This window comes from Pseudomonas sp. P7548 (assembly GCF_013386585.1).
GTDB lineage: Bacteria > Pseudomonadota > Gammaproteobacteria > Pseudomonadales > Pseudomonadaceae > Aquipseudomonas.
Genome location: NZ_JACARO010000038.1, coordinates 57,672 through 277,146, shown reverse-complemented (window position 1 = coordinate 277,146; position 219,475 = coordinate 57,672). Strand labels below are relative to the sequence as shown.

Sequence of the window (219,475 nt, the reverse complement as noted above, 5' to 3'; positions counted from 1 at the left end):
GTGTGGGGCTGTCGGGGTCGCGGGGGGAGGGCGGTGACGGCACCACCTCCACCGCCACGACGTCCACTGGGGTGAAAAACAGCGTGAGTGCCACCCTCACCGCCAGTTGGGAGCCGGACCTGTGGGGCCAGGTGCGTCGGGGGATCGAGTCGAGCCAGGCCAGCGCCCAGCAATCCGATGCATTGCTGGCCGGGGTGCGGTTGTCCATCAGTTCCAGCGTGGCGAGCAACTACCTGGCGTTGCGGCAGATGGACATCGATGTGCGCCTGCTGCAGCAACAACAAACCATCAATCAGCAATTGCTGGACATGATCCAGGCCCAGTTCACCCAGGGCGTGGCGACCAACGACCAGTTGCTGGTGGCCCAGGACCAACTGACCACCTCGATTGCCGACCTGCAAACCTCGTTGCGCGACCGTGAGCAGTATGAGCATGCCCTGGCGGTGCTGGTGGGCATGGCACCCAGTGAGTTCAGCGTGGCACCGCGTACTGACTTCAGCTTCGTGGTGCCCCGGCCGCCGTGGACCTTGCCGTCGACTTTGCTGCAACGCCGGCCCGATGTGGTGGCGGCCGAGCGTTCGGCGGCGGCGGCCAACGCCAAGATTGGTGTGGCCGAGGCGGCGTTTTTCCCAACCCTGGACCTGACCGCTTCGTTGGGTTATCGCGGTAGCGCGTTGGGCGGCCTGTTTTCGCTGCCTAACCGTATCTGGACGTTGGGGCCGGCGTTGGCGGAGACGATCTTTGATGGCGGCGCCCGAGAAGCGGCGGTCAAGCAGGCTGAGGCGAGTTATGACCAGATTGCAGCCAACTACCGTGGCACGGTGCTCAGTGCGTTGCAGAACGTCGAGGACAACTTGTCGGCGATCAATCATCTGCAGGCGCAGGCGGATGCGTTCCAGCAGGTGTTTGCGCGTAATCAGCAACTGTTTGGCAGCCAGGAGGCGCAATTGCGTGCGGGCACGGTGAGCCGTGAGGCGGTGTTGACCCAGCAATTGGTGTTGCTGCAGGCCGAGCAGAATCTGCGGGATACGCAGGGGCAGTTGAGCCAGGGGAGTGTGGCGTTGATCCAGAGTTTGGGGGGCGGTTGGCAGCCCTGATGGCTCACTATGTTGCTGATGGACCCACACTCAAATGTGGGAGCTGGCTTGCCAGCGATAGCGGTCTATTGATTGTTCACTGACTTACTGACGCCACTCGATCCAACTGTGGGAGCGGGCTTGCTCGCGAAGGCTATGTGGCAGGCTCTAGGGATCTTTGGTCGGAGTACATATCCATTGCTGCGGTAACGGCGGCTTAGGGTTCCGCTCTTACAGCGGCTCACTTTTGGAGAGACCCAAAAGTAAGCAAAAGGTCTTCGCCCCAACACTCGGCACCTCGCTTAGGCTCGGTGTGCCCGTAATTCGACAGTGATTTGGGGGGCGCCGCCACGCGCCATCCATGGCGCGGGGTGGCTAAACCGGCATCCCTGCCGGTTTACCCCCCAAATCCCTGCCAAATTCCGGCCAGCGTGTTTGACGGGGCGCCTAAGATCAAAATCAAAAGCAAGAGCACAGCGGCCTGACCGGATATCTATGTTCCGTCACCGTGCTCGCGGTATATTCGCGGCACTTTAAACGCAGGAAGCCCGAATCATGGCAGGAAGCAGCTTGTTGGTATTGATCGATGACATCGCCGCCGTGCTCGACGATGTGGCGTTGATGACCAAAATGGCGGCCAAGAAAACCGCTGGGGTGTTGGGCGATGACTTGGCGCTCAATGCCCAGCAGGTCTCAGGCGTACGCGCCGAGCGGGAGATTCCCGTGGTGTGGGCGGTGGCCAAGGGGTCGTTTGTCAACAAGCTGATCCTGGTGCCGGCCGCCTTGTTGATCAGTGCGTTTGCACCCTGGGCGGTCACGCCGTTGTTGATGCTGGGCGGGGCGTACCTGTGTTTTGAAGGCTTTGAGAAGCTCGCGCATAAATTTCTGCACAGCCAGAGCGAAGACAAGGCTGACCATGCCCAGTTGGTCGACGCCGTGGCCGATCCGGCGACCGATCTGGTGGCGTTTGAAAAGGACAAGATCAAAGGCGCGATTCGCACGGACTTCATTCTCTCTGCCGAAATCATTGCCATCACCCTGGGCACGGTGGCGGACGCGCCGTTGATGCAGCAGGTGGTTGTGCTGTCGGGCATCGCCATTGTCATGACCATCGGCGTCTATGGGCTGGTGGCCGGCATCGTCAAGTTGGACGACCTGGGCCTGTGGCTTACGCAGAAGCCTGGCGAGATGGCGCGCCGTATCGGCGGCGCAATCTTGCGCGCGGCCCCGTACATGATGAAGAGCCTGTCGGTGATTGGTACGGCGGCGATGTTCCTGGTGGGCGGTGGCATCCTTACCCATGGTGTGCCGGTGGTGCATCACTGGATCGAGACGGTCAGCCAGGGCGCGGGTGGGGTGGCCTGGTTGATGCCGACGCTGCTCAATGGCGTGGCGGGAGTGATTGCAGGGGCGGCGGTATTGGTCGTCGTTCAAGTAATTGGCAAGGTATGGCAAGCCGCGAAGGGCTGATGTTGATCGTTGCCACGCCACGCGCGGGAACGATCCACGCCGCAATAAAAAAGGCCATTCAATCGAATGGCCTTTTTTGTGGGCGTTGTTTACTCGGCAATCTGCAACTTGCGCGACTCGGTATAGATGTACCGCACTTTTTCATACTCAAACGGCGAGTTCATCTGCCCATAGCGGAAGCTGGTCTGGTAGCGCTTGTCCACGGCGCGCAGGGCCCAGATTTCTGGATGGTTTTCGCTGACCTTGGACACGTTGAGGAAGTTGATCTCGGTTTCTGCGCCGTAGTCGACGACCAGGCCGGTGGTGTCGCGCAGGTTCGACGGGCCGAAGATCGGCAGCACCAGGTAGGCGCCGCCGGGGACGCCGTAGAAGCCCAGGGTCTGGCCGAAGTCTTCGCTCTGGCGCGGCAGGCCCATGGCGGTGGCAGGGTCCCACAGGCCGGCGATGCCGATGGTGGTGTTGAGCAGCAGGCGCCCGGTGGTTTCCAGGGAGCGGTGGCCCTTGAGCTGCAGCAGGCTGTTCAACAGGTTGGGCACGTCGCCCAAGTTATTGAAGAAGTTGCTCACGCCCGTGCGCAGGAAGCTCGGCGTGACGTAGCGGTAACCGTCCACCACCGGCAGGAAGACCCATTGGTCGAAGCGGTAATTGAAGTGGTACACGCGGCGGTTCCACGACTCCAGCGGGTCGTAGACGTTAAGCGCAGTCAGCGAGGAACGTTCGAACTCACGTTGGTCCAGGCCCGGGTTGAACTTGAGCTTGGACAGCGGCTCCTTGAAGCCATCGGCGTCGACCTTGACCGGTTCATGGGCCTTGCTGTTGTCGGCATTGGCCACGCCTGCGCACATCAGGGCGGCGAGCAGCAGAAGATATTTAGCCACGGAAGAACTCCAGCATGGCGTCGGCGTTGACGCGGTAATTGAGGTTGCCGCAGTGGCCGCCCAGCGGGTAGACGGTCAAGCGATCGCCGAAGGTTTTACGCAGGAAGCCGAGGTCGCCAGGGCCCAGGATCACGTCGTCGGCGTTGTGCATGACGGCGATTTTCGGGCTGTTGTGCAGGTAGTCCTTGAGGGCGTACAGGCTGACCTGATCGACCAGTTGCAACAGGCTGCCGCCATCGGAGCGGGCGCGCCACATCGGGATCACTTGCTCGGTGAGGTAGCAGTCGAAGTCACATTGCAGCGCACGCTTGAGGAATGGCGTGAGGCTGGTGCCTTCGGTGATCGGGTATTTGGGCGGGATGATCAGGCCGCGACGGTTGATCAGGTCCGAAGTAAAGGCGATGTCGGCCGCCGAGAAGCGGAACGAGGTACCGATCAGCATGGCCATCTGTTCGTTGGTCAGGTGCTGCTTGGATTGCTGGAAGTCGTAGAGCAGGGCGTCGTTGAGGTCGATGTAGCCCTTCTGCTGGAAGTAGCGGGTCAGCTTGTTCAGCACCAGCTCATAAAAGGTGGTGGTGTTGTTGATGCCCTTGACCTCGGTCTGCACCAGCTTGTCGAGGTTGGTGATCGAGGTGTAGAGGTTGACCGGCGGGTTCAGCAGCAGCACTTTCTTGAAGTTGAAACTGCGGCGGGTTTCGTCCAGCTTGCTGACAAACGCCGCATCCAGGCCGCCCAGGCTGTAGCCGGTGAGGTAGAAGTCGGTGATCGGCAGCGAGGCGTTCTGTGCACGCACGGCTTGCATCACGCGGTACATGTCTTCGGCGTCTTCCTGGGTGATACCCGGGGTGGCGAAGCGCGAGGCGGCGCTGATGAAGTCAAAGCTGGTGGGCGACGAGAGCTGCACCACGTGGTAGCCGGCCTGGTAATACAGCTTTTTCAGGTATTCGTTGATGCTGCTGTCAAAGCGCGCACCGGTGCCGGCGATCAGGAAGATCAGCGGCGCGGCGTGATCCTGCTTGGCGATGCGGTAGGTGAGTTTTTTCACCGCCCAGAAGTTGTCCGGCAGGCTGAACTCGCGCTCGGGGCGCATCGTCAGGCTGTAGTCGGACTGGTTGATCTCGTCGTCACTCGGCAGCTTGGGCCGCAAGTCCGGCGGGGTGGTGGCGATGGTCGCTTCGAACGGGTTGGTCAAAGGGAAGCCATAGGTGGCTTGGTCGACGTCGACCGCCAGTGCTGACGCACTCAGAAAAAGGCTGCCCAGCAGGGCAGCACAGCGCAAGGAACGGAGCATGACTTAATCCCTAAGAGGAAACGTGCTGAAAGATGTTCGCAGGCTATGACCACCGCGCTGTCGCCGAAGTGCCAGCACTCGGCACGAAAAGTCGGAAAAAACGTCGGATTCAGGGTAATAGTAGCCAGACGATACACTTTGCCACGCGTTGGTGAACACTAATTGTGTGTATGCGCCTTGCCAACGGCCACCGGGGCATTAAGCTGAGCGCCGTTTTTGCCTATCGGAGTGCCCCAATGTCCCGTCGTTTACCCTGGATCCTGCTGCTGATTGCCCTGCCTTTATGGCTGGCCGCCAGTTATGGCGCACGTTATGGCTTCATGGAGGACGGTCAATGGGTCGGCATCTGCGCCGATGAGGCCAGCCGCTGGGAATGCCAACTGCGCTCGAACCTGGGCCTGATGATCCACTTCAAGGTGATGGGCTGGGCGGCGCTGGTCACGGCGGTGCTGGCGTTCTTCGTGCCGGGCCGTGCGGGCTGGGGGCTGGCGGTGCTGGGGATGCTGTTCGGCCTGCCGGCGCTGGCGTTGTACAACACCACGTTTGCGGTGTTTGCGGTGGTGATTGCGGGGTTGCGGTTGGTCAGGAAGCCACGGGCAGCCTGATTATCCCTATGTGGCGAGGGAGCTTGCTCCCGCTGGGCTGCGCAGCGGCCCCAAAATCTTGGGAGCGCTTCGCACTCCAGCGGGAGCAAGCTCCCTCGCCACAGGTTAGGTTTAAGCCTTGCGCACTCGCAAGCAACGCCACAACGCTGCAACCATCAACACGCTGACCACCGCCCACCCCCACGCCTGCTGGTTCAACAGGCCTTCTCGGTACAACTGCGGCGCAATGCCGGCACCGATGATAAAGGCCAGCAGCGCAATTTCCCGACGCGGCCCGGTTACCGGACGCACCAGGTACACCAGCGCCGGTAATACCAAGGCCGCACTCGGAAAGCTGCGGTAGCGCAGGTCGAACACCAACGCCAGCATCATCACCGCACCGGCAAACCCGGCGATCGCCACCAGCCAACCGGCGCGCTGTTCCAGCCAGTTGAATGCGCGTCCACGCCAACCTTCCCGGGCACTCAGGGACAAGGCAGCGTGAGCGAGTACCAGCAGGTTCAACAGCACCAGCAAGCCTGCCCACACCCATTCGTCATTGAAGCGTGCAGTCACACGGGTCAGTTCCGCCCAGGTGCCGATGGAGCAGGCCGCAACGGCGCCGAGCAGCGGCAGCAGGAATGCCGAGCGCTTGCTGCGCACGCAACCGCCGAGCGCCAGCGTGCCGAGCAGGATGAGCCCGCCCACCCCGAGCCACAGCGGCCAGTACGGCACATTGCTCACCGGGCCGGCGAGGATGCCTTTGTCCTGGCGATCAGCATCGAACAGGCCCCAGTAACCACCGACGGCACCTTCGCTGGCGCGCTTCCAGGGTTGGTCGAAGGCTTCGATCAGGTTGTAGTGCCAGCCGTTGGCTTCGGCCATGGCCACGAAACCGCGCATGAACTTGGCCTCGTTGACGCGGCTCGGCACGGCGGTTTCACGCTGGCGGCCTTCGCTGGGCCAGCCGGTTTCGCCGATCAGCACGTCCTTGGGTGCGAACTTGTTGCCGAAGGTTTGGCGCACATCGCCCACATGCTTGAGGGCCTGGTCGATGCCCGACGGGTCATCCTCCCAGTACGGCAGCAGGTGGATGGTGAGGAAGTCTACGGCCGGAGCGATTTCCGGGTGTTGCAGCCAGAACTCCCACACGTCGGCGTAGGTCACCGGTTGCTGGATGTGGCTTTTGACTTTATGGATCAGGGTCACCAGCTGCTTGGCGGTGACTTCCTTGCGCAGCAACGCTTCGTTGCCGACGATCACGGCGGTCACCACATCTGGGTTGGCGTTGGCAGAGGTGATCAGTTCGTCGATTTCTTTCTCGGTGGCTACCGGGTCGCTGCTCACCCAGGCGCCGGCCATCAGTTTCAATCCATGCTTGCGTGCCATTTCGGGCAGGGCTTCCAGGCCGGTCATGGAATAGGTGCGAATGCATTCGAAGCGGGTGGCCAGCAAGGCCAGGTCGGCGTCCATGCGCTCGGAGCGCAGCTTGAATGGCTGGTCGAATGGCGATTGGTCTTTGTCGAAGGGCGTGTAGGACGCGCATTGCATCTTGTGGCTGGCGCTGGCGACGTCCGGCAGCACCACGGGCCGGCCGAGGCCGTACCAGTAACCGACGAGGGCCAGCAGGCCGAGGGCAAAGGCGAGGAAATAGGGCAGGGCGGGGAAGCGGGCAGTCGCGGGCATGGTCGGCTTATCTGGAAGAGCAAAGGCGCGCATCTTACCCGGATTTGCCCCGTCCCAGTGGGGCAGCATAATTTTGACATGCAAAGTTCGGGCGGGATTTTGACGCCATATCCTACAAAACGTCCTGCTGGCGTTGTGATGTCGTTTCTTGCTTACCTGAGGTCGCAGGCAGAGCAGGTTCCAAGCCCCGTCAGGTTGATGATCAAAGGGTCAGCACTCCACTGATGTGGCAGCAGCCGGATCGATGCGCGTGAAGGGGGCGCGGTGCACCACATAACAACTAGGTTGACGTCGCTCGGCATCCGTCGGGCGCAGCACTTTCGGGGAAGTACTATGAAGATGCGACGACTCTTGGGCGCAGCTGCCACTCTGGTAGTTGCGATGAGCTCCACACTGGCCAGCGCCGACAGCAAAACCCTGAGCATCGGCTATGTGGATGGCTGGTCCGACAGCGTGGCCACCACCCACGTGGCGGCGGAAGTGATCAAGGAAAAGCTCGGTTATGACGTGAAGCTGCAGGCAGTCGCCACCGGGATCATGTGGCAAGGCGTGGCCACCGGCAAACTCGATGCCATGCTCTCCGCCTGGCTGCCAGTGACCCACGGTGAGTACTGGGCCAAGAACAAGGACAAGGTGGTCGACTACGGCCCCAACTTCAAGGATGCGAAAATCGGCCTGATCGTGCCGGAGTACGTCAAGGCCAAGTCCATTGAAGACCTCAAGACCGACACCACCTTCAAGAACAAGATTGTCGGCATCGACGCCGGTTCAGGCGTGATGCTCAAGACCGACGAAGCCATCAAGCAGTACGGCCTCGACTATAAACTGCAAGCCAGTTCGGGCGCGGCGATGATCGCCGAACTGACCCGTGCCGAAGACAAGCAGGAATCCATCGCGGTCACCGGTTGGGTGCCACACTGGATGTTCGCCAAGTGGAAACTGCGTTTCCTCGACGACCCGAAAGGCGTTTACGGTGCAGCGGAAACCGTCAACAGCATCGGCAGCAAGGGCCTGGAGAAGAAAGCGCCGGAAGTCGCAGCCTTCCTGAAAAAATTCCAGTGGGCCTCCAAGGATGAAATCGGCGAAGTCATGCTGGCGATCCAGGAAGGCGCCAAGCCTGATGCCGCAGCCAAGGATTGGGTGGCCAAGCACCCTGAGCGTGTAGCGGAGTGGACCGGTAAGTAACCGTTAATCTGTAGAAATTACGCCGCAAACCTAATGTGGGAGCGGGCTTGCCCGCGAATGCAGTGTGTCAGTCGATGCATAAGTCGACTGAACCACTGCATTTGCGGGCAAGCCCGCTCCCACATTTTTGTCTGTATTCCGGCTGTTGTTTATTTGTTGGCCGCAAAACTTGCGAAGTGGCGATCTCCATCTACTACTAAGGTCGTCTGGAACCTCTACGGCAGCCGCATACAGTGGATACGTTCCAAAATAATAAAAAGCTGTGCTGCGAGGATAAAAACAATGAACGACAGCATTTACCTCTCGATTCAAAACAGCCCGCGTTTCAAGGAGCTGGTGAGAAAAAGGGAACGATTCGCCTGGATACTCTCGGCAATCATGCTAGGGCTTTACTCCGCTTTCATCCTGTTGATCGCCTACGGGCCACAAATACTGGGGGCCAAGCTCAGCCCTGGTTCCTCGATTACCTGGGGCATTCCCCTGGGCGTCGGACTGATTGTGTCCGCCTTCATCCTGACCGGCATCTATGTGCGCCGGGCCAACGGCGAATTTGACGACCTGAACAATGCGATTCTCAAGGAGGCTGCGCAATGATCCGGCGTCTATTGGCTGTATTCGGCGCTTCGCTGTTTGCTCCGGCCGTTTGGGCGGCGGACGCATTGACCGGTGAAGTGCACAAGCAACCGCTGAACGTCTCCGCCATCGTGATGTTCATCGCGTTTGTCGGTGCCACTCTGTGCATCACCTACTGGGCGTCCAAGCGCAACAAGTCGGCGGCCGACTATTACGCGGCCGGCGGCAAGATCACCGGTTTCCAGAATGGCCTGGCGATTGCCGGTGACTACATGTCGGCGGCGTCCTTCCTGGGGATTTCCGCGCTGGTATATACCTCCGGTTATGACGGCCTGATCTACTCGATCGGCTTCCTGGTGGGTTGGCCGATCATCCTGTTCCTGATCGCCGAGCGCCTGCGTAACCTGGGCAAGTACACCTTTGCCGACGTGGCGTCCTACCGCCTCGGGCAAACCCAGATCCGCAGCCTCTCGGCCTGTGGTTCGCTGGTGGTGGTGGCGTTCTACCTGATCGCGCAGATGGTGGGGGCGGGCAAGCTGATCCAGCTGCTGTTCGGCCTGGACTACCATGTGGCGGTGATCCTGGTGGGCATCCTGATGGTGCTCTATGTGTTGTTCGGCGGCATGCTGGCAACCACCTGGGTACAGATCATCAAGGCGGTGCTGCTGTTGTCCGGCGCGTCGTTCATGGCGTTGATGGTGATGAAGCACGTCAACTTCGATTTCAACGTCCTGTTCTCCGAGGCGATCAAGGTTCACCCTAAAGGTGAAGCGATCATGAGCCCTGGCGGCCTGGTAAAAGACCCGATCTCGGCGTTCTCCCTCGGGCTTGCGCTGATGTTCGGTACCGCTGGCCTGCCGCACATCCTGATGCGCTTCTTCACCGTCAGCGACGCTAAAGAAGCCCGCAAGAGCGTGTTCTATGCCACTGGCTTCATTGGTTACTTCTACATCCTGACCTTCATCATCGGCTTCGGCGCGATCCTGCTGGTCAGCACCAACCCGGCGTTCAAGGACGCGGCAGGCGCGTTGCTGGGCGGTAACAACATGGCGGCGGTGCACCTGGCCAACGCGGTGGGTGGCAGCATTTTCCTGGGCTTCATCTCGGCCGTGGCCTTCGCCACTATCCTCGCAGTGGTTGCCGGCTTGACCCTGGCCGGTGCGTCGGCGGTGTCCCATGACCTGTATGCCAGCGTGATCAAGAAAGGCAAGGCCAACGACAAGGATGAGATTCGCGTCTCGAAGATCACCACCATCGCCCTGGGCGTGCTGGCTATCGGCCTGGGCATCCTGTTCGAAAGCCAGAACATCGCGTTCATGGTCGGCCTGGCGTTCTCCATTGCGGCCAGCTGTAACTTCCCGGTGTTGCTGCTTTCCATGTACTGGAAAAACCTCACCACCCGTGGCGCCATGATCGGCGGCTGGTTGGGCCTGATCAGTGCGGTTGGCCTGATGATCCTGGGCCCGACCATCTGGGTCTCGATCCTGCACCATGAAAAAGCCATCTTCCCTTATGAGTACCCGGCACTGTTCTCGATGATCATTGCGTTCATCGGCATCTGGTTCTTCTCCATCACCGACAAATCGGCGGCGGCAGACAAGGAACGTGCGCTCTACTTCCCGCAGTTTGTGCGTTCGCAGACTGGCCTGGGGGCGAGCGGGGCGGTTAACCACTAATCGCGCTGGCTGTTACAAAAAAATGCCCCGGTCGCGAGATCGGGGCATTTTTTTGCTTTTATTGGTAACAGATACGACAAAACTGTTTCTCAGATCCTGCACCAATAAAAGGTGTAGGTGGGCGGTGCGCAAGCCGTTGTAGGGGCCCGGCTTGCCGGCGATGGCGTCCTTGAGCCTGGCGCTGACCTTGCGGGCCTCATCGCCGGCAAGCCGGCCACCTACAGAGGGGGTGGTGTTGTTGGGAGGGCGGAAACGAATAAGGCCTCCAGAGGAGGCCTTATTCAGTGCAATCAAGCCGTTAGCGGCTTACTTGCGATCTTCCAGCTGGGTGATGTCACGCGACTCGTAGCCGGTGTACAGCTGGCGCGGGCGGCCAATCTTGTACGGGCTGGAGAGCATTTCTTTCCAGTGGGAGATCCAGCCTACGGTCCGCGCCAGGGCGAAGATCACGGTAAACATGCTGGTTGGAATGCCGATCGCCTTGAGAATGATCCCCGAGTAGAAGTCGACGTTCGGGTACAGCGAGCGTTCGATGAAGTACGGGTCGGTCAGGGCGATCTCTTCCAGGCGCATGGCCAGTTCGAGTTGCGGATCGTTCTTGATGCCCAGTTCCTTCAACACTTCGTCGCAGGTCTGCTTCATCACGGTGGCGCGCGGGTCGCGGTTCTTGTAGACCCGGTGACCGAAGCCCATCAACTTGAACGGATCGTTCTTGTCCTTGGCCTTGGCGATGAACTTGTCGATGTTGGACACATCGCCGATTTCATCGAGCATGGTCAAGACGGCTTCGTTCGCACCGCCGTGGGCAGGGCCCCACAGTGCGGCGATACCGGCGGCGATACAGGCGAACGGGTTGGCACCCGAAGAGCCGGCCAGGCGCACGGTGGAGGTCGATGCGTTCTGCTCGTGGTCGGCGTGGAGGATGAAGATCCGGTCCATGGCCTTGGCGAGTGTCGGGCTGATCGGTTTGATCTCGCACGGGGTGTTGAACATCATGTGCAGGAAGTTTTCCGCGTACGACAGGTCGTTGCGCGGGTACATCATGGGTTGGCCCATGGAGTACTTGTACACCATCGCGGCCAGGGTCGGCATCTTGGCAACCAGGCGGATCGCGGAGATTTCGCGATGCTGCGGGTTATTGATGTCGAGGGAGTCGTGATAGAAGGCCGACAGGGCGCCGACCACGCCGCACATGACCGCCATCGGGTGGGCGTCGCGACGGAAGCCGTTGAAGAAGGTCTTCAACTGCTCGTGAACCATGGTGTGGTTCTTCACATTACTGACAAACTTGGCTTTCTGCTCAGCGGTTGGCAATTCGCCATTTAGCAGCAGGTAGCAGGTTTCCAGGTAGTCCGACTTCTCGGCCAACTGCTCGATCGGGTAGCCCCGGTGCAGCAGGATGCCATTGTCGCCATCGATATAGGTGATCTTCGACTCGCAAGAGGCGGTCGACATGAAGCCTGGGTCGAAAGTGAAACGGCCCGTGGCCGTCAGGCCCCGTACATCGATAACATCGGGACCAACGGTGCCGGTTAAAATGGGCAGCTCGACGGGGGCTGCGCCCTCGATGATCAACTGCGCTTTTTTGTCAGCCATGTGGCCTCCTATTTATGCTTCAAATCATCAGACAGACCCCCCACGCAGGGCCCGCACCACTATATTGATATAAATCCAGATGTCAATTTGCCTAAAGTCTTGCAGCAGAAGGCTTTAACCGTACTTTTTCCTCGAAATTGACTGCCATTTACGCCTTTTATACCGCCAGCGCAATCAGCTATTAGGGTGAGGACAGCGCGTTGTCATTAGTAACCTAACTGTCTATACTCGGCCACCGACCGCCAAGGGCTTTTGGGCTTGCTTTCATTGGGGGTCGCACTCCCTGGGTGGTGCTTACCTGACCAGTGCACTCCCCAACAACTTTGCCCTGATTGTTAGGGGCTCTTCAGTGTGAAAAAAAGCCGTGAATAGCCAACGACCTGTAAACCTAGACCTAAGGACCATCAAACTCCCCATCACCGGCGTTACGTCGTTCCTGCACCGTGTTTCCGGCATCATCCTGTTCCTGGGCTTGGGCATCATGCTTTACGCATTGAGCAAATCCCTGGGTTCCGAGGAAGGTTACGCCGAGGTGAAGGCATGCTTGACCAGCCCGCTGGCCAAGTTCGTAGCATGGGGCCTCCTGTCCGCTCTGCTGTATCACCTGGTTGCCGGTGTGCGCCACTTGATCATGGATGCGGGTATCGGTGAGACGCTGGAAGGCGGCCGCCTGGGCTCGAAAATCATCATCGCCATTTCCGTGGTGCTGATCGTTCTGGCAGGAGTTTGGATATGGTAACCAGCGTTACGAACCTTTCGCGTTCGGGCCTCTATGACTGGATGGCACAGCGTGTGTCTGCGGTCGTTCTCGCGGCTTATTTCATTTTCCTGATCGGATACCTCGTCGCAAATCCAGGCATCAGCTATGAGCAATGGCATGGCCTGTTTTCCCACAATGCGATGCGAATCTTCAGTCTGCTGGCCCTTGTAGCCCTGGGCGCTCACGCCTGGGTCGGCATGTGGACCATCGCGACCGACTACCTGACGCCAATGGCGCTGGGCAAGTCCGCGACCGCAGTACGTTTCCTCTTCCAGGCAGTCTGCGGCGTTGCAATGTTCGCTTACTTCGTCTGGGGTGTGCAGATTCTTTGGGGTATCTGATTCATGGCTAACATTCCAACTATTTCCTTCGACGCCATCATCATTGGTGGCGGCGGTGCTGGCATGCGCGCAGCGCTGCAGCTGGCTCAGGGTGGTCACAAGACTGCCGTGATCACCAAGGTGTTCCCAACGCGTTCCCACACCGTATCGGCCCAGGGTGGCATCACCTGCGCCATCGCGTCCGCCGACCCGAACGATGACTGGCGCTGGCACATGTACGATACCGTCAAGGGTTCCGACTACATCGGTGACCAGGACGCTATCGAATACATGTGTCAGGAAGGCCCTGCTGCGGTGTTCGAGCTGGACCACATGGGTCTGCCGTTCTCCCGTACCGAGCAAGGTCGTATCTACCAGCGTCCATTCGGCGGCCAGTCGAAGGATTATGGTAAAGGCGGCCAGGCTGCCCGTACCTGCGCTGCGTCCGACCGTACCGGTCACGCACTGCTGCACACCCTTTATCAAGGCAACCTGAAAGCCGGTACCACGTTCCTGAACGAGTACTACGCGGTAGACCTGGTGAAGAACGCCGACGGTGCATTTGTTGGCGTGATCGCCATCTGCATCGAAACCGGTGAGACCACCTACATCCGCGCCAACGCTACCGTTCTGGCGACGGGCGGTGCTGGTCGTATCTACGCCTCGACCACCAATGCCCTGATCAACACCGGCGACGGCGTCGGCATGGCACTGCGTGCTGGCGTACCGGTACAAGACATCGAAATGTGGCAGTTCCACCCGACCGGCATCGCCGGCGCCGGTGTACTGGTGACAGAAGGCTGCCGTGGTGAAGGTGGTTACCTGATCAACAAGCACGGTGAGCGTTTCATGGAGCGTTACGCTCCGAACGCGAAAGACCTGGCGGGTCGTGACGTTGTAGCCCGTTCGATGGTTAAAGAGATCATCGCCGGCAACGGCTGTGGCCCGAACGGCGACCACGTACTGCTCAAGCTCGATCACCTGGGCGAAGAAGTACTGCACAGCCGCCTGCCAGGCATCTGCGAACTGTCCAAGACGTTCGCGCACGTTGACCCGGTCGTTGCTCCGGTTCCGGTTGTTCCGACTTGCCACTATATGATGGGCGGCGTTGCCACCAACATTCACGGCCAGGCGATCACCCAGGACAGCGAAGGTAAAGACGCCATCATCCCTGGCCTGTTCGCAGTGGGTGAAGTGGCTTGCGTATCGGTTCACGGTGCCAACCGTCTGGGCGGCAACTCGTTGCTCGACCTGGTGGTATTCGGCCGTGCTGCCGGCCTGCACCTGGAAAAGGCGCTGACCGACGGTATCCATTACGACGACGCTACCGAAGCCAACATCAACGCGGCCATGGCGCGTCTGAACGCGCTGAACGAGCGCACCGATGGCGAAGACGTAGCCACCCTGCGTCGCGAGCTGCAAAGCTGCATGCAGAACTACTTCGGTGTATTCCGTACCGGCGAATACATGCAGAAGGGTATTGCCCAGCTGGCGGATCTGCGCAAGCGCATCGCCAACGTCAAGATCAACGATAAGAGCCAGGCGTTCAACACCGCTCGTATCGAAGCCCTTGAGCTGCAAAACCTGCTGGAAGTGGCCGAAGCGACTGCAATCGCGGCCGAGGTTCGTAAAGAATCCCGTGGTGCCCACGCCCGTGAAGACTTTGAAGATCGCGACGACGAAAACTGGTTGTGCCACACCCTGTACTTCCCGGGTGACAAGCGCGTAACCAAGCGTGCCGTGAACTTCTCGCCGAAGACGGTTCCGACGTTTGAACCGAAGATTCGGACTTACTAAGGGTGGCTGCCATGTTGAAAGTCAGTGTTTATCGCTACAACCCTGATCAGGACGCCGCGCCGTTCATGCAGGAATTCCAGGTCGATACCGGTGGTAAAGACCTGATGGTGCTGGATGTACTGGCACTGATCAAAGAGCAGGACGAAGGTTTCTCCTATCGTCGCTCTTGCCGTGAAGGTGTATGCGGTTCCGACGGCATGAACATCAACGGCAAAAACGGCCTGGCGTGCATCACGCCGCTGTCGGCCGTGGTCAAAGGCAACAAGCTGATCGTTCGTCCTCTGCCAGGTTTGCCGGTTATCCGTGACCTGGTCGTCGATATGAGCATCTTCTACAAGCAATACGAGAAAGTTAAGCCGTTCCTGCAGAACGACACGCCGGCTCCGGCCATCGAGCGTCTGCAGTCCCCTGAAGAGCGTGAAAAGCTCGACGGTCTGTACGAGTGCATCCTGTGCGCTTGCTGCTCGACCTCGTGCCCGTCCTTCTGGTGGAACCCGGACAAGTTCCTGGGTCCAGCTGCGCTGCTGCAAGCCTATCGCTTCCTGGCAGACAGCCGTGACACCAAGACGTCCGAGCGTCTGGCTTCACTGGATGACCCGTTCAGCGTATTCCGCTGCCGCGGGATCATGAACTGCGTCAACGTATGTCCCAAAGGCCTGAACCCGACTAAGGCCATTGGTCACATCCGTAACATGCTGCTGCAAAGCGGCGTGTAACTGACGTTGTAGCAAAGCAGGACCGTTGTGCCCGTAAATGCTACGGCGCAGGCTTCAACCGGCGCCGTAGTTTTAACTTGAGCAGCGACTTACAAAGCCGCGGCTCTTATTTTGAAGAAATGAGACAAGCAGGGGCATTCGGGTTGGTACCCGAACTATCAGCGTGATCCTAAGTGGCTTGTTTTGGTCGCTGCACTTGGCCTTTTGCAAGCAAACTCGGTGTTTTCGCCGGTGGTGTCCCCAAATCGAGGGTGACCAAGCATGCAAGAAAGCGTGATGCAGCGCATGTGGAACAGCGGCTATCTTTCAGGTGGTAACGCTGCCTATGTGGAAGAGCTTTATGAGCTCTACCTGCACGACCCTAACGCTGTGCCAGAAGAATGGCGCACCAAATTTCAGACGTTGTCTTCAGACGGCAACGCTGCCACCGATGTATCGCATGCAACAATTCGCGATCAGTTTGTGCTGCTGGCAAAGAACCAGCGCCGCGCCCAGCCGGTTTCCGCCGCAAGCGTGAGCAGCGAGCACGAGAAGAAGCAAGTTGAAGTACTGCGACTGATCCAGGCCTACCGGATGCGTGGCCACCAGGCGGCCCAGCTTGACCCGCTGGGGCTCTGGAAGCGTCCTGCACCTGCAGACCTGTCGATCAATCATTACGGCTTGACCAATGCCGATCTTGATACGACCTTCCGTGCCGGCGACCTGTTCATCGGCAAAGAGGAAGCGAGCCTACGCGAAATTCACGAAGCGTTGCAGCAGACATATTGCCGCACCATCGGCGCTGAATTTACGCACATCACCGATTCCGAGCAGCGCCACTGGTTCCAGCATCGCCTGGAAGGCGTGCGTGGCCGTCCGGTTCTGTCCGCCGACGTTCGCAGCCACCTGCTTGAGCGCGTGACCGCAGCTGAAGGCCTGGAAAAATACCTGGGTACCAAATACCCGGGCACCAAGCGTTTCGGTCTGGAAGGCGGCGAAAGCCTGATCCCGATGCTCGACGAGCTGATCCAGCGTTCCGGTTCCTACGGCACCAAGGAAATCGTGATCGGCATGGCCCACCGTGGTCGCCTGAACGTGTTGGTCAACACCTTCGGCAAGAACCCGCGTGAGCTGTTCGACGAGTTCGAAGGCAAGAAGAAGGTCGAGCTGGGTTCCGGTGACGTTAAATACCACCAGGGCTTCTCGTCCAACGTGATGACCACCGGCGGTGAAGTTCACCTGGCCATGGCCTTCAACCCATCCCACCTGGAAATCGTTTCCCCGGTGGTCGAGGGTTCGGTCCGTGCGCGTCAGGATCGTCGCAACGACGCCACCGGTGAGAAGGTTCTGCCGATTTCCATCCACGGTGACGCGGCATTCGCCGGTCAGGGCGTGGTCCTGGAAACGTTCCAGATGTCGCAGACCCGCGGCTTCAAGACCGGCGGTACCGTTCACATCGTCATCAACAACCAGGTGGGCTTCACCATCAGCAACCCGCTGGACGCACGCTCTACCGAGTACGCGACCGACGTTGCCAAGATGATCCAGGCGCCGATCCTCCATGTGAATGGTGATGATCCGGAAGCCGTGTTGTTCGTGACCCAGCTGGCTGTCGACTACCGCATGCAGTTCAAGCGTGACGTGGTCATCGACCTGGTTTGCTACCGCCGTCGCGGTCACAACGAAGCGGATGAGCCTAGCGGCACCCAACCGTTGATGTACCAGCAGATCACCAAGCAGCGCACCACCCGTGAGCTGTACGCCGAAAGCCTGACCAAGGCCGGTGTGGTTGACGATGCGCGTGTTCAGGCGAAAGTCGATGAATACCGCAACGCGCTGGACAACGGCCTGCACGTTGTGAAAAGCCTGGTCAAAGAGCCGAACAAAGAGCTGTTCGTGGACTGGCGCCCGTACCTGGGCCACGGCTGGACTGCCCGTCACGACACGTCGTTCGATCTGAAAACCCTGCAGGAACTGTCTGCCAAGCTGCTGGAAATCCCGGAAGGCTTCGTCGTACAGCGCCAGGTTGCGAAGATCTACGAAGACCGTCAGAAGATGCAAGCCGGCGGCCTGCCGATCAACTGGGGTTACGCCGAAACCATGGCGTACGCGACCCTGGCGTTCGAAGGTCACCCGATCCGCATGACCGGCCAGGACATCGGCCGTGGTACGTTCTCGCACCGTCACGCGGTTCTGCACAACCAGAAAGACGCGACCACCTACGTACCGCTGCAGCACCTGTACGAAGGCCAGCCACGTTTCGACCTGTACGATTCGTTCCTGTCCGAAGAAGCCGTACTGGCGTTCGAATACGGTTACTCGACCACCACGCCAAACGCGCTGGTGATCTGGGAAGCCCAGTTCGGCGATTTCGCCAACGGTGCCCAAGTGGTGATCGACCAGTTCATCACCAGCGGCGAGCACAAGTGGGGCCGCCTGTGCGGTCTGACCATGTTGCTGCCACACGGTTATGAAGGTCAGGGTCCTGAGCACTCCTCGGCCCGTCTGGAGCGTTACCTGCAGCTGTGCGCCGAGCACAACATCCAGGTGTGCGTACCGACGACCCCGGCCCAGATCTACCACTTGCTGCGTCGCCAGGTGATCCGCCCGCTGCGCAAGCCGCTGGTAGTGCTGACCCCGAAATCGCTGCTGCGTCACAAATTGGCCATCTCGACCCTGGAAGATCTGGCGGATGGTTCGTTCCAGACCGTGATCCCGGAAATCGACACGCTGGACGCGGCCAAAGTGACTCGCCTGATCCTGTGCAGTGGCAAGGTCTACTACGACTTGCTGGAAAAACGCCGTGCCGAAGGCCGCGAAGACATCGCCATCGTGCGTATCGAGCAGCTTTACCCGTTCCCGGAAGACGACCTGATGGAGGCCATTGCGCCTTACACCAACCTCACTAACGTGGTGTGGTGCCAGGAAGAGCCGATGAACCAGGGCGCGTGGTACAGCAGCCAGCATCACCTGCGTCGCAGCATGGGTAACCACAACAAGGCGCTGAACCTGGAGTACGCCGGTCGCGATGCTTCTGCTGCACCTGCATGTGGTTATGCGTCGATGCACGCCGAGCAGCAGGAAAAACTGCTGCAAGATGCTTTCACTGTTTAACGCCTTCGCGCTGACTGAAACCGAATTTTAAGGACCCACAGATAATGGCTATCGAAATCAAAGCCCCGTCATTCCCGGAATCGGTTGCCGATGGCACCGTTGCCACCTGGCACAAGAAACCAGGCGACGCTGTAAAGCGTGACGACCTGATCGTCGACATCGAGACCGACAAAGTCGTTCTGGAAGTGTTGGCTGAAGCTGACGGCGTACTGGGCGCAATCGTTGCCGAAGAAGGCGCTACCGTTCTGTCGAACCAGGTTCTGGGTTCGATCGAGGAGGGCAGCGCTGCTGCCGCTGCTCCTGCCGCTGCTGCACCGGCCGCCGCGGCTGCTCCAGCTGCCGCTCCGGCTGCTGGCGCTGAAGACCCGATCGCTGCACCGGCTGCCCGTCAGTTGGCTGAAGAGAACGGCATCAACCTGGCTTCCGTAAAAGGCACCGGCAAAGACGGTCGCATCACCAAGGAAGACGTGGTTGCTGCTGTTGAAGCCAAGAAGAACGCTCCAGCTGCTGCACCTGCCAAGGCTGCTGCCCCGGCTGCCGCTGCGCCTGTGTTCGCTGCTGGCGACCGCACCGAGAAGCGCGTTCCGATGACCCGTGTACGTGCCACCGTGGCCAAGCGCCTGGTTGAAGCACAATCGAACATGGCGATGCTGACCACCTTCAACGAAGTCGACATGACCGAAGTCATGGCGTTGCGTTCGAAGTACAAGGATCTCTTTGAGAAGAGCCATAACGGCGTGCGTTTGGGCTTCATGTCGTTCTTCGTGAAGGCGGCCACCGAAGCGCTGAAACGCTTCCCGGCAGTCAACGCTTCGATCGACGGCAACGACATCGTTTACCACGGCTATGCAGACATCGGCGTTGCCGTTTCCAGCGACCGCGGCCTGGTGGTTCCGGTTCTGCGTAACGCCGAACTGATGAGCCTGGCTGAAATCGAAGGCGGCATCGCCACCTTCGGCAAGAAAGCCCGTGACGGCAAGCTGACCATCGACGAGATGACCGGCGGTACCTTCACCATCACCAACGGTGGTACCTTCGGTTCGATGATGTCGACGCCGATCGTCAACCCACCACAAGCTGCGATCCTGGGCATGCACAACATCATCCAGCGTCCTATGGCCATCAACGGCCAGGTCGTGATCCGTCCGATGATGTACCTGGCGCTGTCCTACGATCACCGCCTGATCGATGGTAAAGAAGCCGTGACTTTCCTGGTGACCATCAAGAACCTGCTGGAAGACCCGGCTCGTCTGCTGCTGGATATCTGATAGAAGCAGCTGCAGGCCCTGGGGCAAACTGCCAGTCAAGGCAGCTTGACCCTGGGCTTGCGGCTTGAAAGCTTGCTGCTAAATAGAGGAACTATTTTCATGTCGCAGAAATTTGACGTTGTAGTGATTGGTGCAGGTCCTGGCGGCTATGTTGCCGCCATCAAGGCCGCACAACTGGGCCTCTCGACTGCTTGCATCGAAAAATACACCGACAAGGAAGGCAAACTGGCACTGGGCGGTACCTGCCTGAACGTCGGTTGCATTCCTTCCAAGGCGCTGCTGGACAGCTCCTGGAAATTCCACGAAGCCCAAGACGGCTTCGCGATCCACGGCATCAACCACGCTGGCGTGACCATGGACGTGCCAGCAATGGTCGGCCGTAAAGCCAACATTGTTAAGGGCCTGACTTCCGGCGTTGCGACCTTGTTCAAGGCCAACGGTGTGACTTCCCTGCAAGGCCACGGCAAGCTGCTGGCCGGCAAGAAGATCGAAATCACCAAGCCAGACGGTTCGGTTGAAGTCATCGAAGCTGAAAACGTGATCCTGGCGCCAGGTTCGCGCCCAATCGACATTCCACCAGCTCCAGTCGACAACAACGTGATCGTTGATTCGACCGGCGCCCTGGAATTCCAGGCTGTGCCTAAGCGCCTGGGCGTGATCGGTGCTGGCGTGATCGGCCTGGAACTGGGTTCCGTATGGTCCCGCCTGGGTGCCGAAGTGACTGTCCTGGAAGCCCTGGACACGTTCCTGCTGGCCGCCGACACTGCTGTGTCCAAAGAAGCCTTGAAAACCCTGACCAAACAAGGTCTGGACATCAAGCTGGGCGCGCGCGTAACCGGCTCCAAAGTGAATGGCGAAGAAGTCGTTGTTAACTACACCGACAAAGATGGCGAAAAAACCATCACTTTCGACAAGCTGATCGTAGCCGTTGGTCGCCGTCCAGTGACCACCGACCTGCTGGCAGCCGACAGCGGCGTGACCCTCGACGAGCGCGGCTACGTGCACGTTGACGATCACTGCGCGACCACCGTGCCTGGCGTGTACGCCATCGGCGACGTGGTGCGCGGCATGATGCTGGCACACAAGGCTTCCGAAGAAGGCATCATGGTTGTCGAGCGCATCAAGGGCCATAAAACCCAGATGAACTACGACCTGATCCCATCGGTTATCTACACCCACCCGGAAATTGCATGGGTCGGCAAGAACGAACAGCAGTTGAAAGCTGAAGGCGTTGAAGTTAACGTCGGCACCTTCCCGTTTGCCGCTTCTGGCCGTGCCATGGCAGCCAACGACACCGGTGGTTTTGTCAAAGTCATCGCTGATGCCAAGACTGACCGCGTATTGGGCGTCCACGTGATTGGCCCAAGCGCTGCAGAACTGGTTCAGCAAGGCGCTATCGGTATGGAATTCGGCACCAGCGCCGAAGACCTGGGCATGATGGTCTTCTCCCATCCGACCCTGTCCGAAGCGTTGCACGAAGCTGCGTTGGCAGTGAATGGCGGCGCCATCCACATCGCCAACCGCAAGAAGCGCTAAGCGAGATAATAAGAAACCACGGCGGAGTTGCCCGTCGTGAGCCTTGCGCGCAAGACTCACCGCGGAATATCCGCTGGACGCAGTCTTGCGCAGCTTTACGGGCGTTAAGCCCCGCAAGTTGCGCAAGCAGCAGTCACAGGTGGCGCGGCACTCATAATGAGCGCAGCGCCGAATGCGCAGTACCTAACGAAGACGGTAAAAAGCATGAATCTTCACGAGTATCAGGGTAAGCAGCTGTTCGCTGAATACGGCCTGCCAGTATCCAAGGGCTACGCAGTAGACACCCCGGAAGCAGCAGCAGAAGCTTGCGACAAAATCGGCGGCACTGAATGGGTTGTCAAAGCCCAGGTTCACGCCGGTGGTCGCGGTAAAGCGGGCGGCGTTAAGCTGGTTCGCAGCAAAGAAGACGCCAAGGCCTTCGCACAGCAGTGGCTGGGCAAGCGTCTGGTGACTTACCAGACTGATGCCAATGGCCAACCAGTCACCAAGATCCTGGTTGAATCGTGCACTGATATCGCTAAAGAGCTGTACCTGGGCGCTGTCGTTGACCGTTCGAGCCGTCGCATCGTGTTCATGGCTTCCACCGAAGGTGGCGTGGACATCGAGAAGATCGCTCACGAAACCCCAGAAAAAATTCTGAAAGCCACCATCGATCCACTGGTTGGCGCTCAGCCATTCCAGGGTCGCGAGCTGGCTTTCCAGCTGGGCCTGGAAGGCAAGCAAGTTGCCCAGTTCGCCAAGATCTTCGTAGGTCTGGCCAAACTGTTCCAGGATCACGATCTGGCCCTGCTGGAAGTGAACCCGCTGGTGATCAAGGCTGACGGCGATCTGCACTGCCTGGACGCCAAGATCAACATCGACGCCAACGCCATGTACCGTCAGCCTAAGCTGAAGACTTTCCACGATCCGTCGCAAGACGATCCGCGCGAAGCGCACGCTGCCAAGTTCGAACTGAACTACGTAGCCCTGGAAGGTAACATCGGTTGCATGGTCAACGGTGCTGGCCTGGCCATGGGTACCATGGACATCGTCAACCTGCATGGCGGCAAACCAGCCAACTTCCTCGACGTAGGCGGTGGTGCTACCAAAGAACGCGTGACCGAAGCCTTCAAGATCATCCTGTCCGACTCCAACGTCGCTGCAGTATTGGTCAACATCTTCGGCGGCATCGTTCGTTGCGACATGATTGCCGAAGGCATCATCGGTGCAGTGAAAGAAGTCGGCGTTAAAATCCCGGTTGTTGTTCGCCTTGAAGGTAACAATGCTGAACTGGGCGCTAAAGTACTGGCAGAAAGCGGTTTGAACATCATCGCGGCTACCAGCCTGACCGACGCTGCTCAACAAGTTGTTAAAGCTGCGGAGGGCAAATAATGAGCGTCCTGATCAATAAAGACACCAAAGTTATCTGCCAGGGTATTACCGGTTCGCAAGGTAGTTTCCACACCCAGCAAGCCATCGAATACGGCACCAAGATGGTTGGCGGCGTAACTCCGGGCAAAGGCGGCACCGAGCACCTGGGCCTGCCAGTGTTCAACACCGTGAAAGACGCTGTAGCTGCCACTGGCGCCACCGCCAGCGTGATCTACGTTCCAGCTCCTTTCTGCAAGGACTCGATCCTGGAAGCGGCATTCGGCGGCATCAAGCTGATCGTTTGCATCACCGAAGGCATTCCTACCCTGGACATGCTGGACGCTAAAGTTAAGTGCGACGAGCTGGGCGTAGTCCTGATCGGCCCTAACTGCCCAGGCGTGATCACTCCAGGCGAATGCAAGATCGGCATCATGCCAGGTCACATTCACTTGCCAGGCAAAGTCGGTATCGTTTCCCGTTCCGGCACCCTGACCTACGAAGCTGTTAAGCAGACCACTGACGCCGGTTTCGGTCAGTCGACTTGCGTCGGCATCGGCGGTGACCCGATCCCAGGTTCGAACTTCATCGACATCCTGAAGCTGTTCCAGGAAGACCCGAAGACCGAAGCGATCGTGATGATCGGTGAGATCGGCGGTTCGGCTGAAGAAGAAGCGGCTGCCTACATCAAGGCACACGTGACCAAGCCGGTTGTTTCCTACATCGCTGGTGTGACTGCCCCTGCTGGCAAGCGCATGGGCCATGCTGGCGCAATCATCTCTGGCGGCAAAGGCACTGCAGACGAGAAATTCGCTGCTCTGCAAGACGCAGGCGTTAAAACCGTGCGTTCGCTGGCAGACATCGGCAAGGCCCTGGCCGAGCTGACCGGTTGGGCTGTCAAGTAAGCCTCGCGCTTAGCTGACGCTTTACCAACACAAAGGCCACCTTCGGGTGGCCTTTGTGCTTTCCGCGTTTGCCCATTTGTTGGACGTCTACTCGGTCAACTGTGGGAGCTGGCTTGCCTGCGATAGCGGTGCGTCAGCCAACGAAAATGCTGGATGACACACCGCTATCGCAGGCAAGCCAGCTCCCACACGGGGTCGGGTTGTCAAATAAGGTATGAAAACGCGACATGAAGATGTCGCTTATCGGACAGTTCGCCCCGCAACAGTGCGTTCGTCAGCCAATTTCTGTAACCTAGCCGCCTCTTTATGCGTTCGCATCCCAAAAGGAAGCCACGCGCTAGACCGGTCGGCCGCCATAAGGGCCGGCAGCATTTCCCTCATCCATAGGGAATCCCTCTCTAAATTCCGATTCAGTAGTGTGGTATTTCCTCAAATGAAAGTGTTGAAAAGCCAGGATATCCTGGCGTTGGGCTTTATGACGTTTGCCCTGTTCGTGGGCGCCGGCAACATCATCTTCCCGCCTATCGTTGGTTTGCAGTCCGGGCCTCACGTCTGGATGGCAGCGCTGGGCTTCTTGATCACGGCAGTGGGCCTGCCGGTGGTCACCGTGATCGCCCTGGCCAAGGTCGGTGGCGGCATGGACGCGTTGAGTAGCCCGATCGGCAAGATCGCCGGTGGCCTGCTCGCGGCGGCGGCGTATCTGGCGGTAGGGCCGCTGTTCGCTACCCCGCGTACTGCGACCGTATCCTTTGAAGTGGGCCTGGCGCCACTGACCGGCGAAAGCCCGCTGGCGCTGTTCCTCTACAGCTCGGTGTACTTCCTGGTGGTGTTCTTTGTGTCCCTGTACCCGGGCCGACTGCTGGACACCGTGGGTCGCTTCCTTGCACCGCTGAAGATCATCGCTCTGGCCATCCTGGGTATCGCCGCATTTGCCTTGCCGGCCGGTGAAGTGGGTGTGGCAACGCCGGAATACGTAGCTGCACCGTTCTCCCAAGGCTTCATCAATGGTTACCTGACCATGGATACCCTGGGCGCGCTGGTGTTCGGCATCGTGATCGTCAACGCGATCCGCTCCCGGGGCGTCGAGTCGCCAAAACTGATTACTCGCTACGCCATCATCGCTGGCCTGATCGCCGGTGTCGGCCTGGCACTGGTGTATATCAGCCTGTTCCGCCTCGGTTCGGGCAGCCATGCAGTTGCCGCCGGTGCCAGCAATGGCGCAGCGGTGCTGCACGCCTATGTGCAACACACCTTTGGTTCCCTGGGCAGCGGCTTCCTGGCCGTGCTGATCTCCCTGGCGTGCCTGGTGACGGCGGTGGGCCTGACCTGCGCCTGCGCCGAGTACTTCAGCCGTATCCTGCCGTTGTCCTACAAGGCGCTGGTGGTGATCCTGGCGCTGTTCTCGCTGTTCGTGTCCAACCTGGGCCTGACCAAGCTGATTGCGTTCTCGATCCCGGTGCTCACCGCGATCTACCCGCCATGTATCGTGCTGGTGGCCCTGAGCTTCTGCAAAGACTTCTGGCAGGAGCAGGGCCGTATCGTGGGCCCGGTGATGCTGGTGTCGTTCATCTTTGGTTGCATCGATGCGCTTAAGGGCGCAGGCCTGGCGGATTGGATGCCATCGCAACTGGCGCACCTGCCGCTGAGCGAGCAGGGCTTGGCGTGGCTGGTGCCTTCGGTGATGACCCTGGCTGTCGCGGTAGTGGTTGACCGTATGCTGGGCAAGCGCAGCGAAGCGATCGCTTAAACGCTTTTGACGCTGTACAGAAATGCCCCGTATCAATCGATACGGGGCATTTTTTATGGGGATCAGGCAGTGTCTTTTCGCCTGAACTGGCGTCGAAACAGCATTCCAAAATTGAAATGTGGTCAGTGTGGGAGCTGGCTTGCCTGCGATAGCGGGGTATCAGCCAGCCTGTTCAGTGGCTGACACACCGCTATCGCAGGCAAGCCTGCTCCCACAAGGGCTGTGCTCGTCATTCCTGTAACGCACAAGGACCCGCATGTCGTTCATCGAAACCAACCAGATCCACCTGCTCGCCGCCTTCTGGTTTGCCCTGTGCTGGGGCGGTTACACCCGTTATGCCACCTGGAAAGCCCGGGACACGGCCTGTCTGGCCAGTGTGCTGCACCTGTACCGCGAAGACTGGATGCGCCGCATGCTGCTGCGCGACAACCGTATCGCCGATGCCAGTGTGATCGGCAATCTGGAGCGCAACGCGTCGTTCTTTGCGTCCAGCACCTTGATCATCCTGGCCGGCATTCTCACCGTCCTCGGCGCTTCCGAGCGGGCGGTGTCGTTGTTGGCGGATATTCCCATGGTGCAGCAGGCGTCCCAGGGCATGTCGGAAATCAAGCTGCTGTGCCTGGCGCTGGTGTTTGTCTACGCGTTCTTCACGTTCAGCTGGTGCATGCGTCAATACAACTTTGCGGCGGTGTTGGTCGGCTCGGCGCCCATGATCGGAGAGCGCCATGTGTCGGAGCAGGAGCGCAATGCATTTGCTCTGCGTGCAGCGCGGGTGATCTCCATGGCGGCCAACCAGTTCAACTTTGGCCTGCGCTCTTATTACTTCGGCATGACCATGCTGGCGTGGTTTGTCAGCCCTTGGTTGTTCATGTTGATGAGCAGCGGGGTGGTACTGGTGCTGTACCGCCGTGAGTTTCACTCTGATGTACTGCAGGTGATGGTCTATACCCCCACGGATACACCGTTGCCCGAGCCCGCCAAAGAGCCTGCTTAATCCATTCAGTGTATTAACGCGCGGACTAAAAACGGCAGACAAAGAAAAGCCCGCTATCTAAGCGGGCTTTCTTTATTGCAACAAAGCTATTTCAAGCCGCGGTCTCAAGAACCGGTGGCAGGGGTAGCAGGTGCTGCTTCTTTTGCGGCGGCTTCGTTCGATTCAGCCTGAGCTTTGGCAGCATCGGCGTTTTCTTTCGCAGCGTCGTTCACTTTATCCTGAGCCTTCGCCATGTCTTTCTGAGCTTGCTCAGAGTGTGCGGCGGCGTCTTGGGCTTTGTCTTCGGATTTCTTGTCGCAGGCAGCGAGACCGAGGGCAGCGGCGAGCATCATGGAAATAGCTAAAGTCTTGCGCATGGGGTGTTTCTCCTTATTGAAGATATCTACTGGCCTTTCGAGCATGGCGGTTCGGCATTAGTTCCTTTTGTTTCATAGATATATAAATCGCTGACTGGCTGGAACTTTTGCCTGTGCCCCTCATTCGCGGATCAACACTAATAAGAGTCTGAAAAGAATGACTGAAAATCCCCTGTTAGAGCGTGCGACGCGTTTTGTATCGGCCTTGCGCCATTGCCAGGTATTGGGCATTACCGTTCATCAGGCCAGTGAGGAGGGCATCACACTGCTGTTGCCCTACAGCCCCCCTATCATCGGTGACCCCCAGACCGGAGTGATCCACGGCGGCGCGCTGACCTCTTTGATGGACACCGCCTGCGGCATGGCCACCCTGTGCGTGCTGCCGGAGTTCGAGGTATGCCCGACCCTCGACCTGCGTGTCGACTACATGCACCCCGCCGAACCCCACAAGCCGGTCTACGGCTTCGCGCAATGTTACCGAGTCACCACCGATGTGATCTTTACCCGTGGCTTCGCCTACCAGGATGACCCGCAGCAGCCCATCGCCCATGTCGTGGGCACGTTCATGCGCATGGGCAAACGTCTCAAGGGCACCCAAGGGCTGGGCAACGCCATCAAGGGAGCGCAGGCATGACACACCGGTTCAAGACCCGCCTCGAGCAGGCCCATGAGCGTGGTGATTACGAGGCGCTGCTCAACCTGATCCCCTACGCCAAGCTGATCGGCATTGAATGCACCCGTCAAGGGGATGAGTTGTTGTTCCGCCTGCCAGCCAACAAGGACAATATTGGTAACCCCATATTGCCGGCCCTGCACGGTGGCGTGATTGCCGGCTTCATGGAGCTGTCGGCGGCTTTGCACCTGCTGGTCTTCACCGGCTCGCCTGGCTTGCCGAAAATCATCGACTTCTCCCTGGACTACCTGCGCGCCGGGCAGGCCCGCGACACCTACGCCAAATGCCAGGTATGGCGACAGGGGCGGCGCGTGGCGAACGTGGCGATTACCGCCTGGCAGAGCACCCCGGCCGAACCGATTGCCACTGCCCGTGCACATTTCAAGATCGAGGAATCGGCTCGCCCTTGAAATCCCTGTCTTAGCCCCCAACTTTGATGACAACCCGCCGCTCACCCTCGAGGGGGCGGCCACTGCCATCCAATTGGAGTTTGATGACCATGAGTGTGGAAACTCAAAAGGAAACCCTGGGCTTCCAGACCGAGGTGAAGCAACTGCTGCACCTCATGATCCATTCGCTGTATTCCAACAAGGAAATCTTCCTTCGCGAATTGATCTCGAACGCCTCTGACGCTGTCGACAAATTACGTTTCGAAGCCCTGTCCAAGCCTGAGTTGCTGGAAGGTGGCGCCGAACTGAAAATCCGTGTGAGCTTCGACAAAGACGCCAAGACCGTCACCCTCGAAGACAACGGTATCGGCATGAGCCGTGACGATGCGATCACCCACCTGGGGACCATCGCCAAGTCCGGTACGGCCGATTTCATGAAGAACCTCTCGGGCGACCAGAAGAAAGATTCGCACCTGATCGGCCAGTTCGGCGTGGGCTTCTACTCGGCCTTCATCGTGGCCGACAAGGTTGAAGTGTTCAGCCGTCGTGCCGGCCTCGCGGCCAGCGAAGGCGTGCACTGGGCTTCCAAAGGCGAGGGCGAGTTCGAAATCGCCACTATCGACAAGGCTGACCGTGGCACCCGCATCGTACTGCACCTTAAATCCGGCGAAGACGAGTTCGCCGACGGCTGGCGCCTGCGCAACATCATCAAGAAGTACTCCGACCACATCGCACTGCCGATCGAGCTGCCTAAAGAACAGGCCGCTGCCGAAGGCGAGGAAAAACCTGCCCTGGAATGGGAAGTGGTCAACCGCGCCAGCGCCTTGTGGACCCGTCCGCGTACCGAAGTCAAGGACGAGGAATACCAGGAGTTCTACAAGCACATCGCCCACGACTACGAAAACCCGCTGAGCTGGAGCCACAACAAGGTCGAAGGCAAGCTGGAATACAGCTCGCTGCTGTACGTGCCGGCCCGCGCGCCGTTCGACCTGTACCAGCGTGAAGCGCCGAAGGGCCTGAAGCTCTACGTGCAGCGCGTGTTCGTGATGGACCAGGCGGAATCCTTCCTGCCGCTGTACCTGCGCTTCATCAAGGGTGTGGTCGACTCCAACGACCTGTCGCTGAACGTGTCGCGGGAAATCCTGCAGAAAGACCCGATCATCGATTCCATGAAGTCGGCGCTGACCAAGCGCGTACTCGACATGCTGGAAAAACTGGCGAAGAACGAGCCTGAGCAATACAAGGGCTTCTGGAAAAACTTCGGCCAGGTGATGAAAGAAGGCCCGGCTGAAGATTTCGCCAACAAGGAAAAAATTGCTGGTCTGCTGCGCTTCGCTTCGACTCAGGAAGAAGGTGGCGAGCAGGTGGTGTCCCTGGCCGAGTACCTGGCACGCGCCAAGGAAGGTCAGGACAAGATCTACTACCTGACCGGCGAAACCTACGCCCAGGTCAAGAACAGCCCGCACCTGGAAGTCTTCCGCAAGAAAGGCATCGAAGTGCTGCTGCTGACCGACCGTATCGATGAGTGGCTGATGAGCTACCTCAGCGAGTTCGACGGCAAGTCCTTCGTCGACGTGGCCCGTGGTGACCTGGACCTGGGTAACCTGGACTCCGAAGAAGAGAAGAAGGAAGCCGAAGAAGTCGCCAAGGCCAAAGAAGGCCTGGTGGAGCGCATCAAGACCGCCTTGGGCGAGGCCGTCAGCGAAGTGCGGGTATCGCACCGCCTGACCGACTCCCCGGCGATCCTGGCCATTGGCGAGCAGGACCTGGGCATGCAGATGCGCCAGATCCTCGAAGCCAGCGGGCAGAAGGTGCCGGATTCCAAGCCGATCTTCGAATTCAACCCGGCTCACCCGCTGATCGAGAAGCTCGACGGCGAGCAGAGCGAAGAGCGTTTTGGCGACCTGTCGCACATCCTCTTCGACCAGGCGGCCCTGGCCGCTGGCGACAGCCTGAAAGACCCGGCGGCCTACGTGCGCCGACTGAACAAGCTGTTGGTTGAACTGTCGGTTTAACACCGTTGTAGAAAAACCCGCTTCGGCGGGTTTTTTCGTTCTAGCGCACCTCAACTGGAGTAAATGATGAGCCAAGTCACTGTACGTTCCGTGGTCTATCAGATTGATGGCCAGTCTTATGAAAGCCGTCTGGCGTTCGATGCCAGCCACAAAGGGGCGCTGCCAGGCCTGTTGATGGCGCCGAACTGGATGGGTGTGAGTGCAGGTGCTGAAGAGATCGCCAAGAGCGTTGCCAGCAAGGGCTACGTGGTGCTGATCGCCGACCTGTATGGGCAGACCGTGCGTCCGTCGAATGGCGATGAAGCCGGCGCGGCGATGATGCCGTTGAAAAATGACAACCCGCAACTGCTCAAGCGCATGCAGGCGGCGTTCGAGCAACTCAAGGCCCAGGCCGAGGTGGATACTTCGAAACTGGCGACCTTCGGATTCTGCTTTGGCGGCTTCTGCTCGCTGGAACTGGCGCGTACCGGTGCCCCCTTGAAGGCGGCCGTATCGTTCCACGGCACCATCGACACCCAGAACCCGGACGGCGCAAAACACGTCAAGGGCTCGGTGCTGGTGCTGCACGGTGCTTCCGACCCATTGGTGCCGAAAGAGCAGTTGCCGAAGTTTGAAGAAGAAATGAACGCGGCTGGCGTAGATTGGCAGCTTCTGAGCTACGGCGGTGCGGTGCATTCCTTTACCGACCCGCACGCCAACGTGCCGGGCAAGATGATGTACGACGCCAAGACGGCCAAGCGGGCATTCACCTCGATGCACAATTTGCTGGATGAAGTGTTCAAGGCCTGATTTTTTCAGCGCCTGTTCCGGCCTCTTCGCGAGCAAGCCCGCTCCCATATTCGACCGTATTTTACCTGTTGGAATGCGGTCAAAATGTGGGAGCGGGCTTGCTCGCGAATGCTATCTCACCGGCAACTCAATTCTCTCAGACTCACCCGGCACCGTCGGCCAATCCCCGGCTGCCCAGCGCTGCCTGGCCTGCTCGATCACCGCCGGATCACTCGCCACAAAATTCCAGTTGATTCGCCGTGGCCCGTCCAACGGTGCACCGCCAAACACCACCAGGTGGCAGTCGCTTTCGGCAAACAGGGTCATTTCCCGCCCGATCGGCAATACCACCAGGCTGTGCACGTCCAGTGCCTCACCGTCCAATTGCGCATCACCCTCCAGCACATACACCGCCCGTTCCTCGTGCTCGTCCGGGATCAGCAAGGTGGTAGCCGTCTGCATCTGCACATCGGCGTACAACGTGGGCGAAAGCACCGGCACCGGTGATTTGAGGCAGAACCCACTGCCGGCGATCAGGCGGATCTGCACCCCCAGGTTGTCGCTGACCGGCAAGCTCGCTGCCGGGTGATGGCTGTAGTGTCCCGGGCCGGTTTCGTGGTCCTTGGGGGAGGCCAGCCACACTTGCAGGCCGTGCAGGCTGAAACCGCTGGCCTTGACCGCCTCGGGTGTTCGCTCGACGTGGGCGATGGCGCTGCCAGCGGTCATCCAGCTGACATCGCCGGCCTGCACCACTTGGTCCGAGCCCAGGCTGTCCTTGTGTTGCAGCGTGCCTTCAAACAGGTAGGTGAGGGTCGACAGTCCGATATGCGGATGCTGGCGGATATTCATGCCGCTGCCCGGCGCGTAGCGGGTGAGCAACATATGGTCGAAAAACACGAAGGGGCCGACGCTGCGGCATTCCCGCGAGGGCAGCGGGCGCAGGATCGGCTGGCCCTCGACATCTTCGGGGCGAGGGCGGATCACGGTGAGGGTGGTCATGGGGCGTCCCTGTCTGAGCGGGTTAGAGGCCTCTTGAGCATAACCCGCTCGACGCCAGGTTGCTGCTACTGGCTGAAGGCGCCTTCCGACAGTTGGGTTTCGATGCTGACGTCGGCGGTGGTCATCAGCTTATGGACCGGGCAACGGTCGGCCACGCGGTGCAGTTCGTCGCGCTGCTCATCAGTGAGCACACCCTTGAGGGTCAGCTTGACGTTGAGCTTGTATTTGCCCTTTTGTTCTTCGCTGCTGTCATGGGTCACCTCGACGGTCACGCCGGTCAGCGGGATGTCTTTTTTCTGCGCGTAGAGCTTGACCGTCAGGGCCTTGCACGAGGCCAGCGCCGCGTCGAAGTAGTCGTGAGGGGAGGGCGCCGAATCGTCCCCGCCCAGGCTCTTGGGCAGGTCGGTGAACAGCTCGTGGTTATTGATGTTCACGCTGTGGCGGAAGTTGTCGTGGTTCAGGGTGTTGACGGTAACAGGCATGGTGAACCTCACAGGGCGGCAGGAGAAAGGGTCATGAAGGTATAGAGCATGCTGGCACTGGGGTGTTCCACGTTTTTTTGCGGATGAACCCTGGCTGGGCACCCAAGGTCTACTCGTAGCCCCCCTTATCGAGGTTTTACCGTGCCCTGGACCCGCCTGACCCTTGCCCTGTTGCTCGCCACCAGCAGCCTTGTGGTGCAGGCCCGCGACTATGCCTACAGCGATGCGCACCTGCATTACGTGGACTTCTTCCAGGAAACCGCGGGCATGGACAAGCTGCTCAAGGCGATGGCTGACAACCGCATCGAGCACGTGATGATTTCCGGCATCCCCGTCGCAAAAAAATGGCACGAAGACGAACCCAAGCGCCCACGCTATTACGCCGGTGACGACGCCGACGCCTACTGGTACAGCGCCACCGACGTGATCGTCGCCGCCGCGCTCAACAAACTGCCCCCGGAGCAGCGCCAGCACTTTCATCCCTTTCTGTCTGGCTTCAACCCCAACGACAAGAACTCGGTCGCCCATATCCAGCGTATGCTCGACCTCAATCCAGGACTGTGGCAGGGCATCGGTGAAGTCTTCACCCGCCATGACGACCTCACGGCTATCACCGCCGGTGACACTCCGCGCGCGAATAACGAAGCCATGACCCGCATCTATCACCTGGCAGCAGAAAACGATCTGCCGGTGATGCTGCATTCCAACATCACCTCCAAGCGTGAGCGCAACCCGCTGTACCTGGCCGAGGTAGAAGAGCCACTGCGCAACCACCCGCACACCCGTTTTATCTGGGCTCATGCCGGCACCAGCAAGGAAATCCACCGTCATCAGGTACAGATGGACTTTTTGCTGCCGACCTTGAACCGTCTGCTGGAGGCTTATCCGAACCTCTACATCGACCTGTCCTGGAGCATGCTCACGCCGTATTTGCTGGATGACGCCGGTCAGCCACGCCCGGAGTGGGTCAAGCTCGTGGAGCGCTTCCCTACGCGCTTTATGCTGGGCTCGGACGTCGTAGGGCGCTTCAATAAACTGGGTAAGGAAATGCGCCGCTTTGATCCTTTTCTGGATGCTTTGCCGGAAGACATCGCCCGCAACGTCGCGCGGGACAACTTCCTGGCGATCCTGCCTGAAACTGCTCGCGATGGTGTGCGACGTTGATATCGCGTTTTCGTCTTACGCAAAGAGGCTAAGGCGCCGATACCTTTCAAGAGCTGGCTGCAAATGGATGCAGCGCACTTGGAAGGAGCCAAGGCATGAGTATCAGAAGTCTGAATATCGCCCCGCGTGCAGGTTTGGGGTTTGGCCTGTTGGCGTTGATGGTTTTCGCTTTGGGCGGCTTCGCCCTGTTGCAGATGGCCAATATGCGCCAGCAATCGGACCAGGTGGAAAACAACTGGCTGCCCAGCGTGATGGCCGTGGGCGAGATGAGCCAGGACCTGCTGCGGGTGCGTGCGCTGACCCTGCGCTTGCTGGTCAACCGTGACCCGCAGGCGCTGGCGCAGAATGAACAGAAGCTGGCCGACCTCAAAAGTGGCCTGCACCACGCCCAAACCCTCTATGAGGCGCTGATCGTGCTGCCCGAGGAGCATGCGCTGTTTGATCGCTTCAAGGCCCAGGAGCAGCAATACCTGCAGCTCCAGGAGCAGGTCATGGGGTTTTCCAAGGCCAATCAGTTGGAAGACGCGATCAAAGTGGTCAACGGTGAGATGAACCAGTTGGCCGACGAAATGGCCGGCACGTTGCACGATCTGGTCGAGTTGAACAAAACCAACGCCAACCACGCGGCCAATCTCGCGCAAAGCGTGTTCAGCCAGTCCCGTAGCTGGGTGGTCGGCATGATTGGGCTGACGGCGCTGATCACCATCGGCCTGGCCGTATGGCTGACCCGCAGCATTGTGCTGCCCCTGGCCCAGTCGCTGAAAGTCGCCCAGAGTGTGGCCAGTGGCGACCTGACCGGTGACATCAGCGTCAGTGGCAACGATGAGCCGGCACGCTTGCAGCAGGCACTCAAGGGCATGCAGGCGAACCTGCGTGACACGATCCGGCGCATTGCCGAGTCTTCGAACCAGCTGGCGTCCGCCTCAGAGGAACTCAGTTGTGTGACCGAAGACGCCACCCGTGGCTTGCACCAGCAAAACCAGGAAATCGAGCAGGCGGCGACAGCGGTCAACCAGATGACGGCGGCGGTGGAAGAGGTGGCGAGCAATGCGGTGGCCACCTCCCAGGCGTCCCGTGAGTCCGACCGTATTGCCCAGCATGGGCGCCAGCAAGTGCATCAGACTGTGGTGTCGATTGAGGCGCTGGCCACCGATGTGACCGACAACGTGACCCAGGTCGAGGATTTGGCGCAGAAGGTCTACGGGATCAGTAAGGTGCTGGATGTGATCCGCGCGATTGCCGAGCAGACCAACCTGCTGGCGCTGAACGCGGCGATCGAGGCGGCACGCGCCGGGGATGCCGGGCGAGGTTTTGCGGTGGTGGCCGACGAGGTGCGCGCCCTGGCCCATCGCACCCAGCAGTCGACCCAGGAAATCGAGCTGATGATCAGCGGCATTCAGCAAGGCACCGACCAGGCGGTCAGCTCCATGCAGCAAAGCAACAGTCGCGCACGTTCGACCCTGGACATCGCCAAGTCGGCGGGCACGGCGCTGGAGGACATCGCCTCGGCCTTTACCCTGATCAATGAGCGCAACCTGGTGATTGCCAGTGCCTCTGAGCAGCAGGCGGCGGTGGCGCGGGAGGTGGATCGCAACTTGATGAACATTCGTGATCTGGCGCACCAGACGTCTACCGGGGCGAATCAGACCAGTGCGGCGAGCCAGGAGCTGTCGCGGTTGGCGGTGGATTTGAACACCATGGTGGCGCGGTTTTCGGTGTAGTGCGCAAGGTCTCGTTGGGCCGATCGCAGGCAAGCCAGCTCCCACACTGACCGCGTTCCTTCAGGATGTACTCGGTCACTGTGGGAGCTGGCTTGCCTGCGATGCAGACGACTCGGTTTTGAATGCTGTCACCCATAAAAAAGCCCCGAACCAGTCGGGGCTTTTTCATGCGTTCAAGCGACAGGTCTTACTTGCCCTGCCAGCGTTTCAGCACCAGGGTGGCGTTAGTGCCACCAAAGCCGAAGCTGTTGCTCATCACGGTGTCGATTTTTGCGTTCTCGACGGTCTTGGTCAGGATCGGCATATCTGCCACCACCGGATCGATCTCGTCGATGTTGGCCGAGCCGGCCATGAAGTTGCCTTCCATCATCAGCAGGCAGTAGATCGCTTCGTGAACGCCAGCGGCGCCCAGGGAGTGACCCGACAGGCTCTTGGTGGAGCTGATGGCCGGGGCCTTGTCGCCGAATACCGCACGCACGCCTTCCATTTCCTTGGCGTCGCCGACCGGAGTCGAGGTGCCGTGGGTGTTCAGGTAGTCGATTGGGGTATCCACGGTGGACATTGCCATCTGCATGCAGCGGATGGCGCCTTCACCGCTCGGTGCAACCATGTCGTAGCCGTCGGAAGTGGCGCCGTAGCCGACGATTTCCGCGTAGATCTTGGCGCCACGGGCCAGAGCGTGTTCCAGCTCCTCGACCACCACCATGCCGCCGCCGCCGGCGATGACAAAACCGTCACGCTTGGCGTCGTAGGCGCGGGAGGCCTTTTCCGGGGTTTCGTTGTACTGGGTGGACAGTGCGCCCATGGCGTCGAACAGGAACGACTGGCTCCAATGTTCTTCTTCACCGCCGCCAGCGAACACGATGTCCTGCTTGCCCAGTTGGATCTGCTCAACCGCAGTACCGATGCAGTGAGCACTGGTGGCACACGCGGAGGAGATCGAGTAGTTCACGCCCTTGATCTGGAACGGCGTGGCCAGGCAGGCCGAAACGGTGCTGCCCATAGTCCGTGTGACACGGTACGGGCCAACGCGCTTCACGCCTTTTTCGCGCAGGATATCCAGCGCTTCCATCTGGTTCAGGGTCGATGCGCCGCCGGAACCGGCGATCAGGCCGGTGCGTACGTTCGATACCTGGTCATCGGTCAGGCCGGAGTCGGCGATCGCGTCTTTCATCGCCAGGTAGGCGTAGGCGGCAGCGTGGCCGACGAAGCGGTAGATCTTGCGATCGATCAGTTCTTCGAGGGGCAGGTCGATGGAGCCGGAAACCTGGCTACGCAGACCCATTTCGGCATATTCCGGGTTGAAGCGGATGCCAGGGCGACTTGCACGCAGGTTAGCGGTGACGGTCTCTTTGTCATTGCCCAGGCAAGAAACGATGCCCAGACCAGTGATAACGACGCGGCGCATGCGGATAACCCTTAAAAGTTGTCAGTGGAAGTGAATACGCCGACCCGAAGGCCTTCGGCAGTATAGATCTCGCGACCGTCGACAGTCACCGAACCGTCGGCGATGGCCAGGTTCAGCTTGCCCTTGAGGACGCGCTTGATTTGAATGTTGTAGGTGACTTTCTTGGCGCTCGGCAGAACCTGGCCAAAGAACTTCACTTCGCCCGAACCCAGGGCGCGACCGCGGCCCGGCAGGCCTTGCCAGCCCAGGTAGAAACCGACCAGCTGCCACATGGCGTCGAGGCCCAGGCAGCCTGGCATCACAGGGTCGCCTTCGAAGTGGCAGGCGAAGAACCAGAGGTTCGGGGTGATATCCAGCTCGGCGACCAATTCACCTTTGCCGTACTTGCCACCCTCTTCGCTGATATGGGTGATGCGATCCACCATCAGCATGTTCGGGGCGGGCAGTTGCGCGTTACCTGGGCCGAACAGCTCACCGCGACTGCAGCGCAGCAGGTCTTCCCGAGTAAAGGCGTTTTGTTTGGTCATGCGAGCTCCTCAATAATCCCATGCGGCAGGGTAGGGCAAATCTTCCCGAACCGACTGAAGCGTTACGCCTCATTCCGGCAGCCTACACATAGACTATTGCGTTGTAGTGAAAGTCACAGCGTCAAGGCACTGAATGTACACTTGTTCACTGAAATTTTAAACCGGGCCTGTTTATCGGCCCGTTCGGGTGCCTAAGACTGCCGCACTTTCGTCTTTGATGCCAGTCGGAGTTGGCTGATGGCGCGGCGCTATTGCACCCAGCGCTGCAGGATTTGCTGCAAATCCGTGCGTTTGAACGGCTTGGCCAGGTAATCGTTCATTCCGGCGGCCAGGCAGGCTTCGCGGTCGCCCTGCAAGGCGTTGGCCGTCAAGGCGATGATGGGCAGGTCGGCGCAGCCGGGCAGTTGACGGATCTGCCGGGTGGCTTCGTAACCGTCGATCAGCGGCAAGCGGCAGTCCATCAGGATCGCCGTGAAAATCAGGCTCTCGGCGCTGCGGATCGCTTCGGCGCCGTCGGTGGCCAGGCTCACTTCAAAGCCCAGGCTGCGCAGCATGGCCTCCACCACGGTGCGATTGACCGGGTTGTCCTCCACCAGCAACACATGCCGGCCATCCCCCGCACTGCCTTTGCCATCGGCGTCCAGCGCGATGGTGGGGGAGCTGTGCTGGTCGATCGCCAGCGGAATTTCCAGGGTAAACACCGAGCCCCGGCCTTCTTCGCTCTGGGCGCGCAGCGTGCCGCCCATGCGTTCGGCCAGCGTGCGGGCGATCGGCAAGCCCAGCCCGGTGCCGCCGTAACGTCTTGAAATGGAACTGTCGGCCTGCTGGAACGCATCGAACATCAGCTCCAGGCGTTCCGCGGAAATCCCGATGCCGCTGTCGCGCACGGTGCAGGTGAACCACACCAGTTCGTGGTCCAGGGTCTGCCACTGGGGTTCGACCGTGACGGTGCCGTGCTCGGTGAACTTCAGCGCGTTGCCGATCAGGTTCACCAGGATTTGGCGGATGCGCGTCGGGTCACCCTGCACGCGCAACGACGCCATGCCCGCCGGAATCGGCAGTTCCAGGGCCAGCCCGCGCTGCTGGGCGCTGTGCTGGAACGCCTGGGCACAGCTGCTGATCAGGTCGGCGAGGTTGAACGGAATATGTTCCAGCTCCAGTGCGGCACGCTCGATGCGGGAGAAGTCGAGGATGTCGTTGATCACTTTGAGCAGATGCTCGGTGGACTCGGAGGCCAGTGCCGCGTATTCGGTCTGCTCCTCGGTCATCTCGGTGGTTTCCAGCAACTGCAACATGCCCAGCACGCCGTTCATCGGCGTGCGCAGTTCGTGGCTCATCATCGCCAGGAAGTCCGACTTGGCATTGTTCGCCCGTTCCGCTTCTTCGCGGGTCTGGATCAGTTGCGCCATGGCCTGTTGCTGCTCGCGGCTGGCCTGGTTGAGGCCCTCGGCCAGGTTGTTGATATGCCGCGACAGGTCGCCCAGCTCCGAGTCATCCACAATCGGCAGGGGCGTCTGGTAATCCCCTTGCTGGATCGCCTTCACCGCGTGGCCCATGGCGCTGATCGGCTGCGACAGGCTGGCCGCCAGGCGCCGGGCGAGCAGGAAGGTAAACAGCAGGGCGAACAGCGCCAGGATACCGGCCTTGAACAGGATCTCCTGCTGGCGCTGGCTGAAGGCGTCGTTGGACATGCCGACGATCACGCGGCCCAGGTAGTCCGCACGGGGCGCCTTGGGTTCGTTCAGGTTGTCCTGGAAGAAGTCATTGCCCAATTGGATGTGCTGCAGGCGAATCGGCGCCTGGAAGACTTTGACCGACAACGAGCGGTCATGCTTCTCCGACGGCTGTTCGACGTACACCAGGATGTTCTCGGTGCTGTCCTGGATCTCCAGGAAACGCACGTGGGGCGTGGCCAGCGTGGCGCGCAGCAGGCTGTCGAGCACATCATTGTTGCCGGAAATCACCCCGTATTCGGTGGCCGGCGCCAGCTGGTTGGCGATCAGTTGGCCGGTGTGGTCCAGTTCCTGGCGCAGGTCCTGGATACGCACGAAGGTGAAGAAGCTGATCAACAGCAACGTCAGCAACAGCGCCGGGCCCAGGGTGATGAGCTGGGTGCGGGTGTTGATGTCCCAACGACGACGCAAGGTCATGGGCGTTTTTCTCCTTCGGCCAAGCGGGCGGCGACGGCGACTTCATCCACCTGTTCGATGCCCAGTGAGCGCGCGACTTGCGGGTTGCCCACGACTTTGAAGTGTTCCGGGTACAAGGTGCGCGGCCAGTTGGCGGGCGGGTGGTCCAGCAAGCGGTCGAGCACGGCCAGCCAATCGGCCTGGTCGCTGTAGGTGCTGGCCAGGCTGCCGGCCCGCACAAACCCTGCGTTGGGCCCCACCAGCGGCAATTGTTGGGCGTAGCTGCTGAGCAGCAGGTTCTTCGCGGTTTTCGGGTTGTACAGCTGCGGGTCATCGAGGCCCAGCAGCACGTCGCTGCTCTTGAACAGGGTTTGCAACGGCCGACTGTCGCTGATGTTGTCCCAGCGCTGCGGCACGATTTCCAGCCCTTTGGGCGTTGCGTACTGGCGCAGTTCTGGCAGCAGGAATTCACTGTCGGTGCCGTAGAGCACGCCGATGCGCCGGGCCTGGGGCAGGATGTTGGCGATCAGGTTCAACTGGCGCTCCAGCGGCGGGTCGCTCCACAGCAGGCTGATCTTGGCCGGGTGGGCGGTGCCCAGGCGTTGCCGGGCTTGCAGGCGGCTGATGCGCAGCACCAGGGTCGGCGGGCCCTGGGTGTCTTGCAGGCGCCAGTCGAGGCCGGGCAAGTCCAGCAGGATCAAGCGCGTAGTGGCGGGCAGTTGGTTCGGCGCGGGCAGGTCCTTGAGCGCGGTGAATGTGACGTGGTCTTCGGGGCGCTGCTGGGCGAGGGCCTGGGCAAAGGCCTGGACCCCGGCACTGTCTTCGGCGGCGGTCAGCAGGATGTCGGCGCTCCAGGCCGGTGCCGTCAGAAGCAGGCACGCCAGCAGCAGGCCGCGTCGCCACAGGCGTGAAACAAAGAGGAGGGTCATCCGTGACTGATCGCCCATGTCAGAACTCTAACTCCGCGCTGAAGTAGAGCACATGGCGATGGTCGTAATTGTTGTCGGCCCAGGTGGTGGGCTGGTTATCGAGGCGTTCTTGCAACATGCCGGCCAGCTCCACGTTGGCTTTGCCCAGGGCAATGCGCTTGGCCACCCGCAGGTCGACCCGTTCGAAGCGATACTGATTGAGTGCATCGTCGCCATAGTAGAACAGCGCGCTGGACCAGCCCTGGCCCCATTCACGCAACCAACCAGCCGAGCCACTGTTGCGCGCGGTCTGCAGCTTGTCCAGTGGGTTGCTGGCGGTGGTGTCGACGTAAGCATAGGTCAGGCGCAGGCGGTCGGCGTTGCTCATGCGCCAGTCGAACTGGGTTTCAGCGCCGGTAAAGCGTGAGCTGTTGGCATTGCTGGCAATGTACTGGTTGTTGCGCAGGGGCGAGCTGATCATGTCGGTGATTTCGTCATAGAACAGCTTCACGTCCACATTCAGCCCGAGGTCGGCGAAGAACCCGTTGTAACCTAATTCCCGCGAACGCATCAGCTCTTTATCGAGGTTGCCGGGGCCGCGTGTCACTACAAAATATTGCCCGGAATTCTGCCCGTAGGCCGGCGAGCTGAGGTTGGTGACACGGTAGCTCCAGTTGACGTTGTTCTCGAACATGTCCGGCGAGCGGATAGCTTCGGAATACACCGCGCGCAGGCCATGGCGCGGGTTGATCAAGTAGTTGACCGCCACCCTCGGCGTCAGCGAGTTGCCGCTCAAGTGGGTGTCTTCGTACATCGCGCCGCCTTGCAGCAGCCAGTGTTCGCTGGCCCGCCATTCCAGGTGGGCGAACAGGCGCCAGGTGGTGTCGTCGAGGGTGCCATTGAAGTAGGTGTCGGAGTCGGCGCGGTCGTAGCGGTAGTTCATGCCGCTGACCAGGCGCAGGCTGTCGGACAGGCTGAGGGTGTCCTGCACCTCGATGTCGTAGCGGCTTTCGCGGGTGCTCTGGTCGATGTCACCGCACACGCTCTGGCTGGCGCCGTTGCGCCACTGGTCCAGGACCTGATTTGCCAGGGCCTGCTCGGCAGCACTGCCCGGTGGCGCCGAACCCTGGCTGTAGGTGTCCATGTGCCGGGCCAATTGTTCGGCGTAGTTGGGGTTGAGCTGCCACAGGCGGGTCAGCTCCGGGCTGAACGACACTTTGGCGTCGCAGGCTTTCCACACCTGCTGGCGATCCCACTGCTGCGCCGAACCCTGGATATACAGGCTGTGCTCCGGGTTGAAGTCGAAATTCCAGCGCAGGGAGCCGGCGTAGTCCTTGGCGGTCACGTCGGAATTGGTACCGCCTTCGGTAATCCCGGCGAAGACCGGTGTGTAGGTGTAGGGGCGCTGGTTGGTGCCTTCCTTCGCGTCCAGTTGCCAGTCGATGCTCTGCTGTGCGTTCAGCGTCTGGCTCACTGCCAGGCTGAAGCGGCTGAGGCGGCGACTGTCACGGCGGTCGGCGCCGGTGGCATCGCTGTCAAAACCATCGTCCTGCTGGCCCGACAGGGACAGGCGCAAATCACCGGTTTCCCAGCCTACACCCTGGCTGGCGTAGAAGTCGTTGATCCCGCGCTCGCCACGGATAACCTTGACCCGCGTGCCCTGGCTGTTGGCCGGCGAACGCGTGAGGATGTTGACCACCGCCATCAACGCATTGGCGCCATAGCTGACGGTGTTGGGGCCACGGAACACTTCGATGCGCTCGATATCCTCCATGGCCACCGGGATATCGCTCCAGTCCACGGTTGCCAAACCGGCGCGGTACACCGAGCGCCCGTCGATCAGCACCTGCATGCGTCGGGCATCGCTGGCACTGGTGCCGTGGTAGTTCACCGCCGCCTGGTTGCCGGTGGTGTAGCCGACCATCATCCCCGGCACCAGGCGCAGCAGTTCGCTGATATCCCGTGCGCCGCTGGCCTTGATCAGCTCGCTGTCGATCACGGTCATGCTGCCCGGCACGGCGGCGGCCGATTGTTTCAGGCGGGTAGCGGTCAGCACTTGCGGCAGCGGCTGGCTGTCCAGGAACAGGTCATCAGCCAGCGCAGGTGCACTGCACAACAGCATCAACAACACAGATGAGCGGGGAGGAGGGCCCAAATACACGGCACGGCCTTGATAATTACGGATAGCCGCCCATGTTAACCGAGGCGGGGCCTTTTGCCAGTCGCCGCCCTTGCATTTACTTCACACAGGCATGGCATTTTCCGACAAGCGCGTGAATTGACACGGGGGCTGGCCGCAAGCGGGTCGCCCCGTATAATGCCGCCATCGCCACTGGTATGGATTAACGGATTGCATATGACTGAACAGCGCCCTATTGCGGTCCTGGGAGGCGGAAGTTTTGGTACCGCCGTGGCTAACCTGCTGGCTGAGAACGGCCACGCGGTACGCCAGTGGATGCGTGATCCCGAGCAGGCCGAGGCCATTCGCGTCCACCGGGAAAATCCCCGTTACCTTAAAGGCATCAAGGTGCACCCGGCCGTTGAGCCGGTTACCGACTTGCTCGAAACCCTCACCGCCTGCGACCTGTGCTTTGTGGCGCTGCCTTCCAGCGCCTTGCGCTCGGTGCTGGCGCCCCATGCCGAGCGCCTGGCGGGCAAGCTGCTGGTCAGCCTGACCAAGGGCATCGAGGCGCAGACCTTCAAGCTGATGAGCGAGATCCTCGAAGAGATCGCCCCCAAGGCGCGCATCGGCGTGCTGTCCGGGCCGAACCTGGCGCGGGAAGTGGCCGAGCACGCGCTGACCGCCACGGTCATCGCCAGTGAAGACGAGGCCCTGTGCGAGCGCGTCCAGGCCGTGCTGCATGGCCGCACCTTTCGTGTCTACGCCAGCAGCGACCGCTTTGGCGTCGAACTGGGCGGTGCGCTGAAAAACGTCTACGCAATCATTGCCGGCATGGCCGTCGCCCTCGGCATGGGCGAAAACACCAAGAGCATGCTGATCACTCGCGCCTTGGCCGAGATGACGCGCTTTGCGGTGAACCAGGGTGCCAACCCGATGACTTTCCTGGGGTTGGCCGGCGTGGGCGACTTGATCGTGACCTGTTCCTCGCCCAAGAGCCGTAACTACCAGGTCGGCTTCGCGCTCGGCCAGGGCCTGAGCCTGGAAGACGCGGTGACGCGCCTGGGCGAAGTGGCTGAAGGGGTCAACACCCTCAAGGTCCTGAAGGCCAAGGCCCAGGAAGTTGGGGTGTACATGCCGCTGGTCGCCGGGTTGCACGCGATCCTGTTTGAAGGGCGCACCTTGAACCAGGTCATCGAGCTGCTGATGCGGGCCGAGCCGAAAACCGATGTCGACTTTATTTCCACCAGTGGTTTCAACTGAGGAACGCGCCATGAACGACCCGAAAGACGCCCCTAAATACGAGTCCATCCTGCTGCGCATTCTGTGGATGCTGGTGTTTGCCCTGGTGTGGCAAGTCGCGCAATTCCTGCTCGGTGCGCTGGTGGTGGTGCAACTGATTTATCGCCTGGTCTACAGCGCGCCCAACCTGGGCTTGATGAACTTTGGCGACAGCCTCAGCCAGTTCCTCGCGCAGATCGGCCGTTTCGGCAGCTTCCATACCGAGCAGAAACCTTGGCCGTTCGCCGATTGGCCGACCCCACGCGCACCTGAAGGCGAAGCTGCTCACAGCGTGCCGCCTGCGCCGCACCCGGCCCGCGATGAAGAGCCAAAACTGTGAAGCTGTGGATCTTGCGTCACGGTGAGGCCGAAGGGCACGCCCGCACCGACGCCGAACGCAACCTCACCGAGCATGGTCGTGGCGAAGTCTTGCGCAGCGCTGCGCACCTGATCGGCCAGCCCATCGCCGCCATCATCGCCAGCCCGTATGTGCGGGCGCAGCAGACCGCACATTTAGTGCGCGAGGCGTTGGGTTTCGAACCGGAGATCCGCACGGTGCCGTGGCTGACCCCCGAAGGCAACCCGTTGCAGGTGCTGGAAAAACTCGACACCGATGACAATGTGCTGCTGGTCAGCCACCAGCCCCTGGTGGGTAGCCTGATCAGCTTTTTGCAGCACGGCCACCAGCGCCAGCCGCAACCGATGCACACCGCCAGCCTGGCGGAACTGGAGGGCGACTTTCCGCTGGCGGGGCTGATGAGCCTGGTCAGCGTAAAGAATCCGTAGGAACGATCGCCGCTTTTTGTGTGCTATATAGTCAACCAAGCAAGTGCTTGGTTGGCTATCATCGGAACACAAAGGAGCGCGTCCCATGCCTGTCGCTTTTCGTTTGCCGTTGCAGGTCTTCTTCGAACGTGAAGCGCGGCACCCGCGCAAAACCTTTCTCGTGCAGCCCGTTGGCGGCGGGGAGGTGCAAACCCTCACCTGGGAAGAGGTCGGCCAGCAAGCCCGTCGCGCCGCCCACTGGCTGCGCGCCCGAGAGCTGCCCCAGGGCTCGCACATCGCCCTGATTTCCAAAAACTGCGCCCACTGGATCATCGCCGACCTGGCGATCTGGATGGCCGGGCACGTCTCGGTGCCGCTGTACCCCAACCTCACCGCCGACTCGGTGGCCCATGTGCTCACCCATTCCGAGGCGGCGCTGGCGCTGATCGGCAAGCTCGACGATTGGCCTGCCATGGCGCCCGGTATTCCACACGGTTTGCCGACCATCAGCCTGCCGTTGTGCCCGGCTGGCACTTTCGATTTCACTTGGGCCGACTTGCAAAAGTGTTCGCCCATCCAGGACAACCCCGCGCCTGACGCCTCCAGCCTCGCCACCATCATCTATACCTCCGGCACCACGGGCTTGCCCAAAGGCGTGATGCAAACCTTCGGCGCATTGGGTTTTGCCGCCACCCGCGGTACCGAATTATTCGGCCTGGGGGAGGGCGACCGGCTGTTGTCCTACCTGCCGCTGTGCCATGTGGCAGAGCGGATGTTTGTGGAAATGGCCGCGATCTATACCGGGCAAACGGTGTTTTTCGCCGAAAGCCTCGACACCTTTCTGGCCGACCTGCGCCGGGCGCGCCCGACCGCGTTGTTCGGCGTGCCGCGCATCTGGACCAAGTTCCAGATGGGCGTTTACGCCAAGGTCCCGGAAAAGCGCCTGGAAACCCTGCTGCGCCTGCCTTTTATCGGCAAGCGCGTCGGCCATAAGGTGTTGGCGGGCCTGGGGCTGGATGCGTTGCGCATTGCCCTGTCCGGCGCCGCGCCCGTGCCCGAGGCGTTGCTGCGCTGGTATCAGCGCCTGGGGCTGGACGTGCTGGAGGTGTACGGCATGACTGAAGCCTGCGGATATTCCCATGTGTCGCGCCCGGGCCTGCAGACCCTTGGCTGGATCGGCCAGCCATGCCCTGGCGTTGAGGTGCGCATCGACCCGTCGGGCGAGGTGCAGGTGCGCAGCGGCGCAACGATGCTGGGGTACTTCAAGGACCCGCAGAAAACCGCTGAAACCCTCACTGACGATGGCTACCTGCGCACCGGCGACAAGGGCGAGCAGGACGCCGAGGGCCGCCTGCGCCTGACCGGGCGCCTCAAGGAAATCTTCAAGACCAGCAAGGGCAAGTACGTGGCCCCGGCGCCGATTGAAAACCGCCTGGCCGAGCATGCCCGCATCGAACAAGTGTGCGTGGTGGGGGATGGCCTGATTGCCCCGATGGGGTTGTGCGTGCTGTCGGCCGTTGGCCAGGCGGAGGCTCGTGAAGTGCTGCAGGGCGCCCTTGAGCGCTGGCTGGAACAAGTCAACCAGACGTTGGACAAGCATGAACGTCTGCAGCACCTGGTGGTCGTCAACGACAATTGGGCGGTGGAAAACGGTTTTATGACCCCTACATTGAAGATCAAGCGCAGCGTGATCGAGGCGACTTACGGTGAACAATTACCGACTTGGAGCGAGCGTTCCGAAACCGTTCTGTGGCAGGATTAGGGCCATCATAAAACCAAAAAGGATTGACCCATGAGTTTGTGGCGCACCCAACCCAACATCGAACAACTCAATGCCATCCAGAAAAACACCATCGGTGAATTGCTGGATATCCGTTTTGAAAGTTTTGATGAAGAGTCCCTGACCGCCAGCATGGTGGTCGATCACCGTACCCACCAGCCCTATGGTCTGCTGCACGGCGGCGCCTCGGTGGTGCTGGCTGAAAGCGTCGGCTCCATGGCGGCCTACCTGTGCATCGACCCCAAAAAATTCTATTGCGTGGGTCTGGAGGTCAATGCCAACCACCTGCGGGGTGTGCGCAGCGGGCGGGTGACGGCGGTGGCGCGAGCGATCCATATCGGCCGCACGACTCAGGTCTGGGACATCCGCCTGACCAGCGATGAGGGCAAGGCCAGCTGCGTTTCACGCCTGACCATGGCCGTGGTGCCGCTGGGCGAACAACCGCCGGCGCGATAGGCATGGCGTGAGTGTCATCATTCCTGGCAGTTACAGTCATTGCTGTGCTGCCCGGGGCTGGTGACAATTCATTTCTGTTTTTGTAGATGGATCCCGTATGTCGCAGCACGTGTTTTTTGCCCACGCCAATGGTTTCCCTTCGGCCACCTACGGCAAGTTGTTTGCTGCCCTGGCTCCGGAGTACGCGGTGGCTCACTTGCCGCAGCACGGTCACGACCCCAGGTTCCCGGTGGACGATAACTGGCAGAACCTGGTGGATGAACTGATCCACCACTTGGAGCTGCAACCTGAACCCGTGTGGGGCGTTGGTCATTCCTTGGGCGGCGTGCTGCATTTGCACGCGGCCATGCGTTGCCCGCAGTTGTATCGCGGCGTGGTAATGCTGGATTCGCCGGTGTTGACCCGGGCCGATCGCTGGGTGATTCGCGCGGCCAAACGCTTTGGTTTTATCGACCGCCTGACACCGGCTGGACGCACCCTGGGCCGTCGTGAAGAGTTCACTGACCTGGCTTGCGCGCGCAGCTATTTCGCCGGTAAAACCCTGTTTCGCGGGTTCGACCCCGAATGCTTCGACGCCTACCTGCAACATGGCTTGCAACAGGTCGGTGATCGCCTGCGCCTGCGCTTTGACCCGGCCACTGAAATCAGCATCTACCGCGGCGTGCCTCACACCAGCCCCGGCCAGGTACGCCAATTAAAGGTGCCGCTGGCGGTGGTGCGCGGTCGCCAGAGCCGAGTGGTGATGCGCCACCATGCCAGCGGTGTCGACCGCCTGCCCATGGGTGAGATGCTCACCATGCCCGGTGGCCACATGTTCCCGCTTGAGCGTCCACAGGACACCGCCACCTTGATCAAGAACCTGTTCTCCCGCTGGGAAGCCCGTGAGCGCAGTTGCGCATGAGCACGCTGGTCGAGGAAGTCCGCCTGAGCCTGCCGCATATCGAGCTGGCGGCACACTTGTTTGGTCCCGACGACGGTTTGCCGGTCATCGCCCTGCATGGCTGGCTGGACAATGCCAATAGCTTTGCGCGCCTGGCGCCAAAACTGACCGGATTGCGCATCGTCGCCCTGGACATGGCCGGCCACGGGCATTCGGCGCATCGTCCTGCTGGGTCAGGTTATGCGTTGTGGGATTACGTCCACGATGTGCTGCAAGTCGCCGAACAGCTGGGTTGGAAACGTTTTGCATTACTTGGCCATTCCCTCGGCGCCATCGTTTCCCTGGTGCTGGCCGGTGCCTTGCCGGAGCGGGTGACGCACTTGGGATTGATCGACGGTGTGATCCCGCCAACCGCCAGTGGCGAGAACGCCGCCGAGCGCTTGGGCATGGCCTTGCAGGCGCAATTGAGCCTGCAGGACAAACGCAAACCGGTGTACGGCAGCCTCGACCGTGCCGTGGAAGCGCGCATGAAAGGGGTGGTGGCGGTCAGTCGCGAAGCCGCCGAACTGCTGGCCCAGCGTGGTTTGATGCCGGTGTCGGGGGGATACACCTGGCGTTCCGACAGCCGTTTGACCCTGGCCTCGCCGATGCGTCTGACGGATGAGCAGGCGATGGCTTTCGTGCGACGCGTCGGTTGCCCCACGCAGTTGGTGGTTGCCGCTGACGGCATGTTGGCGAAACATCCCGAATTGCTTTCTCAGCTACCCTTCACCGTGACCACGCTGCCAGGCGGCCATCATTTGCACCTGAATGACGAGCCCGGTGCGATCCTTGTTGCAGACTGTTTCAATCGGTTCTTCTCCACGCCTTGACTTGGCGGGGTCAACTGCCGAGGCTGGGCGGATTGAAAGGGAGTCAACCATGAACAATCTCAACACTGCTTCGACCTCCAGTGGCCCAGGCGCGTTGATCCGATGAGCGTACGTAAAGGATGTTTCCGTGTCCTGGGGCTGAGCCTGCTGAGCCCCTTGGTGTTCGCCGCCGACGTACCGGGTAGCGGGGACCTGCCCACCGTGGCCCGTCAGATCGACGCGCAAATTGTCGACTACCGCCCCGCCGAAGAAAAAGAACGCATCTACCCCATGGGCGCGATCCGCAAGATCAGCGGCCAGCTGCGCTATGAAGGCCAGGCCACGGCGCGCGGGCAAACCACCGCCATTACCTACGAACTGCCGCCCGAGCACACCTCCAGCGCGGCGTTTACCGCAACCCGTGAAGCGCTGCAGGCCAAGGGCGCGCAACTGTTGTTCTGGTGCCAGGCCCGTGATTGCGGCGAAAGCAGCCTGTGGGCCAACGAGGTGTTCGGCAATGCCAAACTGGTGGGCGCCGACGGCCAGCAGGAATACCTGCTGCTACGCCTGGCCGCCCCTCAGGAGAATTCCCTGGTGGCGCTGTATGGCATCACCCGGGGCAACCGCCGCGCCTACCTGCATGTGGAACAGCTGGACGCCAGCGCGCCACTGGGCGACCTGCTGCCCACCTCGGCCACCTTGCTGCGTGAGTTGAAAAGCACCGGCGAGCTGGACTTCCCGGCGCTGGGGGGCGAACCCGATGCCACTTGGCTCACGCTCATTTCCCGTGGCTTGAACCTCGACGCCACCTTACGCGTAAGCCTGACCGGCGCTACGGCCGAGGCCTGGCGCCAGGGCCTGATTGACAGCGGTGTGCGCGCTGCCCGCTTGGAAACCGGCACCGGTGCGGCCAAGGGCCTGCACCTGCATCTGATACGCTAGGCGTGACCGGGCGAACGGACCCGCGCCGTTCGCCTAAGCTCTCTTCCTACAGACACCTTTTCGAGATACCCGATGCTCAATAACGATCGCCTGCTGGTGCAAATCCTGCTGCTGGTGCTGTTTGGTGCCAGCTTCTGGGTGATGGCTCCGTTCTGGTCGGCGCTGTTCTGGGGCGCGGTGCTGGCGTTTGCCAGTTGGCCGCTGATGCGCTTGCTCACCCGTTGGCTGGGAGGCCGTGAGTCCCTGGCGGCGGGCATCCTGACCCTGGGCTGGATGTTGCTGGTGGCGGTGCCGCTGGTGTGGCTGGGCTTCAACCTGGCCGACCATGTGCGCGACGCCGTGGGCCTGATCAAGGACATCCAGGTTGACGGTCTGCCTGAAGCGCCAACCTGGCTCGGTTCGATCCCGTTTATCGGTGAGCGGCTGGTGGCGACCTGGGACAGCATCGACCAGCAGGGGGCGGCGCTGATGGTCAGCATCAAGCCTTACCTGGGGCAAGTGGGTAACTGGCTACTGGCGCGCAGCGCGCAGATCGGCGGCGGCATCCTTGAGCTGACCCTGAGCCTGGTGTTCGTGTTTTTCTTCTACCGTGACGGGCCGCGCCTGGCGACCTTCGTGCATCGCTTGTTGGAACGCCTGATCGGCGAGCGTGCCGGTTACTACATCGAACTGGTGGCCGGCACCGTGCAACGGGTGGTCAACGGCGTTATCGGCACTGCCGCCGCTCAGGCCTTGCTGGCGTTGATCGGTTTCTGGATCGCAGGTGTACCGGGCGCTTTGGTGCTGGGCATCGTGACCTTCCTGCTCAGCCTGATCCCCATGGGCCCGCCGCTGGTGTGGATCCCGGCAACCGCTTGGCTGGCGTGGAAAGGCGACTACACCTACGCGGTGTTCCTCGGTGTGTGGGGCACGTTCATCATCAGTGGCGTCGACAACGTGCTCAAGCCGTACCTGATCAGCCGGGGTGGCAACCTGCCGCTGGTGATCGTGCTGCTGGGGGTGTTCGGCGGGTTGATCGCCTTTGGCTTTATCGGCCTGTTTATCGGCCCGACCTTGCTCGCGGTGGCCTACAGCCTGTTGATGGACTGGAGTGCGACCCAGGCCCAGGGCCGCCGGGAGGATAAATCGATCTGACTGATCGATGGCGGCCTGTCAGGTGCTTATTGGCAAATTGACAGACCGCCATCGCAGGCAAGCCAGCTCCTGCAGGGGGCCGTGCCAGCCATTAGGCTCTTGGTAACCACATGACGGCGGTCAAGCCGCCGCCTGGGGTGTCCTCCAGGCTCAGGTGACCGCCGAGGCGTTCCACCGCTTCCTTGGAAATCGTCATGCCCAGGCCGACGCCACCGGAATTGCGGTTGCGCGAACCTTCCAGCCGGAAAAACGGCTCAAACACTGCCTCGCGTTTATCGGCTGCAATCCCGGGGCCGTGGTCGATCACGCGGATCACCAGCGCGCCCTTGCTGTCCGCCAGTTCCACGCGGGCGGTGCCGGCGTAGCGCAAGGCGTTGTCGATCAGGTTGTTGAGGCATGAACGCAGTGCCATCGGCTGCACTTGCAGGGGCGCGCAGGTGCCCGAGAACTGCACGTCGCAGCCCTGGTCCTGGGCGTTTTCACTGAGGGACTCCACCAGCGCCTGCACATCGAGCCAGTGCCGGGTTTCGCTGGTGCGTTGTTCGTGCAGGTAGCTCAGGGTGGCGTCGAGCATGCCGATCATGTCGTCCAGGTCCTGGCGCATCTGGCCTTGCAGCTTGGTGTCCTCGATCTGTTCCAGACGCAGCTTGAGGCGTGACAGCGGGGTGCGCAGGTCGTGGGAGACCGCGCCGAGCATGCGCGCGCGCTGGCTGACCTGCTCGCGAATGCGTTTTTGCATCATATTGAACGTGGACGCCGCCTGTCGTGCTTCCCTCGGTCCGGACTCATTGAGGGGCGGGCTGTCGAGGTCGACGCTCAAGCGCTCGGCCGCCGCGCTGAGGCGCTGGATCGGCCGGCTCAACAGCTTGGCGCCATACCAGGCCGCGATGATCAGCGAGATGAACTGGAAGGTCAGCGGCACCACGGGGCCGCCAAACCATGGGCGAGGGTGTTTCTTATGGATGGGAGTGAATGTTCCGTCCGCCTGCTGTACGAAGGTCTCACCCATCGGTGGTGGCGGCGGGCCGTAGTGGTGAAACCAGAAGATCGCCAGCACGTGTGCCAATACGATGGCCACCAGCAATACGCCGAACAGCCTGCCGAACAGCGTATTGAAGGCGTTGCGCATCAGCCGATATCCCGCGCGTCGAACAGGTAGCCTTCGCCGCGCACGGTCTTGATCAACTGCGGTGCCTTGGGATCATCCCCCAGCTTCTGGCGCAGGCGCGAGACCAGCAAGTCGATACTGCGATCAAACGCCTCGATGGAGCGGCCACGGGCAGCGTCCAGCAGTTGTTCCCGGCTCAGTACCCGGCGCGGGCGTTCGATGAATACCCACAGCAAGCGAAACTCGGCGTTGGACAGCGGCACGACCAGGCCATCGTCGGCCACCAGCTGGCGCAGCACGCTGTTGAGGCGCCAGTTGTCGAAGCGGATATTCGCACGTTGCTCGGTGCGATCATCGCGCACCCGACGCAGGATGGTCTGGATGCGTGCCACCAGTTCGCGCGGTTCGAAGGGCTTGGACATGTAGTCGTCGGCGCCCAGCTCCAGGCCGATGATGCGGTCGGTGGGTTCGCAGCGTGCGGTGAGCATCAGGATCGGGATGTCCGATTCGCCGCGCAGCCAGCGGCACAAGGACAGGCCGTCTTCACCCGGCAGCATCAGGTCGAGCACCACCACGTCGAAGGTTTCGGCCTGCATGGCTTGGCGCATGGCGGCGCCGTCGGTCACGCCGACGGCAAGAATGTTGAAGCGTGCCAGGTAATCGATCAGCAGCTCGCGGATCGGCACATCGTCATCGACGATCAGGGCGCGGGTGTTCCAGCGCTTTTCGTCGGCGATCACAGCGCCCTTTTGCTCGTCGTTCACTGAGACTGAAGAAGTATGCATAGTGCGATCATCTGCCTGGTTGTTGCTGTCAGCATAGGCGTCCAGCCCCATGGCTGGAAGTGCTGGACGGTCGGTCATGGGGGCGAGGCTAGCCGGGGGGCGTGTTGAGGGCATGTCGTGAATGTATCGGGCTCGATACAATTGGCGAAAATGGCCGCCACAAGGCGGTCTGTCAGTATTTACCGATCATCGGATCCCGCAACGGCGCCGCTTGCGCTACAATCCGCGCCGATTTCGACTTGCCTGAGAGCCCATTCCAATGTCCGTCTGCCAGACTCCTATCATCGTCGCCCTGGATTACCCCACTCGTGACGCCGCACTGAAGCTGGCTGACCAGTTGGACCCCAAGCTTTGCCGGGTCAAGGTCGGCAAGGAACTGTTCACCAGCTGCGCCGCCGAAATCGTCGGCACCCTGCGTGACAAAGGCTTCGAAGTATTCCTCGACCTGAAATTCCACGATATTCCCAACACCACCGCCATGGCGGTCAAGGCCGCGGCCGAAATGGGCGTGTGGATGGTCAACGTGCACTGCTCCGGTGGCCTGCGCATGATGAGTGCGTGCCGCGAAGTGCTGGAGCAGCGCAGCGGCCCTAAACCCCTGCTGATCGGTGTGACCGTGCTGACCAGCATGGAGCGCGAAGACCTGGCTGGTATCGGCCTGGATATCGAGCCGCAGGAGCAGGTCCTGCGCCTGGCAGCCCTGGCGCAGAAAGCCGGCCTTGATGGCCTGGTATGCTCGGCGCTGGAAGCCCAGGCCCTGAAGACCGCCCACCCATCACTGCAACTGGTGACCCCGGGGATTCGTCCTGCAGGCAGCGCCCAGGATGACCAACGCCGCATCCTGACCCCGCGCCAGGCGCTGGACGCAGGTTCCGATTACCTGGTGATCGGTCGCCCGATCAGCCAGGCTGCCGACCCTGCCAAGGCATTGGCTGCAGTCGTCGCCGAAATCGCCTGACGGTCACCGATTTAAAATGTGGGAGCGGGCTTGCTCGCGAAGGCGGTGTGTCAGTCAACGAATGAGTAGACTGATCCACGGCCTTCGCGAGCAAGCCCGCTCCCACAGTTAGATCCAGGGGGGATCAGCTGACCTTGAGCACCAGCTTCCCGAAATTCTCGCCGTTGAACAGCTTCATCAGCGTTTCGGGGAACGTCTCCAGCCCCTCCACGATATCTTCCTTGCTCTTGAGCTTGCCCTGGGCCATCCAGCCCGCCATCTCCTGACCGGCAGCGGCAAAGTTCGCCGCGTGGTCCATCACCACAAAACCTTCCATGCGCGCGCGATTGACCAGCAATGACAAATAGTTGGCCGGGCCTTTTACGGCTTCCTTGTTGTTGTACTGGCTGATCGCACCGCAGATCACCACGCGCGCCTTCAGTGCCAGGCGGCTGAGTACCGCGTCGAGAATATCGCCGCCGACGTTATCGAAATACACATCCACGCCTTTGGGGCATTCGCGCTTGAGGGCGGCGGGCACGTCTTCGCTTTTGTAATCAATCGCGGCGTCGAAGCCCAGTTCGTCCACCAGGAACTTGCACTTGTCGGCGCCCCCGGCAATGCCCACCACGCGGCAACCTTTGAGCTTGGCGATCTGCCCGGCAATGCTACCCACCGCGCCAGCTGCGCCGGAGATGACCACGGTTTCGCCTGCCTTCGGCGCCCCCGTGTCCAACAGGGCGAAATAGGCGGTCATGCCGGTCATGCCCAGTGCAGACAAATAACGTGGCAGTGGGGCGAGTTTCGGGTCGACTTTATAGAAACCGCGTGGCTCGCCGAGGAAGTAATCCTGCACGCCCAGAGCGCCGTTGACGTAGTCCCCCACCGCAAATTTCGGGGTGTTCGAGGCAATTACTTTTCCTACGCCCAGTGCACGCATCACCTCGCCGATACCGACGGGAGGTATGTAGGACTTGCCCTCATTCATCCACCCGCGCATGGCCGGGTCCAGGGACAGGTATTCGTTGCGCACCAGCACCTGCCCATCGCCGGGCGTGCCCACCGGCACTTCCTGGTAGGTGAAGGTGTCCCGCGTGGCCGCGCCGACCGGGCGTTTGGCGAGCAGGAACTGGCGGTTGGTCTGGGCAGTCATGGCAAGGACTCTGTTGGAAGTGAACCCAGAGTGATAGACCCTCAACCGTGGGAGGGCAAGCTCAGCCAGGGGAGCGAATGCCCGGCGATAGGCATTGATGATAGTGCGCCCGGCAGCTTTATCACTGCGGTTCATGCAGCGCCAACCGGCCTTCTGATAGTGCTGACGTGCCCGTCCCGGGGTTGGCTAGACTCGACCCACGGTTATTTCTTGCATAGGACATCTCCCCATGAGCATGACGTTTTCTGGCCAGGTGGCCCTGGTGACTGGCGCTGCCGCCGGTATTGGCCGCGCCACGGCGCTGGCATTTGCCGCCGAAGGCTTGAAAGTAGTGGTTGCCGACCTGGATGTGGCGGGCGGTGAGGGCACCGTCGCGCTGATCCGGCAGGCTGGTGGCGAAGCACTCTTCGTGCGCTGCAACGTCACCCTGGAGGCGGACGTGCAGCAGTTGATGGCACAGACACTCACGGCCTATGGTCGTCTGGACTATGCCTTCAACAATGCTGGAATCGAGATCGAGAAGGGCAAGCTGGCCGACGGCAGCCTGGACGAGTTCGATGCCATCATGGGCGTGAACGTCAAGGGCGTCTGGCTGTGCATGAAGCACCAGCTGCCGCTGCTGCTGGCCCAGGGCGGCGGGGCGATCGTCAACACCGCGTCGGTGGCGGGGTTGGGCGCGGCACCGAAGATGAGCATTTATGCGGCGTCCAAGCATGCGGTGATCGGCCTGACCAAGTCGGCGGCTATCGAGTACGCAAAAAAGAAAATCCGCGTGAATGCGGTATGCCCGGCGGTCATCGATACCGACATGTTCCGCCGTGCCTACGAGGCCGACCCGCGCAAGGCGGAGTTTGCGGCGGCCATGCACCCGGTAGGGCGCATTGGCAAGGTCGAGGAAATCGCCAGTGCCGTGCTTTACCTGTGCAGTGATGGTGCTGCGTTCACCACGGGCCAGGCGCTGGCGGTGGATGGTGGTGCGACGGCCATCTAGGACTCTACGTCGCACGCCATTCGAAAACGTTTTGGGTGGCGTGGGGCATTTCCATAGCTGGCAAAAAGCCGTGATCGATTGTGTGTCATTAAGTAAATAATTCAATTAAATCAATAATTTAGTAAATCTTGGTAGAGGGCCGAACAACGCTTCTGTGCTTAACTCTTGCGGGTTGAATAACAGACAGTTGAAGTGGGTGGCTCATGGATTTAGGGATCGATCGACAGGCTCTTGTACCGGTGGTGCAGCAGATTGTCAGCGCGGTGGCGCAATGGATTCGCAAGAGCGGGGCAGCCCCGGGCACACGTTTGCCGTCCGTGCGGCAGCTGGCGCTCGATAACCTGGTCAGCCAGTCCAATGTGGTCGAGGCATTCGAGCGCATGGTGGCCCAAGGGTTGCTTGTACCTCGGCAGGGTTCAGGCTTTATGGTGGCCCCGCCAGCGGCGTCTCGTGAAACCCAATGGTATGAAGGTGCCGAGCAGGCATGGGGGACTTTTACCGACGGCCCACTGGGCGAGCTGAAGCTGGGGTGTGGCTGGCTGCCGGACGCCTGGCGTGAAAGCGATGACATCAGCTATGCAATTCGCGAGGTCAGCCGTACCGATACTGCAGGTCTGTTCAACTACAGCACGCCGCTGGGGTTGCCGGCATTGCGAGAACAATTGCTCAAGCGCCTGACCCACATGCAGGTGGCCTCTGGCTTGGAGTGCATTCTCACCACCCATGGTGCCAGCCATGCCCAGGATCTTTTGATACGCACGCTACTCAAGGCGGGCGATACGGTAGTGGTCGAGGCCCCGGGCTACGGCAACCTCTTTCGCCAACTGGCCTTTCATGGCGTCCATCTGCTGGAAGTGCCGCGTACCCACGGCGGTCCGGATATCCCGGCGCTGGAGGCATTGCTGCAACACCATCGGCCCAAGTGCCTGTTCATCAATGGCCTGTACCACAACCCCACTGGCACCAGCCTGTGCCGTGAGGTCGCCGAGCGCTTGCTGCAACTGGCTCGCCGCGAAGACTTCCTGATCATCGAAGAAGACATCTATGGCGACTTGCAACACGCCAGTTGCGTGCGGCTGTCGGCGCTGCCCCATGAGGGGCGGGTGATCTATGTGTCGAGCTTTTCCAAGACCCTGAGCAGTGCCCTGCGTGTGGGGAACCTCAGTGCCAGCGCCGCGATCGTTGCCCGACTGGCCAGCCTCAAGACCTTGACCGGCATCGGCACCTCGCGGTTTGCCGAGGCAGTGGTTGCCTCGCTGCTGGCCAATGGCACGTATCGCAAATGGGTGCAGCGCTTGCGCAAGCGCCTGGGCATGCAAATGGCCGCTACCCTGCAAGTGCTGGAGGACGAGGAGTGGCGGGTGTTCGCCATACCCTCGGGAGGTATGTTCCTGTGGGTCAAGCCCGGCGTAGCGGACCCTTCACGGCTGCACGCGCAGGCTCGACGGCTCGGCGTGTTGCTGTCACCCGGTGCGCTGTTCAGCCCCAGTGGTGAACTCAGTGACTGGCTGCGCATCAACGTGGCCTATGCTGATGATCAGCGAGCGCTGGCGTTGTTCCGCGCCATGGGGCCTGCCAGGCCGACCTCGACCATCCTGAAAACGACGAGCGTGTAGCTTTTTGCCATTATTCCGGCGCCAGCGTCTTGTGTCAGTGCCCCGTGGTTGCGAATCTCGCCATTGGTAAATCGGGCTTGATGGCATCTGCCATTGCAAGAGGACTCAAGTGCAATGATTTCGGCCGTGCAACGACGTTTCGCCAACCTCGGGATGGCAAAAAAACTGGGCTTGGGCTTTACCCTGGTGCTGCTGCTGACAGCCTTGGTGGCGGCGATTGGTGTCTGGTCCCTGCAGACCGTCGGCCAGCGTTTCGAAGGCCTCAAGGCGATGTCCTCGCTCAACAGCGGCTTGCTCAAGGTGCGCCTGATCGAGCAGGACTACGCCTTGCATGCCGACCCGAAAGCCGTTGACGCCCTGCACGAGAGCGTCGACGCGCTGGCTGCGCTGGCGGCCAGCCTCAAGGCCCAGTCCGCCGCGAATGTGCCGGTGATGACCGACGTCGAGCAGGCGCTAGCCGCCTATCGCAAGGCGTTCGATGAGTTCGTCGAGTTGACCCAAACCAAGGACCTGGCCCTGGAAATGGCCAGTTGGTCGGTGTCCAGCGTGGCCAACAACCTTGATGTGTTGCAGGCTGGCCTGGCCGACGACGGTGCCTATGGGCTCAAGGAAAGCCAGGGCAAGGAGGGCGCGGAGTTTATCGAGCAGGCAGGGCAGGTCAGCCAGGTGTCGCGGCTGATGCTGCAGGCCATGAACGAAGCGCGGGTGCGCCTGGACCAGAGCCGCAAGGTCGATGCGGACGACGCTGAACAAGGCAAGATCGAACAGGCCGACCAGGCCCTGGCTCAAGTCGAACAACTGAAAACCTCGGTCAAGGATGCCGGCTACCAGACGGTGCTCAATGAAGTGTCCGGGCATATCGCTTCGTTCAGCGAAAAGCTTGGCGAATACACCGGGCTGCTGGCCCAGGAAAAAGTCGTCTACAAGCAATTGCATGATCGCGCCGACCAGGTGGTCAGCCGGGTGAACCAGGCCTATGACGCGGAAGACCAGTCGATGCAGGCGCAATTGAAGAAAAGCGCGGTGCTGATCATCGGTTCGTCGGCCCTGGCCCTGTTGGTGGGGTTGATCGCGGCATGGGTGATTACCCGCTTGATCGTTGCGCCGCTGCGCAGTGTGATCGCGGTGGCCCAGCAAATTGCCGCCGGCGATTTGAGCGGGCGCATGGAGGTCAACCGTCGTGATGAAATTGGCCAACTGATGCAGGCAATGCAGCAGATGGGCAACGGGCTGAGCCAGATGGTCAGCGGGTTGCAGGCCGGGATCGAGCAACTGGCGGCGTCGGCCCATTCACTGTCCAGTGTCACTGAACAGACCAATGTCGAGGTCAGCAGCCAGAAGGAAGAGACCGAGCAGGTGGCCACGGCGATGAACCAGATGACCGCCACCGTGCACGACGTGGCGCGTAATGCCGAAGAAGCGGCCCAGGCTGCACAGACCGCCGACGACAAGGTCGATAGCGGCCAGCAAGTGGTACGCCAGAGCTTGCAGCGTATCGAATTGCTCGCCACCTCCAGCACCAGCGCAAGCGCGAGCATCGAAAGCCTGAGTGCGGAAATCCAGAATATCGGCACCGTGTTGAGTGTGATCAAAAGCGTGGCCGAGCAGACCAACCTGCTGGCACTCAATGCCGCCATCGAGGCGGCGCGGGCAGGGGAGCAGGGCCGTGGTTTTGCGGTGGTCGCCGATGAAGTGCGGGCACTGGCCAAGCGTACCCAGCAATCGACCGAGGAAATCGAGCGACTGGTCAGCACCTTGCGCAGTGCGGCGCAGTCGTCGGTTCAGCAGATCCAGCAGAGTGGCGAGCTGGTGAAGCTGGCGGTCAGCGATGCATTGGAAACCGAGAGCGCACTGGGCAGCATCGCTGCCGCCGTGTCCTTGATCCAGCAGATGAACCAGCAGATTGCTGCGGCGGCCGAAGAGCAGAGCTCGGTGGCCGAAGAGATCAATCGCAGCGTCACCAGCATTCGCGCCAGTGCCGACCAGTCGGCGCTGAGCATGCAAGGCAATGCCGCATCGAGCATCCAGTTGGCGCAACTGGGTACCGAACTTCAGGGCATGGTGGGGCACTTCCGCCTTTGATCGCACGGTGCAGGTGGCGATCAAAGGGCGGGAGGGCGATCAGGCGTTGTTGGCGAGGAAGGTCAGCAGCGCTTCGTTGACGAAATCCGGATTCTCCCGGGCCGAGATGTGCCCGGCTTCGGGAATCAGGATCAGGCTGCAGCCGATCAGTTCGGCCATTTCCGCAGATTCGGCAGGGGGACGAGGCTTGTCTTGTTCGCCGCACATCACCAGGGTGGTGTCGGCGTCCAGGCGTGGCAGTTGGTCCAGGATGTCTGCACGGCTGAAGATCAGCCGGCCCAGTGGCACGATGCTGTTCAGCAGGCGTTCCCGCGTGAAGGCTTGCAGTTCGGCGCGAAAGCCCTGGTACAGCGCTGACTCACGGTCAATGCCTGGGCGAAAGAAGATCGGTGCAACCACATCCAGCAACGGCTCGGGAATGGCGCCGGCGTCTTCGATCATCTTGAACAGCGAGAAGTAATACTGGCGCGTGGCCTCGGGCTCGGCACCCAGGTAGGTGTCCATCAGTACCAGGCTGTTGATGCGCTCTGGCGCGAGCAATGCCAGGCGTGCGCCCCACATTCCACCGACCGACAGGCCCACCAGGTTGATCTGCGCAATGTCCAATTGGTCCAGCAGGGCCAGGGCCTGGCGGGCGAGATCGTCCAGGGATTGGGTAGCCGCCGGCAGCGGTCCCGACTCGCCGTGGCCCCACAGCTCAGGAACAATCACACGGTACTGTTGCGACAAGGCTTCGATTTGCGGGGCCCACATGTCGCGGTCCCACAGGTAACTCGAGCCCAGCAGGACGACCGGGCCGGTGCCCTGGTCGACATAATGCAGCGGTTGTCCATCAATCACGGCGACGGGCATAACAGGCCTCTGGCTTCACGGAGTGAGGGGCACTTTTTTACGCTACTCGGGGGCGGGGGGATAGATGCAAAGTGATGGCATATCGTGGCGATGTGCTGTCTGTGGCAGTTGTAGTGAGCGGGCTTGCCCCGCGCGGCGCCGTGCCTGACACACTGCGGTGCCTGATACGACGCGGCGCGGGGCGAGCCCGCTCACTACAATCAGTCGTAGATGACTTTCTTTTTCCAGTCGGCGTCGGCGTCGACCACTTTCAGGCCTTCGGTCAATTCGTTGACCTCATCTTCAGCCGGTTTGCTGTTGGTCAGCACGGTGGAGTTGGCGCGGGCCAATTGTTTCTCCAGCAATTGCAGCTGCGCACTGTAGACCACCGGTTCGGGCTGCTTGCGCAAATACTGCACGCCCCGCTCGAACGCCAGACGCGCCTGGCCGGGCTGGCCTTGTTGCAGGGCATGTTGGCCGAGGTTGTTGAAGAATTCGATGTGCAGCAGCACCAGGATATGGCGGATTTCCTTGATCCAGTGCTTGGCCTCGTTGGCCGGCAGGAAACCGTCCTGGGCGGCGCGGGTGACCTGGCCGTGCAGGGCTTCGAGCAGGAAACGCACGTCCTTGGCCTTGGCTTCGGTCTGGATCGGCGCGGGCGGGTTGGTCACCGGGATCGATTCGCCCTGGGCGATCAAGGCGCTCAACTCGGTGATGCGCGCCTTGAGTGGGGCACTGGCCTTGTTGAGGTTCAACAGGCGCTGGTTGACGTTCAGCTCCAGACGGGTCAGCAACAGCTTGAGCGCCGGGCTCATCAACTGGCCAGGAAAGGTCTCGGTGATTTCGCCGCAACGACGCAGCCGATCATTGAGTTCGATCTCGGTGCGTTTCTTTTCCAGTTTGTTGTTTTCCACCACGTGGTTCATGTAGCCAATGGCGATCAGTATTACGATCCCGGCTATTACCAGCAGGGTGATCATGAGTGGTGTCACCGGTGTGACCTCTTAATAGGGTTTGCAGTGGAGTGTAGTGACTGAGCCATCTGGCGGATAGGACTGATCGACCAGTTGCCCAGGTAGTTTCTTCTATATAGGTAAGCGTTCCCTGCATAGATGCACATTGCCATCATTTGCTGGTGTGGACTATAACGCCTTGTCGGGCGCCAGAATATAGGCGTCAAAGCCTGGACGGGCAGAATGTGCGCCAGGGCCCGGAAAGCGGGGCGAAGTCATTGATTTTAATAAATTTATCCTTGGGGGTTGACGACCTTTCAATCCATCCATAGAATGCGCGCCACTTAACGCGTAAAGCACACAGCGAAACGCGGTTAAGCAGTGAAGTTGTACGTGTGTCCCCTTCGTCTAGTGGCCTAGGACACCGCCCTTTCACGGCGGTAACAGGGGTTCGAGTCCCCTAGGGGACGCCAATATGCGGGAATAGCTCAGTTGGTAGAGCACGACCTTGCCAAGGTCGGGGTCGCGAGTTCGAGTCTCGTTTCCCGCTCCAAATTTAAGCAGTGCTGCCCTCGGGTGGCACTGAGTGAAACCAGGGCATGGTCTTCGGGCCTAATCTCTGGACACTGAAATACACACCATGTGTTTCAGTTGTGTGTCCCCTTCGTCTAGTGGCCTAGGACACCGCCCTTTCACGGCGGTAACAGGGGTTCGAGTCCCCTAGGGGACGCCATTTTGCGGGAATAGCTCAGTTGGTAGAGCACGACCTTGCCAAGGTCGGGGTCGCGAGTTCGAGTCTCGTTTCCCGCTCCAATTTAAGCAGTGTGGCCTTCGGGCGGCACTGAGTGAAACCAGGGCGTAACCTTCGGGTTTAATCTCTGGACACTGAAATACACACCCTGTGTTTCAGTTGTGTGTCCCCTTCGTCTAGTGGCCTAGGACACCGCCCTTTCACGGCGGTAACAGGGGTTCGAGTCCCCTAGGGGACGCCATTTGCGGGAATAGCTCAGTTGGTAGAGCACGACCTTGCCAAGGTCGGGGTCGCGAGTTCGAGTCTCGTTTCCCGCTCCAAATTTTGATCCACAGACTTCTACTGGGGTCTGTAGGTCATTGAAAAAAGGAGCTTCGGCTCCTTTTTTCATTCCAGCGAGTGCCACGGAAATCCACCCACAGCTACCGTTTTTGAGTGACCAAATAAGGCACAAGAATACGGGTGGGTCGGCTACCGGATAGTTGCTGGGGCTGAGCGGGGACCATGACGAGCATAGGGCCTAAGTCATTACTTAGGAGTCTCGAAATGGCGCTCTCTGATCTGACCGTCCGGCAGGCGAAGACCACCGGAAAACGCTACACCCTCTCCGACAACGACTGCCTGGGCCTGATGGTCTCAGCCGCAGGCGGCAAGTCATGGCAATTCCGCTACTACTGGCTGGGCAAGCAAAAGCGCCTGTGCCTGGGCGGCTATCCTGCTCTCAGCCTGCGCGAGGCCCGGATCGAGCGAGACAAGGCCCAGGCCCTGCTCGCCAGGGGGATCGATCCTCAGGTCGAGCGCGACCAGAAACGGCACGCGGCCAAGCTGGCGGGCGAATACACCTTCAAGACCGTCTTCGATGCCTGGGTCGAGCATCGCCGCAAGGAACTCAAGGAAGGCCGTCAAAGCACGCTGTCGCAGATCCTGCGCATCTTCAACAAGGACGTGTTGCCCACCCTGGGAAGAATGTCGATCTACGACATTCGCCGCCCCCAACTCCTGGGCGTCTTGGCGGCGATCGAGAAACGCAAGGCGTTCACCACCGCCGAGAAGGTCCGCACCTGGTTCAACCAGTTGTTCCGCTATGCCCTGGTCATTGCCGAGGGGTTGGAAGTCAACCCGGCCGCCGACCTGGACGTGGTGGCAGAGCCCAAGCCCCCCGTAGCCCACAATCCCTACCTGCACCTGCCCGAGATGCCCGAGTTCCTCCAGAAGCTCCGGCTCTACAACCCCCGTGGCTGGCAGACCCAGCTTGGCGTCCGGCTGCTGTTCCTGACCGGGGTGCGCACCGGCGAACTGCGATTGGCCGAACCCGAACAGTTCGACCTCGACAGGGGCTTGTGGATCATCCCACCGCAGATCGTCAAGCAGCTCCAGGATGAAATGCGCAAGGCAGGGAAGCGGCCGCAGGATGTGCCCCCCTATATCGTGCCGCTATCCCTGCAGGCCATCGAGATCGTGCGCTATCTCCTGGGGGTGATGCGGCCGGCGCAGAAGTACTTGCTGTCACACCGCAGCGAACTCAAGAAGCGCATCAGCGAGAACACCCTCAACAAGGCCGTGCAGCTCATGGGCTATGAGGGGCGCCTGACCGGCCACGGCATCCGCGGCACTATCTCGACGGCGCTCAACGAGATTGGCTACCCGAAGATTTGGGTGGACGCGCAGCTTTCCCATTCCGACCCCAACAAGGTGAGTTCGTCCTACAACCACGCCAAGTACGTTGAGCCGCGCCGTCGGATGATGCAGGACTGGGCCGATCGGCTCGACCTGCTCGAACAGGGCGAAGTGGAAGCCGCGAGCGCGCATCTGACCATCCGTATCGACGGGGTGCCGGCGATGGCAGAAGTGGAGGAAGCGGTGGATGCGACCCTCGCGATGGCCGAGCCCACTCCTCCCGGCGTCCCGCCCGTCGTGGCCACGCCTATTGTCGTAACCCCGAGCAACGGCGGCATCACGTTCCAGCGGCTGTCTCAGGTACCGCCGCCTCCGACGCATGCCCCAGAGCCGGAAGTGTCCGCGATCCAGCGCGAGCGCGAGGAAATGCTGACCATCTACGAGTCTCCAAGCAGCTTGCCGGTCCCGCTGTTCGGCAAGCTGGCCGGAAAGTCCAAGGACCAGATCAACCGCGAACTGAAAGCGGGCAAGTTGCTGTCCATCAGTTTGGGCAATCGGGGGCAGCGTGTTCCCGATTGGCAACTGGTGCCGCTCAAGCACAAGCTGGCCCAGGTGCTCATGAACCAGTGCCCGCACGCGGATTCGTGGGATCTGTACCGCATGCTGACCCAGCCGCACCCTGACCTGGGGGACCGCGCGGCCATTGATGCGGTCACGCCGACCAACGTGCCGGCGATCATCCAGGTCATCATGGGCGACTACCAGCACTATGCGGATATGCCCGAGGCCATTGCCCCGTACCCCATCCCCGAGGATGTGCGGCAAAGCGTTCGTCGGCTGGTGGATAGCGCAGTAGTTCTAGACGGAGCATAGGGCTCTCAAACCTTGCAGGGGCCTTGCGGCCCCTGCATTACGCTTGCACCGCCTCCACGAGTTCGCTCAGCGTGCGCGGTGCGGGAGCGAAGAACACGGCGCCGGTGTGCGCCGTCGAGAAATCGAGCAGGCGGTCGTGCATGCCTGGCGGATCGCCGAGGAACATGCGCTCCAGCATCTTCTGCGTCACCCACAGATGCCTGGAGTAGCCGATGAAGTAGGTGCCATATTCGCCCTGGCCGGGGCGGCCGAAGGGCATGTTGTCGCGCAGGATGTCGTGCTCGGTGCCGTCGTCGTCCACGATCGTGGCGAGGGTCTTGTGCGATTTCTGGCCGCTCGTCGCGTCGGGCAATTCGACATTGCTGACGATCTCCCGGCCGATGATCCGCTCTTGCTCGTCCTTGGCGAGCCGAGCCCACGGCTGCATTTGGTGCAGATACTTCTGCACCACCAAGTAGCTGCCGCCGGCGAACGCCTGATCTTCACTGCCGACCAGCGTCGAGGCGCCGATGTCGTGCCCGGTCGGGTTGGCCGTGCCATCGACAAAGCCAAGCAGGTCGCGGGAGTCGAAGTAGCGAAAACCGACCACCTCGTCGGCCACCGTCACGCTGCTGCCCAGTTGGTCCAGCAGCAGGCGCTCGAATTCAAAACAGAGGTCCTCGCGTTCGGCACGGATGTGAAAGAACAGGTCGCCGGGCGTGGCAGGCGCGGTGTGCTTGGCACCCTCGATGGGCACGAAGGGCCGTAGTTCCTTCGGGCGCTTCCCGGTCTGGAAACGGTCCCATAGCGCCGATCCCAGTGCAGTGATGCACGACAGCCGGCCGTTGAGATCGCGGAAGCCCACCGTTTTGATCAGGTCGTCCAGCCCGTCCAAGACGCCGGCGACCGCCTGAAGGGCCTCGTGGCCCTCGGCGACTGTCAACGTGAGAAACACCGCCGCGCGCGACAGCGGCGCATCGATGCTTTGCGAGTCAATTGGTACTCGATCCCAACCACTTCCAACCATTCGTGCCTCCAAAGACCATGTTAATTCATCATATTGCCAGAGATGGAAGCGCTATCACTGGCGCGCTAACAGGCGCGTGCCGCTGCAATTACCCGCACGCAGCCTCGGCGAGAGCGGGCTATGGGGTATTCGAGCAAGCCGCCCTGTCCCTGGCAACCAACATTGCCCTGTGCTCGAACCGCTCAGAAACAACATTGGCTCGTCCGTGGGGCCGCTGCAGATATGTCACGATCTCGTAGGGGCCGTCTGAAAGCGGTCGCATAGTGATCCCCCACGCATGGGCACGCTCAATGCGCGATTGCGCGGAGAGCCCCACTCCGTAGCCAGCGGTCACCCAAAGCGCCATCATCTCGAACGAAGTCACGTGCTGAATGCTCTGCTGGCTCAACGGAAGAAAGGACAGTCGCTGATCCAGCAGTAGGCAAGCCTCCGCCGGCCAGCGAAACACCGGATAGTCCAGAAGCTCGGCAAGCGTGATCTTCGCCTGGGCAACTAAGGGGGACCCCAGCGGCACTGCAACAGCCACGTTCTCCACCCAGAGCGGTTGGCTTTTCACGGCCGGAGCACCAGCGTTCCGAAGCGTCATTCCAGCGTCGTAGCGGCCTTCCTCAAGGCCCGTCAACAGATCATCGGCTGAGGTCTCAAAGAACGTGATGGTGACTTCTGGTTCCTCCGCGCGCTGTAGGGCAAGAAGCGTTGTGAGGCAAGAGGATGGCACTCCGGGCGCGATAGCAAGCCTGAAATGGGAAAACTGGCTGGTGGCGTCATGCATGAGGGCCCCCAATAAGCGATCTGTCCAGAAAGGCAAACCAGCGTTGCAGGAAAGAGTGAAGTTTAACGTCGTTATCTTTAACGTGGTTAATTGTGGCAGATTGTTTGACGCTTCTGCTAATGCAGAAATCAACAATTCAGCCAGGCCGTCCTTCTGGCACATCGACGTATGAATCCGAGTCGGCGTTAGCCTTCGGACAGGCCGTGCGCGCTGCGCGCGTCGCTCAAGGAGTCGCGCAAGACGAGTTCGCATCTCGGGCAAGCATTTCGCGTTCTCACATGGGTAAGATCGAGCGTGGTGAGCACGTGCCCACGCTTCCGCTCATACTGAAAATTTCTACGGCACTTGGAATAAGCGCGGCTGACCTGATGACGGCGACCGAACGCAATCTGCGTGCCGACACTGATCCCTGAGTGTCTAGCCTGCCAGGCTCCGTCAACCGTCCGAAGAGTCGCGAAGGCGAACGATAAATCGCTCCACCGAAGCCGATAAATTGCCGCCGTCGGGCCGAAGCAGGTAGGTGGTGATCACGGCAGAATCCATCGCCAAGGGGCGGATCACCACATCCGGCCGTTGGGAGATGGGAATCTTGGTCGCCGTCATGAAGCCGATGCCGTAGCCGGCGCCGACCAACGTGAGCATCATGTCCAGCGAGGACACTTCCTCGACAACATTCAGCTTGTGCTCCAACGTGTTGAGCAGCCGCTTGAGTTCGCGGCAATAGCCCTCGCATACCTGCGGGTCGCACAGGACAAGTGGATGGCCTTGAAGTTCTTGAAGTGGCACCTCCTTGTAGGTGAGCAATGAGTGACGAGCTGGCACCGCAATCACCAGCGGGTCGTGCCAGATTGGTTCGGCAGCGATACCGTCGCCGACATCGCCCGTGTGCGCGAACCCGATCATGAAGTCGCCCGAACGCAAGCCACGCACTTGCTCTGCCAGAAGCACTTCTGACAAGCGTATTTCGATCTCCGGCTCCTCGGCGCGGCAACGAGCCAGAAATGCCGACAGCCGTGGATCGATAGCCCCATCTGATACAGCGATGCGCAGGCTACCGCGCAAGCCCGATGCCACAGCCTTGGCATTTTCACGAGCCTGTTCCAGCACTGTGAATAGACGGCGAACATCTTGCAAGAAGACCGCGCCCGCCGCCGTTAGAACTGTTCCTCGTCGGTTTCGGTCGAAGAGCACTACGCCCAACTCGTCCTCAAGTTCCTTGATGGCTCGTGATAGCGGTGGTTGTTCGATATGCAGGCGCTCAGCCGCCCGCGTGAAATGTAGCTCCTCAGCAAGAACTACGAAGCAGCGAAGATGGCGCAGCTCCATAGGCCACCCTCCCGTTCCGACTTATCCAACACTGTGCTATCTCCCTATAGAAGTGACTGCCATTCTGGCGGCGGCGAGTTCGGCCACATCATTGGAAACTTCTGGCTGAATGAGCCAGGGCTGGGTTGACCGTGCGATGGCCCGAGGCAGGCACAACACCAGGCGAGCCTGATCAAGTCCGTGGGGTGATAAGGATCAGACGAAGGCTATCTCCAGCCACGCACGTCAATGGATGCCGTGCATCGTCCCCGTCTGACCCTTGGCCGATTGCGAACCAAGCGCTTGAACACGCTTGCGGTTGATCATCACCTGCGGATTGCTGAGGCTCTGCTCCTGGTCCGAGCCAAGGCAAGTACCCTGGGGCAGACGGCAAATGCCGGCGAAAATATTCGCCGGCTCCAGTTGCTGCCCGGAGACTGGCGGGACCAGAATGCCTCTCACCAGAAAGTGTGAGACATCCTGATGCTTAGCCCGCGCCGGATGCTTAATGCCGCACTGAACCATGCGGGTCGATGACGTACTTGTATGCAGAACCCGCGTCGAACTCTTTGTACGCGGCGGGCGCGTCTTCGAGCTTGATGAACTTAGTGTTCATCATCGGCGAAAGGTAAGGCATGCGATCGTTCAGTATCGCCCGCATTAACGCGTGGTTGTAGTTGGCCGTCGGAGATTGACCAGCCGACATTCGCGGCGACTTGATCCAGGCGTTGGACCATTCCAGATCCATATGGCCTTTCTTGGCTTTCGGGTCTTTCGAGATCGGGTTTGCGCAGTACACACCGACCGTACTGGTCATTCCGCCGAAGCGGACATATTTGAGCATTGCGTTGGTAACAGCGCTCTCCACGATCTTGTCAGCCTCCGCGCCAAACCCGCGGCAGTCCACACCAACATAGTCGATGACGCGATCCACCTCCCTGTGCCCGGTAATGCGTTCGAGATGCTCCTCGATCGGCACGCCGTCGGAAAGGTTGATGGTTTCCACGCCGTGTGGCTTGAGAAGGTCCAGCCGCTCTTGAATGTAATCGGCAACGATGATGGCGCCTGCACCCAGAAGTCTGGCGCAGGCGGCACCCGCTCTGCCGACCGGCCCGGCACCGAAGATCAGGATGTTTTCGCCGACGACGTAGGCCGGCGCGGCTGGCCAGTCTGGGCCAGCGAACCCATGGAAAGCTGTGGGTAATACGTCAGAGAGAAGGGTCAGGTCGCGGATTTTTTCCATGGCGGCATCCTTGTCAGAGAAGCGAAGGAGATTGAAATCCGCATACGGTACGAAGAGATAATCACCTTGCCCCCCCGTCCAGCCACCGAGGTTGAACCCGTAGGCTCCGCAGTCGATTTCGGGGTTGGTGTTCTCGCATACATCGGAGCGCATATGCTTGCAGTTGTAGCAACGCCCACACCCCACATTGAAGGGAACGGAAACGATGTCGCCCTTCTTCACGACTTCGACGTCTGATCCCACTTCGATCACTTCGCCGGTCATTTCATGGCCCATGGTCATTCCCTTGGGAACAGCAAACGAACCGCGATAAATGTGAAGGTCGCTGCCACAGATATTTGTGGTAACTATTTTGAGGATAGCGCCATGGGGTGCGCTTTTCCCTTGAGGGGTTATCAGCTCTGGAAATTTGAAGGTGTTGACCTTCATTTCCAAGGGCTTCTCGAAAGTCACGATTCGGTTACCGGTCGGAGTCATTTCGTCACCTCTGTGCGTTAATGTTTCCATCTTCTAAATCGAAGTGGGAAACGAAATTTACCGCTGTCAAGAAGAACGATCGTGGTATTGCCTAGCCGTTGGCCGCGTCTCCTTCTGCGGTCTTGACAGCATCGGATCAAGCTCAGAAGTGGTCAAACTGGAATAATCTATGTGCAGATAGGCACGATCTATCTACGCGGGATCGTCGAGCCGTGCTCGTCTCCTAGCCGGGAGAGGGCAACGATCATCGCTACATCGCGCCTCCTAGCTTGATCTAGGAACAGTCAGCTCGACCCAGCGAGACATGAGGAGGCCGCATGCAGCAGGTACTCCTGCCCCCCCGAGTTGCCCCTGGACCTAGTGGCCTTCGATGGGTTGCTCAGCACGTGGCGCCTGTTAGCGGCGCACACGGCATGCCTGCAATCTTCGCCTGGTTGAAGCAATACAGAGTTGCTCTTCAAGACTCGCTATTTCAGGGGGCTTTGAGATGAGTCTGCTTTGGGCTGGAACCGACGATGGATCGATATAACGGATTGAAGAGTGGCGGCGAGTTCGGGGGTGTGCACCATTTCGAGCAATGCACGCGATGACGGTGCCTCGAACGCATTTTTCCCAGCAACGAATCCGACATTTGAGTGCGACATTGGTCCATTGATTGCGATTGCGTGGAGATTTGGAATGTGCGCGAGTTGGCCGGCGAGAGATTGCGGAAGAACTGCCGAATATTTTCCTGTCGCCACGTGTGCCGATAGCACGTCAATTGAATCAGTGCGAATAGTCTGCGCGGTACATTGCATCAGCCTATCTTGAATGGGTTCAGGTACTGCCGAGTTCAGCACGCAGAGTTGTCTATTGAGAACATGGTCCCACGTTGTGCTTCGGGGTTGCTGTGTTCTCGCGGCGTGAAAAAGGAAAATGCGTTCACGGTACAGAAGGTGAGTATCGAAGTCTTCCCCTGGGATATCCTCCAAATGCATGAGTGCGATATCCAAATTGTTTTCTCGAATCGCCTGTAGCAGGGAAGAAGCGCCGGAAACCAGAACTGATTGTTGAAGTAAGGGTGTTTTTTCAGCAAGGGCGATGCTTAATGTGGGCGCTACACCGGCAGTTCCTGGGAGTATCCCTAGCCGGAATTGCCCCTCTATACCTCGCCGTAGTGCGGAGAGTTCTCGCTCCAGCCCTTTGCAGTCGTCATACATCTGCTGAGCCCAAGACAGTACGCGCATCCCTTCAGAAGTGAGGCCGTCATAGCGTCGGCCATGACGCACGATCTCGACACCCATGTCTTCCTCCAATTGCTTAATGCCCGCGGAGAGTGTCGGCTGAGAAACATTGCAGCTTTTGGCCGCGTTGCCAAAATGGCCTTCACGGTGCAAAGCAAGCAAGTATTCAAAGTTTCTTACGATCATATATTTTCTTCTGATAAAGTTGATTGGATTTTATACTTTCACGAAAAACCCTGCGCACGCTTCGATCCGCGTCCAACCTTGGGCACGTAGCTGGCACGCATGAAAGGCTGCCGCGCGCAGTGTCCATACAGTAGGTTCGACTCGTCATCGACGGTCAGCACCACAACGCACGGGACAGCCAATAGCGCGAACACAGGTGCTTTGCGCTGTGGGCGAGTCGTCCTCATGTAGCTTAGCAGTTGGCGCGTTCTGGAAGGGAGTAAGCGTGAGTGGTGAGGCACGCAACCGCAAAAGGCGGTGCTAAGCTCTTGAGCTGTTCGGGTCGTGGCCGTTGAAGCGGCGAGAGAATGGAGCCTGCCATGGCCGTTGTGGCGCAGCTAGTACACCATGCCCCCAGCGTTTCCTTAGCTGCGATTGACGGGCATGCCTGGCGGTAGCTCAATAACAGCCATTTATGGATGAAGGAACGAGGGGAATAAGGCAGATGAAGATATTCACGATTGGATTCACTAAGACCTCCGCGCGGTCCTTCTTCACCAAGTTAAGTGCTTCTGGTGCCAAGCGCCTTGTCGATGTTCGCCTGAATAATGTTTCGCAATTGGCCGGATTCGCTAAACGCGAGGATCTTCGATATTTTTCCGAGGCGTTGTGTGGGATGGAATATGAACATCTACCAGCACTTGCTCCAACCAAAGACATGTTCGAGGAATATAAAATAAAAGGGGGAGATTGGGATATCTACGCCAGTAAATTTCTGGATTTAATGTCGTCCCGAAAGATTGAGTCAATCGATAAAGAAAAGATTGATAACAGTTGCCTGCTTTGCAGCGAAGACAAGCCCCATCACTGCCATCGGAGGCTAGTGGCCGAGTACCTTGCAGGCAAATGGCCGAATGTTGAGATCGTGCATCTTTAGAGGGGCGACGTAGCTCCCAATGTCATCAACTTAAGCCCCCAGCCCTGGCCGGGGCAAGAAATCCCGGGGCTTGGACGCGCGGTTGCAGCAGTGCCTTCACTGGTTTTGCTCCCCAGTTCAGCGCATGTGCGACCCAGACGCCAGCTTAATGGATGCCGGTTCGCCTCGGCGGGCGGGATTTCTCGTTTTCCGGGCGAGCGCGTGCCGGCCGCTGTCTGGCCAGCTTTTTTGCGGTGCAGTTCGGGTGCTGCTTGTTCTTAGCGCGTCGGTTTGTAGCCCTCGCAGCCGCGACTGGCCAGGCGCATACGCTGGCGCGGGAAGCTGCGGCCCGGGCGCACAGCGCTGAGGCTGTTGGCCATCAACTCCATCACGTTGGCCAGCCCCTGCACACCGGGGCGTACCAGCAGGTCGACCAGGGTGTTCTTGAGGCGTGACACCCCTTGGGTGAAGTTGACCTTCCAGCGCAGCTTGCGGCCTTTGTGGCGCTGCTCGATGACCGGTTGCAGCAGATGTTGCATCAGCAGCGCTAGGTTTTTCAGCAGTTGCCCGGCATGAAAGTCCTGCTTCACGGCCGTCACGCTACGGCCGCTAAAGTTGTCGAGGCAGAGGGTCTGCTTGAGGCGGCGGTAGTCCGTTTCGATGCCCCAGCGGCGGTGGTAAAGATCCGCGAACACCTCGGCCGGGAAGGCCTGTCGATCCAGCAGGGAGGTCAGCAGCACTTCGCTTTCACCGCTGGCTAGCTCGACCCGGATCAGGCGCAATTCGACCCGGCCCGCGGGATCGACGCCGGCCTCGGTACAGAACAGGCGCGCCTCGGGATGACTGGCAGAGAAGAACTGCGTGTCTTCTGTCTGCCCCGAGCGGAGAAACTGTTTGACCTGCGCGTTGTAGCCACACGGCAGGCGCATCAGGAAATGTCGCCGGTGCTGCTCGAACAGCGCAAACAGCCAGTGTCCGGGGTAGCCGCGATCAAACAACGTCAGGCTGTCAGCGGGCAGATGCTCGAGGTGCAGATGGGCGCAATCGCGCTCGCCGACTGCGGATGGCACGATCAGGCTGTGTAGCGTCTGGCCGTCGGCGACGTCGTAGAGCATGGACAGACGGGCAACGGGAAACTCGCTATGGCAGCCGAAAAAGCGCGTCATGACCGACTCCAGCGGTAAATGGACGGTCGAGCCGTCCACGGCGAGTACCCGTAACCCGCGCCACGTCTGGCGCAGCCCGAGGCTGTCGAGCTGTTGCTGAAGGGTTTGGTTGAGGCTCTCGAAGACCTCGGGCTTGAGCTTGCCGCGCGCCTTGCTGAAGGCCTGCGCGGTGACCACCTGGGTCTCGGCCGAGGCCTGGTTGAGCACGCGATAGAACTGATCGAGCTCGGTTTGCAGGGCGGTGCGTGGCTGATTGAGCAAAAACAGGACGAGGTTCTTGAAGGTCAGTTGGCGTCGGCGGGTAAAGTCGTGAGGGCGCTGGCGGTGGGTATCGATGAAGTCGGGACAATCGAGCTGACTGGTTATTTTTTGTACAATTTTCAAGCCAGGGTTTGCTGGGCGGTGTCAAACGGTGTGGAATGAGGGGCCAAAAGGGTTTCTCCTATGCGCTGAATTTAGCGCTAATTATATGATATTTATAGGAAAAATTCCTTAAGTTGATGACATTGACGTAGCTCCACGTTTCCAACGCCTCGTCTGGAGGGCTGAGAGAGACAAAGGCGCGTATCGGCGGGAGCCGGCGCCACACATTGGGCGTACAGAGCAACCTCGCCCGCCACGGCTCGATGTCAGCGCTCAACGAGGCGAGTGGCTCCAGGTGCATTGGCAGACGGGCCGCTGGCTGACGTCGTGGCGATCGGCGGATATGCACTGGGAAGCCCGCCCATGTGCTGGGCTATCATGTTGGCGACGCCTACGCCCAGGTGGGGCGCGGCAGGATCGCCGTCATTTACACCCCAGTTTGGTACTGCTATAGGTCTTCTGGAATAGCCGATACATCAGGACAAATTGAAGTAGCTCAATTAGGAGATATCTAATGTCAACCGGTATGTTTATTCTGCACTCCAACTATACGCCGGCGGGGGACCAGCCAGAGGCGATAGCGCGCCTGCTGTCGGACATAGAAGAAGGTGCGACGCACCAGACGCTGAAAGGTATCACCGGCTCAGGTAAGACCTTCACCATGGCCAATGTGATTCATCGTCTGAAGCGGCCTACGTTGATCTTGGCTCCTAACAAGACGTTGACCGCGCAGCTTTATGGTGAAATGAAGCACTTCTTTCCTGAGAACGCGGTCGAGTACTTCGTTTCCTACTACGATTATTTTCAGCCCGAAATCTATATGCCGGGCACCGATCGTTTCATTCCAAAGGACTCGGCCATCAATGACCACCTTGAGCGCCTGCGCCTGTCCACGACCAAATCCTTGATTGAGCGTCGTGACGTGATCGTCGTCGCTTCGGTGTCTTCAATCTACGGCCTGGGTGATCCAGATGCATACCGAGCGCTACAGATCGCTCTGTCCCCTGGGGTCAAACTAAACCAGAGAGAGCTAATTCGTCGCTTGGCTTTGCTGCAATATGATCGCACGGAGCGCACTCTCAAGCGTGCAACGTTCCGCGTCCAAGGTGATGTGATTGACATTTTCCCCGCTGATTCCGAGTACAGGGCGGTTCGGGTGGAACTGTTGGATGACACTGTTGCGTCTGTCCAATGGATGGACCCTGTTACCGGCAAGACGTTGGGAGAGATAGACCATTATTTGGTTTCGCCAAAAACGCTTTTCGCGCCGCCCACGAACAAAATAGATTCTGCATCCAAAAAGATACTCGCTGATATGGAAGAGCGGGTTGCCGAGCTGAACAGGAATAATCGCTTGGTCGAGGCAATCAGGCTGTACGAGCGGATCACGCATGACGTGGAAATGATGCGCGAGGTCGGCTATTGCTCGGGGATGGAGAATTATTCCTGCTACTTCAGCGACCGAGACGCAGCTTCTCCTCCGATCACGTTGCTGGATTATTTGCCGAAAGACGGGCTGCTGTTCGTCGATGAATCTCATGTCATGGTGCCACAGATATCCGCAATGTACCGGGGGGATCAGGCGCGCAAGGACACGCTGATCGATTACGGGTTCCGTTTGCCTTCATCGAAGAACAACCGGCCATTGAACTTTGACGAGTTCGAGAAGGTCAAGCCTCAGACCATCTTTGTTTCCGCTACTCCGGGCGACTACGAGCTGAGGGTGTCGAAAGGCAGGGTTGTCGAACAGGTTATCAGGCCAACGGGACTGCTTGACCCCAAGGTTGAAGTGCGGAAAGCGGATGGATACATAGATGACCTGCTTGCCGAAATATCGAAGTGCGTGAAGAGAAAGAATCGAGTGCTTGTGACTACGCTGACGAAGGTCAGTGCAGAAGAGCTAACGGATTTCTTGACGGACAACGGGATTCGAGCGCGCTACATGCATTCGGACATAAAAGCGGAGGATCGTGTTGAGATCATCAATGGCCTGCGCGCAGGAGAGTTCGATGTTTTGATTGGGATTAGTCTTTTGCGCGAAGGGCTGGATATTCCAGAGGCATCATTGGTTGCCATTCTCGATGCAGACCGTGCAGGGTTCTTGCGTTCGGCCCATGCGCTCATTCAGATGATCGGTCGAGTCGCTCGGAATGAAAACGGCAAGGCGATCTTGTACGCCGACGCGGTGACGCCGGCGATGAAGCAGGCGATCGATGAGACCAATAGGCGCAGGCAGCTTCAAATTGCCTTTAACGAGGAAAATGGGATTTCTCCAGCCTCGTCTGTGCGAAAACTAGCAGGGGAAGAGACGAATACGGAGGAGCCCACCGTTCATTCCGAGGCTTTCTGCGAGAACTTGTCCGACCTTTGCGATCAGATCACTGCCAAGGAACAGCAGCTACTCGAATTTACCGATACCGGTGACGAGCAGCGCGTCGAAGACATTCGTCGTCAGTTGGATGGGTTGTACCGGCAATTCATTTACATCTAATCGTTCGCCGGCATTGGGTTGCATGGCCGACCGATCTGCATCTGGGGCAAGCGGGCAGACGGTCGGTTCATCATTCAACCGGAGGGGTGAGCCGCCGAGGCTCAGTGCCCCGCTTTCCAAGATGTGTGCCCTACAGCGTCTTGCGACGTGTCAGCGCAAAGCTGGCAACGATCCAACGGCGACCAGCATTTCATCAAATACCGCTCGAACCCTTCCCGGAATGGGGCCACGCTGAGGCCGATAGACGTACAACCCCCATGCCGGAGGTTCTTCGTTCTCCAGCACTCGCACGAGCTTCCCGCTGGCAATGTAGGGGGCGGCCATGTAGTCCGCCAGTTGCGCGAACGCGATCCCGGCCAGCGCCGCTCCCATTTCCATGTCGGCATTGTCGGCGACGAGAGTGGGTGCGGTAGGTGTCCACTGGCGTCCCGCCTTGAAGTGCCAAGGCCAGGGACGGCCGGTATTGATATCCAAGGCCACGGTAACTGGCAGGCTGCTTAGCGCATCGATGTTTGCAGGTACGCCCACTTTCTTGATCAGGCGCGGAGCGGCAACGATGGGGAGTCTCATGTCGGCGGCCTTGCGTGCGACGAAGCGGCTATCGCGCATGAATCCGACCCTGATCCCGACGTCAATCCCTTCGTCAACCGTATTGCTGATGCGATCGGACAGGCGCACATCCAGCGTGATGCCGGGATGACGCGCGGCCACGCGCTCCAGTGCCGGTAGCACCGCTCTGGTGCCCAAGCTGTGCGGTGCGGTGATGCGAACCGTACCGGACAGAGAGGCCTGCTGGTCGGAGCTAGGCGTTCGCCACAGATCCTCGAACCGCTCCAATGCGGGGCGCACTTGGTCTAGCAGCCCTTCGCCGAAGGCGGTGATGCGCACCTGGCGCGTGCTTCGATGAAACAACACCTCGCCGTAGTGTTGCTCCAGTTGCTGGATGGCACGGGTTACACCTTGCGGAGAAGTCCCCAGCCGGACGGCCGCATCGCGAAAACTGCTGCTTTCGGCCGCCACCCGAAAGATGCGCAGTAGTTCCATTTCTTTGTTCATGACGCACGCCTCATGGCCGGTTTCGCTGCTCGTTAATTGTTCCAGATTGTGGAATTATAAAATCGCAACAATTCCATATACAAGGAGAGCGCGGTTGCCCAGACTGACAACACCCCGGAATGCTCCGCTCCGAACAACCCAACAAGGAACGCGAATGAACGCTGCGACTCTCATCACTGCCTACTACGACGCCTTCAACCGCGGCGACCGCGAGGCCATGCTGTCAATGTTGACCGATGACGTCGCGCACGACTTGAACCAGGGCGCTCGTGAGGTCGGTCGCGAAGCCTTCCGCGCCTTCCTGCAGCGCATGGACCGCTGCTATGGCGAGCAACTGCGCGGGATCGTGGTGATGGTCAGCGCCGACGGCCTGCGTGCAGGCGCGGAGTACGTGGTGCATGGCGAATACAAGGTGACGGACGACGGGCTGCCGGAAGCCCAGGGCCAGCGCTACGTGCTGCCGGGCGGCGCGTTCTTCGAGATCCGCGATGGCAAGATCGCTCGTGTCACCAACTACTACAACCTCGGCGACTGGATCGCACAGGTTGGAGGGGACGCCTGAAATGACCAGCGACGTGCAGGTGCTGGTTCGTCGTGGCCCGGACATTGCCGAATGGTTCGATGCCGTGGCAGGCCTGCGGGCGAGCGTCTTCCGCAGCTTTCCTTACCTGTACGAGGGCGACACCGAATACGAGAAGCACTACCTCGCCATGTACGCCCGTTCGGCAGACAGCCTGCTGGTACTCGCGCTCGCTGATGATGTGGTCGTGGGTGCGTCCACGGGGTTGCCGCTCGGCGATGCGGAGCCGGCCTTCCATGTGCCGTTCGCCGATCGAGGAATCCCGGTGGAGGCAGTGTTTTACTGTGGCGAATCAGTCCTGCTCCCGGCCTTCCGGGGCCTTGGCCTGGGCCATCGCTTCTTTGACGAGCGCGAAGCGCATGCCCGTTCGTTGGGCGGCATGCAGTGGGCATCGTTCGCGTCGGTGGATCGTGCAGACGACGATCTTCGGCGTCCTTCCAACTACCGCAGTAATGACCCCTTCTGGACCCGTCGCGGCTACGTGCGGCAGTCGGACATGAAGGTTACGCTGCCCTGGAAGCAGGTGGGTGAGCCGAGCGAAACCGAGCAGACGCTCACGATGTGGCTGCACTCCCTGGAGAACGCGAAATGAAAGTAGCAGTTGCGAAATACTCAGTGGGTCAGCCCGCGGGCTTCGAGGCATTTGCTGCGCGGCAGCGGCTGGTTCTGGAGGAGGCGCGCCGTGGCGGGGCGGAACTGGCCGTGTTGCCCGAGTATCTATCCCTCGAACTGGCTGCAACGTTCGAGCCTGGCATCCGCCATGATTTCAACGCCTCTCTGGCCGCGCTGCAGGCCTTGCAGCCTGCGTGGCTGGCACTGTATGCCGACCTGTCGCGCGAGTTGTGCATGACCATTCAGGCCGGTACGTTTTTGACCCAGGTTGGATTGGACCGCTACCGCAACCGGGCTTGGTGGTTTGCGCCTGACGGCACACGCGACTACCAAGACAAATTGCAGTTGACGGGGTTCGAGAAAGACGCCGGCGTCATCGAGGGTGGCGACGAACTGAAGGTGTTCGATTTGAAAGGCGTGCGTGCCGGCATCGCTGTTTGCTATGACAGTGAGTTTCCATTGCCCGTGCGAGCCCAGCGAGAGGCGGGAGTGCGCCTGCTGCTGGTCCCGAGCTGTACCGACACCCAAGCAGGTGCAACCCGGGTCCGTGTGGGCTGCATGGCGCGGGCACTGGAGAACCGAATGTTCATCGCGCAGGCCGTGACGACCGGAGCTGCTGACTGGAGCCCGGCGCTGGACACGAATACTGGCGAGGCCACGATCTATGCACCCATGGATCGCGGATTCCCGGAGGATGGCATTCTCGCGACGACTTGCGGCACGCAGACATGGGCGATTGCTGATCTGGACGTTGAAGCCCTCGAACGAAACCAGGAACAGGCCCAGGTTGCGGTCGATCGTGACTGGGACGGCCAGATGTTGCCTGCACTGAGGAAGGCTCGGTACTCGGGTCGTCAGGTCGCCTAGCCGGTCTCATCTTGATAGCTTCAGCTCGATGAGTTGGCTTAGATAGGCCATATCTATCTGCGCATAGATTTTTCCAGTTTGACCGGTTTTGAACTTGCCCCGATGCTGTCGATACATGCAAGAAATATTCATTGATTTGAATGTTTTGCGCTTCTTGGGAACAAATCTGTACTAGCCTGTAATAGTGCTCGAAGAGCACAGAATTTGTGGCGAAGTTCGGCCGCATATACTATGGTGGAGTATTGTATAATGCGGCGGTGTACCCAAGTAGAGAGGTGTTCGATGCCACACAGCCCGGAAGAAAAGAAGCAAGCCCTGACGCGCATCCGGCGCATCAAAGGTCAGGTAGCGACTCTTGAGCAAGCGCTCGATGCAGGTGCGGAATGCCCTACAATTCTTCAGCAGCTTGCGGCCGTTCGTGGGGCAGTCAACGGATTGATGGCAACCGTTCTGGAGAGCTATCTGCGGGAAGAGTTTCCCAGTAGCGAAATCAGGAGCGATTCGCAGAACAAGTCCATTGACGAGACCATCTCTATCGTCCGCTCCTATCTGCGGTAGAGGCACCAGGGTGCCCTCGGTGAGGGCAAATTTAGTTAGCTAGTAAAGGAAGCGACATCATGAAATCACGTGCAGCAGTTGCCTTCGGGCCAGGAAAGCCGCTGGAAATCGTCGAGATCGACGTCGAGCCGCCGCGCAAGGGCGAGGTGCTCATCAAGATCACGAACACCGGCGTTTGCCATACCGACGCCTTCACCCTGTCGGGCGACGACCCCGAAGGTCTCTTCCCGGTCGTGCTGGGTCATGAAGGTGCGGGTATCGTCGTGGAGGTGGGTGAAGGTGTGACCAGCGTGAAGCCTGGCGATCACGTCATTCCCCTCTATACCGCCGAGTGCGGCGAGTGCCTGTTCTGCAAGTCCGGCAAGACCAACCTGTGTGTCGCGGTGCGCGCCACCCAGGGCAAGGGCGTGATGCCCGATGGCACCACCCGCTTCAGCTACAACGGCCAGCCGATCTACCACTACATGGGCTGCTCGACCTTCAGCGAATACACGGTGGTGGCCGAAGTCTCGCTGGCCAAGATCAACCCGGACGCCAATCCCGAGCATGTCTGCCTGCTGGGTTGCGGTGTGACCACCGGCATCGGCGCTGTTCACAACACGGCCAAGGTTCAGCCGGGTGACTCTGTGGCCATCTTCGGCCTCGGCGGCATCGGGCTCGCTGCGATTCAGGGGGCACGCCAGGCCAAGGCAGGTCGCATCATCGCCATCGACACCAATCCAGCGAAGTTCGAGCTGGCTCGTACCTTCGGCGCGACCGAATGCCTCAACCCGAAGGACTTCGACAAGCCGATTCACGAGGTTCTCATCGAGATGACCGGTTGGGGTGTCGATCACACCTTCGAGTGCATCGGCAACGTCAACGTGATGCGCTCGGCACTAGAAGCAGCACATCGTGGCTGGGGCCAGTCGATCGTCATCGGCGTGGCTGGTGCAGGCAAGGAAATTTCGACGCGCCCGTTCCAGTTGATCACCGGTCGCACCTGGAAGGGCTCGGCTTTCGGCGGGGTCAAGGGCCGCACTCAACTTCCCGGCATGGTGGAGGACGCAATGAAAGGCGAGATCGATCTCGCCCCGTTCGTCACCCACACCATGGGCCTCGACGACATCAACAAGGCCTTCGACCTGATGCATGAAGGCAAGTCGATTCGCACGGTGATCCACTACTGACCGCCCACTACCCATTCAACACCAACCACCAAGGAAATTAATCATGTCCACTCCTGTCATTTCTGGCGATGGCATCTTTTCGCACATTTTTATCGGCGCTGCCGACGTTCAGAAGTCGGTCGCGTTCTACGACGCCGCTCTGGGTGCTCTTGGCATCAAGAACCTCGGTCCTTTCAACAACGGATGGGTACTTTTCGGTCGCGAAAAGCCGGCTTTCATCATCGCCCGTCCGGGCAATGGTGAAGCGCCCTCCAGCAACGGCGTGACGATCGGCTTTGCGGCCGCCACTCCCGCCGAAGTGGATGCCTTCCATGCTGCCGGCCTTGCCGCAGGCGGCACCGACGAGGGCCAGCCTGGCGCACGTGGTCACCTGCCGGGTGCCTATGCGGCCTACCTGCGTGATCCGGCGGGCAACAAGGTCTGCTCGTACACCTTCGTCTGAAAGCAAGGAAGCTGAGGGCGTTCTGAAAGGGCCAGCACAAGCCTCTATACGGCGAGCCTATTAGACGGACCGTGTAGAGCGGTGCCTGCTCATGAAGATCGGCCCGCAGCCATGTGCGAAACGCATGGCTGCGGGCATTTGCTTTGAAGCGTGTTTTTCAACCAATGAGAAATGAGGTCGTTATGCAAGAGCCGGCCAACATCAATACGACGACCGTACAACCCGCCCCGACCGCCACCGTGTACGGCATGCCGGCCTATGCCGATCGTGCTGCGGCCGTGGGTGAAGTGCATGCGCGCCCGCATCTGTTGATTCAGGCCCCCCGCGGCATATTGCAGCTCGCTTTCATGACCGAAGGCGATCAGGCCAGGGATCAGATGGCGATGAGTGAGTTGTCTCATCGCTTCGGCGTTGCCGAGCCCGACCACGCTACGCCGCTTCACGGCATGACATGGGATGAGGGAGACCTGCACTGTGAAAAGCACACCGAGTTCTCAACGTATCTCTGGTGCGCTTCGCTGGATTCCGAGACGGGAGAGCCGTGCGGCGAAAATCCGTTCAAGCATGGATTTGTTCCTCCCGGCCCGGTCGTATCCGGCATCCGTTTGAGACTTCTTCCATGGACGCCGGAAACGGAGAAGGAGGCCGATCGCTTCGATCCTGCCAGCCTGTGCTACTCGCTGGTGGAGAACGGCTCTGCCGCCATCCTCACCGACTTCCGACAGGATGAGGATGGCCTGACGCAGATCCTCGTCCTTGCCCGCGATTTGACCCCGGCGCGGGCGGGTGCGCTGGCTCAACGTCTGCTGGAGATCGAGACCTACCGTACCTTGGCGTTGCTGTCCTTGCCGTTGACGCGGTCGATGACGTCGGAGCTGCGGCGCATGGAGTCGCGCCTTGCGGCGATCACCGACGAGATGTGTACGAGCTTGGTGGAACGGCGCGACAGCGACGTGCTGCTGTCCGAATTGACCGGCCTGGCTGCCGAACTGGAAGCTGGCGTTGCGGCGAATCTCTATCGCTTCGGCGCCAGTCGTGCCTACTACGAGATCGTCGAGGAAAGGCTGGCAGCGCTTTCGGAAGAGGCCGTATCCGGGTACTGCACCTGGGCGGATTTCCTGCAGCGTCGCATCGCTCCCGCCATGCGGACATGCCAATCCGTAAAGGAGCGCCAGACCAAGCTCTCCGACAAGCTGACCCGCGCCATCGCGTTGCTGCGTTCCTGGATCGACGTCGAGCTTGAACGCCAGAACCGCGATCTGCTTGCGTCGATGAACAACCGGGCCAAGATGCAATTGCGCCTTCAGCAAACCGTCGAAGGCCTGTCGGTCGCGGCAATTTCTTATTACGTCGTGAGTCTTCTCGGCTATTTGCTCAAGGGCATTCCGATGGTTCACGACAGCGTGGCGCCGGTGATGGCGGTTCTGGTGCCTGCGGTGATGCTGACGATCTGGTGGATCGTGCGCAGGATCAGACACGCCCACGGCGACACGGCAGCGGAAGAGAAATCTTCCTGACGAGCTGCCGTCCTGGCGCGCGAGAGCTGCGCCGTCCGTTTGAACATAGGAGAACTACATGGAACGCATCGAACATCACGCCAGCTTTGATGGTTGGCAGGACGTTTATCAGCATGAATCCACGACGCTCGGTTGCACGATGAAGGTCGGCGTCTATCTGCCTCCGCAGGCACAGCACGGCAAGGTGCCGGTGCTGTACTGGCTTTCAGGCCTCACCTGCACCGAGCAGAACTTCATCACCAAGTCCGCCGTCCAGCGCTACGCGGCCGAACATGGCATTGCCGTCGTCGCGCCCGATAGCAGTGCTCGCGGCGAAGGCGTTGCCGACGATCCTGCCTATGACCTCGGACAGGGGGCGGGTTTCTACGTCAACGCCACACAGGAACCCTGGGCAGCGAATCATCGGATGTACGACTACGTCGTGCAGGAATTGCCGGCGCTGATCGAGGCCCACTTTCCCGTGACAGCGGAGCGGAGCATCAGCGGCCATTCCATGGGAGGACACGGCGCTCTGGTCATCGCCCTGCGCAACCCGGGCCGTTATCGAAGCGTCTCGGCCTTCTCGCCCATCGTCGCCCCCACCCAGGTTCCCTGGGGGCACAAGGCCTTCGAGGCGTACCTGGGCAGCGATCGGGAAGTGTGGAAGCAGTACGACACCGTGGAGCTGATTCGCACCGTGCAGGAGCGTTTGCCGTTGCTGGTTGATCAGGGCTTGGGCGACGAGTTCCTGGAGAGCCAGCTTCAGCCCGACCTGCTGCGCAAAGCCTGCGACGAGACGGGGCACCCGCTCACGTTGAATCTGCGCCCAGGCTACGACCACAGCTACTACTTCATTGCCAGCTTCATTGGCGAGCATATGGCACACCACGCATCGGCGCTGAAACGCTGAGAGAGGAGATCAGGTCATGACAAAGACCTCCAAAAACCGACATCACGTCGTCATTATCGGAGCGGGCTTCGGCGGGATCGAGGTTGCCAACCAGCTTGCTGGTGTCGAGGTCGATGTGACGATCATCGATCGGCGCAATCATCACCTGTTCCAACCCTTGCTTTACCAGGTCGCAGGTGCGTCACTTTCGACATCCGAGATCGCCTGGCCTATTCGCTATCTCTTCCGAAATCGCCCGGAAGTGAACACCTTGATGGCGGAAGTGGAAGGTATCGACCAGGACGCGCGTCAGGTCATTCTCAACAATGGAATGCGGCAAACCTACGACACGCTCGTGCTCGCGACAGGTGCTACCCATGCCTACTTCGGACACGACGAATGGGGGGCTTTCGCGCCGGGGTTGAAGACGCTGGAAGATGCCACGACCATTCGGGGCCGAATCCTCGCGGCTTTCGAGGAAGCTGAGCGCACGAGCGATCCTCAGCAGCGTGCCGCGCTGCAGACGTTCGTCATCATCGGTGGTGGTCCCACCGGGGTTGAATTGGCCGGAACCATCGCCGAGCTGGCACGAGACACGCTGGCGCGTGACTTCCGCTCGATCGACCCGAGCACATCGCGGGTTGTACTGATCGAGGCTGGCCCGCGTCTGTTGTCGGTCTTTCCAGAGGATCTTTCGGCCTATACGCGCCAGGCACTCGAAAAACTCGGGGTCGAGGTCGTGCTGGGTACTCCGGTCACCGAATGCTCGGCCGACGGCGTGGTGTATGGCGGCAAGCCCCTTTCGGCCAAGACCATCGTCTGGGCCGCCGGAGTCCAGGCGTCTCCCGCGGCTCGCTGGTTGGGCGCTGCGTCTGATCGTGCTGGTCGAGTGGTCGTTGGCCCTGACCTGACGGTGGCCGGTCGCCCGGAGGTCTTCGCCATCGGCGATACAGCCTCGTGCACCATGGCCGATGGGAAGCCCGTGCCGGGCATCGCCCCGGCCGCCAAACAGCAAGGGAAGTACGTCGCTAACCTGATTGGACGGCGTTTGAAGGGCAAGCCCGCTGACGGGCCTTTCAAATACCGGCATCAGGGGAACCTGGCCACCATCGGCCGCAGCCTGGCGGTGATTGACATGGGGCGGGTGAAGCTGCGTGGTGCCTTTGCGTGGTGGATCTGGAAGCTGGCGCACATCTACTTTCTGATCGGCACGCGAAATCGTCTCAGTGTCGCTTTGAGCTGGGTATGGAACCACAGCATCGGCTACCGCGGCTCTCGCATCATCATGCATGCGATTGCCGACAAAGAGCCCACGGCGTTGGATAAATCCGGCTCTCTGGATTGAGGTGCCCACCTTATCGGAACGTCAACTATCAGAAATGCCAGGGAGAGGAACTTGACCGATCTATTCACGACAAAGCCCAAGCCTCCCTTGGCCGAACTCCTGCGGCCCAAGACGCTGGACGAATTCGTCGGGCAACGGCACTTGCTCGGCCCCGGCAAGCCGCTGCGTCTCGCGTTCGAGGCGGGCAAGTTGCACTCGTTCATCCTCTGGGGGCCGCCAGGCGTGGGCAAGACCACCCTAGGGCGCCTGGCCGCCAGTGCGACCGACAGCCGATTCATCGCCATCTCGGCCGTGCTGGCCGGGGTGAAGGACATCCGGCAAGCCATCGACGAGGCCCAGGCCGAACTGGACAACCATGGTCGATCGACGGTGCTTTTCGTCGATGAGATCCATCGCTTCAACAAGGCGCAGCAGGATGCCCTGCTGCCCCATGTCGAGTCGGGGCTCCTGACCCTGGTGGGGGGGACGACCGAGCATCCGGGGTTGGCGGTCAATTCCGCACTGCTCTCGCGCGCGCAGGTCTATACCCTCGAACCGCTGTCCAGCGACGAACTGAACCAACTCTACGAACGCGCACTGCCGCATCTCCAGGGCGTCACGTTGGACGCGGACGCGCTGGATCTGCTCAAGGGCTTTGCCGATGGCGATGGCAGGCGCTTCCTCAATCTGCTTGAGCAGGTGACGAATGCGGCGTCGGGCGCTGGCAAGACCGTGGTCGATGGCCAGTCCGCCAAGCTGTCCACCAGTCCATCGCTGCGCAGGTTCGACAAGGGCGGTGACGAGTTCTACTGGCAGCTCTCAGCCTTCCACAAGTCGCTACGGGGCTCCGACCCTGATGCGGCCCTGTATTGGCTGGCCCGCATCCTTGACGGTAGCGGCGACGTCAGCCAGGTGACCCGCCGCATGGTGGTAGTGGCCAGCGAAGACATCGGCAATGCCGACCCGCAGGCGCTGCAACTGGCGCTCAATGCCGCGCTGGCTTATGAGAGGCTGGGTTCCCCCGAAGGCGAAATACCGATTGCCCACGCGGCGACCTACCTTGCTGCCGCCCCCAAGTCGAACGCTGCCTATGCCGCCTGGAACAAGGCGAAGACCTTCGTCAAGAACAGCGGCTCCCTGCCTGTGCCTCTCCATCTTCGCAATGCGCCGACGAAGCTGATGCAGCAGATGGGGTATCACGAAGGCTACCGCTACGCTCCTGACGAGCCCAACGGCTACGCCGCTGGGCAAAGCTACTTTCCCGAGGGCGTGGCGCGGCCGGGCTGGTATCAGCCAACGGACAGAGGTGTTGAGCGCAGGCTGGGAGAATGGCTTACTTGGCTGCGCTCGCTGGATGATGGGACGCTGCCAGAGGCGGACGCCTGACCGGTCGCCTCCGAAACCTGCCCATCGTGATCTCACAAACTACAGGATAAGCACATGCCAGCCTCTTCTTTTGGTGAGTCCTCGGCGCATATCAGACGGAGACGCGTTGCCCACTATCTACGCACGGAGTCTGGCGCTGCGGTGCTGCTGGTGATCGTCACGGTTGTGGCGCTCGTGTGGGCGAACTCGCCGCTATCTAACGCCTATTTCGAGTTGTGGCACCTAGACGTCGGGTTCAACTTCGGGCCACTGCGCCTACACATGGATCTGCATCACTGGGTCAACGACGGCCTGATGGTCGTCTTCTTCTTCCTGATCGGACTGGAGGTGCGTCAGGAGTTCGCCCACGGATCGCTCCGTGACCGCAGCCGTGCCCGCCTCGCCCTGATCGCGGGGGTCACGGGAGTCGTGCTTCCCGCGCTGGTGTATGTCCTGATCGTGAAACTAGCCGGAAGTGAGGGCCTGCACGGGTGGGGTGCGGTGGTCGGCACCGATACGGCGTTCATGCTGGGCACCTTGGCGATCGTCGGCCCGCGGCTATCGGGTCAGTTGCGCGTGTTCCTGCTCACCCTGACCGTGGTCGATGACTTCCTCGCAGTGTCCATCATCGGCATCGTCTATAGCGAGGAGATCCGGATCGTCCCGTTGCTTATCGCCCTCGCCAGCCTCGTTGGATTGTGGTTGTTGGGGCGCACCCGCCAGTGGCGGGCGACGCCGTATGTGTTGATCGTGATCGTGCTGTGGTTCGCAACCGTGTATTCCGGCATCCATGCCTCCCTCGCCGGGATGGCCGCGGGGCTGCTGATCCCCGCCTATGCGACGCAACGTCACGGGGTCGTTGCGGCAAGACAGTTGTTCCGTGACTTCTGGCAGTCGCCGAGTGCCGCATCGGCCCGCGCGGTGGACTGCGGGCTGTCCCGGGGTATCTCGGTGAACGAGCGATTGCACGAGTTCCTGCGGCTGCCGACGGCGCTGCTGATCGTGCCGATCTTCGCCTTGGCGAACGCCGGGGTGGACGTGCGTGGCGGGCTGCTCGCCGAGGCCTTTGGCTCGCCAGTCACGTGGGGCGTCATCGCAGGGCTCGTGCTCGGCAAGCTCTTGGGCATCGGGCTCACCACGCTCGTCGCCGTCCGTCTCGGCCTGGGCCGGCTGCCCGAGGGCGTCGGGGTGGGGAGCGTGTTCGGTGGGGCGGCGCTGTCCGGGATCGGCTTCACCGTGTCGCTGCTGATCATCGGGCTCGCGTTCGGCACGACCTCCGACCTGGGCCGCCAGGCGACGGTCGGCGTGCTCGTGTCGATGGTGTTCGCCACGTTGCTCGGGTGGCTGATCTTCAAGGTCGCCGCCCAGCGGTGGGGTGAGAAGACCGCTGACCTGCCGATGGTGCTTGAGCCGCCGGTCGATCCGGAGATCGATCACATCCGCGGGCCGGAGGACGCCCAGCTCACACTCGTCGAGTACGTGGACTTCGAGTGCGCGTACTGTGCGCACGCCACCGGTTCGTGGGACGATCTTCGCGCCCACTTCGGTGACGACCTGCGGTATGTGGTGCGCCATCTGCCGCACCACCCGCACGGGCCGATTGCCGCGCGGGCGTCCGAGGCAGCGGCGAACCAGGGGATGTTCTGGCCGTGGCTGGACTTCGTGTTCACCCGTCAGCATGCGCTGGAGCGCGAGCATCTGATCGGCTACGCCGCCGAGCTTGGGCTCGACGTCGAACGGTTCATCGCGGATCTCGACAGCCCTGCGGTGATCGAGCGTGTCGAGCGCGACCTCGCCAGTGCGGTCGCCAGCGGTGCGCACGCCACGCCGACGTTCTTCGTCGAGGGTCGTCGTCTGCGCGGCAGCTACGACGCCCGCACTGTCACCGCAGTGCTCGAAGCCAGCCGCCGCGGCACCCGAACTCAGGAAGTCCCGTCCTGAGCGGGACGAACTACAGGATAAAAACTTGCCAAACAATTCTTTCGGTGAATCCTCTTGTACCGCTGCGGCCAGCGGCATGGTGGAAGTGCGCGGTGCGCGCGAGAACAACCTCAAGGAGGTGGACGTCTCCATCCCGCGTAACGCGCTGGTGGTGTTCTCGGGTGTCTCCGGCTCCGGCAAGTCCTCGCTGGCCTTCGGCACCATCTATGCCGAGGCCCAGCGACGCTACTTCGAGTCGGTGGCCCCCTATGCGCGGCGACTGATCGAGCAGGCCGGCGTGCCGGACGTCGATGCGATCGACGGCCTGCCGCCGGCGGTGGCGCTGCAGCAGCAGCGGGGCTCCAGCAACGCGCGTTCCTCCGTGGGCAGTGTGACCACCTTGTCCAGCCTGGTGCGGATGATGTATTCGCGCGCCGGCGCCTATCCGGCCAACCAGCCGATGCTGTACGCCGAGGATTTTTCGCCCAACACGCCGCAGGGAGCGTGCCCGACCTGCTACGGCCTGGGCCATGTGTACGAGGTGACCGAGGCCATCATGGTGCCCGATCCCTCCCTGAGCATCCGCGAGCGGGCGATCGCCTCCTGGCCCCCCGCCTGGCAAGGCCAGAACCTGCGCGACATCCTGGTCAGCATGGGCTACGACGTTGACCGACCGTGGAAGGACCTGCCGAAGAAGGATCGCGACTGGATTCTGTTCACCGAGGAAACACCGACGGTGCCGGTGTACGCCGGCTTCACGCCCGCCGAAACCCGCGCCGCGCTCAAGCGCAAGATGGAGCCGAGCTACATGGGCACCTTCACCGGCGCCAGGCGCTACGTGCTGCACACCTTTGCCAACACCCAGAGCGCGTTGATGAGAAAGCGCGTGTCCCGGTTCATGGAGGGCAAACCGTGCCCCACCTGCCACGGCAAGCGGCTCAAGCCCGAGGCGCTGTCGGTCACCTTCGCCGGCGTGGACATCGGCGCGTTCATGCAGATGCCGCTGGACCAGTTGGCGGCCTTGCTCGAACCCATCGCCCAGGGCGATTTCCGCGCCCATGCAGCGGGGGCGGCTACGGACAAGGAAGCGACCCGACGCGACCGTGCCGAACGCGCGGCCTCCGGCCGCGCCGTCCATGCGGTATCGCCCGACGTGCGCCGCACCTCGGCGCTATCGGAAGAAAAGCGCCTCGCCGCGCAGCGCCTGGCCGGTGGCGTGATGGCACGCCTGCGCCAACTGCGTGGGCTGGGCCTGGGCTACCTGACGCTGGACCGGGCCACGCCGACGCTTTCGGCCGGCGAGTTGCAGCGCCTGCGGCTGGCCACGCAATTGAGTTCCCTGCTGTTCGGTGTCGTGTACGTGCTCGACGAGCCCTCCGCGGGCCTGCACCCCTCCGATAGCCAGGCCCTGTACGACGCGCTCGACCGGCTGCGCGACGCCGGCAACTCGGTGTTCGTGGTGGAGCACGACTTGGACCTGATGCGCCGCGCGCAATGGCTGGTGGATGTCGGGCCGGATGCTGGGGAGCGTGGCGGCCGCGTGCTCTACAGCGGCGAGCCGGATGGCCTGCGCAAGATTGCCGAATCGCGTACTGCACGCTACCTGTTCGATGAGATCCCCGCGCCGGGAAGCCGGGCACGCGAAGCGACCGGCTGGCTGGAGCTGCAGGACATTCACCGCCACAACCTGCATGGCGTGAATGCGCGCATTCCGCTGGGCGTGCTGACGGCCGTCACCGGCATCTCCGGCTCGGGCAAGTCCAGCCTCGTCGCGCAGGCCCTGCCGGAGCTGGTGCTGCTGCACCTGGGCCACGAGCCGGAAGACGATGTAGCCGAAAGCGCCACCAGCGAAGGGCCGGCAGTGATCGAAGCGACCGGCGGCCATCTGGCGGGCGACGTGGACGCCGTACAGCGTCTGGTGCAGGTGGACCAGAAACCGATCGGGCGCACGCCGCGGTCGAACCTGGCCACCTACACGGGCCTGTTCGACCATGTGCGCAAGCTGTTCGCTGCCACGCCCGATGCTCGACGCCGCCGCTATGATGCCGGACGGTTCTCGTTCAACGTCGCCAAGGGGCGCTGCGAGACTTGCGAGGGCGAGGGTTTCGTTAGCGTGGAACTGCTGTTCATGCCCAGCGTGTACGCGCCATGCCCGACCTGCCATGGCGCGCGCTACAACGAGGCCACGCTGAAGGTGCAGTGGAACGGGCGCAACATCGCCGAGGTGCTGCAGATGACCGTGGACGAGGCCAGCGAATTCTTCGCGGGTGAAGACGCGGTGGCAAGGCCCCTGCAACTGCTGCGCGACATCGGACTGGGCTATCTGCGCCTGGGACAACCAGCCACTGAGCTTTCCGGTGGCGAGGCGCAGCGCATCAAGCTGGCGACCGAGCTTCAGCGCAGCCAGCGCGGCCGAAGCCTGTACGTGCTCGACGAGCCGACTACCGGGCTGCATGCGTCGGACGCCGACCGGCTGCTGGTGCAGTTGCAGCGCCTGGTCGATGCCGGCAATACCGTAGTGATGATCGAACACGATATGCGCGCGGTGGCCCAGGCCGATTGGGTGATCGACGTGGGGCCTGGTGCAGGCGCTGCCGGCGGCAGCATCGTGGTGGCGGGCTCCCCTCAGCAGGTGGCCCGAACGTCTGGCAGCAGAACCGCTCCGTTCCTTGCACAGGAGTTGGCGCGGGCCGAGTAGCTCAGTTCGCCAAATGTTGCCAATTTTCGCGGGGCATTGATCGTCGCCACACGACGGTGGCGATCAATGCCCGAATCGCGTCATCCTTCCTGAGTCAGAGCAAGATAGGGATTGTTGGGCGGTATTTCGGCGAGTGCCAAGGACCCATCTTCGAGGAGGTAGCCATGCAGTCGGCGGGACTTCCTCGGGCCCGTGACTTCACAGGTCCAAATGTTCAGGCCATTGGGCTGCTTTCGATGTAGCTGCAGCTTCTCGAAGCGCTTCTGCACCCACTGCCAATCCTGTTGATTCTCCTGCTTGGCGAGTGCGGCCACTTCGGGATGCTCCTGCGCATAGCGTTGGAACACACCCGGGCTGACCAGGTAGGCCGTCTCATTCACCGTATGCACGAGTGCCTTCGCGTCGTTGATGATGAGCCGTCGTGAGGCGATTCCCTGCTTCAGCCAAACCATGAACTGTTCCCCGGATGGCTTCGTTGCCGATGACCCAGGCGTAGGCGCGGGTGCAGGTGCAGGCGATGGAATGGACGTCGCGGCTGTTGCTGGCGCGGGGGTGTGGAGGAACTCCTCGGCATCCTGGCCAACGCCGGCCGACTCACCCAAGCCCACCATCGCGAGCAAATCCTCCATGACGTCGGGCACGGGCTGGGCTGCGGGCGGTGAAACGATGGTGGTGCTGTCGCCCTCCCAAATCGGAGGCTCTTGACCTCCCTGCGCTGGGTTCACCGAGACGGTAGGCGCGGGAGCCGACATGCAGGCGTCGTTTTCCGCGGGCGTCGCGTCGATCTCTACCGTGCCCGCGAAAGGTGCTGGTCGCTCGCCAGACTCCCAGATCAGCGCGGGAGCGAGACGCAACAGGGTGAACGAATGGGACCAGCCGGTCGTGCTGGTCACGGTCGCGCGCCAGACCGCTTTGCCGTCCGAGGTGGGCTGGAGCATGCCGTGGTCTTGCAGCACGTTGAACACGGCGGTGTTGTTCGCAGGAATGCCATCGATCCCCTGAGACAGGAGGTGTGCGCGCAGTTTGTCCGAAACCGTCTTGCTCACCAGCCACAAACCATCCTCGGTGAGCCAGCCATCGGAGGCTTCCGGCTGGTTCAGCTTCAACTCTTCCTTGAGCAGATAACGCAGCCCGTCGAGCAGCTTGCGTTGCAGTGCGTGCTTGGGTGCTGCCATGACGCGGGCCGGATCACCACCCAGCTCCTGAGCCACAGAAGCGCGATCAGCCTGCACGACAAGCTCGCCCAGGACCCCGGCATGCTCGTACTGTCCGGCCAAGACGTAGAGCAGCGGGGCCCATAGCGCCGGGTAGCCACTGAGCCAGTCCAAGACGTGCCGATCGAGCAGTTGGCGGTAGAGCAGACCTGTTGCAGCACTATGCAAGCGGTATTCACGATCCTCACGATAGCGGAAGCGGTACGGCTGGAGCAGCGGCCCGTGCCAGGGATGCCAGGTGTTGCCGTCGGCGAGTTCGACGTGCAGATCGACAGCGATCTTGCCGATGTCGTGCAGTAGTGCCGCGTAGGCGACGGCGGCGGTCCAGGCCTCGGACTGCGCCGCCTGGTCCTCGGGGCTGGCACCGATGGGCAGCAGATGGGACTGGCGCAGCTTCAGGCTGTAGGCGACGATTTCCAGGCCGTGGTCGAGCATGCCGCCCGGGTAAGCGTGATGGTGGCTTTCGGAAGCGGGAAATTGCTGGACCAGCTCGGCATATCGTTCCAGCGGCGTGCGGTACAGGGTGACGAACTGCTTGCGCGAGAGGGAGGTGCGCTGCCAGATGTATTCCAGCAGCTTCTGCCGGCGCGGCGTGGCCAGCAGCGATGCGGCCGACTCGGGCCGCAGCAGCCCTTTCGGGAGATCGAGGGCGGGCGCTGGCGACGGAGCGGCAGCGACCGGAGGTCGTTTCCGCTGGAACAGAAAGAGCATGCGGGTGTCCTGGTGGTGGGCCGAGCGGGGGGCCTTTTCGCCTTTTCGAGGTAGGGCCTTTCCCCTTGCACCCCATTCCCTTGCCCTTTCGGCCCTTTAGCCTTTAACCATTTGGGTATAGGGCGTGGGGCATTGACCGTCCACGGCCAATGCGAGGTTCGGCGGGCCGGATTGATGCGTGAAGGCTTGGTGTTCCCGCCCTACGATGGGCCGATTCTTGGACTCGGGAGGACGCCATGAGACCCCATATTGACATGGTAAGGAATATTCCTTACCATCAGGGCATCGCTATTAGGAGAACGGCCATGCCTGCCATTCATGAAGTTGCCACGCTGACCTCCAAAGGCCAGATCACGCTGCCCAAGCCCATCCGGCAGGCGCTCGGTGTCGATGCCGGCGGCAAGGTTGCGTTCGACCTGCGTGACGGAGAAGTCGTCGTGACCCGTGCCGACGCCGAGCACGAGGACCCCGCCATCGGTGCGTTCCTGAGTCTGCTGGCCCGCGACATCGAGGCGGGCCGGAACGTCCATGGTCTGCCCGAGGATCTAACTCGCGCCATGCTGGAGCAAGCGGGTCACGGCGTGAAGCTGGACGAGGAAATCGACGGCGAAGTGGAACTCTGATGCAACGGCATGGCTGGGCATTGCTGTTCCACGACTGTGTGATCGAGCAGTTGCAGAAGCTGCACGCAGCCGCACGGCGCGCGCAGGAGAACGACCCGGAGGGCTTCGAGTCCAACGCCAACGTCAAGCTCTTCCGGGCCTTGAACCAGTTGATATTAGATGTGGTGCCCGGTGATCCGGCACGCGACGAGTACCGCCAGGGCAACACCCTGGGGCTGGCCCACCGGCACTGGCGAAGGGCCAAGATCGGAAGGCGGTTCCGGTTGTTCTTCCGGTACGACTCGAAGGCCAAGGTCATCGTGTACGCCTGGGTCAATGATGAGCAGACCTTGCGGTCTTCGGGGAGCAAGTCAGATCCCTATGCCGTGTTCGAGAAAATGCTCGGACGTGGAAATCCACCAGACGATTGGAACGTATTGGTGCAGGCAAGCAAGCAGGATTGGAGCAAACTGGAATAGGCATTCCTCATGTAGCAGGAGACGACCATGAACACGACAACCCGCATCAGCACCGCAGAACGCCTCGGCCGCAGCGTTGGCCGTGGATGGCGCGCCTATGCGCGCGGCGAGCGAAGGTTGTCGTGTTGGCTCGCCTCCAAGGGGATGCCGCTTGCCGGGGCCACCGTGCTCGTATGGGTAGTGAAGCTGGTCGCGCTGGGATTGCTGTTCTACGCCGCGTTCTGGCTGGCGTTGGTGCTTCTGGTTGGGGTTGCCGCAGCATGGACGGCCAGCAATTCGACGGTCAATGATGATCGCTGGACGCAACCGGACGAACTGCGAAACGGCGAGGCAGGCTTTGGCCTGTATTCGTCCAGCGGTCAGCGGATCGACCCGCACGACCCGAACGATCCGTTCAACGACTGAAATGGGCGACCGATCAAAGCACCTTGCCGGTAACCTTGTTTACGCCTGATCCCGCGCTGTCGCGTGCTTCCTTGGAACCGACAGCCAGGTTCTGAGCGATTACCCCGGCTTTTACTCCGACCCACCCAAGCGCTGCCACCCAGAAAGTCGGCAGGACCAAGAACATCGTGCCGGTGACGAACATCAAAAGCATGTCGCCGAAGGCATTGTTCAGCCCCACCAGCGGGTCGAAGTTGGTATGCGGCCGGTTCCAGCCAAAGCCCCACCCGTAGAGCGCATCGAGGATGGTGCTGTCGATCCAGCGTGCGAGCTGAAACCAGAAGTCCGTGAAGAACAGCGCGAACTGGACGGTGCTGACGGTGACGACCATCTTCAGGTCATAGGTGCCCACGACCAGCACTAGCGGAATGCAGATCACGAGCGCCATCTTGAGCAGCGCGAGCACCATGGGCAGTGCTTGGCGCACTACGTCCATTGCCGGGAAGGCGGCGAGAGCCCCAACCGCCAAGCCAACATCGCTGGTGGCACGGTTGACGACATTGGGCAATGTCTTGTCGATCTGACCGCCGTAGTCCGTATAGACGCTGCCTTGGTTCAATTTCTGCTGCCGCGGTGACGCGATGGCGCGGATCACGGAGTCGTCCACCTCGGCCCGGCTCAGGAATCCAGCCCAGCCCGCCAGGCGATTCAGCAGGCTTGGGTCCACTTGCCCCAGCAGCCGCGCGCGCAGTCCGTTACTGCCGTCGGACCACCACTGCCTGCAGGTCGGGTAGCCGCCACCATTGGCAACCTGCGCAAGCCCAGCGTCGCGGGTGTCGTCATAGGGCCATGCCTCGCGCGCCGTGCTAGAGCGGTAGCTGTCGTAGTAACCGCCCGTGTCCGTGAAAAACCTCGAACCGATCCAGGTCACATCGTTCATCTGCGTTTCGTCCAGCTCCGGCCGCGCCATGAACAATTTGGCGCGAGCCGGTCCATAGCAATCGTGCGTGAAATCCGCCACTTCTTGGGCCAGCACCGGGTCGTCGATGCGTGTGGCATCGATCTCCATCCGCATCTGCCGCAGATCCGTGCCGCACGGGATCGCAGCCACCGAGGCGCTCGTGACGGCGCGCGAAAGCGCGTGCATGAAAGCCCACCAGACCGGAACCTTCGCCGACTGGTTGTTGATGGTGCTGAAGGACTGCGACCAGCCAGTTTGCGCGGGCTGCGGCACGCTGACCTGGCACTGCGCCGAGCGCGAGCTGTCGTACTGGATAGTGCTGAGGTCGACGTCGATGAACGGAATGCCGGCGAACATCACGACCACGATGGCCACAAATACTCGGTTCTCGATGCGCGCCGCCGAGAGCACGCCCTTGTTGCCTTCGTCGGCGCCCTCCGCTCTGGCCTTGAGCCATTCCTGGATGACGATCGCCACAAAGGGCAGCGCAAACACCCCGCTGGACACCAGCACGGCCCAGATGCCGTTGTTGACGATCCAGGACACGAGGGTGAGGTAGTACTCCAGGTAGTCGGTCGTGAAAAGCGTCATTGCCTCGATCTCCCCTCAAGCGGCCTGCATCAACAGGCTGGCTTCGAGCGCCACAATGGCAAGGACGCCGGCGACCTCTGCGCGGATCAGCCGACGTCGCGCCTGCGTGCTGTCTTCGCGGGCCAGCAGCCGACGGCGCATCCAGACCCATCCATAGGCCGTACCGCCGTACAGGCACAGTCGCCAGATGAAGAAATACCCTGCGGACGCCGCCAGCCACCGCTCCCAGGCCGCGACACTGCCGACCAGGTAGATGCCCGCGACGTTGGCCCCTACGGCGGCGGCCACGACCAGCACAAGCCATAGCAGGGTTTTCGCCGCGTGCCGGCTGAACAGCCAGCGTAGTGGACGCCAAGTCATGCGAGCCTCGCTCATGGCCGACCTCCCGGATTGCCCTTCTGGAGTTGGTCGAGACGGTCGGGCACCGGATCGCCCTCGTAGATGCCGCGCGAACCCGAAGCGCGCGTGCTATGGCGCTGAATGATGGCCATCGGCGAGTTGTTGGCCAGCTCGCGGCGCAGTTCCAGTTCCGTTTTGAGGTTCTGGATCTCGCGGTCGAGCGTATCGCTCTCCTTGTTCACGGCCTCCACCGCAAGCTCGTTGGCCGCGACGTTGGGCTCTTTCTTGCCCGTGAGCAGCGTGCGCTGTAGCAACAGCGCCTTCTCCAGCACGGAGGACAGCGCGACCTCGGACGCCAGGCGCTGCGACAGCAGGTGCTGGTCCGGCTCGTCACGCAGCGCCTCGATCACGCCGCGGGTGATGGGCAGCGATGCACTGCCAGCCTCGCGCAGGTTCTCGGGCGTCGTGTTCTTCGCCTTGGACACCAGATCCTGGAGCGCCTGCAGCTTGGCGTCGTATTCTTCTTGGATCAACGGCGTCAGCCCTACGCCGGGCGTCGTCTCGGTCTTGGTGCAGGCATCGCAAGTGCGCTGTTCCTTCTCGCCGAGTACGCGCGTGGCCCACTCGACGGCGGCCTGCGGCGAGGTCCAGGTCTGGCACGAGAGACTGCTGCAACTGGTCGGTGCGATGGACGATGTATCGGTCACGCCGCGGCCGTTGACCAGGTTGTAGCCGGCGCGGGTGACATCGCCGACGACCTTGATCGCGGGCTGGCCGGAGCCTCCCGCGTTGCTGCCCCCGACCCACGGCACACCGTCATTGCCGCGGCGCGTCTCGGCCTGCTCGACGGCCGAGACCGCATCCGTGCTCGACACCGCATCGCGCAGCGCCAAGCCTTCTGCCATCTGGCTCCAGCCGAGCTGCCCGCCCGCCGTCTCGGCCATCCTCTCCGCCATGGCACGGCACGTCAGCTTGGAGCGGTCGAAATCGAGCCGTGCCTGCAACACGCCATTGGTGAGCAGGTTGTAGAGGCCGGGATCGGCCCGCTGAATGATCAGTGCCGGCAACGACGCCACCGCGCTGGTGGCGCTTTGGATCACCGATGACATGATTTGCTGGAAGCCGTTGGTGACGCCGTTGAGCTGATTCTTCAACGTGGTCTGGATGCTCATGTCACCGCAGATCAAGTTGCTGTTCCAGCCCACGCCGACCCCGAGAGAGCGCATGCCAGCCGCACGTCCCATCGACACGGCGTTTCCGCCGCCGATCGAGTACATGACGTCATCGCCGATGACACTGCCGCCGGTCTGGTAGCCCAGTTGGCTCCAGGCCACACCGCTCGTCAGCGCGAGCGCACCGGCCACCGCCATGACGATCCTCGTGCGACGTACCCGGCGGGAGAACGGATTGAATGCAGGACGGAACTTCATGGCACCACCTCAGAGGAAATCGACGCTGCCGAGAAACACCTGGCCCCGGCGTTCGCAGCACGCATAGGGCCGCCACAGCGCCCAGGCGTAATCGCCTTGCCGGGCCTGTGTCAGGGCGCCGCTGCGCGGGAAGACCGAGCAGGACGAGGACAGGACTGGCGTGAGTTCCTGCCACTTGCCCGTCGAGGCATCGCTCTCCATGAGCGCGCCAGCCGGCCAGTAGCCATCGCGGGAGTTGGCGAGCAGCGGCTGATAAACGTGGATCTGTCCCCGGCGCGTGACGACATCGCCTGCGCGCTGGGCCACCACTGCACTGGCCTTGTGGTCGTCGGTCTGGTGCAGGAAACCCCCGCGGGGATACACGTTGCCCCAGAGGTTCATCGTGGTGCGTGCACCGACCTCACGCATGCCGGGAATTAGCGCCTCCGGGTAGGCCATCTCGGGCACGTTGTAGCGCCAGGCCAGCGTGTCCAGGGTGCCGAGCAAGTACGGCATGAACGCCGTGCCCGCACCCTCGCAGAAGTAGCCCGAGGACGACACGAACTGGTTGAACACCTCGACGCCCGGGTGCCCGATGACGTCCGCGTTCTTGAACTTGGCGAGGTTGTTTTCGTGGTCCTCGTTCGTCGTTCCGTCCCCGCCGGTTTGGGCGGATGGGTTGGGCGTGCTCATCGGCCGGACTTCGATCCAGGGGTTTTCGCCGGTGTTGCTGTAGCTGGAGACGATCGCATCGGGGATGTAGTGGCGGACCTTGATGGACGTGCGTACCGTACAGCCCGTCCAGGTGCAGTAGAGCCAGTAGCAGATCCCGACGACGCGGTATTCGAGGCAGTCTGGCGATGCCACCGAGCCGACGATGGTTGCGGTGTTGAGCGCGTAGCTGCCCGTGGCGCTGAGCAGCAGAACGGACGCCACGCCAGCACGCAGGCGGCGCATCAGGTCGAATGGGCGGGTCACGGCTGGGCCCTCCAGTGCTGCTCGATGCGAGCGACTGCGCGGGCCACATCCGGTTCGCCATAGACGACGTAGCGTTGATCCACCACGACGGCCGGGATGCTGGTGATGCCCAGGCTCCACGCGTCGGTGACGCCCTGGTAGGCGGAAGCGATGCGGCGTTGGAGATCGGTGCCGCCGCTGTTCAGTCGGCGCTTGACGATGGCGGTCGCCTGCTCGGGTTCGGCGGGCAGTTCCGCAGAAAGCTCCGCTTCGATCCGGTGCGCTTCGTCCAGCTCGATCAGCCGCTCGCCGCCCATGGTCTTGACCGGATGGCGGCTGTCGGTGATGACCAGCACATCGGCAGCGAATGTGGCCGGACTAAAGACACCCAAGGACACCGGCAGTGCAACGGCCAGGCCAAGGGCTCGCCAGCTTGGCGCGAACCTGGGAAAAGATGCTGGCATGACACGTGCCCCGGAAGTTGATCAGGGCCATAGTCAAACGCCGAATCCGGTGCAGCCCCCACAAACAATGCGCATCGCGGACACCCCGCATACCTGCTTGCTTCGGGGCAAGGAAGAAACGGAGGCCGAAGCCCCCGTTGTGATCAATGAACGATGCGCTACAGCAAGCTGTGCTCCGCGAAGGAGTACGGAATCCCCTGGCCAACGATGATGTGATCCAGTACCCGAACATCGATCAGCGCCAGCGCTGCCTGCAGTTGCTGGGTCAGCGCACGATCGGCGCTCGACGGCTCAGTGACACCCGAGGGGTGCTGGTGCGCGAAGACCACTGCGGCGGCTTTCAGCTCCAATACACGCTGCACGACGACACGGGGATAGACCGCAGTCGAATTGATCGTGCCCCTGAACATCGGCTCGTAGGCCAACACTTGGTGCATGCTGTCCAGGAAAACGATTGCGAATACCTCGTTGGGCTCAGCGACCAGTTTTAGACGCAGGTAGTCCCGCACGGCGGCCGGTCGGCTGAGGCACGGTCCGACTTTGAAGATCCGTCTCTCCAGCAGCGCGATAGCCTGCTGGATGATCCAGTCCTCACGCTGGGCTGCGACAGCGGAAAGCGACTCCACGCAGGAGTCATTGACGACGAGAGACATGGCGAACCTCCGGATGATGAGATCAGAGGGCGCACGCCCTGGGAGGGCAAGCCCTCCTGGGGATGAGAACAACGGAACAAGGTGCATCCACCACCACGCAGAGGTGATTGTTCGCGGCCAGGATGCGGAGCGAACGGGGAGCGGTCAGCGCAGAAGACTGCGCCGTAGCCTCAAGGACCGCGGGCTACCTGGGCATGTCGCCGACAACGTCGGCAGGCATTTCGGTGGCGGGTGTGGCGGGTGGTTCATCAGCGGACAGCATGTCCATGGCCGACAGCAAGGCATCGCCTTCGATCGGTCCCTGCAGCAGGATGGACTGACCCGTCTGGCGATCGAGCAGGCGCAGCGACGGCGTGGCCGTCACGCCGCTTTTCGTGGCTTCCGCGGCCTGGGCGCGGATGGCCGCGTCGACCCGCTCGCTTGCCATGCACTGCTCGACGGCCGGCGTCGATTCGGGGTAGCGCAGGCCATCGGGCAGTCCCAGGCCGTCGCTGCGCGTGTGGGCATAGACCCACTCGACGGCTCGCCAGAAGGCAGCATGCCCGCCGGCTTCGGCGACGCACTCGACCAGACGCGCCTCGGCCAACGCGGCCGGCTCGTGCGCAGCCAGCGGCTGGTGATGCCATTGCAGGGTCACGTCGGCGTTGCTGCCGACCCAGCGCTTGAGCTGCGGGAAGTACTCCCGGCAGAACGGACATTCCAGATCGGCATAGAGCGTCAGTGTGAAACGGCCCTCGGGGTTGCCCATTTTCCAGGGCGGCCCGGCCATCTGCGCCGTGCTAGCCGGCGTGGGCGACTGCGATGAGGATTCGCCGGGCGACCGGGACACGAGCCAGATCAGCAGCAGCGCGACCAGCGCAGCAGTCAAGGCCCAAGGCCAGCGGGGCCGCCTGTGGCGACGGCGGAACGCCTGGACTTGTATCGGAATGGAAGGACGCTTCTGCTCCATGGTGTTCTCCGGCTTACGACAGTTCCAAGGCCGGCGACTCGATGCCGCGTGCCTGGTCGATCTTCTCGGCGACCTTGAAAGCTGCTTCCAGCTCGGTGCAGCCGTATTGCTGCATGAGCTGGTAGCGCTCTGCCTTCTCTTCGGGTTCGGTTTGCGCGAGCGCGAGGTACAGGCTCGGCGGCACGGCGCGGAACAGCACTTCCATGCTCTTGGAGAGGATGACGCCCTCGGTGAATTTCCCCGCCTCTTTGCGCGCCGAAAGCATCAGCGCTTTCTGCGCGGGCGAGAGTTCGCGGAACCGGGCGATCTTCTCTACCTCGTCCGGCGGCATCGACAGGCAGATCCACCACTCGATCATGTTGAGCATGGGTTCCGCGGCGCGCGGCAGATCGTCGATATTCTGCGTCGCGAGCCAAAACCAGGCACCCAACTTGCGCCACATCTTCGTGATCTTCACGACGTAGGGCGCGAGCAGCGGGTTCTTGGTGATGATGTGCCCTTCATCGGTCACGTTGATGATCGGGCGGCCCAGGTACTGGTCGCGCTCGGCGATGTTGTTCACCGTGCTGATCAGGCTGATGTAGGCGATGGAAAGCTGCGCGTTGTAGCCTTCGCGGGCATAGGTCGCCAGATCGACCAGGGTGATGTCGGCCTCGGGCCACGGCGTGCCGTCGCGGTCGAACATTTCGCCATCGGTGCCTTGACAGAACATGTCCATGGCATCTGCCATCTCCAGCAGCCGCACGCGCCGCATCTCTGGCAGCGTTGGGTCCTGGCCGCGCTCGCGCAGCGCGTTGCGCACGTCGCGCGTGAGCACCGTGCGCTTCTCGGCCACGCAATGCTCGGCGGCGTCGAGGATGCACTGGCGGATGAGCGAGCGATCGGCCCGCGTCATCCGGGCCTCTTCTTTATCCTCGCCGCCGGTGATCATCAGCCGTGCGGTGATTTCCAACTCGCCGAGTACGTCGCGCTGCTCGTCCGCTTCCATGGCCGATGCATCGGGTGGCATGTCCTCGTCCAGCACATCGGCATCCAGCGTCTGCACGTCGCTCGGCGTTTCGATCAGCCGACGCGCGTCGGCGAACGGCGCCAGGCTGATGCCCGAGCCAGGGGCCAGCTTGACCCGGTTCACAGTCAGGCCCAGGCGCTTGGCGAAATCGCTGAACAAGCCGAAGCTGTTGCCGGCTTCCACGATGAAGAGGCGCGGCCGGTAGATGGCCGTGACCTGGTTCAAGAGGTTGTTGAGCGTTGCGCTTTTGCCGGAGCCGGTGGGGCCGAACAGGAACAGGTGCGCGTTCATCTGCCGATCCAGGCGGTTGAGCGGGTCAAAGGTGATCGGCCCGCCGCCTCGATTGAAGAACGTATTACCCGGATGGCCCGTGCCCTGGCTGCGGCCCCAGGCCGGTGAGAGGTTCGCCACGTGCTGGGCGAACATCAGTTGGGTGAACCAGTTCCGTCGATCCTGGCTCGGGTTGTAGCAGCACGGCAGCCAGCGCAGATAACTGTTCAAAGGCGCGACTTCATCGTCCTCGCGCACGGGCTGCAAACCGGCGTTAAGCATCACGTTCGCCAGATCAAGGCCGCGCCGGTCCAGTTCGGCTTCATCCCGGCCGCGCAAATAGAACGCCAGTGTTCCCCGGTACAGCTTGTGCGCGCTGCCGATCAGCGAGCGGGCCTCCTGCACATCCTTGAGCGTCTGTTCCGATGCCAGTGTTTCGCCGACTGCCTTCTTCGCCAGGTGGTTCAGGTGCGATTCGAGGATGTCCTGGGGGGTCGCCACCATGGTCAGACACATCGTCGTGTCCTCGGGCATCTGATCGAACAGCGTATTGATCGCATCGCCTTTGCGAGTTTCGCCAGTCAAATGCCCCGTGCCGGGCGGCATGCGCAGCCGGTCAGTGACCAGCACACGATGCGGCATGCCGTCGAAGTGCCAGGTGCCGTGCTCCGCGTCCGAACGTGGCTGGCTGAAGAAAAGCCGCTGGCTGAAATCCCGTCCGCTCGCCAGCTCGATCTCACCGTCTTCTGTCTCGTCGGGGTAGCGTGCCAGCGCATAGAAGCGTTCGCGGTCCTCGACCCCAGGGCCGAGCAGCGTGGGACGCGGGTTAAACCACCGCAGTAGCCAGTCATGGACGTCGGCCGCGACCATGCGCCGGGCCTGGATGCCGGCGTTCGCCAGCCCGCCACACAGGCGATCACAGACGATGTTCAGCATCTGCTCGGGCGTCTGGCCGCGGCGGCTCGCCTGCCCGGTGGCCCGGCGATAGACGACCATGCGCACGCGCCGCGTCTGGCCGCGCCAACGCAGCCGCGTGACCACCGTGTCCTCGAACAGCCCGCCCGGCTTCGCTACCGCGCGCAGGTGGTGTCCGAAGAAGCGAAGGTAGAACTCGGTGAAAGCCGTATTGCGGGCGCGCGGCTGCACGTAGTCGCGCAGGGTCTGCATGTACTGGTCGAAGCTGGGTTCGTCCTGGGCGTAGAGCTGGAGTACCCAGGGGTTCTCGTCCAGTTCATCGAACGAGTCCTGGAGCGCGTTCTCCAAGGCGTCGCGGGCATGCGCGAGCCAGCCGGGTTCCCGGCCCTCGGTGCCCAGCGGCACCAGCTCGTAGAATGCCGCGACCGATTGCCCGTCTTCCAGCAGCATGGACTTCGAATCGGGCAGGAACTCCACCCAGGGCAGGAATTCCGCGAACGACGGCGCGACGTCGTACAGCGCCTGCTCGTCGGCCACGGTCGCCGGCCTGCGGCCATGGACCGCCGTGCCGGGTTCTGGGATGCCGGCCTGGCGCAAGGCCTCGACGTGGCGTTGCCAGCCCTCCGGCCGCTCGTCATCGCCTGCGCCGGATGCGGCCAGCTTCGGCGCGGCCGACTTGTGCCAGGGGAGTTTCCAGCGCATCAGTAGTCCTCCACGCGCTCGCCCGGCATGGCGTACTGCACGCGCTGGTACAAGGGAAAAACCGTCGTATAGCCCGGCACGGGCACCGGGTCCGTGCCTGCCAGGTGCGGGTACACGTACATCACCAGGTCGGGATTCGGCAGGCGCTGGAACTGGCGATAGACCTCGTTGCGCGCTGTGCGCGTGTAGCGCATCTGCTCGGCGGGCGCGGCCTGTACATCCATCTCGGTCAGCGGCCGGCGCAGGCTCTGGCGCGCGTCGAGCAATTGCCTGCGTGCCACCTGGCCGGCGCCACCGCCGCCGTCACCGGCGTTCTGCTGCCAGATGTCCATCATCGTGCTGTCGCCGTGGGGCAGCAGCTTTTCCTTGCTGGTGGCGCAGCCGCCGAGCACCGCGACGGCAAGGGCCAGCGCCAGGCCCTTATTCAAGTTCGAGAGCATGGCTTTCTCCTGCACGGTGATCGACCTTGCGACCTTCGGGATCGAAATCGATGGCGAGCGGCTTTTCGAGGTGGACGGCGACCTTTGCGCCGGGTTGGACATAGACGGCGGCGAAGGCCTGGCCGTACAACTTGTTCACCCAATCGGCCATGTCGCGCACGCCACCGGCCAGGATGCGACCTACGGCCTCGTTGCTGGAAATGCCGACGCTGCCGATGGAACCGTCTGCGCCCACGTAGGACATCTGACCGCTGTCGCTGTCGATGAGCGAGGCCACGCCAGCACCCGCCGCGGTGATCAGCGCCTGCGAACCGAGGTACTGCTGGGCGTTGCTGCGCCGCTCTCCGCTGACGCAGGGAATGCCATAGGGATCGCTGATCCAGCCCAGGCCCCCACTTTGAGAGTTCTGCTGCTGGTTGTTCTGCTGGTTGCCGTCGCGGTCTTCGGGAATCGTCCGAATGGTCCCGTCATGGAACACAAAGGTGATGCTGCGCACCTGGCCGCGCACGCAAGAGAGCGTCCAGTCGCCCGAGGCCGTGCCGGAAAACACGGCGCCCGCCACGTCGGGAATGTCGATACCGTTTGCCGTGAGATTGTCGGGACCGACCAGGACTTTGAACGGATACGGATCGTTGACCGTACCGTCGATCGGCACGCGGCCGATCAGCGCCGTCATTGCCACCGATCCCATCAGCGTCGAGTTGGTCGGCACCGTATAGACCGGCTTGGCGCTCTTGACGCCTGCGGCGCGGGCGCCCGCGTTCGCCACGGTTTGTGCCGTGGTTTCCAGCGTGCTCTGCGCGGGGCCGAAGCTCGTCGGAAAGCTCATGCCGCCACCCGTGCCGCGACTGCCGTTACGCCCATCAGCGGGCTTCGCGTCGTCCGGCTCGACCCAGCGCACGCCGCCTTCCATGCCTGCCTCGTCGCCGTTACGCAGCCCCAGGCCCACGGGTAGATCGGCGTGGCCGCCGCCGCGCCCGCCGATGCCTTCCAGGCGCCGCTGCAGGTCGGCGAGCAGTCCCTCGGTCTGCTGGCGTTCGCTGGCTGCCTGCTGCTGGTCGCGGCGCAGGTTGGAGCGCTCGGTCTCCAGCGCCGAATTGATGCGCTGGTCGATCGAGTTCTCGCGTTGGCGCAGGCGCTGGTTCTCTTCGCGCTGGGACTTGTTGTCGGACAGCGCCGTCTGCAGTTCGGTGCGCAACTGCTTCACTTGCGCCACGAGCGTCGCCACGGTATCGCGGGGGGTATCGCCCTCGATGCCCAGCGCCTTCATCTCCTCCGGCGTGAGCTTGGCGCCGGCATCCGCAGCGGGCGGCGCCGACGAGCCTCCACCCGAAAACAGCCGGATGGCGACGAACAGCACCAGCAGGGCCACGGGGATCATTAACCACTTCAGGAGTCCGTTACTGCGCATGGCGGGCCTCCTTGTCGTCGGTGGCCTCGGCTTCGGGCTGCGGCAGATGCACGGCTGGGTCGAAGCGGTTGATCGCCGGCAGCAGCGATTGCGCGAGGCCGTGCCCCCGCGTCACCAAGTACAGGACGGTCGTGTCCTCTGGCGTCCCGCGCGGGCCGAGTGCTTCGTGCTGGAAGGTGGCGGTGAGGAAATCGCCCTGCAACACGCGCGGGTCCAGGGTGATCCAGCCGCCGCTGCTATTGGTGAGGCGCACGGCTGTGACCCACTGGTCTTCCAGACGCCACGAGGCGAGCGCAACTGCGCGCACCGGCAGCGTCGGCACCAGCGTGCCGAGGTCGAGATCGCGGCGCAGGTTCACCCGCATGACGCCCGGCAGCGGCTCCACGGTGCGCAGCGGTGCGTAGAGGTTCTGCGCGGCGAAGCGCGTCAGCACGACCGGAACCGGGGTTTCACGCCGCGCTGCCCGCGCGCCTGCCTGGTCCTGGGCGCGCGCCGGGGCGTCGTCTGCTCCGTCGGCTTGATCGCCATAGCGCGTCGGGGCGCTGTCGCCCTCGACGATGCGCACCGGCTCCAACTCGGCTTCGCCGTCCTTGGCCGGCTCGGCCGCGATATCGAGCAGAATCAGCGCGCCCGTGTCGGCATCCTGCAATTGCAGCCGTGTGGGCTCGATCGGCTCGCTCGCGCGCAGGTACACCGCGCCGCCCGCACTCTGCACCCGCAAGCGCTCGCCGACGCCCGCGGGCACGCCCACGCGGACGTTCCGGTTGATAAACACGACGCGCTCCTGCCCGACACGCAGGGGCACGGCCAGGGGCATGCGTTCCCAGCGAAGGATCTCCACGGCCTGGGCAAAAGGAGCCGAGGCGACGGCCAGCAGCCCCAGCAGTGCGAGTACAAGGTGCTTCATGGGGTTTCTCCTTGAGGCGCTTGCGGAGACAGGCCGCCAGGTGCCGGGCGCGACGGCTCCGGTGTGCTGATGCGCTGGGGCGCACCCTCGTAGCAGTCGAGCGCCAGGCCAAACGGATTGCGAGCGGGATCGATGTCCACCCGCGTGACTTTCACGGGGTAGCGCACCAAAGCCCGCTTGACTTGTTCCGCCCCGTAGTACTCGTCTGCGGTGATGTCCAGCGTCACCACCCAGTCGCGGTCGGACACCACGCGCACGCGCGCCGTGGGGTCGTCACCGTAGCCGCGACCGGGGATTTCGTAGATGCCGCGCACGCGCTGACGCAGCTCGCCCGTGGAGCGGCGATAGTCGTAGTCCGCCCGCAGGAAGGCCTGGCAGGATGGGGTGAGGTACGGCGAGAGCGTGTGGAGATTACGCGCATAGTCCTCTTCGCCATTCGTCGGCCAGCGGTTGAGGGTCTGAAACACGTAGAACGTGAACGCATAGACCGATTCGGGCGGCACTTCCCACCACTTGCGGGTACTGCCGGAGCGCAGATCAGGCGGGACGTGGATGGTCAGGTCGCGCGGAGCGCTCCACCAGCCGCCGCCCATGACCAGGGCGACGATGACCAGCGCGCCAGCACCCAGGCGAAGCGTCTTGATGTGCGCCTGCAGATGGGTGATCTCGTTCTTGAAGCGGCTCATCGTGCCCCCCTTGCAGCAGACCTTCGGGTGGTCCAGAAGCCGGAGCGTGAGATCAGCACATGGCCGCCCACCCAGCCCGCCACCAGCGGATAGCGCGTGGCGATGCGCCACTGGAGTTGCCGATACAGCCAGGTGTCGGGACGCCCACGCTTGAGGCGACGCAGGATGCCGCCCCCGATGAACACGCCGAAGGCCACGCCCAGCACGACGAACGTGGGCGCGAGCGCGATCGTGCGGAACACCCAGGACAGCGGCGCACCGACCAGCAGGCCGGCGGCGCCGGACAGGCCGCAGCAGATCCACAGCTCGTCGGCGGTGAGGCCGCGCACGACAACGGGATGGCGGTTGAGCCGGTGCGGAAGGAACGTGACCGTCCCGTCAGCACGGACGTGCTGCTGCTCGGACATACCGGCCTCGCCTTACAGGATGCCGGTGGCTTCGGTGAGCAGCCAGATGCCGATCACGAGCAGCACCGCGCCGATGGCGACCGTGAGGCCGAATTGGCCCCAGGTTTTGCGACCAGTGTGGATTTCCGCGTAGGTGCCGTAGGCGTGGTAGCACACGCCAATGAACATCGACGCCACAACCAGCAGGGCCACGAGCATGATGATGTCGTAGCCGTAGTTCCTGATCGTTTCCATGATGCCGTTGCCCGTGCCGCGGGTCGGGTTCTCCAGTTGCGGCAACCCCTGCGCGAACGACAGCGCGGGCAGCGCGGCGGCGCCCAGAGCCACGGTGGCGCGCTGGACAAAACGGGAAGTGAGGATGCGGTTTTGCATGGTCAGGCCTTTCAGGTCAGGAGAGGAGGAAGAAACTCAGGACGAGGTACATCGCGACGAAGCGGATGCAGACGCCGAGGAACTGGCGCTGGTTGAGGTGGCTCTCGGACCACCCCACGTAGGCCGTTCGGATGGCCCAGACGCCCCAGACGAGCAGGACCGCGAACACGACGCCGACCAAGACGGTCGCCATCGCGGAAGGCGCGATGCCGCTGTTGGCTTGAAATGCCGAGACCTGGGCGCCGTTCATGGCTTGACCTCCGCGGTCGTCGGCGATGGCTCGACGGCCCGCTCAGTGCGGTAGTCGCCGGCCAGTTCGGAGGGGTCGCGCGGCTGGGCACGCGAAGGTGAGAGGTGGGCCTGGATACCGGCGCGCACGCGCGCTAGGTCAGCCAGCAGCCGCGGGTAATCGAAGTGGTAGCGCTCTCCCGGCTGGATGGGGGCATGCGCGGCGCTGTCGGCGACGGTGCGCTCCAGCGCGTCGAGCTGGCGCAGCGCCGCGACCAGTTCCTGGCGCTGCGTGGGGGGCTCGGCCAACGCCATCGGGGACTGGCCCAGCAGGAGGGCCGTCACGAGAAAAGTGGGCACGCCGCGATGCGCGGCGCGCAGCCAGATCGGAGCCAACATCGCGCCATTCCTGTGAAATCAGCAATGGCTTGATCGTGGAGATCAGGGCTGCTTTAGGCCACAAACAATAGGAACTGGGGCCGACCGGATTAGGTGCGCAGCGATCCGCAAATACAGGAGCGAACGACGCTTTGTTCTACAGTGCGTCCCAAGAAGATGGCTGTCCAGCACCCGGCCACAAACCCAGGGCGACGAGCCGTTGTTCCTTATCAGGCCACTCTTGTTTGCTGCGGCATGCGACTGTCCATCGCGCCGCGGCAACGCTGGGCTGCTGAAGGAGCGCCTGGAAGTAGATCGCATCCACGGGGGACAGAGAGTGGCCAAGCACGACGACCTTCTGGATGGCTCCCAACGCCTGAAAAAACGTCCTATGCTGGGCGATCAGTTCCTCGGAACGCTTGAAGGTGGCTGAGAAGTAGTCGTCGATGATGTCGTTGGCTTCAGCCACCCGGGTATCGATCTCCTCGATATCCGGACGGTCGTTGAGCGAGGGGCGGGATTGGGGATTCCAGGCGTGGCCCAAGACCAACTCATCGTCTGCCGCATCGGATCGGCCGTGGATGTGCAGAACACGTGCCAGATCGATGCCATAGAGAGTGTCCAACGTGCTCGTGTAGTTGAAGGTCAGGAACAGCGCCTGTGGATCCAGCGTCGCAAGCCGTCGCGGGGCGGTGTCGTGTGTCGGGATGGGCAAGTCTCGGATCCATTCGGCAAAGCGCGTCCGAAGCCCCTTGGACAGTCGCTCGACGACGTTCCCCACCTCGTACTGAAAGTCGTGGTGCCCTGAATCACTCCAGTCCTCGGCACCATAGGCCCCCATGAAGTGCCCCAAGTTGTCGACCAGCATATCGGCATCCAGTTCAGCCAGGGCTAATTCCAAGTCGCACCAGTCGTCTCCGGCTGGAAGGTAGTCCTCGACCTCGCGATGAATGTCCCGGTCTGTGGCCAGGACATACTCCTTGAACTGTCCGAGGCCCGATGGAATGCCGTGCCACAGGTCGAATCCATTGCCGACTACATAAAGCGTGGTGGGGTGCACGGTGTGCTCCTTAGGTCCCAAGAATCCGAAGTGTCTGGGCATTGAAGGTTATGGTCGATATAGTAATATCAAATAGCGTAAATAACCCATTTGAGGAGTCAGTCATGAGCGTCGTTGCAGACCGTCTCGGCGTGTCGACCCTTGTGGGTACGCCCAAAGAGATTCAGGCTCAACTCGCTCGGTCGCAGGCTGACCACGTGCTGGTGGTGGCGTTCGACCACATCAAGCCCAGTGTTTTCGCGGCATTGGCGGAAAACTTCACCAACGTCGCTTCATCCATGTTCGAGGTGCTGCTTGAACGTCAGGACCGCGAATCGCTCGAACGGCTGGCAGAAATGCTCGTGCCGCGCAATCCGCTGTCGCCCCGGCTGCTCAAGGAAGCGAGCCTGCTGGTGCAGGCGCGTAAGGCGGTGTTGGAAAGTGGAGACTGGTTGACCGCCGCGAACATCGCACAACTCGCGGAACTGAGCACCCGGAACCCGAGCGCTCAGCCCAATAAGTGGAAGAAGCAACGCCAAATCTTCGCTATCAACCACGGTGGCATCGATTACTTTCCGGACTACGGGCTGGATCGTGACGCTGGTTTCCGTCCACTGAAATCGCTGGCCAAAGTGATTGAAACCTTCGAAGGACACAAAGACGGCTGGGGCATGGCTTATTGGTTCCGCTCCGAAAACAGCTTCCTGGGTGGAAATCGTCCCCAGGATCTACTCGCTTCGGCACCGGACCGTGTCATTGCGGCCGCTGTGGATGAAATTCTTGAAATGACCCATGACTAAGCGATGCGCCAATCTGCCCGCCGATGGCGAGCCACCTAGTGAACCATCCTCGGCCGCGTCTGAGCCTTCGCACAACGACGTCGGTGCCTACGATGCCGTGCTCGAATTGGCCGACAGGATCGGAGTGTCCATTGTCCAGGGGAAGAGTTGAATGGAATGCTTCCGGATCGATGAAAGTGGTTATACCGGCTTTGACCTGATGAACCCTGAGCAGCGGTTCCAAGGAGCGACGGCCATCGCCATTGAGGATGACGAGGCCGGGCGCCTGATCCGGGAGCACTTTCCCAAGCTTCAGGCGGACGAACTCAAGTACCGGGCGTTGGCTCGGCGCCCAGCCAATCACCCCCGTCTGATGGCGCTGCAGCGCGACTTGCTAACCGACCACAAGTGCGTGACCTACGTCTGCGACAAGCGCTACCTGTTGCTGCTGATGTTCCTGGACTACGCGGTCGAGCCGTTCTACTACGAGCGCGGCATGGACTTCTACGAAGACGGGCAGAACTACTCGCTTGCGTCGCTGCTGTATACGGTTGGACCGACGCTCCTCGGCAAAGGCGCGCTCGACCGGCTGTTGGTCAGCTTCCAGCGCGCGGTGAAGGAAAAGAGCTCGGAGGCGCTTGGGAACCTGATCGATGCGGCGTGCGCATCGCGCTGGTGGGAACTGCCGGAAGCGCTTGGCCCGCTTGCGCAGTTCGCTGCCCCTGAATGCCTGAAGGCGATCGTCACGCCGGGCGTCAACACCGATGCTGCTTTCGTGGTGCTGCAGTCCCTGGTCAGTCGGATGGAAATCATGGCTGACGGCCCGTATCGGGTCGAGCACGATCAGTCCAAGAACCTGCTCACTTATCACGACCTGCTGCAGCGGTACATCCGCCATGAGAAACCGATCACGTTTCGTCAATCGGAGATCGCCAGCATCACCTTTCCGCTCAAGCTTCAGTCCGTGACTCAGATCGATTCAAAGCACAGTCCTGCAGTGCAAGTGGCGGACGTGATGATCGGCGCGGCCATCGAAGCGGCGAATACGCTTACCGGACAACGCGCCGGGGTACTGGATGCCGAGAAGGTCATGGCGCTGTACGCCGATCATCAACTGATCCATATGCTGCCCTCGATCGACTTCGAGGAGCAAAAGCGTTTCCGTCAGGGATCCCAAGCGGGGCAGGTCATCGACTATTTTGCTGAGAACTTCCACAAACCGTAATAGCGAATGGAAGCATGACCCGCCTGTGCCTACTGCGCTGGCGACCGATCAACATCATCAAGGACGCCATCGAAGCGTCTTCCTGTGTAGAGGGGGCTGCATGGCAAGCATTCATTCGGAGTACCACCGCTTCTTGGCGCACTTGGCGCAACGCCAGGTGCATGACGACGTGTGCCGGCTCGCGCATCTGGTGCTTGATCACCTGCAACCTCTGGCTGAAGTTGGTGCAGCGCGCCGTGGACGCTCCACCCGCATGGCGCCACTGGCCGTCGCCCATTTGGCGCAGATGCCGGTCGCGTACCAGGGAGATGGCCACGGACCCGAAGTCGGGCCGGCGCTGGGGCGCCTGCGCCAGCTTGAGGTGGGACCGTTTCGCGGATTCATGCGGCAAGAGACATTCGACCTCAGCCACGACATCACTTTGGTCTATGGCGCCAACGGTACCGGCAAGAGCAGCTTCTGCGAGGCGCTGGAAGTGGCGATGCTCGGCTCCATCAGCGAGGCCCAAGTCAAGCGGGTCGACCAACGGACATACTGCAACAATGCCCGGTTGCGTCGCCATGTCGCGCCCGTCCTGTCTTCCGGAGCACCAGACCAGGCCCAGGCTGTGCAGCCCAACGAAGCGGAGTACCGCTTCTGCTTCATCGAAAAGAACCGCCTCGATGACTTCGCCCGCATCGCGGCGCGTACTCCGGGCGATCAGCGGCAGCTCATCGCTACCTTGTTTGGCGTGGATCAGTTCAGCGACTTCGTGCGCGGCTTCAATCCCGCGCTCGACCAAGACCTGATGCTCGTCGGCGCCCAGGCTACTCAACTCGCGCAGCGGCGCTTGCAGTTGGCGAACTCTGAACAGACGATCGCTGCTTATCCGCAAAAGATCGCGGCGGTGGAGAACTCCGAGCAAGCGCTGGCGCAACGAATGTCGCCCGGCGCGACGTACCAGGCTTGCGTTGACTGGCTGCTCGGCACACCGGAGCAGCAAGGGCGGCTGCCGTACGTCCAGGCGCAACTGGTTGCCGTCCCACCTGCCGTTCATGAGGTGAGCCAAGCGCGGCTGCAGACGCTGCTGGATGAGGCTTATCACCTTCAAGGCCTGTGGCAGGCGGCCACCGGACAGCTTTCGGCGCGTGCTGGGGAAGTGTCGTACGCTAAGCTCTACGAGGCTGTGCTGGCCTTGACTGACGGGGCGACCACCTGTCCCGCATGCGGAACCGGATTGGCTGCTGTCGCACAGGATCCTTTCGCCAAGGCCCGCACGGGCCTGGAGCAGCTCGCGCAGTTGGCCACCCTCCAGCAGCAGGAAGCCGGCCTACGGACGCAGTTGAGCGAGGCGGTGCGGGCGCTGTGGGACGAGATGCGTCGGGTAGTCGCGGTTGGCGCAAACGCTTGTCCTGCACAGTTGCAGGCAGCAGGCCTGCCTCCATTGCCGCCTACCTCGACAGGCGCCTGGCTTGGCGCATGGGTCGATGGCGACCGGCGTGCCTGGAACGCTCTGCTGCAGGTCACGGAAATCATCGAGCGCGCCGACGCGCAAGCCCGCGAAGCGCATGCCCTGCGCGGGGCGCTGGCCCGGGAGCGGGACGCACTGGACCAGCACCGGCTGGAGATCGAACGGCTGCGGACCATACGCATGACAGCCGACCAAGAAATGGCCGCTGCCCGCCAGACCGTGGCCCAATTTGACGAGGCGAACCGTGAGTTGATCGAGTCGGTCGCAACCGAAGTGCCGGTAGTCGCGCACCACCTGCGGGTCAAGGCCGCCTACGACGGCTTCTTGCCCGAAATCCAAGCCTACTTGGCCGCATTGCCGGGCGTGCTGCTCCAGGGCCTCGGAGAACAGGCACGCAATCTGTACAACGCATTCAATCGTGCTGATCCGCCTGGCGACCTCTTGCACGCGTTGTGGCTGCCTGTCGCCGAAAACGGCAAGATCGAAGTAGAGTTCACCGGTGAGCCTGGCGTGCGCTATGACGCGCTGGTGGTCTTCAGCGAAGGGCATATCAAGTGCCTGGGTCTGGCGATTCTGCTGGCGAAGAACATCGCGCAGGGGTGCCCCGTGGTCATTTTCGATGACGTCGTCAACGCGATCGACGATGACCATCGTGACGGAATCTGGCGTACCTTCTTCGAGGATGGCTTGCTCGTCGGCAAGCAGGTCATCCTCACCTCACACGCCGAGGAGTTTCTGCACCGGATCCAGCAGGAATTGGGCGCCCGGCGGGCCGGGTCCATCAAGCGCTACAAGTTCCTCCCGCACCAGGGCGAGCATGAGCTGCGCGTTGACAGCGATCCACCGACGAAGAACTACGTCCTGTTGGCCCAGCAGGCGTTGGCAGCCGATGAGAAGCGTGAGGCGCTGCGCCAGGCGCGGCCCGCGCTGGAGAGTCTGACTGACCGTCTCTGGACTTGGCTGGGCCGGCGAGCAGATGGGCGCATCGAACTCAAGCTAGGCGGGCCACGCTCCCCCTGGGAATTGAACAACAAATGCGCAAAGTTGAGATCAGCCGTCGATCGCATCTCCGCGCAGCATGCTGGCGCGCCAGACGTCGTTGTCGCTTTGACCCGGCTGCTTGGTGTTGGTGCAGGAAGCATTGAATGGGGGTGTCTCAACAGCGGTGTCCACGATTCCCAGCGAGACCACGAGTTCGACCGCTCCTTAGTGAGAGTCATTGTCGAATCGATTACGGCGTTGGACGCTGCGTTAGATGTTCTGCAGAACCGATGAGCACTACAGCCACGCGGGACAGCATTCGCCTAAAGGTATTTCTTGAAGCTGCCCGCGGTCAGGCTCACGGCCAGCCCCAGCAAGGCGGCGCTCGGCAGCAGAATCAGCAGTGGATGCACCGAGATCGGCAAGGCCAGGTACGTGACCCAGGGCAGAACGGCCAGCGGCATCAGGCTTGCTTTCGCGCGGTGGTAGATGAAGCCCGATTCGCGGCCCGCGCCGAACCGGCGCACGTCCCTCCGCACTAGGCCGTCGATCAGGCCGACGAATGCCGCGGTGAGGATCAGCGGCAACGTGAGCACCAGGACCAGCAGGCGCACAAGGAAGGTCAGCGTCGTGAAGGCTGCGGCGATCAGGTAGCTCTCGGTCCAGACATAGGCCTGGCTGATGTAGTAGCGAAAGTTGCGTGTCTGCCCGTGGCTGGGTGCACGGGCGCGCTCGGCGGTCTGGCTCATGCGCTCCAGCAAGCCCGAGCGCACGAACACCCATTCGTATCCGGTATCCACCAGCTCGTGCGCCGTGCGCCCCGGTTCCTGCACGACCACGCTGCGCGTGAAGTGGTTGGACAGGTGCCCCAACTCGTACTGCAACATCTGCTGGGAGTGTCGCCAGCCCTCGTCCTTCCAGAACAGGTGCATTCCGACGCACTCCACGACAATGGAGAACAGCAGCGAGCCGATCAGCACCCCCAGCAGCCGGAACGGCAAGGTGATGGTGCCGACGATCAGGCCTTGGCGCTGGTTCTGCTCCCGCTGCGCGGTCGAGGCGGCATCCTTCATGGCGAGGCCTCATTGCCGGCGCTGTCGTCGGTGGCCACCGGGCCAGGTTCGGCCGCAGCGGCATCATCCAACAGGTCGTCGGGCAAGGCCCCGTCCTGCAACGCCGGGGAACTGGTGAACTCCCACCACTGCGTGGCCTCGCTGTAGCTCTGGCGCATGTAGCCCGCCAGTTGTTGCAGATCCTGCGGCATGACCTCATCGGGGTCCGGTGCCGGCAGCGGCATGCGAACCTTCCAAAGCTGGCCGCCCTGCAACAATGCGAAACATTGGCCCTTGGGTAAGGCGACGACGTGCGACGGCTCGATCATCGGCACGCTGGACATGCTGATGCGGTCCTGCGTGTTGCTGGTGAAGTCCGTCGCGCCGCGGATGTCCGAGCTGTCGGTCGCGCCGGAGACGATGGTGGTCGTATAGACCTCGACCTTCGGCAATTGCCGGGTCAGCAGTTCGGCGGTGGCCGTCTCCCTGACCCTCAGCATGAACAGATTGTTGAAATTGCCAATCACTTGACCCGCTTTGGCGCGGTTCCCGATACGGGCCTCGATGTCCGAAAGCGTCTGCGTGTACGCGGTGACCTGCAGACCGGCGCCGCCGCCTTTGTTGATCAGCGGCACGAACTCGTCACCCATCAGTTCATTGAATTCATCCGCGTGGACGTTGATCGGCACGCGCGTGCCAGCCGATGCGCCCGGCAGGCCGTCATCGATCCCGTGCTTGTAGATATGGCCTGCCACCGAAACGAGATCGCTGAACATCGAGTTGCCGACCGCTGCGGCGACCTCGGCATCGGATAGCGCGTCCAGGCCCACATAGACGACTGCGCGCTTTCGGATGACCTGCATCCAATCGAAGATCGGGCGGGGGTCGGCCAGGTCGGAATAGTTCGGCGCCAGAAGCTGGGAAATCTTCCCGCTGGTGAGCTTCTCCAGCAGCGGCAGCAAAGACGCGACGATCTTGTCGAAATACGTCTTGTCGTAGCGAACCGCCGAGCGCAGGCCGTCGAGCACCGGGTCGTAGTTACGGGCCTGGGATAGGTACTGCTCCAGCGCCACCACGCGCTTCTCGCGCCCAATCATGTTGCGCGGGATGTTCTTCTCGTTGAGCTTGGCCTCGATCTGGACGATCACCTCCCAGGCTTTGGGCTCGGTCTTGGCGAAGTAGTGCTGGGCGTACTCGATGAACAGCGCGTCGATGTTGATGACGTGCCGCTGGATCAGCATGTAGTCCGGGCGCTGCCCCAGTTCCACCAAGGCGCGGGCAATGATGTTGACGAAGCGCCACGCGAATTCCCTGAAGGCTGCGCTGTTGCCTTCGCCGGAGAGCTGCCCCGCGATGCGGGTGGCGACTTCCGAGATGCGACCGAATCGGCCTACGGCGTTGTAGCGTGCCGAAATGTCCGGCCACCCCAAATGGAAGACATAGAACTCGCCTTCGCGGCCCGCGCGCTTGGCCTCGACATACATCCGCTTCAGGAGATCGGCATCTCCTTTGGGGTCGATGACGATCACGACCTCGTGTTCGCCCGCGGCGTTCCTCCGGCGGATGTCTTGAGTGACGAAGAGTTCGGCCAAACGTGTTTTGCCCACCCTTGTCGTTCCCAAAACCAAGGAGTGGCCCACGCGCTCACCCAGCGGCAGGCTGACGTCCACCTCGTCGGGTTCGATGCCGTGCAGGCGCGGCAGGCCGCCCACTGGCGGCAGCGGCCGCACCGGATTGAAAGGCACGTCCCAGCCGGTGAGTTTCGATAGCCGGGACAGCGGGAACGGCGCGAACTCCAGCCGTTCCTCCAGGCGCCGGGCCAGCCGATAGGCCGGCGTCGGCTCGACGTAGCGCCGAAACTCTGGCCGGTACGTCTGCATGAGCCTATGGGTGTGTTTCTGCTCCCACAGAAAGCCGCGTCCCACAAACAGACGTTGCTGGCTGACCGGCACGTCCTTGCTGGTCATCACGTAGCGCGGCAGGCGACGGATGTTGCGCCGGTAGCACAGGATGACGCGGGCATCGCGGTAGCGGATCGCGCCATAGGCTCCGAACGCCAGCGCGCTGCCGACACCCATGGCGGGGCTCAGCGCGAGCGACCACGGGGCCACCAGGGACAGAAACGCGGCGCCTGCACACGCCGCGACGGTATATAGCTCCACCGCTGGGCGAAGCAGAACCTCGACCGGCTGTTTCCCCGACATGGCTTCATTGCTCGATGCCGGTGGCCGTGACTAGCGCCGGGTAGTGCCGCAGGCCCAAGCGCTCGGCCAAGTCGTCGCCGGACACGGGCGCAAGCGGCACGCCGGACGCCAGTGCGCGCAGCCGCGCCAGGCCTTGCACGGTCTCGACGTTGACCACCAGACCGACCGCGCCGCGCTCGCGCAATGAGGCTGCATGGCGGCGCAACCAGGCCTGGGAAGCCTCGTCGTCGCCCACGACCACGAAGGGACGCAGGCCCGGGGCCTCGATCACCCGCCGCGCGACGGTGCCGGGCGTGAGCTTGGCGCTGCGCACCGGCAACATCGCGGCCTCATCCGCCGGCGTGGCCGGGATCTGAGTCGCAGGGATGGGCGATCGGGCCGGAGTGTTGGCGCGCGGCTGGAGGCTCAGGGCTTCGTAGTACGGCAGCGCCGACGTGCCGCCACGGTCTTCGACCAAGATCAGCGGCTCGCCGGCACGCGAGGCCAGCGGCAGACCCGCCAGCAGCACGAGCAGGCCTTTCGCCGCGAGATGGGCCAGATGGGATTTCGTCATGGGGTGGTCTCCTGGCGCGCGGCGAGGACCGCGGCGGTTGGGCGCGTGCCCTGCACGCGGGCGAGGTGGCGGGAAACGCTCCGCCGGTAGCGGGCTGCGGGCTCGCCCCCCGCGGGGCGGTGGTAGCGGCCGATCGCCAGCAGCCAGTTCTCCCCCGGGATGTGCTGCTCCTTCAGGATCTCGGAGGCGATGGCGAGGTTGCGGTACGGATCGAGCAAGTCGCACGGGCTGGTGAAGCGGTGCTTGTGGTAGCCGAGGTTGATCTGACCCAGGCCCGCGTCGATGCGCGTGTGCGGCGTGGAGCGCATCGCCTGCTGCAAACCGGCGCAGGCGTCGGCGCGGGTCGCATAGCGGCGCGATTGGCCGGCGACGTTGAGGGACCACGGCCACGGGACGATGCGTCCGTTCCGCCGGATGCCGCTCTCCTGCAAGGCCACGGCGTAGAGCACCGTGGAGGGAATGCCCGCACGTTGGGCGGCAAGCTGATAGGCCGGAGGCGGAACCTCCTGGGCATGGACGGCGCAGGCGTACAGGCCAGCAGCGATCACCAGTACGCGAAACCGCGCCGTCAGGGCTGGCGCTGCCATTGGCCGTTCACCTCGCGCACGACCGCGGGCAGATCGCCGGGCAGACCCAGCGACAGCCAGCGGCCGCCGTCGTGGTTGAGCGTGATGGTGCCGCTGCGCACCCGTGTCGGGTCGATCTGTGCGCGCTTGGCCCAGTCGCGGATGCGCGCGTCGTCCTGGCGGCTGCCGACCATGTACAGGTCGAACTCGGTACCTGAGGATTGCAGGCGTTGCACGAGCTGTCCGCAGGCCGCGCAGCCGTCCTTGACGAACACCGCCGTGCGGCCGCCGCCGCGCACTGCGCCGCCGCTGGGTTTGTCGTCAGGCAGGTTCACCCGTTGCATGCCGGGGTTCAGGCGCTGCCAGGCTTCGTCGTAGGCACGTTGATAGGCAAGCAGCTTCTCGACGCGGCGCGCTTCGATTTGCACCTGCAGTTCTGCGTAGCGCCGCCGTTCCTCGTCGGTGCGGGCCTCGATGCCCAGGGCGGACAGAGGGTCCAGGTTAGGCGAATAGATGCCCAGCGGCCCGTCCATCAGCTCGCGGTATAGCGCCCATTCCTGCGGTTGGAGGCCCCAGTCGCCTGCTACCTGGTCGTCCGGGGTTCGGGCGACCAGCGGACGCTCCTGGTTCTGCGCATTGCGGGCCGGGGCGGTGACCGGCTGCTGCGCCCAGGCGGGCAATTGGGCGGATGCCAGCAGGAGCGCGGAAAGGATGATCGACGGATTCATGTGGTGTGCTCCGGTCAGGGAATCGCCACGCGACGGGTCTGGTTGCCGGCCTGGAACACGGCGGTGTTGCCCTCAATCGCCTGTAAGTGCCACGGGCCGAGCGCATCACCTGGCAGCAGCACCTGAAGCTGGTCAGGCGTGAAGTCCGCACTGCTCGGCGCAACGGACACGCTGCGCTGGCCAGCGCGCAATTCGGCGCCGACGACGCGGAACGGCAGCGGCGGCGGTTCGGGCTTGGCGGCGGCCTTGCCCGATGCGCGCGGCTGGGCGGGTGCTGCGGCGCGCGGAACGGGCGCAGCGGTCTGGCGCGCCTTGATCTGCTCGACCTCCGCGCGCAGCGCCTGAAGGTCGTCGGCAGCGGCATAGCCGCTCAGCGTTTTCTCAACCTGGGCAGCGCGTGCTTCCAAGACTTGGCGGGTGTCTTTGAGGTCTGCCGCCGTTGCGACGGCCGAACGCTGCTGGATGGCCTCGATCGACTCGACCAGGCCCGCCGCCCGGGCTTCCAGGCGTTGCAGGCGGGAATCCAGCCGTTCCTGGTCGGCCTGGTCGTTCATGGTCTGGTAGCCCAAGGCTACGAAGACGCTGAGGCCGATCAGCCAGAGCCACAGAAGGCTCTGCACCATCACGACGGCGGCCGGGCGCCGGGCAGACTGTGGGGCGCTCATGGCTGGCCTCCCGAAACCGAAGGCTCCAGCGGGAACGTCTGCACCGCCTCGGCGGCGGGTGGCTCGGATGCGGGTTCGATGACCGCGCTGTCGGCGGGCCGTTCGAAGCAAATCTGCCGTGCGCGATCATCCGCGTGCAGTTCCCAGGCCGGGCCAGCCAGTGTGAGCAGCGCATCGCGCAAGGTCATGGGGCCGAGGTGCAGGTGCGCCGCCGGCAGCGGCAGCGCGTACAGCTCGATTACCGCGTGCGCCGTCTGGCACAGGCTGTAACCGCTGCGCTTGAGCACATGCCGCAGCCCATCGCCGACGGTGGCGCGGGCATCTTCGGGCATGGACACGTCGATGGTCTGCAACAGCAGGTCGCGTTGCGCCGCTCTGGGTGCCAGCTCGACCAGCGTGTAGCGACCGTAGCGCACGACGGGGATGTACTCGGGCGCCTCGGGTTCGGGCGTGGCCAACACTTCCTCGATGGCATCAGGTGCGGGCGGCGCAGTCGTCGTAGCGCAGCCGCCAGCCAGCACCGACCAGAGCAGGCCGAGGACTCCTGCCAGCAGGCGGCGTTCGGGATGGTGAAACCAAGGTGGAGAGGGGCACATAAGCTCGGCGTCCTGAAACAACGAGCCCTCACCATCGCCGCTAAGGCCCGGGGCAGCAGCAAACAATGCGAACCACGCTGCGTCCGATTTGCCGGCAGCGGTCTAGTCGAACAAAAGCGGCCTTGAGGGCGCCGAAACGGAAAAGCTCAGTCGCGGTCGGCGGATGGAGGCCGGCCGCTTGACTGCTACTATTTGTTAAAACACCAGTGGACGGGGGCGTAAATGAGGGTTTCTCGGGTCAGGTTGATCAATTTCGCCAATTTCTCGGATGTTGATGTCGAGACGGGGGAAAGTATCGTCATCGTGGGAGAGAACAAGGTTGGCAAGAGCAATTTCATTCGCGGCCTGCAGTTGATCCTTGATCCGGGCTTGTCTGAACGCGATCGACAACTGGGGCTTGAACATTTCTGGGACGGACTTGGCGAAGACAAGGTTGGTGCGACCATTGAGGTCTCTGTGGATCTAACGGACTTCACAAACGATCCCCGGCTGATGGCTCACCTCAACGATTGCGTGATTGATCCTGGCCCACCCATGGTGGCCCGACTCACCTACCGCTTCCAGCCTAAGGCGGGCCTGGGGCGCGCCCCGGAATCGTTGAAGGACTATGAGTATGTGATCTTCGGTGGCAACGATCCCGAAATGCGTATCGGCGGCGCACTTCGCCGGATGTTGCCAATAGATGTTCAGGTAGCCCTGCGTGACGCTGAGAAGGACCTTGCGAGCTGGCGCAATTCGCCATTGAGGCCACTCATTGAGGATCTTGCCGCGTCGTTGGATGATGACGCCCGTGAGGAGATTCAGAATCAGGTCGACCAAGCACAGCGAGAGCTGGCTGGACACGAGGAAGTGGTAGCGACAGCAGAACGGATCAGCGAACGGCTGATCGCAATCGCCGGGGGGCAACATGCTGTCCCGGTATCGCTCGGACTTGCACCTACACGAGTGGATGCATTGCTGCGTAGCCTTCGGCTGCTTATCGACAACGGTGTTCGCGGTGTCGGCGATGCCAGCCTAGGAACGGCGAATCTGATCTTCCTGGCCTTGAAGAGCCTCGAACTCGACCGTCTCGTCTCCGAGGGGGAGCGCGACCACACATTCTTCGTCGTCGAGGAGCCCGAAGCGCACCTGCATCCGCATGTCCAGCGTCTTGTCTATCGCTACTTTCTCGGCACAAGAGCGGAAGATGAGGACGAAGCCCCTCCACTGACGACAATTCTCACTACTCACTCGCCGCATATCGCAAGCGTTACACCGATTAGGTCCATCGTTCTCCTGCGTCATAACGCAACGGACGGGAAAACCGTCGCGGTTTCGACCGCGAACACACCTTTCACACAGAGGGATGAAGACGACCTCCAGCGCTACATCGACGTCACTCGCGGAGAAATATTATTTTCCCGGGGAGTGATTCTGGTTGAAGGGGACGCCGAGCGCTTCATCATTCCCGCGTTCGCCGACGCCCTCGGGATTCCTTTCGACATACTTGGAATCACTGTGTGCTCGGTCGGGGGGACGAACTTCACTCCTTATGTGAAGCTTTTGGGCCCTAAAGGGCTAAATATTCCACATGTAATTTTGACAGATCGCGACCCGGTCAATGGCAAACCTCCACTAGCCCACAGGCGATTAATTAATCTCTTAAACGAGGTCGATGACGAATATGGTTACGATGACCTGGATATAGATGAGGTGCTCAAATACGCCGCAGAGTTTGGATACTTCGTCAACGAGAGCACGCTGGAATCCGACCTATTTGCCGCCGGAATGACCGAGGCGATGAAGTCGGTAATCGAGCAGGAGTTGCCGCTGAGGCAAGTCACCCGGGACGCATTGCAAGAGTGGGTGGATGATCCGGATCAGGTCGATGAAGACCGGCTGCTGAAGTTGATTGAACGGATTGGCAAGGGGAGATTTGCACAGGCACTTGCGCCGTCGGTGTCTGAGGACGTTTGCCCGGCCTACATTCGCTCTGCGCTGGAGCATATCCGCGATGCCGTCGCGTAACGTCGGTACAGCCTACCTGGCGCAGGCTGCCGAGTTGGCTGGAAATCCAGGGCAGTTGGCAGCTTACAACTCTCAAGGACATTGTGTGGTACTCGCTGGTCCCGGGAGCGGTAAGACCAAGACACTCGTCCTAAAGCTCGCCCGCATCCTGGCCGAAGACGTCGAGGCCCCTCGTGGCGTTGCGTGCATCACTTATAGCCAGGAGTGCGCTCGCGAACTCGCTCGCCGAATTGAAAACTTGGGACTTCAGCAGGCACCTAATCTTTTCATTGGTACGGTCCATGGGTTCTGTCTGCGTCATCTCTTGATGCCGTATGGACGCCTGGCCGGCCTGCCCATATCTTTCCCACTTTCGGTAGCCACTCAACGAGTCAGTGATCGGTTGTTGAAGCAAACTGGAGATGCGCTTTTCGGCCAGAACCATCCGTACAAAGTTATTGACCTCGGGCGGCATCGCCGTTCCGTGCTCAATCGAAATAGCGTCGCTTGGCGTAGCGAGGAGGAACTCGCTGCCTGGGCCGAGGCCTACGAGGCCGCTCTGCGCGACGAGGGGCTGATTGACTACGATGACATGGTTGTCTTCGGCCAGCGTTTGATCGCCGAGCACGACTGGGTACTACCTCTGGTTCAGGCAAAATTCCCCGTGCTCGCGGTGGATGAGTACCAGGATTTAGGCGTGGCACTGCATCGCATCGTCAAACGCCTTGCCTTCGACGGGGGTGTCCGACTTTTCGCTGTCGGGGATGCGGATCAGTCGATATATGGATTTACGGGAGCTGATGGCGCGTTGCTCATGGAATTGGCGGCTCGCAGAGACATTGAGCCTGTCCAGCTTCAATTAAATTACCGTTCTGGTGCAGGGATCGTGACTGCGTCAGAGATGGCGCTTGGAGAAGCCCGAGGCTATCAAGCGAGCGATCCTGCGCGACAAACGACCATCGAATTTGTCCTGCGCCCGGGTGGTATGGCGGACCAGGCTGCGCACGCCGTCGCGCAGATCATTCCGGCGGCCTTAGCCTCCAAGCCGGGACGAACACTGGGCGATATCGCGATCCTATACAAAGACTATCGCGCAGGCGATATCGTGGCTGAAGCTGTGGCAACCGGTGGTCTCGATCACATCCGTGTGGATACCGCAGCACCTTACCGCAAGGTTGCCCTAACAAGTTGGGTAGAAGATTGTGCGGCGTGGTGCGCGGGTGGCTGGCGTGTTGGACGCCCACAATTGCGTGGACTACTCGACCGCTATCGCGCATTTCATCGGGCGAGCTTGGACGATTCACAGGCCAAGCGCGAAGAGCAAGAGCTAACCGCCTTGCTATGGGAGCTGCGTGCTGACCAGCAACCTGCGCGAGAATTTGTTGCTTCGCTGCGCAACGGTGTAGTGGATCATCTGCTGGCGGCTGAATTGGCGCTCGCTGATCAGAAGGAGCAACTGGATCGCATGACGGCAGCGCTCGCTGAAGGCGGTGCACTGGCTTCGCTAGACATCACGAGTTTGGGCGGTCGGGACGGTTCGCCCGATCACCTGAATCTGCTGACACTGCATTCCGCAAAGGGCTGTGAGTACGACGTCGTCATCATGGTTGGACTCGACCTCGGAAATCTGCCGTGGCGCAATGAAACTCCAGAGAAGTTGCGCGAAAGTCGCCGGCTCTTCTATGTGGGACTCACACGTGCTCGCGACGAGGTCCACATGCTGTATTCGGGCTTCGTTGATGGCCGCTATGGCCCTATGCGCTTTGGGCGCTCGCCATTCCTTGATGAGCTGGAGGCGCGAATGCGTGCCGCTGGCATTTGAGTGTGAACCCGGGAATCTGGAGTGTCGGTGCTGCGTCGGCGCATGTCGAGCAACACCACAGTCGAGCTACATCTTTGCAGCCAAGCGATTGGCTGCGAAACGCTCGCGCGCGAGTCTGGCGGCGTTATTCATCGAGTCTAGGTTATCGATACACCATAGACCGTTGATGCAAAGAAAGCGCTCACTAAGCACTGCTTCAAGTATGTTTGGAAGGGTTGCGTTGAAGAATCCGGCACCCTTGACCGTTGGGGCCGGATCTAGCTCAAGCATCGCGACCGGCAGGTCAGAAAGGCACGGGCCGAAGTGGCCGGCCGAAGGGAACTTGCCCCCAAACTCGGTGCGCAGACGCTCCTTTCCCATGCTCTTGGTGAGAGTGCTATATCGCTCCTGCCGCAGCAACCAAAGAGACTTGATGCCCGCCTCGCGGTACCGCTCTTGGCGTTTACGGTAGTCACGGAGCGACTGATACGATCTTTGGATCTCGACAGCCAACCTAACCCCATTGCGCTCACCCCAGACATCAGCCTGCCAGCGACCTGCATCACCCGAACCCGGCATTTCAACCGAGGCACGGAATCCAAGATCTTCAAGCACGCTGCGCACAAGTATCTTGGCCGCCAGGTGCCATTGGCTTTCTTCGGAAGTACTGCACGCACCTCCTAGATGCGCGAAGAAGGGGTACCCATTAGCACTAACCTTGGGAATCGCTGGAGCGTTGCAGCAAGGCATCAGCAGATCACCGACGCAGTACGCCCGTTGCAACTCTTCCCACTGCGCCTGAGACATATGCAGTGCGTTGGCTGCACCAGTACCATCTGCATATGCTGCTTCGATCACCATAGCCATAGTGCCTCCTTGAATCTCGGTATTGTCTGATCAGTTTAGCCTTCCCCGCGCTGGGACCGGGGCGGTGATCGAATCCTCCGAGCAGCAATTTCCTAGAAAAATGCCGGCACCCCCGAAAGGATGCCGGCAGACAGCAGATCACGCAGTTACCAATTGCCGGGCCAATGCGACCTCGACGGAATCACCATCCTGGTTCAGGACATCGAGCCCCGATTCGGGTACATCGCCCGAAGTGGACTGCGAGACCATGATCTTCTTGGCCATCAGCTCCAGGCAGGTCATCTGCGAGGAGCCGGCGTAGCCCAGGTAGATCACGCGCACGGACAGCTTCTGCCCGATACGCCAAGAGCGGCGTGCCGCCTGCTGGAGCGAATACACGTTGTAGCCCGACTGCATGAACACGATCGTCGGAAACTCCAACAGGTCCAATCCCGTCTTGACAAGCTCGGGATTGGTGATGAGCACGTCGATGCCACGGTCCAACTGCTCGGCGATCCAGTCCTCGCGGCGGCTGGCATCCACGCTTGCGCGCAGTACCGCCACTTTGAAGCCTTCCTGCTCCAGCAATACCTTCAACCGGCTAGTCGTGTCGCGCGTGCCGGTATAGACCGTGTAGGCCAGAACCTTGCGGCCCTGTGCTTTCTCTTCCCTGCAGATGTCGATCAGCTCACGCTCCTTGGGGCTGATCTCGAACTCGTTGAACTGAGCCGGGACGAACGCCAAGGTATTGCGTGTGCGCGGATGCACCACGGTCTCCGACCGGAAGCAGCAGTCCGGCCAGGCCAGCAGCACGTTGAGGACCACACCCAGCAAGGTTGTATCGCGTCGCGCCAGAGCCTGTTTCAGCTCCGCGGTCAGCCGACCCGCCAAATCGCGGTAGGCCGCGGCTTGCGCCGTGTCCATCGCGACTTCACGGAACTCCTCGTCATACGGTGGCAGAACGTTGCCGCCGATGTCTCTGAGTTTGAGGAAGATCGTGAACGGCAGGATGCAGCGCAGCACGCCCTTGGGGCCGAAGCCCGGAGCTTTGACCGTTCTGACACTGACTTTCGTGCCTTTCGCGGTCTTGTGCGCCGTCCCGGTGCTCTCGGAATAAATGTCCTTCAGGACACCGTGATCGCGCATGAACGCCATCGCGGCCGAGGTCATGCTGCCGCTCGTGGTCGGGCGATAGCCGTCTTCGATCATCCGCCCGGGAAGGGCTCGGAACAGCAGGTAGAACAGATCGTCGCCGTAGCCGCCCATCAACGTGCCGGTCAGCAGTAAGGTCTTGCGAGCCTTCGCCGCCAGCACGCCCATGGCCTGGCCCTGGGCGCTGCCGCCGTTCTTGTACTCGTGGGCCTCGTCGGCGATGAGCAGGTCGAACGTGCCTTGCGGCAGGTAGCGCTTGATGAACTCGGACGGTTGATAGCCGCCCTCGCCAAAACCGAACTCCATGTTGGCCATCGCACGTTCCATGCGCGTGGCTTGACGGTCGGAAAACACCAGCTCGCCGTTGCCGTCCATGAGGTTGATGAACTCATGGATGTTGTCGCCCAGCATCGACGCCAGGAACCCGTCGCCGAACTTCTGCATCAGCTTCTGCGCGGTGACTTCCCCGATCGTCGGGATGCGCTTCAACGCTTTCAGCACGGCCGAGGACTGGTCGCTGCCGGACAGGCTGCGCGGGCGGATCAATGTCCACAGGGGCGCGGCGCAATGGCTGCACTTCCTGCGGTACTCCTCGGCTTCGAGCGCGACCGGGTTGACCGGCTCGCCGTCGAGGTCGGTGATGACCGTGCCGCAGTCAGGGCACGCTGCCACGTCGCCATGGCGGGTGCGCCGCGTGGTGAAGACAGGCTTCCAGTGGAATCCCATCCGCATCCTGACGCGCCCCAGGACAAAGAACTCCTGGCCCGTGGGCTGCACACCCAACTGCTCGCGCAGCTTGATGAGCTTGACCAGCGTGTCCGGGCCGTTGAGCACCCAGACCTTGGCGCCTGCCACCGTCTCCTGGATCTCGCGCCGCCACTTGTAGACCAGGTGCGGTGGAGAAAGAACCAGGGTACGGCGATAGCCTTCGGCGTTGAGCACGGCGGCTGTGGCGATACCAACGGTCGTTTTGCCGCAACCCATCTCGCCGTTGACGATCGCGGCGTGTTCGCCACGGTCGATCAGCAGCTCGGCGGCGGCATGGACGACTTCGGCTTGGGCTTGGAATAGCTTGCGTTTGAGGCTGGCGACGACGAGTTGACGATGCGCCTGCGGCTGGCCGGTATAGACCGGCGGATTGGCGCTGTTGAGGGCGTCGAGCAGTTCGTCGCCGAACTCGCCGACAAAATCCTGAAGGCTCAGGGTCAGAGGGTTGGATTCCGCGTCGAGCAGTTCGCCCTGTACGGGCGTGGCTTCGGCGGTAGTGTTTTCGAGATCGAGGGACATGGTGATGCTCCAAAGAAAATGGGGCATGCACCACCCCCAAAGGGGCAATGGCCTGCCCCAGGGTGGGAAGATCAATCGGCACACGGCCGACGGTGGATGGAAAACGCAGGCGCTGGCGGCCTGCTGGTGAAATGTGCTTAGTCTTCGGACGGCAGCACGATGGATGTGAGATGGCGTTTCGCATCGGTGACGATGCGAATGCGCAGCGCACGATGAATCACGTAGTGCGATTCCAGCAAAGCACCCGATTGAAGTGCGATGCCGTTGGCTTGCCATTGCCCGTCGCTGACGTCCCCCCAGTCGCCACGGACATGGCGACGGAAGTACGGAATCGGGTCAAGACGACCGGCGCGGACCAGGCGGTCGATACCTTCGCTGAGGATGAGTGCACCTACCGGAAACAGCAGGTCCTGGCAGTAGGTTTCGATGTGTCGGGATGCCATGGATTCCTCCTTGATGGATTCATTGAGCCACGACACCCCTGGCGGAGTGAAGTGGCTCCGTCAGGTGACTGGGATGACGATGGGTGACTTCAGATCATGTCGCGCTCTTCGGGAAGCTGGACAACCGTGGTCTGGTGGTCTTCGCTGGTCTTGACGATCAGAACCAGCTCCGGCGTGATCCGGTAGTAGGAGATCATCAGGTTGTCCTGTTGGAGTGCGACGTCGTTGGCCTTGCGGGTGGCCTTGTCGATCTCGCCCCAGTCACCGCGCACATGGCGCTGGACATAGGTCAAGGGGTCGATCAGGCCTTTGCGGGCCAACCAATGCACCTTCTCGCTCAACTTCAGCGAGCCCGGTGCGAACAACGGTTGCTTCTGCGGCGCGGGCCGCTTGAACAGATTTGGGAACATGGTGTTTCTCCTTCGATGTGGTACAGCAGGACAGCAGCGCGTCCGGTGGATTAACGAATGGTCAAGACGTCGCCCCGTGTCGGGGAGCCAGGCGTCATGTCCCACGCGCGGATGACAGGTACGAACTTGTCGGTGAGGATGCGGGTCTCGGCGATGGAGCCGTCTTCGCGTTCGGTGAATTCCCGCTGGAGCGTCTTGTCCTTGTGGGTGTCACCTTTGACGACGAGCACGCGCCCCGTCTTGGAGCGCACAACCCCCGAGATCGCGCCTGCGGCCAGAGCCAGGGCGAGATGCCAGTGGGACAAGGCCCGCGCCGGTGGACGCAGCGACTGCTGCGCGGCCCCCAGGTGCGTGTCCTGCGACGGCCAGAGGCCTTGCAGCCTGCCAACCTCGTCGGCGAACTGCTCGGGCTCCATCGTCACGCGGAAGAAATGCTCCGGCTCGGCCGGACTGGCGGGGACGATGTACGGCAGGAACGGCCATTCGCTCGGCAGTTCGTCAGCTTCGATCTCGCCTTGCCCAACCTGCAGCAGCAGATTGCGCACGGCCTTGACGCCATCCGAGGCCTGCTCGCGCTGGCGCACCCGCCGGCCGAAGATCACAACTTGCTTGAACTGCGTCTCCACCGCTCGGTAGATGCGCAGGTCGGTGTAGTGGCGCGTCAGCCAGCCGACCAGCTCCGCGTCGAGCACGTAGCCGGGGACGATGAAGACCAGCACGCCGCCGTATTGCAGCAACGACAAACTGCGCTGGTAGAACAGTTTTTCGAGGCGGGCACGACCCTGGCCCTGATAGCCGATGTTGCCGTTGACGTCCTTGGACAGGTCGCCATACGGCGGGTTGAGCCAGAGCAGTCCGAACGACTGCTTGGAGACCATCGTGTCCATCAGGTCCGCGTGCAGGCAGTGATCGACCAGGCCGCGGGCATGGCGTGCCCGCTCCGCGTCGAACTCAACGGCGAACGCCTTGGCCTGCTCGCGCCCGAGGGCGTGGGCGGCTTCGGCGATCGCTACGCCTTCGCCGGCGCAGGGATCGAGGATGCACATCGGCCCGTCGCTGGGCATCAGTGCGTTGAGGGCTCTTTCGAGCGTGGGTTCATCAGTCGGGAAATACCCGTTCTTCACGAAATTGCGGGCAAGCCGCGGGAACATGAGGGCCATGGAAGTCTCCTGGTTGGCGGGGATGAAAGACGGAAGCACACCAAGGCGTGCCTCCGAGGGTGGGTCAGGCCGCTACCACTTCCGGCGTCCAGATCTTGGCCGGGTATGGATAGGCGGTGAGCACGTCACTGCGGATCAGGGAGCCCAGCGCCAGGGTCAGCGTCGGCACGTCGATGGCGAGCCGATGGCCTTCCAGCGGCCCGAGGGCGAACGGAAGGCGGCCCAGCATCTCGCGGCTTTGCAGCAGTTCCAGCACGGTCTCGCGCCAGTGGTCGAGCAGCGGCAACGGGCACGTGTCCCGCACCAGCGTCCACAGGCGGTCGAGCCGGTGGGCGCTGTCGCGTGGCAGCAATGCCAGCGCGCTGGCGTTGGCCTTGTCGGGCTTGACGCAGCGCCGGTCGAACAGCCACACGTTGGACAGCGAACCGAACAGCGTTCGCCGGTAGGCGCGCGTGATGCGCTTTTCCAGGCGATCGACGTTGCCGATGAACACCGGGACGCTGCCGCCTTGGTCGGTGATGACGTGAAACTGGTCCAGTCCCTGCTCGTCGCGCCCAAGGGTCAGGCGAGCGAGGAACTGCTGGACGGCGGTGTCCCGCGCCCAGATCGACAGGAAGATCAGGTTGCCCTGGTCGTCGCCGACGCAGGCGTCGGCCATCACATCCGGGCATTCGTCGATGCGGTACAGCGTGGTGGAAGAAGTGTGTGCGGGCATGGTGGTGTCCTCGGATGAACGGGAACAGCACCGCCCGCTGGGGCAAGTGCTGCCCCTGGGGGTGGAAGAAAACCGCTCAGTCCGGCTCGAACTGCCGGGTGTGCGGGTTGAAGTGAAGCACCTCGTCCACCGCGGTGATCGGCGTGAAGCCGTCCAGGTAGATGTTGTTGAGGTACTGGTCGCGGTAGGTCAGTGCCTGCCGCGCCTGTTTCTCGGTGAGGCCGTTGCTGATGAAGTACTCCAGCATCTCCTCGTCGGAGGACACTTCGTCGTTGGACAAACTCCCTTCAACGAGCGCCAGCAGCGAGGGGGAGAGCGCAGCGAGGATCAGGTCCATGTCGGTTCCTCCTGGCTCAGACCATCAGCGTTGCGGCGGGTGCCGTGACAGCCGTGGGTGTGCGTCGCCGAGCGTGGTAGGCGCGAACGCCTGCACGCCATTCGGCAGACTGCTCCGGTGCAAGGTCCAGATAGGACAGCGGGCACGAGTAGTAGTACGGGTGCATGGACTCGTCCAGCGGCTTGTAACCCCACTGGCCGCCGCTGCGTTCAAGCAGATCGCAGCGGATGTAGCGCAGGGATTGGCCCGGCGCGAGATCACGATGTACGCCTTCGACCTTGGCCGTCACTTCCGCGACAGACCAGAGGACGTTGCCGCGCAGCGCGTGGGCGATGACCTTGACGCTGGCGCGCTCGGTCTCTTGCGGTGCGATCAGTTCCGCGATCAGTTCAGACCGCGATTGGGGTGAGAAATACCAGCCCATGAGAGGCCTCCTGGAAAAGTAGAGCCGGAGGCCTCCCCACGGGGAGGGCCTCCCGGCGGGTGATGAAAAGCCGCAGGTGCGGCGAAGGAACCTATGCTTTGCCCTTAGTCCCAGTCGTCATCGTCGCGATCACAACCGGCCGGGCAGTAGCCGAACTCGATCCCATGCGAGCAATAGCCATGCTCCGCATTCCAGTCCTGGGCTTCCTGCCGCTCGGCGGGTGTTGCGTAGTCCCATTCGTGGGCTGCGATTTCCAGGGCCTGAGCTCGCTGGCTTTCCGGCAACCGACTAGCTTGCGCGTCGATCTCCGAACTGAAAAGCGTGACCCAATGATCCCAGGACAGGCCGCAACCACGCTGGGCGTGCTCGGCGGCTGTCTTGCAAACAGCTCGCCATGCGGATTCATCCAGCGCGGAACGGGGTACATCGAAAGCGATGGTGGACATGATGGAGACCTCCAGAAAATGGCCGAGGCCTCCCCCGCAGGGGGAAGGAACCCCGGCGGGTGGATGAAGAACACCGCGGATGCGGCGTCTGCGATCACGCAGGTTGCAGTTCGGCCTGACGGCTCCACTCCTGCGTCTTGAAGTCCAACGCAAAACCCAGTTCGCCCAGGCGGGCGATCTGCGCGCGCAGGGCGCGGCGGTCGATGGTCGAATCCAATTTCACGGACTCGCCCAGCGGCCACAGCAGACCGAACAGAGCGGCGTCGCCATCTTCGGTGCTGCCGGGGGCAGCCGCCGCAGCGGGCGTCGGCGCATCCACACCGAAGGGCGTGGTATCGACCAGAGGATCCGCCGACGCCTGCACGGGTGCGTGCTTGGCGGGCGTGGAGGCCTTGGCAGACTTGGCCGGCGTTGCTGCAGGCTGCGTCCCCAGCTCTTCATCGAGTGGATCGACGTCCTGGGTGGCGAAGCTTCGGGCTTCGTCGCGGCTCAGTTTGTCGATTCCGTTGAGCGTCATTCCGTCCAGGTTGGCGCGGATCTCGAACCGCATGCCGTCGCCGACCGGATAGGACTTCGGGAAGATGTAGCGGATGATGAATTCCCCGTCGTATTTTCCTTCGGGGTACTGCTCCAGCTCCGCATCCTTGACCGCGAACTTGCCGATGGGGGTGACAAGGCGGCCGACGGTGAACGGGCCGTTCTTGCCGCGTATGGTGCGCAGCGTGAGCTGGCCCGGAACAATGATGGGCGATACCGATTGCTCGGGCGCCGATGTGGTTGCCATGTTGGTTCTCCTGATGACGAATAGCGGGCCGCCGACGGCGCCCGGTGGATGAGAGGAAATGGACCTCACCCGAGCTGGGCGAGGTCCGCTTGGCATCACGCCTTGAGCTGGCGCATGCCTTCGGCCAGCAGCCACAACGCCCGGTTCAGGCGCAGGTTCTGGTCGATTCCTTGCACCGGACGGGTGCGTTGATTGCGGCCATTGGCCGAGCGTCCATTCAGTCCCCCTTTGACGAGGTTCTCCTGGACGCGGTTGAAGACGGCCCACAGGTCGTTCTTGCGGTCGTCCCAGCGCCTGGGCGCCAGAAGTTGGCTCTCCGTGACAGGGGTGGACTTGGCCGGGTCGTCGTACTTGAGTGCGAGCGCGGAATTCGCAAAGATTTCCGCTTCGCCCTCATCGAGGGTGATGGTGCGCATCGCATCGCGCGCGTCCTGCACGCGCTCGAAGCCTTCGAGAACCTCGTAGGCACCTTCGATCACCTGGCTTGCCACGTCGCCCTTGTGAGGAACGCGGATGTCGGCGGTGGTGTCACCGCAGACCAGGCCGTTGTGGCAGACGAACCGGAACATGCCGGCAAGCATCTGGTAGCTGCTCGTGCCGTCGTGGCTGTTGAGCAGGATGATCTCGTTCGCCTCGTCGCCGTTGATCTGGCTTGCATGGCGAAGTCGGATGAGATGCTTGGTGTACTCGCGCCGATCCTCGTTGCGCACGCGCGTCTGGCACACCATGAAGGGCTCGAAACCCTCCTGGCGCAACCTGGTCAGCACGACCGAGGTCGGTATGTAGGCATACCGATCGGACCGGCTCCCATGCGGAGCGTCGGCAAAGATCGAGGGAACAACGGCACGAATACGGTCGTCCGAGAGTGGGCGATCGGAGCGCAGGATCGGGGATTGCGGAGCAAAACGGGATGCCAGAGACATGGCTGATCTCCTTTGAGAAATGCGGTAACCGCGCGGTCGTGTGACCACGCGGGACTCGGGGGATGAAAAGACGCAAGCACCTTTGGCGTCTTGGGGACGCGGCGGATGCTAGGGAGGAGAAGCGACAAGGCCCCATGAGGGGCCATGCCGGATCAAAACGAAGCGACCAAGGCCGGCTCCTGCTCCTCGACTTCACCCTCGGGCTCGCGCTCGGCGGACTCGACGGGTAGGTCGGAAACGGCGTCGGCGGCAGTGTCGATGGCGTTGTCGGCTTCGGGCGCGGGTGCGTCCTCCACCGTTGGCGCCTCGGCTTGCGCCTGGCTCATCGGATAGACCTGGGTGCCATCGATCTTGATCAGACCGATGTGGATCAGCGTCGACTCCAGGCTTGCGGCCGGTGCCCCAGCGTGCTCGCCCTTGGTACGGATGTACGGATCGATCTTCATGTCGTTGAGACGGAAGGCGATCAGCACCTTGCGATCCCCTTCGATGGCCTGCACGCATCGGCGAACCAGATGCTCGGCCCCGAGGGTGGCGACGATCGTGTCGAAGTACCGATATTCCGGTTCATCGACAGGTCCGGCCAATGCGGCGATGGAGCATGACAGGAACGGATCGCCATCCTTGGGGGTGACGTCCTTCGGACGGTTGAGGTAGCCGATGCCACGGGTAATCAGCTCGTGCTGCTCGATTGAAGCCAGTTCGGCCCGCTCGATCGGCTCGGCCTTGAGCAGTCGCGCCTTGAGGGACGCGGCGGCCTTGCCCTGGTTTTCGCCCTTGTCGCGGATGTACGCATCGCCCCAAAGGTCGCCGAGGCGGAAGCGCACCAGCGGGCGCTGCTTGGAATCGTCAACGCCGATGTAGCGCTGAACGAGCTTCTTGGCCTCGGCACCCGAGACCTTGACATCGAAGTAGCGGTAGCTGGGGTCCCTGGCGGGGCCGACCAATGCGGCGATGGTGCATGCCAGGAAGGGCTGCGCACGGCGGCCGCCCCTGACGGGCACTTCACGGACACGCTGGATGTAGCCGATGCCCGATGTGTGGAGGTCGAAATACGATTTCTCGTTGGACGTGGTGTTCATGGTGAATCTCCATTGGGAAAAGCGGAGACACACCGAGCCCACGCATGCGGGGAAAGGTGCGTAACCCCGCGGTGGGTTGATAAGGCGAAAGCATCCACCACCAGAGACTGGTGGCCGCTCGCGTATGGATGCGGTGCGAGCTGGCTCGGTCACGCAGTGGAAACTGCGCCGCAACCTCGAAGACCGATGATTGCCTGGCATGTCGCTGACAACGTCAGCAGGCATGGGGTCAGCATGGGCGGCCCTTGCGCGCGCGGCAGCAATCAATTGGCATCCGGGTGTTTCCCTTTGTCCACGCAGCCCGGTTCAGCGCAAGAAAAAGCCCCTCGAAAGGGGCTGGAGATGTCAGGCTTCGTACACGAAATAGTGTTCGCGCTGACGTGGGAAGAACACGTGTTTCCACGTGTCGCCGGTTGTATTGCCACCGTCAAACACGACCATTTCGTAGTCGTCAATGTCGGTGTCCATCAGATCGGCGCTGTCGATATGGCGCATGTGCAGCGTGCCGCTCATGCGCTCGAACACCAGAATCTGGCCGATGGCGTCGTTCTGGCTCATGGCGTTAACGCAGGCTCCAAGCTGATTCTCGAAGTCAGGCGTAGGCGAGATGAGATCGGGGAACATGAGATTGCTCCTATGGAATTGAACCGGCCCAGCTCCTGGTGGGAGGCGGGCTGGCATGTGGGGGATAAAGGGGAAGGCTTGCGCGTCGCGCGTCTGCTAGATCTCGGCCAGTGGCAGGCCCAGTAGCGCGGGTGCGTCAGCGTCTAGGATGAGGATGCGCACATCGGCCTGGCCGGCCAATTCAAGAATGTTCGCCAGGTCGTCAGGCATGCCCTTGTCCCGGTGTTCCTGCCGAAGCTGCTCCGCACTGATGCCCTCGGCATACTCCAGGTTCTTGTCTGTCCAGGGCGTGGAAATCAGCTTGACGCCGATCGCTGGGCTGTATGGAACCCGGAAGGCGATGAACAGAAAGGCCTCCGGTGTCGCAAGGTCCGCTAGGCTGGCCAGGTACTGGCCGGTTTCCTGGCTGATGTGCGCGCTGCTGATTTCCCAGCATCGGCTGTAATAGCCGGTCTCGAAACCCAACCGCTGCACCACGTCTCGCGCGGCCTCGGCCGAATAGGTATCACCGACGTGGACCGGGCGACCGTCCAGGTCGTCGCCATGGATGGCATAAACCACCGCACCCACCACGCCTTCGCCGCTGACGCCTTCAATGGCATCGCATTCGGCCATCAGTTCGGCACTGACAGGCACAGTGCCATTCCTGACCACCGCGAAGTCGCTGGTGACGATGCAGGGGGAAGAAACCAGCTCCTCGTCGGAGAGGTGCTGTTGGCTCGCGTGGATGTTTCGCCACACATGCGGGCTTCCGTCTTCGTAGCTGATGCACAGCGTTCGGACGATTTTCAGATTCCAGTAGCCGCGTACAAAGGGGTTGGGATTCTGGGTCATAGGATTTCTCCAGATTGAATAATGGAGCCAATCCCCGCCACCGGGAACTGGACCCCGGTGGGTTGAAAGTCGAAAAAGCGTCAGGCGGCACTGATCGATGGCTTTGGGCCAATCCGCGCTGGCTGACGGAGGGAAAATTGAGGGACATGGCCTGGTGGGCGCATGTCCCTCATGGGGTGGCGAACGACAAGGTGGTGATATTCCGGAAGCCGGCTCACCAACCGCTGTAGTTCACCAGCAGGTCGGCGATGACCTTGCGGCGTTGCAGATCGAGACCGTCGAAGTCCGACAGTCCTTGGAAGTGGCAGCGTTTGAGCATGGCACCGCCCTCGCGCGCGTTGTAGAAGCTGAACATGGCGGACAGGAACATGCGTTCTCCGCTGCTCAGGACGCCGAGAGCGTCGTTGGCACGCAGCATGTCGGGACGCAGATCCCACTTGCTCTTGGCCTGGTTCAGGCCTTCGCGTGTGCCGTCGCCAAACCATTGCGGGCCAGCGATCTCGACACCGCGCTTCCAGGCCTCGAAGAAGGCTTGGGGCGCGGCGGCGAAATGCTGCTCTTCCCGCATGATCTGATCGACGACTTCCTGTGGCAAAAGCTGGTTCATGACGTGATTCCTCCAGTTGGATCAGGGCGTGGCGAGCTGGGACCAGCCGCCTCTTTCTAGGGCACGTTGAGCCGCGACATAGCTGCGGAAGTACTCGCTGGATTCCCGCGAAACGGGACCTTCGGTATCGCGCGTGCCGATGTAGTGGCCGGCGGCGCTATGCAGGACTTCGAGCGGCAGGAACTTGCCGCAATGGATCAAGGCCAACTGGCCGAAAGAGGCTTGCTGGGACATGGATGGGCTCCTTGGAGAAGCGAGGGCCTTGTCCCTCACGGGATGGCAGCTCCCGCATGCGGTTGAGAAAAAGCATCGGCGTCACGAGGACGCGCGTCCGCAGACTCGATGCGATGGCGGACTGGCGGGTGGCGCGGAGAGAATCCGCGGCAGCCTGGAAACCCTGGCTGCTGGCATGGTGCTGACGGATCAGCGACACATGCAGGCAGCTTCGTGCGCGAGTCGAGCCACGTCAGCCGGAAATCGGCACCTGCTACAGCCCCGATTGGCGAACGTGGAAAAAGAAAGCCCCGCAGCAAGTGCGGGGCTGTCAGGACGGGTAGGAGAAGCTGGATCGATGCCGCTGCACACACTGCCGTACAGCAGTTGCGCGCAATATTGAGGGTGCATGTCATCTCTCCTGTTCGTGTGGCCCAGGCCAATGGCCGGACCGGGACGTTGATGGGCAGGAAAAAGGCGCCGAAGGCCCTGCGGCCTTCGGCTCGGGAGGAAAGAGGAGCCACCCGTGGGCTGATTGGCAGGCCCGGTCGTCGCTAGAACCGTCTGCTCTCAGCAATCACACCCGGCCCATGTCGTGGCTGGGGCCGGCATCGTCTGGCGCACATCCGCGCACAAAGGGAGCCCGTTTTTGCACCGGCGGGCACCGGCACCGATTACCGCTGACCACGAAGGGTCTCCCGGTGGCTCGTGCACGCTGGCAAGCCACCGGGAGACCCTTCGCAGAGGGCGGAAGAAACGCAGATCAACAGAACGCGCGTGGTGCGGCTCGCAGAGAAGCTACCTTCAGGTCCCGCGGCCGGGGACGGCTGGGCGGGACGCGCACACAAATCAAGAAGGCGTTGCGCGCTGGGCGTCCCGCAGGGCATGCGGGACACGGGCCACGCCGCCGAAGGCGGGCACGGCTCACGGGGAACGGGATCGGTCAGGAGCCTTTGCGGCCGCTACGGCGCGGGCGCGAGGCGGCGCGCTTGGAGCTGCCGGATTCGACCGGCAGCGTGCCTTTGCAGTCCGGGTAGCGACTGCACGACCAAAACGGGCCGCTCTTGCTGCTGCGCTGGCGCGTGGGTGCGCCGCACTGCGGGCATGTCGGCCCTTGGGGAGCCTTGATAGACAGGGACGCGTTGCCGTACTGCGCGATCAACTGCGAAATCCATGCGGCCTGCTTGCCGATGAACACATCCAGCGTGAGCTGGCCGGCTTCGATCATGTCGAGCGCTTGTTCCCAGACGGCGGTGGTGCCGGGGTCGGCAATCGCCGCAGGCACGGCATCGATCAAGGTGAAAGCCGCATCCGAGGCGCGGATGGCGCGCCCTTTCTTTACGAGGTAGCCGCGGGCGATCAGGCCGCCGATGATGTTGGCCCGGGTCGCTTCGGTGCCGATGCCGACCGTATCCTTGAGCTTCTGCTTCAGGCGGGGATCGGACACCAGCTTGGCGACGCCTTTCATAGACTTGACCAACTCGCCTTGCGTGTACGGTTTGGGCGGCAGCGTCTTGAGTGCCTTCAGATCGATATCGGCCACCTGACATGCCAGACCTTCGTGCAGCGCCGGTAGCACCTGGGCGCGGGCCGCGGTGTCGCCGTCGCCATCGCCGTCCTCGGACTGCGGCTCGGCCAGCACCTGGCGCCAGCCCGGCGTGACAACCTGCTTGCCCGTGGCCGCAAGGTTCTGCCCACCGCACGAAAGCTTGGCCACAGTATGGTCGAACTCGTGGTGAGGGAGGAACTGCGCTAGGTAATGCGCCCGGATGAGCCTGTACACGGCCAGTTCCTTCTCGCTCATGGCGGAGAGGTTCGCCGGTTCGAGCGTCGGGATGATGCCGTGGTGGGCCGTGACCTTGCCATCGTTCCAGGCGCGCGAGCGCTGCAAACGGTCGAGCTGGCCTATGATCGAGCGCAGCGAGGGATCGGTCTTAAGCAGGCTGTCGAGAACGGTGGTCACTTCGGCAAACATGCTCTCGGGCAGGTAGCCGGAATCCGAGCGGGGGTATGTCGTGGCCTTGTGCGTCTCGTACAGGGCCTGGGCGATCTCCAAGGTTTCCTGCACGTCCAGCCCGAGCTGCTTTGAACACACCTCCTGCAAGGTGCCCAGGTCGAACGGCAGCGGCGGGCCTTCGCGCACGCGCTCGGTCTCAACCGACACTACGTGGGCGCTGCCCGCAGCGCGGATCTGCTGCATGGCCTGCTGTGCGACCGGCTGCTGCAGGCAGCGGCCTGCGTCGTCGGTGCAGGCATTGGGTGGAACCCAGTGCGCGGTGAAAGCCTGGACACCTGCGGACAGGGACACGACGATGGCCCAGTACGGCACGGACACGAAGGCTGCGATCTCGCGGTCGCGGTCCACGACGAGCTTGAGCGTCGGGGTCTGGACGCGGCCGACCGACAGCACGCCGTCGTAGCCGGCCTGCCGCCCCAGCACCGTGAACAACCTACTGAGGTTCATGCCCACCAGCCAATCCGCACGGGATCGCGCCAGCGCCGAGTGGTACATCGGCAGCGTCTCGGCTGAGGGCCGTAGCTTGCCGAGGGCGGCGCGGATGGACGCATCGTTGAGTGCCGACAACCACAGCCGCTCGATGGGGCCGCGGTAGCCGCACAGTTCGATGATCTCGCGGGCGATCAACTCGCCTTCGCGGTCGGCATCGGTGGCGATGACAAGCTGGGTCGCCTTCGCCAGAAGCGCCTTGACGACCTTGAATTGCGTGGCGGTCTTCGGTTTGACCTCGACCCGCCAATGCTGGGGAATGATGGGCAACTGCTCGATGGACCAGCGCTTCAACTGCTCGTCGTAGGCTTCGGGCGTAGCGGCTTCTACGAGATGGCCGATGCACCAGGTGACGGTGACGCCGGAACCGTTGAGACAGCCTTCACCGCGCTGTGTGGCGCCGAGAATCCGGCCAATGTCTTTGCCCTGGGAGGGCTTCTCGCACAAGAACAGCCGCATATCCGTTCATCCGATTCCCATGGTTCATGGAGTTGCTGGGATCGAGGATGCCGAGCACCACCGGGGGCAGCAGCAAACAAGCGGCACGCGGCGGCGACCGCTTTCACGGGATGGAAGGGCTTGTGCGGTAATGGCGAGTGGCCGGAGGTATGCGGTTCGGGAGCGGCGATTCGCGGGAACGCGTGGAAGTCGGTGGACGTTGATGGAGCTATCCCCTGGGGATAGCTCGCGGCGCATGGAGGGCGGCGAAGCGCTGCGGCAGCCGCCCTCCATGCCGGGTCACTTCCGGCGCTTCGTCTCTTTCGGCGCGGTCGATTCCTGGTCGGCCTGCGGCTTCGGTTCTGCCTCCTGTGGCTTCGGGCTGAGGACCACAGACTCGATGCGGTACGGCAAGATGCCTACGCTGCGCGCATTGACTTGCCAGGTCTCGCGTGGCTGATCTTCGTTGTCCGTCCAGGGCTCGCGCTCCATGCGGCCGATGACCAGCACCCGCATACCCTTCTGGTAGAGGCGCTGCCAGTGCTCGGCGTCGCGGTGCCAGATTTCCACCGGCGCCCAGAAGCCGCCACGGTCCTCAAAGGTGCCATCCTTCTTGGGAACGGGGTTGTCGAAATAGACGTTCAGGCGCAGCAGGCGGTTGGGCTCGTCGTTGCCATTGGGGAATTCGCGGTACTCCGGTGGCGAGCCGATATTGCCTTCGCCAGAAAAATGCGTGCTCATGATGTGATCTCCGTGGTGGTTGAAATACCCGTGCCTCATCGGCGCCGGGTGCGTGCTGGGATGTCTGGCGCAATCACCGATCGCGCATTGCGGTTGGGGTGGACTTGAGCCGGCGCAGGTATGCGTTGTCCGCTTCGGCCGCTTTGCTGGCGCATTCCTGCGCCTGCCTGCCCAAGGTGTGCAGCAGGCTGATCTGCATGTTCAACGTGATGCGCTGTAACTCGATCGCGTGCAGGTCGGCCAGCAGGTTGACCGGCGTGCTGGTGCTCGCCACCAGTTCCTGCCACAGCGCCACGCCCATGGCCGAGCGGTCGTGCTTGCGCCAGCGAAGGAACGTCGTTCCCGCGCCAGTTATCTGCTGGGCCAGCTCGACGGGAAGCAGGTGGAAGGGATGCCCGCACGCCTGTGGCAGCACCTGTCGCTGCGCCAGGGCAATCAACTCGTCGCGCATGGCGAAGCACTGGCTGGCCCAGGCCTCGAAGTCCCCTTTACCTTTAAAAGGCTTTAAAAGGCCTTTTAGAGAGGCCGCGTGTTCCAGCCGCATGAAGGCTGGCTGTTCCAGACCACGGAAGTAGCGAGGTTCGCGGTTCGGGTCGCTCATGCCTGTTCGTCCTCGCCGGTGCTGGCCTCGGCCGGATCGGCGGCAGTGCCTTCGTCGCTGGGAGGTGCGGCTGCGGCAGCGCTATCACTGCGCTGTTGCAGGCCGCGGCGCACGACGGGCGGCGCAAACTTCGAGCGGCGAGCGCCTTCGAGCACGTCCTGCGGCAAGTCGCCGAACTTCTCCAGCGCCGCCCGCGCTGCGGCGTTCTTGGCCGCGAAGTCGTCGCGGGTGCATCCCGAGTAGCGGTACTGCTGGGCCAGGCTGAACAGGCTGCGCAGCGTGTGAGCGCCTTCGTTGAGCCACCGCTCCAATGTCGAGCGATCGATCAGCGCGGTGTGATGGGCGAGGATCAGCTTGCGGGCGATGTCGTCATAGTCGGCCAGGAGATAGACCGCGGCAAAGCCGAGCTGCGCGTTCACGAACAAGGGGAGCTTCACCGGTTGCACGTTGAGGTTCTCGCCCAGGCTCAACGCCGCTGGCACGCCGGCCAATGCCTGGTCCACCTGCTCGCGCAGCGATTGCAACGTGGTCTTGGCCTGGTCGAGCTTTTCCTCGATGCGCAACATCCACCAGTCGCTGTACGGGTCATCCTGTTCCGAGCCGCGCTTCATCTTGTTCATCACGGCGATGTAGCCGTTCAGGCCGACGATGCCGGGTCGCCCCTCGGCGGCGGCGCGGCCATGCCAGATGCGCGATGCGTGGTGGGTGTGAAGCGTCAGCGACATCGCGCTGCGCAAAGAGCCGAGATTGAGTTGCAGAGGTTCGTTGGTTGCCATGGTGTCCGCTCGCTTGGGAAAAGGAGCGGTCAGGATCGGCATGCAGCGGAAGGCAGTCAGTCAACAAACCGAAATGAACTGGTCCCCGGTTGTCGTGGTGGTGGCGGCCCGCAATGCGAGCTATCCCCAGGGGATAGCTCCATCAAACGCCACAGAGCGCTGCTCGCGCAGATGGTGGGTGCGCTCAGGAACCGGACGCCACTGCAGCACCGTGGACAGAAGCACCCAGCCTGTGTCTTTCGGTGTTACGCCTTGCATCACATCTATCCCCAGGGGATAGCTCTACTGACGGCCACGGGCGTCTGCTTCACGCCCTTGTCGCTCGTCGCGCTCAGCTACTGCGCAGAAGGTCGCGCAGCCGGTCGATGTGCTGCCGGGCTACCTCGGGCGGAACTACATTGCGCGGTGGCTCAGGCGGTGCATCTCGTGCAGGGGCAGGTGGCGGTGCTGACCCAGCTTGCCTGGCCCATGCGTTGAACTCGCCACGGATGGCACGTTGGATGATGCCGAACAGGTAGCCTGCCGGGTTGCGGATGGTGCTGCCACGACAGCGATCCGCCCATTCGTCCAGCACGGCCTGGCGTAGCGGGGCATCGACCTGCTGCAATGCCACCATGGCGCCGGCCTGCTGTTCATCTTTCAAGCCGAGAAAGCGATCAGGCAGACGAACTCCCGGCATCGCGCGCGCCTGCCCACGCTCACGCGCGGTAGTACGTACTTCATTAATACGACTACTACGTACAGTACGGTCCTGTTTCGGATTCCGAAGAGCGCCGTCTGCTGCGTGTTTTGGCCCTGCTTCGGAATCCGAAGAGGGCCGATCAGAATTCCGAAGAAGGCTCGGCGCCCCTTCTTCGGAATCGTGAACCGTGTCCTCCTGTGGATAACTCTCCTGCGACCCAATGCCTTGGCTTGCGAGGCGTTCGGCAAGGACCTGCAGCCGCGAGGGCAGCATGCGGCCAGACAGCAGCGGGTCTTCGGCGATCTCATTGAGCGTGTGCAAGCCCACGACCTGAACGGCCCTGGCCGAATGGCCCAGGGCTTGGCTGACGAGCTGCAGGTAGTCCGGGTCGAGCTGCATCGCCTCGAACGGGGTCAGGGGCTCATCGTGCAGGACGTAGAGGTTGCCGAGGATGCGCCCGGTCTTGGGGTCGCGCCTGCGGCGCACGAGACTCAACCAGCGCGTCAGGCGCAACAGCGTCAGCGCCCGTGCCACGGTCTCGTGGGAGGCCTGTCCGGCGCAGGGCATTGACGCGAGCCACGGGCGAAGTTGCTCATACGTCGGAAACGCCGTGACGCCATCCTCGTTGAGCATCATCCGGAAGACTTGCCAGGCATTGCGTTCCAGCGGCGTCAGGCGTCGGTCGAGGAACAGCCGTCGCGGCACGCTCTCGTGCCGATTTCCACTGAACAGGAAACCGTCGCCGGTTGCAGACACAGGAGACGTCGCGGATGCGAAGGCGGGAGCCGGTGCTAGTGGGCGAGGTTTCGGTGCAAGGTCTTTCAGCGCGCTGTCGAACAGATCAGCGAGGGCGACCGGACCTTGGCGTGGTGCTCGTGGTGCAGCGTCGTCCACGGCCATGATTCAACCCAGTCCCTGATCGATCCAGTTCTTGATCGCAGCCCAGACCACCGACAGCGGCAGCTCCATGCCTTCGGCGAGGTCCATTGCCGCATCAAGAACCGAGGTCTCATCCTCCAGCTCGACGTTCCTGCTGCTGGTCACGACCTTCCAGCGCCGCCACAGCTCGGTGTCCTGCTCCTCGTCCAGAACCGGATGGCGCCCCTTGCGTTTGGGCAGGCCGAGAACTTCGCGCCGAAGTGCGACTTCCTGATGTGTCAGCCCGTAGAAGCGGCTCACCATTTCGGTACTGGCACCCAGGCGCAGCATGCGATCGACGGTGGCGATCTCCTTCTCCACGTCCTGCGCCTGTTTGAGCAATCGCCGGAGCACTTCCCGGTTCACCGAGACAGAGCACCAGGAGACGTTGGCATTGGCCAGCACGCTGATCAGCGCCGGATGCTTGAGCGCATCCAGCTCTTCCTCGCCGAACCCCATCGCCTTGCAGCGACGCAGTTGCCCGTTGCGTAGGTCGTAGAGTGCCTGCGCGATGACGGCCTGGTTGAGTGGGTTCGGTGCGGACATGCAGGCCTCCCTCGCTCAGATCCCAGAACCGACAGCGCCGGCTTCCAGATCCAGCAGGCGCCGGGCCAGCCGCAGCAGACGAAACAGCTTGACCAGCGCGGTGTCGCTCAATCGCCGGGCCCCGCCGTCACGACGTTGACCCTGGCCGTGCAACAGCGCTGGCAGGTCTGTGATGAGTTGCCCGCTGTCCAAGCCGACGCCGGCTGGCTGCTGACCGGCCAGGGAAACCAGTAGTGCGAGCACGGCGCGTGCGAGCGGCGACGAAGCCTGGGCTGGGGCACGACACGTGAACCCGATGCCATCAGAACGATCCTCGACACACGCGTCCAGGTCGGCCTCGCCCGCGATCTCGCGCGCGAACTGCGCGATGTGGATGCGCAGGCGGTCGGGTGTGTCGAGGCCAGGGTCGATATACCAGATGTCCGAGATGGGATAGAGGCCACCGGCCTGCACGGGAATCGACTGCAAGACGTTGGCCGAGAAGTCGGGCGGCAGCGCATCGCCCAACTGGTCGGCGACCATGCGCTGGATGGACTGGAGCCGCTCCGTCGTGGGTGCCGGAGAGATGATGTGCTCGTCAAGCAGACCGCCATTCGCTGCCGCAGGGCTGGCTGCGGATGCCTCGCTCGGGGCCCCATCGTCCCGGGGCCTTGTCGGCGCGTCGGCAGAGTGGCCCGCAGAAGGTGCAGTTGTAGTGGGGGGCGGTGCCGGTTCGATCGGCGGCCGTGCGATGGCCCCAGGCTCGGGCAATGCCGGCGGCGCCGATGGCGGGGTTGGGTCGCTGACCAGGGCGCGGTGGCGGCTCTCGGATTCGGTCAGGTCCAAGGCGAGCACGTCGTAGTCGATGCCCAGCAGCTCGGACATCTGACCGATCAACTCGTCCTGCACACGCGGCGGCGAGAACTCGTCGGGCTGGACATCAAATTGCGACAGCGCCTCCAGAAAGAAGCTGTCGAAGTCCAGCGGCAGGGAGCGGCCTTTGGCATAGTGCTCCCACGTGCGTTCGCTGGCTTTGCGCATGACCGACAGCCGCTCGACCTGGTGGCGGCCGAGGCCCCCGTATAGGACGGTCGGGATCGCGGGCAGCAGGTAGCGCACCGCGTCAGCCATGCGGCTGATGTGCGACTGCTGGACTGGGAAGCCGTCGGCGGCCAGGCGGCGGGCCAGCTCGGACTGGCTCAGGGTGGTGCCGCTTTCAGCCTCATAGAACTCGCGGGCTTTCTCGACGCCCAGGGCGCGCTCGATGAACGTGAGGCCGCCGCGTAGTTCGTTCTCGGCGAGGTGCCCGGTCAGGGCGACGATCTCTCCGCGCGCAGGCCACGGCCGGAACAGGCACGATATGCGGAAGAAGCGTTCGTCCTTGGTCTCCGCCCAGAGTTCACGCAGGATCGCCAGCCTGGTGTTGCCGCCGTTGCGGATGATGTAGTGCGCCTCGCCAGGACGGCGTGTGATCGCTGGCGCCGCGTCCAGGCCGCGCTCTCGGATGGAGGCCTTGATTTCATCGTAGGCCGAGTTGCGCTTTTTGCGGGGGTCGTGGTCGTAGGGCCGCAACTGGTCCAGCGTCACGACCATCGGCGTGTCGGCGATCGGGTCGCTCAAGGCCGTGGCCGATGGCCCACTGCGCTCGAACCCGGCGGCAAGCAGCTTGCCGGCCATGTCCTGGGAGGTCATCTCAGCCATGACCACATCCCTCGGCGTTGACGGCCCGGGCCATGCGGGCCTCGCGCTCGGCGCGGCGGATCTGTGCACGGGCGTTGAGATCCGCCCGGTAGTCGCTCGCTGTTGAGCTGGTGTAGATGGCGGCGCAGCCGGCCTTGGTGAACTTGAGGTGTCCGCCCCGTGTGCGCTTGACGTGCCAGCCTTCGCTCACCGCAAACTCAATCAGGGCGCGCAGCCGTTTGTGGCCGCGGGCCAGTTCATGTGCGTTCGCCATGTGACCTCCCGGTTTCAATGGAACGAGGAGGACGGCCGGACACGAGGGCAAATCTGTCTTGCCACTGTGGGAACAGTTCGCCGGCGAGCGCGCGCATGGTGTCGAGCGCGGCGGGCGCAACTCTGCCCGGCGGCTGGCGATGCTCGACGCGATGCACCGGCAGGCCGCGGGTTGCGGCGCGCGGATAGGCCTCGATGGCCGGCACGTCGGTGCCCAGCACGCATATGCCGGCATGGTCCTGGAACAGGTCGCGCAGCGCCTGCTGGATCATCCGTGCATTCGCGGACACGGGGTGGACGCGATTGATGAGCAGGTGCAGGGATGGCGGTTCGATGCCGAGGTGCCGGTATGGCGCGATGTCCTCCAGCAACTGCATGGTGCCGCGTCGCAGTTCGCGGGCAGCGAGAATTTCCGGGGTCACGGGCGACAGCGCCAGGTCAGAGGCGAGCACCGCCATCTCCAACAGCACCGAGCGTGCACCCTGGGTGTCGATCAGCACCAGGTCATAAAGCGGCGCCAGCGCCGGCAGCAGGTGCCGCAGTCTCAGGCGTCCGTCTGGCGCGTGCAGTAGCAACGTGTTCAGTTCACCCCGGTGATCGTTCGAGAGCACCAGGTCCAGGCCCGCGATGATGGTGCGGGACACCAACTGATCGAGGGCGCGTTCGTTGAACGCCAGCAACTCATAGATACCGCCGGCAGCGCGGTGTGCCAGCTCGTAATAGGACGACAAGGTCGGCTGCACGTCGAGATCGAGCAGCAGCACACGCAGCCCCGCGTCCGCGGCGAGGCCGCCGAGGTTGGCGGCCGTAGTCGTCTTGCCTACGCCGCCTTTCGTTGAAATTATGGATACGACCTGCATGGCGCTCTCCGTTTGGCGATGGGAAAATCGAGGGGGAGCGGGTCAGGTCCGGTTGTTGAGGCGTTCGGCGATCCACTGGTCGATCTCGACCGAATCCCAGCCCACGGCGCGCACGCCCAGGCGCAACGCCTGCGGAAACTGGCGCTTCTTCATCAGGTTGTAGATGTGGGCGCGTTTGAAGCCGGACTTCGCTTCAACTTCATCGAGCCGCAGGATGCGGCGCTCGTGCGGTGGCAGTACAGGTATTTGCGACATGGCGGTCACTCCTGAACGCTCAGTAGCGTTTGTTGGCGTGACCTCTATTCAATAGACATGGCTGCGGAAAAACATTGCAAATGCAATCTCCGCGACTGCACATACAAGATGGAAGAATTCACGCGGCTGCGCTACGGACATTCTTCCTGGCATTGGCGAACTTGCCGTTCAAGGTTCGCTCCGTGATGCCCATGGTGCCGCCATAGTGGGCGAGCAATGCGGTGACGATGGCCTCCTGCGTCTTGAAGCTGGAGTACGGCACGCCGGATGGGGATTGGCTCAGCATCAGCGTCAGCATGCCGCCGATGATGTTCAGGTATGTAGTTTCCGCCCGATCACTGATCACGCACTGCTTGGGAGCCAGCAGTACGGCGGACTGCTTTAGCAAGACTTCGTGTTGCTGTTGCAGTTCGCGCATCTCGCGTCGGCTATGGTCCAGCGCGGCCTGCAGAGCCAGCCGTTCCAGCAGGATTGCCTGTCCTGTCTCGATGGTGATGAAGGGATGCACCATGCGCTCGCCGCGACTGAACAGAAATCCCGGCCGATGCTCGGGATAGTGGGTGCGCATCCACCGCTTCAGATCGACATGGCGGACGGTCAGATCGAGTGAACTCACCAGATCTGGGTCATTAAGTGTGATCCCGTTCTTGCCGAAGGGTAGTTCGGCGTTGAGGATACCGTCGTAGATGCGTTCCGAGTACAGCCGACACTCGTTCCATCGCGGGCAGTCCAACATCTGCGGCAGACAACGCGGTGATGCGATCGATGCGACGATCACCGCTTCGTACCGCAACAACCCAGCCCACCGTATGGCAGCTTCGATGGGACGATAGAACACCTTTGATAGTGGTGGCTCCTTGTGCATGTTTTCGTCTCCTTTCGGAAGCGCTACATCACCGGCTCCTTCTTGCCCCACCAAGGGGCTGTTTTTTCGTTATGCCTGTGGCTGATGCCTGGGGCGATGCCCTGGAACATGGACGGAAGAGATCATGGCACCCGTCACAGGTGGTTCTCTCTTGCTCGATATGCAAGAATTGACCAGTTGCCGGTCCGTCGAGTAATAAGGAAGAAGCACGCTCGACAATTGCGCTCACGGTGCCAGCGTCATGGGGTGCGTCAAGCACATCAAGACCGATTCGATATGGTCTGATATCCCCACGGTTTCACAAGGCGCAGGGGATTGCATCCGCTGCTCCACGTCCAGAGGGACCTGGAGAAATCCGCGCATGTCATGCTTGTTTCGGCATCCTGATATATCGACATAGCATCTTGCGGCGAAGCATTTTGCTTGGTTCAATCCAACGCACTTTGCGTTCACGCGCCTGCGGTGTGGGCCAAACATGGTCACATCGCATCAGGATGCAGTGCAGTTCTATCGCCCGCTAGGCATCCTGCCTTCCCTTGAACTAGTCCGTGGTGCGAGAAGGCATCCGCCGCTCTTGATAGAAGCATCTTGCTGCCGCGATGACTTTGATGGGCGTGATGCGCGGAACATAGTCCAAGAACTCGACGGCGGTATGCCGCGAAGCCATGAATGACTTGCCCGCTGATTCTTATCCATTAATTCAATAATTGTTGTACTATCGAATCATGAACGAAGATCAAGCCGTTTCCGCCCTGAGCGCCTTGGCGCACACCCAGCGCCTGCGTGTGTTCCGCGCCCTGGTCGTCGCCGGCCCGGAAGGACTCACGCCCAGCGTGCTGGCCGACCAGCTCGACGTGGCCCGCAACACCTTGTCCTTCCATCTGAAGGAACTGGCCCACGCCGGCCTCGTCAGCATCGAGCAGCAAGGCCGCAACCTGATCTATCGCGCCGAATACGACCACATGAACGGCCTGATCGGCTACCTGACCGAGCATTGCTGCCAAGGCGGAGTGTGCGAGGTTTCCGAATCCACCCGCTGCGACTGCTGACGCCATGACCGACACGATCTACAACGCATTGTTCATTTGCACGGGTAATTCCGCCCGCTCCATCCTTGCCGAAGGCATGCTCAACGAGCTGGGCAAGGGCCGCTTCCACGCTTATTCGGCGGGCAGTCACCCCAAGGGCGAGGTTCATCCGCTGGCACTTGCCACGCTGGAGCGGCTGCACCTGCCGACGACCGGCTACCGCAGCAAGAGCTGGGACGAGTTCGTGGCACCGGGTGCGCCGGTGTTCGACTTCATCTTTACAGTTTGCGACAACGCTGCTGGGGAGGCTTGCCCGCTGTGGCCGGGCAAGCCGGTGTCGGCGCATTGGGGCGTCCCTGATCCGGCAGCCGTCGAGGGCACTGAGGAGCAACAGCGCAAAGCGTTCCTCGACGCCGCGATCACGCTGCGCCGACGCATTGAACTGTTCCTGTCGCTGCCGCTCCAGCGCCTGGACGCCATGTCGTTGCAGCGCGAGCTGCGCGACATCGGCCGCCAGTAAGGGCGGCGCGATGACTACAGAAACCGAAGCGGCCGGTCACGCGCCGGCCGCATCTGCCATGAGCAGCTTCGAGCGCTATCTGACCCTGTGGGTGCTGCTGTGCATCGTTGCCTGCATCGCGCTGGGCCAGTTCGCGCCGGGCGCGTTCCAGGCCATTGGCCAGCTGGAAGTCGCCCAGGTCAACCTGCCGGTGGGCTTGCTGATCTGGGTGATGATCGTGCCGATGCTGCTGAAGGTGGACTTCGGCGCACTCGGCCAGGTCAGGCGACACTGGCGCGGCATCGGCGTCACGCTGTTTGTGAACTGGGCGGTCAAGCCGTTTTCGATGGCGCTGCTGGCGTGGATCTTCATCCGCCATGTCTTCGCACAGTGGCTGCCGGCCGGGCAGCTGGACAGCTACATCGCCGGGCTGATCCTGCTGGCCGCCGCGCCCTGCACGGCGATGGTGTTCGTGTGGAGCCGGCTGACCGGCGGCGATCCGGTGTTCACGCTGTCGCAGGTGGCGCTGAACGACACCATCATGGTGTTCGCCTTCGCGCCCGTCGTCGGCCTCCTGCTGGGCCTGTCGTCGATCATCGTGCCATGGGCCACGCTACTGGTGTCGGTCGCGCTCTACATCGTCATTCCTGTCATCCTCGCGCAGCTCTGGCGCCGGGCGCTGCTGCGCCGGGGTCAGGTTGCGTTCGACCGGGCGCTGGAACGTATTGGCCCGCTGTCGATCGCCGCGCTGCTACTGACGCTGGTGCTACTGTTCGCCTTTCAGGGAGAGGCCATTATCCGGCAACCGCTGGTGATCGCCATGCTGGCGGTGCCGATCCTGATCCAGGTGTTCTTCAATTCCGGGCTGGCGTACTGGCTCAACCGCAAGGTAGGCGAGAAGCACAGCATCGCCGGCCCCTCGGCACTGATCGGCGCGAGCAACTTCTTCGAGCTGGCCGTGGCCGCCGCCATCAGTCTGTTCGGCTTCCACTCGGGCGCGGCGCTGGCCACCGTGGTTGGCGTGCTGATCGAGGTGCCGGTGATGCTGCTGGTGGTGCGCGTGGTCAACCGCTCGCGCGGCTGGTACGAGCGCCAAGCGTAATCATGGACAACACCATCCCGCGCTCTCGCGGCTGGCTGATTCCCTCGCTCGGACTGACGCAGATCGTCGCGTGGGGGTCGATGTTCTACGCCTACGGCGTCCTGATGCAGCCCATGCAGGACGAACTCGGCCTGTCCAAGCCCGCCATCGTCGGGGCTTATTCGGTGGCCTTGCTGATCTCGGGACTGCTTTCGACCGCGGCCGGCAGCATCATCGACCGCATCGGTGGACGTCTGCTGATGGGAAGCGGCGCCTTGCTGGCCGCCGTCATGCTCGCGTGCCTCTCGCGGGTACACAACGCGACGGAGCTTTACCTCGTGTGGGCCGGTATCGGCGTGGCCATGAGCGCGACCTTGTACCAGCCGGCCTTCGCGGTCATCACGCAGGTCCATGGCAGCAACTATCGCCGGGCGATCACGCACCTGACGTTGTTCGGCGGTTTCGCCAGCACGGTATTCTGGCCGCTGACGCAAACGCTGTTGCAACACGTCGGCTGGCGCGAGGTCTGGTTGATCTATGCGGCCGCGAACCTGCTGATCTGCCTGCCCATCCATGCCAGCCTGCCAAAGGGACGCGGCCCGGCACACGGCACACCCCCAGCGCGGACGGAAACCCGATCCCGCAATCTCACCGCGGTCATGCGCGAACCGGTGTTCTATCTCGTCACGGCGGCTGTGACGCTGAATGCACTGGTGTTCGCGGCGATGTCGCTGCACATGATCCCAGTCTTGCAGGCACATGGCATCTCTGCCGCAAATGCGGCCTGGGTCGGTGCGCTGATCGGGCCAATGCAGGTACTCGGCCGTGTGGTGCAAGCCACGGTCGGCAAGCGGGCCAGCACGCGCCAGGTCGGCATGGCGGCCATCAGTCTGCTGCCGCTGTCATTGCTCCTGCTCTTTGCTTCCGAGCAGTGGCTGCCGGTGTATGTCGTGTTTGCCGCGCTCTACGGCATCGGCAATGGCGTCATGACGATCGTACGAGGCGCCTTGCCCGCCGAGCTGTACGGTCGGGCCGCTTATGGCGCCATCAGCGGCGCGATGGCGACACCCGTGCAGATCGCAGTGGCCGCCGGCCCCTTCGTGGCCTCGCTGCTGTATTCCGCCGGCAACGGCTATCCCGGCACGCTGCTGGCCCTGACCGGCATCAGCGCGGCGGGCGCGATCCTGTTCGGCTATGTGATCAGGCATCTGCGCCAGCAATCCATGCTTCTCTCGAACGAAGGCACCTCGACATGAGCCACATCACGATCTACCACAATCCCGATTGCGGCACGTCACGCAACGTCCTCAGCCTGATTCGCAACAGCGGCGAGGAACCGGCTGTCATCGAATATCTGAAGACACCGCCCGACCGCGACATGCTGAAGGCGCTGATCGCCGCGATGGGCATCCCGGTACGCGCGGTGCTGCGCGAGAAAGGCACGCCGTATGCGGAACTCGGCCTGGGAGATCAGAAGTGGAGCGACGAGCAATTGATCGACTTCATGCTCCAACATCCGATCCTCATCAACCGACCTATCGTGGTCACGCCGCTGGGCACGCGCCTGTGCCGCCCGTCGGAAACAGTGCTCGACATCCTGCCGCAACCGCAGCGCGGCGCGTTCAACAAGGAAGACGGCGAGCCGGTAGTGGATGTGGAGGGCCGTCGTGTCTGAATCCCGTCTCGACCTGCCGAACATCGACGCCGCATTGCTCCAGCCGCCGGACATGGAACGGCTACTGGCACCCGAACGTTCCACCCATGCGCCACGCTTCCTGCTGCTCTACGGCTCGCTGCGCGAACGCTCGTTTAGCCGACTGGCCGCCGAAGAGGCAGCCCGCGTGCTGCGGGCGTTGGGCGGCGAGACGCGGCTGTTCAACCCGTCGGGCCTGCCGCTGGTGGATGACGCGACCGAGGATCATCCCAAGGTCAGGGAACTGCGCGAACTCGCGCAGTGGGCCGAGGGTATGGTGTGGAGTTCGCCGGAGCGCCATGGCGCGATGTCCGGCCTGATGAAAACGCAGATCGACTGGATTCCGCTGTCAGTCGGCGCGGTGCGTCCGACTCAGGGCAAGACGCTGGCAGTGATGCAGGTGTCGGGCGGCTCGCAATCTTTCAATGCTGTCAATCAGATGCGCGTGCTGGGCCGCTGGATGCGGATGCTGACCGTCCCCAACCAGTCCTCGGTCGCCAAGGCGTATCAAGAATTCGATGAAGCGGGACGCATGAAACCGTCGGCCTACTACGACCGCATTGTGGACGTGATGGAGGAACTGATGAAGTTCACGCTGCTCACGCGCGATGCGTCGCCGTATCTGGTGGACAGGTATAGCGAGCGCAAGGAAAGCGCCGAGGCGTTGACCAAGCGCATGCAGCAGGCGGTAATCTGATAACCCCTGATTCCATTCGCCTATCGCCGCACGACGGCCTTGGCCACTGGAGGCCCCATTGCATCGCGACAGCATCGTAGGGCGGTGCGACTGCGAAAAGAGCAGTCCTTGGACTTCAATGGAAGTCGTTGGATGAACTTTGTTGCCGAGGGCGAAAAACAAGGCTATAATTCAGGCCTTCGCTGCTCACCACAGCGGAGAAAGTGATTGGGAAACAGAGACTTATCGCTCTAGTGCATGACTCGTTTCCCGCTCCATATTCAACAAAAACGCCGATCAGAGATGATCGGCGTTTTTGTTTGCGCGTTTTATTGCTTCGGCGGCCCAGGGCCGCCGAACTCAATTCAGCACATGGGTTTCTTGCTTGGGCATGAAGAACCGGGCAAACAACTCGGACTGCGACTTGATGTTCAGCTTGTTGTAGATATTGCGCCGATGAACCTTGATGGTTTCCGCCGACAGCGACAACTTGCCAGCAATCTCCTTGTTGGAGAAACCGCTCAACAGCAACTTGAGCACATCCTTTTCGCGGGCGGTGATCTGCGTGCCCAACTGCACAATGGTTTCCGACCACGCCGGTGGCTCGCTGAGGTTTTTTTCCACTTCGCTTTCAAAACTCATGCGCTGATGCATCAAGGCCGTGACCCACGGCTTGATGATGTCCAGGATCGTGATCTGCTCCTGGGTGAAGCGTACGTTGCTGCCCAGCGAAATGCACAGCGTCCGGTCGGCGTCGAGCTGCACGTTGTACTGCGCTTCATCGACGGTGATGTATTGCGCGAAATACTGGTGGTAGTACTCGGTGGTCAGGAAGTGTTCCGGCGCGATGTCCAGCAGGTGAAAAAAGCCGGTCTGCGGGTTTTCCCGGTTGGCGATATAAAACGGATCCAGCAGGTACAGCCCTTTTATATAGCGATGAATAAAGGCATCGATTTCTTCGGAGTCCACCACTTCCGGCAGGCTGATGACTTGCACTTGCTGGTCGCTGAACACCACGACCACCCAGTTATCGATCTGCACATATTCATTCAGTACGCGAATCAGCGAGCTCCAGAAGGCTGGGCGATTCAACTGCATGATCAGCTTCCCCGCTGATCGATGCCAGGCCAGGTTATGAAGGTCGAGCGACATTTTCTACCCCTTTAGGGTTAGGGATTTTCAGGTCAAAGGTAAGTATTTGTAGGTATTTACTATTCAACGATGCCCGGTATATTCACCAGCGAGCGAATGAAGGCCATGAGGGCCTATCGTTTTGACAAGGATAGTCATATGAGTAAATCACATTTGCGAGCCATTTTTTTGGCCTCGCTCCTTGCTGTTGGCACCAGTACGGCGACACAGGCTGCAGCGCCTGGGGTGTACCTGTATAACTGGTTCGGCCTTCTCGCCCCGGAAACCCCAAAGCAGTTCGAGCAGAAGACCGGTTCACGGCTGCACATGGATCCGTTCGACAGCGCCGAGATCATGCAAAGCAAAGTCATGGCCGGACGCACCGGGTACGACGTCGTCGTTGCCACCTCCAATACCTTGCCAGGCCTGATCAAGGCCGGCGTCCTCCAGCCGCTGGACCGCAAGCAGCTGAGCAACTATTCCCATATCGACCCCGACATGCTCAACCTGCTGGCGGCGAACGACCCCGGCAATCTCTACGCCGTGCCCTACCTGTGGGGCACCACCGGCATCGGTTATGACGTCGACAAGGTCAAGGCCGCACTGGGCGAGAACGCGCCGGTGAACAGCTGGGACCTGATCTTCAAAGAGGAAAACATCAGCAAGCTCAAGTCGTGTGGCGTGGCCATGCTCGACTCGCCGAGCGAGATCATTTCGATCGCCCTGCATTACCTGGGGCTGCCCAGCAACAGCCAGAACCCTGAGGACTATCAGAAGGCCCAGGCACTGCTGCTGAAAATCCGCCCTTACATCGTCTACTTCGACTCATCGCGCATCGATGCCGACCTGGCGGACGGCAACATTTGCGCCGTCGTCGGCTGGGCCAACGGCGCGCTGGCGGCGCAAGCCCTCAACGAGAAGAACAACACCGGCCGCACCATCGCCTACAGCCTGCCTCGCGAAGGCGGCCTGGTCTGGTCGGAGAACTTCGTGCTGCTCAAGGATGCCCCGCACGCCAAGCAAGGCATGGCTTTCATCAACTACATGCTTGAGCCGCAAGTGATTGCCAAGAGCTCGAACCACACGCTGTACCCCAACGCCAACAAGGACGCCACCGAGTTCGTCGAGCAGAAGCTGCGCGACAACCCGTGGATCTACCCAGACAAAAAGACCATCGCCGAGCTCGTTCCACTGGAGCCCTTGCCCTCGAAGTTGGAGCGCATCCGCACGCGTGTCTGGACCAAGGTAAAAAGCGGCACCTGATCTGCGTTTCACACGCTGTGCCGGCTTCAAGACATTCCAGGGAGGGAAGAATCATGCGCCGAGGCGATTGCCCACGCGGCTTGGAGCCGGACGACTACAAAGCCTACAAGGAAATAGAGGAACAGATTGGGCACTGCACACCTGAGCAGGCCTGGGCCATGTATTTCGTTTCCACCGGGATGGTGCGCGAATACATCACCTTGGCCGTGATGGAACATATCGGCCGGGGCAATAAAGCCTTGTTGTTCGAATTCCCCGAGCTGGCGCTGGTGGAGCGGGGCGGTCTCGCACCCAACTGATCCTTCCAACAAAAAAGCCCGCCATCATGGCGGGCTTTTTGTTTTCATCGCGTGATCAGAGCTTTGGCAACTGCCCGACACGGCCCATCATCTCGGTGACAATCTGCAGGTCCAGCAGGAACTGGTCGACGGTCTTGAACTCGCTGTCGGTGTGCCCGGTGTACTTCACTTCTGGGCGCGCCAGGCCAAACTGCACGCCGTTGGGCAGCTCATGCACGGAGGTTGCACCGGCCGAGGTGCCAAATTCGTGCTTCATGCCCAGGTTCTCGCTGGCCACTGCCAACAAGGCCTTCACCCATTCGCCTTCCGGGTTGCGATACATCGGCTCGGCGACGGAGTAGGTGAAGCCCACCTTCACTTTGGTTTTCTTGTCCCAGGCACTGAGTTTGTCTGCAATTTCGGCCTTGAGTTTTTCCGGTGACTTGCCCTTCGGCACACGCAGGTTGACCGCCAGCTTGAAGCCTTTGTCATCCTGGCCCACAAACGTCAGCGACGCGGTCAGCGGCCCCATGAAGGCATCGGAGAAACCCACGCCTAGTTTATTGCCCAGGTAGTCCAGGCCCCAGTTGTCGGCGGCATAGTGCGCCGCATCGGTGATGTGGTTGTGCTTGAGTGCCACCTTGCCCTCAAGGCTATGGATCAGGCCCAGCATTCGCGCGACAGGGTTGACGCCGGCTTCCGGTTCCGAAGAGTGCGCCGAGACGCCCGTGACCGTCAGTTTGACCTCCTTGTCGACCACTTTGGCGTCGACCTGGAAGTTGCCGCCATTGCGCTTTGCATACTCAGCGCCGGCCTTTTGCAGGTTGGCAGCCAGCTCGGCCGGCTTATCGCTGAGCAGGGTCGCCACCGACGCCGATGGAATCTGGTTGGTGGCCATGCCGCCGGTCATCGAAATGATTTCTGCGCCTTTGCCTTCGCCTTTGCGCACCGGGAAGGTCGCCATGACCGTGCCGTAGCCTTTTTCGGCGATGACCACCGGGTAACCGCCGTCCAGCGCCAGGTTGTACTGCGGCGTCGGGTTGTGTTCGAAGTAGTAGGGAATCGCGTCGCCGTTGGTTTCTTCGGTGGTGTCCACCAGCAGTTTGAAGGTGCGCGCCAGCGGCAGCTTTTCTTCCTTGATCACCTTCATGGCGTACATCGCCACCACGATGCCGTTCTTGTCATCCTCGGTGCCACGGCCATACATGCGGTCGCCGATCAGCGTGACCTTGAACGGGTCGAGCTTGGTGCCGTCTTTGAGCACCCAGTTCTCCGGCGTCACCGGCACCACATCGGCATGGGCGTGGATGCCCACCACTTCATCGCCGCTGCCTTCCAGGGAGATTTCGTACACGCGGTTGTCGATGTTGCGGAAGTTCAGGTTGAAGGCCTTTGCCAGGTCCTGGATCTTGGCGGCGATCTTGAGGAATTCCGGGTTCTTGTACTGCGGCACGCCTTCAATGTTGAACGTGGGGATTTCCACCAGCTCGCGCAGGGTTTCGGTCGCGGCCTTGCCGTACTTCACCCGCGTGTAGATGCCCAGCAGGCGGTTGATTTCGTTCTGCTGGTCGGCGTTCAGCGTCTGGTTGCCGAGGAACCCATTGATTGCCGGGCCCACGTCGCTGGTTTTTCCTAAGTCGCCCTTGGTCAGGGCGCCGAGGAAACCGCGAAAATCGCTGACCGATGTTTCGTTGAACTGCTGCAGAATCTGCGCGCTTTGCTCTGGGGTAATGTTGGCAAAGGCCGCGTTGGACAGAGTCGACAGGCTGGCCGCGAACAGGGTAGCCGCCACCAGTTTTTTGAGTGGAAAGTGCATGGAAAGATGCATTCCTTTGCAGATGGTGAGTGGGAAATTTCTGATTAATCTGTCAGAAACATTTCCACACACTACCATTAGTCAGGTGTTCTTGGTCAATGCTGGCCAGGATGGGGCTCTGGGTACTCCTCGGTCACGTTCAAGGCTCTAGCGTAGGGGCCATCCCACAATTGCTCGTGTAATTCCCCGACACGCTTGGCCATCGCCTCGCTGCGCATCACCACTTCCAGGTTGCGCGAGTTATCCAGATAACCACCCAGCCAGTTACTGGTGCCCACCCACGCCACTTGCCCATCGATCTCCATCGTCTTGCTGTGGATCACCCGTGCATAGGGGATAAACCCTTGCTTGGCTTCGGGCAGGGTGACGATTTTGATCTGCACGTTAGGCAGCACGGCCAGGCTTTTGAGGTAGGGCAGTTCCAGCTTGTCGGTGTTCCAGTTGGACACCATCAGCTTGATCGCCACCCCCCGCGCCGCAGCAGCGCGCACGGCATTATCGATCACTGCGTAGTACGGACGTGTCCGGTCAGGTCCGTAGGACAGCGGTGCATAGTCGAGCAATTGCACACGCACTTCTTTTTTCGCCTCGCCCAGTAAGCGTGGCAGTTCCAGCTGTGAGTCACCCACGCCCGGCGGGTTGTAGCGTTGCGGGCTGGCGACCAGGTAGTTGCCGGTGCGCGCAGGCTCTGCGCCTTTTGCCGGCAGCGGTACGGGCTTGTGCGCTGCCAGGGCGGCCTGGGCGTTCCAGTCTTGGTTGAATATGGCCTGCACCTGGCCGACCACGCTGGCGTCGCTGATGCGCAGCCCGGTTTCGTGGATGTGCTCCAGTGAGCGCCAGTCGAAATTCTGGCTGCCGATGAACGCCTGCTTGCCATCCACCACCATGTACTTGGCGTGGATGATGCCGCCGCTCAGTTGCCCGTAAGGCAGTACGCGGAAGGTCAGGTTGGGGATTGCGCGCAAGCGTTCCAGGGTGGAGGCTTCCGACAACTTGATGCCTTTTTCTTCCAGCAAAAAGCGAATCTTCACACCGCGTTTGCCTGCGGCTTCCAGGTGTTCGATCACCTTGTCCATCACCGAACCTGGGTGATCGGCCGCGTAGAACTGGCCGATGTCGATGGAGGTTTTTGCGCCGTCGAACAGCTCGATCCACACCGGTCCCGGTTGACGCAAATCGGCGGTACCCAGCGCGGTGTCCACGGGCACGGTGTGCACCAGTTCAAAACCCGCAATTGAAAAGTCCGCCTGGGCAAGCGGACTGAGGAGCAAACCGGCAAGGCCTGCGATACGCAATTTCAAGGGAATGGGCATAGGGATCTCTTCGTAAAAAATGGCGGGCGCATTGCGCGCCCGCCCGAACCATTACGCGGTGCGGCTGTGCAGCGGGGTCGGTACCAGGTGTGGGACTTCACCCTGCACACGGGCACCGGTGGCTGCGCGGATCAGCAGGATTTTCAGCTGGTCGTTGATGCGCTCCAGGCTGTCCTGGAAGAAGTTGTGAAACACCACGCAGAACAGCGCGATGGCGATCCCCAGGCCGGTGGCGAACAAGGCCGTACCGATACCACCGGAGATCTGGCCCGGGTCGGACACGCCGGCACTGGCCAGTGCCTTGAAGGTGTCGATGATGCCCAGGATGGTCCCGAGCAAGCCCAGCAGCGGGGCGGCGGTGGTGATGGTCTCGATGATCCACAGGCTGCGGGCCAATGGCGCACGGGTGGTCAGGTACTGGGTTTCGATCACGTCATCCAGGTCCTTGCGCGAGCCGTGGCTGGCTTTTTGCGCCAGCACCGGCCGCACCATGGTCAACGGCAGGCTGTCGCGACGGGTCAAGCTTTCCGGCAGGTCGCGTTCGCTGTGCACGTTGGGGCCCAGCACCTCGGTCAAGGCGCGCGCTTGACGGCGCACATAGGCGAAGAAAATCCCGCGTTCGATGGTGATAAAGATCGCGATGGCCATCGCGGCATACATCACATAAAACGTGATGTCGTGGAGCACATTCATGTCCATGTTCACTTACCTCGCAGTTAGAAATTGGCTTCCAGGGAAACCGTCACGGTGCGTTCCAGGCCCACGATGTACGCCGGGTCGCCGTCGCGGAAACCGCCGTAGGTGGCCGAGTTGGTCTTGGTGGTGTACACGCCGTCCAGGTACTTCTTGTCGAACAGGTTGTCGACGTTCAGGCGCAGAGTCGCGTCCTTGACCACCTTCTTGTCCACCGGCAGGTAGATACCGGCGCCGGCGTTGAAGACGGTGCGCCCGGAGATCGCCTCGTCGTTGGTCAGGTCGCCGTAGAGCTTGCTGGTGTACTTGCCGCCGAAGGTGCCGTAGAAGCGCCCATCGTCGTAGCCGATGTTGGCGGCCAGCATGTTTTTCGGCACGTTGGCGAACTGCTTGCCACTGGTGGGCAACAGGATGGCCTTGCCGGCGTTGTAGACGGTCAGGTCATCTTGTTGCTCGGCCTTGGTGTAGGTGTAGGAGGTGTAGTAGTTGAAGTGGTTCGGCAGCAGGCCGCTCCATTCCAGCTCCAGGCCGCTGTTGTTGACGGCACCGGCGTTGATGTCGGCGAAGTCGCCGTTGATGTCTTTGGACGACACCTGGCGATCCTTGAACTGCATGTAGAACAAGGTCGCGGCCACGGTCATGTCTTCATCGGTGTAGCGCCAGCCCAACTCGTGGTTCCAGCTGGTTTCCGGCTTGGCGTCGATGGAGCCGGCACCTTTGTCGTACAGCACGTAGTTCTGCGGGATACGCATGTTGCGCGACAGGCTGTAGAACAACTGGTCACGTTCGTCGAGCTGGTACTTGAGGCCGACGTTGGGCAGCAGCTTGTTGTAGGTCTGGTTACGCTTCTCGGCCTGCTCGGTGAGGCTGCCATGGTTGGTGCCATCACGCTCGACGTTCATGTAGGCCAGGCCCACCACCAGGGTCCAGTCCGGGTTGATGTACCAGGTGTCCTGGGCCCAGACTTTTTGCGCCGGGGTGACGGTGAAGCGGTCGCGACCCTGCACGGTGTTGCCGTTGGCATCGACCACGGCGTTGCCGTCTGGCCAGGTGTCGGTTGGCTTGCCGTTGCTCTTGAGGGCAATGAACGGTTGGGTCTGGCTCTGGCGCGCACGCTCATACCAGTAGCCGAATTGCAGGCTGTGTTCTTCCAGGTCCCAGTTCAGCTTGGTGGTGATGCCCGGGCGCCAGGTCTGGGTGCGGGAAGGGCGGTAGTACACGCCGGTGGTTGAGGAACCGTCGGCGTTGTACTGCGCCGCGGTCGGCAGGTTGCTCAAGTCGAACACGCCGCCCGCGTTGGAGCCGCGGTTCAGCGCGTAGCTGTTCGAGCCCACGCCGCTGCCGTTGCCCCAGTAGTAATACGGGATCACCGACAACGCCAGGTTGTCAGCCAGTTTGAATTGGGTATTGAGCACCCCCGTGAAGGTTTGGAACGGGTTCTGCGCCAGGGCGTAGTAGCTGTTGACCTTGCCGTTGCTGCCCACGGTCGGCGTGGCAGGGTACGGGTCGTACTTGCGGCCGTTCTGCTGGAACTGGCCCTTGGTGAGCTGGCTGTAGCTGTTGTTGTCCTGCTCGTGGTACTTGAGGATCAGGTTGGCGGTGTTGCCGTTGCCGGCGTCGAAGAAACTGTTCCACTCCACCTTGTCCGCCCGCACGGCGCCCGAGCCGCGCCACATGTCACCTTCGGTATGAGACACCGACAGCCAGTTGCTCAGGCCGTTGATCTCGCCGCTGTTGAGCCGGGCAAAGGTCTTGCGGGTGGCGTTGCTGCCCATGACCTGTTTGACGAACGCGCCGGTTTCCTTGGTCGGGCGAATGGTCACGATGCCGATGTTGCCGCCGCTGGAACCGATGTGCGGGCCGTCAGCTTCCGCCGAGCCTTGGGTGACGAAGATCTGCTCGATGTTTTCCGGGTCGCCCAGCAGGTTGGAGTAGAGCGCGTAGTTGCCGGAGTCGTTGATCGGCATGCCGTCCACCGACATCCCCACCTGGTCGGAGTTGAGCCCGCGCATGGTGAAGCGGAAACCCGACAGGCCGGTGTTGTCTTCGCTGGAGATGTTCAGGCCCGGGGTGTACTTGAGCTTGTCGATCGCGTTACCGGTGGCGGTCTGCTTATCCAGCGCTTCCTTGGTCACGGTGGAGCGGCCCTTGATGCTTTCTTCCTGCACCATGTAGCCGCCACCTGCCGTGGCCTTGCCTTGAACCCCAATCGTCCCGACGTCGCTGTCGTTGGTGTCGGCCATGACCATTCCATGGCCCATGCTTGCGGCAACGAGTGCCAGATGAATCCGTGTGAACCTCATCACTGTCGTCCTGGTGTCGGGTGCTTATTGCACGCTGTAGTTGAAGGTGGCGGTGAAGCGCTGCTCATTGCGCCCCCCGAAGGCTTGCTCGGGGAACGGCTTGACTTGCTTGATACGACGCAAGCTGTTGGTGGCGGCCCGGTTGAGCAACATGCTCGAGGCCTGGGTCTGCAAGCCGGAATCCAGAACGCGACCCTGGCGGTCCACCAGCAGCCAGATCACCACTTCGCCGCTGGGGCGTTCTAGGGAGGCCTGGCGCCCGGTGGGGTACTGCTTGTAGGTGTCCAACTCGTTGCGCAAACCCTTGAGGTAACCGCCTTCCAGCGCCTGGCCGTCGACTTTCGGCGGCGCCGGCGGTGCGGGTGTCGGCGCGGCCTGGGCCACGGCGGCGGGGGCCGGTTTGGCGGCCACCGGTGGTGGCGTCGGTGTTGGGGTTGGCTTGGCGACCACGGGCTTGGGCACAGGTTTTGGCTTGGGCTCAGGCTTGGGTTTTGGCTGCGGTTTGGGCGGCGGCGGCGGCGGGGCCGGCTCGGCCTCTTCGTCCTCGATCACCGGCGGTGGCGGCTCTTGTTCCACCACCGGTTCCGGGATGACTTCCGGCTCGGGTTCGACCAACGCCAGCTCGACCGCCGACTCGTCGTACTTGGGTTCGACCTTCAAGGTCTGGGACTGGATACCCAGTGCAATCAGCACCAGGGCGATCAGGGCCGGGACACTGCCCAGCAGCTGACGCGCACGAAACAGGACGTACATGATCAGGACTTACGCGTGGCAATGGACACGGAGGTGAAGCCACCCAGGCGCAGGGTGTCCATCACTTCCACCAGGCGCGAAACCTCAACGCCCTTGTCACTATTGACGATGATCGTCGACTTGGTATCGGGCTTCTCGGCGGCCTTCAATGCCGGTACCAGGGCGTCCACCGTGAGGTCCTTGCCGTCGAGTTGCAGCTGGCCTTCCAGGCCCAACGTCAGGATGAATTTGTTCTGTGGTTTGAGCTGCTGCGAGCTGCTCGCGCTGGGCAATTGAGTCTTCATGCCGAGGGCCGGAATCACGTTCAAGCTCACGAGTACGAAAAACACCAGGAGGAACATCATCACGTCGATCATCGGGATCAATTCGATGTGTGCCTTGCGCTTCTTGGGTTCATCCCAGGTTCTCATTCCGCTACCCCGTCGTTGAATTAGGGGCGACACGCTAACAACCAAAAATGACCGATTGGTTAACTTTAATTGACGTTTTTAGGGCTCTAGGACGCGTCTTTCAGACGATTTACCTTGCAGTTTTATGACGTAATGCAAATGACACACAGGGGCTACATTCTTGAAGAATTTATCTCGAGAGCCCCTCTGTATGCCGACCGCACTGCCTCATTTGGCGACTCCGCGACTACTATTGCGGGCGCTGGAAATGACCCAGGCCGAGACCCTTTTTGGCCTCGCCAACGGGCCGAAAATCGCCGACAACACCGCGAACATTCCGTCGCCCTACACGCTGGAAACGGCGCAGGAATTTATTGGCGCGATGGGCGATAAATTTCGTGCGGGCGACCTGCTCAGCCTCGGGATGCACCTGCGGGAAAGTGGCGAGCTGATCGGCATGGTCAGCTTGCGTCTGAATGCGCGGCATCACTATGGCCACCTCGGTGGTTGGGTCGCGGCAAGCTGTCGAAACCAGGGCTATGCCGCCGAGGCGGCGAGTGCGGTCACGGGTTACGGGTTCACGCAGCTCGGGCTGCATCGGGTGGGCAGCCAGTGCTTTGGTCGCAACAAGGAATCGGCACGGGTGATGGAAAAAATCGGCCTGCGCTATGAGGGTTGCATGCGCGGGGCGTTTCTCAAGAACGGCGTGTATGAAGACTTGCTCGGTTTCGCCGCGCTGCGCGAAGACTGGGAGGCGCGCACATGAGCGGCGAGGTGAACCATGGCCGTCGGCGCATTCTCACGGGGCTGGCGGTTGCTTCGGCTTTTTCGATCCTCAGCCCGTTTGCGCGCAGTGCCGGGGTCGACTATCCGTTCACCCTGGGCGTGGCTTGCGGTGACCCGTTGCCCGATGGGTTTGTGATCTGGACGCGCCTGGCGCCGCTGTTCAATGCCGGGGATGGTCGAGGCGGGTTGAGCCGCCCGGTGCCAGTGCGTTGGCGGGTGGCCAGCGATGCGGCCATGACGCGCATTGTGAAGCAGGGCGAAGCCTCGGCGACGGAACGCTTTGCCCATTCGGTGCATGTGGAAGTGGCGGGGCTGGAAGCGGGCAGGCCGTACTGGTACCAGTTCGAAGGCCTGGGCGCGCAGAGCCCGGTAGGCCGTGCGTGTACTACGCCGCCTATGCAGGCGATGGTGTCGGCGCGGTTAGGGTTTGTGTCGTGCTCGCACTGGGAACGCGGTTACTTCAGCGCGTATCGCCACCTGGCGGCTGAGCAGCCGGACCTGGTGTTTTTCCTCGGTGACTACATCTACGACAGTTCCTATGCGGCTGATTCGGGCAAGGTCATTCGCCCCCATGGCAACGGCAATGCAGTGAGCCTGAGCGACTATCGCAACCGCTATGCCCTGTACAAAACCGATCCAGACCTGCAAGCCCTGCACGCCGCCGCGCCGAGTGTGGCGACCTGGGACGATCACGAAGTGCAGAACGACTACGCCAACCGCTGGTCCCAGGACCCGAAGATCCCGGTGGCGCAATTCCTCAAGCAGCGGGCAGCCGCCTACCAGGCCTTCTACGAACATATGCCACTGCGCGCCAGCAGCCTGCCGAAGGGGCCGGACATGCGTATCTACCGGCGCCTGGACTACGGCCGACTGGCGCGATTCCACGTGTTGGATGGCCGTCAGTACCGCTCCGAGCAACCGTGCATCCTCGCCAATGGCAGCCACCAGGGGCACATCGCCGACAACAGTTGTACCGACCTGCGCGACCCTCGTCGCACGATGCTCGGCTGGGAGCAAGAGGCGTGGTTGGACCGAGGTTTTGCCGAGTCCCCTGCGCAGTGGAACGTGATCGCACAGGACCTGCTCGTCGCCCCGTTGATCCAGCGCGACCTGACCAACCACAAGCCGGGGCGCTGGACGGATGGATGGGATGGCTACATGGCCAATCGTGAGCGCATGCTGGCGTCCATCCAGCGGCACCGTCTGAAGAATTCGGTGTTCTGGGGCGGCGATATTCATTCGTTCTGGGTCACGGACCTGCATGCAGACGCCGGTGACCTGGGCTCGCCGGTGGTGGCGACCGAGTTCGTCGGTTCATCGGTGACCTCCGACGGCCCGCCCTATGAGCCGTACAAAGCCATTCTGCCGCTCAACCCCCATGTGAAGTTTTTCGACAGCCGTCAGCGGGGGTATGTCTCGGTGGAGTTGCAGGAGCAGCGCATGCTCACCCACCTGCGTGCGATCAGCGACCCGCGTGACCCATTGGCCACGCTCTCCACCCTGCAGTCCTTCGTCGTCGAGCCCGGCCGCCCCGGCGCCACGGTTCTGTAGGAGCCGGCAAGCCGGCTCCTACGGGATTGGGGCGATCAAACGACAATGTTGTCATTGATGCTGTAACGCACCGACAGCGCCCCCTTTTTCTCGGACAGGGCCAGGATGGTCACTTGGCCCAGTTCGCCCAGCGCCTGCACATGGGTACCGCCGCAGGCATAGGCAGGTAATTCGCCGAAGCCGACTTCGCGGGTGCCGTCTTCCAGGGTCATATGGCGCGGGTAATCCGCGGCGATCCACTGATCGACCTGACGCTGAAGGGCTTCGGCGTCCATGGCTTGTGCCGCTTCCCCACGGATGAAGGTGATCTTGCCCTCGCCAGGCCAGTGGTGCGCCTTGATCGGCATCCAGCCCAGGCGTTCACCGGCGTTGCCGATCAGATGCCCGGCTGAATGCAGGCGCGTGTGCAGGGCGCGGCGTTGTGCATCGACCCGCGCGGTGATCGGGCCGGGTTGTACAGGTTGATCCACGTAATGCACCACGCGATCGGCTTCCTGAGTGACGCGCAGCACCTGGCTGTCACCGAGCCAGCCGGTGTCGAACGGCTGTCCGCCACCCTGGGGGTGAAAAATTGTCGACTGCACGATGACCGCAAACTGATCCTCGCGGGGCGTGCAGCTCAGCACCTCCAGCTCGGCGGTCAGGTGGTCGTGGGTAAAAAACAGGCGCTCGGTCATCGTCTACATCCGCATCAGGGTTCTGTGGGCAGTATAAATAGTGCGCAGATGGGTGATAATCCGCTCAATTATCAATGGACCTGTGCGTCATGAGCATTAATCTTCCTTTGCCACTGTTGGGCGAGATGGCGATTTTCGTCAAGGTGGTGGAAACCGGCAGTTTCTCCGAAGCGGCGCGACAATTGAGCGTTTCTCCATCGGCGGTGAGCCGCAGCATCTCGCGCCTGGAGAAGGCGCTGGCCACGCGGCTGCTGCAGCGCACCACACGCAAATTGCGTTTGAGCGAAGGCGGTGAAGAGGTGTTCAAGCGTTGCCAGGAAATGGTCAACGCGGCTCGCTCGGTGATGGAGATCAGCGGTCAGTTCACCCACGAGGCGGAAGGCCTGGTGCGGGTCAGCGTGCCCAAGGCGGTGGGGCGGTTCGTGGTGCACCCGCATATGCCGGAGTTCCTGCGGCGCTACCCCAAGGTGGATGTGCAGTTGATCCTTGAAGACCGCCAGGTGGACCTGATCGACGACAACGTCGACTTGAGCATCCGCATCACCGACAGCCCGCCACCGGGGTTGGTCGGGCGGCAGTTGCTGCCCATCGAGCATTTGCTGTGCGCCACGCCGCATTACTTGGCCGAACACGGCACACCGAGTCACCCTCATGATCTGCTTGAGCACAGTTGTATCTACCTGGGAGAGACACCGGGAGATTCACGCTGGAAGTTTCGCCAGGGCGGCAAGGCGGTGACGGTGGGTGTACGCGGGCGGTATGCGGCGAACCACACGGGCGTGCGGCTGGATGCAGTGTTGCAGCATGTGGGGATTGGCAGCTTGCCGTATTTCACCGCGCGCCATGCGCTGGAGGAGGGGAGCCTGGTGCAGGTGTTGCCGGCGTGGGACTTTATCGCCTCGTACCATGGCGAGGCCTGGCTGCTGCATTCGCCCACGCGGTACCTGCCGCCCAAGCTGCGGGTGTTTATCGATTATCTGGTGGAGTGCATGGCGCGCGAACCTACACTGCGCCGAAGGTAGAAATGCGGTAAAACTGTGGGAGCGGGCTTGCTCGCGAATACGGTGTGTCAGTCGCTGAGAATAATGACTGATCCACCGCATTCGCGAGCAAGCCCGCTCCCACATTTAGATTGCCCTGCGGTCTAAAAGTCAGTGCTTGCTCTGGTCGTCCGACATGGCCAGCAGCTGCTTCTCCTGGTTCCAGTCGAACGGCTCGTCGTTCTGCTCGGCTTCGAAGCGACGCTCTTCCAGGGCCTGGTACAGGTCCAGCTCTTCGTCGGGCATGAAGTGCAGGCAGTCGCCGCCAAAGAACCACAGCAGGTCGCGCGGCACCAGGTGGGCGATTTGTGGGTAGCGCAGGATGACCTGGCTCATCAGGTCCTGGCCCAGGTACTGGCTTTCGATCGGGTCGATCGGCAGCAGGGCGCGCAATTCGTCGAAGCGCTCCAGGAACAGCGAGTGGCTTTCCTCGGGAACCTGTTCGGCTTCGCCGACGGCAACCAGGATACTGCGCAGGTGGTCGAGCAAGACGAGATGATCGGCAACGACGTTGGACACGAGATAAGTCCTCTAAAGCAAAAACGGGCGCGAGAGTATATAACCCTCACGCCCGTTTTTATATGACCGCCGGGATCAGCGGACTTTACCCTCGGCCTGTGTCAGCTCTTCCTTGCTGAAATCATCCACGTCGATCACCTTGCGTCGTGCCGCTTCGGCGTCACGCAGGGTCTGCGCTTCAGCCGGTTGCAACACGCCAGCGTGCAGCGCGGCATCGATGGCATGCTCGCCAGCCGCCGGTTTGACCTGGCCGCTCTTGAGGCCCTGGTGCAGTTTTTTCTGCAGGGGTTGGCTGGCGCCAAGCAAGTCGTACGCGTGTTGCAGGGCTCCCACCGGATCGTCCGTCGATTGTGGGCGGTAGCAACCGGCCAACAATTCTTCGAGAGTCGGGTCGCCCTTGGCCCGGCCGATCACCGCAGCCACTTCGGCATCCAGCGCATCGGACGGCCCGGTGTGGCGACGGCCGAACGGGAACACGATCACCCGCAGCAGGCCACCGAGCACCTTGTTCGGGAAGTTGCTCAGCAGTTCATCCAGCGCACGTTCCGACTGGCCCAGGCTTTCTTCCATGGCCCAGGTGAACAGCGGCTCCAGATGGTCCGGCGAATCCAGGTCGTGGTAACGCTTGAGCGCGGCCGACGCCAGGTACAGGTGGCTCAGCACATCGCCCAGGCGCGCCGACAGGCGTTCGCGGCGCTTCAGTTCGCCGCCCAGCAACATCATGCTCAGGTCGGCAAGCAGGGCGAAGGCGGCGGCCTGGCGGTTCAGCGCACGGAAGTAACCCTGGCTCAAGCGGTTGCCCGGCGCTTTCTCGAAGTGACCGATGCCGAGGTTCAGCACCAGCGTGCTGGCGGCATTGCTCACGGCAAAGCCGATGTGCTGCATCAACAGGCCGTCAAACTCCTTCAACGCCTGGTCATGGTCTTCACGACCGGCCAGGGCCATCTCCTTGAGCACGAACGGATGGCAACGGATGGCGCCCTGGCCGAAGATCATCAGGTTGCGCGAGAGGATATTCGCGCCTTCCACGGTGATGAAGATCGGCGCACCTTGCCAGTTGCGGCCCAAGTAGTTGTTGGGGCCCATGATGATGCCCTTGCCGCCGTGCACGTCCATGGCGTGGCTGATGCATTCGCGGCCGCGTTCGGTGAGGTGGTACTTGAGGATCGCCGACAGCACCGAGGGTTTTTCACCCAGGTCCACGGCATTGGCGGTGAGCATGCGCGCGCTGTCCATCAGCCAGGCGTTGCCGCCGATGCGCGCCAGGGCTTCCTGGATACCTTCGAAGGCCGACAGCGGTACGTTGAACTGCTCGCGCACCTGGGCGTATTGGCCGGTCACCAGGCTGGTGAACTTGGCCGCGCCAGTGCCGACGGCAGGCAGCGAAATAGAACGCCCGACCGACAGGCAGTTCATCAACATCATCCAGCCCTTGCCGAGCATCTCCTGGCCGCCGATCAGGAACTCCAGCGGGATGAACACATCCTTGCCGGAGTTGGGACCGTTCATGAACGCGGCGCCCAGGGGCAGGTGGCGGCGGCCGATTTCTACGCCCGGGGTGTCGGTAGGAATCAACGCCAAGCTGATGCCCAGGTCTTCTTCCTCGCCCAGCAGGTGGTCCGGGTCATGGGCCTTGAAGGCCAGGCCCAACAAGGTCGCAACCGGGCCAAGGGTGATATAGCGTTTTTCCCAGTTCAGGCGCAGGCCGAGGGTTTCCTTGCCTTCCCATTCACCTTTGCAGATCACACCCGTGTCGGGCATGGCGCCGGCATCGGAGCCGGCCAGCGGGCCGGTGAGGGCGAAGCAAGGGATATCGTCACCACGGGCCAGGCGCGGCAGGTAATGGTTGCGTTGTTCGTCGGTGCCGTAATGCAGCAGCAATTCGGCCGGGCCGAGGGAATTGGGCACCATCACGGTGGAGGCCAGGTCACCGCTGCGGGTGGCGAGTTTCATGGCCACTTGAGAGTGGGCGTAGGCGGAGAAACCCTTGCCGCCATATTCCTTGGGAATGATCAGGGCGAAGAAGCCATGGGTCTTGATGTGCTCCCAAGCGGCGGGCGGCAGGTCCATGGCCTGGCCGATTTCCCAGTCGCTGACCATGGCACAGAGTTCTTCGGTGGGGCCGTCGATAAAGGCCTGCTCTTCTTCGGTCAGTTGCGCCTTGGGGTAGGCCAGCAATTTGTCCCAGTCGGGGCGACCGCTGAACAGCTCGCCATCCCACCATACGGTGCCGGCGTCGATGGCATCGCGCTCGGTCTCGGACATGGGCGGCAGGACTTTCTGGAACCAACTGAACAGCGGCTTGGTGAAGTATTGGCGGCGCAGGTCCGGCAGCAGCAGCGGTGCTGCGACAGCCGCCAGCAACACCCAGAAGATCAGCAGCAGCCAACCCGGTGCGTGGCTCCAGGCGCCCATCGCCAGCAGGTAGACGGCGACCACACCCAGGGCGGGCAGCGGCGCGGTGCGGCGGTGTGCCAGGTAGGCAATGCCGACCACCAGAACCAGTATCCACAACAACAGCATATTCAATCCTCCGTGAAACCAGGGGCGAAATCACCAAGGAGCTTAGTCGGCATCCGAAAAAGCGCGGTGATCGGGGTGTTACGAGTTGTACGGGAAGCACCGGTCGGCAGGCGCCGACATTTGGCCGAATCGTCGTTATCTACAGGGCAAACCTGTCGTTACACTCCAGGCTTGCTTCGGAGATAACGCCCATGGATACGTACCTCAGTCCCAGCCGCTTCATCGATAGTGACCACCCTGCGGTGGTGGAGTTCGCCGAAAAACATCGCGGTCCCAGCGCAGATTTGCGTGACCAGGCAGTCAGTCTCTACTACGCCGTGCGTGAGGCGATTCGCTATAACCCGTACACCTTCAGCCGTGACCCAGGCACCCTCAACGCCAGCTTCGCCCTCGCCACCGGTGAGAGCTACTGCGTGCCCAAGGCCACCTTGCTCGCCGCCTGTGCCCGCCACTGCGGCATACCGGCGCGCATCGGCCTGGCCGACGTGCGCAACCACCTGTCGACGCCGCGCCTGATCGCGTTGCTCAAGAGCGATGTGTTCGCCATGCATGGCTACACCGAGCTGTACCTGCGCGGACGCTGGGTCAAGGCGACCCCGGCGTTCAACAGCCAACTGTGTGAACTGTTCGACGTGCCGCCGCTGGCGTTCGATGGCCTGCATGACAGCGTGTTCCACGCGTTCAACCGCCAGGGCCAGCGCTCGATGGAATATGTGCTGGACCACGGGCAGTTTCCCGACGTGCCCGAGGCGTTTTTCTTCGCCCATATCCGCCAGTGTTACCCGCACCTGTTTGCCGAGGACATGCCAGAGCTGCTGGGCGACATGCAGAGCGATTTAAGCCGCGCGTGAACCGGCGTATGCTGCTGCGTTCATCAAGCCATGTTCATCAACGATAAGGCGCGGTCATGCTGAAAATCTGGGGTCGTAAAAATTCATCAAACGTCAGGAAAGCACTGTGGTGCGCCGAGGAACTCGGCCTGGACTATGAGGCAATTGATGCGGGCGGGGCTTTTGGTGTGGTCGACACCCCGCAATACCGGGCACTGAATCCCAATGGCCGGGTGCCGATGATCGAAGACGGCGACTTTGTGCTGTGGGAGTCCAACACCATCGTGCGCTACCTCTGCGCGAAGGAAGGTTCCAACTGGTACCCCACCGACTTGAAGGCGCGTGCCAACGCTGAAAAGTGGATGGACTGGACCACGTCCACCCTCGCCGAACCGTTCAAGATTGTGTTCTGGGGCATCCTGCGCACCCCGGCCGACAAGCAGAACTGGGACAGCATCAACGCCGGGCGCCAAACCTGCATCGATGTGCTCAAGACCGTCGACCAGGCCCTCGCCACACAGCCGTATCTATCGGGCAACGAGATCGGCATGGGCGACATCCCCCTGGGCTGCTTTGCCTACGCCTGGTTTGAAATGCCCATCGAGCGTCCGTCGATGCCTCATCTGGAGGCCTGGTACCAGCGCCTGCAACAGCGCCCGGCCTATCGCAAAGCGGTCATGACCGCGTTGACTTAATACTGACTATTAATACAGGTGACTGTACTTGTGCGGCGCGGGCAGCCAACATGGTTGTCATGCGCCGCCGTTGAATACGCGCGCTGCGCCCTCATCTATTCTTCCAATTCCCTTCTTTGGTGCGTAATCCGATATGAGTTCCGCTCTGTCCATCCGGCAGCTAACCAAAACCTACGGCAACGGTTTCCAGGCCCTGAGTGGTATCGATCTGGACGTTGCCGAAGGTGACTTCTTCGCCTTGCTCGGCCCCAACGGTGCCGGCAAATCCACCACCATCGGTATCCTCTCGACACTGGTCAACAAGACCAGCGGCACGGTGAATATCTTTGGTCATGACCTGGACAAATCCCCGGCGGCGCTCAAGCGCTCCATCGGCGTGGTGCCCCAGGAATTCAACTTCAACCAGTTTGAAAAGACCTTCGACATCGTCGTGACCCAGGCCGGTTACTACGGCATCCCGGCGAAAGTCGCCAAGGAGCGCGCCGAGCAGTACCTGACCCAGCTGGGCCTGTGGGACAAGCGTGATGTGCCTTCGCGTTCACTGTCCGGTGGCATGAAGCGGCGCCTGATGATTGCCCGCGCCCTGGTGCACGAGCCGCGCCTTCTGATCCTCGATGAACCAACGGCCGGTGTGGATATCGAGCTGCGCCGTTCGATGTGGACCTTCCTCACCGAGCTGAACGAGAAGGGCATCACCATCATCCTCACCACCCACTACCTGGAAGAGGCTGAGCAGCTGTGCCGCAACATCGGCATCATCGACCATGGCACCATCGTCGAGAACACCAGCATGCGTAACCTGCTGGGCCAGTTGCATGTGGAAACCTTCCTGCTCGACTTGAAGAACAACCTGTCGGCGCCGCCGCAGCTGCTCGGCTACCCGAGCCGCCTGGTGGACAGCCACACCCTGGAAGTCCAGGTGGACAAGGCCATGGGTATCACGGCGCTGTTCACTCAACTGGCAGCCCAGAGTATCGAAGTGCTGAGCCTGCGTAACAAAACCAATCGCCTTGAGGAGTTGTTCGTGTCCCTGGTGGAGAAAAATCTGGCGAAGGTGGCGGTATGAGTTCCGAACTGCAACCCAACATCGTCGCGCTGCAAACCATCGTCTACCGCGAAGTGAAGCGCTTTACCCGGATCTGGCCGCAGACCCTGCTGCCGCCGGCGATCACCATGGTCTTGTACTTCGTGATCTTCGGTAACCTCATCGGTCGCCAGATCGGCGACATGGGTGGCTTCACCTACATGGAGTACATCGTGCCGGGCCTGATCATGATGTCGGTGATCACCAACTCCTACGGCAACGTGGTTTCCAGCTTCTTCGGCAGCAAGTTCCAGCGCTCCATCGAGGAACTGATGGTATCGCCGGTATCGCCGCATACCATCCTGATCGGCTACACCCTGGGCGGTGTGCTGCGCGGCCTGATGGTGGGGGTGATCGTCACCTTGCTGTCGCTGTTCTTCACCCACCTGCAGGTGCATCACCTAGGGGTCACCTTGCTGGTGGTGGTGCTGACGGCAACGATCTTCTCGCTGCTGGGGTTCATCAACGCGGTATTTGCACGCAACTTCGATGATATTTCGATCATCCCGACCTTCGTGCTGACGCCGCTGACCTACCTGGGCGGGGTGTTCTACTCCATCACCCTGTTGCCGCCGTTCTGGCAGACCGTGTCGCTGGCCAACCCGGTGCTGCACATGGTCAACGCCTTCCGCTACGGCATCCTGGGGGTGTCGGACATCAAGATCAGCGTGGCGATCACGTTCATGCTCGTGGCGACCGTGGTGCTGTATATCGGCTGTGCCAAGTTGCTGGTGAGCGGGCGTGGGATGCGCACGTAAGCACTGACCTCAACACGGTCAAAAAATGTGGGAGCGGGCTTGCTCGCGAATGCGGTGTATCAGTCAATGAATGTATCAACTGACTGACCGCATTCGCGAGCAAGCCCGCTCCCACATGGGTTTTGTGTGAGGCCTTTATTTCTTGAGGGCTAGCTCGATCAGGGTGTGCAGCTCTTGCACCGAGAGCGGCGCGGTCGAGAACAGGATGCGAAACACCGTCGGCGCGGCGAGCAGGTTGATCAAATGATCCACGCTCGGCGGGGTCGGGTCCGGGTAACGATCGACAATTGCCTGCAACTGCCCGCTCAGGATGCTCACACAGTAGCCGGGCGTGATCATGCACTGCAGATCACGCATCATGTTGCGCCCCGGCTCCGAACTCATTTCATCCAGGTATTGCTCGGCCCAGGCCTGCAGGTCGCCACGCAGGCTGCCGGTATTGGCCGGCTCGCTGTCCGGGCGCATGCGTGCCAAGGCGACATCCGCCAGCAACACGGAAAGGTCGCCCCAACGTCGATAGATAGTGGAGGGCGTGACGCCCGCGCGCGCAGCAATCATCGGCACCGTCACGCTGGAGCGCTCGTGAGCCTCCAGCAGTTCGCGCGTGGCGTTGTGCACTGATTCCTGGACCCGGGCACTGCGGCCCCCCGGGCGAAGACCTTCTTTAATAGCCATGCCTAAAACCTTAACACAAAGAATTTGCTTTAAGCGCTTTCCGGTAGCACACTCTGCAAAAGCAAAATGTTAGCTTTAGCGGAGCGTGCCGATGTCCAGTCCTACTTCCAACCGTTCGAACCTGGCGTTTCTGGTCGTCACGGTGTTGACCTTTCTCGCCGCCTCCAGTGCGCCGACGCCGCTGTATCAGGTGTATCAGGACAATCTGCATTTTTCGGCGGCGATGCTGACGGTGATCTTCGGCGTGTACGCCGTGAGCCTGCTGGCGGCGCTGCTGACCGTGGGCTCGCTGTCGGATTACCTAGGGCGCAAGCCGGTGATTTTCGTCGCCTTGCTGCTCAATATCGTGGCCATGCTGCTGTTTATCAACGCTGACAGCACCGCCTACCTGATTGCCGCACGCGCCCTGCAAGGTTTCGCCACCGGCACGGCGACGGCGGTATTGAGTGCCACATTGCTCGACACCGACCGCCTGCGCGGCCCTATGCTCAACAGCCTGGCGCCGTTGCTGGGCATGGCCAGTGGCGGCTTGGGCAGCGGCTTGCTGGTGGAATTCGCGCCACACCCGACCCAGCTCATCTACCTGGTGATGCTCGCCTTGATGGTGTTGCAGGTGTTGTACGTGTGGCGTTTGCCCGAAACCGTCAGCCGTATCCCGGGGGCCTTGAAATCCCTCGCGCCGACCCTGCATGTGCCCGCGCAGGCCCGCCGTGCGTTGTGGCTGGCGATGCCCCTGAACGTGGCGGTGTGGGCGTTGGGTGGGTTCTTTTCGTCCCTCGCCCCTTCGCTGGTGCGGGCGGCAACGGGTTCGACCTCCCACTTGATCGGCGGCGGCCTGGTGGCGGTGGTGACCTTGAGCGGCGCGGTGATGATCTACCGCCTGCGCGAATACCCGGCTGACAAAGTCATGCGCTTGTCCGCACTGCTGCTGGCTGTCGGCGTGGCGTTGCTGTTGGTCGCCGTGCAGAGCGCCAGCCTGTGGCTGTTCTTTGTCGCCAGTGTGATCGCGGGCTTTGGCTTTGGCGGCGGTTTCATGGGCAGCATTCGCAGCATCGTCGGGTTGGCGTTACCCCATGAACGGGCGGGCTTGATGTCGGCGTTCTACGTGCTGAGCTACTTGGCGTTCTGCCTGCCGGCGCTGTTGGCCGGCAACCTGAGCCGGGTGTTTGGCCTGATCGTGACCACCGACGGCTACGGCGCGGTGTTGATCGTGCTGGCCCTCGGTGCCTTGGGCGGCTTGCTGATGCAGGATTCGGCGCGGGCTAGGGCGACGACGGGCGCTTGATGGGTAATAATCGCCACCCGTACCGCCTGATCGAGGTTCACGCATGAAGATCATCCGCAGCAAGGACTTCACCGGCAGCCGTGCCTGGGAGGCGCTGGACATCGCCAACATGAACGGCATCACCACCCGTCTGCACTGGACCGACCAGCCGTATCGCTGGCACATCAACGACGGTGAAGAAGTCTTCGTGGTGCTCGATGGCCGGGTGCACATGCATTACCGCGATAACGGCTTTGAGCACGTGGCAGAGCTGGCGGTGGGGGATATCTTCTACGCCAGTGTCGGCACCGAGCATGTGGCGCATCCACAAGGCCCGGCACGAATCCTGGTAATCGAATGCGAAGGCAGTGTTTGATCGTATATCTGCAAAGTAGATAACAGATAGAGATATTACCCGTTATATAGATATTCGATAGGGTTCTATGATGGTCTCAACCTCATGCGAGGAAGAGGAATACCACCATGACCTGCTCGACGACCCTCCGCTACAAACCCTTCAGTCACCTGACCCGACCACGGGAAGTGATCCGCCAGTTCACCCCCAACTGGTTTGCCGCCACCATGGGCACCGGTGTACTGGCGTTGGCCTTGGCCCAGTTGCCCGTCAACGTGCCAGGCCTGCATGCCATTGCCGAAGCGCTGTGGATGTTCACCATCGGCTTGTTCGTGTTGTTCAGCGCCTTGTACACCGCCCGCTGGGTGATGTTCTTCCACGAGGCGCGGCGGATTTTCGGGCACTCCACCGTCTCGATGTTCTTCGGCACCATCCCGATGGGTTTGGCGACTATCCTTAATGGCTTGTTGCTGTTCGGCCTGCCGCGCTGGGGCAACAGTGTGATCGCCCTGGCCGAAGTGATCTGGTGGCTGGACGTGGCGATGGCCCTGGCCTGCGGCGTGCTGATCCCGTTCATGATGTTCACCCGCCAGGAGCACAGCATCGACCAGATGACCGCCGTCTGGCTATTGCCGGTGGTTGCCGCCGAAGTGGCCGCCGCCAGCGGCGGCTTGCTCGCGCCGCACTTGGCAGACGCCCATTCGCAACTGGTGATGCTGGTGACCAGCTACGTGTTGTGGGCGTTTTCGCTGCCGGTGGCGTTCAGCATCCTGACCATCCTGATGCTGCGCATGGCCCTGCATAAATTGCCCCACGCCAATATGGCCGCCTCCAGCTGGCTGGCCCTGGGCCCCATCGGCACCGGCGCCCTTGGCATGCTCTTGCTTGGCGGTGACGCACCGGCGATCTTTGCGGCCAATGGCTTGCCCGGTGTCGGTGAGATGGCCAACGGCCTGGGCCTGGTGGCGGGCATCACGCTGTGGGGGTTTGGTTTATGGTGGATGCTGATCGCCGTACTGATCACCCTGCGTTACCTGCGCGCCGGCATCCCGTTCAACCTCGGCTGGTGGGGCTTTACCTTCCCGCTGGGGGTGTATGCCCTGGCGACGCTGAAACTGGCGAACGTGCTGCACCTGGGTTTCTTCAATGTGATGGGCAGCGTGCTGGTGGTGGCCTTGGCGCTGATGTGGCTGATTGTTGCCAAGCGCACGGTGCAGGGTGCCTATAAAGGTGAGCTTTTTGTTTCCCCATGCATTGCAGGACTAGGGAATAAGTAAGCGGGATTAGGTAAAGTCGTGGCCTGTTTTTAATAAAAGCCCAACAGGCCACGCAGGTACATGGACGATGAGCCACCCCTCGCAATTCACTTTGCTGCGCACACGGCGCTTCTTGCCGTTTTTCGTCACCCAGTTGCTGGGCGCCTTCAACGACAACATCTTCAAGCAATCGCTGATCCTCGCCATCCTCTACAAGCTCACCATCGACGGTGACCGCTCGATTTGGGTCAACCTGTGCGCGCTGCTGTTCATCCTGCCGTTCTTTCTGTTTTCGGCGCTGGCCGGGCAGTTTGGCGAGAAATTCAACAAGGACGCGTTGATCCGCGCGATCAAGATTGGCGAGATCGTGATCATGGCCGTGGGCGCGACCGGGTTCATGTTCAACCACCTGGAGTTGATGCTGCTGGCGCTGTTCGCCATGGGCACCCACTCGGCGCTGTTTGGCCCGGTGAAATATTCGATCATGCCCCAGGCCCTGCATGAAGATGAGCTGGTCGGCGGCAACGGCCTGGTGGAAATGGGCACGTTCCTGGCGATCCTGGCCGGCACCATTGGTGCCGGGATCATGATGTCGTCTACCCATTACGCACCGGTGGTGTCCGTGGCAATCCTCGGCGTGGCGGTGCTGGGTTACCTGGCCAGTCGCAGCATTCCACGGGCGGCAGCATCGACTCCGGGGCTGCGCCTGAACTGGAACATCTTCAGCGAATCCTGGGCCACCTTGCGCCTGGGCCTGGGGCAGACACCGGCGGTTTCGCGTTCCATCGTTGGTAACTCGTGGTTCTGGTTTGTCGGCGCGATCTACCTGACGCAGATCCCGGCGTACGCCAAAGAGTGGCTGTACGGCGACGAAACCGTGGTGACGCTGATCCTCACGGTGTTCTCCGTGGGCATCGCCTTGGGTTCCATGCTGTGCGAGAAGCTTTCCGGGCGCAAAGTCGAAATCGGCCTGGTGCCGTTCGGTTCGTTCGGCCTGACCGTGTTCGGCCTGTTGCTGTGGTGGCATTCGGGTGGTTTCCCGCAGAACGTGCAGGCCAATGACTGGCTGGCCGTGCTCGGTTACGGCCAGGCCTGGTGGGTGTTGTTCGATATCCTCGGCCTGGGGGTGTTCGGCGGCTTCTATATCGTGCCGCTGTACGCGTTGATCCAGTCGCGCACTGCCGAGAACGAGCGGGCGCGGGTGATCGCGGCCAACAACATCCTCAATGCCCTGTTCATGGTGGTGTCGGCCATCGTGTCGATCCTGCTCCTCAGCGTGGCCAAGCTGTCGATCCCCGAGTTGTTCCTGGTGGTGTCGCTGCTCAACATCGCGGTCAACACCTACATCTTCAAGATCGTCCCCGAGTTCACCATGCGTTTCATGATCTGGCTGCTCAGCCATTCCATGTACCGCGTGGAGCATCGCAACCTGGAAGCCATCCCGGATGAGGGTGCCGCGTTGCTGGTGTGCAACCACGTGTCGTTTGTCGATGCGCTGTTGATTGGCGGCGCAGTGCGTCGGCCGATTCGCTTTGTCATGTACTACAAGATCTACCGCTTGCCGGTGCTGAACTTTATCTTCCGCACCGCCGGGGCGATTCCGATTGCGGGGCGCAACGAAGACATCCAGATCTACGAAAAGGCTTTCACGCGGATCGCGCAGTACCTGAAGGAAGGGGAGTTGGTGTGCATCTTCCCGGAGGGCAAGCTGACGACCGACGGTGAGATGAACGAATTTCGTGGTGGCGTGACGCGCATTCTGGAAGAGACGGCGGTGCCGGTGATTCCGATGGCGCTGCAGGGGTTGTGGGGGAGTTTCTTCAGTCGCGATCCGAAGAAGGGGTTCTTTCATCGGGTCTGGTCGCGGGTGGTGTTGGTGGCGGGTGAGCCGGTGGACGGGCCGACGCCCGCGCGATTGCAGGAGGCGGTAGGCGGGTTGCGGGGGAACGTCAGGTAGGTTCGTGCTGAATGAGATGGCCTCTTCGCGGGCAAGCCCGCTCCCACATTTGAAATGCATTCCAAATGTGGGAGCGGGCTTGCCCGCGAAGGCGGTAGTGCTTCAAGCGCTGATCTTGAGCCCTACCAACCCGCAAATGATCAACGCCACACTGGCCAGCCGGAACAGCGCCATGGATTCCCCGAACAGGATAATCCCGGCGATCACCGTGCCCACTGCACCCACGCCGGTCCAGATCGCGTAGGCCGTGCCCAGCGGCAGTTCCTTCATCGCCAGCCCCAGCAAACCCAGGCTGATCGCCATGGCCGCAATGGTCAGGGCAGTGGGCAAAGGCTTGCTGAAACCGTCGGTGTACTTCAGGCCGACGGCCCAGCCGACTTCAAACAAACCCGCAAAAAACAGAATGATCCAGGACATGATGACCCTCTCTACAGACGTGGGGTCGTCCCCGGATTAGGCGCTTGAGAGCGTCGCGAGGTCGTCCCCGCGAAGCTCGGTAGAGTGCCGAATATTGATCGGGCGATCAAGTTTACGGCGTGGTTTCCAGTGCGCGACGGTCTTCCTTTTCGCTCATGCGGCGGAAGTAGGTCGAGAGCAATGCCCCGGAAATGTTGTGCCAGACGCTGAACAGCGCACTGGGCACCGCCGCCAACGGCGAAAAATGCGCACTGGCCAAGGCGGCACCCAACCCGGAGTTCTGCATGCCCACTTCCAGCGCCAACGACTTGCGCTGCGCCAGTGGCAAACCGAATATGCGGCCGGTGAAATAACCCAGCAGGTAGCCAAAGCTGTTGTGCAGCATCACCACCGCCATGATCAACAGGCCCGACTCGGCGATCTTCGCCTGGCTCGCGGCAACCACCGCCGCGACGATGATCACGATGCTCACCACCGACACCAGCGGCAAGACCTCCACCGCATGGCGCACGCGCTCGCCGAGCAAACGTTGCGCCAGCACGCCGAGCACGATGGGCAGCAGCACCACTTGCAGGATCGACCAGAACAGCTCCATGAACGAAACGGGCAGCCAGGCCGAGGCCAGCAGCCAGATCAGTGCGGGTGTCAGCAACGGGGCGAGGAGGGTGGTGACGGCGGCGATGGCCACCGACAGCGCCAGGTCGCCTCGGGCCAGCCAGGTCATCACGTTGGAGGAGGTGCCGCTTGGGCAGCAACCGACCAAGATCACGCCGACGGCAATTTCCGGCGGCAGGTGGAAGGCCTGGCACAGCAACCAGGCCACACCGGGCATGATCACGAAGTGCGCGACCACGCCCAGGGCAACGCGCCACGGGTGGCGGGCGACCTCGGCGAAGTCTTCGAGTTTGAGGGTCAGCCCCATGCCGAACATCACCAGGCCCAGCAGCGGCACGATGGCGCCCTTGAGGCCGATGAACCAGCCCGGTTCGAGGAACGCCAACACGGCAAAGATCAACACCCAGTAGGCGAAGGTATTGCCGACGAAGCGGCTCAAGGCGGCGAGTGCGCGCATGGGGATGTCCTTGTTATTGGTTTCTGGAAGTGGAATGCAATCAAATGTGGGAGCGGGCTTGCTCGCGAATGCAGTGGACCAGTCAATGTATCTGGTGACTGAAGCACCGCATTCGCGAGCAAGCCCGCTCCCACATTTTGATCTCCGCAGGCCTTAGATCCCTTGCGGGGTCTCTTCACCGCCCAACGCTTCAACCAGCGCCGGGATGAAGTCGCCGAACGTCAGCATCATCAGGGTAAAGCTCGCATCCAACTGGCCCAGGGCTTCGTCGCCGCCGTCCTGTTCGGCCTGGTCTTGCAGCAGGTCTTCGAACTTCAGGCGCTTGACGGTCATCTTGTCGTCGAGCATGAAGGACAGCTTGTCCTGCCACGCCAGGGACAGCTGGGTCACGACCTTGCCGGTGGTCAGGTGCAGCTGGATCTCTTCGCCGGTCAGGTCCTGGCGCTTGCAGCGCACGATGCCGCCGTCTTCGTGGGTGTCGCGCAGTTCGCATTCGTCGAGGACGAAGAAGTCATCGGCCGGCTTCTGGGTGGTGACCCAGTCGGTCATGATCGCGGTTGGCGCGGTTTTGACGGTGAGTGGGCGAACCGGCAGGGTGCCGATCACTTCACGCAGGGTCGACAGCAGGTCTTCGGCGCGCTTGGGGCTGGCCGAGTTCACCAGGATCAGGCCCTGTTTCGGCGCGATGGCGGCGAAGGTTGACGAGCGACGGATAAAGGCGCGCGGCAGGAAGGCCTGGATGATTTCGTCCTTGATCTGGTCGCGTTCCTTCTTGTAGACCTTGCGCATCTGCTCGGCCTCGATTTCTTCGACTTTCTCTTTGAGTGCATCACGCACCACGCTACCCGGCAGGATGCGTTCTTCCTTGCGGGCGGCGATCAGCAGGAAGTCACCGCTGACGTGAACCAGGGGAGCGTCTTCACCTTTACCAAACGGTGCGACGAAACCGTAAGTGGTCAACTCCTGGCTGGCACAGGGGCGCGCCAGCTTGGTGGCCATGGCCGCTTCCAACGCCTCGGCATCAACAGGCAGATCTTGGGTCAGGCGATAGATAAGCAGGTTCTTGAACCACATGGGGTGAGTCTCTCCTTTATACAAAGGAGGGCATTATTCTCTTGATAGCGCCCCAGGCCAACCCTGCCTAAGCCATTGGAAGGCCTCAAAAAAAAGATTTAAGAAAGTGCTTGCCAGACCCAAGGTCGCTCCGTAGAATGCGCGCCACACCGAAACGAAGGGTGATTAGCTCAGCTGGGAGAGCATCTGCCTTACAAGCAGAGGGTCGGCGGTTCGATCCCGTCATCACCCACCATTCGCTTCATGTGTTACGCGCAGCGGTAGTTCAGTCGGTTAGAATACCGGCCTGTCACGCCGGGGGTCGCGGGTTCGAGTCCCGTCCGCTGCGCCATATTTGCTTCCACTAAGGCCCACTGAACGCCTGGAAGTCACGGAAATAGCGGCCTTGCGCCGCTTTTTTCGTTTTCTGAATTCCACCGGAATCCATCTCCAGCCACGGTTTTTAAGTACACATTTAAGTACACCGCTGGCACAGCCTTTTACGATTCCTTGCGCATCAATTTTCGCGTTGGTCCGTCTACTGCTTGATTGTATTCCCCTCCTTGATGCAAAAGGAGGTGTCTGATGGCTCTGACAGATACAGCGATCAAGCAAGCCAAGCCCGCCAGCAAGCCTTATACGTTAACTGATGGGGATGGCTTATCTCTGCAAGTGCCCACGACGGGTTCGAAGCGCTGGCATTTCCGTTTCTATTGGCATGACAAGCAATTGCGTATTTCCCTTGGTATCTATCCCGACGTCAGTCTCAAGGAGGCTCGCCAGCGGAGAGAGGCTGCACGCGCGCTGGTGGCCAATAATATTGATCCCCGCTCACATCGTCGCGCCGAACGCCAAAAAGCCTCTCACGCCGCCAACAACACGTTTGAAGCAGTTGCTGGTCGCTGGCATGAGTTTCGAAGTAAAAAGCTGACGAAAAGTAAGAAGGGCAGTGCAGGGCAAGCGAGCAAATACCTGAAGAAGGACATGTTGCCGTGTTTAGGCGATCTTCCGATCTCAGATATTTCTCGTGGTGACGTGCTGGAGCTCATTAGGCGAATTGAGCGCAGAGGGGCGCTGGTCTCTGCTCGAAAGGTGCGCACCTGGCTCAACCAGATCTTTCGTTTTGCCATGGCGGAAGGGGTCGTTGATGTGAACCCGGCAGCAGATCTTGATATCGTTGCCGAGACGCCGCGGCCAGTTCGCCATAATCCCTTCCTCCAGGTAAATGAACTTCCAGGACTGCTCAGGACCGTCACCCATTATGGGTGTGCGGAAGCGACACGGCTTGGTATTCGTCTCTTGCTGTTGACAGGGGTGCGTACAGGAGAGCTGCGGGCGGCGACGCCAGACCAATTCGACCTCGACAAGGGGATCTGGCTGGTGCCGCCGGAGGGTGTGAAGCAACTCCGGAGTCGTGTTCGAACCCAGGGGAATGAGATCCCATCTTATGTGATTCCACTGTCTACCCAAGCAATTGCAATTGTGCAGCGGCTAATGCAGTTAAGGGCGCGCGGTGCGCGGTACCTGCTGGTTCACCGATACGAACCGCAGAAAATGATCAGTGAAAATACCCTTAACACCGCGATCAGTCGTATGGGTTACAAAGGAAGGCTCACCGGGCATGGCATCAGGGCCACCATCTCAACGGCGCTCAACGAGGTTGGCTTTGTAGAAGAGTGGATTGAGGCGCAGCTTTCCCATGCTGATGCGAACCAAATTCGAGCTGCATACAATCATGCGGAATACGTCGAGCCGAGACGTAGGATGATGCAATACTGGGCGGACTTATTAGATGCACTGGAGGTAGGCGTTCCGCTCCCTGAACCTGAAGCGTACATGTCGCAAATCGGACGACCTTCAACTGATTTTATGAGCTTGAAGCGCGTAGCTGTTGATTAGCAGTCCGATTCAGGCTATGCGATCAAGGTCAGGGAGGATAGAGTTGATAAGACCAAGGATTCACGTACTGCGGCTGATCGCCGATCAGGGAGGAAGGGCTTCGAGAAAGCCAAAGTGTGGAACAACGGTGAGTGCTACCAATGCGATCAACTGGTGCGACGAAATCGCATACGAATCAAGAGTGGAGGTATTTCTCCGTGGGGTTGCTTGACGCCTGAGATAATCACTCGACTACTAGAATGCGGCGCTAGGCTTTTCATGGATCCTCCTAATAGTCTGCTAGTCTGCCTTCAGCTAGAGAGGCGGGATTGCGTTGCTTCTGTAAATACCGTTTTAGTTTGGATGCCGATTGCGTCCCCACAGGCGGGCAGATATCTCCTGCGCCGCTTGGCATTTCATGTGTTGTTGCCACATCATGACGGGAGAGGCTGTGTAAATCAGGTCTCCTGTGCTGCCCGAACGTGGAGCAAACGGTCCACCTAGCACTTCACACCATCGGCTGGCGCGCATTTCAGGATCTATGCTCCTAGGTATGCGAAGTCGTGCTTGGCAGGCCCGTGGAAATCTTCCGCGAAGATCAAGACGGCGGTCAGGACGCGGTGTTTCTCATTTCTGCAGAAAACGACGCGCTGCTGATCGGAACCGTGCAATGCAAGCATACGTCCGATGCAACAAAGGCATTGAAGCTCAGTGATCTCACTACCTAAATTGCTCATGTCGAGGAACTGGTCAAAGCCGGTCAAGCAGAGGCCTACGCCTTCATGACGAACATGAGTGTAGATGCGCCCGTAGCAGCCGCAATGCGTGCTAAAATCCGCGCGATTGACGTGCGTAAGCCGCACATTCTCGGTCGCCAGTATATCGTACGTGTTATCAGGAGCAGCGCGCGCCTCCGGGCCCTCTTTCCGCAGGTCTACGGCCTAGGCGACCTCACCTAGATCGTAGATGAGCGGCTCAGCGAACAGAGCCGCGCGTTGCTTGACAGCTGGATTCCAAAGCTTCGCACCTATGTTCTTAGCTAGGCTCATCGGGATGCGGTCAACGCGATCTCTGAGCACGGAGTAGTACTGCTACTCGGTAATCTCTCTAGCGGTAAATCCGCGATTGGCGCCATCGTGTCGACCATAGCGTCGGAAAATCCAGACAACACCGTACTTGCTCTAACCAGCCCACGCAACTTTGAGGCCGGTTGGAATCCTAATGATCCAGGGCGCTTCTTCTGGATCGACGATGCCTTCGGCTCCAATGTGCTACGCGACGACTATGTGCAGGACTGGACGTCTGCCTTCTCCAAGTTGCGGGCCGCGATCAAGCATGGCAATCGATTTCTTCTAACTTCCCGAAAACATATCCATGAAGCGGCGCGGCGCCGGCTCGGGCAGCGCAACCTTGCCCAATTCGCAGACCGCAGCGCCGTGGTGGATGTTGGCGAGTCGACGTTCGAAGAGAAGACGCAGATTCTCTATAATCATGTAAATTTTGGTGAGCAGAGCCAGAGTTGGCGTTCGAGAATCAAATCGCATCTAACCGTTTTCGCTGCGCTTCGCGATTTTCTCCCTTGGATCGCCGAACCTCTTGGCGATCCAAGCTTCAACAAGGGCCTAGCGCCCCGCGAAGCTCACTCGTACGCTTTATGAAGGAGCCGACAGAGCGCTTTAGATTATCAGCTGCAGGCCGCGCTCATCCTCGTGTATGTCCATCAGGCCTGATTCGATCCTAGCGATCATGACGCTTCGGCCGCACAGGCGGTCGCTGAGCTGACTGGATACACTCTCACTAAGATTGAGGATTGTTTCGCTGAGCTGAAAGGCTCGTTCTTGAATCTTCCCGGATTAAAATGGACGATCGCCCATCCGACGATCTCCGATGCCCTAACGGAGATTCTGCGCCAGAAGCCCCATATGATGTCGACGCTCATACGAGGCGCGACTATCGACACTATTCTCAGCGGTTTCACGTTCGAGGGCTCGCCGCTCATTCGAGATATGCTTGTCATCCAGACAACGTTCGACGAATTGCACCGCAATTGGAAGCTGTTCCACTTCCTCTCCTTTCGTTCGAGCGCGGCCGTGTTCGTCAAAGCCGTCGAGCAATTTCCCAATCTCGATGCAATAAGGGCGTTGGTCGATGACGAAAAGCAAGTCACCGCTCTTGACCTCACTGCCTTCCCGGTAAGCTGGCTGAGTGATGTCGCCATCAGCACGAGGGAGAATCTCTACTGTTTCAATTGCACCTACTCGCCCATTGAAATTATCCCAGGTTCTTACCGTTGAAGGGATGCTCTGGTCACCGCGACAGGGAAGGGGGCTTGATCGGGCTCCATACGGTAACCACTGATTAACAATGTAGTCGCGAAAACTCCGTTAATGGTCATTAAGTTGGCACGCACAAGAGTACATTGCTAATATGTATTTACGAGTAGACTAGTTTTCAATTTGGGGATTTCTCGTCAGTCGATTGATTGGTGCTAGTAGCTTCTTTTTTTCTTGTTCAGTCTTTTCGCGCACTTTCCCTTCGTGCTTCGCAGTTTCCGCCTGTTGTTGAGCAAAAATGCCCTAGTCCTTTCATGAGACATCTGCAGTGCTTCCGCGCCGTCAGAAGCATGTGCGAAAAATGGGAGAGTTAAAATTAGCATTGAAATAATCTTCGCAAAGTTTTTCATGGTGTTTCCTCAGGTTTGACGCGCAATGAAGCGCCAGATAAAATTTAGGTTAGATATGCACTTGGGGTAGCTGTGTAATTAAGACTCAATAAGCGAGTACGGGAAACCTCTCCTGAGGGAAAGTGTTAGGTTTAAAGAGGGAAGATGCATTCAAATAAAAAAATTTACGGGGTCGTAGTTCTGGATTTTTGTCCGGACGGTATTAACGTAATGTTATCTCTATTGTGATGTTGGTAAGGTTCATGGTTATGAGTCAATAATAGCGCGCTGATAATCGTTATTAGGCTTCTTTTTTGCGTGTATGACGAGCAGCAGGTCCCGTGGAATTCAGCCGTGCTCACGGTATGTCATTAGCGTACGATGACTACGTACAACGGTTAATCTAGACTGTGTATCTCAGTGCTATTAGTGAGGCAACCTGATCCAATCGAAGTGTTTATGTACCTATGTCCTCGTTGGTCTTAACGTTAGAAAGATGCACAGCGGTTTCTACGTATGGGCTGGGTGTTCGATCAAGCTGTGGATACGTGTACTTTAGAAAAAAACGATACTCAGATAAACTGGGTCGATACATTTTGTTTTTACGGAAACCCGTACAATGGCATTTGATCGATTGGAAGCGATGCGAGCATTTTGTCGAATCGTTGAAGTGGGCAGTTTCAGTCGCGCTGCTGAGTCGTTGAATCTGGCCAAGACGACGATTTCCGGTCAGGTTCAGGCTCTAGAGAACCTACTGGGCATAAAGTTACTGCATCGGACGACCCGGAAGGTTTCCACGACTGCCGAAGGCGCGGCCTACTACCGCCGCGCTCGAATTGTCCTGGAGGACGTCAGCGAGCTTGAAGCTTCTGTTTCTCGAAATCGCAACGCAATTCGCGGCCATATCAAGATCGAAATGCCGTCCCCAGTAGGTATTTTGTTGATAGCTCCCTCATTACCGGACTTCGCTGCCAGGTTCCCTGAGATACACCTGGAGATCAGTTGCAATGAGCGCGTCATAGATCTTGTAGAGGAGGGCGTGGATTGCGCCATTCGCGTCGGGCGCGTTTCGGATCAAAATCTGATCTCCCGCCCAATTGGAGTGATGCGTTACTGTTTTTGCGCTGCTCCTTCCTATCTGGTTCGCGCCCCGAACCTTGATGCCCCCTCCCATCTTGCTGAGCATAAACACCTAGGCTTCAAGTTCCCGGCGACTAACAGGCGACATCTGCCTACACTTATGCGCGGAGAAGAACGTTTCACACTTGATCACCCTCCAACGGTGTATTTCAACAACGGCGCAGCTGCAGCTGCAGCCGCTGTGGCGGGACTAGGTGTGGCGTTTCTTCCTAGGGCGCAAGCCGATTCACATCTTAGAATAGGAAGTCTGGTCGAAGTGTTAGCTGATTGGCAAATGGCGAGCTTGCCTGTCTCATTGGTATATCCCGCGACCCGTGACCTTTCGGCAAGAGTTCGGACTTTTGCCGACTGGGCTACTACTTTAATCGCGAAAGATCCTCTGTGGGCTCCAAAATAGTGTTTAAAGCCGAGCTAGTGTCCTCACAGTTTCTCGGGATAAGGCTCGACGTGAGTAATATATTGAATGGAGAGCGGGCAAAAAATATAATCGTTAACACGGGAGTTTCATAAGGCTGCGCTAATCATCGTTTCCTCTCTGATGGGTGAAATTCGTCAATGGAGGGATTTGCTAAGACAGAAGACCTGATGGGTTAGTTGGTTCGATATTTTTAATGTTCAGATAATCAAGGCAAGGTATCCACTGGATTTGACGTGACCAGCCATAAGAATTTAGCCCCATCGTGAGAGGGCGTCGGTCATTTCGCGCAAAGATCCCAAACTGGCACTAATTGTGGATTCAGAGAGTGCATAGTGGAAATTTTAGATCACCACAGCAGCGAAAAGCGTTCGGTAGCAGATTCTGACCACAAAAAATATGCACAGCGTGTTGTCTTTGGCGCAGGCAGTATAAGGAAACTGAGAGTTGAAATTGATGCATTGGGGATTACGCGAATACTGATTCTTTACACGTCTAACCTGCGAGCACTCGCTGAATTAGTAAAGGTAACAATCGGCTCCGAACAAGTGGCGGGTATTTTTGACCAGCCTACAACAAATATATCTACCGAAAATGTCCGCGAAGCATGTTATTTGGCAAAGAAATGTGTAGCGATTGGAGTAGTTACCATAGGGTGCGACGTAGCTATTGATATCGGTAAATCTATTGCCCTAGAGTTAAATTTACCCACTCTAGCAATTCCAACAACGTACGCTGGATCAGAAATGATTCATGCGTTCGACTTAAGTGACGGGAAAACTACAAAAACTATATCAAGTAACGAGATTTTGCCTCGCACAGTTTTGTATGATCCAGAGTTGACCTCTGATTTACCTATAGATTTTAGCATTTCTAGCGCTATTAGCGCCATGGCTCATAGGGCCGAAGGTCTATATTCAAAAAGCCGTGATCCAGTAACTAAGTTGATGGCACAAACTGGTATAAAAGCCATTGCTCGTGCGATACCTGAATTGCGTAGGTACGGTGACGGTTTCAGTGAAATGGGCGATATTCTGGCGGCACGCACCAATGCACTTTATGGTGCCTGGTTATGTGGAAGTGTGCGCAATAAAGTTACGATGCCCCTGCATTACCAACTGTGCCAGACACTTTGTCGAGGCTTCAACTTATCTTATGTTGATGTTAATTCAGTGATTGTCCCTCACGTGCTAGCCTACAACGAAGTCATCGAGCCAGAAGCCATGGATAAGATTGCGAATGCCATCAGCGCGCCACATGCTCCTCAGGGAATGTACGACCTGGCATACAGTAACTGTGCCCCTACAGCCTTACGCGATATTGGCATGCGAGAATCAGATCTAATACGCGCGCGGGAACTAGTCATGATGAGAGAGCATGTGAATCTGCGCTGCCTTGAAATAAATGCTTTTAGTGTGCTGCTACGCAATGCCTTTGAGGGGCGCCCCACTTGTACCGTGTAGAGATCAAACTCTTTCTCGAAGCACGACTCGGTGGTCGCTCACTGTTCAGTCAATGAGTCTGGTTTCGTGTCGTTTGGGTTGGGGTTGTCACTTCAAATCACTGTGCCGAAAAGGTGTTTGGTCGGAAGGTTTCATCTCCTGTAAATGTAGTTGTCACATCTGCCAAGCTACTCTGTTCTCCATTTTCTCGATCTGCCGCTTCCGATCCGCGTTCAATTAATTGGGCCTTGATAGATTTCGCTCAAGCCGCATGCTGAATCGGATGCTTTGACGCCGCAGATCATTGTTGTGCCTCCGAATAAAGTGCTAGCCAAAGTCTGTGTGTTGACCAAACTGGAAAAATCACCCTGCAGCTATTGGAGGCAGATTGCGGACTAAGAATTTTGCTGCTGACCTGAGGCCGACCCCGAACGGGGATAAGATGGTCGTACGTTGTTCTACCATTTCACTGGTTTCATGTATGCCCCATTGCTCGAGTACCACATCAGCGTTAGTTTAAATACAGCGTGCTGATTGCGTTGTGTTTCATAGGTAAAGCGTTGTTTTTCGCCACGTCCCGAGTCATAAACCTCCCCAATCAAAGTGTGAGTCGGAGAAAATCTCTGGTCGGATAGAAACAGTATTAACGGTCACTTATCGACGGGAGGATGCATGATGCATTTGACATACCTGATTGAAAGCTCGGTCGAAGTTTTGTTGTGTTGTAAGCCGCCTGGATGCTGACCTGATACTAGATGCATGCCACGGTTCGGTACCACCCGATTTCGAGAATCTAAATGTGTCTATATCAGCGTGCTGCGCCTTTCCGTGGGCGGTGCTGTGATTCCTCCACAGAGATAGGGAGGGTATAGCAGTTCCTTGATCACGAAGTCGCGTCCTACATTAATGCAAAACGAAAATTGCAGAAATGCAAATTTGAGAGATCACATCTAGTGTATAAATACGGTGGAACGCCATCAAAGGATAGCTGAGTTTTAAGCTCTATGACCTCATGCAATCGTTTGGTTGATTTCATTTATATCCAATAAATCTAAAAAAGAGATATAGCATGAATTTTAGTAGAAGAAATTTTTCGAAAATCATAGGCGTAGGTGCACTTGCTAGCTTCGCAGGTCCCCTTTTTTCTACAACTGCGCTGGGTAAGCCCAGCAGGATCAGCAGCAAAAAACAAATTAAGCGCGGATTATATTTGATAAAAAATGCGGCGGTTATTACGGTTGATCCAGATATCGGAACTCTTCCCAACGCCGATATACTGATTAGAAATGGCATAATCGAACGTGTAGGGCAAAACCTTACAGAAAAAGATGCCGATATTATCGACGCAACGAACATGATAGTAATGCCTGGCTTTGTTAATTCGCACTATCATATGTGGAGCGCTATTGGGAGAAGCTTTACGGCTAGGAAAGAAGGGTTTTCTTACTATCCCGCAAAGTTTGCTACTTCAGCACTTTACACGCCAACTGATTTTTATAACAGTGTTATGTTGGCATCGGTAGAGTTAGTGAATGGGGGAACTACAACGGTACATAACTGGTCCCATAATACTAGGTCGCCCGAACATGCGGATGCAGAGTTACAGGCCCTCGAAAATTCTCACATGAGGGCCAGATACTCATACGGCCATGTTGATCGTCTCGGGCCTGATAAAGTAAACCCTTACAACGATATTGATAGGGTTCAAAGTCAATGGTTCGGCAGGAATGACAAATTTGAAGGGATGGTGCACCTGGGGTTAAATCTAAGAGGTACACTTCAAAGCGACAAGGCAACTTTTTATAAGGAGATGGAGTATGCGAAGCGAGTAGGGCTTCCAGTAGCCATCCATGCACCGCAAGAAACTCCTAACACAGCAGATGCGGTTGAATACGAGCGTCGCGGATACCTCGGGCCGGACTTTTTGATTGCACACTACATATCTGCCAGTAACGACGATCTTGCAGCCATGGCCAGGACCAAAACGCCAATCACGATAGCAACTCATTCGGAGCTCAGGCTGAGCAGCACGGGAGATGCGCGAGCCGTGATTATGAAGATGCGGGAAGCAGGACTTTGTATATCTCTTTCATCCGATGCTACTTCAATCGCTCCGCCGGACATGTTTGAAATGATGCGATTTACATGGAATTTAGGTGTCCCTTGGGTAGGAACGGAAAATTCCGGTGCTAGTAAAATCAGTGTGCATGAAGTAATTCAGATGGCTACACTTAATGGAGCGATTGCGCTCGGATTAGGCGACATGGTAGGTTCTATTAGCGAGGGTAAACGCGCTGATATTATCATGCTTAGATCGAATGATTTAAATATAGCACCAGTCAGCAATTTCGAGACTGCAGTAGTTCAAAGCGCAACAGCCAATAATGTGGATACGGTTATTGTTGACGGTAAAATTGTGAAGCGTGGTGGGCGGCTCATAGGTTACGACGAGACTAGAATAATCAATGACGCTCAGAACTCGGCCCGGCGAATTCGCGCTGCAGCGGGGGAATTACTGGAATCATAAGCTAAATGTTAATATCTCGTATGTCGTTTAAGGCTGAAAATATGACCATAAAATACTACACAGATATGTCGAACATGCTCTACTATCTAGGTTTATTCACATTCTGAATGTGGGGCATGATGAGTAGTCTTTCACACAGGTTAGGTTGGAACGATCTAAAGCTCGTCATGGCCGTCGCTGAAACAGGAAGTTTAGCGAGGGCTTCGACGAGACTTGCAGTCAATTCTTCGACAGTATTCAGGCGACTACGACAGCTTGAAATTCAGCTGGCAACGCCTCTTTTCCAGCGCCACAGAGGAGGTTATGAGCTCACTGCTGCTGGTATCGCGATTGTGGAGCTTGCTCATCGAATAGATGAGGACATCGACGGTGTGGTGCAAAGTTTGTCTAACCAAAACGCTCACCCTGCAGGCGAGCTTCGCTTGACCACAAATGATACATTACTTTTCCATATATTAATGCCGATGCTCGAGATATTCAAACTACGGAAGCCAAAAATTAAAGTAAAAGTAACAATTGATAATAGCGCTTTAAATTTATCAACTTCCGATTCCGATTTAGCTTTGCGAGCGACTGATGCGCCACCGGAGAACTTAGTGGGGCGCTGCTTAGGGCGTACTGAATGGGCTTTGTACGGACGAGCGCTAGACTACATCAACTCCCACCAGCCGCGAGATACTGAATTATTTCAATGTGACTGGGTTACGCTCTGCGATAACCTTTCCTCACTGCGTTCAGCAAAATTTGTTAAAAAAAATGTGTCGGCTGAACGAATAACTTTTTCGGTTAATTCCGTATTGGCGCTTGCAGACAGCATCGAATCCGGATTTGGTATTGGCTATCTACCGTGTTTTGTCGGTAATGCTAGGGCATCTTTAGTAAAGCTTGATGGTCCACCAACAAACTTTGGGCATGATCTTTGGATGCTTTATCACCCTAATATGCGAAGATCTACAATTGTGCGAGAATTTGTGGAATTTGTAACTGCTGAGCTTAGAGTCAACTAGCTTCTCTAGTGCGTAGCGGGTCTATTATGCTTAATAGTTATTCGCGTATGCTAGAGCGAAGTGAAATTAAGCGTGATCGGAAGATTTTTCGGTTGTATTGGATTAAACTAATTTCGCACCCTGAATTTTTTCGCTGAAAAGATAATCAAGAGTATACTTTCGAACTGGTCGGACCTGTAATTCAAGGAATTTGTCTAGTCCGATCTGGGAACCACCGTCGAAAGATAGTGCCAATGCGTGTGTCGCTGAAAGCTGTGAACTACTTAGATGCCATTTTTTTTCAAACAAATCCGGAACGTTAGCCATACATAGCGCGAGCTCATTAATTGATGGCAAGTAAAAATCATTATGGCTCTCCAATACCAAGCCAGCGCATAACCTAGCAGCTGGATGATTTCCTTGAGCGCTATTAATTAAATAACGCGTATTAGCGAGTCCGTCAAAACGACTAGCAGCTTTTGGCTCATCGATGTCGTAACCACCATAAGCAGATATTTTATTAACTAGAGACCACTGTGTTGGTATAATTAAATGATAATCCAGTTTCCCTATCTCTCCACGTATCACGCCAGCATAAACACCGCCTTGACTTTTCCATAGTTCTCCGATGGCAGGGGGGATATTCATATTCATTTTATATTTTCCTCTTTAAATAAGTATATGAATCTGGAATTATTAGTATTTGTTAGCAATTTTATCTGTATATTTTTTATAATCTAAGAGTTGTGGAGGATTGTCCGTATGCCTTATGTGGATGCTCAGTGGTATACTTCGTTAAACTCAATCTTAGTGGTCTTCGGAGTTTAGTAGGACACGTTTGTTGACATTGCAGTGATAGGCAGGAAAGCCAGCCTAAATGGTTGGCGATCACAACTCAACAATTATAGATCAGTAAGTTTTTTGTAATGTTGATGGCATCGTTTGATTTGTCGAGTGGTTTTTGTGTCATTCACTGTTCCAGGCCTGTCGCATTGAGTACAAAATCAAATTCTAAAGTGTAATAGGGGGTGTCAGAGTTTCGACCATCGGGCGTTACTCCCGTGCCATGGTATTGCCACTCGGCAATGAGGGATGAACGGACACCGAAAACAGCATCAGAGTCTAAGTATTTACCGGATTCGCGAAACACATGCGTCACTAAACGCTCATAACCTTTAGCCGAAATCATAAAATGCAAATGGGCAGGCCTCCAAGGATGACGATTCAGAGCTTTTAACATTACTCCAACTGGACCATCATGCGGAATCGGGTAGGCGTTAGGAACTATGGTCCGAAATCGGTAGGCTCCTTGAGCGTCAGCACGCAATACTGCACGGCCTTGATATTCCGTAAATTCAACGTTTTGTACATCATAGAATCCAAGATCGTCTGCCTGCCAAACCTCTAACTCCGCATAAGGGATTGGCTCGTTATCTAGATTCCGAATCACTCCGCTGACCCACCAAGAAGTACCTGGCATTCCGTTGCTGATATCAGCACCGAGTTCATAGCGGGGGGCGCCAGTGACATGGAAAGGGCCAAATACCGTTGCCTCAGTACAGCCTTCTGGCTTTTTATGATTCTGAGCGACGACTAGCGTGGAGAGACCTAGAGTGTCGGAAAGCAAAATAAATTCTTGCCTTGTGGGGGAGCATATCTTGCCTATCGCAGTGAGAAACTCTATACCTTTAAGCCATTCACCCTCAGTAAGATTAACCTCTCTTGCGAAAGAATGCATATGCTGAACTAAGCTAGTCATCACTTGATGAAGGCGGTGATCTTCAGTGCTTGCATTACGCGCAAGCACAGCTTGGGTGATGGTTTGTTCATCTAGGTTTCGCATGAGGCCACTCCTACTAATATTTTTGTTAAATTGCTGATTCGTCGTTTCGGTGGGTAAATAATGTTTTATCGGAAAAGCAGTTTGAAAAAGCTCTAATAAATTATAGTGTCCATCACGCAAATAAAATAGTAAAATCGAAATTGTCAATTTCACATCTGAAGCAGCAAGCCGTCTGTAAGGAGTCAAGATATGGATCGACTAACTGAACTCGAAGTACTCGTTCATACTGCAGAATTGGGTACGTTGAGTAAAGCTGCAGAGTTGCTTGATATATCTACAGCGTCAGCTACGCGTCACCTCGCCGCACTGGAAAAACGTTTAAGTGTGAGGCTAATAGAACGGAATACGCGAAGATTATCGCTTACTCCGGCAGGGCATGAGTTTTACAGTCACTGTAAGAGCCTGCTAGGTCAACTTCGTGATGCTGAGGCGTCTCTCACTACTTCGTTAGTTGAGCCAATGGGTACTTTAACAATTACGTCATCAATTTCTTTCGCGATGCTTCATATTTCACCACTGTTGGTTGAATTTAAAAGGGCTTATCCAAAAATAAATGTTAAAATTCTTGGGGAGAATCATTATTGCGATATCATCGATAGTGGTATTGATTTGGCTATAAGGATAAGGGAGTTTGAGATAGACTCAAACATAACTATTCGACGTTTAGCACATACTCGCCGAATACTTGCCGCCTCCCCTGACTACCTAAGAAGTCGAGGTGCTCCTACGGATGTGGAAGATCTGTACAATCACGATATGCTCTTATATAACCATGCATATCAACCTCGGATTTTGAATTTTTCGAAAGAAGGGGTGAGCAAGTCTATAAAGATAGATCCGACTCTAGAAACTAACGATGGCCAGATTGTACGATCCGCGGCAATTTTTGGTGCGGGCATCCTCGTGCAGCCGAAATATATAGTTCATGACGATTTAATAGCAGGACGTTTAGTTCCGGTGCTGGACGACTGGAGTCTTCCCACGTTGACTATAAATATAGCCTTTCAAGAGCGGCGTTATATGCCTGCAAAAACGAGGTTGTTTATTGAGTTTCTGGCAAATAGATTTCAAAAAGAACGCTACGAGCGTTATTGGATGCGCTGAGTGAAGATCGGCTCTCTCTCGCCGCTAAAATTTGCAATTAGGTGGGTTATATTAAATATGGCAATGGGTATGAGCGTGTGTCCATCGCCATAAAGTCTAAAAAAGCATCATAATGTGGCTCGGGAGTTGTTTATGATATGAATGGCATTCGGATAGTTGGCGTTGGTTGGTATGAAAGGAACCTCCACTCTTCAGCTATATATACCCATACAGTCAGTGTTTTATTTTTTAGAGTTTTCTTTTCACCCCCTACAATTATCTCTCCATTCATTTCTCCGCGAACCAATACTATATTGTTTAGGATGGTAAAAGAATCAATTGGATGTTCGATTTTTTTGTATACATAGAAGCCTGTGTTAATTTTTTGAAGGTATTCTTCTAAAGTGTCTACTCCGCCAGAAGAATGAGCGTAGGAAAGTTTTGGATGTGCAAGTTTGGCGAGCTCCTCAAGATTTTTGTTCATTACTGCATCATAGCGCTTGTTTTCCAAAGCGCGAATAGTTGACTCGATTTGTTCAGTAGTGTTCATGATAATCCTCAAATCTTAAGTTTGTGGTAAGGGAAGGGGGGCAGGGTTGATGTGTTGACTCAAAAAATATGAAGTATCCAATTTTTAATTTGAAAGCTGATTGTGACGTGATCTCTTTTACGTGCGTTGTGTTTCGTGCTCTAGGCTTTTAAGTGTATAGCTTTTAAGCGTTGCGTGTAATTAAGGGCGACTTTGGTGTCCACAGAATTTCATGAGTTGAAGAGGGTAAGTCAGTCAGATGTTTGTGGTACTATCGCCCTTAAGTGTCGCGTGTTAGGGGTGTTTTCGCGGCATATTATGAATTTAAAGAGGACTCGATATGAGTGAAAAAAGCGTCCATTATGTTTTGTAAAAAGGACTTGATGTTTTCATTCAGGATTCCGTTTTCATCGAAGAAACTACCTGCATTACCTAGATAGGCCTCGGGTTGCTGCATACATAGTAGGTTAAGAAAAACGAAGCACTGGCGAAGATGATGATTCGCTCCGAACCCACCGATTTGACCAGGCGAAGTAGTAATGATGGCAGCGGGTTTTGCGGCACCCCACGCACTTTTGCCGTAAGGCCGTGATCCTACATCAATAGCGTTTTTTAACGCTCCTGGTATTGATCGATTATATTCCGGCGTTATAAACAAGAAGCCATCAGCGTTATACAGTGCATTTCGAAATGATGTGTAAGAGGGTGGTGGAGTATCTCCATCTAAATCTTGGTTGTAGAGTGGCAGGTCTCCGATTTCCACGATGTTGAGGGTCAGTTTTCCGGCTGTCAGTTCATTAAGTGCGGTAGCAATCTTTCGATTAGTAGAGTCTCTTCTTAAGCTTCCAATTAAAATCGCGATAGAATAAATACGGCTCATTTTGTATTACCTTTTTCGGTGGTTGAAGCACTAGTTTTGGGTGAGAATTCTACGCTGAGTATTTCGAATTATTCTTGATGTTTTATGTTCGTCATCATGTAGTAGGAGAGGGTGCGTTACCTTCAAATGCGTCGCGGAGTAGCCGGTGTATTGGTTCGGCTTCGAGGCGGCGTGGATTTGGATATTGATTACTCAGAACTAGCTCGCAAGCCAGTGAAAGATTTGATTCATGCATGCCAATATCCCGAAGTGATGTTGGCGCGCCGTTTTTTGAAGCTAAATCGTATATTCCGGCAGGGGCACTTTCGGAGCCGATGGCCCGTGCGATAATTTCCATCGCCTCTGGCGCGGCTTCTGCGTTATAGGCGAGTGCGTGTGGCAGAATGACGGAATGAACTTCAGCATGTGGTAAGTTAAAACTGCCACCGAGGGTATGACACAGTTTGTGGTGGAGGGCCATTGTCACACTGCCAAGTACACCCCCGCATAACCAAGCCCCATAGAGTGCATCGGAACGTGCAACTCTCATTTCACCAGTGCTGCAGAAGTTGCCATCATTTTTGCGGAATTTGGGAATTGCGCGAGCCAGAGCGGCTATACCCGCTTCAGCCATTATATTCGTGACTGGATTTCGATTTTTGGCATACAGACCCTCAGCGCCGTGAGCAATAGCGTTCAAGGCGCTGGTGATGCTAATGTCTATCGGTAATTCTAAAGTCAAATCAGCGTCGTACAAAACGGTCCGAGGTAATACTTTTGGATCTGTGCCAGTTTTTTTTATCCCAGCCTCAGTTATACCGTATATCGCGGTCATTTCCGACCCTGAATACGTTGTGGGAATCGCTACCGTTGGAATGCCTAACTCACGGGCAATGGCTTTTCCCAAACCTATGGTAGAACCGCCACCGATGGTGATTAGACCATCAGCTCCTATTCTTTTCACTAACGCACATGCCTCACGCACTAATTCGAGGGGAACGTGCATTGCCGCGCGGTCAAAGATACCTGCCACCCTTTGGGCTCCGAGGATTACACTCACCATTTCGGCCAGTGGCCTCTGGCGAGGTGTGCTAATGAGTAACGGACGTGTAAACCCTAAAACATCGATTTCTGCGCGGAGTTCGCTTAAGCGTCCAGCACCGAATAGAACACGTTGTGGAAACGTTGCATATGTAAAATTTTCTAATAACGTACTTTCATAGTTTGAGTTACTATTTTTTTTCATCGCTGAATCCTTAGTATTGTTTTGGGGAGCTGAAAGCTCGTTAATTCTTGATCAGCCTGCGGATGATTTGCAAAAAAATTATCGTTTTGAACAGACTAAATAAGTGGACGTTAAATTCGTTTATGTTCCCATTGACGGTAAACGGACCGGGTTAAGCTGCATTATGGGGTTTCGTAAATTTAATTGATTTATAGAGCTCTTCGGTTTACCAGCTTGGCTTGCTGGGCAAAAAAAACGCGAAAATTGCTCCGGCGCAGTAAAGCGCCGCACATAGGCAAAGTGCCAATGAAAAGCCGATCTGGTTCGAAAGAGAACCCAGCGCAAACGGTGCCAGCGCTGAAATGCCACGACCTATGTTGAAACAAAATCCTGCACCAGTCGTTCTGATATGAATCGGATATAGTGACGCAAAGTAGGAGCCATAAAGCCCTGGGAACACCAGAAAGAAAGCGTAAGTAACTCCTAGCGCCATGAGGGTCGCTCGATCTTCAGCATACGCAAAGAATGGAAGAACCATGGCGGTCGCGAGCAGTGAAAGCACGACTAATAAACGCTTTCCATAACGGTCTGCAAAAAAACCAAAAATCAAATAACCTATGAATGTGGATGCGTTCAATACAAATAAATATCCCGACATTGATTTGAGATCAAAGCCTCGCTCTGCTGCCAAGTAGGTTGGTAACCAAGATGTTACCCCCCAGTACGCGAGGAGTGAAGATGATGCTGATAACGTGGCGAACATTGTCTGGCGCAAAAAATTTCCACTGAAAATCTCAAGTGGCCCAGAAGTGTTTTCAACGGTCGCAGTGACGTCACGCTCGGAAATCCATTTTGGCGATTCTGGTACAAAATAGAAAACGTATATGATTGGAATGATCGTAGAAACACCGCAGGTGAAGAACAGTGCTCTCCAGCCGTAATCAGGTAAAATAAGCGCTGAGAGCACTGCGGCAAACCCGGCGCCTAGAGGGAATGAACTCAACACTAACGACGTGGCTCTAGCCTGTTTCTCCTTTGGCCAGGTTTCGGAGATGTAAGCGGACACAATGCTCCAGACACCACCGAGCCCGAGTCCTGCGGCGAACCTTAGCACTAACATTTGTTCCCAGGAGTGAAGCTCTGCCATAATGCAGGTGCATAATCCAAAGAAGGTTAACGATGACAGGAGGGCTCGCCTTCTTCCAAATTTATCTGACATCCATCCGACTGTAACGCTACTCAGGCCTATCCCTAATAAAGTAGCTGTTACTAGCAGCCCCGCGTCTGTCCGCGATATCCCTGTATCGATTATGATTGAAGGTAGCGCAATGGCCAGTATAACTATCTCTAATGCATCGAACATATAGCTCAGAAAGCCTCCGATGAGCACATGGTGCTTAACGCATATCATTGTTGCCTCCTGTAGTTTTTGTAAGATACATCATTTGCAATGACTCGCGAGTAGCTCTTTTGCAAGGCGCACCGCAATGTTATTCTTTCTAAACACGCAGAAACAGACAGAGTTCTGGCAAACACCTTTCTACTCAGTGGAATACTGGCATGGACCGTTTTCGCGAAATTGAACTTTTTGTACACGTGGCAGAGGCAGCAAGCATTAGTCGTGCTGCTGACGTCCTGGGCCTACCGGTATCCAGTGCTAGCCGCCACCTAAGCATGCTTGAGACGCGGCTCGGAGTGCGCCTGGTGCATCGCACCACCCGCTCCCTTGCGTTGACAGAGGTCGGTATGGAATTTTATCGTCGTTGCAAGGACGTTTTGTCCGACCTAGGCGAGGCTGAAGCAGTTGCAAAGGATGCGGTTGGTAATCCTCGTGGAACATTAAGAATCACTGCGTCCCTTTCTTTTTGCTTGTTGCATATTGAGCCGCTTTTACCTGCGTTTAATAAAGCCTATCCAGATATTAGTGTCGATATTATCGCAGCTAATCAGTACTTAGACGTTGTGGAAAATAATGTGGATTTGGCAATTCGTACACGTGAATTTGAAGCAGACAGCAATTTGACCATCAGAAAGCTTGCTGTAACAAAACGAGTTCTTGCTGCCTCTCGAGAATATCTCTCTACGTATGGTATGCCTGTTATACCAGAGGATCTAACCAAACATAAAATGTTAATTTACAGTTATGCGAACAATCCTAATGAGTTGCCTTTTGAAAAGGGTAATCAAAAAGTAATCGTGAATCTTAACCCTTCGTTGCGTACGAATGATGGCCAAATAGCCATTAATGCTGCTTTGCATGGAATGGGTATCTTGGCACAGCCAAAATATGCTATTTATGATCATATTGAGAATGGAGAGCTTATTACATTACTTAATGATTGGGACTTGCCGCGCCTTACTATGAATATCGCCTATCAGACACGGCGGTACCTCCCTAACAAGGTCAGAGTTTTCGTTGATGCCTTAACTGACCACTTTTTGAGGAATGATTTCGAGCGTCGTTGGAGCTAACAGTGAATTTTTTGAGCTTGTAGTTTTAACGATCCTTCTCAATCGTTAAGGCGCAGCTTTGCAATATTTTTGAAGTAACAGGCATTTACCGTGCTCGTGAAAAAAGGCACTAATTGTTTAGAACTTATCACTCTTATGCGCTAACAAGTCTTTCAGGGAACGATCAAATTTTTGTAGCGCGCTGATTTGCACATTCTTTTGCTCATTAATGTCAGAAACAATTTCCTCAGTGCGTTTGTTGCCCGCCCAAATCGGAGAGAGTATTTTTTCATCACTTCCTTTTGCCGTTCCGAGATGATTGTAGCTTCTATCGTAGAAATGTGCCGCTACATTCGCCTTAATTTCGGAGTTTCGAGAGGTGATAAGTTGAAAACGAAAGTCGACCACTACCAAAATATCGGGTTTCGCTGCTTTTAGGCTCAGCACATCCGGATATTCTTTCACTTGGCCGAACTCCCGTCGAAGAGAGGCCTTCAGCCAGTCTACCGCCAGATGAGGGTCTGACGTTGATATGTACGCGTCACGAATCGACTCTACTAGGAGATTCTTGCCGAAGCCAGTACCCGCGCTGTTATGGTATTGTCGTAGATACGTTAGATTGGTTTGGGTATTTTCGCTAAGTATCACTCCTATAGAAATCTGATCGCCAGTCGGTATGAAGTCTTCTTTAGTGCGGTTCATAGAAATGCCCAGAACAGTATCTGGTAGCACAATTGCTGGTGGTGCGACAGGAGTTGAACAACCGGTTAGTACACATATTATGGCTAGTGTGCAGAATGTACCTAGTTTCATTAGGGATCCCCCAAAAAACAGTTATGTACCAACATTTTACTGTGCGTTATTGATTTTTAGATAATGTATCGGTTTTCAAACAAACGTCTTCAATGAATTTTAGATACCGCTAATACCCAGTCTTTGCAGTTAGATTGCACACCTTGATTTCGTAGGCCCGTATTTGGAACTAGGGGAGCTCCGATAAAATCCGCGATTTCAGCCTAAGCGCGCTAACGCAGAGCGTTATCAATTTGAAGCGTCCGATAGGCTGTACATGGTTATCACCCCCACTTTTCGGCGCGATTTGCGCGTTTACCGGCGCCACTTACCTGTGCCTAACAGCTGCTTACTTGCCGCTCATGGGATGTACGGCGCAATCAACGTGTTAGGTCAATCCGAAAAGTCGCACATTCATATGGCTGACCTGACCCTTCTCCTTACCCCGAAACCGACTTTTGAGCTTTGTCCTAGTTTGCGTATATGTCTCAAGCACCCACTACTACGCTTCGCTTTAGGGGCCAGGCTCCACTCCCTATTTCGAATAGTTACGGTGTCGTCCGTCCTCCCAGATAGCTGCTCGGTCAAATCCTCATACTGCGTGTCGACTTCCGTATAATCGGCATCGGTATACACAGATTTTTTTACTATACCACAGGTCGGTGATTGGCTTGATGTTAGCTACTGATACCGTTCCCTCATGTTATAAGCAGCATTTTAGGAGCTCTAGGCACTTAGATAAACTGGCCCAATTCGTTTTGTCCTTACGGAAAATCGTACAATGATGCTTGACTGGTCGATCTCAGTGTGTGCTTTCAACCGCATTCTTAAAGTAGATAGTTTTAGTGAGGCATCAGCAATCTTTAGATGTAACTAATAGTACCACTTCAGGATAATTATGGTTTCGGTATTTAAGGTTGCTTACCTCGTATGACTTTCAGGGTTTCCCCGCGGCAGAATGTACCGCCATTATTCCTCGCTCGTATGCCCCTCTGATCCATGCTGGCCGCATACCATTAGCGATTTCGTGGCTTTCCATTCTCACGGGCTCTGGCGGGGGGGGGGGGGGCGCTACTTCGCATTGATAATAATCCGAGGTCATTTGCATCAGATCGTACTGTGGCTTCCAGTAGGACGGCACATCCTCGATTTAACCGTAGCGCTGGAGCACCTGTATTTCACGAGCACCAAACTCTTCCTCACGCTCGCGCTTCAGGCCTGTGACATGTCCTCGTCACCATCAAGGCTGCCTCTAGGAAAGCTGAAGTCGTTATAGCGCTTGGTGAACAGCAACAGGATCTGTTCACCCCGCATCACGATGCTGCGAGATGCATGTCGACGGAATACTCTGTCCTGCTTGGATTTCAGCTGGGGGTAAACAATTTCAGTTATGAGTTGCATGTGGTCTCGTTACGACAAAATCAGTTAGTCATCGTCAGGGTGGCCGCGGTATTTCCGCAGCCCTGGAAATACTTTGGCCAGTGGAACTGGCTCAGCGAAGCAGCGATACGGGTACGGTGGATGTACGCAGCATCGTCGTGGTCGCGCTGCCTATCAGAAACTGCCTGATCCGTGAGTACCCGTACGCCCCATGACCAAGAGGTCAATGCCGTGCTCTGCCTGATACGGATGCAATGTCGACTCTACTTCGCCTGGGCGAATCTCGAATACACTAGCGAGCCAGAAGAGGCAAGCGTGGTTCGTGCTTTCTCCCGCGCGTCCTGTTGTCTTCAGAATCCGTTCCAACCATGGCGAGACGAATTGGCAGGCCTTCGCACAGCGGGCTTGAAGCAAGCATTTGTAGGGGCTTGTTGCCTGCAGCGTTGCCCTCAAATGCCACCGAGACCTATGTTGCCGGTAAGGTCAGTGGATGCAGCATACTTCTCCTTATCCAGCACATTAAGCAACGTCAGGGAGCGCTGAGTCGTTGCGAGGCCCATGCTGCGTAATCGCAGACCGCCGATGAGGATTGCGAGTTATCAATGCAGGCCATTACGTGGGGCATTGTTCTTCTCTTTAGCGGCTTATAAGCTTGTTGATGGCACCGGGCTCGTCATGCACGCCGAAGCGGTCAACGATTGTTACGCTGGCTTCATTAAGACCGAGCAGTTCTACCTCAGCGCCTTTGCGTCGGAACTTGATCACGAGCTTATCCAGCGCTGCGACGGCGGTGATATCCCAGAAATGCGCCTGTGTGAGATCGATGGTGACATTGTTGAGCGCTTCTTTGAAGTCAAAAACTTCAGTGAACTTGTCCGCAGAGTTAAAGAACACTTGGCCTACGACGTGGTAAGTCCGATGCGATTTCATCTCTTCCAGAGTGCTCTTGATATCCAGGTAGTGCCCGACCTTGTTTGCGAAGAACAGCGAAGCTAGCAACGCACCTACCAGTACGCCGTAGGCGAGGTTGTTAGTGGGCACGACAACCACGACGGCCGCCACCATGGCGGGTTGGTCGACAGCGGATGCTCTTTCAGATTGCGCAAAGAGTCCCAGCTAAAGGAGCTGATGGACACCATGATCATTACTGCAACGAGTGCCGCCATAGGGATTTTGGAGAGCCATTCGCCAAGAAATACCACCATCAGCAGCAGGAAAACGCCGGCACACTATGTCGAGAGAAGGGGGCGGCCACCAAATTTCACGTCGATGATCGACTGGCCGATCATCGCGCAACCCGCCATTCCGCCGAGCATGCCTGCGGCGATGTTGGCCACACCCTGGCCTTTGCATTCGCGGTTTTTGTTGCTGGTGGTATCGGTCAGGTCGTCGACGATGTTCGCGGTCATCATTGATTCGAGTAGACCCACTACTGCCAACAGCCGAGTACGGGAAAGTGATACGCAGGGTTTCCAAATTCAGCGGAACTTCAGGCTAGAGGAAGATCGGGAGCGTGTCAGGCAGTGGGCCCATGTCACCGGCAGTGCCGATATCCAACCCCAGATAAATCGCAATGGCAGTCAGGGCCAGGATGCATACCAACGGTGACGGAATCAGCTTGCCGCTCTTCGGTACTTATGGGAATAGGTAGATGATCCCGAGCCCCGCTACGGTCATGGCATAGACGTGCCAGGTGACATTGGTCGGCTCAGGCAATTGCTCTATAAACATCAGGATCGCCAATGCGTTTACGACCCCGGTGACTACCGAGCGTCAAACAAAGTGTATCAACGAGCCAAGCTTCGGGTCGGCGGCAAGGATTTGTAGTACGCCACATAGTAGAGTCGCGGCCTGCAGGTATAGGTGTCCATGTTCTTTTACAAGCGTAACCATTAGCAGTGCCATGGCGCCTGTCGTCCCAGAGATCATTCCGGGGCGCCCTCCGACAAAGGCGATGACAGCACAGATACAGAAGGAGGCGTATAGACCGACTTTGGGATCTACCCCGGCGATGATGGAAAAGGCGATGGCTTCCGGGATCGGCGAGAGTGCGACCAGCAGCCCCGCGAGCACGTCGGCACGGACGTTGGAAAACCACGTTTGTCTAAGTTTTTGCAGCATAGAAATGTCCAAGGCATTGCATCGCGCACGCCAAGGGAATGGCGAGCGAATCGATACAAATTCAAATTTTGAGGATTTTTTTGCTGTGTGCTTAAGGTGTAAACCAGGCGTACATCCGTGCGCAACCGCGAGCGAGGCTAGCGGAAGCAGGTTGTTGTGAGGGGGGGCGTAGCGCTAAGGCGGCGTAGGCTGCCAGTAGATCGTTTGGAGTACAGTCATGCTGATGTTCCTGTAGCTCAAAGGGTATGCGGAGTAGAAGTATACAATGAAGCCATCGTCGATTGCGACCCGCTGGCAGGCTCTGCATGAGCTACGTCAGATACAGGCTTATTCAATGGGTATACCTGCGGGCAAGGCTTTGTTTTCCAACCGTTTTTTTCTGAGCTGGTCTGCGTGCTGAGAGGTGAGTTGGCCAGACGGTTACGTTTCCGCAACGGAATATCTGCGTTCAATGACTTGCCTGACGGCTTCTGCTTTGAATTCCGGCATGAATCGTTAAGCGCTCTAAACTTCCTCCTATGCTCAAAGCGTAGGCTAGAAATGTCTATAATGTCGGGGGGACAGTGCAATGAGCTTGCAGCATATCTAAAAAAACCGAGGCGATTCAATTGAAGTTAATGAAAGCCTTATATCAAGTGTAGGCGCACGCGCGGCTAAGGATACGTGGACTGCAGCCCGGAATGGTGTCGACGCACCCGGGCTGCATACTGGTTTACATCAGTGACACTAGCTCTTTTTGACGTTCCAAGACCAACCTCCAGCTATCGAGATGAACAAATTCACTGCAGCAGCTGCATTCCTCGCCTGACTGGAGGTCTGCTCTATTTGTGCGCTGTATAGCTCACGCTGAACATCCAATCGCTCGGATAATTCGATAGCGCCAGCCCGATATTTGTCACCAGCGAGATCCGAGGCCCGTTTCAATTCAACGGCAGCGCTAGTCAAGCGGGCATCTTCATCCTTAATCCGTGAGAAGCCTACGATTGCATTTTCCACGTCCTCAAGAGCCATCAACACGGTTTGTTGGTAATTCGCCAGCCGACCGGCTGCTTCAGCGTCCGCGGCCTCGATTCGACTCTTCACTCGCCCCGCGTCGAGAAACGACCAGTCAATACCAAGCAAGGTTAGGTTGGACTCTGCGGAGTTAGAGTAGAGCGAACTTCCGTTAAAAGCATACGTACCGATAGCGGCTCCTAGGGTAACCCTTGGGAACAGATCGGCAGTGGTTACCCCGATCTGTGCTGTAGCGGCGTGTAGAGTATGTTCGGCCGAAGCGACGTCAGGACGCCTGCGGATGACGTTCGCTGGGGTATCTGCTTTTATTGCCTCAGGCACTGACGGCATAGCAGCCTCACCTGGCAATAACGAATCATACGAAGCAGGACTCATACCAGTCAGAACTGCAAGCCTGTGCTTATCGATGGCGATTTTCACCTCGAACTGTGGAATGCGCGCAAGGGTAGTATCCAACTGAGCCTGCGCTCTAGACAGCTCGTAAGATGATCCCCGCCCTGCATCCAACCGTCCCTTAACGATATCCAAAGTTTGTCGCTGACTTACTGCGTTAGCCTTCGACAGTTCGAGCATCCGTTGGGCCGCACGCAAATCTATATAAGTCGTGGCTACATTGCTTACCACCACGACCTGAATTGCCTTGAGATCACTCGCCTTGGCTTCCACCTCCGATCGCTTCGACTCCAATGACCGCCTTACTCGGCCAAAGAAATCTAGCTCCCAACTAAGTGAGGCTTTGTGGGAGTAAACATCATTACTGCGGGAGGTCCCGTTGGCTTCATCTGAGCTCAGTCGCTGATGCCCCGCATCTGCTGACATTGTGACGGTTGGTATATGGTCAAACTTGGCGGCGCGTAATAGAGCATTTGCCGCATCAAAGTTCGCTAACGCCGTGCGAAGGTCGTAGTTCTGAGACAAAGCTTGCTCCACCAGTTCAGTCAACTGGGGGTCATTGAATTGCCTCCAGAACTGGTAGTCTGCGGCCTCATCGCGCGAGGCCACGTTCGGACCGCTTATATTTGTAAAGGACTGTGGCAAAGCAGTAGTTTCGGGCCGGGAGAAATCTGGCCCCACGGTGCATCCGGCTAACAACACTAACAGCACTGGGAGTGAGTAGCTTTTGAGATTAACCATGAGTGAGGCTCTCCTTCTCATGTGCCGCCATGCTTGATGGGTGGTCAGGAATAGTTGCACCAAGCTTCCTCATCGCCACATAGAACACTGGGGTCAGGAAAAGGCCGAAAATGGTCACACCCAGCATCCCACCGAAAACAGTTACGCCTGTCGCGTGACGAACTTCGCTACCTGCTCCGGCCCCGATTAAGAGCGGTACGGTGCCGGCAATGAACGCGATCGATGTCATGACGATGGGTCGCAAGCGCAGTCGACATGCTTCTAGCGCCGCTTCGATGGTCCCACGTCCCTGCATTTCCAGCTCGCGAGCAAATTCGACGATCAAAATCGCGTTCTTGCATGCCAGCCCCATTAGTACTACTAGGCCGACTTGGACGAAGACGTTGTTATCTCCACCCGCAAGCCAGACGCCTACAAGTGCAGCGAACATACAGACCGGCACAATCAGAATGACTGCTAATGGCAACGTCCAGCTTTCGTATAGTGCAGCCAGCACCAGGAATGCAAGCAATACTGCAATGGGGAACACAATGATGGCTGTGTTGCTCTGGGTTACTTGCTGATAGCTGAGGTCCGTCCACTCTAGGTCGATGCCTCGAGGTAAGGTGCGAACGGCGATTTCTTCAAGCTTCTTGATAACGTCGCCGGATGACATGACTTTGGGATCTGCATCGCCAATCAAATCAGCTGCGGGGAAACCGTTGAAGCGCATGACCGGGTCGGGCCCAAACGTCGAGGAAATATTAACTACTGCGCTCAGTGGCACCATGCCCCCTTGAGCATTACGAACGCGAAGGTTACCGACGTCTTCAGCGGTTTGTCGGAAGCTGGAATCGGCCTGAGCAACGACGCGGTAGACCCGTCCAAACATGTTGAAGTCATTTACGTAAACGGATCCCAGATAGGTCTGAAGAGTGTCAAAAATTGCAGGCAGCTCTAAGCCCTGAGCTTGAGCTTTAACGCGATCAACCTTCACCTCCAATTGAGGGATATTGGATTGGTAGGAACTGACTGGGAAAGTCATGCCCGGAGTGCTAGCTACTTCAGCTTGAAATTTATCCAGCGCCTCCTGCAGCGCGGCATACCCTAGGCCACCACGGTCCGTCAGGAACAGCGAATATCCCGAACCATTACCTAAACCCTGGATTGGCGGGGGCAATAGCGCATAGGCGGCACCGTCTTTGATCGCTGCAAACTTTGTGTTCAGTTCCGCGTTGATGTCCTCTGCGCTTCGTGTGCGCTCACTGAAAGGCTTGAGGAGGACATAGGACGTTACCAGGTTCGGCGTTGCAGTATTCTGCAGCGCGTTGGAGCCAACATACGAGTTGGCATAGTCCACTCCATCAACAGTCATAGCGATTGCAGCCATCTCTCGGGCCACAGCGTCAGAGCGAGAGAGCGATGCTCCGGGAGGTAGAGTCGCACCTGCAAAGAGATAAAGCTTGTCCTGATTGGGAATGAAGCCAGTCGGGATTGTGTTGAAGAGCAGTCCAGTCACACCTAAAAGTGCGGCGTAAACAACGAAAACTGGTCCTTTGCGCGGAAGCAACCTGGCGATGCTGCTCTCATAACGCTCCGAGCTGTGATTGAAAAATCGATTGAACGGCCGCAGCAGCCAACCCAAAGAAAAATCCATCCATCGGGTCAGCCTATCTTTCGGGCTATCGTGATGGCGCAACAGCTTGGCTGCGAGTGCTGGGGAAAGGGTCAGGGAGTTGACCGTCGATATCACCGTTGAAATTGCGATGGTGACAGCGAACTGCTTGTAGAACTGGCCTGTCACTCCGCTCATGAATGCCATGGGTATGAAGACTGCACACAGAACTAGGCCGATCGCCAGAATCGGACCCGAAACCTCCCGCATAGCTTGGTGCGCGGCTTGTAGCGGCGTCTGGCCAAGCTCGATATTTCGCTCAACGTTTTCGACTACCACGATTGCGTCGTCGACGACGATGCCAATCGCCAAAACCATGCCAAACAGTGTGAGTGTGTTAATTGAGTAGCCGAACAGGTACAAGAAGGCGAAGGTGCCAACGATCGACACAGGCACAGCGATCAATGGAATGATCGAGGCTCGCCACGTTTGCAGGAAGATTACTACTACCAAAACGATCAGGATCATGGCCTCGAACAGCGTGTGCTGTACCGCGCTAATCGAGTCGCGTACGAACAAAGTTGGGTCCCAAACACTCACGTATTTGACCCCCTCTGGGAAGTCTTTCGACAACGCGTCAAGTTTCGAGTAGACCTTGTTGGCGACGTCAATTGCGTTAGCTCCAGGCGTCAAGAATATTCCGACTGCAACCTCTTCATTTTTCCCCCGGAATACTCGCATCGTGTAATCGCCAGAATCCACTTGAATACGTGCGACATCGGAGAGCCGAGAAATCTGGCCATCACGTCCTGATTTCAGGACGATATCGGAAAACTCCTGCTCCGTTTTCAGCCTGCCCTGGACGTTGATGGAAATCAGAAAATCCGTATTTTGTGGAGAAGGTTCAGCACCGAGTTGCCCCGCTGAGACCTGGACGTTCTGCTGGCGAATGGCATTGATCGCGTCTTGAGCAGTGATGCCGCGTGTTGCGAGCTTATTTGGATCAAGCCAGATCCGCATTGCATAATCACCGGAGCCATAAAGCACAACATCGCCAATCCCCGGGATACGAGCCAGCTCATCCTTCACATGTAGGCGGAGATAATTTCGCAGATACAGAGCGTCGTATTTCTCACTGCTGGAATACATGTCCACGTACATTAGCGGTGTCGGAGATTGTTTCTGCGTAGTTATGCCGTATTGGCGCACCGATTCGGGCAGACGTGAAAGAGCCTGGCTTACCCTGTTCTGGACGCGCACAGCGGCCGTGTCAGGGTCCACCTTTGAATTGAAGGTGACGACAACCTGCAGCGTGCCATCGGAACTGGCAACCGATTTCAGGTACACCATGTCCTCCACACCATTGATGGCTTCCTCCAGCGGCACCGCCACCGATTCCGCGATCTCTTTGGGGTTAGCACCTGGATATGTCGCCTTGACCACCACGGTCGGCGGAACAACTTCTGGGTATTCGCCAACCGGCAACAGCGGGATTGCTATCAACCCAGCTGCGAAAATAACGATCGACAGGACAATCGCGAAGATTGGCCTGTCAATAAAGAATTTTGAGAAATCCATGGGGCTGGCCTTTGCAGTTTATTTCGAGCTTTCGTTGGCACTAGAAATTTTTATGCCGATATTTTCGGGACCAAGTAAATTGGGAGAGACAGGTGTTCCGGTTGCATAAATCTGTTGAAGGCCGGAAACCACCACTCGATCAGTCTTTTCTAGACCGGCGGTGATAACACGCTTATGCCCAACTAGCTTTCCAAGCTCGACATAGCGCTTCTCGGCTTTATTGTCGTCGCTCAATGTATAGACGTATTTCTTATCTTGATCACTCAAGATCGCTCGCTCGGGCACCAACGCCATCTCTTCAGAGCCGCCAACGGAAAGCTCGACTTTGGCGTAAAGGCCAGGTGTCAACATTCTGTCTGGATTTTTCAAAGTCGCTCGGGCTCGGATAGTACCGGTGGCGGAATCAACTTGATTATCGACAAACGTGAGGTCGCCTTCATACGGGTAGTTCTCATCGCTTGTCAGACCAATGCGCACGCTGGTTGTCTGAGACGCTTTAAGCCGCTTCTGGTAACTCAAGAAGCTCTGCTCATCTGGATCAAAATAAACATAGACAGGGTCTTGAGAAACTACAGACGTTAAAACTGACTGGTCGGCGACCGCCAAATTCCCTACTGTCAGCTGTGCTCGGCTCGTGCGCCCGTTAATAGGCGAACGGACCTCGGTGAACTCAAGATCCAAGGTTGCAGTTGTTACTGCGGCTTCAGCAGCATGCACTTCTGCGACGCCTTGCTCATAGGCTGCAAGCTTCTGCTCAGCTTCTTCCGTGGAAATGGCATTAGTTTTGACGAGCTGTTGAGCTCGATGATTCTGCTGCTTCGCAAAAGCGAGGGAGGCGCGGGACTGCTCCAATCGAGCTTGGGCACTGGCCAATGCGGCTCGATATGGTCGCTGGTCAACGATGAAAAGAAGGTCCCCTTTTTTTACTTCGCTTCCTTCTTGGTACGCGACCTTAGTGATATAACCACTGACGTGAGGGAGGATCGAAACCGTCTCCACAGCTCCAACACGGCCATTAAATTTATCCCATGGTTTTACTTGCTGGACGGTTACGCTGACCACATCAACAGCCGGAGAGGCTGCTAGTAGTTTTGATTCAGCTTCTTTATTACAACCACTGATAAGCAGAAAAGTGGCAGCTAAACTAGTAGCTGCGACTGAGGAGGCACGCACGGAGTTTTCCTTTTTTACATCGATAGGGTGATCAAAAATTTAAAATTACTCAGCAGAGCTTCCTTCACGCTGGCTGCTTGCGCTGCTAGCATTCTTGGTCAATTCTTTAGAAACTTTCAGTTCACGCTTTTCGCGATCCGCCCGAACTTTCGCGTGTTGAGCGAAAGTGGCTTTGTTTTGCTCTTTGAAGCGCTCTGCGGCTTCTGCACCGTCTGATGCGTGTGCAAACACTGGCAGCGCCAAGACAACAACAGCGAATGTTTTAGCAATAATTTGCATAATAACTCAATAAAAATTTTGCTCACAGAAGTACGCAAAATCAAAAAAATTATGTTATAGAAAGTGTTTGATAGCTATTGGCAGGAAGGAAAGTTATCGTGAACTACCAAACACCCTAAATTTTGGAGAGGGTATTACTTCGGCTGCATGGCGAAGCCGACGCCGAAACGGTTCCAAGCGTTGATAGCTGCAATCACAAACGTCAACTCTGACAACTCCTGCTCGTTGAAGTGAGCGGCCACCTCATCGTAAATCTCGTCGGGCGCATGCTTTTCCGCGACAAGGGTGAGTGTTTCGGTCCACAGCAGTGCAGCGCGCTCGCGGGCATCGAAGAAAGGAGTCTCTTTCCAGGCACTCACTGCCATCAGGCGGCGTGTGGTTTCACCTGCTTTCGAAGCATCGGCAGTGTGCATATCGATGCAGTAGGCGCAGCTGTTGATCTGCGAAGCGCGAATCCGAACCAATTCTCGCAACGACGCTGGCAGTATAGATTGGGAGACCGCCTTTTCCAGACCCATCATGGCTTTCATTGCCTGAGGGGCAGCTTCATAGTAATTGATACGTTTGTTGCTCATAATATACTCCAGTTATCCGCCACATCGATGGCATAGGGAAAGTTTAGTAAAACCATGATCTCGGATAAACTAGGTAAAATCGTTTTATTTGTACGGATGGACAGACAATGGCGCTAGATCGACTGGCAGCGATGCGAGCGTTCTGCCGCATAATAGAGGTTGGAAGCTTCAGTGGAGCAGCAGACTCCTTGTCCCTTGCCAAGACGACCATTTCGGGTCAGGTGCTGGCCCTGGAAACTCTGCTTGGTGTCAAGCTCTTGCACCGCACCACCCGAAAGGTATCCTCGACACCAGAGGGTGCTGCCTACTACGTAAGAGCGCGAGCGGTGATAGACGATGTAGACGAACTGGAGGCGTCGACATCACAGAGCCGATATGTCGTGAGGGGCCGAGTGCGTGTCGAGATGGCGTCTCCCGTTGGGATCTTCTTCTTAATCCCTGCACTCTCGAATTTCGCTTCAGAGTTTCCCGAGATTCGCCTCGATATAGGCTGTAGCGAACGTGTCGTCGATTTGGTCCAAGAAGGCGTAGACTGCGCCATCCGAGCTGGAATGATTATGGACCAGGATCTCGTATCTCGCGCGATTGGGCAGATGAGATTCTGTTTTTGCGCCTCTCCAACATACTTAGCTGGCGTTGGTCCTATCCAGAGTCCGGCAGAGTTGCCACATCACAAGCACTTGGGCTTCAAGTTTCCGGCGACAGATAAGCGTTTTATCCCAACTCTTACGCGGGGAGACGAAAGCTTCACCCTAGATCACCAACCATCCATGTATTTCAACAATGGCAGCGCAACAGCCGCCGCAGCCGTCGCGGGACTGGGTATCGCATTTCTCCCCACCGCTGAGGCCGTCCCTCACTTCAATACTGGGGCCCTGGTAAGAGTGCTGGCTGACTGGCATATGACTAGCATGCCTATATCGATAGTGTACCCTTACACCCGGCATCTCTCTGCTAGAGTTCGTGCGTTTACCGATTGGGTGACCACGCTTATGGCCAACGACCCATTATGGTCGCTATCGGAATGAACGTGAGCTCAAGTGTGGCGACGAATGAGTTCACTGAGTCGATCGCAAGACACTTTTAAGTGTCGGTTCGAGCTGGTTGTAATGCCGAGCATTAAAGCTGCCTCAGCACGCTCTGGACATGAGTACCAAGGGCTAAGGGCTCCTGGAGACATCCCAAAGATTGATGCCTCCCGAGCGATTTTAAGATCTGGAGACCCTGTTGGCAGTTTCAGTAGCACAGCTAAGCCTGCGGTGGAGATCTCAGCACGTACGTCGCTGTTGGCAATTGTTTTCAGCAGCTCATCTCTTTGGGTGCAGTAAAGCCTTTTGGCCCGACGCAGATGTCGGAGGTAATGGCCTTGGTGGATGAATTTCGCCGTGGCGAGCTGGACGGCGGGTCCTGGTGCTGGGCTAAGACATGTAGCAATTTCACTCAATCTCGGAGCCAAAGTTGGAGGCGCTACCACGAATCCCAAGCGAATCGTTGGGCTCAACGTTTTGCTGAAGGAGCCGATGTGAATGACACGGCCATCGCGGTCCAGCGAAGCGAGCGCAGAAGCGGCTCGGCTCTCCAGCTGCAGCTCGCTTAGGTAGTCATCTTCAATGATCCAACCACCAGATTCTGTTGCCCACCTCAGCAGACTCAGGCGTCTAGCTAAGGAAAGCGTCATACCCAAAGGAGCCTGCTGGCCAGGGGTCAATAGCGCCAATGCGACATCACTTTCGAGCTTCCTCGCCTGTTCGACATCTAGGCCTTCCGAATCTACTGGGATGGCAATGGGCTTAAGACCGGCAAGCTCTAAACCTTTTCGAGAAAATGGGAAACATGGGTCCTCAATCCAGGCGCTACGGCCTCTTAGATCCAGCGCTTGTAATGCCAAACCTAACCCCCCGGCAAAGCCGTTGGTAATGATGATCTGAGATGGAAGACACTCGATGCCTCGAGCAATGGCAAGGTATGCCGCGATCACCCGTCGTAATTCGAACTCACCGCGTGGATCCGGGTACAGGGCCGAACCGCGACGCTCTGAGTGCATTGCATGGGACCGAATTTGACTGAACAGCTTCGCAGGTACGGTTTCATGAGCCGGAACACCTAACTGGAAGATGGCCGGACCTGCCGTAAACTCCTTGTAGAGTTCCATGAACCCTGTATCGGGCGGCTGTATAGTTTCCTTCAAAAGAATAGCCGGGCGATCAGAAACCCTCGTTCCAGCACTTCTGGATGCAACCACCAACTGTGCATCCATTAGCATTTCATACGCAGCGCGCACTGTGCCTCGCGACACCCCAAGCTGCGCTGCTAGGTCAACCCAAGAGGGAAGCCGTGCACCTGGAGACAATACTCCTGACTCAATGGCTTTTGTGATTGATCGCTGGATTTGCTCGGTCAGTGGTGTGCGTATGGTTCGGTCGAGCTGAAAATTTAGAGTCATGCGTTCCGTTCCGTTAGACCTGGGAGGTCGGCGTGGTACAAAAAAATAATGCTTTTTTGGGGCTTTTTCATACACCAGCTAGTGTGAATACTGAGCTTCCACCCAGTCCATGAGGACGCAATAATGAAGCATTTCAATCTCACAGTTGCTCTTTTCAGTGGCGTTTTGCTCATAAGCGCGATGTCGGCTCAAGCGCATGGCCAGAGTGAAGTGGTGAAGCCAAACTTTGAGCACGCCATACCGAATATTCCAGGAAAATCGCTGGTCGCAGTTGAGGTTGAATACGCCCCAGGAGCTGCCTCGCCATCCCATGTTCATGCGAAATCCGCTTTCATCTACGCCTACGTAGTGTCGGGGTCGATCGAGTCGCAGGTGAATGACGGACCTAAACAGATCTTTAAAGCAGGCGAAAGCTGGTTTGAAAATCCAGGCTCGCGTCATCCTGTGAGCCGGAACGCAAGCAAGACCGAACCGGCCAAACTACTTGCGGTATTCGTCGTTGACTCCAATGACAAAGCGCTCACAACCCCCGTTAAAAACCAGGGTGAGGAGTAACCTCATGACTAGGCGGCTCGACTACAACCAACTCGCCCCTGCAGGAGTGAAAGCGCTGGGCAGTGTCTACGGCTACGTCATGCAAAGTGGCTTGGATGAGGTACTTGTTGATCTGGTCTATCTGCGCGTTTCGCAAATCAACAACTGCGCTTACTGCTTGGATATGCATACCCGCGACCTGATCAAAAAAAGCGTTAAGGTCGAAAAAATAGCGTTAGTCCAAGCGTGGACTGAGGCAGGTAATCTTTTCGACACCCGTGAGCAAGCAGCTCTAGCGTGGGCTGAGCAGGTCACTAAGGTCGCAGACACGGGGGTTTCTGACTCTGCATATGTTGCAGTAAGGAAAGTGTTTGAGGAGCGTGAGCTGGTGGATCTCACAATCGCTGTCAGCTTGATGAATTCCTACAACAGAATGGCTATTAGCTTCCGGAACATACCGCAAGCCTTGCTGGACCATCACTGAGGATACGAACTATGAAAATCTTGATCGCTGGAGCAACTGGCGCTGTAGGTGTCCCACTGACTCGGCTGCTTTGCGCAGCTGGTCATGAAGTTACTGGCATCACCCGAGCAGGTGCTGGGGTAGATATTCTTCGAGGGATCGGCGCAAAACCCGTCGTCGCTGATGTATTTAACACGGAATCAGTGCGTGACGCTATCCGGGACGCCAAGCCTGACGTAGTCATTGACCAATTGACTCTCCTCCCTGCAGATCCTGCCGAACTCATTAAGTACATGCCGAATGACACTCGGCTGCATCAAATAGGTGGGAAGAATTTGCTCTCTGCAGCTGAAGAGTTTGGGGTTAAGCGTTACATCATGCAATCGCGCGGGTTCTATCTCCAAGCGGCAGAAGGCGAGTTAGCTGCTGAAGACGCCAAGTTGTGCATTGATGCACCTGGCGTCGTTGGAGAAAGTGCAAGAACCTTTCAGGCATATGAAGACGAGATTTTGGCAAGCCAAGCTCTGACCGGGGTAGTGCTGCGGTACGGATTCTTCTACGGACCTGGTACTTGGTACCACCCGACAGGCGCTATTGCAGAGCAAGCGAGGAAGGGTGAGTCGGTGATCATCGGCCGAGGGAACGGTGTGTGGTCATTTGTTCACCTGGATGATGCAATCGAAGCGACCGTGGCAGCGCTACACAGTGAGTGCGGAGTATACAATATCGTCGATGATAACCCACTCCCAGTTAGTGAGTGGCTACCGGCGTTCAGTAAGTGGGTGGGAGCGCCATTACCTGGCTCCATAACAGCAGAACAAGCCTTGCGCACCGTTGGCTCAGAAGCTTTATTCTACAATGAAGCAATTCGTGGTGCCTCAAATTTGCGCGCTAAAGAGCTGCTGGATTTCAAGCCTAGACGTTTGCTGTGGCTCCAGTAACTCCCGAAATTTCATATGTCAAAGCAGTTAATTAATGCAGATAAGTCATGCGATTGATTTCAATCCACACGTTTGTATAAGGTAAATGGTCTATTTAGTACGCTGCCGCGTAAGCGCCCGGCCAACTCACCTTCCTGGCCCCGACGCCAAAGGCGATGGTGTCCACCTAAAAAATGAACTGACCCCCAAAGATTGGACACAACCTTTGGGGGGGTCATGGGTAAATACACAGAGCAAGTAAAACTGGTAGCGGTGCAGGACTATTGTTCCGGTGGCGCGGGTTTGAGGGATGTGGCACACCGTCACAATGTGGATTTTTCATCCCTTCGCCAGTGGGTTGCGGCCTATCAGGTGCATGGCGCTGCCGGGCTGAAACAGAAAAAGCTGCAGCGCTATAGCAACGACTTCAAACTGTCTGTTTTGAAACGTATGCGTAAGGAACAGCTGTCCTATCGGCAGACGGCGGCCTTGTTCGACATCCGCAGGTTCGGCATCATCGGCCTCTGGGAGCGCCGCTATGATGAGGGCGGTTTTGATGCCCTTACCAAGCAGCCTAATAGAGCCGGACGTCCGAAAAAAATGCCAACCACCATTCCTCCTGTTCAACCCGACTCACCCGATGATGAGTCGCGCTCACGCGATGATCTGCTTGCCGAGGTAAAGCAGTTGCGGATGGAAAACGACTACCTAAAAAAGCTCGATGCCTTGGTTCAGGAGAAGAAACGAGTAGCGCAGCAGAAAAAGCGCGAATCGTAATTGGACTGAGGCCGCGGCACTCTCTCGAAAGCCTGCTGAAGTTCGCCGGTTTGGCACGCAGCACCTTTTACTATCAGCAAAAGGCGCTGCAAGCGGCTGATAAGCACGCTGAGCTGAAAGACAAGATTCGTTCGACGTTCGATGAGCATAAGGGCCGGTATGGCTACCGCCGGATAACGGCTGCGGTACGAAGCGCTGGTCATCTCGTCAATCACAAGACGGTTCAGCGACTGATGGCGCAGCTTCAACTAAAGAGCTTGGTGCGCGTGAAGAAATACCGAGCCTACAAGGGTGAGGTAGGCAAGGCAGCGCCAAATCTTTTGAAGCGTGAGTTCGAAGCTCCGTCACCCAATCAAAAGTGGGTAACCGACGTTACAGAGTTCAAAGTTGGAGGCCAGAAGCTTTATCTGTCGCCCGTTTTGGATCTGTACAACGGCGAAATCATTTCCTATGAGGTTGCCAGAAGGCCGCTGTTCGATATGGTCGGGAAGATGCTCAAAGGTGCATTCAAGCGACTTCAGCCGCATGAAAAACCGGTTTTGCACTCAGACCAGGGCTGGCAGTATCGAATGCCCATTTACCTGCGGGCTCTCAAAAAAAGCTCCGTGACGCCGAGCATGTCGCGCAAGGGTAACTGCTACGACAATGCGGCCATGGAGAGTTTTTTCGGCACACTGAAGTCAGAATTTTTTTATCTGAATAAATTTAACGACCTTGATGAGCTTCACGCTGGCATCGACGAGTACATCCAGTATTACAATCACTCGCGTATCAGACTGAAGCTAAACGGCCTGAGTCCTGTTGAATACAGAACTCAGGCCGCTCAGGCATAGATGGGTAAACGTCCAGCTTTGTGGGGTCAGTTCAAAATACGTGGACACCATCGCCCTTAATTCAAGGAACACCACGCGTCAGCGCACCCCTTATCCCAGACCCTTCAAGGCCCAATTTGTCCAGGAATGCCTGGGCCCCGATGTATCCATTGCCAGCGTGGCACTGCGGCACGGCATCAACTCTAATCTGGTTCGCAAGTGGATACCTATCTATCGTGACCAGCAGGCTTGCGCCTTGCCTGCATTTGTATCGTTGAAACTTGAGACCGCTGCGGCGACGCCTGCTCGGCAGGATGTAGCCCGCATCGATATTTCCTCCGGGCAGCGAACATTCACTGTGAACTGGCCGACCTCCGACCCGGACGGCTGCGCCCGCTTCATCAGCAGCCTCTCCCGATGATCCGCATCGACGCCATCTGGCTCGCCACCGAACCCATGGACATGCGCGCCGGTACGGACACAGCCCTTGCCCGCGTGGTCGCCGTATTCGGGGCTGCGAAGCCACACTGCGTTTATCTGTTCGCCAATCGCCGCGCCAATCGGATGAAGGTACTTGTGCACGACGGCGTGGGTACCCGACTGATTGTCCGGTTTCAATGGTTTGACTGACTGCTTTTGTGTTGAATTCTGGCACGAGTTAGGTGCAGGCCGAGCAGGCTATTGCGCATCACCTGATTCTCTCTGACCAGTGCCTTGGGCGATAGTTAACTGGCCTGAAGGCCTGGGTGTTGGGATAGCCGCAGTTGCCGTACATGACAGCGAACTGCAGGTTGGAGAGAGCCGCGCAGCGGCTTGACACTGCTGACGAATGCCTGTCCCAGTCAGGCAGCCAGGTATCCGATCCTGGGACATTGCGGGCAGATTCGGGCACCGGCTCGTCCCAGAACGCCACCAGCTTTGATTTAAACACTTTGAGTATGGCGTCGCCGTAGTGATTGATCGTCGTGGCCAGGGCGCTGAGGTCCACCGCTGGCAGGGGTGTGTCCCGCAACGTTCCCTGCACGCGTCTGATCAGCCTTGAGCAGGATGAGTTGCGAGCTTCGGGAAAACGATGCAACTGAAGATCGGACAGGTGGGTCTAGCGTTAGCCTTGCAGCGTATCCGGTTTTCTCGGCCAGAGGCTTTTAGTGGGCGTGTTCTGGCCCTTGAGCAGCAATGCGGCTGCTTGGATGTCGCGCGCCGCAGTACCAGTTCCTGTGACACCTACACGATGGGTGGGGCGCGGCGAACAGGAATCCGGCCTGTATTTGCTTAGTGCTGAAGGGGGCCCAAGGGGGCTGGCAGGGTGCTCATAAGGCCACGATCCTGGTTCGAGGAAAGTGGCCAGTGGGCTATAACGGCAGCTGCTGCGTTCGGTAGTTGGGTATCGCACGCAGAGCCGGTGGGTCAGTGCTGGCTTGGCAGGTACTGCGGCCAGCCGCCGGCTAGGGCGACGAACAGGTCCACGGCGCTGGAAGTGCTGCGAGCCTGGCTATCGGCTTGCGAGAGCTGGGCGTCGTACATCGAACGCTGTACATCCAGCAACTCGAACAACTCGATGGCACCGGCTTGGTAGCGGGCGTTGGAGAGAGTCGCGGCGGTTTTCCAATCGTTCGCCGCGCTTAGGCGCCGGGCATTTTCCTCCTTGTTTCTGGCAAACCGCGCCTGGGCATTGTCGACATCCTCCAGCGCCCCCAGCACGGTCTTCTGGTAGCTGGCCAGTTGGGCGGCGGCCTCTGCATCGGCGGCGGCGATACGGCTCCTGACCCGGCCGACATCGAGGAACGACCAGTCGATGCCCAGCAACGCTAGGTTCGATTCGCTGCCAGCGGCATATAGGCCACCACCGTGGAACGCGTAAGTGCCTAGGGCCGCCCCAAGGCTGACGCGGGGGAAAAGGTCGGCGGTGGCCACGCCGACCCGCGCGGTGGCGGCGTGCAACCGGTGCTCGGCGGCGGCGACATCCGGTCGGCGCCGGATGATCTCAGCAGGGGTGCCGGGCTCGATATCCTCCGGGATCGCTGGCATGTCGCTGTCTTGCTGCAACTGCGCATCCGGCGCTGTCGGTGTCAGCCCGGCAAGTACCGCCAGGCGGTGGCGATCCACCGCAATCCGCGCCTGCAACTGCGGGATGCGCGACAGCGTGGTCTCCAGTTGTGCCTGGGTCCGGGACAGGTCGTAGGTCGAGCTGCGCCCGGCATCCAGCCGGCCCTGCACGATAGCCAGCGTCTGCCGCTGGCTGTCGGCATTGGCCCTAGAGAGTCTGAGCATTTTCTGCGCGGCCCGTAGGTCGATATAGCTGTTGGCCACGTCGCTGACCACAGTGACCTGCATGGCTTGCAGTTCGTTGGCCCGGGCCGCGACCTCGGAGCGTTGTGATTCCACCGAGCGGCGTACCCGCCCTAGCAGGTCCAGTTCCCAGGTTAGCGAACTTTTGTTGCCATAGAGATCATGGCTGCGGGCCGCGTCATTGGCCTCGTCTTTGCTGACTCGCTGATGACCGGCCTGGGCCGTCATGGTGACCGTGGGAATCTCGTCGAATCGGACCTCGCGCAGCAACGCATTGGCCGCATCGTAGTGGGCCAGGGCCGTGCGCAGGTCGGGGTTGGCCGCTAGTGCGGCCTTTACCAACCCCGAGAGCTGCGGGTCGGCAAAGCGCTGCCAGAATGCATCGTCGGCTGCGGTGGTCGGTGCCTGCACTTTAGTCGAATTGTCCTCGTGGGCAAAGGCATTGGGTAGCTCCGGAAGCTTGGGCCGGTGAAAGTTGGGTCCCACCGTGCAGCTCTGCAGCAGGACCAGCAGCAGCGGCAGGACGCTATGCTTCTTAGCCATGGCTCGGTTCCTCCTCGGGATATGGCGTCAGGTTGGAAGGATGGTCGGGCAGGGTGGCGCCAAGCTTGCGC

201 protein-coding genes, 8 tRNA genes and 6 pseudogenes (1 of these 215 running past the window's edge) are annotated in these 219,475 nt (G+C 59.7%); 105 read left to right on the top strand and 110 right to left on the bottom strand.

Translation table 11 applies throughout. The features are described from left to right. On the top strand, nt 1–1,097 hold a 1,097-nt coding region (locus HX803_RS17000; protein ID WP_178921976.1), incomplete at its 5' end, for an efflux transporter outer membrane subunit. A 534-nt stretch (nt 1,098–1,631) separates the two neighbouring features. Further along, nucleotides 1,632–2,546 (top strand): DUF808 domain-containing protein, encoded by a 915-nt coding sequence (locus tag HX803_RS16995; RefSeq protein ID WP_178921974.1) that lies wholly within the window; start codon nt 1,632–1,634, stop codon nt 2,544–2,546. Nucleotides 2,547–2,635: 89 nt separating this feature from the next. Here the strand turns inward: HX803_RS16995 and HX803_RS16990 are convergent, their stop codons facing one another. Further along, complete coding sequence (locus tag HX803_RS16990) at nt 2,636–3,424, bottom strand: VacJ family lipoprotein (protein WP_178921972.1); 789 nt, start codon at nt 3,422–3,424, stop codon at nt 2,636–2,638. Then, the gene (locus HX803_RS16985; protein ID WP_178921970.1) at nt 3,417–4,715 is read right to left on the bottom strand and encodes a serine/threonine protein kinase; all 1,299 of its coding nucleotides are present in this window, start codon (nt 4,713–4,715) and stop codon (nt 3,417–3,419) included. The genes HX803_RS16990 and HX803_RS16985 overlap by 8 nt, the downstream gene beginning before the upstream one ends. 236 nt (nt 4,716–4,951) lie before the next feature. On the opposite strand from HX803_RS16985, the gene HX803_RS16980 reads away from it, so the two are divergent. After that, nucleotides 4,952–5,320 (top strand): hypothetical protein, encoded by a 369-nt coding sequence (locus tag HX803_RS16980; RefSeq protein WP_178921968.1) that lies wholly within the window; start codon nt 4,952–4,954, stop codon nt 5,318–5,320. Nucleotides 5,321–5,431: 111 nt separating this feature from the next. Here the strand turns inward: HX803_RS16980 and HX803_RS16975 are convergent, their stop codons facing one another. Next, the gene (locus HX803_RS16975; protein WP_178921966.1) at nt 5,432–6,985 is read right to left on the bottom strand and encodes a glycosyl hydrolase family 17 protein; all 1,554 of its coding nucleotides are present in this window, start codon (nt 6,983–6,985) and stop codon (nt 5,432–5,434) included. A 333-nt stretch (nt 6,986–7,318) separates the two neighbouring features. Here HX803_RS16975 and HX803_RS16970 point away from each other — a divergent pair, with 333 nt between their 5' ends. From HX803_RS16970 to HX803_RS16960, 3 genes are all read left to right on the top strand, one after another. Then, on the top strand, nt 7,319–8,170 hold the full coding sequence (locus HX803_RS16970; RefSeq protein WP_016972152.1) for a glycine betaine ABC transporter substrate-binding protein: 852 nt from the start codon (nt 7,319–7,321) through the stop codon (nt 8,168–8,170). Between the two features lie 282 nt (nt 8,171–8,452). After that, nucleotides 8,453–8,764, top strand: coding sequence for a DUF485 domain-containing protein (locus HX803_RS16965; protein ID WP_176996499.1), 312 nt, complete (start codon nt 8,453–8,455; stop codon nt 8,762–8,764). Then, complete coding sequence (locus HX803_RS16960; protein WP_176996498.1) at nt 8,761–10,419, top strand: cation acetate symporter; 1,659 nt, start codon at nt 8,761–8,763, stop codon at nt 10,417–10,419. Before HX803_RS16965 ends, HX803_RS16960 begins: the two co-directional genes overlap by 4 nt. A gap of 12 nt (nt 10,420–10,431) precedes the next feature. On the opposite strand, the gene HX803_RS16955 is transcribed toward HX803_RS16960, so the two are convergent. Beyond that, nucleotides 10,432–10,713: a hypothetical protein gene (locus HX803_RS16955; RefSeq protein WP_178921964.1), complete on the bottom strand. Its 282-nt coding sequence runs from the start codon at nt 10,711–10,713 to the stop codon at nt 10,432–10,434. A 12-nt stretch (nt 10,714–10,725) separates the two neighbouring features. Beyond that, nucleotides 10,726–12,015, bottom strand: coding sequence for a citrate synthase (gene gltA / locus HX803_RS16950; protein WP_176996496.1), 1,290 nt, complete (start codon nt 12,013–12,015; stop codon nt 10,726–10,728). A 364-nt stretch (nt 12,016–12,379) separates the two neighbouring features. On the opposite strand from gltA, the gene sdhC reads away from it, so the two are divergent. From sdhC to HX803_RS16895, 11 genes are all read left to right on the top strand, one after another. Next, nucleotides 12,380–12,754 carry a succinate dehydrogenase, cytochrome b556 subunit gene (sdhC, locus tag HX803_RS16945; RefSeq protein WP_016979564.1) on the top strand — a complete coding sequence of 125 codons (375 nt, stop codon included), beginning with the start codon at nt 12,380–12,382 and terminating at the stop codon, nt 12,752–12,754. Then, nucleotides 12,748–13,116 (top strand): succinate dehydrogenase, hydrophobic membrane anchor protein, encoded by a 369-nt coding sequence (sdhD, locus tag HX803_RS16940; protein ID WP_016974690.1) that lies wholly within the window; start codon nt 12,748–12,750, stop codon nt 13,114–13,116. The genes sdhC and sdhD overlap by 7 nt, the downstream gene beginning before the upstream one ends. A 3-nt stretch (nt 13,117–13,119) precedes the next feature. Beyond that, entirely contained in the window at nt 13,120–14,892 is a 1,773-nt protein-coding gene (sdhA, locus tag HX803_RS16935) for a succinate dehydrogenase flavoprotein subunit (protein WP_176996495.1), read from the top strand. An 11-nt stretch (nt 14,893–14,903) separates the two neighbouring features. Beyond that, nucleotides 14,904–15,608, top strand: a complete 705-nt coding sequence (locus HX803_RS16930) for a succinate dehydrogenase iron-sulfur subunit (RefSeq protein ID WP_003172807.1) — start codon at nt 14,904–14,906, stop codon at nt 15,606–15,608. A gap of 261 nt (nt 15,609–15,869) precedes the next feature. After that, entirely contained in the window at nt 15,870–18,701 is a 2,832-nt protein-coding gene (locus HX803_RS16925; protein ID WP_178921962.1) for a 2-oxoglutarate dehydrogenase E1 component, read from the top strand. A gap of 44 nt (nt 18,702–18,745) precedes the next feature. Beyond that, nucleotides 18,746–19,969 (top strand): 2-oxoglutarate dehydrogenase complex dihydrolipoyllysine-residue succinyltransferase, encoded by a 1,224-nt coding sequence (gene odhB / locus HX803_RS16920; RefSeq protein WP_017255679.1) that lies wholly within the window; start codon nt 18,746–18,748, stop codon nt 19,967–19,969. 99 nt (nt 19,970–20,068) lie between these two features. Then, on the top strand, nt 20,069–21,505 hold the full coding sequence (gene lpdA / locus HX803_RS16915; RefSeq protein WP_178921960.1) for a dihydrolipoyl dehydrogenase: 1,437 nt from the start codon (nt 20,069–20,071) through the stop codon (nt 21,503–21,505). A gap of 204 nt (nt 21,506–21,709) precedes the next feature. Then, nucleotides 21,710–22,876, top strand: a complete 1,167-nt coding sequence (gene sucC / locus HX803_RS16910; protein ID WP_003233235.1) for an ADP-forming succinate--CoA ligase subunit beta — start codon at nt 21,710–21,712, stop codon at nt 22,874–22,876. Continuing rightward, nucleotides 22,876–23,757: a succinate--CoA ligase subunit alpha gene (gene sucD / locus HX803_RS16905; RefSeq protein ID WP_003172813.1), complete on the top strand. Its 882-nt coding sequence runs from the start codon at nt 22,876–22,878 to the stop codon at nt 23,755–23,757. The genes sucC and sucD overlap by 1 nt, the downstream gene beginning before the upstream one ends. A gap of 433 nt (nt 23,758–24,190) precedes the next feature. Continuing rightward, nucleotides 24,191–25,504, top strand: a complete 1,314-nt coding sequence (gene brnQ, locus HX803_RS16900; RefSeq protein ID WP_178921958.1) for a branched-chain amino acid transport system II carrier protein — start codon at nt 24,191–24,193, stop codon at nt 25,502–25,504. A 256-nt stretch (nt 25,505–25,760) separates the two neighbouring features. Next, complete coding sequence (locus tag HX803_RS16895) at nt 25,761–26,498, top strand: DUF599 domain-containing protein (RefSeq protein WP_178921956.1); 738 nt, start codon at nt 25,761–25,763, stop codon at nt 26,496–26,498. Between the two features lie 104 nt (nt 26,499–26,602). Here HX803_RS16895 and HX803_RS16890 read toward each other — a convergent pair whose 3' ends face one another. Then, nucleotides 26,603–26,854 (bottom strand): hypothetical protein, encoded by a 252-nt coding sequence (locus tag HX803_RS16890; RefSeq protein WP_010211724.1) that lies wholly within the window; start codon nt 26,852–26,854, stop codon nt 26,603–26,605. A gap of 157 nt (nt 26,855–27,011) precedes the next feature. On the opposite strand from HX803_RS16890, the gene HX803_RS16885 reads away from it, so the two are divergent. The 4 genes from HX803_RS16885 to HX803_RS16870 all read left to right on the top strand — a co-directional run bounded on the left by HX803_RS16885 (nt 27,012) and on the right by HX803_RS16870 (nt 30,720). Next, nucleotides 27,012–27,488 carry a PaaI family thioesterase gene (locus HX803_RS16885; protein ID WP_178921954.1) on the top strand — a complete coding sequence of 159 codons (477 nt, stop codon included), beginning with the start codon at nt 27,012–27,014 and terminating at the stop codon, nt 27,486–27,488. Continuing rightward, nucleotides 27,485–27,937 carry a PaaI family thioesterase gene (locus HX803_RS16880; protein WP_178921951.1) on the top strand — a complete coding sequence of 151 codons (453 nt, stop codon included), beginning with the start codon at nt 27,485–27,487 and terminating at the stop codon, nt 27,935–27,937. Before HX803_RS16885 ends, HX803_RS16880 begins: the two co-directional genes overlap by 4 nt. A gap of 89 nt (nt 27,938–28,026) precedes the next feature. Beyond that, entirely contained in the window at nt 28,027–29,931 is a 1,905-nt protein-coding gene (gene htpG / locus HX803_RS16875) for a molecular chaperone HtpG (RefSeq protein ID WP_178921949.1), read from the top strand. 66 nt (nt 29,932–29,997) lie between these two features. Continuing rightward, nucleotides 29,998–30,720 (top strand): dienelactone hydrolase family protein, encoded by a 723-nt coding sequence (locus HX803_RS16870; protein WP_178921947.1) that lies wholly within the window; start codon nt 29,998–30,000, stop codon nt 30,718–30,720. A 111-nt stretch (nt 30,721–30,831) separates the two neighbouring features. Here the strand turns inward: HX803_RS16870 and HX803_RS16865 are convergent, their stop codons facing one another. Both HX803_RS16865 and HX803_RS16860 read right to left on the bottom strand, forming a co-directional pair. Next, nucleotides 30,832–31,698, bottom strand: a complete 867-nt coding sequence (locus HX803_RS16865) for a pirin family protein (protein WP_178921945.1) — start codon at nt 31,696–31,698, stop codon at nt 30,832–30,834. A 65-nt stretch (nt 31,699–31,763) separates the two neighbouring features. Beyond that, complete coding sequence (locus tag HX803_RS16860; RefSeq protein ID WP_178921943.1) at nt 31,764–32,180, bottom strand: OsmC family protein; 417 nt, start codon at nt 32,178–32,180, stop codon at nt 31,764–31,766. Nucleotides 32,181–32,321: 141 nt separating this feature from the next. Between HX803_RS16860 and HX803_RS16855 the strand changes: the two genes are divergently transcribed. The 3 genes and pseudogenes from HX803_RS16855 (at nt 32,322) to HX803_RS33145 (ending at nt 35,065) form a co-directional block, all read left to right on the top strand. Next, nucleotides 32,322–33,344, top strand: a complete 1,023-nt coding sequence (locus tag HX803_RS16855) for an amidohydrolase family protein (protein ID WP_178921941.1) — start codon at nt 32,322–32,324, stop codon at nt 33,342–33,344. Between the two features lie 95 nt (nt 33,345–33,439). Further along, a pseudogene (locus HX803_RS33150) lies at nt 33,440–34,210 on the top strand (MCP four helix bundle domain-containing protein); the annotation flags it as partial. After that, on the top strand, nt 34,202–35,065 hold the full coding sequence (locus tag HX803_RS33145) for a methyl-accepting chemotaxis protein (protein WP_372339920.1): 864 nt from the start codon (nt 34,202–34,204) through the stop codon (nt 35,063–35,065). The pseudogene HX803_RS33150 and the gene HX803_RS33145, both read left to right, overlap by 9 nt. 187 nt (nt 35,066–35,252) lie before the next feature. Here HX803_RS33145 and fabB read toward each other — a convergent pair whose 3' ends face one another. The 5 genes from fabB to HX803_RS16825 form a co-directional block, all read right to left on the bottom strand. Then, nucleotides 35,253–36,473 carry a beta-ketoacyl-ACP synthase I gene (gene fabB / locus HX803_RS16845; RefSeq protein WP_178921937.1) on the bottom strand — a complete coding sequence of 407 codons (1,221 nt, stop codon included), beginning with the start codon at nt 36,471–36,473 and terminating at the stop codon, nt 35,253–35,255. Between the two features lie 11 nt (nt 36,474–36,484). Next, nucleotides 36,485–37,000 (bottom strand): 3-hydroxyacyl-[acyl-carrier-protein] dehydratase FabA, encoded by a 516-nt coding sequence (gene fabA / locus HX803_RS16840; protein WP_178921935.1) that lies wholly within the window; start codon nt 36,998–37,000, stop codon nt 36,485–36,487. 248 nt (nt 37,001–37,248) lie between these two features. Continuing rightward, nucleotides 37,249–39,150: an ATP-binding protein gene (locus HX803_RS16835; RefSeq protein WP_178921933.1), complete on the bottom strand. Its 1,902-nt coding sequence runs from the start codon at nt 39,148–39,150 to the stop codon at nt 37,249–37,251. Continuing rightward, nucleotides 39,147–40,076 (bottom strand): ABC transporter substrate-binding protein, encoded by a 930-nt coding sequence (locus HX803_RS16830; protein WP_178921931.1) that lies wholly within the window; start codon nt 40,074–40,076, stop codon nt 39,147–39,149. Before HX803_RS16830 ends, HX803_RS16835 begins: the two co-directional genes overlap by 4 nt. A gap of 1 nt (nt 40,077) precedes the next feature. Further along, nucleotides 40,078–42,198, bottom strand: a complete 2,121-nt coding sequence (locus HX803_RS16825; protein WP_372339918.1) for a TonB-dependent receptor plug domain-containing protein — start codon at nt 42,196–42,198, stop codon at nt 40,078–40,080. 195 nt (nt 42,199–42,393) lie between these two features. On the opposite strand from HX803_RS16825, the gene HX803_RS16820 reads away from it, so the two are divergent. The 9 genes from HX803_RS16820 to HX803_RS16780 all read left to right on the top strand — a co-directional run bounded on the left by HX803_RS16820 (nt 42,394) and on the right by HX803_RS16780 (nt 50,245). Then, on the top strand, nt 42,394–43,419 hold the full coding sequence (locus tag HX803_RS16820) for an NAD(P)H-dependent glycerol-3-phosphate dehydrogenase (RefSeq protein WP_178921927.1): 1,026 nt from the start codon (nt 42,394–42,396) through the stop codon (nt 43,417–43,419). A 10-nt stretch (nt 43,420–43,429) separates the two neighbouring features. Further along, on the top strand, nt 43,430–43,777 hold the full coding sequence (locus HX803_RS16815) for a DUF4389 domain-containing protein (protein ID WP_176996478.1): 348 nt from the start codon (nt 43,430–43,432) through the stop codon (nt 43,775–43,777). Beyond that, nucleotides 43,774–44,223 (top strand): phosphohistidine phosphatase SixA, encoded by a 450-nt coding sequence (gene sixA / locus HX803_RS16810; protein ID WP_178921925.1) that lies wholly within the window; start codon nt 43,774–43,776, stop codon nt 44,221–44,223. The genes HX803_RS16815 and sixA overlap by 4 nt, the downstream gene beginning before the upstream one ends. Nucleotides 44,224–44,308: 85 nt before the next feature. Further along, a complete protein-coding gene (locus tag HX803_RS16805) occupies nt 44,309–45,964 on the top strand; it encodes an AMP-binding protein (protein ID WP_178921923.1) in 1,656 nt (551 codons plus the stop codon). A gap of 30 nt (nt 45,965–45,994) precedes the next feature. Next, nucleotides 45,995–46,438, top strand: coding sequence for a hotdog fold thioesterase (locus tag HX803_RS16800; RefSeq protein ID WP_176996475.1), 444 nt, complete (start codon nt 45,995–45,997; stop codon nt 46,436–46,438). Between the two features lie 97 nt (nt 46,439–46,535). Continuing rightward, a complete protein-coding gene (locus HX803_RS16795) occupies nt 46,536–47,339 on the top strand; it encodes an alpha/beta fold hydrolase (RefSeq protein WP_178921921.1) in 804 nt (267 codons plus the stop codon). Beyond that, a complete protein-coding gene (locus HX803_RS16790; RefSeq protein WP_178921919.1) occupies nt 47,336–48,190 on the top strand; it encodes an alpha/beta hydrolase in 855 nt (284 codons plus the stop codon). Before HX803_RS16795 ends, HX803_RS16790 begins: the two co-directional genes overlap by 4 nt. 102 nt (nt 48,191–48,292) lie before the next feature. Further along, nucleotides 48,293–49,111, top strand: a complete 819-nt coding sequence (locus HX803_RS16785; protein ID WP_178921917.1) for a DUF4892 domain-containing protein — start codon at nt 48,293–48,295, stop codon at nt 49,109–49,111. 72 nt (nt 49,112–49,183) lie between these two features. Further along, on the top strand, nt 49,184–50,245 hold the full coding sequence (locus HX803_RS16780) for an AI-2E family transporter (RefSeq protein WP_176996471.1): 1,062 nt from the start codon (nt 49,184–49,186) through the stop codon (nt 50,243–50,245). A gap of 91 nt (nt 50,246–50,336) precedes the next feature. On the opposite strand, the gene HX803_RS16775 is transcribed toward HX803_RS16780, so the two are convergent. Then, nucleotides 50,337–51,374, bottom strand: coding sequence for a HAMP domain-containing sensor histidine kinase (locus HX803_RS16775; RefSeq protein WP_178921915.1), 1,038 nt, complete (start codon nt 51,372–51,374; stop codon nt 50,337–50,339). Continuing rightward, complete coding sequence (locus HX803_RS16770; RefSeq protein WP_178921913.1) at nt 51,374–52,138, bottom strand: response regulator; 765 nt, start codon at nt 52,136–52,138, stop codon at nt 51,374–51,376. The genes HX803_RS16775 and HX803_RS16770 overlap by 1 nt, the downstream gene beginning before the upstream one ends. Nucleotides 52,139–52,397: 259 nt before the next feature. On the opposite strand from HX803_RS16770, the gene pyrF reads away from it, so the two are divergent. Next, the gene (pyrF, locus tag HX803_RS16765) at nt 52,398–53,096 is read left to right on the top strand and encodes an orotidine-5'-phosphate decarboxylase (RefSeq protein WP_010211681.1); all 699 of its coding nucleotides are present in this window, start codon (nt 52,398–52,400) and stop codon (nt 53,094–53,096) included. A 124-nt stretch (nt 53,097–53,220) separates the two neighbouring features. On the opposite strand, the gene HX803_RS16760 is transcribed toward pyrF, so the two are convergent. After that, nucleotides 53,221–54,228, bottom strand: coding sequence for an NADP-dependent oxidoreductase (locus tag HX803_RS16760; protein ID WP_178921911.1), 1,008 nt, complete (start codon nt 54,226–54,228; stop codon nt 53,221–53,223). A gap of 229 nt (nt 54,229–54,457) precedes the next feature. Between HX803_RS16760 and HX803_RS16755 the strand changes: the two genes are divergently transcribed. The 4 genes and pseudogenes from HX803_RS16755 (at nt 54,458) to HX803_RS33135 (ending at nt 58,917) form a co-directional block, all read left to right on the top strand. After that, on the top strand, nt 54,458–55,219 hold the full coding sequence (locus HX803_RS16755; protein ID WP_178921909.1) for an SDR family oxidoreductase: 762 nt from the start codon (nt 54,458–54,460) through the stop codon (nt 55,217–55,219). Nucleotides 55,220–55,422: 203 nt separating this feature from the next. Then, entirely contained in the window at nt 55,423–56,835 is a 1,413-nt protein-coding gene (locus tag HX803_RS16750) for a PLP-dependent aminotransferase family protein (RefSeq protein WP_178921907.1), read from the top strand. A 114-nt stretch (nt 56,836–56,949) separates the two neighbouring features. Next, nucleotides 56,950–58,059: pseudogene (locus HX803_RS33140) on the top strand (HAMP domain-containing protein); the annotation flags it as partial. Beyond that, a complete protein-coding gene (locus tag HX803_RS33135; protein ID WP_372339919.1) occupies nt 58,036–58,917 on the top strand; it encodes a methyl-accepting chemotaxis protein in 882 nt (293 codons plus the stop codon). The pseudogene HX803_RS33140 and the gene HX803_RS33135, both read left to right, overlap by 24 nt. Nucleotides 58,918–58,956: 39 nt before the next feature. On the opposite strand, the gene HX803_RS16740 is transcribed toward HX803_RS33135, so the two are convergent. Both HX803_RS16740 and HX803_RS16735 read right to left on the bottom strand, forming a co-directional pair. Beyond that, complete coding sequence (locus tag HX803_RS16740; protein ID WP_178921903.1) at nt 58,957–59,769, bottom strand: alpha/beta fold hydrolase; 813 nt, start codon at nt 59,767–59,769, stop codon at nt 58,957–58,959. Nucleotides 59,770–59,969: 200 nt separating this feature from the next. Beyond that, nucleotides 59,970–60,740, bottom strand: coding sequence for a hypothetical protein (locus HX803_RS16735; RefSeq protein ID WP_178921901.1), 771 nt, complete (start codon nt 60,738–60,740; stop codon nt 59,970–59,972). A 358-nt stretch (nt 60,741–61,098) separates the two neighbouring features. On the opposite strand from HX803_RS16735, the gene HX803_RS16730 reads away from it, so the two are divergent. The 7 genes from HX803_RS16730 (at nt 61,099) to HX803_RS16700 (ending at nt 63,942) form a co-directional block, all read left to right on the top strand. Continuing rightward, a tRNA-Glu gene (locus tag HX803_RS16730) sits at nt 61,099–61,174 on the top strand. A gap of 4 nt (nt 61,175–61,178) precedes the next feature. Next, nucleotides 61,179–61,254: transfer RNA gene (locus HX803_RS16725), tRNA-Gly, on the top strand. A gap of 104 nt (nt 61,255–61,358) precedes the next feature. Continuing rightward, nucleotides 61,359–61,434 (top strand) — tRNA-Glu (locus tag HX803_RS16720). A gap of 4 nt (nt 61,435–61,438) precedes the next feature. Next, nucleotides 61,439–61,514, top strand: a tRNA-Gly gene (locus tag HX803_RS16715). A 103-nt stretch (nt 61,515–61,617) separates the two neighbouring features. After that, a tRNA-Glu gene (locus tag HX803_RS16710) sits at nt 61,618–61,693 on the top strand. A 3-nt stretch (nt 61,694–61,696) separates the two neighbouring features. Further along, nucleotides 61,697–61,772: transfer RNA gene (locus tag HX803_RS16705), tRNA-Gly, on the top strand. Nucleotides 61,773–61,998: 226 nt separating this feature from the next. Further along, entirely contained in the window at nt 61,999–63,942 is a 1,944-nt protein-coding gene (locus tag HX803_RS16700; protein ID WP_009876631.1) for an integrase arm-type DNA-binding domain-containing protein, read from the top strand. A gap of 37 nt (nt 63,943–63,979) precedes the next feature. Here HX803_RS16700 and HX803_RS16695 read toward each other — a convergent pair whose 3' ends face one another. Both HX803_RS16695 and HX803_RS16690 read right to left on the bottom strand, forming a co-directional pair. Continuing rightward, nucleotides 63,980–64,948, bottom strand: coding sequence for a Dyp-type peroxidase (locus HX803_RS16695; protein WP_020924940.1), 969 nt, complete (start codon nt 64,946–64,948; stop codon nt 63,980–63,982). Nucleotides 64,949–65,066: 118 nt separating this feature from the next. After that, nucleotides 65,067–65,720, bottom strand: coding sequence for a substrate-binding domain-containing protein (locus HX803_RS16690; protein ID WP_023106332.1), 654 nt, complete (start codon nt 65,718–65,720; stop codon nt 65,067–65,069). 119 nt (nt 65,721–65,839) lie between these two features. On the opposite strand from HX803_RS16690, the gene HX803_RS16685 reads away from it, so the two are divergent. Continuing rightward, nucleotides 65,840–66,133: a helix-turn-helix domain-containing protein gene (locus HX803_RS16685; protein ID WP_009459591.1), complete on the top strand. Its 294-nt coding sequence runs from the start codon at nt 65,840–65,842 to the stop codon at nt 66,131–66,133. A 22-nt stretch (nt 66,134–66,155) separates the two neighbouring features. On the opposite strand, the gene HX803_RS16680 is transcribed toward HX803_RS16685, so the two are convergent. The 3 genes from HX803_RS16680 to HX803_RS16670 all read right to left on the bottom strand — a co-directional run bounded on the left by HX803_RS16680 (nt 66,156) and on the right by HX803_RS16670 (nt 70,154). Then, the gene (locus HX803_RS16680) at nt 66,156–67,046 is read right to left on the bottom strand and encodes a LysR family transcriptional regulator (protein WP_017514782.1); all 891 of its coding nucleotides are present in this window, start codon (nt 67,044–67,046) and stop codon (nt 66,156–66,158) included. A gap of 484 nt (nt 67,047–67,530) precedes the next feature. Next, complete coding sequence (locus HX803_RS16675) at nt 67,531–68,745, bottom strand: glutathione-independent formaldehyde dehydrogenase (RefSeq protein ID WP_024569587.1); 1,215 nt, start codon at nt 68,743–68,745, stop codon at nt 67,531–67,533. A 467-nt stretch (nt 68,746–69,212) separates the two neighbouring features. Continuing rightward, nucleotides 69,213–70,154 (bottom strand): LysR family transcriptional regulator, encoded by a 942-nt coding sequence (locus HX803_RS16670; RefSeq protein ID WP_028698648.1) that lies wholly within the window; start codon nt 70,152–70,154, stop codon nt 69,213–69,215. A gap of 484 nt (nt 70,155–70,638) precedes the next feature. Here HX803_RS16670 and HX803_RS16665 point away from each other — a divergent pair, with 484 nt between their 5' ends. Beyond that, a complete protein-coding gene (locus tag HX803_RS16665) occupies nt 70,639–71,070 on the top strand; it encodes a DUF488 family protein (RefSeq protein ID WP_023835768.1) in 432 nt (143 codons plus the stop codon). Nucleotides 71,071–71,327: 257 nt separating this feature from the next. Here the strand turns inward: HX803_RS16665 and HX803_RS16660 are convergent, their stop codons facing one another. Continuing rightward, nucleotides 71,328–72,599 (bottom strand): IS4-like element ISPa45 family transposase, encoded by a 1,272-nt coding sequence (locus HX803_RS16660; protein ID WP_020924943.1) that lies wholly within the window; start codon nt 72,597–72,599, stop codon nt 71,328–71,330. Nucleotides 72,600–73,092: 493 nt separating this feature from the next. On the opposite strand from HX803_RS16660, the gene uvrB reads away from it, so the two are divergent. After that, a complete protein-coding gene (gene uvrB, locus HX803_RS16655) occupies nt 73,093–75,069 on the top strand; it encodes an excinuclease ABC subunit UvrB (protein WP_020924944.1) in 1,977 nt (658 codons plus the stop codon). 150 nt (nt 75,070–75,219) lie between these two features. Here the strand turns inward: uvrB and HX803_RS16650 are convergent, their stop codons facing one another. Beyond that, nucleotides 75,220–76,125, bottom strand: coding sequence for a LysR family transcriptional regulator (locus HX803_RS16650; protein WP_020924945.1), 906 nt, complete (start codon nt 76,123–76,125; stop codon nt 75,220–75,222). Nucleotides 76,126–76,279: 154 nt separating this feature from the next. Between HX803_RS16650 and HX803_RS16645 the strand changes: the two genes are divergently transcribed. The 12 genes from HX803_RS16645 to HX803_RS16590 all read left to right on the top strand — a co-directional run bounded on the left by HX803_RS16645 (nt 76,280) and on the right by HX803_RS16590 (nt 90,045). After that, nucleotides 76,280–76,687, top strand: a complete 408-nt coding sequence (locus HX803_RS16645; RefSeq protein WP_017514126.1) for a ketosteroid isomerase-related protein — start codon at nt 76,280–76,282, stop codon at nt 76,685–76,687. A gap of 1 nt (nt 76,688) precedes the next feature. Beyond that, a complete protein-coding gene (locus HX803_RS16640) occupies nt 76,689–77,297 on the top strand; it encodes a GNAT family N-acetyltransferase (RefSeq protein WP_007182546.1) in 609 nt (202 codons plus the stop codon). Then, entirely contained in the window at nt 77,294–78,184 is an 891-nt protein-coding gene (locus HX803_RS16635; RefSeq protein WP_007182547.1) for a carbon-nitrogen hydrolase family protein, read from the top strand. Before HX803_RS16640 ends, HX803_RS16635 begins: the two co-directional genes overlap by 4 nt. Nucleotides 78,185–78,466: 282 nt before the next feature. After that, complete coding sequence (gene frmR / locus HX803_RS16630) at nt 78,467–78,742, top strand: formaldehyde-responsive transcriptional repressor FrmR (protein ID WP_006402495.1); 276 nt, start codon at nt 78,467–78,469, stop codon at nt 78,740–78,742. A 59-nt stretch (nt 78,743–78,801) separates the two neighbouring features. Then, nucleotides 78,802–79,911, top strand: coding sequence for an S-(hydroxymethyl)glutathione dehydrogenase/class III alcohol dehydrogenase (locus HX803_RS16625; protein WP_007182549.1), 1,110 nt, complete (start codon nt 78,802–78,804; stop codon nt 79,909–79,911). Between the two features lie 43 nt (nt 79,912–79,954). Continuing rightward, nucleotides 79,955–80,353 (top strand): VOC family protein, encoded by a 399-nt coding sequence (locus HX803_RS16620; RefSeq protein WP_006402499.1) that lies wholly within the window; start codon nt 79,955–79,957, stop codon nt 80,351–80,353. A 182-nt stretch (nt 80,354–80,535) separates the two neighbouring features. Then, nucleotides 80,536–81,870 carry a DUF3422 family protein gene (locus HX803_RS16615; RefSeq protein WP_007182550.1) on the top strand — a complete coding sequence of 445 codons (1,335 nt, stop codon included), beginning with the start codon at nt 80,536–80,538 and terminating at the stop codon, nt 81,868–81,870. A 58-nt stretch (nt 81,871–81,928) separates the two neighbouring features. Next, nucleotides 81,929–82,759 (top strand): S-formylglutathione hydrolase, encoded by an 831-nt coding sequence (fghA, locus tag HX803_RS16610; RefSeq protein ID WP_007182551.1) that lies wholly within the window; start codon nt 81,929–81,931, stop codon nt 82,757–82,759. 16 nt (nt 82,760–82,775) lie between these two features. Beyond that, nucleotides 82,776–84,083 carry an NAD(P)/FAD-dependent oxidoreductase gene (locus HX803_RS16605; RefSeq protein ID WP_011871464.1) on the top strand — a complete coding sequence of 436 codons (1,308 nt, stop codon included), beginning with the start codon at nt 82,776–82,778 and terminating at the stop codon, nt 84,081–84,083. A 51-nt stretch (nt 84,084–84,134) separates the two neighbouring features. Next, a complete protein-coding gene (locus HX803_RS16600; protein ID WP_023106336.1) occupies nt 84,135–85,448 on the top strand; it encodes a replication-associated recombination protein A in 1,314 nt (437 codons plus the stop codon). 54 nt (nt 85,449–85,502) lie between these two features. Continuing rightward, entirely contained in the window at nt 85,503–87,368 is a 1,866-nt protein-coding gene (nhaA, locus tag HX803_RS16595; protein ID WP_011871462.1) for a Na+/H+ antiporter NhaA, read from the top strand. Between the two features lie 25 nt (nt 87,369–87,393). Continuing rightward, the gene (locus tag HX803_RS16590; RefSeq protein ID WP_020924950.1) at nt 87,394–90,045 is read left to right on the top strand and encodes an excinuclease ABC subunit UvrA; all 2,652 of its coding nucleotides are present in this window, start codon (nt 87,394–87,396) and stop codon (nt 90,043–90,045) included. Between the two features lie 80 nt (nt 90,046–90,125). Here the strand turns inward: HX803_RS16590 and mobH are convergent, their stop codons facing one another. After that, entirely contained in the window at nt 90,126–91,970 is a 1,845-nt protein-coding gene (mobH, locus tag HX803_RS16585; RefSeq protein ID WP_009876620.1) for a MobH family relaxase, read from the bottom strand. A gap of 305 nt (nt 91,971–92,275) precedes the next feature. Here mobH and HX803_RS16580 point away from each other — a divergent pair, with 305 nt between their 5' ends. From HX803_RS16580 to HX803_RS16570, 3 genes are read left to right on the top strand one after another with little or no spacing between them, the layout of a single operon-like run. Then, on the top strand, nt 92,276–92,593 hold the full coding sequence (locus HX803_RS16580) for a type II toxin-antitoxin system PrlF family antitoxin (protein WP_009876619.1): 318 nt from the start codon (nt 92,276–92,278) through the stop codon (nt 92,591–92,593). Beyond that, nucleotides 92,593–93,051, top strand: coding sequence for a type II toxin-antitoxin system YhaV family toxin (locus tag HX803_RS16575; protein WP_009876618.1), 459 nt, complete (start codon nt 92,593–92,595; stop codon nt 93,049–93,051). The genes HX803_RS16580 and HX803_RS16575 overlap by 1 nt, the downstream gene beginning before the upstream one ends. A 27-nt stretch (nt 93,052–93,078) precedes the next feature. Next, nucleotides 93,079–93,456: a DUF3742 family protein gene (locus tag HX803_RS16570; RefSeq protein WP_011871459.1), complete on the top strand. Its 378-nt coding sequence runs from the start codon at nt 93,079–93,081 to the stop codon at nt 93,454–93,456. A gap of 13 nt (nt 93,457–93,469) precedes the next feature. Here the strand turns inward: HX803_RS16570 and HX803_RS16565 are convergent, their stop codons facing one another. From HX803_RS16565 to HX803_RS16485, 17 genes are all read right to left on the bottom strand, one after another. Beyond that, a complete protein-coding gene (locus HX803_RS16565) occupies nt 93,470–94,987 on the bottom strand; it encodes a conjugal transfer protein TraG N-terminal domain-containing protein (protein ID WP_009876616.1) in 1,518 nt (505 codons plus the stop codon). A 15-nt stretch (nt 94,988–95,002) separates the two neighbouring features. Beyond that, nucleotides 95,003–95,362 carry a hypothetical protein gene (locus HX803_RS16560; protein WP_009876615.1) on the bottom strand — a complete coding sequence of 120 codons (360 nt, stop codon included), beginning with the start codon at nt 95,360–95,362 and terminating at the stop codon, nt 95,003–95,005. After that, complete coding sequence (locus tag HX803_RS16555) at nt 95,359–96,696, bottom strand: integrating conjugative element protein (RefSeq protein ID WP_009876614.1); 1,338 nt, start codon at nt 96,694–96,696, stop codon at nt 95,359–95,361. The genes HX803_RS16560 and HX803_RS16555 overlap by 4 nt, the downstream gene beginning before the upstream one ends. Before the next feature lie 69 nt (nt 96,697–96,765). Further along, on the bottom strand, nt 96,766–97,713 hold the full coding sequence (locus tag HX803_RS16550) for a TIGR03756 family integrating conjugative element protein (RefSeq protein ID WP_009876613.1): 948 nt from the start codon (nt 97,711–97,713) through the stop codon (nt 96,766–96,768). Beyond that, nucleotides 97,710–98,156 (bottom strand): TIGR03757 family integrating conjugative element protein, encoded by a 447-nt coding sequence (locus tag HX803_RS16545; protein ID WP_011871456.1) that lies wholly within the window; start codon nt 98,154–98,156, stop codon nt 97,710–97,712. Before HX803_RS16545 ends, HX803_RS16550 begins: the two co-directional genes overlap by 4 nt. Nucleotides 98,157–98,314: 158 nt before the next feature. Continuing rightward, the gene (locus tag HX803_RS16540; RefSeq protein WP_009876611.1) at nt 98,315–98,809 is read right to left on the bottom strand and encodes a JAB domain-containing protein; all 495 of its coding nucleotides are present in this window, start codon (nt 98,807–98,809) and stop codon (nt 98,315–98,317) included. A 184-nt stretch (nt 98,810–98,993) separates the two neighbouring features. After that, on the bottom strand, nt 98,994–99,758 hold the full coding sequence (locus HX803_RS16535) for a DsbA family protein (protein WP_011871455.1): 765 nt from the start codon (nt 99,756–99,758) through the stop codon (nt 98,994–98,996). A gap of 13 nt (nt 99,759–99,771) precedes the next feature. Then, entirely contained in the window at nt 99,772–102,654 is a 2,883-nt protein-coding gene (locus HX803_RS16530; RefSeq protein WP_009876609.1) for a conjugative transfer ATPase, read from the bottom strand. Beyond that, nucleotides 102,654–103,094, bottom strand: coding sequence for a TIGR03751 family conjugal transfer lipoprotein (locus tag HX803_RS16525; RefSeq protein ID WP_003158644.1), 441 nt, complete (start codon nt 103,092–103,094; stop codon nt 102,654–102,656). Before HX803_RS16525 ends, HX803_RS16530 begins: the two co-directional genes overlap by 1 nt. Continuing rightward, nucleotides 103,075–104,505: a TIGR03752 family integrating conjugative element protein gene (locus HX803_RS16520; protein ID WP_011871453.1), complete on the bottom strand. Its 1,431-nt coding sequence runs from the start codon at nt 104,503–104,505 to the stop codon at nt 103,075–103,077. The genes HX803_RS16525 and HX803_RS16520 overlap by 20 nt, the downstream gene beginning before the upstream one ends. Then, complete coding sequence (locus HX803_RS16515) at nt 104,495–105,412, bottom strand: TIGR03749 family integrating conjugative element protein (protein ID WP_009876606.1); 918 nt, start codon at nt 105,410–105,412, stop codon at nt 104,495–104,497. The genes HX803_RS16520 and HX803_RS16515 overlap by 11 nt, the downstream gene beginning before the upstream one ends. Next, entirely contained in the window at nt 105,409–106,098 is a 690-nt protein-coding gene (locus tag HX803_RS16510; RefSeq protein WP_009876605.1) for a PFL_4703 family integrating conjugative element protein, read from the bottom strand. Before HX803_RS16510 ends, HX803_RS16515 begins: the two co-directional genes overlap by 4 nt. After that, nucleotides 106,095–106,505, bottom strand: coding sequence for a TIGR03750 family conjugal transfer protein (locus HX803_RS16505; protein WP_003158639.1), 411 nt, complete (start codon nt 106,503–106,505; stop codon nt 106,095–106,097). Before HX803_RS16505 ends, HX803_RS16510 begins: the two co-directional genes overlap by 4 nt. A gap of 12 nt (nt 106,506–106,517) precedes the next feature. Then, the gene (locus HX803_RS16500; protein ID WP_009876604.1) at nt 106,518–106,877 is read right to left on the bottom strand and encodes a TIGR03745 family integrating conjugative element membrane protein; all 360 of its coding nucleotides are present in this window, start codon (nt 106,875–106,877) and stop codon (nt 106,518–106,520) included. A gap of 16 nt (nt 106,878–106,893) precedes the next feature. After that, complete coding sequence (locus HX803_RS16495; protein WP_009876603.1) at nt 106,894–107,127, bottom strand: TIGR03758 family integrating conjugative element protein; 234 nt, start codon at nt 107,125–107,127, stop codon at nt 106,894–106,896. Next, on the bottom strand, nt 107,124–107,504 hold the full coding sequence (locus HX803_RS16490; RefSeq protein WP_009876602.1) for an RAQPRD family integrative conjugative element protein: 381 nt from the start codon (nt 107,502–107,504) through the stop codon (nt 107,124–107,126). Before HX803_RS16490 ends, HX803_RS16495 begins: the two co-directional genes overlap by 4 nt. 136 nt (nt 107,505–107,640) lie before the next feature. Next, the gene (locus tag HX803_RS16485; protein ID WP_017514686.1) at nt 107,641–108,543 is read right to left on the bottom strand and encodes a bacteriophage abortive infection AbiH family protein; all 903 of its coding nucleotides are present in this window, start codon (nt 108,541–108,543) and stop codon (nt 107,641–107,643) included. A gap of 104 nt (nt 108,544–108,647) precedes the next feature. Here HX803_RS16485 and HX803_RS16480 point away from each other — a divergent pair, with 104 nt between their 5' ends. The 3 genes from HX803_RS16480 (at nt 108,648) to HX803_RS16470 (ending at nt 113,251) form a co-directional block, all read left to right on the top strand. Further along, nucleotides 108,648–109,322 (top strand): hypothetical protein, encoded by a 675-nt coding sequence (locus HX803_RS16480; protein WP_011871451.1) that lies wholly within the window; start codon nt 108,648–108,650, stop codon nt 109,320–109,322. A gap of 151 nt (nt 109,323–109,473) precedes the next feature. Beyond that, nucleotides 109,474–110,526, top strand: a complete 1,053-nt coding sequence (locus tag HX803_RS16475) for a DUF3800 domain-containing protein (protein ID WP_011871450.1) — start codon at nt 109,474–109,476, stop codon at nt 110,524–110,526. 100 nt (nt 110,527–110,626) lie between these two features. Beyond that, nucleotides 110,627–113,251, top strand: a complete 2,625-nt coding sequence (locus tag HX803_RS16470) for an ATP-binding protein (RefSeq protein WP_011871449.1) — start codon at nt 110,627–110,629, stop codon at nt 113,249–113,251. Nucleotides 113,252–113,280: 29 nt separating this feature from the next. Here HX803_RS16470 and HX803_RS16465 read toward each other — a convergent pair whose 3' ends face one another. Genes HX803_RS16465 through HX803_RS16435 form a run of 7 tightly spaced genes read right to left on the bottom strand, consistent with a single transcriptional unit; the run spans nt 113,281 to nt 119,321 of the window. Beyond that, nucleotides 113,281–114,030 (bottom strand): TIGR03747 family integrating conjugative element membrane protein, encoded by a 750-nt coding sequence (locus HX803_RS16465; protein WP_009876598.1) that lies wholly within the window; start codon nt 114,028–114,030, stop codon nt 113,281–113,283. Further along, on the bottom strand, nt 114,027–116,213 hold the full coding sequence (gene traD, locus HX803_RS16460) for a type IV conjugative transfer system coupling protein TraD (RefSeq protein WP_011871448.1): 2,187 nt from the start codon (nt 116,211–116,213) through the stop codon (nt 114,027–114,029). Before traD ends, HX803_RS16465 begins: the two co-directional genes overlap by 4 nt. Nucleotides 116,214–116,217: 4 nt before the next feature. Next, nucleotides 116,218–116,766 carry an integrating conjugative element protein gene (locus tag HX803_RS16455; protein ID WP_009876596.1) on the bottom strand — a complete coding sequence of 183 codons (549 nt, stop codon included), beginning with the start codon at nt 116,764–116,766 and terminating at the stop codon, nt 116,218–116,220. Next, nucleotides 116,763–117,353, bottom strand: coding sequence for a transglycosylase SLT domain-containing protein (locus tag HX803_RS16450; protein ID WP_009876595.1), 591 nt, complete (start codon nt 117,351–117,353; stop codon nt 116,763–116,765). Before HX803_RS16450 ends, HX803_RS16455 begins: the two co-directional genes overlap by 4 nt. Continuing rightward, the gene (locus HX803_RS16445) at nt 117,335–118,060 is read right to left on the bottom strand and encodes a TIGR03759 family integrating conjugative element protein (RefSeq protein ID WP_009876594.1); all 726 of its coding nucleotides are present in this window, start codon (nt 118,058–118,060) and stop codon (nt 117,335–117,337) included. The genes HX803_RS16450 and HX803_RS16445 overlap by 19 nt, the downstream gene beginning before the upstream one ends. 14 nt (nt 118,061–118,074) lie before the next feature. Then, nucleotides 118,075–118,725 (bottom strand): hypothetical protein, encoded by a 651-nt coding sequence (locus HX803_RS16440; protein ID WP_009876593.1) that lies wholly within the window; start codon nt 118,723–118,725, stop codon nt 118,075–118,077. Further along, nucleotides 118,722–119,321 (bottom strand): PilL N-terminal domain-containing protein, encoded by a 600-nt coding sequence (locus HX803_RS16435; protein ID WP_020924956.1) that lies wholly within the window; start codon nt 119,319–119,321, stop codon nt 118,722–118,724. The genes HX803_RS16440 and HX803_RS16435 overlap by 4 nt, the downstream gene beginning before the upstream one ends. Nucleotides 119,322–119,564: 243 nt before the next feature. Between HX803_RS16435 and HX803_RS16430 the strand changes: the two genes are divergently transcribed. Further along, nucleotides 119,565–121,328, top strand: a complete 1,764-nt coding sequence (locus HX803_RS16430; RefSeq protein ID WP_134315833.1) for an ATP-dependent endonuclease — start codon at nt 119,565–119,567, stop codon at nt 121,326–121,328. Then, nucleotides 121,315–123,129, top strand: coding sequence for an ATP-dependent helicase (locus HX803_RS16425; protein ID WP_020924957.1), 1,815 nt, complete (start codon nt 121,315–121,317; stop codon nt 123,127–123,129). Before HX803_RS16430 ends, HX803_RS16425 begins: the two co-directional genes overlap by 14 nt. Before the next feature lie 66 nt (nt 123,130–123,195). Here HX803_RS16425 and HX803_RS16420 read toward each other — a convergent pair whose 3' ends face one another. The 27 genes from HX803_RS16420 to HX803_RS16290 all read right to left on the bottom strand — a co-directional run bounded on the left by HX803_RS16420 (nt 123,196) and on the right by HX803_RS16290 (nt 146,515). After that, the gene (locus tag HX803_RS16420) at nt 123,196–123,975 is read right to left on the bottom strand and encodes a competence protein CoiA (protein WP_017514159.1); all 780 of its coding nucleotides are present in this window, start codon (nt 123,973–123,975) and stop codon (nt 123,196–123,198) included. A gap of 138 nt (nt 123,976–124,113) precedes the next feature. Next, nucleotides 124,114–126,393, bottom strand: coding sequence for a helicase-related protein (locus HX803_RS16415; RefSeq protein ID WP_011871444.1), 2,280 nt, complete (start codon nt 126,391–126,393; stop codon nt 124,114–124,116). 137 nt (nt 126,394–126,530) lie between these two features. Beyond that, a complete protein-coding gene (locus HX803_RS16410; protein ID WP_009876590.1) occupies nt 126,531–126,836 on the bottom strand; it encodes a hypothetical protein in 306 nt (101 codons plus the stop codon). Between the two features lie 89 nt (nt 126,837–126,925). After that, the gene (locus HX803_RS16405; RefSeq protein ID WP_009876589.1) at nt 126,926–127,246 is read right to left on the bottom strand and encodes a hypothetical protein; all 321 of its coding nucleotides are present in this window, start codon (nt 127,244–127,246) and stop codon (nt 126,926–126,928) included. Between the two features lie 50 nt (nt 127,247–127,296). After that, entirely contained in the window at nt 127,297–128,430 is a 1,134-nt protein-coding gene (locus tag HX803_RS16400) for a DUF6094 domain-containing protein (protein ID WP_254912368.1), read from the bottom strand. A gap of 40 nt (nt 128,431–128,470) precedes the next feature. Next, nucleotides 128,471–129,121: a hypothetical protein gene (locus HX803_RS16395; protein ID WP_009876587.1), complete on the bottom strand. Its 651-nt coding sequence runs from the start codon at nt 129,119–129,121 to the stop codon at nt 128,471–128,473. Nucleotides 129,122–129,197: 76 nt separating this feature from the next. Further along, nucleotides 129,198–129,458, bottom strand: a complete 261-nt coding sequence (locus tag HX803_RS16390) for a hypothetical protein (protein WP_009876586.1) — start codon at nt 129,456–129,458, stop codon at nt 129,198–129,200. A gap of 16 nt (nt 129,459–129,474) precedes the next feature. After that, on the bottom strand, nt 129,475–129,882 hold the full coding sequence (locus tag HX803_RS16385; protein ID WP_009876585.1) for a hypothetical protein: 408 nt from the start codon (nt 129,880–129,882) through the stop codon (nt 129,475–129,477). A 104-nt stretch (nt 129,883–129,986) separates the two neighbouring features. Beyond that, complete coding sequence (locus tag HX803_RS16380) at nt 129,987–130,328, bottom strand: hypothetical protein (protein WP_011871442.1); 342 nt, start codon at nt 130,326–130,328, stop codon at nt 129,987–129,989. 94 nt (nt 130,329–130,422) lie between these two features. Then, the gene (locus HX803_RS16375) at nt 130,423–131,112 is read right to left on the bottom strand and encodes a DUF3275 family protein (RefSeq protein ID WP_009876584.1); all 690 of its coding nucleotides are present in this window, start codon (nt 131,110–131,112) and stop codon (nt 130,423–130,425) included. A 95-nt stretch (nt 131,113–131,207) separates the two neighbouring features. Continuing rightward, complete coding sequence (locus tag HX803_RS16370) at nt 131,208–132,035, bottom strand: DUF932 domain-containing protein (protein ID WP_011871441.1); 828 nt, start codon at nt 132,033–132,035, stop codon at nt 131,208–131,210. Nucleotides 132,036–132,187: 152 nt separating this feature from the next. Then, complete coding sequence (locus HX803_RS16365) at nt 132,188–133,117, bottom strand: DUF3577 domain-containing protein (RefSeq protein ID WP_009876582.1); 930 nt, start codon at nt 133,115–133,117, stop codon at nt 132,188–132,190. Nucleotides 133,118–133,462: 345 nt separating this feature from the next. Then, the gene (locus tag HX803_RS16360; protein ID WP_011871439.1) at nt 133,463–133,741 is read right to left on the bottom strand and encodes a hypothetical protein; all 279 of its coding nucleotides are present in this window, start codon (nt 133,739–133,741) and stop codon (nt 133,463–133,465) included. Nucleotides 133,742–133,837: 96 nt separating this feature from the next. Continuing rightward, a complete protein-coding gene (locus tag HX803_RS16355) occupies nt 133,838–134,575 on the bottom strand; it encodes a hypothetical protein (RefSeq protein WP_009876580.1) in 738 nt (245 codons plus the stop codon). Between the two features lie 214 nt (nt 134,576–134,789). Further along, a complete protein-coding gene (locus HX803_RS16350; protein WP_009876579.1) occupies nt 134,790–135,182 on the bottom strand; it encodes a hypothetical protein in 393 nt (130 codons plus the stop codon). A 21-nt stretch (nt 135,183–135,203) separates the two neighbouring features. Next, a complete protein-coding gene (locus tag HX803_RS16345; protein WP_009876578.1) occupies nt 135,204–135,416 on the bottom strand; it encodes a hypothetical protein in 213 nt (70 codons plus the stop codon). Between the two features lie 922 nt (nt 135,417–136,338). After that, nucleotides 136,339–138,360, bottom strand: a complete 2,022-nt coding sequence (locus HX803_RS16340; RefSeq protein WP_009876577.1) for a DNA topoisomerase III — start codon at nt 138,358–138,360, stop codon at nt 136,339–136,341. A 279-nt stretch (nt 138,361–138,639) separates the two neighbouring features. Further along, nucleotides 138,640–139,080, bottom strand: coding sequence for a single-stranded DNA-binding protein (locus HX803_RS16335; RefSeq protein ID WP_009876576.1), 441 nt, complete (start codon nt 139,078–139,080; stop codon nt 138,640–138,642). Between the two features lie 73 nt (nt 139,081–139,153). After that, entirely contained in the window at nt 139,154–139,681 is a 528-nt protein-coding gene (locus tag HX803_RS16330; protein WP_011871437.1) for a DUF3158 family protein, read from the bottom strand. Beyond that, nucleotides 139,678–140,457 (bottom strand): PFL_4669 family integrating conjugative element protein, encoded by a 780-nt coding sequence (locus HX803_RS16325; protein ID WP_011871436.1) that lies wholly within the window; start codon nt 140,455–140,457, stop codon nt 139,678–139,680. The genes HX803_RS16330 and HX803_RS16325 overlap by 4 nt, the downstream gene beginning before the upstream one ends. A 331-nt stretch (nt 140,458–140,788) precedes the next feature. Beyond that, nucleotides 140,789–142,039: an STY4528 family pathogenicity island replication protein gene (locus HX803_RS16320; protein ID WP_011871435.1), complete on the bottom strand. Its 1,251-nt coding sequence runs from the start codon at nt 142,037–142,039 to the stop codon at nt 140,789–140,791. Between the two features lie 3 nt (nt 142,040–142,042). Continuing rightward, nucleotides 142,043–142,603: a DUF2857 domain-containing protein gene (locus HX803_RS16315; RefSeq protein ID WP_009876573.1), complete on the bottom strand. Its 561-nt coding sequence runs from the start codon at nt 142,601–142,603 to the stop codon at nt 142,043–142,045. Nucleotides 142,604–142,618: 15 nt separating this feature from the next. Continuing rightward, nucleotides 142,619–144,283, bottom strand: coding sequence for a ParB family protein (locus HX803_RS16310; protein ID WP_009876572.1), 1,665 nt, complete (start codon nt 144,281–144,283; stop codon nt 142,619–142,621). Then, the gene (locus HX803_RS16305; RefSeq protein WP_009876571.1) at nt 144,276–144,536 is read right to left on the bottom strand and encodes a hypothetical protein; all 261 of its coding nucleotides are present in this window, start codon (nt 144,534–144,536) and stop codon (nt 144,276–144,278) included. The genes HX803_RS16310 and HX803_RS16305 overlap by 8 nt, the downstream gene beginning before the upstream one ends. Continuing rightward, on the bottom strand, nt 144,520–145,395 hold the full coding sequence (locus tag HX803_RS16300) for a ParA family protein (protein WP_011871433.1): 876 nt from the start codon (nt 145,393–145,395) through the stop codon (nt 144,520–144,522). The genes HX803_RS16305 and HX803_RS16300 overlap by 17 nt, the downstream gene beginning before the upstream one ends. Before the next feature lie 42 nt (nt 145,396–145,437). Continuing rightward, nucleotides 145,438–145,650 (bottom strand): AlpA family transcriptional regulator, encoded by a 213-nt coding sequence (locus HX803_RS16295; RefSeq protein WP_009876569.1) that lies wholly within the window; start codon nt 145,648–145,650, stop codon nt 145,438–145,440. Nucleotides 145,651–145,768: 118 nt separating this feature from the next. Next, the gene (locus HX803_RS16290; protein WP_011871432.1) at nt 145,769–146,515 is read right to left on the bottom strand and encodes a hypothetical protein; all 747 of its coding nucleotides are present in this window, start codon (nt 146,513–146,515) and stop codon (nt 145,769–145,771) included. A gap of 725 nt (nt 146,516–147,240) precedes the next feature. Between HX803_RS16290 and HX803_RS16285 the strand changes: the two genes are divergently transcribed. The 6 genes from HX803_RS16285 to arsH are packed head-to-tail and all read left to right on the top strand — an operon-like array spanning nt 147,241 to nt 151,513. Further along, nucleotides 147,241–147,564 carry a helix-turn-helix transcriptional regulator gene (locus HX803_RS16285; RefSeq protein ID WP_009876567.1) on the top strand — a complete coding sequence of 108 codons (324 nt, stop codon included), beginning with the start codon at nt 147,241–147,243 and terminating at the stop codon, nt 147,562–147,564. 4 nt (nt 147,565–147,568) lie between these two features. After that, on the top strand, nt 147,569–148,063 hold the full coding sequence (locus tag HX803_RS16280) for an arsenate reductase ArsC (protein WP_009876566.1): 495 nt from the start codon (nt 147,569–147,571) through the stop codon (nt 148,061–148,063). A gap of 10 nt (nt 148,064–148,073) precedes the next feature. Further along, on the top strand, nt 148,074–149,144 hold the full coding sequence (gene arsB, locus HX803_RS16275; protein ID WP_178921899.1) for an ACR3 family arsenite efflux transporter: 1,071 nt from the start codon (nt 148,074–148,076) through the stop codon (nt 149,142–149,144). A gap of 2 nt (nt 149,145–149,146) precedes the next feature. Then, on the top strand, nt 149,147–150,379 hold the full coding sequence (locus HX803_RS16270) for an MFS transporter (protein ID WP_009876564.1): 1,233 nt from the start codon (nt 149,147–149,149) through the stop codon (nt 150,377–150,379). Then, nucleotides 150,376–150,798: an arsenate reductase (glutaredoxin) gene (gene arsC / locus HX803_RS16265; protein WP_009876563.1), complete on the top strand. Its 423-nt coding sequence runs from the start codon at nt 150,376–150,378 to the stop codon at nt 150,796–150,798. The genes HX803_RS16270 and arsC overlap by 4 nt, the downstream gene beginning before the upstream one ends. Next, nucleotides 150,791–151,513: an arsenical resistance protein ArsH gene (arsH, locus tag HX803_RS16260; RefSeq protein WP_011871430.1), complete on the top strand. Its 723-nt coding sequence runs from the start codon at nt 150,791–150,793 to the stop codon at nt 151,511–151,513. The genes arsC and arsH overlap by 8 nt, the downstream gene beginning before the upstream one ends. 339 nt (nt 151,514–151,852) lie before the next feature. On the opposite strand, the gene HX803_RS16255 is transcribed toward arsH, so the two are convergent. Then, a complete protein-coding gene (locus tag HX803_RS16255; protein WP_178921897.1) occupies nt 151,853–152,644 on the bottom strand; it encodes a LuxR C-terminal-related transcriptional regulator in 792 nt (263 codons plus the stop codon). A gap of 138 nt (nt 152,645–152,782) precedes the next feature. Between HX803_RS16255 and HX803_RS16250 the strand changes: the two genes are divergently transcribed. Together HX803_RS16250 and HX803_RS16245 are read left to right on the top strand one after the other, a co-directional pair. Beyond that, on the top strand, nt 152,783–153,886 hold the full coding sequence (locus tag HX803_RS16250) for an extracellular solute-binding protein (protein WP_178921895.1): 1,104 nt from the start codon (nt 152,783–152,785) through the stop codon (nt 153,884–153,886). Nucleotides 153,887–153,939: 53 nt separating this feature from the next. Next, a complete protein-coding gene (locus tag HX803_RS16245) occupies nt 153,940–154,185 on the top strand; it encodes a hypothetical protein (protein WP_176996459.1) in 246 nt (81 codons plus the stop codon). Nucleotides 154,186–154,240: 55 nt separating this feature from the next. Here the strand turns inward: HX803_RS16245 and HX803_RS16240 are convergent, their stop codons facing one another. From HX803_RS16240 to HX803_RS16215, 6 genes are all read right to left on the bottom strand, one after another. Next, nucleotides 154,241–155,980 (bottom strand): dipeptidase, encoded by a 1,740-nt coding sequence (locus tag HX803_RS16240; protein ID WP_178921893.1) that lies wholly within the window; start codon nt 155,978–155,980, stop codon nt 154,241–154,243. Between the two features lie 95 nt (nt 155,981–156,075). Next, nucleotides 156,076–157,293, bottom strand: a complete 1,218-nt coding sequence (locus HX803_RS16235; protein ID WP_178921891.1) for a phospholipase D-like domain-containing protein — start codon at nt 157,291–157,293, stop codon at nt 156,076–156,078. Between the two features lie 51 nt (nt 157,294–157,344). Further along, nucleotides 157,345–157,992 carry a MotA/TolQ/ExbB proton channel family protein gene (locus tag HX803_RS16230; RefSeq protein WP_178921889.1) on the bottom strand — a complete coding sequence of 216 codons (648 nt, stop codon included), beginning with the start codon at nt 157,990–157,992 and terminating at the stop codon, nt 157,345–157,347. Between the two features lie 17 nt (nt 157,993–158,009). Next, a complete protein-coding gene (locus HX803_RS16225; RefSeq protein WP_178921887.1) occupies nt 158,010–160,289 on the bottom strand; it encodes a TonB-dependent receptor in 2,280 nt (759 codons plus the stop codon). A 24-nt stretch (nt 160,290–160,313) separates the two neighbouring features. Further along, nucleotides 160,314–161,042 carry an energy transducer TonB gene (locus HX803_RS16220; RefSeq protein ID WP_176996454.1) on the bottom strand — a complete coding sequence of 243 codons (729 nt, stop codon included), beginning with the start codon at nt 161,040–161,042 and terminating at the stop codon, nt 160,314–160,316. A gap of 2 nt (nt 161,043–161,044) precedes the next feature. Continuing rightward, nucleotides 161,045–161,452, bottom strand: a complete 408-nt coding sequence (locus tag HX803_RS16215) for a biopolymer transporter ExbD (RefSeq protein WP_005786670.1) — start codon at nt 161,450–161,452, stop codon at nt 161,045–161,047. Nucleotides 161,453–161,642: 190 nt separating this feature from the next. Here HX803_RS16215 and HX803_RS16210 point away from each other — a divergent pair, with 190 nt between their 5' ends. Both HX803_RS16210 and HX803_RS16205 read left to right on the top strand, forming a co-directional pair. After that, nucleotides 161,643–162,197, top strand: a complete 555-nt coding sequence (locus HX803_RS16210; protein WP_178921885.1) for a GNAT family N-acetyltransferase — start codon at nt 161,643–161,645, stop codon at nt 162,195–162,197. Beyond that, nucleotides 162,194–163,768, top strand: a complete 1,575-nt coding sequence (locus tag HX803_RS16205; RefSeq protein ID WP_178921883.1) for an alkaline phosphatase — start codon at nt 162,194–162,196, stop codon at nt 163,766–163,768. Before HX803_RS16210 ends, HX803_RS16205 begins: the two co-directional genes overlap by 4 nt. Nucleotides 163,769–163,803: 35 nt before the next feature. On the opposite strand, the gene HX803_RS16200 is transcribed toward HX803_RS16205, so the two are convergent. After that, nucleotides 163,804–164,445, bottom strand: a complete 642-nt coding sequence (locus tag HX803_RS16200; protein WP_178921881.1) for an alanyl-tRNA editing protein — start codon at nt 164,443–164,445, stop codon at nt 163,804–163,806. Between the two features lie 89 nt (nt 164,446–164,534). On the opposite strand from HX803_RS16200, the gene HX803_RS16195 reads away from it, so the two are divergent. Continuing rightward, nucleotides 164,535–165,467 carry a LysR family transcriptional regulator gene (locus HX803_RS16195; RefSeq protein WP_178921879.1) on the top strand — a complete coding sequence of 311 codons (933 nt, stop codon included), beginning with the start codon at nt 164,535–164,537 and terminating at the stop codon, nt 165,465–165,467. 129 nt (nt 165,468–165,596) lie between these two features. Here the strand turns inward: HX803_RS16195 and HX803_RS16190 are convergent, their stop codons facing one another. Both HX803_RS16190 and HX803_RS16185 read right to left on the bottom strand, forming a co-directional pair. After that, a complete protein-coding gene (locus HX803_RS16190) occupies nt 165,597–166,004 on the bottom strand; it encodes a PA2817 family protein (RefSeq protein WP_178921877.1) in 408 nt (135 codons plus the stop codon). A 75-nt stretch (nt 166,005–166,079) separates the two neighbouring features. Further along, on the bottom strand, nt 166,080–168,527 hold the full coding sequence (locus tag HX803_RS16185; protein ID WP_178921875.1) for an acyl-CoA dehydrogenase: 2,448 nt from the start codon (nt 168,525–168,527) through the stop codon (nt 166,080–166,082). Nucleotides 168,528–168,718: 191 nt separating this feature from the next. Here HX803_RS16185 and HX803_RS16180 point away from each other — a divergent pair, with 191 nt between their 5' ends. From HX803_RS16180 to HX803_RS16165, 4 genes are all read left to right on the top strand, one after another. Next, nucleotides 168,719–169,378, top strand: a complete 660-nt coding sequence (locus tag HX803_RS16180) for a transglutaminase family protein (protein WP_178921873.1) — start codon at nt 168,719–168,721, stop codon at nt 169,376–169,378. A 56-nt stretch (nt 169,379–169,434) separates the two neighbouring features. Then, nucleotides 169,435–170,052: a glutathione S-transferase family protein gene (locus HX803_RS16175; protein ID WP_178921871.1), complete on the top strand. Its 618-nt coding sequence runs from the start codon at nt 169,435–169,437 to the stop codon at nt 170,050–170,052. 133 nt (nt 170,053–170,185) lie between these two features. Further along, nucleotides 170,186–171,118, top strand: coding sequence for an ABC transporter ATP-binding protein (locus HX803_RS16170; protein WP_176996445.1), 933 nt, complete (start codon nt 170,186–170,188; stop codon nt 171,116–171,118). Then, nucleotides 171,115–171,894: an ABC transporter permease gene (locus tag HX803_RS16165; RefSeq protein ID WP_178921870.1), complete on the top strand. Its 780-nt coding sequence runs from the start codon at nt 171,115–171,117 to the stop codon at nt 171,892–171,894. Before HX803_RS16170 ends, HX803_RS16165 begins: the two co-directional genes overlap by 4 nt. Nucleotides 171,895–172,029: 135 nt before the next feature. Here HX803_RS16165 and HX803_RS16160 read toward each other — a convergent pair whose 3' ends face one another. Beyond that, a complete protein-coding gene (locus tag HX803_RS16160; RefSeq protein ID WP_178921869.1) occupies nt 172,030–172,569 on the bottom strand; it encodes a TetR/AcrR family transcriptional regulator in 540 nt (179 codons plus the stop codon). Nucleotides 172,570–172,660: 91 nt separating this feature from the next. Between HX803_RS16160 and HX803_RS16155 the strand changes: the two genes are divergently transcribed. The 4 genes from HX803_RS16155 (at nt 172,661) to HX803_RS16140 (ending at nt 177,401) form a co-directional block, all read left to right on the top strand. After that, on the top strand, nt 172,661–173,854 hold the full coding sequence (locus HX803_RS16155) for an MFS transporter (protein ID WP_178921868.1): 1,194 nt from the start codon (nt 172,661–172,663) through the stop codon (nt 173,852–173,854). Between the two features lie 43 nt (nt 173,855–173,897). After that, on the top strand, nt 173,898–174,209 hold the full coding sequence (locus tag HX803_RS16150) for a cupin domain-containing protein (RefSeq protein ID WP_176996441.1): 312 nt from the start codon (nt 173,898–173,900) through the stop codon (nt 174,207–174,209). Between the two features lie 107 nt (nt 174,210–174,316). Continuing rightward, complete coding sequence (locus HX803_RS16145; RefSeq protein WP_178921867.1) at nt 174,317–175,465, top strand: TDT family transporter; 1,149 nt, start codon at nt 174,317–174,319, stop codon at nt 175,463–175,465. A 67-nt stretch (nt 175,466–175,532) separates the two neighbouring features. Then, a complete protein-coding gene (locus HX803_RS16140; RefSeq protein ID WP_178921866.1) occupies nt 175,533–177,401 on the top strand; it encodes an MFS transporter in 1,869 nt (622 codons plus the stop codon). 102 nt (nt 177,402–177,503) lie between these two features. On the opposite strand, the gene sugE is transcribed toward HX803_RS16140, so the two are convergent. The 3 genes from sugE to rdgC form a co-directional block, all read right to left on the bottom strand. After that, a complete protein-coding gene (gene sugE / locus HX803_RS16135) occupies nt 177,504–177,818 on the bottom strand; it encodes a quaternary ammonium compound efflux SMR transporter SugE (RefSeq protein WP_017136389.1) in 315 nt (104 codons plus the stop codon). 112 nt (nt 177,819–177,930) lie between these two features. Next, entirely contained in the window at nt 177,931–178,890 is a 960-nt protein-coding gene (locus tag HX803_RS16130) for a bile acid:sodium symporter family protein (RefSeq protein ID WP_178921865.1), read from the bottom strand. A gap of 153 nt (nt 178,891–179,043) precedes the next feature. After that, nucleotides 179,044–179,964 (bottom strand): recombination-associated protein RdgC, encoded by a 921-nt coding sequence (rdgC, locus tag HX803_RS16125; RefSeq protein ID WP_010211632.1) that lies wholly within the window; start codon nt 179,962–179,964, stop codon nt 179,044–179,046. Between the two features lie 159 nt (nt 179,965–180,123). Here rdgC and HX803_RS16120 point away from each other — a divergent pair. From HX803_RS16120 to HX803_RS16100, 5 genes and pseudogenes are all read left to right on the top strand, one after another. After that, nucleotides 180,124–180,199 (top strand) — tRNA-Val (locus HX803_RS16120). Nucleotides 180,200–180,218: 19 nt separating this feature from the next. Further along, nucleotides 180,219–180,295 (top strand) — tRNA-Asp (locus tag HX803_RS16115). A gap of 233 nt (nt 180,296–180,528) precedes the next feature. Beyond that, nucleotides 180,529–181,842: an integrase arm-type DNA-binding domain-containing protein gene (locus HX803_RS16110; RefSeq protein WP_016976651.1), complete on the top strand. Its 1,314-nt coding sequence runs from the start codon at nt 180,529–180,531 to the stop codon at nt 181,840–181,842. Between the two features lie 557 nt (nt 181,843–182,399). Next, on the top strand, nt 182,400–182,549 hold the full coding sequence (locus HX803_RS16105; RefSeq protein WP_157787129.1) for a hypothetical protein: 150 nt from the start codon (nt 182,400–182,402) through the stop codon (nt 182,547–182,549). 327 nt (nt 182,550–182,876) lie between these two features. Next, nucleotides 182,877–183,479: pseudogene (locus HX803_RS16100) on the top strand (hypothetical protein); the annotation flags it as partial. Between the two features lie 234 nt (nt 183,480–183,713). Here the strand turns inward: HX803_RS16100 and HX803_RS32795 are convergent. After that, entirely contained in the window at nt 183,714–184,031 is a 318-nt protein-coding gene (locus HX803_RS32795) for a hypothetical protein (RefSeq protein WP_235165506.1), read from the bottom strand. A 1,071-nt stretch (nt 184,032–185,102) separates the two neighbouring features. Between HX803_RS32795 and HX803_RS16090 the strand changes: the two genes are divergently transcribed. From HX803_RS16090 to HX803_RS16075, 4 genes are all read left to right on the top strand, one after another. Continuing rightward, on the top strand, nt 185,103–186,020 hold the full coding sequence (locus tag HX803_RS16090; protein WP_016976646.1) for a LysR family transcriptional regulator: 918 nt from the start codon (nt 185,103–185,105) through the stop codon (nt 186,018–186,020). A 353-nt stretch (nt 186,021–186,373) separates the two neighbouring features. Then, nucleotides 186,374–187,501 carry an iron-containing alcohol dehydrogenase gene (locus HX803_RS16085; RefSeq protein ID WP_157787128.1) on the top strand — a complete coding sequence of 376 codons (1,128 nt, stop codon included), beginning with the start codon at nt 186,374–186,376 and terminating at the stop codon, nt 187,499–187,501. Nucleotides 187,502–188,549: 1,048 nt separating this feature from the next. After that, nucleotides 188,550–190,007 carry an amidohydrolase family protein gene (locus tag HX803_RS16080; protein WP_016976645.1) on the top strand — a complete coding sequence of 486 codons (1,458 nt, stop codon included), beginning with the start codon at nt 188,550–188,552 and terminating at the stop codon, nt 190,005–190,007. 107 nt (nt 190,008–190,114) lie between these two features. Next, nucleotides 190,115–191,014, top strand: coding sequence for a LysR family transcriptional regulator (locus HX803_RS16075; RefSeq protein ID WP_080589236.1), 900 nt, complete (start codon nt 190,115–190,117; stop codon nt 191,012–191,014). 102 nt (nt 191,015–191,116) lie between these two features. Here HX803_RS16075 and HX803_RS16070 read toward each other — a convergent pair whose 3' ends face one another. Together HX803_RS16070 and HX803_RS16065 are read right to left on the bottom strand one after the other, a co-directional pair. Next, nucleotides 191,117–191,647 carry a DUF1566 domain-containing protein gene (locus HX803_RS16070; RefSeq protein ID WP_177052515.1) on the bottom strand — a complete coding sequence of 177 codons (531 nt, stop codon included), beginning with the start codon at nt 191,645–191,647 and terminating at the stop codon, nt 191,117–191,119. A gap of 316 nt (nt 191,648–191,963) precedes the next feature. Next, nucleotides 191,964–192,836: an intradiol ring-cleavage dioxygenase gene (locus HX803_RS16065; RefSeq protein WP_080642442.1), complete on the bottom strand. Its 873-nt coding sequence runs from the start codon at nt 192,834–192,836 to the stop codon at nt 191,964–191,966. A gap of 189 nt (nt 192,837–193,025) precedes the next feature. Between HX803_RS16065 and HX803_RS16060 the strand changes: the two genes are divergently transcribed. Further along, entirely contained in the window at nt 193,026–193,940 is a 915-nt protein-coding gene (locus HX803_RS16060; protein ID WP_025999760.1) for a LysR family transcriptional regulator, read from the top strand. A 130-nt stretch (nt 193,941–194,070) separates the two neighbouring features. Here the strand turns inward: HX803_RS16060 and HX803_RS16055 are convergent, their stop codons facing one another. The 4 genes from HX803_RS16055 to HX803_RS16040 form a co-directional block, all read right to left on the bottom strand. Then, a complete protein-coding gene (locus HX803_RS16055; RefSeq protein ID WP_080519962.1) occupies nt 194,071–194,469 on the bottom strand; it encodes a nuclear transport factor 2 family protein in 399 nt (132 codons plus the stop codon). 295 nt (nt 194,470–194,764) lie between these two features. Beyond that, entirely contained in the window at nt 194,765–195,328 is a 564-nt protein-coding gene (locus HX803_RS16050) for an NADPH-dependent FMN reductase (RefSeq protein ID WP_016976642.1), read from the bottom strand. 94 nt (nt 195,329–195,422) lie between these two features. Beyond that, nucleotides 195,423–196,553, bottom strand: a complete 1,131-nt coding sequence (locus HX803_RS16045; RefSeq protein ID WP_080589235.1) for a maleylacetate reductase — start codon at nt 196,551–196,553, stop codon at nt 195,423–195,425. 205 nt (nt 196,554–196,758) lie between these two features. Next, on the bottom strand, nt 196,759–197,895 hold the full coding sequence (locus HX803_RS16040) for an MFS transporter (RefSeq protein ID WP_235165407.1): 1,137 nt from the start codon (nt 197,893–197,895) through the stop codon (nt 196,759–196,761). A gap of 197 nt (nt 197,896–198,092) precedes the next feature. Between HX803_RS16040 and HX803_RS16035 the strand changes: the two genes are divergently transcribed. After that, nucleotides 198,093–199,004 (top strand): LysR family transcriptional regulator, encoded by a 912-nt coding sequence (locus HX803_RS16035; RefSeq protein WP_016976640.1) that lies wholly within the window; start codon nt 198,093–198,095, stop codon nt 199,002–199,004. Nucleotides 199,005–199,121: 117 nt separating this feature from the next. On the opposite strand, the gene HX803_RS16030 is transcribed toward HX803_RS16035, so the two are convergent. The 9 genes and pseudogenes from HX803_RS16030 to HX803_RS15995 form a co-directional block, all read right to left on the bottom strand. Then, entirely contained in the window at nt 199,122–199,796 is a 675-nt protein-coding gene (locus HX803_RS16030) for a hypothetical protein (RefSeq protein ID WP_038843974.1), read from the bottom strand. Between the two features lie 973 nt (nt 199,797–200,769). Next, nucleotides 200,770–201,176, bottom strand: a pseudogene (locus HX803_RS16025) (NUDIX hydrolase); the annotation flags it as partial. Between the two features lie 91 nt (nt 201,177–201,267). Continuing rightward, nucleotides 201,268–201,780: pseudogene (locus tag HX803_RS32790) on the bottom strand (universal stress protein). Between the two features lie 11 nt (nt 201,781–201,791). After that, a pseudogene (locus tag HX803_RS16020) lies at nt 201,792–203,276 on the bottom strand (SulP family inorganic anion transporter). A 726-nt stretch (nt 203,277–204,002) separates the two neighbouring features. After that, nucleotides 204,003–205,424 (bottom strand): efflux transporter outer membrane subunit, encoded by a 1,422-nt coding sequence (locus HX803_RS16015; RefSeq protein ID WP_016978944.1) that lies wholly within the window; start codon nt 205,422–205,424, stop codon nt 204,003–204,005. Further along, entirely contained in the window at nt 205,417–208,596 is a 3,180-nt protein-coding gene (locus HX803_RS16010) for an efflux RND transporter permease subunit (RefSeq protein WP_016978943.1), read from the bottom strand. Before HX803_RS16010 ends, HX803_RS16015 begins: the two co-directional genes overlap by 8 nt. A gap of 18 nt (nt 208,597–208,614) precedes the next feature. Beyond that, entirely contained in the window at nt 208,615–209,769 is a 1,155-nt protein-coding gene (locus tag HX803_RS16005) for an efflux RND transporter periplasmic adaptor subunit (RefSeq protein WP_025999954.1), read from the bottom strand. A gap of 45 nt (nt 209,770–209,814) precedes the next feature. Further along, the gene (locus tag HX803_RS16000) at nt 209,815–210,048 is read right to left on the bottom strand and encodes a hypothetical protein (protein ID WP_177075501.1); all 234 of its coding nucleotides are present in this window, start codon (nt 210,046–210,048) and stop codon (nt 209,815–209,817) included. 134 nt (nt 210,049–210,182) lie between these two features. Beyond that, nucleotides 210,183–210,623, bottom strand: coding sequence for a carboxymuconolactone decarboxylase family protein (locus HX803_RS15995; RefSeq protein ID WP_016970277.1), 441 nt, complete (start codon nt 210,621–210,623; stop codon nt 210,183–210,185). 107 nt (nt 210,624–210,730) lie between these two features. Between HX803_RS15995 and HX803_RS15990 the strand changes: the two genes are divergently transcribed. Beyond that, nucleotides 210,731–211,651 carry a LysR substrate-binding domain-containing protein gene (locus HX803_RS15990; RefSeq protein ID WP_016970278.1) on the top strand — a complete coding sequence of 307 codons (921 nt, stop codon included), beginning with the start codon at nt 210,731–210,733 and terminating at the stop codon, nt 211,649–211,651. A gap of 8 nt (nt 211,652–211,659) precedes the next feature. Here the strand turns inward: HX803_RS15990 and HX803_RS15985 are convergent, their stop codons facing one another. Continuing rightward, on the bottom strand, nt 211,660–213,066 hold the full coding sequence (locus HX803_RS15985; protein WP_025999953.1) for a PLP-dependent aminotransferase family protein: 1,407 nt from the start codon (nt 213,064–213,066) through the stop codon (nt 211,660–211,662). A 123-nt stretch (nt 213,067–213,189) separates the two neighbouring features. On the opposite strand from HX803_RS15985, the gene HX803_RS15980 reads away from it, so the two are divergent. The 6 genes from HX803_RS15980 to tnpB all read left to right on the top strand — a co-directional run bounded on the left by HX803_RS15980 (nt 213,190) and on the right by tnpB (nt 217,202). Further along, nucleotides 213,190–213,621, top strand: coding sequence for a cupin domain-containing protein (locus HX803_RS15980; RefSeq protein WP_016970280.1), 432 nt, complete (start codon nt 213,190–213,192; stop codon nt 213,619–213,621). A gap of 4 nt (nt 213,622–213,625) precedes the next feature. Next, complete coding sequence (locus HX803_RS15975; protein WP_016970281.1) at nt 213,626–214,084, top strand: carboxymuconolactone decarboxylase family protein; 459 nt, start codon at nt 213,626–213,628, stop codon at nt 214,082–214,084. 11 nt (nt 214,085–214,095) lie between these two features. Then, nucleotides 214,096–215,004 carry an NAD(P)-dependent oxidoreductase gene (locus HX803_RS15970; RefSeq protein ID WP_016978940.1) on the top strand — a complete coding sequence of 303 codons (909 nt, stop codon included), beginning with the start codon at nt 214,096–214,098 and terminating at the stop codon, nt 215,002–215,004. A gap of 216 nt (nt 215,005–215,220) precedes the next feature. Further along, a protein-coding gene (locus HX803_RS15965; RefSeq protein WP_085984534.1) for an IS3 family transposase occupies nt 215,221–216,593 on the top strand; the annotation gives its coding sequence in 2 pieces (ribosomal slippage) (nt 215,221–215,692 and nt 215,692–216,593; 1,374 coding nt in all). A gap of 40 nt (nt 216,594–216,633) precedes the next feature. After that, the gene (locus HX803_RS15960) at nt 216,634–216,993 is read left to right on the top strand and encodes a transposase (RefSeq protein ID WP_157787154.1); all 360 of its coding nucleotides are present in this window, start codon (nt 216,634–216,636) and stop codon (nt 216,991–216,993) included. Further along, entirely contained in the window at nt 216,990–217,202 is a 213-nt protein-coding gene (gene tnpB / locus HX803_RS15955; RefSeq protein WP_016978937.1) for an IS66 family insertion sequence element accessory protein TnpB, read from the top strand. The genes HX803_RS15960 and tnpB overlap by 4 nt, the downstream gene beginning before the upstream one ends. A 777-nt stretch (nt 217,203–217,979) precedes the next feature. On the opposite strand, the gene HX803_RS15950 is transcribed toward tnpB, so the two are convergent. Both HX803_RS15950 and HX803_RS15945 read right to left on the bottom strand, forming a co-directional pair. Then, nucleotides 217,980–219,404 (bottom strand): efflux transporter outer membrane subunit, encoded by a 1,425-nt coding sequence (locus tag HX803_RS15950; protein ID WP_016978936.1) that lies wholly within the window; start codon nt 219,402–219,404, stop codon nt 217,980–217,982. Then, nucleotides 219,397–219,475, bottom strand: the end of a protein-coding gene (locus tag HX803_RS15945) for an efflux RND transporter permease subunit (protein ID WP_016978935.1). The gene runs 3,101 nt beyond the window's last position; 79 of the gene's 3,180 nt are visible here — the last part of the coding sequence; its start codon lies beyond the right edge, outside the window; its stop codon occupies nt 219,397–219,399. The genes HX803_RS15950 and HX803_RS15945 overlap by 8 nt, the downstream gene beginning before the upstream one ends.

Bases quoted from the DNA above. Each gene is read 5' to 3' on its own strand.
- HX803_RS16995 (WP_178921974.1), top strand. From the start codon at position 1,632: ATGGCAGGAAGCAGCTTGTTGGTATTGATCGATGACATCGCCGCCGTG.
- HX803_RS16985 (WP_178921970.1), bottom strand. From the start codon at position 4,715: ATGCTCCGTTCCTTGCGCTGTGCTGCCCTGCTGGGCAGCCTTTTTCTG.
- HX803_RS16980 (WP_178921968.1), top strand. From the start codon at position 4,952: ATGTCCCGTCGTTTACCCTGGATCCTGCTGCTGATTGCCCTGCCTTTA.
- HX803_RS16975 (WP_178921966.1), bottom strand. From the start codon at position 6,985: ATGCCCGCGACTGCCCGCTTCCCCGCCCTGCCCTATTTCCTCGCCTTT.
- HX803_RS16970 (WP_016972152.1), top strand. From the start codon at position 7,319: ATGAAGATGCGACGACTCTTGGGCGCAGCTGCCACTCTGGTAGTTGCG.
- HX803_RS16965 (WP_176996499.1), top strand. From the start codon at position 8,453: ATGAACGACAGCATTTACCTCTCGATTCAAAACAGCCCGCGTTTCAAG.
- HX803_RS16960 (WP_176996498.1), top strand. From the start codon at position 8,761: ATGATCCGGCGTCTATTGGCTGTATTCGGCGCTTCGCTGTTTGCTCCG.
- gltA (WP_176996496.1), bottom strand. From the start codon at position 12,015: ATGGCTGACAAAAAAGCGCAGTTGATCATCGAGGGCGCAGCCCCCGTC.
- sdhD (WP_016974690.1), top strand. From the start codon at position 12,748: ATGGTAACCAGCGTTACGAACCTTTCGCGTTCGGGCCTCTATGACTGG.
- sdhA (WP_176996495.1), top strand. From the start codon at position 13,120: ATGGCTAACATTCCAACTATTTCCTTCGACGCCATCATCATTGGTGGC.
- HX803_RS16930 (WP_003172807.1), top strand. From the start codon at position 14,904: ATGTTGAAAGTCAGTGTTTATCGCTACAACCCTGATCAGGACGCCGCG.
- HX803_RS16925 (WP_178921962.1), top strand. From the start codon at position 15,870: ATGCAAGAAAGCGTGATGCAGCGCATGTGGAACAGCGGCTATCTTTCA.
- odhB (WP_017255679.1), top strand. From the start codon at position 18,746: ATGGCTATCGAAATCAAAGCCCCGTCATTCCCGGAATCGGTTGCCGAT.
- lpdA (WP_178921960.1), top strand. From the start codon at position 20,069: ATGTCGCAGAAATTTGACGTTGTAGTGATTGGTGCAGGTCCTGGCGGC.
- sucC (WP_003233235.1), top strand. From the start codon at position 21,710: ATGAATCTTCACGAGTATCAGGGTAAGCAGCTGTTCGCTGAATACGGC.
- sucD (WP_003172813.1), top strand. From the start codon at position 22,876: ATGAGCGTCCTGATCAATAAAGACACCAAAGTTATCTGCCAGGGTATT.
- brnQ (WP_178921958.1), top strand. From the start codon at position 24,191: ATGAAAGTGTTGAAAAGCCAGGATATCCTGGCGTTGGGCTTTATGACG.
- HX803_RS16895 (WP_178921956.1), top strand. From the start codon at position 25,761: ATGTCGTTCATCGAAACCAACCAGATCCACCTGCTCGCCGCCTTCTGG.
- HX803_RS16890 (WP_010211724.1), bottom strand. From the start codon at position 26,854: ATGCGCAAGACTTTAGCTATTTCCATGATGCTCGCCGCTGCCCTCGGT.
- HX803_RS16885 (WP_178921954.1), top strand. From the start codon at position 27,012: ATGACTGAAAATCCCCTGTTAGAGCGTGCGACGCGTTTTGTATCGGCC.
- HX803_RS16880 (WP_178921951.1), top strand. From the start codon at position 27,485: ATGACACACCGGTTCAAGACCCGCCTCGAGCAGGCCCATGAGCGTGGT.
- htpG (WP_178921949.1), top strand. From the start codon at position 28,027: ATGAGTGTGGAAACTCAAAAGGAAACCCTGGGCTTCCAGACCGAGGTG.
- HX803_RS16870 (WP_178921947.1), top strand. From the start codon at position 29,998: ATGAGCCAAGTCACTGTACGTTCCGTGGTCTATCAGATTGATGGCCAG.
- HX803_RS16865 (WP_178921945.1), bottom strand. From the start codon at position 31,698: ATGACCACCCTCACCGTGATCCGCCCTCGCCCCGAAGATGTCGAGGGC.
- HX803_RS16860 (WP_178921943.1), bottom strand. From the start codon at position 32,180: ATGCCTGTTACCGTCAACACCCTGAACCACGACAACTTCCGCCACAGC.
- HX803_RS33145 (WP_372339920.1), top strand. From the start codon at position 34,202: ATGCAGGCGAACCTGCGTGACACGATCCGGCGCATTGCCGAGTCTTCG.
- fabB (WP_178921937.1), bottom strand. From the start codon at position 36,473: ATGCGCCGCGTCGTTATCACTGGTCTGGGCATCGTTTCTTGCCTGGGC.
- fabA (WP_178921935.1), bottom strand. From the start codon at position 37,000: ATGACCAAACAAAACGCCTTTACTCGGGAAGACCTGCTGCGCTGCAGT.
- HX803_RS16835 (WP_178921933.1), bottom strand. From the start codon at position 39,150: ATGACCTTGCGTCGTCGTTGGGACATCAACACCCGCACCCAGCTCATC.
- HX803_RS16830 (WP_178921931.1), bottom strand. From the start codon at position 40,076: ATGGGCGATCAGTCACGGATGACCCTCCTCTTTGTTTCACGCCTGTGG.
- HX803_RS16820 (WP_178921927.1), top strand. From the start codon at position 42,394: ATGACTGAACAGCGCCCTATTGCGGTCCTGGGAGGCGGAAGTTTTGGT.
- HX803_RS16815 (WP_176996478.1), top strand. From the start codon at position 43,430: ATGAACGACCCGAAAGACGCCCCTAAATACGAGTCCATCCTGCTGCGC.
- HX803_RS16805 (WP_178921923.1), top strand. From the start codon at position 44,309: ATGCCTGTCGCTTTTCGTTTGCCGTTGCAGGTCTTCTTCGAACGTGAA.
- HX803_RS16800 (WP_176996475.1), top strand. From the start codon at position 45,995: ATGAGTTTGTGGCGCACCCAACCCAACATCGAACAACTCAATGCCATC.
- HX803_RS16795 (WP_178921921.1), top strand. From the start codon at position 46,536: ATGTCGCAGCACGTGTTTTTTGCCCACGCCAATGGTTTCCCTTCGGCC.
- HX803_RS16790 (WP_178921919.1), top strand. From the start codon at position 47,336: ATGAGCACGCTGGTCGAGGAAGTCCGCCTGAGCCTGCCGCATATCGAG.
- HX803_RS16785 (WP_178921917.1), top strand. From the start codon at position 48,293: ATGAGCGTACGTAAAGGATGTTTCCGTGTCCTGGGGCTGAGCCTGCTG.
- HX803_RS16780 (WP_176996471.1), top strand. From the start codon at position 49,184: ATGCTCAATAACGATCGCCTGCTGGTGCAAATCCTGCTGCTGGTGCTG.
- HX803_RS16775 (WP_178921915.1), bottom strand. From the start codon at position 51,374: ATGCGCAACGCCTTCAATACGCTGTTCGGCAGGCTGTTCGGCGTATTG.
- HX803_RS16770 (WP_178921913.1), bottom strand. From the start codon at position 52,138: ATGCATACTTCTTCAGTCTCAGTGAACGACGAGCAAAAGGGCGCTGTG.
- pyrF (WP_010211681.1), top strand. From the start codon at position 52,398: ATGTCCGTCTGCCAGACTCCTATCATCGTCGCCCTGGATTACCCCACT.
- HX803_RS16760 (WP_178921911.1), bottom strand. From the start codon at position 54,228: ATGACTGCCCAGACCAACCGCCAGTTCCTGCTCGCCAAACGCCCGGTC.
- HX803_RS16755 (WP_178921909.1), top strand. From the start codon at position 54,458: ATGAGCATGACGTTTTCTGGCCAGGTGGCCCTGGTGACTGGCGCTGCC.
- HX803_RS16750 (WP_178921907.1), top strand. From the start codon at position 55,423: ATGGATTTAGGGATCGATCGACAGGCTCTTGTACCGGTGGTGCAGCAG.
- HX803_RS33135 (WP_372339919.1), top strand. From the start codon at position 58,036: ATGCAGGCAATGCAGCAGATGGGCAACGGGCTGAGCCAGATGGTCAGC.
- HX803_RS16740 (WP_178921903.1), bottom strand. From the start codon at position 59,769: ATGCCCGTCGCCGTGATTGATGGACAACCGCTGCATTATGTCGACCAG.
- HX803_RS16700 (WP_009876631.1), top strand. From the start codon at position 61,999: ATGGCGCTCTCTGATCTGACCGTCCGGCAGGCGAAGACCACCGGAAAA.
- HX803_RS16695 (WP_020924940.1), bottom strand. From the start codon at position 64,948: ATGGTTGGAAGTGGTTGGGATCGAGTACCAATTGACTCGCAAAGCATC.
- HX803_RS16690 (WP_023106332.1), bottom strand. From the start codon at position 65,720: ATGCATGACGCCACCAGCCAGTTTTCCCATTTCAGGCTTGCTATCGCG.
- HX803_RS16685 (WP_009459591.1), top strand. From the start codon at position 65,840: ATGCAGAAATCAACAATTCAGCCAGGCCGTCCTTCTGGCACATCGACG.
- HX803_RS16680 (WP_017514782.1), bottom strand. From the start codon at position 67,046: ATGGAGCTGCGCCATCTTCGCTGCTTCGTAGTTCTTGCTGAGGAGCTA.
- HX803_RS16675 (WP_024569587.1), bottom strand. From the start codon at position 68,745: ATGACTCCGACCGGTAACCGAATCGTGACTTTCGAGAAGCCCTTGGAA.
- HX803_RS16670 (WP_028698648.1), bottom strand. From the start codon at position 70,154: ATGATCGTAAGAAACTTTGAATACTTGCTTGCTTTGCACCGTGAAGGC.
- HX803_RS16665 (WP_023835768.1), top strand. From the start codon at position 70,639: ATGAAGATATTCACGATTGGATTCACTAAGACCTCCGCGCGGTCCTTC.
- uvrB (WP_020924944.1), top strand. From the start codon at position 73,093: ATGTCAACCGGTATGTTTATTCTGCACTCCAACTATACGCCGGCGGGG.
- HX803_RS16650 (WP_020924945.1), bottom strand. From the start codon at position 76,125: ATGAACAAAGAAATGGAACTACTGCGCATCTTTCGGGTGGCGGCCGAA.
- HX803_RS16645 (WP_017514126.1), top strand. From the start codon at position 76,280: ATGAACGCTGCGACTCTCATCACTGCCTACTACGACGCCTTCAACCGC.
- HX803_RS16640 (WP_007182546.1), top strand. From the start codon at position 76,689: ATGACCAGCGACGTGCAGGTGCTGGTTCGTCGTGGCCCGGACATTGCC.
- HX803_RS16635 (WP_007182547.1), top strand. From the start codon at position 77,294: ATGAAAGTAGCAGTTGCGAAATACTCAGTGGGTCAGCCCGCGGGCTTC.
- frmR (WP_006402495.1), top strand. From the start codon at position 78,467: ATGCCACACAGCCCGGAAGAAAAGAAGCAAGCCCTGACGCGCATCCGG.
- HX803_RS16625 (WP_007182549.1), top strand. From the start codon at position 78,802: ATGAAATCACGTGCAGCAGTTGCCTTCGGGCCAGGAAAGCCGCTGGAA.
- HX803_RS16620 (WP_006402499.1), top strand. From the start codon at position 79,955: ATGTCCACTCCTGTCATTTCTGGCGATGGCATCTTTTCGCACATTTTT.
- HX803_RS16615 (WP_007182550.1), top strand. From the start codon at position 80,536: ATGCAAGAGCCGGCCAACATCAATACGACGACCGTACAACCCGCCCCG.
- fghA (WP_007182551.1), top strand. From the start codon at position 81,929: ATGGAACGCATCGAACATCACGCCAGCTTTGATGGTTGGCAGGACGTT.
- HX803_RS16605 (WP_011871464.1), top strand. From the start codon at position 82,776: ATGACAAAGACCTCCAAAAACCGACATCACGTCGTCATTATCGGAGCG.
- nhaA (WP_011871462.1), top strand. From the start codon at position 85,503: ATGCCAGCCTCTTCTTTTGGTGAGTCCTCGGCGCATATCAGACGGAGA.
- mobH (WP_009876620.1), bottom strand. From the start codon at position 91,970: ATGCTCTTTCTGTTCCAGCGGAAACGACCTCCGGTCGCTGCCGCTCCG.
- HX803_RS16580 (WP_009876619.1), top strand. From the start codon at position 92,276: ATGCCTGCCATTCATGAAGTTGCCACGCTGACCTCCAAAGGCCAGATC.
- HX803_RS16575 (WP_009876618.1), top strand. From the start codon at position 92,593: ATGCAACGGCATGGCTGGGCATTGCTGTTCCACGACTGTGTGATCGAG.
- HX803_RS16570 (WP_011871459.1), top strand. From the start codon at position 93,079: ATGAACACGACAACCCGCATCAGCACCGCAGAACGCCTCGGCCGCAGC.
- HX803_RS16565 (WP_009876616.1), bottom strand. From the start codon at position 94,987: ATGACGCTTTTCACGACCGACTACCTGGAGTACTACCTCACCCTCGTG.
- HX803_RS16560 (WP_009876615.1), bottom strand. From the start codon at position 95,362: ATGAGCGAGGCTCGCATGACTTGGCGTCCACTACGCTGGCTGTTCAGC.
- HX803_RS16555 (WP_009876614.1), bottom strand. From the start codon at position 96,696: ATGGCGGTGGCCGGTGCGCTCGCGCTGACGAGCGGTGTGGCCTGGAGC.
- HX803_RS16545 (WP_011871456.1), bottom strand. From the start codon at position 98,156: ATGCCAGCATCTTTTCCCAGGTTCGCGCCAAGCTGGCGAGCCCTTGGC.
- HX803_RS16540 (WP_009876611.1), bottom strand. From the start codon at position 98,809: ATGTCTCTCGTCGTCAATGACTCCTGCGTGGAGTCGCTTTCCGCTGTC.
- HX803_RS16535 (WP_011871455.1), bottom strand. From the start codon at position 99,758: ATGGAGCAGAAGCGTCCTTCCATTCCGATACAAGTCCAGGCGTTCCGC.
- HX803_RS16530 (WP_009876609.1), bottom strand. From the start codon at position 102,654: ATGCGCTGGAAACTCCCCTGGCACAAGTCGGCCGCGCCGAAGCTGGCC.
- HX803_RS16525 (WP_003158644.1), bottom strand. From the start codon at position 103,094: ATGCTCTCGAACTTGAATAAGGGCCTGGCGCTGGCCCTTGCCGTCGCG.
- HX803_RS16520 (WP_011871453.1), bottom strand. From the start codon at position 104,505: ATGCGCAGTAACGGACTCCTGAAGTGGTTAATGATCCCCGTGGCCCTG.
- HX803_RS16515 (WP_009876606.1), bottom strand. From the start codon at position 105,412: ATGAAGCACCTTGTACTCGCACTGCTGGGGCTGCTGGCCGTCGCCTCG.
- HX803_RS16510 (WP_009876605.1), bottom strand. From the start codon at position 106,098: ATGAGCCGCTTCAAGAACGAGATCACCCATCTGCAGGCGCACATCAAG.
- HX803_RS16505 (WP_003158639.1), bottom strand. From the start codon at position 106,505: ATGTCCGAGCAGCAGCACGTCCGTGCTGACGGGACGGTCACGTTCCTT.
- HX803_RS16500 (WP_009876604.1), bottom strand. From the start codon at position 106,877: ATGCAAAACCGCATCCTCACTTCCCGTTTTGTCCAGCGCGCCACCGTG.
- HX803_RS16495 (WP_009876603.1), bottom strand. From the start codon at position 107,127: ATGAACGGCGCCCAGGTCTCGGCATTTCAAGCCAACAGCGGCATCGCG.
- HX803_RS16490 (WP_009876602.1), bottom strand. From the start codon at position 107,504: ATGTTGGCTCCGATCTGGCTGCGCGCCGCGCATCGCGGCGTGCCCACT.
- HX803_RS16480 (WP_011871451.1), top strand. From the start codon at position 108,648: ATGAGCGTCGTTGCAGACCGTCTCGGCGTGTCGACCCTTGTGGGTACG.
- HX803_RS16475 (WP_011871450.1), top strand. From the start codon at position 109,474: ATGGAATGCTTCCGGATCGATGAAAGTGGTTATACCGGCTTTGACCTG.
- HX803_RS16470 (WP_011871449.1), top strand. From the start codon at position 110,627: ATGGCAAGCATTCATTCGGAGTACCACCGCTTCTTGGCGCACTTGGCG.
- HX803_RS16465 (WP_009876598.1), bottom strand. From the start codon at position 114,030: ATGAAGGATGCCGCCTCGACCGCGCAGCGGGAGCAGAACCAGCGCCAA.
- traD (WP_011871448.1), bottom strand. From the start codon at position 116,213: ATGTCGGGGAAACAGCCGGTCGAGGTTCTGCTTCGCCCAGCGGTGGAG.
- HX803_RS16455 (WP_009876596.1), bottom strand. From the start codon at position 116,766: ATGACGAAATCCCATCTGGCCCATCTCGCGGCGAAAGGCCTGCTCGTG.
- HX803_RS16450 (WP_009876595.1), bottom strand. From the start codon at position 117,353: ATGGCAGCGCCAGCCCTGACGGCGCGGTTTCGCGTACTGGTGATCGCT.
- HX803_RS16445 (WP_009876594.1), bottom strand. From the start codon at position 118,060: ATGAATCCGTCGATCATCCTTTCCGCGCTCCTGCTGGCATCCGCCCAA.
- HX803_RS16440 (WP_009876593.1), bottom strand. From the start codon at position 118,725: ATGAGCGCCCCACAGTCTGCCCGGCGCCCGGCCGCCGTCGTGATGGTG.
- HX803_RS16435 (WP_020924956.1), bottom strand. From the start codon at position 119,321: ATGTGCCCCTCTCCACCTTGGTTTCACCATCCCGAACGCCGCCTGCTG.
- HX803_RS16425 (WP_020924957.1), top strand. From the start codon at position 121,315: ATGCCGTCGCGTAACGTCGGTACAGCCTACCTGGCGCAGGCTGCCGAG.
- HX803_RS16420 (WP_017514159.1), bottom strand. From the start codon at position 123,975: ATGGCTATGGTGATCGAAGCAGCATATGCAGATGGTACTGGTGCAGCC.
- HX803_RS16415 (WP_011871444.1), bottom strand. From the start codon at position 126,393: ATGTCCCTCGATCTCGAAAACACTACCGCCGAAGCCACGCCCGTACAG.
- HX803_RS16410 (WP_009876590.1), bottom strand. From the start codon at position 126,836: ATGGCATCCCGACACATCGAAACCTACTGCCAGGACCTGCTGTTTCCG.
- HX803_RS16405 (WP_009876589.1), bottom strand. From the start codon at position 127,246: ATGTTCCCAAATCTGTTCAAGCGGCCCGCGCCGCAGAAGCAACCGTTG.
- HX803_RS16395 (WP_009876587.1), bottom strand. From the start codon at position 129,121: ATGCCCGCACACACTTCTTCCACCACGCTGTACCGCATCGACGAATGC.
- HX803_RS16390 (WP_009876586.1), bottom strand. From the start codon at position 129,458: ATGGACCTGATCCTCGCTGCGCTCTCCCCCTCGCTGCTGGCGCTCGTT.
- HX803_RS16385 (WP_009876585.1), bottom strand. From the start codon at position 129,882: ATGGGCTGGTATTTCTCACCCCAATCGCGGTCTGAACTGATCGCGGAA.
- HX803_RS16380 (WP_011871442.1), bottom strand. From the start codon at position 130,328: ATGTCCACCATCGCTTTCGATGTACCCCGTTCCGCGCTGGATGAATCC.
- HX803_RS16375 (WP_009876584.1), bottom strand. From the start codon at position 131,112: ATGGCAACCACATCGGCGCCCGAGCAATCGGTATCGCCCATCATTGTT.
- HX803_RS16370 (WP_011871441.1), bottom strand. From the start codon at position 132,035: ATGTCTCTGGCATCCCGTTTTGCTCCGCAATCCCCGATCCTGCGCTCC.
- HX803_RS16365 (WP_009876582.1), bottom strand. From the start codon at position 133,117: ATGAACACCACGTCCAACGAGAAATCGTATTTCGACCTCCACACATCG.
- HX803_RS16360 (WP_011871439.1), bottom strand. From the start codon at position 133,741: ATGTTCCCCGATCTCATCTCGCCTACGCCTGACTTCGAGAATCAGCTT.
- HX803_RS16355 (WP_009876580.1), bottom strand. From the start codon at position 134,575: ATGACCCAGAATCCCAACCCCTTTGTACGCGGCTACTGGAATCTGAAA.
- HX803_RS16350 (WP_009876579.1), bottom strand. From the start codon at position 135,182: ATGAACCAGCTTTTGCCACAGGAAGTCGTCGATCAGATCATGCGGGAA.
- HX803_RS16345 (WP_009876578.1), bottom strand. From the start codon at position 135,416: ATGTCCCAGCAAGCCTCTTTCGGCCAGTTGGCCTTGATCCATTGCGGC.
- HX803_RS16340 (WP_009876577.1), bottom strand. From the start codon at position 138,360: ATGCGGCTGTTCTTGTGCGAGAAGCCCTCCCAGGGCAAAGACATTGGC.
- HX803_RS16335 (WP_009876576.1), bottom strand. From the start codon at position 139,080: ATGAGCACGCATTTTTCTGGCGAAGGCAATATCGGCTCGCCACCGGAG.
- HX803_RS16330 (WP_011871437.1), bottom strand. From the start codon at position 139,681: ATGAGCGACCCGAACCGCGAACCTCGCTACTTCCGTGGTCTGGAACAG.
- HX803_RS16325 (WP_011871436.1), bottom strand. From the start codon at position 140,457: ATGGCAACCAACGAACCTCTGCAACTCAATCTCGGCTCTTTGCGCAGC.
- HX803_RS16320 (WP_011871435.1), bottom strand. From the start codon at position 142,039: ATGGCCGTGGACGACGCTGCACCACGAGCACCACGCCAAGGTCCGGTC.
- HX803_RS16315 (WP_009876573.1), bottom strand. From the start codon at position 142,603: ATGTCCGCACCGAACCCACTCAACCAGGCCGTCATCGCGCAGGCACTC.
- HX803_RS16310 (WP_009876572.1), bottom strand. From the start codon at position 144,283: ATGGCTGAGATGACCTCCCAGGACATGGCCGGCAAGCTGCTTGCCGCC.
- HX803_RS16305 (WP_009876571.1), bottom strand. From the start codon at position 144,536: ATGGCGAACGCACATGAACTGGCCCGCGGCCACAAACGGCTGCGCGCC.
- HX803_RS16300 (WP_011871433.1), bottom strand. From the start codon at position 145,395: ATGCAGGTCGTATCCATAATTTCAACGAAAGGCGGCGTAGGCAAGACG.
- HX803_RS16295 (WP_009876569.1), bottom strand. From the start codon at position 145,650: ATGTCGCAAATACCTGTACTGCCACCGCACGAGCGCCGCATCCTGCGG.
- HX803_RS16290 (WP_011871432.1), bottom strand. From the start codon at position 146,515: ATGCACAAGGAGCCACCACTATCAAAGGTGTTCTATCGTCCCATCGAA.
- HX803_RS16285 (WP_009876567.1), top strand. From the start codon at position 147,241: ATGAACGAAGATCAAGCCGTTTCCGCCCTGAGCGCCTTGGCGCACACC.
- HX803_RS16280 (WP_009876566.1), top strand. From the start codon at position 147,569: ATGACCGACACGATCTACAACGCATTGTTCATTTGCACGGGTAATTCC.
- arsB (WP_178921899.1), top strand. From the start codon at position 148,074: ATGACTACAGAAACCGAAGCGGCCGGTCACGCGCCGGCCGCATCTGCC.
- HX803_RS16270 (WP_009876564.1), top strand. From the start codon at position 149,147: ATGGACAACACCATCCCGCGCTCTCGCGGCTGGCTGATTCCCTCGCTC.
- arsC (WP_009876563.1), top strand. From the start codon at position 150,376: ATGAGCCACATCACGATCTACCACAATCCCGATTGCGGCACGTCACGC.
- HX803_RS16255 (WP_178921897.1), bottom strand. From the start codon at position 152,644: ATGTCGCTCGACCTTCATAACCTGGCCTGGCATCGATCAGCGGGGAAG.
- HX803_RS16250 (WP_178921895.1), top strand. From the start codon at position 152,783: ATGAGTAAATCACATTTGCGAGCCATTTTTTTGGCCTCGCTCCTTGCT.
- HX803_RS16245 (WP_176996459.1), top strand. From the start codon at position 153,940: ATGCGCCGAGGCGATTGCCCACGCGGCTTGGAGCCGGACGACTACAAA.
- HX803_RS16240 (WP_178921893.1), bottom strand. From the start codon at position 155,980: ATGCACTTTCCACTCAAAAAACTGGTGGCGGCTACCCTGTTCGCGGCC.
- HX803_RS16235 (WP_178921891.1), bottom strand. From the start codon at position 157,293: ATGCCCATTCCCTTGAAATTGCGTATCGCAGGCCTTGCCGGTTTGCTC.
- HX803_RS16230 (WP_178921889.1), bottom strand. From the start codon at position 157,992: ATGGACATGAATGTGCTCCACGACATCACGTTTTATGTGATGTATGCC.
- HX803_RS16225 (WP_178921887.1), bottom strand. From the start codon at position 160,289: ATGAGGTTCACACGGATTCATCTGGCACTCGTTGCCGCAAGCATGGGC.
- HX803_RS16220 (WP_176996454.1), bottom strand. From the start codon at position 161,042: ATGTACGTCCTGTTTCGTGCGCGTCAGCTGCTGGGCAGTGTCCCGGCC.
- HX803_RS16215 (WP_005786670.1), bottom strand. From the start codon at position 161,452: ATGAGAACCTGGGATGAACCCAAGAAGCGCAAGGCACACATCGAATTG.
- HX803_RS16210 (WP_178921885.1), top strand. From the start codon at position 161,643: ATGCCGACCGCACTGCCTCATTTGGCGACTCCGCGACTACTATTGCGG.
- HX803_RS16205 (WP_178921883.1), top strand. From the start codon at position 162,194: ATGAGCGGCGAGGTGAACCATGGCCGTCGGCGCATTCTCACGGGGCTG.
- HX803_RS16200 (WP_178921881.1), bottom strand. From the start codon at position 164,445: ATGACCGAGCGCCTGTTTTTTACCCACGACCACCTGACCGCCGAGCTG.
- HX803_RS16195 (WP_178921879.1), top strand. From the start codon at position 164,535: ATGAGCATTAATCTTCCTTTGCCACTGTTGGGCGAGATGGCGATTTTC.
- HX803_RS16185 (WP_178921875.1), bottom strand. From the start codon at position 168,527: ATGCTGTTGTTGTGGATACTGGTTCTGGTGGTCGGCATTGCCTACCTG.
- HX803_RS16180 (WP_178921873.1), top strand. From the start codon at position 168,719: ATGGATACGTACCTCAGTCCCAGCCGCTTCATCGATAGTGACCACCCT.
- HX803_RS16175 (WP_178921871.1), top strand. From the start codon at position 169,435: ATGCTGAAAATCTGGGGTCGTAAAAATTCATCAAACGTCAGGAAAGCA.
- HX803_RS16170 (WP_176996445.1), top strand. From the start codon at position 170,186: ATGAGTTCCGCTCTGTCCATCCGGCAGCTAACCAAAACCTACGGCAAC.
- HX803_RS16165 (WP_178921870.1), top strand. From the start codon at position 171,115: ATGAGTTCCGAACTGCAACCCAACATCGTCGCGCTGCAAACCATCGTC.
- HX803_RS16160 (WP_178921869.1), bottom strand. From the start codon at position 172,569: ATGGCTATTAAAGAAGGTCTTCGCCCGGGGGGCCGCAGTGCCCGGGTC.
- HX803_RS16155 (WP_178921868.1), top strand. From the start codon at position 172,661: ATGTCCAGTCCTACTTCCAACCGTTCGAACCTGGCGTTTCTGGTCGTC.
- HX803_RS16150 (WP_176996441.1), top strand. From the start codon at position 173,898: ATGAAGATCATCCGCAGCAAGGACTTCACCGGCAGCCGTGCCTGGGAG.
- HX803_RS16145 (WP_178921867.1), top strand. From the start codon at position 174,317: ATGACCTGCTCGACGACCCTCCGCTACAAACCCTTCAGTCACCTGACC.
- HX803_RS16140 (WP_178921866.1), top strand. From the start codon at position 175,533: ATGAGCCACCCCTCGCAATTCACTTTGCTGCGCACACGGCGCTTCTTG.
- sugE (WP_017136389.1), bottom strand. From the start codon at position 177,818: ATGTCCTGGATCATTCTGTTTTTTGCGGGTTTGTTTGAAGTCGGCTGG.
- HX803_RS16130 (WP_178921865.1), bottom strand. From the start codon at position 178,890: ATGCGCGCACTCGCCGCCTTGAGCCGCTTCGTCGGCAATACCTTCGCC.
- rdgC (WP_010211632.1), bottom strand. From the start codon at position 179,964: ATGTGGTTCAAGAACCTGCTTATCTATCGCCTGACCCAAGATCTGCCT.
- HX803_RS16110 (WP_016976651.1), top strand. From the start codon at position 180,529: ATGGCTCTGACAGATACAGCGATCAAGCAAGCCAAGCCCGCCAGCAAG.
- HX803_RS16090 (WP_016976646.1), top strand. From the start codon at position 185,103: ATGGCATTTGATCGATTGGAAGCGATGCGAGCATTTTGTCGAATCGTT.
- HX803_RS16080 (WP_016976645.1), top strand. From the start codon at position 188,550: ATGAATTTTAGTAGAAGAAATTTTTCGAAAATCATAGGCGTAGGTGCA.
- HX803_RS16075 (WP_080589236.1), top strand. From the start codon at position 190,115: ATGTGGGGCATGATGAGTAGTCTTTCACACAGGTTAGGTTGGAACGAT.
- HX803_RS16070 (WP_177052515.1), bottom strand. From the start codon at position 191,647: ATGAATATGAATATCCCCCCTGCCATCGGAGAACTATGGAAAAGTCAA.
- HX803_RS16065 (WP_080642442.1), bottom strand. From the start codon at position 192,836: ATGCGAAACCTAGATGAACAAACCATCACCCAAGCTGTGCTTGCGCGT.
- HX803_RS16060 (WP_025999760.1), top strand. From the start codon at position 193,026: ATGGATCGACTAACTGAACTCGAAGTACTCGTTCATACTGCAGAATTG.
- HX803_RS16055 (WP_080519962.1), bottom strand. From the start codon at position 194,469: ATGAACACTACTGAACAAATCGAGTCAACTATTCGCGCTTTGGAAAAC.
- HX803_RS16050 (WP_016976642.1), bottom strand. From the start codon at position 195,328: ATGAGCCGTATTTATTCTATCGCGATTTTAATTGGAAGCTTAAGAAGA.
- HX803_RS16045 (WP_080589235.1), bottom strand. From the start codon at position 196,553: ATGAAAAAAAATAGTAACTCAAACTATGAAAGTACGTTATTAGAAAAT.
- HX803_RS16040 (WP_235165407.1), bottom strand. From the start codon at position 197,895: ATGTTCGATGCATTAGAGATAGTTATACTGGCCATTGCGCTACCTTCA.
- HX803_RS16035 (WP_016976640.1), top strand. From the start codon at position 198,093: ATGGACCGTTTTCGCGAAATTGAACTTTTTGTACACGTGGCAGAGGCA.
- HX803_RS16030 (WP_038843974.1), bottom strand. From the start codon at position 199,796: ATGAAACTAGGTACATTCTGCACACTAGCCATAATATGTGTACTAACC.
- HX803_RS16015 (WP_016978944.1), bottom strand. From the start codon at position 205,424: ATGGTTAATCTCAAAAGCTACTCACTCCCAGTGCTGTTAGTGTTGTTA.
- HX803_RS16010 (WP_016978943.1), bottom strand. From the start codon at position 208,596: ATGGATTTCTCAAAATTCTTTATTGACAGGCCAATCTTCGCGATTGTC.
- HX803_RS16000 (WP_177075501.1), bottom strand. From the start codon at position 210,048: ATGCAAATTATTGCTAAAACATTCGCTGTTGTTGTCTTGGCGCTGCCA.
- HX803_RS15995 (WP_016970277.1), bottom strand. From the start codon at position 210,623: ATGAGCAACAAACGTATCAATTACTATGAAGCTGCCCCTCAGGCAATG.
- HX803_RS15990 (WP_016970278.1), top strand. From the start codon at position 210,731: ATGGCGCTAGATCGACTGGCAGCGATGCGAGCGTTCTGCCGCATAATA.
- HX803_RS15985 (WP_025999953.1), bottom strand. From the start codon at position 213,066: ATGACTCTAAATTTTCAGCTCGACCGAACCATACGCACACCACTGACC.
- HX803_RS15980 (WP_016970280.1), top strand. From the start codon at position 213,190: ATGAAGCATTTCAATCTCACAGTTGCTCTTTTCAGTGGCGTTTTGCTC.
- HX803_RS15975 (WP_016970281.1), top strand. From the start codon at position 213,626: ATGACTAGGCGGCTCGACTACAACCAACTCGCCCCTGCAGGAGTGAAA.
- HX803_RS15970 (WP_016978940.1), top strand. From the start codon at position 214,096: ATGAAAATCTTGATCGCTGGAGCAACTGGCGCTGTAGGTGTCCCACTG.
- tnpB (WP_016978937.1), top strand. From the start codon at position 216,990: ATGATCCGCATCGACGCCATCTGGCTCGCCACCGAACCCATGGACATG.
- HX803_RS15950 (WP_016978936.1), bottom strand. From the start codon at position 219,404: ATGGCTAAGAAGCATAGCGTCCTGCCGCTGCTGCTGGTCCTGCTGCAG.